We start from the raw sequence: 230686 nt of genomic DNA on the forward strand, positions 1-230686 counted from the left end.
GCAATACGGCAATATCGCGAACTGCATCCGGCTGAAACGCCAAATAAGGGACGCGACTCTCTGGGCTTGCACCCAATAAACGCGTGATATCCACTAAGTCTGCAATCACAGCAGAAGCGGTTGGCTCTGAGCCTGCACCCTTACCGTAGTAAAGCGTAGTACCAACAGCGTCCCCGAATACCTGAACAGCATTCATGGCGCCTTCAACGTTTGCAATGAGACGCTTCGTTGGAATTAAGGTTGGGTGCACGCGCAACTCAACGCCAGTAGTTGTCTTTTTCGCAATCCCAAGTAACTTAATGCGATAGCCTAACTGCTCAGCATATTGAATATCGATGGCATCTAACTTGGTAATACCCTCAACGTGCGCTTTCTCAAATTGCATGGGAATACCAAACGCAATTGCACTCATGATGGTGGCCTTATGGGCAGCATCTACACCTTCAATATCAAACGTCGGATCTGCCTCTGCGTAGCCCAAACGCTGCGCTTCTTTCAAGACAGTCGCAAAGTCTAAGCCTTTGTCACGCATCTCAGAAAGAATGAAATTGGTTGTGCCGTTGATGATGCCAGCAATCCACTCAATGCGGTTCGCAGTCAAACCTTCACGAAGCGCTTTGATAATTGGAATACCGCCAGCAACGGCAGCTTCAAACGCAACCATCACGCCCTTTTCGTGGGCAGCTTTAAAAATCTCATTGCCATGCACCGCGATCAAAGCCTTATTGGCTGTAACCACATGCTTGCCAGCTGCGATTGCCTCAAGCACTAAGTCCTTAGCAATACCATAACCACCAATCAACTCAACAACGATATCAATTTCAGGATTGTTAATAACGGCACGAGCATCACTCACAACTTGAGCGCGATCTTTGACTAACTCCTTAGCACGCTCTACATTAAGGTCGGCAACAGTGTTAATACGAATGCCACGACCAGCACGACGGGTAATCTCATCTTGGTTACGTTCGAGAACAGTAAATACACCACCACCTACAGTGCCAATACCTAATAGACCTACTTGAATCGGTTTCATGATGCCTTTGTTGCTGTTGAATTAGTCGAATTAGTTACCTTGCGACTATGTTTTTGACGATAACGCTCCAAGAAGCGTGCCAGACGGCCAATGGCCTCCTTCAGCACATCCTCATGAGGTAAGAACACTACACGGAAGTGATCTGACTTGACCCAATTAAAACCAGTGCCTTGCACCAGCAATACTTTTTCTTCTTTCAGAAGATCAGCTACAAATTGCTGATCATCTTCAATTGGATACATTTCAGAATCGAGTTTTGGGAATAAATACAAAGCAGACTTTGGCTTGACACAAGTCACACCCGGAATTTCGGTAATGAGTTTCCAGGCGAGATCGCGCTGCTTGGCTAAACGCCCGCCTTCGTTGACCAAATCATTGATGCTTTGATAGCCACCCAAAGCTGTCTGAATAGCATACTGACCTGGTACGTTGGCGCACAGGCGCATAGAGGACAACATATTGAGGCCTTCGATGTAATCACGAATCATCTCTTTATCTCCAGACACCACCATCCAGCCAGCACGGTAGCCGCAAGAGCGATAGTTTTTGGATAAACCATTAAAAGTAATTGTCACTACATCAGTAGATAAGGACGCCAATGAGACATGCTTCTCTTTGTCGTACAACATCTTGTCGTAAATCTCGTCGGCAAACAGAATCAAGCCATGTTCACGGGCGATAGAGGTTAACTCTGTCAGTACTTCTTTGGCATAAATGGCGCCTGTTGGATTGTTGGGATTAATCACCACAATCGCTTTAGTGCGGGGCGTAATTTTTTTACGTAAATCCGCTAGATCCGGGGCCCACTCTTTCGACTCATCACATAAATAATGTACTGGGGTGCCACCAGACAAGCTGACAGCAGCTGTCCATAATGGGTAGTCAGGTGCCGGCACCAGGACTTCATCACCGTTATTGAGCAATGCATTCATTGCAAGAACGATTAATTCAGAAACCCCATTACCGGTATAGATGTCATCCAAAGTAACGCCCTGAATGCCTTTTTCCTGGCAATATTGCATGATGGCCTTACGAGCCGCAAAAATTCCCTTGGAATCAGAGTACGCTGAGGCATTACCCAAATTACGGATCATGTCCAACTGAATCTCTTCTGGAGGATCAAACCCAAAAACACCCACGTTGCCGATGTTGAGTTTGATGATTTTGTGACCCTCTTCTTCCATGCGCTGAGCGAGCTCCAGCACGGGTCCACGAATGTCATAACAGACGTGATTGAGTTTTTCGGACTTTAGGATCGGTTTCACAATGAATTAAAGGATAAGTTCTTGAAATCTAGGAAAAAACAGCTAGCTATAATCACCACAATTATGACAGAGAGTCCATGTGAAGCTTCAATCTGACCCCCATTCCGGAGCCAATACGATCACCGGTTACGGCGATGGCTACATCGAGATCAATAAGATCCCCTATAGTCACGCGGTTTTGCTGAGTTCTGATGGTGAAATCCTGGAATGGGCAATCAAGTCCTTTGAAGAGCTGAGTTCAGCAGATTTCACTCAAATGGCCTCCCTTAAGCCTGAATTAATCATTATTGGCACTGGTAAACGGCAGCGCTTCCCAAGGCCTGAACTTTTAAAAACCTTGATTGAAGCCAAGCTTGGTTTTGAGGTGATGGATTCTCAGGCCGCTTGTCGCACTTACAACATCCTTGTTGGCGAAGGTCGCCAAGTCCTTCTTGCTCTGATTGTGGAGGCCGCCTAATGCAGTTTGACCCAATTCGGCAGTCAAGCACCCTCAAACCGGTAAGTATTCTGATTTTGGTTTTGATCTATGCCTTGCTGTGGTTTGGCACCTTAAATTATCGTCACCTCATTCCGTCAGATGAAGGACGTTATGCCGAGATTGCTCGTGAGATGCTCGTCACTGGAGATTGGGTCACACCTCGCTACAACGGGTATAAGTATTTTGAAAAACCCCCTTTACAAATTTGGGCCACCGCTACCGCCTTCAATATATTTGGCATTGGTGATTGGCAAGCGCGCTTATGGACTGCGCTCACTGGATTTCTAACGATTGTGTTTATCGGATTTACTGGCGCACGTATCTACAGTCCACGAGCAGGCTGGTTAGCTGCAATCGCTTTAGCTTCGAGCCCAATGTGGGTGATTGGTGGACATATCAACTCACTCGATATGGGATTGTCAGCATTTTTAGTCGCTGCACTCTGCAGTCTTTTATTGGCACAAAGCTCCCAAAACTCGAGCGATACCAGGAGGTGGATGTGGGCCTGCTGGGCCTTTATGGCCTTAGCAACGCTATCCAAGGGTGTGATTGGAGTCGCCATCCCCGGAATGGTATTTGCTGTTTATTCGATTACTGCGTGGGACTGGAAGATCTGGAAGCGACTACACATCATTAGTGGCTCGATTTTATTTTTAGTCATTACTGCACCTTGGTTTGTTCTGGTGGCGCAACGCAATCCAGAATTTTTGGAGTTCTTCTTTATTCACGAACACTTACAACGTTTTACACAAACAGCCCACAGCCGCACTGGTCCAGTTTATTACTTCATACCACTGTTAATAATTGGCTTTTTGCCATGGATTGCACAAATTCCCGGAGCTCTTACTCAGGCTTGGCAAGAGCGTAATCGTGAGTTTTCTAGCGGATGGTTACTCACCTGCTGGTTTGCCGTGATCATGGGATTTTTTAGTATCTCTCAATCAAAATTGCCTGGCTACATCATCCCAGTCTTTCCGGCGCTGGCAATGCTTGTTGGCCATTCCGTAGATCGCAATCTGAGCCTTGGTAATGAACTGGGCCTACCCTGGAAATTACAAGCCCTCTTCTTTGCCATCTTAGGTGGCCTTGGATTTTTCTTCTTAGGCGAAGTGAGTAAGCAAGCAAGACCGGATGAAATTGAATCTTATGCTCAATATACTTATTGGATAGTTGCAGCGCTGATTGCATTAATTACATTTAGCCTCCTGTCATTTATACAAAGTAAACGTAATGGCCTAAGTAGCATCACTAGTTTTGCAGTAGGATTTTTTCTCTGCGCAATCATTGCGGGTACGGGCCACGAAACTTTAGGTCGCGCAGTATCCGGCATCGACTTAGTGGAAAAAGTGAAAGCCGGCATTCCTGAAAAAGTGAATTTTTACTCCATCAGAATCCTAGACCACACAGTACCCTTCTATCTCGGCAGAACGATGATCATGGTGGAGTCTCCGGATGAATTGGAATTTGGCGTTAAGCAAGAGCCTGAGTTGTGGATCCCCACCTTTGCTGCTTTTATCGAACGCTGGAAAAAAGATCAGACGGCTTATGCATTGATGGTTCCAGAGCAATATATCGAGCTGCAGAAACTCAATGTACCAGTGCAAGAAGTGGGTAGAGATTCTCGGCGCGTCATTGTTAAACATCCGGATTTACAAAGCAGCTCCGCACAATAAGTTTTTAAGGTTCGTCATGTCCACTACTGAAAATACCCTTCCCTTCATCCCATTTACGCGCCCACACTTTAATCAAGAAACGATTGATGCAGTTGCCGAGGTTTTACGTTCTGGTTGGGTTACCTCAGGTCCGAAGCTAGCGGAGTTTGAAGCGACCTTAAGCGACTATTTCGGCGGTCGACCTGTGCGTTGCTTTGCCAATGGCACCGCCACTATGAAAATCGCTTTGCAGGTAGCCGGTATTGGAGCTGGGGATGAAGTCATCACTACCCCTATTTCTTGGGTAGCCACTTCGAATGTGATTCTGAGCGTGGGTGCAACACCCGTATTTGTCGATATCGATCCCGTTACACGCAATATTGACTTAAATAAAGTGGCTGCAGCAATTACACCAAAGACGCGGGCCATCATGCCCGTTTATTTGGCTGGGTTGCCTATCAATATGGATCAACTCTATGGCCTGGCTAAGCAATATCAATTACGCGTGATTGAAGATGCAGCGCAAGCTTTTGGGTCGCAGTGGAAGGGTCAAAAAATTGGCAGCATGGGTGATCTCGTGAGCTTTAGCTTTCAGGCCAATAAAAATTTATCAACTGTTGAGGGCGGCTGTCTTGTTCTTAACAATGCTGACGAAGCAAGGCTTGCAGAGAAGTTTCGTCTTCAAGGTCTCACACGCCAAGGTATGGATGGTATGGATGTTGATGTACTAGGTGGCAAAGATAATTTGACTGACGTGAATGCAGTTATCGGCCTGTATCAACTTAAACAATTACCAGCATTTCAAGCGCGTAGAAGTGCTTTGGCTAAACAGTATTTCGATGCCATTCGCCATGAAATGAAATCAGCGGACCTAGGTAATCTCAATTTAGAGTTACCAGTAGAAAACTTCACTGATAGCAACTGGCATATGTTCCAAGTTGTACTGCCGCTTGAGCAATTGAACGTAGATCGTGCGCAGGTGATGCTTGAACTTAAAGAGTTGGGTATTGGTACCGGCGTCCATTACCCGTTGATTACAGGGTTCACGCTTTACCAAAAGCTGGGGTACCAAGCTGAAGTCACTCCCATAGCAAAGCGTATTGGTCGCTCCATTTTGACCCTCCCCCTTTTTCCAGGGATGGCAGATGAAGATATTGGCCGTATAGCCAAGGGTTTGACTGGAATTCTGAAGAAACATCGTAAAAACTAATACCGAGAGCGGAATCAGGCAAAATTGCAGCATGACTGCAAATTTAGCTACCCAAGCCTGCAATCCGACACTCAGCATTGTCATTCCCGTTTACAACGAGGAAGATGGCCTACAAGCCCTCTTTGATCGCTTATATCCTGCGCTAGATGTCATGGCTAATAAGCGCAACATTGCTTATGAAGTGGTGTTTGTGAATGATGGCAGTAAAGATCGCTCCGCCGGTATCCTGGCTAAGCAAGTTGAGCTGCGCCCAGATGTCACACGTGCGGTGTTATTTCATAGCAACTTTGGTCAGCACATGGCGATCATGGCTGGCTTTGAATACTCCCGCGGCGAATACATCATCACCCTCGATGCTGACTTGCAGAATCCCCCGGAAGAAATCGATGCATTGGTAAATGAATTACTAAAAGGTCATGACTACGTTGGCACTATTCGCGCCAATCGTCGCGATAGCTTCTTCAGAAAATTTGCTTCACGTGCAATGAATCATTTGCGCCAAAAAATTACTCGTATTACGATGACTGATCAAGGATGCATGCTGCGTGGCTATAGCCGACGTATTGTTGATCTCGTACGTCAGTGCGATGAAAGCAACACCTTTATTCCGGCACTGGCTTATACATTCGCATCCAACCCAACTGAAATTACCGTCAAACATGAAGAGCGTTTTGCTGGTGAGTCAAAATACAGCCTCTATCAACTCATTCGTTTGAACTTTGACTTAGTGACCGGCTTTTCCGTCATGCCTTTGCAGATTTTCTCGATCCTGGGCATGTTGCTGGCAATGGCTGCGGGCAGTCTGTTTATCTACCTTCTGGTTCGCCGGTTTGTGCTGGGCGCGGAGGTTGAAGGGGTGTTCACCCTCTTCGCTCTCACCTTCTTCCTGATTGGCGTGATGCTATTTGGTCTTGGTCTACTCGGTGAGTACATCGGCCGCATCTACCAACAAGTTCGCGAGCGTCCACGCTATGTTGTGCAAACTGTCTTAGAGAAAAAATAATTGCACGCAGTCGTCTTTGCTTATCATGATGTTGGCGTTAACTGCCTTAAGGCATTGCTAGGTGCAGGCATTCAGGTTGATCTAGTGATTACCCATCAAGATGATCCTCATGAGAATGTCTGGTTTGGAAGCGTTGCGAAACTGTGTGATGATCAAAAGATTCCTTACATCACTCCAAATGCGAATCAGCTGATGGAGCTCATACCGCAACTTCAAAAACTAACACCTGATTACCTTTTTTCCTTTTACTACCGCCACATGATTCCGGCAGAACTCTTGGCCTGCGCCAAGATTGGTGCCTTGAATATGCACGGCTCATTGCTGCCAAAGTTCCGTGGGCGGGCACCTGTTAATTGGGCTATCTTGCAGGGTGCAACAGAAACAGGCGCAACATTGCACATGATGGAAGTTAAGCCGGATGCGGGTGACATTGTGGGACAGTCAGCCGTTTCGATTGGGCCCAACGAAACTGCCACCGATGTCTTTGGCAAAGTCAGCCGGGCAGCCATCACGGTAATCAACCAGGCTCTACCCGAGCTTATTCAAGGCCGCATCCCTAGAAAACCCAATAATCTGGCTCAGGGAAGCTATTTTGGGGGCCGCAAGCCTGCCGATGGGCAAATTCTGTGGCATCAGACTGCTCAGCAGGTTCATAACCTCGTCAGAGCCGTTGCACCCCCTTATCCAGGCGCTTTTACAGACTGGCAAGGTCAGCGCAGAATTGTGGCTCGGACCAGCCTAGAGGGCCCATTTCCGAGCCAGCTAGATCTTCAGGCTCCCGGCATCCAAGTGGTTGATAATCAGGTATTCGGCGTTTGTGGGGACCAAAAAGCGGTAGCGATACTGGACTGGTTCCCAGCAAATAGCTAACTAATTACCAGTAGCACTCTTTAGATTAAAAAACGAGGCAGTAAAGATGAAAAAAGTACTCATTCTTGGCGTAAACGGCTTTATTGGCCATCACCTTTCAAAGCGCATCCTGGAGACAACCGATTGGCATGTCTATGGCATGGATATGCAGAACGATCGCCTTGGTGATTTAGTAAACCATCCTCGCATGCACTTTTTTGAGGGTGACATCACCATCAATAAAGAATGGGTTGAATATCACATCCGTAAATGCGATGTCATCTTGCCCTTAGTAGCCATTGCAACACCAGCAACTTATGTTCAGCAACCATTAAAAGTATTTGAGCTCGACTTCGAAGCCAATTTACCAATCGTGCGCTCGGCAGTTAAATACAAAAAGCATTTGGTTTTTCCATCTACATCTGAAGTCTATGGCATGTGTGAAGATGGTGAGTTTGATCCCGCGAAGTCAAACATGGTTTATGGCCCAATCAACAAACCACGCTGGATCTATGCTTGCTCTAAACAATTAATGGATCGCGTGATCTGGGGTTACGGCATGGAAGGTTTGCGCTTCACCCTCTTTCGCCCATTTAACTGGATTGGCCCAGGACTAGATAGCATCTACACACCAAAAGAAGGCTCTTCCCGTGTTGTTACTCAGTTCTTGGGTCATATCGTTCGCGGCGAGCCCATCAATGTAGTTGATGGTGGTGCGCAAAAACGTGCCTTTACTTATGTTGATGATGGTATCGACGCCTTAATGCGCATCATCGACAACAAAGATGGTATTGCGAACGGCAAGATCTACAACATCGGTAATCCAAAGAACAACCACTCTATTCGTGAACTCGCCAATCAGATGCTCGATATCGCTCGTAGTATTCCTGAATACGCAAAGACAGCAAATGAGGTGAAGATAGTAGAAACCACTTCCGGCGCTTACTACGGTGAAGGCTATCAGGATGTCCAGAACCGTGTCCCTGCAATTGACAACACGATGACTGAATTGGGCTGGAAGCCAATTATCAATATGAGCGATGCGCTGAAGAATATTTTTGAAGCCTATCGACATGACGTTGAAAACGCACGTCATTTAGTTGATAAAGAATAAGCGAAAGTACGTTTAAGGCTTCATGGCTAAGATTGCACTCAAAGTAGATGTTGATACTCTGCGCGGGACCAAAGAAGGTGTCCCCAACCTAGGGCGGACGCTTGAACGCTTTGACCTGAAAGCCACCTTCCTATTTAGCCTCGGCCCCGACCACACTGGCTGGGCGCTCAAGCGAGTCTTCAAGCCAGGCTTTCTAAAAAAAGTGAGTCGCACTTCCGTCGTTGAACACTACGGCATTAAGACTTTGCTATACGGAGTCCTGCTTCCTGGTCCCGATATTGGCAAACAAGCCGCTACTGAAATGCGCGCCATAGATACAGCTGGTCATGAGACTGGCATCCATACTTGGGATCACGTTGCTTGGCAAGATGCTGTGCGCAATCGCGACGCTCAGTGGACCAAAGCGCAGATGCAAAAAAGTTGGGATCGTTTTGTAGAAATACTTGGCCACCCACCAGTCACTTATGGTGCGGCTGGCTGGCAAATGAATGAGGCTGCTTTTGAGCAACTCGACCAATGGGGCATTCAATACTCTTCCGATGGCAGGGCTGAGCCTAACTTAATGCCATATCGTTTTGACCTACCTTCTGGCAAAGCAAAACATATTCAATATCCAACTACCTTACCGACTTTTGATGAGTTGATTGGAATAGATGATGCTGATGAATTTGGTGCTGTAAAGAAGCTCCTAAAAATCACCCAAAGCAATCCGAATGATCAAGTGTTCACTCTGCATGCAGAGCTTGAAGGTCAGAAGCTTCTACCCGCCTTTGAGCAACTACTAGCAGGCTGGTTAAATCAAGGGCATGATCTCGTTACCATGGGCGAACTTCATCAATCTTGGGCAGCTACTAAGCAACTAGATAAAATAGCGGTACAGCCAGTGACTTGGGGGGAAATACCCAATAGAAGTGGCGAGCTCATTTTGCAAACGGTATAAGTAAGCTCAGAATACGTAATACATCAAGTTAAATAAGAGAGTCCTATCATGACAGTAGAAATTGGTAAACCAATGCCCCAATGTGCAATCCCAGCAACATCAGGATTGACCTTTACCCCAGACTCAGCCAAAGGCAAAAAACTGGTTGTCTACTTTTACCCAAAAGATATGACTCCAGGTTGCACTGCGGAATCTGGTGAATTTCGGGATAACATTGATGCCTTCACCAAAGCCAATACCTTGATCGTTGGCGTATCTCGGGATAGCATCAAGTCTCACGACAACTTCCGAAGCAAACTGGAATTACCATTCGAACTCGTTGCCGATACCGAAGAAACCTTATGCCAGTTATTTGGCGTCATGAAAATGAAGAATATGTATGGCAAACAAGTTCGCGGCGTAGAACGCAGCACCTTCCTCTTTGACTCTTCAGGCAAGCTAGTAAAAGAGTGGCGTGGCCTTAAGGTTCCCGGACATGTGACAGAGGTATTACAAGCAGCCCAAGCAACTAAATAATTTTTCAATTAATTTAATCTGGGGCACTTGCAAAGCCCAAAATTTGGGGTAAAGTAGTTCTTATGCACCGTAAACGACGGGAAAGTCTCACAATCCGTTTGACTCAACAGCCTGAACACTTAAGAGCAGGCTCGGTAAACAACCCCCGCCGTTTTACAGATCGTTTTACACTCAGTTTCGTTATAAACCGTCAATGCAATCCGCTTGACGGTTTTTTCTTTTAGGAGAGTCTGCATGCCATTGCCCCCAATCCCAACTCAAATTGCTGACCAAGTAAAAATTAGTGGCAAGGACACCCCGAATTTAAAGAAACGTCCTGCACCAGCAAAAACTGTTGTGATGGATCGCCATACTCCAGATTGGGCAACAGATGTAGAGGAAGATCTATCTGCTGCTGAAATAGCGCTTGAGAAAATTAAAAGTGATCACAACCCAGTAGTTGTGCGCAGTGTGCGCAGTGATAACAAAATAGCGAATGTTCCAGAAAAACCAAAGCGGATTATTCGTACTGGTCCTCCGAGTCTATTTGTCTTGGATACCAATGTATTGATGCATGATCCAAGCTCTCTGTTTCGCTTCTCTGAACATGATCTCTTCTTACCAATGACTACTCTTGAGGAATTGGACAATCATAAGAAAGGTATGACGGAGGTTGCTCGTAACGCCCGCACAGTCAGTCGCTCCTTAGATCAATTAGTAGCAGGTACTAGCGGCACATTAGATGAAGGTATCCCCCTGAACAAGCTTGGCAATCAAGATGTGTCTGGTCGACTCTTTTTCCAGACAAAACTGACTACCCAAGCGCTACCAGAGGGCTTACCTGAAGGTAAGGGCGACAACCTCATCTTGGCAGTGGTCAGTGAGCTACAAAAGACACGTAAAGGTCAAGAAGTTGTTCTGGTATCGAAAGATATCAATATGCGCATTAAGGCTCGTGCCTTAGGCCTGCCTGCTGAAGACTATTTTAATGACCAGGTCTTAGAAGATCGTGACTTAATGTATTCCGGAGTCATGGCATTACCTGCAGACTTTTGGCCAAAGCACGGCAAAGATATGGAGAGCTGGGCGGACGGCAAATCAGGAACGATGTTTTATCGTGTCACCGGCCCCTCAGTCCCCAGCATGTTAGTAAATGAATTTGTCTATCAAGAAAATCCAGATGGATCAACACCGTTCTATGCTCAAGTTAAAGAGATCAATGGCAAGACTGCCCTACTTCAAACCCTGAGGGACTTCTCTCATCAGAAAAATAATGTATGGAGTGTGACAGCACGTAATCGCGAGCAGAACTTTGCCATGAATCTACTCATGAACCCGGATGTGGATTTCATCACATTACTGGGGCAAGCGGGCACTGGTAAAACTCTGCTGGCCTTAGCTGCCGGCTTGGAGCAAGTGTTGGATAGTAAGCGCTACAACGAGATCATTATTACCCGAGCTACTGTTCCTGTAGGTGAGGATATTGGCTTTTTACCAGGCACCGAAGAAGAGAAGATGCAGCCTTGGATGGGTGCATTTGATGACAACCTTGAGGTGCTTCAACGCAACGAAGACGGTAGCGCTGGTGAATGGGGTCGCGCTGCAACCCAGGAATTGATTCGTTCACGCATTAAAGTGAAGAGCATGAACTTCATGCGCGGCAGAACTTTTGTCAGTAAATTTGTGATTATTGATGAAGCGCAAAATTTAACTCCAAAGCAAATGAAAACCTTGGTTACTCGTGCAGGCCCAGGAACCAAGATTATTTGTTTAGGTAATATTGCTCAAATTGATACACCTTACTTAACCGAAGGTTCTTCAGGTCTAACTTATGTGGTTGATCGCTTCAAAGGCTGGCGTCATGGTGGGCATGTGACTCTGGCTCGCGGTGAGCGCTCACGTCTTGCGGATCATGCTGCTGACGCACTCTAAGCAAACTGTCTCATGCCGCACTCTGATGGGGTGCGGCATTTTTATTTGCGCCCTTCTCTTGCTTACGGGGTGTAGCAGTTTTGGCTCAAAAAATAGTGCAGCTAAGCTTACCCAATTCAAACAAGATACTAGCGTAGGTACCGAAGATATCTCGATTGCTGCAGTGGGTTTGGTCGGCGTACCCTATCGCTATGGCGGCAATAATCCTAATGGGGGGTTTGATTGCAGTGGATTAATTGCTTATGTCTACAACAAGTCTGCGAACATCAAGTTACCAAGGACTATTCAAGAGATGAGTAATCGTGGCCAAAGCGTAGACAGTGGTCCGCCTGCACCTGGTGATCTTGTCTTCTTTAATACGACTGGCGCAAAGTATTCACACGCAGGCATCTATGTAGGTCAGGGTAGATTTGTGCATGCCCCAAGCGCAGGCGGGACTGTGCGTCTAGAGTATATTTCTTCACCTTACTGGGCGGCCAGATTTACTGAGGCTAGAAGATTGACGCCTTAACTATTAAAGCTTTTACTTCTTTCTTTGAATTAGAACGGCTCGTATCCACCAGAGGAGTAACCTACTGATCCCATCGCCAAGTTGTCGAACTTGGTATATGGACCTTGCCAGCTCAAGCGCACAGTACCAATTGGTCCATTACGTTGCTTGCCAATGATGATCTCCGCCATGCCCTTATCTTGGGTTGTATCTGGGTGATACACCTCATCACGATAGATGAACATAATTAAGTCAGCATCTTGCTCGATCGCGCCCGACTCCCGCAAATCAGACATGATGGGGCGCTTATTAGGGCGCTGCTCTAGGCCACGGTTTAACTGCGACAAAGCAACTACTGGACACTGTAATTCTTTTGCGAGTGACTTGAGTGAGCGCGAGATCTCAGAGATCTCTGTTGCACGGTTCTCAGAACCAGAGCCACTCATCAACTGCAGGTAATCAATCACAACGAGGCCAAGTGTTCCGCCAAAGTTACGAGCAATACGACGTGCACGTGCACGCAACTCCAAACTGGAAAGAGCGCCAGTCTCATCAATCAAAATTTGGGTATTACTTAGACGAGCAATCGCATCCGTGACACGTGGCCACTCGTCATCCTGTAGCTTGCCGGTACGCATACGACCTTGATCAACGCGCCCTACTGAACCTAATAAACGGGCCGCCAATTGCTCACCCGACATCTCCATTGAGAAAACAACGACCGGCAAACCTTCAGCCAATGCGACGTTCTCGGCGATATTAAGCGCAAATGCAGTGTTGTGGGTTACTACGTAATCATTAGTTATATAGGTTCTATCTGGGTGACTAACGGAGATACATTGCGCCTCAGTCACTCTGGATGGCTCGATACTCTTAAATGACAGTCTGCGTTGGCGATCCCAGCTCGCTCTGAGTCTTTCTTTCTTTTCAGGCAAAGTAAATGCTTGAAAGCCTGGGCCAAAACTCATATTTAAGACGTAGGCCAAACGACCCTGCTTCTGCTCGCCTTTGTAAGTGTAGCTTGACTGTTTTTGTGCGATTGAGCAAAAGCCGCCTAATGATCTAGCCAAAGTGGCAACATCTTCTGATAACTGTTTACTTGCAGTACAAAAACGAATAGAGCCCCACTTCTCAATCCAGCCATCAGTGTCCATCAAACCCTGAAACAGTGCGAGACGAGAATTTTTATTGGCCTCAAGGTAGGTAGCGGGGATATATTTATCAAAACTTCTGCAGCCTAGAACACCCAAATCCTGCAAGGCAGAGCGGAAATAATTGGTTGGCACAGATTGACGTTGGCCATTAGCCGCAATTCTGGTTTTGGAGACCAATCTCCAGTCATATGCGTTGGCATGAACTAACTCCATCTCATATCCAGCTAGAGCATTCATGCGCTCAATTAGCTCAGGAGATTTGGTGGAGAATGAAACACTTTTATGAGAGAGAGCTAAAGTTCCGTCACCAAGTAATGCACCTAGCACCCAAGGATTTATTAGTAATGTATTTGAATGACCAAAATCACCTGAAACAGGATCTATCCACAGACGATTCTGGTAGCGAACACAAGAAAGCATTTCAATTAAACGCGCAGTACTAATAACTTTAGGATCATCCCAGTCGCGGTACATCACCCGCCAGAGATGTTCATCGCAACACTCAGCCTCACGACCATCAGAGAAGGTGACTTTATAAATCTGCTTAATGCCTTGCGGATAGATGCCGGTCACCATGGAATGCTGGCCATCTACAGAGGCAAGGCGATCGCCAAACCGCAAGTCACCCATCAACTTCCAGCCATCAACTGTTTTTACTTTGGCATCCAGCGGTTGCGCTTTACCCATTGAAGGTCTACCAGCAACAATCACCAAGTCACCTTTTTGCAGACCGCTAGTTTGTTTATCTAGATCAATGAATCCAGTTGCAATACCAGTGATATCACTGCCACCTTGACGGTTATATAACTCGTCAATTCGGGCAACAACGGTTTTAAGTAATGGTTCGATCTCGAGATAGTCAGCTTTGCGACTACCCTCTTCACCAATTTGTAGAATACGTGACTCCGCTTCATCCAAGAGCGTTCTGACTGAACGGCCCTCTGGAACAAATGCAGAGTTCACAATGTTGTCAGATACTTCGATGAGGCGACGCAGAATGCTACGATCACGAACAATATCGGCATAGCCTTTGATGTTGGCTGCACTTGGAGTGCTTTGCGCTAATGAATTGAGGTAATCAATACCAACTAAGTCACCACCCTGCTCGGACTTAACAGCCTCATGAACAGTAATGACGTCAGCGGGATGATTGTCGCCAACTAAACGCTGAATGACCTTATAGATCAGAGCATGTTCAGGACGATAGAAATCTTTATCAGTTAATACACCACCTAGGCGATCCCAGGCTGTATTGTCGATCAATAGACCGCCGAGCAAAGATTGCTCGGCTTCTACAGAATGCGGCGGTACTTTTAAAGCCTGCAAGGCTGCATCCCCAGAACCCATCATGCCAGGACTTGGCATAAGAGAGCGTGAGCGGGATTCAGCCATGAGGCTAGATTACAGATTTAAAACTTACGCTTGCTCGCCAACTACACGGATAGTGATGTCAGCCACTACATCGGTATGAACTGCTACCGCTACAGGGTGATCACCAACCATCTTCAACGGGCCAGTAGGCATGCGTACAGAAGCTTTTTCGATTGCAAAGCCTTTGGCTTTCAAAGCATCAGCGATGTCATGGTTTGTTACAGAACCAAACAAACGACCATCAACACCAGCTTTTTGACCGATTTCGAGAACCAAGTCTTTGAGCTTTGTGCCAACCGCCTCAGCAGCAGCCAATTTCTCAGCAGCCAACTTTTCCAACTCAGCGCGACGTACTGCAAAGTCAGCGATGGCTGTTTCAGTTGCACGACGAGCTTTGCGTTGTGGGATTAGGAAATTACGAGCGTAACCGTCTTTAACACGAACGATGTCACCGAGGTTGCCCAGGTTAATTACTTTTTCTAAAAGAATGATTTGCATTGAGGGCTCCCAATTATTTCTTGTGTTGATCGGAGAATGGCAACAAAGCCAAGTAACGAGCACGCTTGATAGCAGTGTCTAACTGACGCTGATATTTAGCTTTTGTGCCTGTCAAACGTGCAGGAGTGATCTTAGCGTTTTCGCCAATAAAATCCTTCAACGTATCTACGTCTTTGTAATCAATCTGCTCTACGCCAGCAACAGTGAAACGGCAATAACGCTTACGCTTGAACAATGGGTTCTGAGCTGGTTTCTTTTTGAAATCGGGTTTCTTTCCAAACGCCATGATGATTTCCTCTTTAATTTTTCAATTGAATATGGGTAATGTGGAAAACAAGTCTTTGATTACGTAGAGTCTTAGGTGCTAAGAATCCTTCAAACACTGCCTCGGCCCCTAAATCCATTTGCTCTAAGCCCTTTTGTATCGGGCCAATTGCTATGGCTTCAACACTCATCTGAATTTTCCTGGCTACTCCTACCTCGTTTACTTCGCCGCTATGTTCTAGCTGGCAATGCATCACCGGTATTCCTGCTGGTGTAAATCGAATCGCGTCTTTAGATACCAAGAATGCAGTTAGGGTGAAATGATTCAACGCCACTCCGTCACTCTGATACGTTTTCTAGTCTGTGTATTCCTCTTCAAATTTCTAACTTAAGCCGCTACTACAGGAGCGTCGGATTGAGCTGATTTGCGCGCTTCTTCACGTTGCACTTCTTTCATCATGATGGAAGGCTCTGTTTCAGCTTTCTTCGTCTTGATGATGAGGTGACGCAAAACAGCATCGTTAAATTTGAATGCGTGCTCGAGCTCGTCCAGAGTTTTCTGGTCGCACTCAATGTTCATGCAAACGTAATGGGCTTTAGCAAGTTTGTCGATCATGTAAGCCATCTGACGACGACCCCAATCTTCCATGCGGTGAATTTTGCCGCCAGCAGCAGCTAATGTCGCTTTGTAGCGATCGATCATCGCAGGCACTTGCTCGCTTTGGTCCGGGTGGACGATAAAGACGATTTCATAATGACGCATCTAACACTCCTTAAGGATAAAATCACCTGGGCGTCTTGCTAACTTCCGATGGTTTTAAAGTTAGCGCCAGTGTGACAAGGTAGTAACAAATTGTAGGTAAAACTAACTACACATATTTACAGCTTTTAAGTCCTCACCGAATTTCAGGTAAGTCCGCTATTCTAGCAAAAAAATCCTGCCAAGTCAGGGGCTTACCGGCTTTATTTGCCTGTTTTGCCGCATTTAGAGCTAATTGAAGTGCAATTCTGGCCCTAGGGGCGGTTAAGGTGCCTGAAGCTCGGCATCCAAGGGGGTCTAACTCAGGAATATTTGGCAAAGTAGCGCCAGCGCCAGTTCTAGTAGTTCTCACCAAAGCAATACCCTGAACCATCGCCTGATCTAAAGGTTTGGCCCAGTCATCATGAAAACCACCATGCCCCGAACCTGCAAGAACAAAGCCCTGGACGGCGCTACTAAGCCAATGTGTAATGGTTTCAGGGCGAGCACCCGCATGACTAGTCAGAATCTCGACCCAAGGCCACTCACCCTCCCCGGGAATAGGTAAATCTTCACTCCAAGCTGCCTGCACGGCCTTCACACCAGATAACCACGAGGGGTTAATTAAGCCTACCGAACTGGATGGGGCGTTTTGTAATGGCGCATTCAAAGCCGTAGCGTGGCGCTTAGCTAGATCCATTGCCATACACCCGCGCCCGTCCATCACCGCATAAATGCCACCAGGACAGTTATCAATGGGCGTGGAAGCCCAGCGCATGGCATCCAATAGATTAGAGGGTCCATCAGCTCCAGGTGCATTACTCGGCAGCATGGCCCCAGTCAAAATAACCCTCTTAGACTGAGTCTGCGCTAACTTTCCACAGCTTGCCTGCAAAAATAAGCCCGTTTCCTCAATCGTATCGGTGCCGTGGGTAATCACAACCCCCTTTACAGCAGCGTCTAGCAAGGCCTCTCTTACAGCAAGCCCAAGGCTAGTAAGGTGCGCATCAGTCAGATTGCGACTATTGACATTCGCCATCTGACGAGAAACCAGCTTAACCCCCTCAGGCACTACTGACTGGACCTGCGCGACTAAAGCGTCAACCCCGACTTGGCCAGCTTCGTATTGAAGGGGGCTTTCTTTTGGATTGGGGGCGAGACCTGCAATGGTGCCACCCATACCTAAAACTAGAAGATGGGGTGTATTTTCAGAAATACTGGATTTTGAGCTCATCCCTTCATTATCCGCCTCCAAATTACTTGAATATTCAAAAAGTGCTGTATACAATCCCAGTATGGACATAAATACAGTCGATTTTCCAGAGGAGCTGACTGCCCTCCCTAAACTCACCTCACGTCAAAGTGAGATTTTGGAATTGATTACCAAGGCCATCGATGAAAGCGGCTCTCCCCCTACTCGCGCTGAAATTGCAACGCAACTGGGCTTTGCTTCTGCCAACGCTGCTGAAGAGCACTTACGCGCATTAGCAAAAAAAGGGTATATCGAACTGACACCGGGAACGTCCCGCGGCATTCGTATTCCACAACGATTTAATCAGACACACAATCCCAATAAATATCGTCAGATGTCATTACCTTCTGGCGCGCTTCAGCAACTCACACTGCCACTCATTGGTCGTGTTGCTGCAGGCTCACCGATCATGGCTGTTGAACACATTGAAAAACAAGTGCCAATTGATCCAAGTTTGTTCAGCAAAGGCGCCGATTACTTACTGAAGGTGGTTGGCATGAGTATGCGCGATGCTGGCATTCTGGATGGTGACTATCTTGCAGTACGAAAAACTTCCGAAGTTCGTAACGGCGATATCGTGGTTGCGCGCTTAGATGATGAAGTCACAGTAAAACGTTGGAACCAAAAGAAAACTGCGGATGGTATGGTGATTGAATTACAAGCTGAGAATCCAGACTTCAAAAATATCTTGGTAGACAGACGTCAACCAAACTTTGCTGTTGAAGGTCAAGCCGTTGGCTTGATCAGAGCTGGCGGACTCTAGCCCAAGACTGCTGAAACAAAAGGCCTCTATACGAGGCCTTTTTCAATTGCAGAGTGGGGCTAAAGTACTCTTGCCACTCTATCTTTTTCTATGATTTATTTTTTACTAGGCGCAACTATATTTGCATTCTTCGGGGATGCGGTAATAGTAATGATTGTCTTTGGACCAGTGAATGGACCCTCATTTAATTCTACGGTTGAGGTACGATCACCTTTAGTGAAAACCAAAATACTGGTTTTTGATTTCACGGCACTCACAGTGGTCCAACCAGCCCTTGGATATTCAGCTTGGAAGAATGCATAAATATCCGTTGGCGTTTGCACACCAGATAAAACAACGCGCCCTACCCAGTTATCGCCGCGACCAATAATCAGTGAATCAGAGCCAATAATTTTTGATGCCGCAGGCAATGGCATATCACCTAAAAGTTGCGATTGAATTTCTTGGACTTCACTTGGCGTACCTGTTGGAGAGTCGCCAGAAGATGCACATGCTGCTAGCAAGATAGATAGCGCTAAGGCTATTGAAAATTGATGGAATCGTTTAAGTTGGATCATGTTCTTGCCCTGGTAATCAATCTACATTACTGGAGGCGCGTGAGGGAATCGAACCCCCGTACGAAGCTTTGCAGGCTCCTGCCTAACCACTCGGCCAACGCGCCATATGCTTGAATCAAAAATGGGAAGCTTTTTTAGGGCTTCCCATCGAACTTGGAGCGGGAAAGGAGGTTCGAACTCCCGACCTATACCTTGGCAAGGTATCGCTCTACCAGCTGAGCTATTCCCGCATAACAGGGCAACAGTTTAGCAAACAATTTGAGAGCGCGCATTATTCGTGAAGAAGACTACCCATCAGCCGATCTGATGTTTATACCAAGCCCTTATCAGCCATGGGTTTGTGGACATTAGTCGGCTTTTTCAACTAGCTGAGGCAAAGCCTTTTTCATGTAATAAAACATTGACCAAAGTGTCAAAAAAGATGCAATCCAGATTAACCAAGTACCAACTTGTGCGCAATTGAGCCAACCAAAAATGGTGTCGTTCAACAATAAAAATGGGATTGCTACAAGTTGGGCCGTGGTCTTCAGCTTGCCGACCATATGCACAGCAACACTTTTCCCAGCGCCTAAGAGTGCCATCCACTCCCTCAAGGCGGAGATGGTAATTTCACGTCCAATAATGATGAGGGCAACCCAAACCTGCACACGGTCCATATTAAGGAGAACCAATAATGCAGCAGCAACAATTAACTTGTCTGCTACAGGATCTAAGAATTGACCAAATGCAGACTCTTGCTTCATTTTGCGAGCCAAGAACCCATCCAACCAATCAGTCACTGCAGCAAAAATAAAAATGACTGTAGCTGTGAGATTCTTATCAAAGGGAGTAAGCCAGCTATCAGGCAAATAGAACACTGCGACGACAAGCGGAATTGCAGCAACGCGCAACCAGGTCAAGGCAATGGGTAAATTAAAAGGCATAGCTCAAGCATAAACTAATGCGAGTGAACTGGGCAATCAATGGAGTTGCCTATAGATTTGCTCTGCCAATGCAGTTGATATCCCTTCCACGCTGGAGAGTTCTTCGATAGTGGCATTAGAAACGCCACGCAAACCCCCAAAACGGGCGAGTAATTTTTGACGACGTTTCGCTCCGATACCCTCAATCTCTTCTAACTGAGAAACTGTTCTGGCTTTTGCCCGCTTTGCACGCATGCCAGTGATGGCAAAGCGATGTGCCTCATCCCGGATTTGCGCCACCAATAACAAAGCTGCGCTGTCAATGCCTAGTTCGAGGGATTTCCGTCCGTCCGCAAAAATAAGCGTCTCAAGACCTACCTTACGCCCCTCCCCTTTAGCAACACCAACAATCAAACTGATATCCATGCCAAATTCAGAAAGAACTTGTCTTGCCATCTCAACCTGACCTTTGCCACCGTCAATCAAAATCACTTGCGGCATCCTCTCAACAGGAAGCTCTTGGAAGTTTGTATAACGACGCTCTAAGACCTGACGCATGGCAGCATAGTCATCGCCTGGTGTAATGTCATTAATATTAAATCGTCGATATTCACTAGGCTGCATCGCATTTTTTGAATACACCACACAAGAAGCTTGCGTGGCCTCACCAGAAGTATGGCTAATGTCAAAACACTCAATACGCAACTGCTCAAGACTTTCCAACTCCAAAGCCAAAACATCAGCCAGCGCTCGCGCTCTTGCTAGCTGTCCACCAGTCTCGACCAAACGCTTTGCAATTGCAATCTTGGCGTTGCCCTCTGCCATCGCCAACCAATGCCGTCTCTGACCTTGTGGCTGATGCAGGAAAGTAACGCGCTTACCAGCTTGCGCATTGAGCAAATCATGCAAACCCTCAGGGGCTGATTGCTCAGGACTATCTTCAGCAGCTTCTTCTGGCGCCGCAATATCATCAACCAGCCTTCTTAAAGGGTGATTCAGAATCAATACGGGTGGAATTAAATTGGTAGTCGCCTCACCATCACCTGACTTCTCCTCTAGGTAATGTTGCGCAATAAAGGCTTCTAAAATTTCTGCGGGGGGTGGCAACTCTCCAGAGCTTGAACGCAAACCCTTAGGGAAATATGCTCGATCACCTAAATGGCGTCCACCCCGAATCATTGCCAAATTGACGCAAACCACACCCTCCATTTGAGCGACAGCGATGACGTCGACATCACCTTCACCATCAGCAACGGTATCCATGGACTGCTGCTGCAAGACACTAGAGAGGTCTGCAATTCGATCTCTTAGTACCGCAGCCATTTCAAATTCCATAGCATCGCTATAGGCATGCATCTTTTTTTCAAGCTCAGAGAGCACGCGACTATGATCGCCCTCTAAAAAACGTGTTGCCTGTGCTACGTCCTGCCCATATTGATCTGCGTTCAGACGACCAACACAAGGTGCGCTACAGCGATGAATTTGATGCAATAAACAAGGACGACTACGATTTTTGAATACCGAGTCTTCGCAAGTTCTCAGGCGAAAGACTTTCTGCAAAATCTGCACGCTATTACGTACTGCCCATGAATTAGGAAACGGTCCAAAGTAGTGATTACGCTTATCTGTTTTTCCTCGATAGGAGGCCAGACGTGGAAACTGGTGCCCCGTCAACATTACATAGGGATAGGACTTATCATCTCGGAAGAGAATATTGAATGGAGGAGCTAACTCCTTAATCAAATTGTTCTCTAGAATTAAGGCTTCGGTTTCCGAGCGTGTTACTGTAGTTTCGTAGCGGGCGATTTTTCCCACCATCAGCTCTATCCGTGGTGAAAGCTGAGTTCGCTGGAAGTAACTAGATACCCGCTTTTTGAGGTTGCGCGCTTTTCCGACATACAAAATATATCCCGCCTCATCAAAGAAGCGATACACCCCCGGCAATCCGGGTAGCCGTTTAACATCCTGCTGAAGGGTTTCAAAAAGCGAATTACTCATGCGTTGGGATATTTTCTGTCAAATCGTAGACAACTATGGTGATGCCGGTGTTTGCTGGCGCCTAGCAAGAAGCTTAACAAGTCTTCATGGCCAAGACGTGCGCATTTTCTGTGACGATCTCCCAACCCTTAATTTACTCGCTTCTGGGGTTGACCCAGAAATCAAGCGTCGTATCGATATCCAGCCCTGGGAAGCAAGTCATAACAATAGCCGTCATCCAGTTGAGGCACCGGATGTGGTGATTGAGGCATTTGGGTGTGATCTACCAGAGCGTTACCTTGCGGGCCTACTGATTGCACCCAAAAAACCTATCATCATTAATCTGGAGTATTTAACTGCCGAGCCCTGGATTGTGGACTTTCATCAGAAAGCATCCCCGCAGGCACACGGTATTCCGAAATATTTTTTCTTTCCTGGATTCCAGACTAATGCAGGTGGAATTTTGATGGATCCAATTCCTCAAGAGTCATCACTGACAGAACAATGGGTTCCCGAGAGCCTCAGTGCAAGCTGGAGACTCTTGCGAGCTAATGCAAAACGTATCAGCGTCTTTTGCTACCCAGGCGTACCACTCCTGAAATGGCTGGAGGATCTAGCAACATTAGATGAGAACTTTGACATCGTCCTGACGCATGGTCAGCTTGAGCAATTGCAGTTCAGTTCTGGTCATCCAACTAAGGCACTTGTCCTGCCCAACTCGATTCAACTCATCTCAATTCCTTTTGTCTCTCAAGATGAATATGATTGGGCTCTCTCTCAATGCGACTTCAATATTGTTCGGGGCGAGGATTCTTTTGTCCGAGCGCAGTTGGCTGGGAAACCCTTCATCTGGCATATTTACCCACAAGAAGATCACGCGCACGAAACCAAGTTGGCTGCATTTTTAGATCTCTATCTTGAAGATGCATCTCAAGAACTTAAACATGCCGTCATTGCCGCAATGACTTGGGCAATGCCTAGCAAGTGGCACCAATCCATGGATGACTGGAATACCCATTCCAAGGCTTGGCGAGCAAATTTATTAGAAAAACAAGCCGATGGTGGCCTAGCTGTCCGTCTAATGAGCTTTATAGCCTGATCTTGGGCTAAATATACCTGCGGGCGGTTACAATCTTGTTTTTGATAAAAACCGCAGAAAAACAGCTCTGCACCCAGGAATAGCAAGATGAAAACAGCACAAGAACTCCGCGTTGGTAACGTAGTCATGATCGGCACTGATGCCATGGTCGTTTTAAAAGCAGAATACAGCCGCTCTGGCCGTAACTCCTCTGTTGTGAAAATGAAATTCAAGAACTTGTTAACTGGCGCGCCTAATGAAGGCGTATTTAAAGCAGATGACAAGTTTGATGTGGTGATCTTGGATAAAAAAGATTGCACCTATTCTTACTTCGCAGATCCAATGTATGTATTTATGGATACCGAGTACAACCAATATGAAGTGGAAGCTGAATTCATGGGCGATGCATTGCATTACCTAGAAGAAAGTATGCCTTGCGAAGTCGTGTTCTACGAAGGTAAAGCACTCTCTGTAGCAATGCCAAACTCGTTGGTTCGTGAAATCATTTACACAGAGCCAGCAGTTAAAGGCGATACCAGCTCAGGCAAAGTCTTGAAGACTGCAAAATTAGCTACCGGCTATGAATTGCAAGTGCCATTGTTTTGCAACACCGGCGACAAAATCGAGATCGATACTCGCACAGGTGAATATCGTAGCCGCGCTAACTAATTAGATCACTCGATATGCAATAGCCCGGTACGCCGGGCTTTTTTATTGCCTAGGCAATAAGCTTCAATTGCTTGAGCAAGCCTTTCGCATGCTGGTATTGCGCTTCGCCTTGTAATTCATCCCAAGTAGGAGCTTCAGCGGTTGGCATCAAGCGATTTAATCGAGTTGCAGATTCAGCCTGTTTTGTTTTGGAAACTTTTAGCTGACTCAGCAATTGATCTGCGAGATCAGGGCGATTGCAAATTAATACTGCATCGCATCCTGCCTCAAGCGCCATATCAGCGCCTTTAACTACAGAACCAGCCACACTGGCGCCTTCCATTGAAAGGTCATCGCTAAAGATCACACCTTCAAATCCCAACTCTTGACGCAAGATGGAATGCAGCCAAATCTTAGAAAATCCCGCTGGATTTTTATCTACTTGTGGATAAATCACGTGAGCTGGCATTACTGCAGTCAAACTCAAATCTAACCACTCGTAAGGCTTAGCATCGTCATCTAAAATCTTTTGTAGTGAACGCTCATCAACTGGAATGGCCACATGCGAATCTGCCTCTGCCCAGCCATGACCCGGAAAATGCTTGCCGCAATTCGCCATACCCGCCAGTCGTAAGCCTTCGTTCAAACTCTTAGCCAATGCAAAGGTGATTTGTGGATCACGACTAAATGCACGATCACCAATTACACCGCTACGACCAAAGTCTAAATCTAGGACAGGAGTAAAGCTAAAATCCACGCCACAAGCTCTTAATTCGGCAGCTAAGATATATCCACAGGCAGTTGCAGCTGCCATAGCGATGGCAGCAGATTGAGCGCTATGGATCGATTTATTTTTAGCACCCCATAGCTCGCCAAGCTTGCGCATAGTAGGCAAATGGGTGAAGCCATCCGTTCTACAGCGCTGCACTCGTCCACCCTCATGATCAATCGAGATCAACACATCGGAACGGATTTTTTTAATTTCCGAAGTCAGCTTTGTGATTTGCTTGCGATTTACAAAATTTCTACCAAATAAAATCACACCACCAGTAAGTGGGTGCAAGATCCGACGACGATCCTCCGCGTTTAACTCGAGACCAGCAACATCTAAAGTAACAGGGCCTGGTTTCATAGTCGACTTGCTCATGTATTCCTCGAAATTTTTTAGTTTGATATGCTCTTGAGAGTTGTTTTATTTTTGAACTACGATGACGTGGGCTATTGCCATGTCTTGCTCATCACTAACAGTGACCTGAGCTTCCCAGTTTTTATCCTGCATAAATTGCGCAAGTGCACCCAAATACGATGTCACTGGTTTCCCGCTAGGCTCATTTAGCGTTTGGAGCGATCTCCAAGTCATTGGCATTCTCATGCCTAAGCCGATTGCTTTGGAGAATGCCTCTTTTGCAGCAAAGCGCGTTGCCAAGAAAGCAATGCCCCGTTTGTGATTTCTGGCTAAGCGATGTTTAAATACCAACATCTCATCTGGCCCCAGGATCTTTTCAGCCAGACGACCATTGGTGCGATCGTAAGTAGCTTGAAGCCGCTCGATTTGCAAGATGTCTGTCCCGATGCCAATGATCATTTGATATTGAATCTTTTAAGCTTTAGTCCTACCCTGAGCCATCAGAGCTTTCATGTCCGTAATTGCTTTTTGCCAACCCTTAAAGAGTGCTTCAGCAACAATGGCGTGTCCAATATTGAGCTCAGAGAGCTCGGCAATAGCAGCAACTGGAATTACATTGCCCTCGTGCAAACCATGACCTGCATTGACTCGCATACCAATGCTTTTTCCAAACTGGGCTGCATTTCTGATGCGCTCGAGCTCTTGCTTCTGTTGATCACCAGCCAGATCTGCGTAACGACCAGTATGCAATTCGACTACTGTAGCACCTACATCTTTAGCCGCCTGGATTTGCCGCTCTTCAGGATCAATGAAAAGTGAAACCCGTATGCCGGCAGCTTTTAATTGTGTAGTTGCCGCCTTCACCACCTCAAAGTGACCTATGACATCTAAGCCGCCTTCAGTAGTGACCTCCTCACGCTTTTCAGGAACAAGACAAACATCCTGTGGCTGAACCTGACAGGCGATATTAATCATCTCGGGAGTAACGGCGCACTCTAGGTTCATACGCGTCTGAATCAAAGGACGAAGTGCCATTAAATCTGTATCTTTAATATGGCGACGATCTTCGCGTAAATGCAAGGTAATTAAATCAGCGCCAGCCTCTTCGGCCAAGCGAGCAGCCTTTAATGGGTCAGGGTAGACCGTGCCACGTGCATTACGTAGAGTAGCGACGTGATCGATATTAATGCCTAACTCAAGGGTATTGGGATTACTCATACTGGTAGGTTACTAGATTTTCTTTAGATCAATCAAAATCTGACGAGTGGTCAGCACTTGATCTTGGAGATGTAAGCCCAATAAAAAGCGCATTAACTGCTTACTCTCAGAAAGCGTTTCTGAATCAGAAAAGTCTCCCGCTGCGATAGCTAGCAGGGATTTACCGCTCAAGACAGGCCAGTGACCTGGGTCGTCTCCTTGAGCAGGCCTGACACCACGTTCTGGCTGATAGACGTACTGCTCATTTGAGATGGGGGCACTATTGGTTTCAACACAGCGATCGAGTGCTGCCGCATAACCCGTTTCTTGCAAGAGTGTTAATTCAAAAGGACGCAGAATCTCCTCTAAGCCCTTAGATTCTAATTCGAGATTAGATAGGGCTGAGATTGTATCGGTGTAATGGTCGTAGAGTTTTTCATAGTCGTCTTCACGCGCCAAAAACTTGACTAACAACTCATTGAGATAGAAGCCGCAGAGCAATGCATCGCCCACTAAAGAGGGTGTTCCACCAACCCACTCTGATTTCGTTAAAGTACGGAGCTCAGACTTGCCGCTCCAAGAAACCAATAGCGGTTGAAAACGTTGTAAGACTGGACGTAATACCGAATGTGGACGCTTAGCGCCTTTAGCAATCAGCGCCATGCGGCCATATTGCCGTGTAAACACATCCAGAATTAAGCTGGTTTCCTTATAAGGAATGCTGTGCAATACAAAAGCGGGTTCGTCAGCAACACGAATGGAGGCCATGAATAATTACTCTAGTCCCTGCGCTCGTAATTCAGCACGATCATCTGCCCAGCCGCGCTTGACCTTAACCCAAGTCTCCAAAAAGACTTTGCCATCAAAAAGTTTTTCCATGTCAATGCGTGCATCAGTTGAGATTTTCTTCAGTCGTTCACCCTTAGCGCCAATAATCATCGCTTTATGGCTATCGCGATCAACCAAAATCGTTGCTGCAATTCGGCGCATCTTGCCATCCATCTTGAATTGATCAATGACGACTGTGCTGGTGTAAGGCAACTCCTCACCAGTAAAGCGGAAAACCTTCTCGCGCAAAATCTCAGCGGCCAAGAAGCGCTCACTGCGATCAGTAATGGTATCGCCATCGTAGACTGCCGGCGCTTCAGGTAAATAACCCTTAAGCACGTCTAATAATCTTTCAATATCGCCAGGGCTCTTGGCGCTCATCGGTACGATTTCAGCGAACTCGCACTTCTGATCTTCATGGCCACCCAATTCACACCAAGGCTGGCTCATTTCTTTCATGAAATTGAGTAAGGCCTGATCTCGCTCAGACGGAGTCTGAAAGCGACTATTAAAGAGATCTAATTTATTTAAAACCAAGACAACGGGTAAGTCATCTGGCAGCAATTTCAAAACCTTCTTGTCATCCTCACCAAAATAACCGGCCTCTACTACAAAGCAAGCCACATTCACATCTTGTAAGGCGGTAGTGACCGTACGATTCAATGCCTTATTGAGGGTATTCATCAAACGCGTCTGAAATCCTGGTGTATCAATAAAAATGAATTGCGCTTCTTCACGATTCTGAATACCTAAAATACGATGACGCGTGGTTTGCGCCTTACGCGAGGTAATACTGATCTTCTGCCCAACTAAGGCATTTAAGAGGGTCGATTTGCCCATATTGGGGCGGCCAACAATGGCAATGGTGCCGCATCTAAACACGATTAGCCCTTCAGCTTAAGATTTAACTGCTCTTCAGTTGCCACTTTTTTTGCTGCTTTCTTTTTGGCCGACCGAGTCTTTTTGGGCTTACCCAGCGCCTGCGGCAAGGCCTTCAGCGCTGAGATGAGCGCTAGTTTTGCTGCCGCTTGCTCTGCCGCGCGTCGAGAGGCACCCTCACCCTTCACGGCAACCTTGAGGTTTGGTATTAAACATTCCACTTCAAACTGCTGATTGTGGGCTGCGCCACTAGTACCAGTGACGTTATAGGTAGGCAGTGGTAACTGATAGCTTTGCAAACACTCCTGCAATAAAGTTTTATCGTCTTTACCGAGAGTTTTAGGATCAACGTTGACTAGGATGATTGAGTAGAGTTTACGCAAACAGGCCTTAGCAGCATCAAACCCACCATCTAAAAATATTGCACCTGTGACTGCCTCAAGCGTATCAGCCAGAATAGATGGGCGACGAAAACCACCGCTCTTTAATTCCCCTTCACCCAAGCGCAGGTAGTCTGATAGCGATAATGTTTGAGCAATCTCATAGAGCGCTTGTTGCTTCACCAAGTTAGCACGTACACGAGAAAGATCGCCTTCATCTAGATCAGAATAACGCTCATAGAGCATTTCAGCGACAACGCAATTGAGGATCGAGTCACCCAAGAACTCAAGGCGCTCATTATTTTTCTTGCTGTGACTACGGTGCGTTAGAGCTTGATTAAGCAGCTCTAATTTTTTAAAGGTGTAGCCTAGTTGCGCTTGCAGCGGAGCAGTTTCGATGACGGCGCGGGCATTCATGATCTTATTCGAAGCCGCCAATACGGCCCAGATTTCCGAGGTTCAACCAAACAAAGAATGCTCTACCAACAATATTCTGATCTGGTACAAATCCCCAATAACGAGAATCAGCACTGTTATCGCGGTTATCACCCATAGCAAAATAATGCCCCGTAGGCACCTTACAAGTCAGGCCGGCATTAATGTACTGGCAGTTTTCAAACCCAGGAAAACGCTCTGCAGGGAACATGCCGGCAGGGCGATCAGGGTCATTCAAAATCTCATGCCGATTACCGCCTAAGTCTGCAGGAAAAGATTCTGCAAATCGCTTGGCGTAACGCATATTTTCTGGATCTAGATAAGCCTCGCCGCCACTATATTGCAATGGCTGACCATTTACTGTTAAACGTTTGTCTTGATAAGTAATGGTGTCGCCTGGCAAAGCCACAACACGCTTGATGTAATCAATTGATTCATCGCGGGGGTAGCGAAATACCACGACATCGCCTCGTTTTGGAGAACCTAGATCAACGACCTTCTGGTTAATCACCGGCAGACGAATGCCGTAAGTAAATTTATTCACGAGGATAAAGTCACCAATCTGGAGGGTTGGAATCATCGAGCCCGAAGGAATTTTGAAGGGTTCCACAATAAATGAGCGCAATACAAAGACCGCACAAATTACTGGGAAGAAGCCAGCCGTGTATTCCAACCACAATGGCATGCGATCGATGCCTGCTTTACGTCTTTGCGGGGCAAAGTAATAGCGGTCAGCAATCCAAGCAATGCCAGAGACTACTACTAAGATAAAAAGGATGAGGGCAAAGTTCATTAATCGTCTACCTGCAAAATGGCTAAGAAGGCTTCCTGTGGAATCTCCACATTACCCACCTGCTTCATGCGCTTCTTACCTTCTTTTTGTTTCTCTAATAATTTACGCTTACGAGAGATATCACCGCCGTAACACTTAGCCAATACGTTCTTGCGTAGCGCCTTGACGTTTTCACGGGCAACGATGTTGCTACCAATTGCCGCCTGAATAGCCACGTCAAACATTTGACGCGGAATAATGCCGCGCATCTTGGCAACCACCTCACGACCACGATGTTGACTGTTGCTACGGTGAACAATCACCGATAGGGCATCCACTCGCTCACTATTAATGAGGATGTCAACCTTAACCACATCAGCCGGACGATATTCTTTAAACTCGTAATCCATAGATGCATAGCCACGTGAGATCGATTTCATTTTGTCGAAGAAATCCAAAACAATCTCGGCCATGGGTAGCTCATATGTGAGCTTTACTTGGCGACCAAGGTAATTCATATCCATCTGTATACCGCGCTTACCAACGCACAGCGTAATAATCGCGCCCACGTACTCTTGCGGCATATACAGATTGACTGTGACGATCGGCTCAAGAATCGTATTGATCTTGCTAGCCTCAGGCATCTTTGATGGGTTATCGACAGATAAGATGCTTCCATCAGATTGTTCTACCTGATACACCACCGTTGGTGCGGTTGTGATGAGATTCATGCCGTACTGGCGCTCTAAGCGCTCTTGCACGATCTCCATGTGGAGTAAACCCAAGAAGCCGCAACGGAAGCCAAAACCAAGCGCTTGTGACACCTCGGGCTCATACAAGAGTGAGGCGTCATTTAACTGCAACTTCTCTAAGGACTCACGCAGTTGATCGTATTCACTCGACTCTACTGGGTATAGTCCAGCAAAGACCTGAGGCTTAACTTCTTTAAAACCTGGAAGTGGTGCTGTTGCAGGAGTGCGGCCTTGCTGTCCTGGGGTATGCGTGACTGTATCACCCACCTTAGCAGCTTTTAACTCTTTGATGCCAGCAATTACAAAGCCCACCTGACCAGCAGACAGCTCTGGACGATCTACAGACTTCGGACTAAATACACCAACATGCTCAACTAAATGACTTGAACCATTGGACATTAAGGTAATTTTTTCTTTTGGCTTGAGAGTGCCATTCACAACACGCACTAACATCACCACACCAACATAGTTATCAAACCAAGAATCAATGATCAAAGCTTGTAAGGGATCTGCGGCATTGCCTTTTGGTGGAGGCACACGAGCGATCATTTCTTCAATGACATCCTGCACACCTAATCCAGTTTTAGCTGAACAAGTCACCGCTTCCGATGCATCAATGCCAATCACATCTTCAATCTCTTGTTTAGCGCGCTCAGGATCAGCCTGTGGCAAATCAATCTTATTGAGGACGGGCACAACTTCTACGCCCAACTCCAGCGCCATATAGCAGTTAGCAACTGTTTGAGCTTCAACGCCTTGACTGGCATCAACCACTAGTAATGCACCTTCGCATGCTGACAAGGAGCGACTAACCTCATAGGAGAAGTCGACGTGCCCTGGGGTATCAATCAAATTGATGTTGTAGGTTTTGCCGTCTTTGGACTTATAAGTCAGTGCGGCTGTCTGCGCTTTAATAGTAATCCCACGCTCACGCTCGATATCCATCGAATCCAGAACCTGGGCTTCCATTTCACGATCAGAGAGACCACCACATAGCTGAATGATGCGATCAGCAAGCGTCGATTTGCCATGATCGATATGGGCGATGATAGAAAAATTGCGGATTAAATCCATAGCGTCTTTGTAGTCTTCAAAAAACGCCTTGTCAGAACGCACCACGATGATGCGCTGCAAAAAGTCGTCTTAAAGTGATTGTAATGGGTGGCGCCAAATTAGCGCCAAACCCCCTTATTTCATCCAAAAACAAGGTTTTGGCTTATTTTGGCCTTACTGGAATAATCAAGGTGCTATCAGCCCGACGAACAAAAACGGGAACCGACTTATTGGGATCCAAACCCTTCACAAGACCCTCAAACTGCTTTACCCCAGTGATATCGGTATCGGCAATTCGAATGAGGACATCCCCGGGACGCACTCCTGAGCGCGCTAAGGGCCCATCCCCTAAACCAGTAACCTCGACACCTCCGCGGATATTGAGTTCCTTTTTCTTGCTATCGGAGGGCTCAGAAACTGCCACCCCAAGAGAATTGGCATTACTGCTAGATGAACCTGAGTTTTCAGACTTTTTCACGGCAGCTTGACCTGCTTCGGTATCCACTACAGAAACCATCAAATCCTTAGTGGAGCCTTTACGCCAAACCTGTACGTTGGCGCTAGTTCCTGGCTTTGTTTCCCCAACGGCTCTTGGCAAATCAGTAGACTTACCAATATCACGACCATTAAAGCTCAAAATCACATCACCAGACTCAATGCCACCCGCTGCTGCTGGGCCACCTGGCTCCACATTGCGAACATAGGCTCCACGCGGTTTACCCAGTCCCAAACTCTCTGCAATCTCCTTGGTCATCTCCCCCAGAGCAACACCGATGCGACCACGAGTCATCTTTCCATTGGTGCGCAGTTGCTCTGCAACGCGCATCGCCTCATCTATTGGAATGGCAAAAGAGATGCCCATATATCCGCCAGAGCGACTAAAGATTTGCGAATTAATACCAATCACTTGGCCAGCGGTATTCAATAAAGGGCCGCCGGAGTTACCAGGATTAACAGCTACGTCAGTTTGAATGAAAGGCAAGTAATCCCCAGTGTCACGACTCTTGGCAGATACGATGCCAGCAGTCACGGTGTTTTCTAAGCCAAATGGGGAGCCAATTGCCAATACCCACTCGCCCACCCTCACTCGAGAAGAGTCACCGAGCGGCAACTTAGGCAAATCACGCGCATCAATTTTGACAACCGCCATGTCGGTTCGCTTATCCATACCCAATAACTTAGCTTTGTACTCACGCTTGTCTGTCAAGGTGACATAAATGGTATTCGCGCCCTCGACTACGTGAGCATTAGTCAAAATTAAGCCATTCGATTCAATAATGAAGCCAGAGCCTACGCCGCGATCAGCCTCTTGAGGTTTGCCAGAATTTGGTTGTGCTTGCTTAGGTCCGCCAGGCAATCCTGGAATAGGCACACCAAAGAAACGACGGAAGAATTCGGCCTGATCCTCGGGCATCCCAGGAATACCGCCCTGAGCTTGCTGCTGCATTACCTTTTCAGTAGTTCGAATATTCACCACCGCAGGACTAGCTCGCTCAACTAAGTCGGCAAAGTCAGGAATAGAGACACGTGGGCTCTGGGCGCAGGCCTGGGGGATAAGCGCGACTTGCCCCAAGCTAAAGATAGCCAAGAGCGCAATAAGATACTTTTTCATAATGCTATAGACCTGCTTGGTAAAAACCAATAAATGAAGAAAAAAAGAAAGGAAACAGCCTAATAAGGATATTAGGTCAATTTGCCAAAAATCAAGGTACCGTTAGTACCCCCAAAGCCAAAGTTGTTTTTCACGGCATGGTCAATCTTCACATCCCGAGCAGTATTGGCGCAGTAGTCCAAATCGCACTCTGGATCCTGATTGAAGATATTGATTGTTGGTGGAGATTTCTGGTTGTGTAGCGCCAAAATAGTAAAGACGGATTCCAATCCACCGGCACCGCCTAAGAGGTGGCCAGTCATGGATTTGGTGGAGTTAATCAAGGTCTTCTTAGCCTGATCGCCAAGGGCAGCCTTGATGGCGCCGGTTTCGTTCTTGTCACCTAAGGGTGTAGAGGTACCGTGTGCATTGATGTATTGAATTTGATCTGGATTTAAACCGGCATCGCGCATGGCGTTGACCATACAGCGACGTGGTCCATCCATATTTGGGGCGGTCATGTGATACGCATCACCACTCATACCAAAACCCAAGAGCTCACAGTAGATTTTTGCACCACGTGCTTTAGCGTGCTCGTACTCTTCTAACACCACAACACCTGCGCCCTCACCTAGAACGAAACCATCGCGGTCCTTGTCCCATGGGCGTGAAGCTGTTGCAGGATCATCGTTGCGAGTGGATAGCGCACGAGCTGAAGCAAAGCCACCAACACCCAATGCAGAAATCGTAGATTCAGCACCACCAGCAAGCATCACATCGGCATCGCCATACTGAATCAAACGTGCGGCTAATCCAATGCTGTGTAAACCGGTAGTGCAGGCAGTCACCGCAGCGACGTTTGGACCCTTCAGACCAAACAAGATACTGAGATGACCAGAAATCATATTGATGATGGAGCCTGGTACAAAGAATGGGGAGATGCGACGAGGGCCCCGAGCTAACAACTCAGCGCCAGTCTCTTCGATCATTGGCAAACCACCAATGCCTGAACCAACCATGACGCCAATGCGCTCGGCGTTCTCTTCAGTTACCTGTAAACCGCTATCGCGAATTGCTTGCGTACCAGCAGCGATACCGAAATGGATAAAGGTATCCATATGGCGCGCCTCTTTGGCAGAAACATATTCTTCGACATTAAAGTCTTTCACCTCGCCAGCAAAATGCACGCTCAGCGGAGTGTGGTCAAACTTCGTAATGGTAGCGATGCCTGATTTGCCCGCGAGCAGATTAGACCAAGCTACATCAACCGAGTTACCAACTGGTGAAATCAGGCCCAAGCCGGTAACAACAACCCGGCGGCGGCCATTTGATACTGACACAGTGATAGCTTTTAACTAAGCTAGGGAATTAACCCTGAGCTTTTGACTGAGCAAAATCGATAGCGAGCTGAACAGTAGTAATTTTTTCAGCTTCTTCATCCGGAATTTCAATCCCGAACTCATCTTCCAAGGCCATTACCAATTCAACAGTGTCAAGAGAGTCTGCGCCTAAGTCATTCACAAAAGAAGATTCATTCTTGATCTCTGCTTCTGCGACGCCCAATTGCTCAGCGACGATCTTCTTAACGCGTTGTTCGATGTTATCCATTAATTCCCCCAAGGGTTGTAAAAAAACGATGAAAAGGATTTTATCAGCTTGGCAGGCTAAATTAGTAAATCCGCCAAAAAATGATCAATTCCTGCTTTCTGATTAGGCTAAATAGAGCCCGCCATTGACATGCAAGGTATTTCCAGTGATGTATCCGGCTGCTGGAGAGGCTAAAAACGCCACCGCCTGGGCTACATCTTCTGGACTGCCTAGACGCGCCAAAGGAATGTTCGCTTTTAGGGCATTTTGCTGCTCTTCACTCAAAGCACGAGTCATATCTGTGTCGATAAAGCCGGGGGCAACGCAATTCACAGTGATATTGCGGCTACCGATTTCTCTAGCCAAAGCGCGGGTCATCCCCGAAACACCGGATTTAGCAGCAGCGTAATTAGCCTGCCCAGGGTTGCCCATATGGCCAACAATCGAAGTGATATTAATAATGCGGCCAGTACGCGCTTTCATCATGGGGCGCATTACCGCCTGCGATAAACGGAACACCGCACTTAGATTGGTGTCGATGACATCAGTCCACTCATCGGTTTTCATGCGCATTGCTAGGTTGTCGCGAGTGATACCTGCGTTGTTCACCAAAATACTGATGCCTCCAAAATCTTTGACAATCAAATCAATGATGTCTTCGCAAGCCTGTGGATCGGTCACGTTCAATACTTCGCCACGGCCACCACTCGCATGTAAACGGGTATTGATTGCTTTAGCGCCATCTTCAGAAGTTGCAGTGCCAATTACCTTAGCACCACATTTCACTAACTCATCCGCAATTGCCTGGCCAATACCGCGCGATGCGCCGGTCACTAATGCAATTTGTCCGCTTAAATCGAGATTCATATTATCTTCCGTCGTTTATTTCGTGTTTCTTCTATTGCTGATTCGTATTGTTACTTTACGGCAGCCAAAGCTTCATTGAGGCTGAGCTCATCGAAGATGGGCAGCCCTACAACATTTTCATTGATTCGCTTAGTCAGCCCAGCCAATACCTTGCCGGGACCGCATTCCACTACTTGAGTAATGCCCTGCTTTGCCATCGCATTAATAGTTTCTTGCCAACGCACAGGCTTGGCGGCTTGACGGACTAGAGCGTCTTTTATGGCTGCTGGATCATTCAATACATTGACATCAACGTTATTGACTACAGAGATGGTCGGAACCTTAAATTCAATATTCGCCAAGTAAGCTTGGAGTTTTTCAGAAGCAGGCTGCAACAATGACGAATGAAATGGCGCAGATACTGGCAATGGCAGAGCGCGTTTTGCGCCAGCTGCTTTTAGCAATTCACAGGCCTTGCTCACTGCGTCACTGCCGCCAGCAATAACCACTTGGCCTGGAGCATTGAAGTTCACGGCCTCTACTACACCACCAGAGGCTGTAGCAGCTTGAGCACAAACCGTCTTCACAATCGCATCATCCAAACCCAAGATTGCGGCCATACCGCCAGTACCTACTGGCACAGCAGTTTGCATGGCTTGTGCACGAAAGCGCACTAAAGGTACTGCATCTTTAAAAGAGATTACGCCTGCAGCAACCAAAGCAGAGTACTCACCCAAACTATGGCCAGCCATCATCTGCGGAACGGCGCCACCAGAGGCCAACCAAGCACGATAGAACGCGATCGCCGCAGTCAACATCACAGGTTGCGTATTCGTTGTTAAGGACAATGCTTCAGCAGGGCCTTCAGCAATCAGTTTTGCAACATCTTCACCTAAAGCTTCTGAAGCTTCCTGCAAAGTTGCGCGGACTTCAGGGCGATCAGTAATAGAGTTGAGCATCCCAACAGATTGGGAACCTTGGCCAGGGAATACAAATGCAAATGTCATAGGAATAATCGCTGAAAAATGGTTATTAATGTATTTTTGCTTTAGTACTTAATGACTGCTGCGCCCCAAGCAAAGCCACCGCCCACACCCTCTAGCAAGAGATGCTGGCCACGTTGAATTTGACCTGAGCGAACGCCGACATCGAGCGCAAGGGGGATAGATGCAGCAGAAGTATTGCCGTGCTCATGTACGGTCACAATCACTTTCTCCATTGACATGCCCATCTTGCGAGCCGTGCTCTCCATAATACGAATATTGGCTTGGTGTGGCACCAACCAATCGATTTGTTCTGGTTTGAGTTTGGCTTTCTCTAAAGCCTCATGGGCAACTTGCTCGAGCACTTTGACAGCCAACTTAAATACTGCAGGGCCATCCATTGTTAAGTAAGCAGTTCCCTCGACACCACCCTGCTTAGCGCGCCCTGGTACACACAGAATATCGCGTTGACTACCATCTGCATGCAAGGCCGTAGCCAAAATACCTGGCTCGGTAGATGCTTCCAGCACAACTGCTCCAGCGCCATCACCAAACAAAACGGAAGTAGTGCGATCTTGGAAATCCAAAATGCGGGAGAAAGTTTCTGCCCCGAGTACCAATACTTTTTTATAGGTGCCCGTACGAATAAATGCATCTGCAATAGCGAGAGCATAAGTAAAGCCAGCACAGACCGCCTGGACATCAAAAGCTGCGCAATTGGTATGAGCGCCCAGCTTGTCTTGCACTACGCAAGCTGTGCTTGGAAAGCCGCCCAGATGATCTGGTGTGGATGTTGCCAAAATAATTAAATCAAGATCCTCTGAGGTACAGCCAGCCGCTTCTAATGCTACTTGAGCAGCTTTGACTGCCAAGTCACTCGTGAGTTGATTTTCTGCAGCAAAGTGACGAGCAGAAATTCCGCTACGAGTCACAATCCATTCATCGCTAGTTTCTAGACCAATCTTGGCTAAACGCTCGACCAGGTCCTGGTTGCTTAAGCGCTGCTCTGGAAGGTAACTTCCGGTTCCGGCTATCCGCGAATAGATGCTCATGATTATTTTGTCTCCGCCGCAAAAGCTTGAGCGATACGCTCCACCATGCGATTTTTTGCTGCTTCATATGCGCGCTCGAGCGCAAAACCAAACGCAAAGCGATCCGCTGAACCGTGACTCTTAATCACGCAACCGCGTAAGCCCAATAATACTGCCCCGTTATAGCGACGATGATCTACCCGCTTGCGAACACGTAATAAAGGTACCATGGCGCAGATCGCCATCAGTTTAGTCAGCCATGAATGATTAAATTCTTGTTTAATTAAGCCGCTCATCATCTTTGCCAAGCCTTCGCTTGCCTTAAGGACAACGTTGCCAACAAAACCGTCGCACACCACGATATCCGTAGTGCCCTTAAAAATATCATTGCCTTCTACGTTGCCATAAAAGTTCAGGCTTGTTTGACGCAGCAGCTCGCTGGTCTGCTTCACTACCTCATTACCTTTAATCACTTCTTCACCAATGTTTAGGAGGCCGATGGAAGGATTTTGTGTGCCATCGACCACTTGAACCATCACGTTAGCCATTTGTGCAAATTGCACCAAATGCATGGGCTCGCAATCTGCGTTAGCACCAAGATCCAACATAGTGGTGCCACGCCCTTTTTCATTGGGAATCGCAGTGGCAATTGCGGGACGGTCAACACCATCCAGCGTTTTGAGAATATAGCGGGAGATCGCCATCAAGGCGCCCGTATTGCCAGAAGAAATAATCGCGTCAGCCAAACCTTCCTTAACCTGCTCAATGGCAACGCGCATAGAAGAATCTTTTTTACGACGCAATGCCACCTCAATGGGGTCATCCATCAAGACGACTTCGCTAGCGGAAATAATTTGAATACGCTCCATTGGCGCTTTTGGAATTTGACTCAAGGCTTGCTTGAGCACTTCCAGATTACCAACCAAGGTAATCTTCACATCAGCATGTTTTTCGAGAAAATCGCAACATGCGGGGACGGTAACAACTACCCCATGATCTCCGCCCATGGCATCGATAGCAAGTGTGACGCTCATAAAATCAAGTATTGCTGCAAGTGATTTTTTTCAAAGAAAAAAGCGGCTTTTATTGGAGCCGCTTCGATCTTTTAGACTAAGAGATTAGTCGTTTTTTGTTTTGACAACTTTACGACCACGGTAGTAGCCGTTTGGTGAAATGTGGTGGCGCAAATGAGCCTCACCAGTTGTGGCTTCAACAGCCGTAGCAGGTGCGGTCAAAAAGTCGTGCGCACGGTGCATGCCACGTTTGGATGGGGATTTTTTATTCTGTTGGACGGCCATATTGAACTCCTAAGCAAGGCGACATTCTAACATGTAAATTGAGATAAATGCCCGATCAATTGATAAAACGGGTTTGAAATGGCGCTCCAAATCCTTGTGGTCAAATCAATTTTTCTTCATATTTTTCAATATGTTAAAGGGATTTTGAGGTTTTTCAGAGGCATCGGAAGCTTCACCTACTCCGCCAAATGAAGAAATATGCGGCTGGCAAGCGCCCTCTGGATGCTTTGGAATTAAGGGCATAGAAAGGAGGATTTCATCCTCAATGAGCCCTAGAAGGTCAAAGTGCTGACTTGCTACCAAGGGCTCTTGTTGGTCATCCTCCATAGGAAAAGTGTCAGCCTCCTCCTCAGTGGCCACGATGACAAATCGACTCTGTTGAGCTAAATCCAGGCCGCAATCCTGCAAACAACTCTGGCAAACCAGGTGAATACGGCCTTTTACGGCTAATTCCAGAATTTGCTGGGGTTCAGAACCTGGAGAATTCGCAAAATGGGTCTTGACCTCCCAGTGAAATCCATCCCCCGGCTCGACGCTAGAAGCATCCTCAGCCACCCTTGGCAAGGATGAAATCTCCAAAAATCCCGCCCCTTGATAGGATTGAGGGGCGCAAAAATCGATCCGACTCAGGACCTTTGGATCACTAGATAGCTCAACTTGAGGTAAAACTTGATTACGATTCATGACATCAGTCTAAATGAAGGCTTCAGCGAAAGTACAAGTAGTGATGAGTAATTCTGCAAAAAAACTAATCCTGGCGTCCACCTCGGTCTACCGCCGGGAACTCTTAGATCGCTTACGCATCCCTTTTGAAGTCATCTCCCCTCAGGTGGATGAAACCCCCCTTCCTGGTGAAAGCACTCTAGCTTTAGCTTTGCGCTTAGCCAAAGCGAAAGCTGCCGCAGTTGCGAAAGATCACCCCGAGGCATGGGTTATTGGCTCGGATCAAGTGGCTGATCTGTGTGGTGCCGCTATTGGTAAGCCAGGAAACTTTGAGCGCGCTATGGCGCAACTACAACTCATGCGCGGTGCTACCGTGACTTTTCAAACGGCGCTCTGTCTGATGCATGGCGATGTCGAAACAACAATCAATATTCCTACGGAAGTGACCTTTCGAAAACTATCGGATGATGCTCTAGAAGCATACCTCCATGCCGAAGAGCCCTACGACTGTGCTGGTAGCGCCAAGTCTGAAGGCCTCGGAATCTCACTCTTGGAATCCATCAAGAGCGATGACCCCACCGCATTAATTGGCTTGCCATTAATTGCGCTGAGCGGTCTTTTGCGTGAAGCTGGCTTTGTTATGCCAGGTAAAAAATAATGGGCTCAACACTAGGCACCCTCTTTTTAATTCCCAATACTTTGGGTAATGATGCTCGTGTAGAGCAATTGCCTTGGGTTTTACCAAGCGAAACCATTGCCCAAACTGCCAAGCTCATCCACTGGATTGTGGAGGATGCAAAAACAGCTCGTGCTTTTTTAAAAGCGGTCGATAGCGTTTCGCCCTTAGCCTGCACTATTCAAGAAATGCAGATGAGTGAGTGGCGTGGCGTTGCTCGCAATGCCAAGTTTGGTGATGCCGTTAAACCAATGGATTTACTCAAGCCGCTCATCGCTGGTAAAGACATGGGGCTCATGTCAGAGGCAGGTGTTCCCGGTGTTGCAGATCCTGGCGCAGAGCTTGTACTGGCGGCGCATAAGCTGGGCGCTAAAGTAAAACCTTTAGTAGGCCCAAGCTCCATTTTGCTAGGCCTCATGGCTAGCGGGTTGAATGGTCAGCGCTTTGCCTTTCAGGGCTACATTCCCCATGATGCTCAAGACCGCATCGCACGACTGAAACAGTTGGAAATCGAATCTAGAAAACTACAGCAAACGCAAATTTGGATTGAAACACCGTATCGCAATATTGCAATGCTGATGGCTTGTCTAAATGCATTGTCTCCGCAGTCTATGCTTTGTATGGGGATGGACCTCAGCCTGCCAAGCGAAACCATCACCACGCTCTCGATTGATGACTGGCGTAAGCGTTTCCCAAATGAAGCTGCTTGTGCTTCATTGCAAAATAGGCCAGCAGTATTTCTATTGCTGGCCTAAGTGTTTTTTGTGACTTTGTTGATCTATCGTTTTTACTTTAGATCGGGTGTTTTAATTAAAGCCTTGCCTGCTGCAGCGCCAACTTCTGCGCCGAAACGCTTAGCAACACGCTCAGCAAAATTCTCTTTCATGGTGTAGTCCAGAATATCCGGCGCCTTAAAGACATCGCGCGCTACGGTCTCTACCGTTCCATAGCCATCTACCAAACCAATTTTGATTGCCTGCTCGCCATTCCAAACGCGGCCCGAGAACATCTCTGGAGTTTCTTTTAGACGATCACCGCGACCTGCTTTCACTACCGCAATAAATTGCTGATGAATCTCATCGATCATGGTTTTAATCATTGCTACTTGTTGTGGATTTTCTTTGGAGAACGGATCCATCATGCCCTTATTTGAGCCCGCGGTAACCATGCGACGAGTTACGCCTAACTTATCCATCAGACCAGTAAAACCAAAGCCCTCCATGATCACGCCAATAGACCCTACCAAGCTGGCCTTATCAACCAAAATTTGATCGCCCGCAACTGCAACGTAGTAACCACCTGAGGCACAGATATCCTCCACTACGACATAAAACGGTTTGTTTGGATAGAGTTTGCGTAAGCGATGAATCTCATCATTCATCATGCCAGCCTGAACTGGAGAACCGCCAGGACTATTGATACGCAAGACTACCCCTGCACTGTTTTCATTTTCAAAAGCAGCCGTAAGGGAAGAATTGATATCCAAAGCATTGGCCATCGAACTTGAAGAAATCTCTCCCTCTAGCGTCACTAAAGCAGTGTGTTTCTCCATCCCCATGCCACGCCCAGGTATATGGAAATCAAATACCGCCAGTATTACGCCGACAAAGACAAGAAGAGTGAGAATGCGAAAGACTGCTTTCCAACGACGGGCCTTGCGGGTCTCCTTGAGATTTTCTAACAACAAATGCTCGAGCGCTTGACGCTCCCAATTTTGATTTGCGTTCTCAGATTGATTGTGATCCATCTTTTAATCCTTAGTTACTAACTAGTTTTTAACAGTGAGATTTTGATTTAGCCAAGTGGCTAACTGTGACACATCATCCACATGAATCAGCGATGGCGCTTCTTTTAAAGTGTTCGGAGGATGCGCGCCATACGTTACCGCTACTGCATCCACACCTGCATTGGCAGCCATATCTAAATCATGAGTAGTGTCCCCAATCATCAGCATGCGACGCATCGGCACTTGCATCACATCTGAGAGCTCTAAGAGCATGCCAGGATGGGGTTTAGAAAAAGATTCATCCGCAGTACGAGTTTCATGGAACATCTGCTCCAACTGATGGTGCTTTAAAGATCGATCCAATCCAACGCGAGATTTACCTGTCGCCACACCTAGCAAATAGCCGTCCTCACGCAAGCTATGTAGTAATTCACGAATACCTGGAAATAAATCGAGCTCATGATCTTTAGCCAGATAGTGGAATCGAAAGCGCTCCGTTAACTTAGGAAAATGCGCTGGTTCAATCCACGGCACCGCTCTTCTCAGTGAATCCTGAATACCCAAACCAATGACCGAACTAGCCAAAGTGTCGTCAGGCTCCTTGAAACCCAAATCCCGGCAAGCTTGCTGAATACAGTCAACGATTGTCGGCGTGGAATCCATGATGGTTCCATCCCAGTCCCATACGATCAAGTCGTAGCGTCTATCGGGTTTTTGTTCTTCAGGCATTGTTGGACGCTTCAAAAGTTTTTATCATCGCGGTAAATTCAACAGGTAGCGGGGACTCGATACGCATTTTCTCGCCAGTACGCGGATGAGTAAAGCCTGCTAAGTGGGCATGTAAATATAGGCGTTTGGATTTCACAAGCTTGTCCTGATCTTCAAAGCCATATTTATCATCACCTAGAATCGAATGGCCCAGTTTTTGTAAGTGGACTCGAATTTGGTGAGTTCGTCCCGTTTTAAGTTGAGCCTCGGCTAGAGTAATTGCCACTTCTCCACGTTTCATTACTTTAGAGACACGCAAAGCGGTATGGCTTGGCAGACCATCAGGGTCAACACGAACACGTCGCTCGCCATTGGCTAATAGGTATTTATGTAATGCAAACTTGAGTTGCATCGTGCCTACGCCCTGAGCAATTTCCCCGTGGGCCAGCAAGTAATAGCGCTTGTCTGTTTGCCCTTCGCGAATTTGACGATGCAGTTCCACCAAAGCACTGCGCTTTTTAGCTAATAGCAACACGCCTGATGTGTCGCGATCCAAACGGTGAACCAATTCCAAGAATTTGAGCTCGGGACGGGTAATGCGGAGAGTTTCAATCACGCCAAGCGCAATTCCAGAACCCCCATGAACTGCTAAACCTGCCGGCTTATTCACTATTAATAGCGCTTCATCCTCAAACAAAATGGGCATTTTGTCGGAATACCCCTGCGCGCGCGACTTGGTTTGGGCGGTATTGACTGCTGCCATTTGGGCTGGCTCAGCAATACGCACCGGCGGGACTCTAACCACATCCCCCTCAACGAGACGCGTAGTCGGCTCAGCTCTTTTCTTATTTACCCGAACCTCGCCAGAGCGAATAATCCGATAAACGTGACTTTTAGGGACCCCTTTTGCCCAACGCAGTAGATAGTTATCGAGTCTTTGGCCAGCCTCTTCTGGACCAATAGTCTGGAGGTAAACTGCGGCTGGAGGACTGGTTTTGACCTGCGAAGGCTTGAAAATGGGTTCGGATTTCATGATTTATCTCTCTTGCCACCCCGACGGGGGTCGACAAGGGACTTAACAATACCCCATTGTCCTTCAACTTGTGCCGTATAATCAACGCTCTAGCCAATTTATTGGCCCGAGACTGACCTGATTCAGGTTTGGATCGTGGAGCTTGGAGTCGCCCTTAATAGACTCCCGGGGTTGCCCCTCCCCCGTTGTAATGAGGCGCAGGGTTGGTGTGCCGTATGCCGCGACCCGCGATTAGAAGACAGTTTTCAGGCGCGCGCCTGCATTGATGACCTAAAGGAGGTCTCTGCGGCGATCGTCAAGTGTGGCACCGGTTTAAAAAGCTTGAACTTGGTGTACTAGGCAGTAAATGCCTAGATTTGCTTGATCCACACTCCAAAGCCGCCAATGGGCTATGCCCCAAGCGGTATCTAACTTGTCCCTAACGCAGCGCGCAACGACACATTCCCAATAGGAGAGTGTTATGAAACGCATGTTATTTAATGCAACTCAACAAGAAGAGTTGCGAGTTGCCATCGTCGATGGTCAAAAACTCATTGATATTGATATCGAGGCTGCCGGTCGTGAACAACGCAAAGGCAATATTTACAAAGGTGTTATTACCCGCATTGAGCCTTCGCTCGAAGCGTGCTTTGTAAATTACGGCGAAGAACGCCATGGCTTCCTGCCATTTAAAGAAGTTGCGCGCACCTACTTTAAAGAGGGTATTGACGTACGTAATGCCTCTATTAAAGATGCCCTACGCGAAGGCCAAGAAATCATTGTTCAGGTAGAAAAAGAAGAGCGTGGCCAAAAAGGCGCTGCCCTTACCTCTTTCGTCTCCTTAGCAGGTCGCTATTTAGTATTAATGCCAAACAACCCTCGTGGAGGCGGTGTTTCTCGTCGTATTGAAGGTGAGGACCGTCAAGAACTCCGTGAGGCGATGTCTCAATTAGAAGTGCCAGATGGCATGAGCATCATTGCTCGTACCGCCGGTATCGGCCGCGACGCTACTGAATTGCAATGGGATTTAAGTTATCTCATGCAGTTGTGGACAGCAATTGATGAAGCCGCTAAAGGCAATTCAGCACCACTATTAATCTATCTCGAATCTAGCTTAGTGATTCGGGCGATTCGTGATTACTTCCAGCCAGATATTGGCGAGATTCTCATCGATACCGATGACATCTATGAACAAGCTGCAGCATTTATGTCGGTAGTGATGCCGGATAACTTGCCAAGAGTGAAGCGTTACCAGGATGATGTTCCATTGTTCTCCCGTTTCCAAATTGAGCATCAGATTGAAACTGCATACTCACGTACCGTGCCACTACCTTCAGGCGGCGCGATTGTGATTGACCATACCGAAGCTTTGGTTTCAGTCGACGTCAACTCCGCACGTGCAACCCGTGGCTCTGATATTGAAGAGACCGCCACTCGCACCAACTTAGAAGCTGCCGATGAAATCGCCCGTCAAGCGCGTTTACGTGACTTGGGCGGTTTGATCGTGATCGACTTCATTGATATGGAATCAAGTAAGGCGCAGAAGGATGTGGAGAATCGCTTACGCGATGCTCTGCGTCATGACCGTGCTCGCGTTCAGATGGGCAAGATCTCCAAGTTTGGCTTGATGGAAATGTCCCGTCAGCGTTTACGTCCCGCTCTCTCTGAAGGTAGTCACGTCACCTGTCCACGTTGTAATGGTACTGGTCATATTCGCGATACCGAATCTTCTGCTTTGCAAGTCTTGCGCATCATCCAAGAAGAGGCAATGAAAGAAAATACTGCCGCTATTCATACGCAAGTTCCAGTTGAAGTGGCCGCATTCTTACTCAATGAGAAACGCGCTGAAGTAATCAAGATCGAGTCACGCTTCAAAGTAAATGTCTTGATGGTTCCGAATAAGCATTTAGAAACACCACATTACAAGCTTGAGCGCTTACGTCATGATGATCCACGTCTTGACGATCAAAAAGCCAGCTACGTGATGGCCGAAGAAGCTGCGCGTGAACTCGAAACAGATACTGCTGTTAGCCGTAAAGATGCTGACGTTAAAGTTCGCCCTGAAGCTGCTGTCAAAGGTATTACACCCAATGCACCAGCGCCAGTAAGTCAGCCACGTCCTGCACGCACTGAAAAGGCAACTACAGAAACTGCTAGCACTGGTGGATTCTTCGGATTCATTAAGAACCTATTTTCTTCCGCACCTAAACCAGAAGCACAGCCTGCTCCTAGCGCACCACGTGGTCGCAATCCAAACAATCGCAACGGCAATAACCGCAATCGCGGTCGTCGTGGCGAGCGCAACGATCGTGCTGAGCGTCCAACTGAAGGTGCGGCAAGTGCCGAAGGTACAAATGCACCACGCGAGGCAGGTTCAGGTAGGGGCCGTCAAGATGGTCGTAACCGTAATGGCAATAGCAATAACCGCAACCAAAACAATCTAAAACCAGAAAATCAAGCTGCGGTAACTCCAGCTACGGAAGCTGCTCCTGGAACTGACATCACTCCTAGCGCAGATGGCGAGGAGCGTCGTGGTCGTGGCCGCAACCGTCGTGGTCGTGGTCGTGGTCAACGTGGCGAGCGCACTGAGTCCAATGGCGATGCAGCAATTGCTTCAGTTGTTGCAGTAACAACTTCATTCTCAGGTCCTCCAGTAGGTATGGCGGGAGCGTCTGCTTCAATGCCGATTCAGAACCTTGCCCAAAGCTTTGGACATACGACTGCGCCTGTAGCTTCTAACGAAGTGAAAGAGCGGGCACCACGTGCACCTAGAGAACCAAGGGAGCAACGTGCATTACGTCAAAGTAATCGTACTGATCAGGCTGCTCCTGTAGCTACTCCAGTAACTGCACCAGCACCAGCAATGGAAGTGATTGCTAAACCGATGCCTGAGCTACCTAAGGTAGCCTTCCAGGCACTTGAAGAGACTCCATTGCACAGCGTAGTTCAGTCTGCCGGTATGGTCTGGGTTGCAACGGACTCCAGTAAGCATCAAGAAGCACAATCACAAATCAAAGCAGAGCCAGAAATTTTGCCAACAGGCAGAACTCCTAAAGCACCTGTTAGTTTGCAAAATGGTCCAATGGTTTTAGTTGAAACCGGCGGTCAAGAAAAAACGGTTTAATCCAATTTCTCCAGACTGCTATTTATCCCATAAGGATATTTGGCAGTTTGGCAGAAACACGGTTTCACAGCCATAATTACGCATGGTTGAAAAAGTCATCCCCATACGTTTAGATGAAGGTAAAGGCCTTACGCCGTCTATACCGGGACAGCTCTTGGCTGCGAGTACCTCAACCAAAGATACCCGCGGACGCCCACTACGAGATTTACGCATCTCCGTTACTGATCGCTGTAATTTCCGCTGTACCTATTGCATGCCCAAGGAAATCTTCGACAAAGACTATCCCTATCTCTCGCATCATGAATTACTCAGCTTTGAAGAGATCACCCGTTTAACAACTATTTTCGCTTCACTGGGAGTAGAAAAAATTCGTCTTACTGGTGGTGAACCTTTGCTTCGCAAAAATCTCGAGGTGCTAATTGAGATGCTAGCTAAGATTCGCACCACGGCAGATCAAGCCCTTGATCTCACCCTGACTACTAATGGCAGTATTTTGCGTAAGAAGGCAGCTGCATTAAAAGCGGCAGGCTTGCATCGCCTAACCATTAGCCTTGATGGCCTGAATGATGACATCTTCAAAAAAATGAATGATGTCGACTTTCCAGTCACGGATGTACTTGATGGTATTGCAGCAGCTCAAGAGGCTGGCTTTACTAATCTCAAAGTAAATATGGTTGTTAAGAAAGGCACAAACGACCAAGAGATTATTGGCATGGCTAAGCACTTCAAAGGCACTGGCGTGACACTGCGCTTTATTGAATTTATGGATGTCGGCAGCTCTAACGGCTGGGATATGTCTCAGGTACTTCCCTCTCAGGAAGTTGCCAATCGCATTCATGCCGTCTTTCCTATAGAAGCTATTGAGGCTAACTATCCTGGTGAAGTGGCTCAGCGTTGGCGTTATGTTGATGGCTCGGGTGAAATTGGCTTTATTTCTAGCGTCACACAAACTTTTTGTCATGAATGCACGCGTGCGCGTATCTCCACAGACGGTCAGCTGTATCTTTGCCTTTTTGCAAACGAAGGTTTTGATTTCAAAACGCTATTGCGTTCTGGTAGAAGTGATTTAGAAATTGCCAACGCCATTATGTCGACATGGTCAGGACGTAATGATCACTACTCAGAGATTCGAGGATCTAACACTGTTGAATCGAATTCTGCTCGCAAAGTAGAAATGTCTTACATCGGCGGCTAATGATTACCTCAGAACACATTACTGGACTCATTTTGGCAGGGGGACGCGCCCAAAGAATGGGCGGTATTGATAAGGGCTTCATTGCTTTTCATGGCAAGCCTCTCATTGAATCTGCCATCAGCCGACTCAAGCCCCAAGTCAGCACTATCCTAATTAATGCTAACCGTAGCATTACGAAGTATTCACACTATGGCTATCCAGTTCTCATGGATGAAACTCCTGACTTCTCCGGACCATTGGCTGGCTTCGCAGTTGGACTGAAGCATTGCAAAACGCCCTACTTGCTGACATCGCCTTGCGACTCTCCTTTGTTCCCAACTGACCTTGCTGAAAAAATGGCAGTCGAACTGGAGGGTAATCATTTAGAGCTCGTCTTTGCTTCTTCAAAAGAAGATGACGGCAAGATTTGGTCGCAACCCGTCTTCTGTTTAATGAAAAGTAATTTGCAAGATTCTTTGCATGCCTTTTTAAGCAAAGGGGACTTGAAGATTGATCGCTGGTTTAAAGAATTACGATCTGGCACCGTGGTGTTTGAACACTCCCAAGCATTTGCCAATGTAAATACTCCGGAAGAGCTAGCTGCCTTAGAAAAAGTATCGTCATGACAGACTCAATCAAGCACTCCCCAAATAACCCCATTCTCTTGACTGCCTCACTCCATGTGGATGAAGCACGCAAGGCGATCTCAGACCTAGTCAATGAATTACTTCAAGAGTCACGCAAACTGAATAATGCAAGCGATATTGAGTTAGTCTCTCTAGATCAAGCAATCAACCGCATTCTGGCAGAAGATTTACTTTCCCCGATTGATGTCCCTGCTGCCGATAACTCCGCCATGGATGGCTTCGCCTTTAATGGCGATTGCCTGGGAAATAGCGAAGCCATAGCCACCTTGAAGATTATTGGCACCGCTTATGCTGGCAAGCCTTATGAAGGGCTTGTTGGCCCAGGTGAATGCCTCAAGATCATGACTGGCGCCCTCATGCCCAATGGCTGCGATACCGTCATTCCTCAGGAATTTACAGAATCCGCAAGTGAGTCAACCGTAGGTTTTAAACAAAACCAAGTAAAGCGTGGAGAGAATCGCCGCTTACGTGGCGAAGATTTACAAAGCGGTAAAGCGGCTATTGCTGCTGGTCGCTTGTTGCGACCGTCAGACCTTGGTCTAGCCGCATCACTAGGCATTGACAGACTCAAGGTGCATCGCAAACTCAAGGTTGCCATCCTCTCTTCTGGAGATGAATTGCGCCCTATTGGGCAAGCTCTTGATGCGGGCAGTATTTATGATAGTAATCGCTATAGCCTGACAGGTCTACTCAATCGACTGAATATAGAGATCGTGGATTGCGGGATTGTCCGTGATGATCCTGCCTCACTGAAAGCCGCCTTCCTAGATGCAGCCTCTAAAGCAGATGTTCTGATCTCTTCTGGCGGAGTCTCAGTAGGTGAGGCAGACTTTACCAAGCAAATCATGCAAGAACTAGGCGATGTAGGCTTTTGGAAGATTGCCATGCGCCCAGGTCGCCCTATGGCCTTTGGAATGCTCAAGCCAGTTAATGGGTCAAGCCGCAAAACCCTTTTCTTTGGCCTGCCCGGCAACCCTGTAGCCGTTATGGTGACTTTCTACCAATTTGTTCGCTCCGCTTTGTTACAACTGAATGGTGCAAGCCAGACTGAGCAGTTAATGACCCAAGCGATTGCCGAAGCACCGATTCGGAAAAAACCAGGTCGGACAGAATTTCAGCGTGCCGTTATGGGGCGTGGTCCCGATGGGAAGCCTATGGTCAAGCTGACCGGCAGCCAAGGCGCTGGAATTTTGCGATCGATGAGTGAGGCAAACTGCTTTGTAATCCTCGCACATGACCAAGGAAATGTGGCGGCTGGTGACTGGGTAGATGTGGCGCTTTTCGACGGACTGCTTTAAGATTGCACCTCATGAAACTCACCAAAAAAGAAATTGCCTTCGTAGACCCAATGCATACTGCCAAAACCCTGGTTTTGGTTTATCTCTGCTTCTCCGTTCCAATCGTTTTGCTAGCCTTATTTGTAGCTTTTATTCGTGACGGCGCCATTCCTGGATTTACCGTACTCTCTGCATTAATTCTGAATGCACTACTTGGCTTTGCTTTACTGTGGATTGCTTGTAAGGTCTACAACTGGGTCGCAGGTAAATTCGGTGGAATCGAACTTGCGCTTCGCGAGCTCCCAGAAGAAATTGAAGCAGATTAAGTTTTCAGCTAGGCTTTAAATACTTCTGCATTAATCAGGCTTGGTGGTTTCTTCCCATCCAGCGCGGCTCGCAAATTTTCCACCGCAAGATCCACCATTGCTCTACGTGTTTTTTCTGTAGCACTGGCAATGTGCGGAGCCAACACAATATTGCTGCACTTGAGTAACTCTGGATGTACCTGTGGCTCGCCTTCAAAAACATCCAGTCCTGCCGCAAAGATCTTGCCACTTTGCAAGGCTTTTGCTAAGGCCGCATCATCCACAATACCGCCACGAGCAATATTGATCAGGGTTGCAGTCGGTTTCATCATGGCGATTTCGGCGGCGCCAATCGTGTGGTGATTTTGCACGGTGTAAGGCAGCACCAACACCACATGGTCGGCAGTTTGCAGTAATTCCTCTTTGGAAACGTAAGTAGCACCGCAAGATTTTTCATCGGCATCCGAGAGGTGGCTACGGTTGTGATAAATCACTTTCATACCAAAACCTAAAGCACGTTTTGCAATACCCTGACCAATGCGACCCATGCCAATAATGCCTACAGTACTGTGGTGTAGATCTATACCCAATGGGTTATTCACAATCGACCATTGATCCCACTTGCCCGCTCGCACCCAATGCTCGGATTCTGTAACACGCCTAGCAGTTGCCATTAATAAGGCAAAGCCAAAATCCGCCGTTGTATCCGTAAGAACATCAGGGGTATTTGTTGCCATGACGCCAGCAGCAGTCATCGCTGGAATGTCAAAGTTGTTGTAGCCAACAGAGATATTGGCCACTACCTTTAAATCTTTGGCTTGAGCTAAGGCGGAAGCGTCAATTCGCTCGCTTCCTACCACTAGGGCACCCTGCACTTCTGAAAGCGCTTTTTGCAACTCTTCCGAGCTTAATATTTTGTCAGACTGGTTGGAACGAACCTCATAGGATTCCTCTAATTTGGCTAGCGCCTCAGGAAAAATGGCCCTTGCGACCAAAATTTTGGGTTTTGAGATACTTTTGGAGGTATTTGCTGGAGTGTTCATAACATGACTTTACCTCAAGTAAATTGAGGCTTTTGCCTGAAAAATAAGCTGATTCGGCTAAAATGGGCTTTTATAACTTGGCAGTCCATTCACCCGGACCCTTACCTAAAAAACCATCATGACTTACGTTGTTACCGAAGCTTGTATCCGCTGTAAATACACTGATTGCGTTGATGTCTGCCCAGTCGACTGTTTTCGCGAAGGTCCTAACTTTTTAGTAATCGATCCAGATGAATGTATCGATTGCGCAGTTTGCGTACCAGAGTGCCCAGTCAATGCCATTTATGCGGAAGATGATGTGCCGGGAGATCAACAGTCTTTCATCAAATTAAATGCGGATCTTTCTCCAGGATGGACATCTATCACCAAATCCAAAGCCGCCCTTCCAGATGCGGATGAGTGGAAAGACGTTAAAAATAAAATTGATCAACTGGTAAAGTAAATTGCACCCCCCCATTGAAACCGATGCAGTCATTATTGGCGCCGGTCCGGTGGGGCTCTTCCAAGTCTTTGAGCTTGGTCTTTTAGAAATTAAAGCGCATGTCATTGACTCCCTACCTGAAGTGGGAGGTCAATGTATCGAGCTCTACCCAGATAAACCCATCTATGACATCCCAGCAATTCCGGTTTGCACTGGTCGTGAGCTAGTCAGCAATCTACTAAAACAAATTGAGCCATTCAAACCACAGTTTCACTTAAATCAAGAGGTCTCCACTCTTGAGAAGCAAGCAGATGGTCGTTTTCTGATTCGCACATCCCAAGATCAGCATTTTTTGAGCAAGGTAATTTTTGTTGCTGCTGGCGTTGGTGCATTTCAACCGCGCACGCTTAACCTAGATGGCATTGAAGCTTTTGTCGATAAACAAGTTTTCTATCGCGTCAGAAATCCTGAGCAATTTATAGGCAAGCGCATGGTGATTTGTGGTGGCGGAGATTCCGCACTGGATTGGGCATTGCATTTTGCCGATCAAGCTATCAATGTAACACTCATACATCGCCGAGATGAATTCAAAGCAGCCCCTCAGTCAGTTGCTAAGATCCGAGCTCTTTGCGCTGCCGGCAAGATGCAACTTCTCATTGGACAAATTACGGGCATTGAATCCACTGATGACAAACTGACTGAAATTGCCGTCACCAATATTGATGGCGAAGTTCAGATAATTGCATTAGATGCACTCTTACTCTTTTATGGTCTTTCCCCTAAATTAGGCCCTATCACCGACTGGGGCTTAGATATCGACCGTAAGCAAATTGCTGTGGATACTGCCTGCTTTCAGACTAGTACTCCCGGCATATACGCCGTGGGGGATATCAATATCTACCCGGGCAAGAAAAAACTGATTTTGTCAGGCTTTCATGAAGCAGCCTTGGCGGCCTTTGCAGCAGCCGCCTATCTAGCCCCAGAAAAGCAGATTCAACTCCAATACACCACCACATCCCCAAAGCTTCATAAGGCGCTTGGGGTAAGCCCATCGACATTCGAGTAAGCTCTTAACATCACTGAATTATTTGACTGAATAAACCTATGCGTCAATATCACAATCTCATGAAGGAAGTCCTTGAAAAGGGCGTCCAAAAATCCGATAGAACCGGAACTGGAACTATCTCCATCTTTGGCCATCAGATGCGCTTTAATCTGGCCGAAGGCTTTCCGATGGTGACAACGAAGAAGTTGCATCTGAAGTCCATTATTTTGGAATTGCTCTGGTTTCTGAAAGGCAGTACTGACAACAACTGGCTTAAAGAGCGAGGTGTTTCCATTTGGAATGAATGGGCAGCCCCAGACGGTGACCTTGGCCCGATTTACGGCTATCAGTGGCGCTCATGGCCGGCACCGAATGGTGAGCATATTGACCAGATCGCTGAAGTTGTAGAAACCCTAAAAAAGAATCCAGACTCTCGTCGCATGATTGTTTCTGCTTGGAACGTAGCCGATATTCCTCGTATGGCTTTGGCACCTTGCCACGCTTTCTTTCAGTTTTACGTTGCTGATGGCAAGCTATCATGCCAACTCTATCAACGTAGTGCGGATATCTTCTTGGGCGTGCCCTTCAATATTGCTAGCTATGCCCTACTGACCCACATGCTGGCGCAGCAGTGCAATTTAGAAGTTGGTGACTTTGTGTGGACTGGTGGTGACTGTCATCTTTATAGTAATCATTTAGAACAAGTCGATCTTCAGCTCTCAAGAGACTTCTTCCCGCTACCTAAGCTCAATATTTTGCGCAAGCCAGACTCGATCTTTGATTATGAGTTCGAAGATTTTGAAATCACCGGCTATGAATCCCACCCCGCTATTAAAGCTCCTGTAGCTGTTTAAGAAATTAGATCCTCATGACCGTAGCTAAAAACCCTGCCATCTCCATGATTGTTGCCCGCTCACGCAATCACGTGATTGGTAAAGACAACCAAATGCCTTGGAAGATTTCTGCTGATCTGCAATTCTTCAAAAAGGTAACGATGGGACACCCTGTCATCATGGGCCGCAAGACTTGGGAGTCTATTGGCCGCCCTCTTCCGGGACGTTGCAATATTGTGGTGAGTCGCAATACTGAACTCAAGTTAACTGGTGCGGAAGTAGTTCACTCTCTTGATGCAGCTCTCTCTACACTGAAGGAATTCCCTCGGGTATTTGTGATTGGTGGAGAGCAGCTTTTTACTCAGGCCTTTCCCAAAGCAGATCGCCTTTTCATCACCGAAATTGATATTGACGTAGATGGTGGTGATACCTTCTTTGAAGTTCCCAATCAATCCGCATGGAAAGAAGTAGAACGCACTCCAGCCTCTGAGGGTGAAATTACATTTAATTTTATTACGCTTGAGCGCACATAAAGATACCGCTCCACCCACTCTTTGTCTTTAACCGGTTTTTAAAAAGGAAGTACCCATGAAATTTTCATCAAAATTACTTTCTGCTCTACTGATGGCCCAATGTGCTTTTGTTTTTGCGAAAGGCGATGCAGATGCTATTTTTTATGGTGGCGACATAGTCACCATGAATAAATCCCAACCTACTGCTGAGGCTGTAGCAATTCAGAATGGGAAAATTATTCAGGTTGGCCCTCTGTCTAAGCTCAAGACTTTACAAGGGCAAGGTACGAAGCTAATTAACTTGAATGGTCAGACTTTAATGCCTGGTTTAGTTGAGCCACATGTACATATTATGGGAACGGCATTTTCAGAGGAGATCTTTCTCAATCTCTCCAACTTCACGATGCCCCATGACACATTAGATAGTTTGGTGGCGAAGCTAACTGCATACAGTAAAAACTTTAAAGATGGTGAATGGATTAATGCCTTTGGTGTTGACCCATCTAGAACAGAACCATTTATGTCTGAATTAACTGCAGACATATTAGACAAGGTATCCACCACCAAGCCCATCTTTGTTATGAATCAAAGTATGCATATTGCATACGTGAATCATAAGGCACTAGAAATGGCAGGGTTAACTGATTCCAGCCCAGATCCCAAAGGTGGTAAGTTACTTAAAGATAGCAAGGGGCGCTTAACTGGTGTAGTTTATGAAGCGCCAGCTTTTTATCTGTTCCTGGATAAGATGCCGCCGCCCACTCAAGAGGTGGTAGAACAAGCTGTTGCTAAAGTTGGCCAACGACTAGTCAGCAAGGGCGTTACTACTTCAGCAGAAATCACTGTTGGCGGGTACCTTGGTGTTGATAAAGAATATGCCCTGTTTAATGCAATGACCCATAGTGGCAAGCTGCCAGTTCGGGTGAGGGGTTATATGTATTCAAATGCATACCCAACTACGAATAAGAGCTATAAACCAGGGCAAGGTGATGACACCTTTAAATTAATTGGCGTCAAAATTGTGGCTGATGGCTCCAATCAAGGCTTGACTGGTGCGATGAGTAAGCCATACGACTACCCAGCCGGCACAAGTAATACCGGCACCCTCAACTTCACTGAGCAAGAACTTTATGATCTTGCAAAACCCAGATTTGATGAGGGCTGGCAACTTTCTGTTCACTCAAATGGTGATAAGTCGATTGAGCAGACTTTGAATGTTTTTGCGAAGTTGGTCACAAAACCAGCTGATACTAAATCCAGATTAAGAATTGAGCACTTCACTGTTCCAACTGAAGCACAGATTGATAGAGCAGCAAAGCTTGGGGTTGTTCCCGGTTTTACCATTGGGCACACCGACTATTGGGGTGAGGCATTTCATAACCATCTCCTAGGAGCCGAAAGGGCAGATCGAATTGATCCCAGTGCCAGCTTGATTAAAAGAGGTATGCGTTTTGCATACCATAGCGACTCCCCCGTCTCACCGATTCATCCACTCAAGTACGCCTCCGAAGGTGCTGCTCGCTTATGGCAAGTCTCACCCCAAAAGGTGCTCAATCCAAGCCAGAAGATTTCCATCAATCATGCTCTAAAAGCCGTCACGATTGATGCCGCTTATCAGTTGAAGATGGATGACAAGATTGGATCGATTCAAGAGGGAAAATATGCGGACTTCGCCATCGTTAATCAGAATCCGATGAAAACAGATGCCTACAAAATTCGAGATATTGAAGTGAATGAAACCTGGGTTAATGGAAAACAGGTATTTAAGAGACAGTAAATATTTTTATATCACCTCAAATAAAGAAAGCCACCCAAGGGTGGCTTTCTTTATCTGCAGAGGGAATGCTATTCCCAGAGTCTCGGTTTTAAAGCTTCTTAGCAAAACTATATTGTGAGAACGCTTGCTCGGCAACATTGAACCATTGAGCTTCCATGTTTCTGAACACCCGATAGTCTTCAAAGATTTTCTTGAATTGGGGGTTCTTGGCAGACTCTTCGGCATATGTTTCTTGGCTTGCCTTAAAGCAGGCATCCATTACAGAGTTATTAAACTTACGCAATACCGCACCACCTTGGACTAAGCGTTGTAGCGCTGGTGGATTTAAGGCATCGTACTTGGCACACATATCAACATGCGCTTCAAAGCATGCCGCTTCCCATGCAGCTTGGTATGAAGGTGGCAGTGCATCCCACTGCTTCTTATTCACCAAGAATGAGAGTCCAGCCGCACCCTCCCAAAAAGCAGGGTAGTAATAATTTTTTGCTACCTTGGCTAAACCCAACTTCTCATCATCATAGGGCCCAACAAATTCAGCGGCATCAATCGTACCTTTTTCTAGTGCTGAGTAAATTTCACCAGCAGCTAACTGTTGGGGCACTACACCTAACTTTGCAAGCACTTGCCCTGCAAAACCAGCGATACGGAATTTGAGTCCCTTGAGATCTTCTGGAGATTTAATTTCTTTACGAAACCAACCACCCATTTGAGTACCAGTTTGTCCGCCTAAGAAATTAACAATGTTGTAGCTGGCATAGAGCTCACGCATCAGCTTCATCCCATTGCCGTGCAACATCCAGGCAGTTTGCTGGCGAGCCGTCATGCCAAAAGGTGCTGCCGTATCAAAAATAAATGCACTGTTCTTACCTAGGTAGTAATAGCTTGCGGTATGGCCGCACTCTACTGTGCCGTTTTGTACCGCATCTAATACCTGTAACGCTGGAACTACTTCACCAGCGGCAAATACTTTGACATTGAACTTACCATCAGTGGCTTTGCGTAAGGCGCTAGCAAAAACTTCTGGAGTACCAAATAAAGTATCTAAAGATTTAGGAAAGCTAGAGACCAAACGCCAATTCAGCGTGGGTAGACTCTGAGCAATCGATGGAGCGGCTAATGCTGCTGCACCTGCACCGATAGTGGCTTTCTTTAAAAAGGAACGTCTTTGCATCGTCTTCTCCTCCAAAATAGTTTTTCTTATTTATGTTCTCTGTATTTTTATGATGTTGTTGTTTTATTTTCCACCAACAGTCATTGACCCAATCAGAATGGAACCTGTTTCCTTGGTACCCCGAATCAGTGTGTCGCTACCAATCATCTGAATATCCATCAACATATCTCGTAGGTTACTGGCAATCGTAATACCCTCAACCGGATATTGAATCTCTCCGTTCTCTACCCAGTAACCAAAGGCACCGCGAGAGTAATCCCCAGTGACGTAGTTCACACCCTGCCCCATGAGTTCTGTAACCAGTAAACCCGTGCCCATCTCTTGAAGGAGTGCAGGTAATCCACCCTTCGGCGTCTTACGACTTTGTAATGTCAGATGATGAGAGCCGCCCGCATTACCAGTCGTCTTCATTCCGAGTTTTCTGGCGGAATAAGTAGATAAGAAGTAACCTTGCAAAATTCCTTTTTCAACCACAGTTCTCGCCGATGTCTTCACACCTTCTTCGTCAAAAGGTACACTTCCCGTCATTGCCTTGAGGTGAGGGTTTTCAAAAAGGCTGACATGCTTTGGTAATACTTGTTTACCTAAACTATCCAATAGAAAACTAGAGCGGCGGTATAGAGCACCGCCAGACACCGCTTGTACTAATCCGCCCAATAGGCCAGCAGCTAAGGGGGCTTCGAAAATGACTGGGCAACGGCGAGTTGTGAGCGATCTTGCCTTAAGGCGTGAAAGTGCACGCTCTGCAGCGTATTTACCAATGGCAGCTGGATTAGCCAACTCTCCAGGAATCCGTGAACTGGAATACCAATCATCTCTTTGCATAAGCGACTTTTTGCCACCCTCATTTGCAATGGGTGCGCAAGAAATATAGTGGCGTGAGAATGGGTAGCCACCCATAAATCCGTGACTAGTTCCCATCATAAAATGCGCATGATGTGCCGATACCGAAGCGCCATCACTATTTTGAATTTGCTTGCTGACAGCAAAGGCAGCGCCTTCAGCAGCGCGCGCAATCTCGATTGCTGTTGCCGAGTCCAAATCCCACGGATGAAATAACTCGAGATCTAGCGGATGTTTTTCGAGCAGTTCTTTTTCAGCAGGGCCAGCACATAAGTCTTCCGCCGTATGCTGAGCAATATGGTACGCAGCCTCAACGGTTGCCTTTAAAGAATCCTTGGAAAAATCGCTAGTACTGGCATTACCTCGACGATGACCTAAATATACCGTTACGCCCACCTGCTTATCCAAGCTTTGCTCAATTGTCTCGACCTCGCCCTTGCGAACAGTAACCGAGAGACCTTGGCCTTCAGAAACTTCAGCCACGGCATCTGAGGCGCCCCGTCTTTTGGCTTCTGTGAGCATGAAATCGATGATTTCTTGAAACTGGTTTGATGAGTGTGTAAACATGCCTTAATAATAGCTAGAATAGAAACATGAAGCATACCGAAGCTCGAAAAAGATCCTCTCCCAACGAAATCAAAATTGGCTTAATATCGATCTCCGATAGAGCTAGTAAGGGCGTTTATACCGATGAGGGTATTCCTGCCCTGCAATTGTGGCTACAGACCGCCGTTAGCACACCCTGCGTCTTTCATGAGCGCCTGATCGCGGATGAGCGGGAGGTTATTACCGAAACGATCGTAGAGCTGACCGATGATCTCGGTTGCGATTTAGTCCTCACCACGGGTGGGACAGGCCCCTCCCGAAGAGATGTCACCCCTGAGGCCACAATTGATGCTGGAACCCGGGAAATGCCCGGATTTGGCGAGCAAATGCGCCAAATTAGCCTGCGCTTTGTACCAACGGCAATTTTGTCACGCCAGACCGCAGTTTTACGAGAAATCGAGGGGCATACCGCCCTCATCATCAATTTGCCAGGTCAACCCAAATCCATCAGAGAAACCCTTGAAGGATTGAAAGATGCCGAGGGTAAATCTATCATTCCAGGCATCTTTGCTGCCGTACCCTATTGCATCGACCTGATTGGCGGCCCTTACATCGAGACCAATGAAGCCATCGTGAAAGCCTTTAGGCCTAAGAGCGCAATCAAGAAATAAGCTGCCAATCATTTTAAGGAAAGCAAAAGGGTCTGTTACTAGACCCTTTTTTCATCACTTATTAATTGATTGCAGAATTACTCTGGCAAAGGCACGATGAACTTTTCTCGGTAGTACTTGAGCTCTTCAATAGACTCCTCAATATCAGCCAAGGCGGTGTGTGCTTGCTTTTTGGTGAAACCCTTAACTAACTCAGGATGCCAACGCTTACACAGCTCCTTGAGTGTTGAAACATCAATATTTCGATAATGAAAGAACGCCTCTAGTTTTGGCATGTACTTCGCCATAAAGCGTCGATCCTGACCTATCGTATTGCCACACATTGGCGCAATACCGGGCTTAATATATTTTTTCAAAAAGGCAATGCATTCTGCTTCGGCGGTGGCTTCATCCGTGGTTGAGGCCTTGACCTTGTCAATGAGGCCAGAGCGGCCATGAGTACCCTTATTCCAGGCATCCATCGCATCCAATAAAGCGTCCTCTTGGCGGATCACCCAAACAGGAGCCGTAGCGATGGTATTGAGGTGCGCATCAGTCACGATCACGGCGATTTCCAAAATACGCTCTTTTTCAGGATCTAGGCCTGACATCTCCATATCTACCCAAATCAGGTGCTCATTGGCTGGCGGCGCCTTTGGTGCTGGAGTACTTGTTTTTTCACTCATATCTATAATCATCTCATGACATTCACAATTGTTTTTCTAATCGCCTTCATCGCCAGCTTTGGTCTACGCCACTGGTTATCCCAACGCCAAATTCGGCACGTCGCTATCAACCGCGATGTGGTACCTGCTGAGTTTTCATCTCAGATTTCTTTGGCAGAACATCAAAAGGCTGCAGACTACACGATCGCCAAGTTGCGCCTAGGTATCTTAGAAAATGGCGTCAGTGCAATTATCCTCATCGGCTTCACGCTCTTGGGTGGTTTACAGATTTTAAATCTATCGCTTCTGCAGCTCTTGGGCGAGGGCATTGCTCAGCAGATGGCCCTACTGATATCCATTGTCTTGATCTCCGGAATTCTTGATTTGCCTTTCTCTTGGTACAAACAGTTTTACCTAGAAGAGCGCTTCGGTTTTAATCGCATGAATGCCAAACTCTTTTTTAGCGATATGTTTAAGGGCTTAGGTGTTGGTGGCGCAATTGGCGTTCCCCTCCTCTGGGTCATCCTTAGCCTGATGGCTCAAGCAGGTGACTTTTGGTGGCTGTGGGCTTGGGGCGTACTCACGGCATTTAGCCTATTAATGCAGTGGATATTTCCGACCTTTATTGCACCGATCTTTAATAAGTTTCAAGCGCTGGAAGAAGGGCCACTGAAGACCCAAATCGAAGCCTTGTTAAGCCGCTGTGATTTTGCCAGCCAAGGTTTATTTGTTATGGATGGTAGCAAGCGCAGTGCGCACGGTAATGCATTTTTTGCAGGCATGGGCAAAGCCAAGCGTATTGTCTTTTTTGATACCTTGATTGAGAAGCTCAATCCTGGCGAAGTAGAGGCGGTCCTAGCCCATGAACTGGGTCACTACAAATGCAACCATATCCGTAAGCGTTTACTAGTCTCCTTTGCCATGAGCTTTCTAACATTTGCTCTCTTGGGGTGGATTAGCACTCAGCCATGGTTCTACAGCGATCTGGGTGTAATGCCCAATCTAAATGGCTATAACGGTGGTTTGGCTTTGGCACTCTTCATGCTCGTTGCACCAGTATTTAGCTTCTTCCTGACGCCGCTATCTAGCCTAGCATCACGCAAACACGAATATGAGGCAGACGGTTTTGCTGCAGACAAATCTTCTGCAAGCGATTTGATTTCTGCCTTAGTCAAGCTCTATCAAGACAATGCATCAACCCTAACGCCAGATCCGATCTATACCGCTTTTTATAGCTCGCATCCACCTGCTCCATTGCGTATTGCCAATCTCAAGCGATTTAACTAAGCAATCTGGAATTGTTTAATTAATGGAACAATTTCATGCGCTACTGACTGCCTCCTATGGAAGGCATTATTTAGCGCAGCGCTTAGTTAAAGACGGGCATGGAAATGAATCCCCTGTCGGTGAATTGCTTCAAGTCAGTACCCCAGCAAAGCAGCACGTTGGCGCCGTAGGTGATCGCATGTTGTTGGAGATGACCTCAGTTGATCAAGCACGCATTATCCGCATTGAGCCTCGAGAAAATTTACTCTATCGATCCGACGCTTTTAAAAGTAAGCTCATTGCCTCCAATGTCGATCAAATTTTAGTCGTGCTAGCTACGCAACCAGCTTTCTCTCCCGATCTTTTGGGAAGAGCAGTTGTTGCCGCAGAGGCCAATCAAATTGGTTTGCATATCTTGCTAAATAAGTGCGACCTAAAAGATAAGTTAGAACACGCACGCAAAATCGTTGCGCCTTATGCTCGTATGGGCTACCCCGTTACTGAGGTTTCCGCCAAATTTGATGAGGCCTCCATAGAGGCATTGCGCCCTGCCATTAGCGGCAAAGTTTCCGTATTCGTGGGTCAATCTGGTATGGGCAAATCCAGCCTCCTGAATGCCTGGGTTCCTAATGCAGCTGCTATTACTCAAGAGTATTCAGTTCGCCTTGATACCGGCAAACACACCACAACTGCTTGCCGATACTTTGAGCTCCCGGAAGCTTGGGGGCGTGATGCTAGCGGCAAATTAGGCGCTTTAATTGATTCGCCTGGCTTTCAGGAGTTTGGCTTGGCACACATGTCGGTTAGCGAGCTTGAGCATGCCTTTAGGGAGTTCCATGACCTGCTAGGCAAGTGTCGCTTTCATAACTGTGCGCATCAATCAGAGCCAGATTGCGCAATACGAGAAGCTGTCGACAAAAATGAAATAGCACCAGAAAGACTGGCGCTATTTAGGCAATTGCGTTCCGACTCAAAAACTGCTGATACGCAGATTCAGGGCATTAGCCAAGCCAAAGAGCGATGGTCAGCATTAGCAATAAAGCCATCCAAGCGATAACTAAACGCCATACCAAGCCAACAGCGGAACGCATAGTGCGCTCATTTGGCTCTAGACCTACTTCGTAAAAAACAGGCTCACCAGCTTCGGCCATACGCAAAGCTTCGTCGCTATCAGGTTCGCTCATGGGTTCGCCCAAGCGAACACCCAAGGCACCGCTTCCAGATGCCAAGATCACTGCTGACAGAGAGTCAGACCATTTGCCAGTCAGGTGACGCCATGCATAGACAGCACCTTCGAAGTTCCCCACAATCGCAAAGCCCATTGCAGTGATGCGTGCAGGTACCCAATCTAATACATAAAAGAAATGGCGCGCTGCCTCACTCAAATTAAAGTCGCCTTTTTCTGACCAGCGCTGAGCGGCAGTATCAGCTAAACGATACAACACTACGCCTGCAGGACCCATGGGCATCAAGAACCAGAACAAGACACCGAATACATGATGGTGCGAACCAATGATGGCGCGCTCTAGTGCAAGTGAAATCACTTCAGTCTCAGTGAGCTCAGAAGCATCTAATTCAGGGCCATACCACTGCGCCAGCGCTAAGCGAGCTGCTGGCAAATCATGATTTGCAATAGCCTCATGCACTAGCGTGAAGGAATGACTAAATTGGCGAAAGCCAAAGAATAAATAAGCAATTAATACGTTCCATAGGAATCCCAGAATAGGGAAAGTCACCATGAAGACAACATACAGCAAGAAGACCAGGAATGTTGGCAGAATAAACGCCACCAAGCAGGCCATGCGGGCACCTACAGGACTTGCACCTTCTTCAGTCTTGCTACCGAATTCACCGGCAACCCAATCAAGCCAGCGAGCACTGATGCGTGCGATCCAATGATTCGAGGTTACTGGGCGATATTGCTCAGCAATGAGTGCAAAGAGAATAGAAAAGAAAGTCATACTTTTAATAAATGATAAAGGTTACGCAACATTCCAGCAGTAGCACCCCAGATAAAACGATTCTCATAGGGCATTGAATAAAACCGACGACTACCCTGATCACTCTCCCAGACCCGCACTTGATGATTTGCAGGATCCATCAAAAAATGTAAAGGCACTTCAAAAACATCCGCCACTTCAAATGCATCTAAAGCATATTCTGCCTGAGGTTTTACCAAGCCCACAACCGGCGTCACACTATAGCCCGAAACCGTTAAATATTGAGGTAAATGCCCAATGACCTCAACCCCCTGCGGATTCAAACCGATTTCCTCTTCACTTTCCCGTAAAGCGGTGTGATTAGGATCGAAATCACTCGGATCCATCCGCCCGCCTGGGAAGCTAATTTGACCGGCATGGTCATGTAAATGATCTGTTCTTTGGGTAAGCAGCACAGAGAGACCATCCTTCTTCATAAGCAAGGGAATTAACACCGCTGCCCGGGTCACTTTTCCAGCGGCCTGACGCTTAGAGATAATATCTGCAGCGATAACATGTCGATTCTCATCGGTAATCTCCGGCTGCCAAACGGGGGGATTCTGAAAGCGATGCTTTAGGATGGATGGATCCAAATGATGTGCAAGTACTTTGGGCTGATCCGTACAAACCTCATGAATTGGAATCGCCTGCGCATCAAAATTCAATGGCGTAGTGATACTCAATTCTGACTCTTGGGATTTGAAATTCTTTGGCATCTGTTTTTATTTTAGGGCAATAAAAAAGGCAGCCTAGGCCGCCTTCTTTTTGGATTAAAGCAAACCTTATTCCGCTGCTGTCTCAGCAACTGCCTTGACTTTGCGAGCAGGAAGCTTTTCTTTAATACGTGCAGACTTACCTGAACGATCGCGCAAATAGTAGAGCTTCGCACGACGTACATCACCGCGACGCTTCACTTCAATACTAGCGATCAATGGTGAGTAAGTTTGGAATGTACGCTCTACGCCTTCGCCAGATGAAATCTTGCGAACGATAAAGCTGGAATTCAGTCCGCGATTGCGCTTGGCAATCACAACACCTTCAAAGGCCTGAGTACGCTTACGTGTACCTTCAACTACGTTTACACCAACAACGACTGTGTCGCCAGGAGCAAAAGGGGGAAGCACTTTGTTAGCACTTAAGCGAGCAATTTCTTCTTGCTCAATTTTTTCGATCAAATTCATTATTAATCCTTAAACATCTTGTCAGCGTTTATCCCGAGACTTTCATCAACGGACCAGACAGAGGATGCAGTTAAAACCATTTCACTAAAATCAAAACACAAACACTTCGTTCAAAACCATAATTACTTACAGCGTTCGAAGAAATTGCTCATCTTCCTTACTTAGCAACCCATTAGCTCTTGCTGATTTAATTAAATCAGGCCGAAGCCTTAACGTCAGCTCTAAAGACTTCTGCCGACGCCAATCCCGTATTTTAGCGTGATGTCCGCCTAAAAGCACGTCCGGAACAGATAAATTTTCATATATTTCAGGGCGGGTGTAGTGCGGATAGTCCAAAAGGCCATTAATAAAGCTGTCTTGGACAGCAGATTCACCATCCCCTAATGCCCCTGGAATAAGGCGAATGACCGCATCCATCATGGTCATAGCAGGCAATTCCCCGCCAGAAACCACAAAATCCCCAATTGAAAGCTGTAAATCGACGTTTCGATCAATGAAACGCTGGTCAACGGCCTCATAGCGACCGCAAATCAAGGTTGCATTGCCATAGTTCAGAATATCTGTCGCCATCTTCTGAGAAAAGACCTCTCCTTGTGGAGCAAGGAGGCAGATTGGGCCAGAAACGACGTTTTGGGACTGGTGGGCCGCTTTAACAACCGATATCGTATCTTCCAAGGGTTTGACCATCATGACCATGCCAGGGCCGCCACCATACGCCCGATCATCCACCGTCTTGCGAGGGTCAGCGCAGTAATTCCGAGGATTCCAGAGATTGACACTGGCAAGATCTTGTTCACAAGCGCGCCCAGTAATACCCCACTGCGTTAAAGCAGAGAACATTTCAGGGAATAAGGTGACTACATCAAAACGCATATGGGAGATCAATGACTTTTCTCATTACCAGTCGGGTTGCCAGTCTAAGGTAATCAGCCTATTGGGCAAGTCAACATTTTGCACCGCTTCTTTTACGAAAGGCACTAACTGTTTTACTGTTTTGGTTTGCGCATCGCCAAGCGCAATGATTCCATGAGCGCCGTTATCGTTGACCTCAAGCACTTCACCCAGACTTTCGCCCTGAAGATTGATAGCCTTACAACCGATTAGGTCAACCCAGTAGTAACTATCGCTATCCGTCTTGGGAAATACCTCACGCGCCACTAAGATTCGAGCACCTTTTAAGGCTTCGGCCTGATCGCGGTCGGAAATACCATCCAAGGAAATGACTACAGTACCGCTATGCATCTTGGCTTGCTTCACCTGATACAAAGTTAATGAAGCTTGCTCATGCGATGCAGCAACACCGGCACTCCGACGAGGAATGAGGGACAACCAAAGTTCTTTGCTAGATAAGAGCGCTACGGGATCGGAGGAATGAGGGCGAACCTTAATCTGACCCTGTAAGCCTTGAGCGTCTTGGACTGCACCGAGCTCAATCAAATCATTTAGGGAAGGTGTATTCATATCGAAGTCACCTCAATTCCCCAAATAACACTACTAGTAAATTCTGCTACCAAAGACTTCATCGACAAGAGAAAGTCTTTGGATTTTGAAGGTTTAAACCGCAGGATTATTTTTGATCAAGCGAACTACAGTTGGAGAGATCTGCGCGCCAACACCAGTCCAATAGGTCAAACGATCTTGAGCAATACGCATTGCTTGCTCTGTCGCTGCCGCCTGTGGATTGAAGTAACCAATACGCTCGATAAAGTTCGAGTCGCGACGATTGCGCTTGTCTGTAGCCACGATGCTATAAAAAGGGCGCTTCTTTGAACCGCCGCGTGCCAGTCGAATGACGACCATACTTATTCCTTAAAATCTAAAATGAAAACAGGTTGATTACAACCCAATGAAATTACTACAAAAATCTTGGGCTCCAACTAACTGAGCAAATTAACAAAACAAATGCACGGTATAGCGGAAAACCTCATATTCTAGACGAAAACCCCTACTTGATCCACCTATTTAAGCGAACGCCTCCTTAGCTTCGACAGTAGAATAGAACCCAGCAATTTATAAAATAATCATTAAAAACAATAACTTACAGAAATATTACTATGAGAATAGCCACTTTTAGACCCTCTAAAAGCCCTATAAAGCGCTTTTTTCTCATTCTTTCATTCCTCGGTTTAGGTTTTTTGACGGCTTGCGCCAATGTCATCCCGCCCTGCACTGCTAAAACCAGCCCTCCGAGTAGCGAGTTTCGCAACACGAAATGGGAACTCGTTCGCTGGAATCTCGCACCTAACAGCAAAGGTGAAGTGCGCGCCCGGCAAATTCCCCAAGGTGACAATAGCAACCCCATCCAAATCACTTTTGATGCCAATGGTGAGCGCGTGAGCGGATCGACTGGCTGTAATCGCTTTACTGCACGCATTACCGAAGATGCCAGAGGCTTTACGCTAGATCAAATCGCTAGTACAAAGATGGCCTGTACCCCACAGCGCATGGAATTAGAAAATGATTTCCTTTATGAATTAAATGATTACCGCTCGATTGTGCGCAACGGCGACCAACTACTGATGATTGGGGCGGATCGCGAGGTTTTAAGTTTTATCCAAAAAAGTAATTCATCGAAATAAAAAATAGTTCACCATTGCAATAGCTCATTACTGAAAGTCTGAATGAAAAAATACAAACTCCTATTCTGCTCACTTGGATTATTTTTTCCTGGAACCGGCTTGAACTGTTTTTATTTACAAGGATTGAAATCCTTCTGGGGCTGGGCACAACTATTCTCTTTTATCGGCGGTATCGCTGGTTGGTTAATTCTCAAAGATACACACTTCCACTCTGCACCAGGTTGGGTACTCATCACCTTCGGCTTCATCACCCTTGAAGCCAGTTGGTTGACTACCATCACTTACGGCTTACGTGCTGATGAAAAGTGGGATGCCCAATTTAATCTAGGTTTAGAGCCTAGCAGGGCAACTCAGTCTGGTTGGCCAGTCGTGCTAACTGTCATCTTTTCTTTAGTCTTTGGTGCCGGTGTGATGATGACCTTCTTGGCCATTGCGTTTGAACAATTTTTCATCTCCCAACTTCAAGAAGCAAGAAAGCTATCCCAGTAATACGGATAGCTTTTTGATGGGCAACAATAGTTATTGAAAGCTTAAAACTGCTCCGCTGTCAGCGCATTAGTAGATTGTCCACTCTCTAAGATCGAGGTGGCAAGAGCTTGAGATTGTGGCAATAGATTTTCTGCAAAGAATCGTGCGGTAGCAATCTTGGCATCATAGAAATTCGGGTCTCCTGCACGCAACTCTTGTGCAGCTAGTAAAGCGCGTGCCATTTGCCATGCCCCTAATACTAAGCCACATAATCGCAAGTACGCAAAACTCCCTGCATATACTGCCTTGATGTCTGTTTTAGCATTCGCCACAATGTAATCTACCGAAGTATCAAACGCTTCTCGCGCCAGAGTTAACTGCTTCAATACCGCCTTTGCATCTGCGCTGCCGCTACTTGCTAAATCTTTTTCAGTTTGCTCGATTCTGCCTGAGAACAGCTTCGCAGTTGCGCCACTATCCCGCACCGTCTTTCTACCAATCAAATCATTTGCTTGAATAGCTGTAGTGCCTTCATAGATGGTCAGGATACGAGCATCACGATAATGTTGTGCTGCACCAGTCTCCTCAATAAAGCCCATACCACCGTGTACTTGAACGCCCAAACTCGCAACATCAATCGACATCTCAGTCGAAAAGCCTTTCACAATCGGCACCAAGAATTCATATACCGCTTGATTCTGCTTGCGAGCTATTTCATCAGGGGATGCATGTTGCGCATCATAAGCAGCTGCCGCGTAATACGCTAAGGCTCTAGATGCCTCAATATAGCCGCGCATAGTCATCAACATCCGCTTCACGTCAGGCTGATGAATAATTGCTACAGGGCCTGGGGAGCCAGCTAGATCACGACTCTGAACTCGGTCTTTAGCGTATTGCACTGCTTTTTGATATGCTCGCTCTGCAACTGCAATACCCTGCATACCGACCGCAAAGCGGGCAGCATTCATCATCACGAACATGTATTCCAGACCACGATTTTCTTCGCCCACTAAGTAGCCGGTTGCACCACCGTGATCGCCAAACTGTAAGACTGCAGTTGGGCTGGCCTTAATGCCCAGCTTGTGCTCAATCGAGACGCAGTGCACATCATTACGCTCACCAAGCGTACCATCTGCGTTTACCAAATACTTCGGAACTACAAACAAGGAAATACCCTTCACGCCCTCTGGTGCATCTGGTGTTCTAGCTAGTACGAGATGGACAATATTTTTTGCCATATCGTGCTCACCATAGGTGATGTAGATCTTGGTGCCAAAAATTTTATATATGCCATCGGCTTCAGGTACAGCGCGAGAACGCACCATCGATAGGTCGGAGCCTGCCTGAGGCTCTGTAAGGCACATGGAACCAGTCCATTCCCCAGAAATCATCTTGGGCACATAGCGCTCTTGCAACTCGGGGCTTGCTGCAGTCAATAAAGCCTCAATCGCACCATCAGTCAGCATGGGGCATAAAGCAAAAGACAAGCTAGCCGAGTGAACCATCTCAAAGCATGCCGTGGCAATCAGTTTTGGCAAACCTTGACCACCAAACTCTACGGGGTGCACAACACCCTGCCAACCTGCTGCAGCAAATTGCTCAAAAGCCTCTTTAAAGCCAAGGGTAGTAGTGACTATGCCATTCTTGAGTGAGCTAGGATGTTGATCGCTAGGCCAGTTGAGAGGCGCTACAACATCTTGATTAAATTTGGCAGACTCTTCTAGAATCGCCGGGGCTAAATCTACATCAGCGCCCGCTTCAGCATAGGAGGGGTAGGCAACAATCTCAGCTAGCCCCGCTAATTCGTTCATCACAAATAGCATGTCTTTTACTGGGGCTACATACGGCATACGTACTCCTATAGATCGGGTGTGAAGGCAGTTAAAGCGAGCTCTTAAATGCCTTAAGTAAGTAAGTAAGTTAATTCAGGGACGGCGGTATTAAGGTCTGCAACTAAACCATAATCAGCAACACTAAAGATTGGCGCCTCAGGATCTTTATTAATCGCTACGATCACCTTAGAGTCCTTCATGCCAGCTAAATGCTGAATCGCACCAGAGATGCCAACGGCAATATACAACTGCGGTGCAACGATCTTACCGGTCTGACCCACTTGATAATCGTTTGGAACATAACCTGCATCAACTGCAGCACGTGAGGCGCCCAGAGCGGCGCCAAGCTTGTCAGCCAAGGGCGCAATAATTTCTTGATACTTCTCACCAGAACCTAAACCACGACCACCAGACACAATGATTTTGGCGGCAGTAAGTTCAGGACGATCTGACTTAGTGAGTTCACGACCAACGAAAGATGATTTACCAGAAACCTCAGTAGCCGCTTGCTTTTCTACTGCAGCGGATCCACCACTTGCGGCAACAGGATCAAAACCGGTTGTACGAACCGTAATTACTTTAATTGAGTCAGAAGATTGCACGGTAGCAATCGCATTGCCTGCATAAATTGGACGTTCGAAAGTATCTGCAGAGATCACTTTAGTAATGTCAGATAACTGAGCCATGTCTAACTTAGCGGCAACACGTGGCAAGACATTCTTACCATTGGCGGTTGCTGGCGCCAGAATATGGCTATAGCTATTAGCAATAGATAAAATTTGAGCGGCTAAGGGTTCGGCGAGCTGATCAGCTAACGATGCTGCATCTACCTGAATGACCTTACGTACTCCAGCAATTTGTGCCGCAGCAGTAGCAGCGGCATCGGCACCACTACCGGCTACCAACACATCCACCTCAGGGGAGCACTGCAAAGCAGCAGCTACCGCATTGAGCGTTGCTGCTTTTAAAGATTGATTGTCGTGTTCAGCAATAACGAGTGCGGCCATTTAAATCACCTTCGCTTCATTTTTAAGTTTATCTACTAAAGCTGCTACATCAGCCACCATCACACCAGCAGAGCGCTTTGGTGGCTCCTCTACTTTGAGAGTTTTGAGACGCGGGGTAATGTCAACACCAAGCTCTTCAGGCTTCAGGATTTCCAAAGTTTTCTTTTTAGCTTTCATGATGTTTGGCAAAGTCACATAACGTGGCTCATTCAAACGCAAGTCAGTTGTGATGACTGCGGGCAAAGTAATCGCAATGGTTTCTAAGCCGCCATCCACCTCGCGAGTCACAAGCGCTTTACCATCGGCAACTACTACTTTGGAAGCAAAAGTTGCTTGGGGAATATCCATCAAGCTAGCTAGCATCTGTCCCGTCTGATTACTATCGTCATCAATCGCCTGCTTACCCAAGATGACGATCTGCGCTTGCTCTTTCTCAGAAAGCGCTTTGAGAATTTTTGCAACAGCTAAGGGCTGTAATTCAGTATCGGTTTCTACTAAGATGGCACGATCCGCACCAATCGCTAAGGCAGTACGCAGCGTTTCTTGACATTGAGTGGGGCCAGCAGAAACCACTACTATCTCAGTAGCAACACCAGCTTCTTTTAACCGAACCGCCTCTTCTACTGCAATCTCATCAAATGGATTCATACTCATTTTGACGTTTGCCAGATCGACACCGGAGTGATCTGATTTCACCCGAATTTTGACGTTGTAATCAACAACCCGTTTTACTGCCACTAAGATTTTCATGCTGGATCTCTATTTTTGAGTAACTTTTCTATTTTATCCGCCTAGCCCCAATTAGAGCTAGACATCGATTGCTGAAGCCGAGCCCGCCTGCTTGCGAAGTTCGAACTTCTGAATCTTGCCAGTAGAGGTCTTGGGTAACTCACAAAATACAATGGCTTTGGGCACCTTAAAGCCAGCTAGATGCTGCTTGCAATGGGCAATGATGTCAGCGGGTGTAACCTCCATTCCAGGCTTAATTTCCAAGAAAGCGCAAGGCGTTTCTCCCCACTTAGGGTCTGGCTTCGCAACCACTGCAGCAGCCATAACAGCTGGGTGGCGATAAAGAACATCTTCAACCTCCACGGAAGAAATATTTTCGCCGCCAGAGATGATGATGTCTTTGCTACGATCCTTCATCTTCACATAGCCGTCGGGGTTCATGACTGCCAAATCACCTGAATGAAACCAACCACCCTCAAAAGCCTCTTTACTTGCCTTCTCATTTTTAAGGTAGCCCTTCATGGCAATATTGCCCTTAAACATAATCTCACCCATCGTTTCGCCATCAGCAGGAACAGGCTCGAGAGTTTCAGAATTAAGAACGGCAATCGCCTGCTGCAGGTGATACCGAACACCTTGTCGCGCATTGAGGCGAGCCCTCTCACCAATATCAAGGTCATTCCATTCATCTTGCTTGACACATACCGCTGCTGGTCCGTAGGTCTCCGTTAATCCATAGACATGCGTTAGGTCAAAGCCCAGTTGTTCCATTCCCTCAATGATGGATGCAGGAGGTGCAGCGCCTGCAATTAAGCCTTTGACGCCTGCCGGAACTCCTGCTTTTAATTCGTCAGGAGCATTAACCAATAGGTTATGCACAATTGGAGCGGCGCAGTAATGGGTGACACCGTGATCTTTAATAGCGGCAAATATATGTTGCGCATCCACGCGACGTAGGCAAACATTAATGCCGGCGCGTGCCGCTACCGTCCACGGAAAGCACCACCCATTGCAATGGAACATCGGTAGTGTCCAGAGATAGGTGGGGTGCTTACTAATATCCCAGTCCAAAATATTCGAGATAGCATTGATCGCTGCGCCACGATGGTGATACACCACCCCCTTTGGATTACCAGTAGTACCCGAGGTGTAGTTCAAGCAAATAGCTTGCCATTCATCTGCAGGGACTTGCCAAGCGAATTGAGGGTCGCCTTCAGACAAGAACTTTTCATACGAGAGTTTGCCGAGCTTTTCACCAGGAACATCAAACTCTTTTTCCTCGATATCAATCACTAGAAACTCGCGACCACTTGCTTTCTTGGCTATCTCAAGCGCTTTTTTCATCACCCCCGAAAACTCGGGATCTACGATCACGACTTTTGCTTCACCATGATTGAGCATAAAAGCTATGGACTCGGGATCAAGGCGAGTATTTAAGGCATTTAATACTGCCCCAGACATCGGAATCCCAAAATGCGCCTCAACCATTGGTGGCGTATTGGGCAACATGACAGCTACAGTATCACCCAAGCCAATGCCCTGCTTTTGCAAGGCGCTTGCTAAGCGACGACAACGCTCATACGTCTGACTCCAGGTCTGACGTAATTTGCCATGAATGATTGCCAAGCGATCTGGATATACTTCGGCAGTTCGCTCAAGAAACAATAGCGGTGTGATCGGGGTGAAGTTTGCTGGGTTACGCTCCAAACCCTGCTCAAAAATATTAGCCATGTATTCCTTGAATATTGATCTTTTTTGATTCTAGATTGCAGACTTCGCTTAAATATCAGCAAGCGCTTTGACGTGCGCCACCACGCTACGACCTAGGGCGGAAAGGTTATAGCCACCCTCGAGACAGCTAACGATACGGCCTTGAGCGTATTGATTTGCAATCCCTTTAAGCTGCTTAGTAATCCACGCATAGTCGTCTTCCACTAAACCCATTTGCCCTAAATCATCCTCACGGTGAGCATCAAAGCCTGCAGAGATAATGATGAGTTCTGGCTCAAAATCCCTTAGACGTGGCAACCATTGCTCTTCGACGATCGAGCGGACCACATCTCCTCGAGTAGACGCTGGCAAGGGAACATTCACCATATTGTTTGCCCCGTCTAATCCGCTATAGGGATAAAACGGATGTTGAAAGAAACTGCACATGAGCACATTGGGGTCATTAAAAAATGCTGCTTCAGTCCCATTGCCGTGATGCACATCAAAATCAATAATGGCTACCCGTGCAATACCGTACTCTTCCATAGCGTAACGCGCAGCAACAGCAACATTATCAAAGACACAAAATCCCATTGAGCGGGTTGGCTCTGCATGGTGCCCCGGAGGGCGAACCGCACAAAATACATTTTCAACTTCACCCTTCATTACCGCATCAACACCCGCAATGGCAGCACCGGCTGCACGTAATGCAGCACTCCAAGTATGGGGGTTCATAATGGTGTCACCATCGAGCATAAAGTAACCGCTCGCTGGTGAACGCTCTTTTACAAAAGCAATGTGATCTGGGCTATGCACTAACTCTAGTTGTTCTTCAGTTGCCAAGGGAGCATCTAGGTGATGCAGAAAGCGATCGATACCACTACGAATTAACTGATCATTGATTGCCTGAATCCGCTCCGGGCACTCAGGATGATGGCTGCCCATCTCATGTTTTAGAAAATCTGGATGAGTTATGTATCCTGTTGTCATTACTAGAAATCCTCAATAGCAATACTGTAGTTTTTATAATCTAATTAAATTTGCCAACTCTTCAAAAACCCATCCTCATATCCATGAATTTTCGCTTCTCCTATCTTGCTTCAACACTATTAATAGCACTATTACTTAGCGCCTGCTCCAGCACACGTGTTCAGCAAGTTAGCCCTACAGAGACTATCGTAAACCAGTCTGAGGATGATGCGACAGAAGCCCGTTTTAGCCAAAACCTCAACCAATTAATCGCTCAAATTGCTCAAACCCAAGGAATCCCTCAGGCAAGCCTTGAATCAGGCTTCTCAGATGCTAAAACGATTCCGTCCATTCGAAAATTGGTGTTACCCCCATCGGGCAGCTTTAAAAAGAATTGGGTAGCCTATCGCAAGCGCTTTATTGAGCCTTTTCGCCTGAAGGCTGGCAAGGCTTTTTGGGAACAAAACCAAGTATTCCTTAGTAAGGTTGAGCAAGAATCTGGCGTTCCGGCTGAAGTCATTGTGTCCATTATTGGAATTGAAACCATCTATGGCCGTCAAACCGGAAATTTTCGAGTAAAGGATGTGCTTTCTACGCTAGCCTTCAGCTATCCCGATACCCCCAATAAAGCGAGCAGAGAGCAACTCTTTAAAGATCAGCTTCAAGAACTCATCCTCATGTGCTGGACTGAGAGCGGTGCTAGCCTCCCCGCGAGGAACAGTAGTCAAGGGATGAACTCGGCACGCTTTAATGCCTGCCTTAATCAAAACAGCTCCTATGCAGGTGCCATTGGTTTACCGCAATTTATGCCTGGCAGCATCCGTAACTTTGCAGTGGATGGCGATGGAGATGGTCGGATTGACCTTAAGCAAAGTCCCAAAGACGCCATTGCTAGCGTTGCCAATTTTATGAAAAAACATGGTTGGCAAGCTGGTATGCCGATTTACTTCCCTGTACAAGAGAGGGCAATTAGCGAAGCAAGAGCTCTGGCTGATGGTGAGCCACAACTCAAATACTCTGTTCAAGAACTCATCACTAAAGGTATCCTCACTGAAGAGCAAGGCGACCTTCAAGCAGGTGGCGTTGAGCCCCAAAGCAAAGCGCTCATTGTTGATCTCCCCTATCCAGACAAAGATGATAACGATCAGGTTCGCTACGTAGTGGGCTTAAATAATTTCTTGACGATTGTGCAATACAACCGCAGTTACTTTTATGCACAAAGTGTTGCAGAGTTTGCTGAAGCCTTGGGTTACAAGAATCAAAGCGTGGTGGCGGTCAGCACACCTAAAGCAAAGTCTGAAACAAAGGCAAGCGAACCAGCTAAATCTAAATCCAAGAAAACTGCTAATAAGAAAAAACCGAAGCAGACTTAATTCTGTGGTTTAAATATCTTAAGCTGGAAAAACCCCAGTAGATAGATAGCGATCACCGCGGTCACAGACGATAAAGACAATCGTGGCATTTTCAACCTGGCGGGCGATTCGCAAGGCAACCACTAAAGCACCGCCCGCAGAAATGCCACAAAAGATACCCTCTTCAGCCGCAAGGCGACGAGCCATCTCTTCAGCATCTGCTTGGCTGACATACTCAATACGATCAACCTTATCACCTTGGTAAATCTTAGGCAGATACTCTGGAGCCCATTTACGAATACCTGGAATTTGCGAACCCTCTTCAGGTTGAGCGCCAATAATCTGAATATTGGGGTTCATCGTTTTTAAGTAAGTAGAGACTCCGGTAATGGTTCCAGTGGTACCCATCGATGAGACAAAGTGCGTCACCTGGCCGTCGGTATCACGCCAGATTTCTGGGCCAGTCGTCTCAATGTGAGCACGTGGGTTATCAGGATTCGCAAATTGATCTAACAATCTACCGCGACCCTCCTTCTGTAATTGCAATGCATAGTCACGCGCAAACTCCATGCCACCAGAGGCTGCCGTCAGAATGAGTTCCGCTCCATAGGCAGCCATACTTTGTCGACGCTCAATACTCTGGTTCTCAGGCATCACTAAAACCATCTTGTAGCCCAACATCGCAGCAGTCATTGCTAAAGCAATACCAGTGTTGCCGCTAGTAGCCTCAATCAGCGTATCACCAGGTTTAATTTCGCCGCGCTCTTGTGCGCGTAGGATCATCGACAGCGCAGGTCGGTCTTTAACCGACCCCGCTGGATTGTTACCCTCCAACTTTCCTAAGATCAGATTATTTTTGGAATCGTTTTCAGCACCAGGAATACGTTGCAAACGAACTAGGGGTGTATTACCCACGGTCTGAGAAATAGTTAAGTAAGAAGTTGTGTTCATGAAACCATTTTAGCCATAAGCTAGGCTAGACGTAAAAGGGCTTAATTTCGGCGACTTGGTTCCGTACGATCCGTATGATGGCGAGAACCACTTTGACCGCGTGAGCCACGTCTGCTAGTCTTGGAGCCCTCTTTATTGGTGCGACCATGTGGCTCACGAAAAGAACTTGGCGCCTCGATAGTTAAGCCGTTATCCACCATCTTTTCCACAGATTTCATACCAATTCCACGAACACGCTTTTGCAGGTCATTGGCATCCTGAAAGTGTCCACCGTCTAAGCGCTCAGCAATAATTGTCTTGGCTTTAGAGGGTCCAATCCCCTTAATACTCTCAAGCTCAGACTGAGTAGCGGTATTGACATTAATTGGCGAGGCGGCAGCTAAACTTGAGACAGCTACAAATACTGAAAATACTAAAGACTTTAATAATTGACTCATTTAATCTCCATTAGTTAATAAAAAATCCACCTACACAAAGTGCAAGTGGATTAGTTACAACGAATCAAGATTTAGTCGGTTGACTGCTTTTAGCTTGCTAGAGTGGACTTGCCAAGAAATCCGCATTAGCTGATAACCAGGCAATATAACGACCGACACCCTGCTCCACATTAAGGAAGGGTTCTGAGTATCCAGCCGCACGCAGCTTAGTTAAATCTGCTTGTGTAAAGCACTGGTACTTTCCTTTGAGCGCATCCGGGAATGGAATGTACTCAATCGCCTTTTCTTTGACCAACTCTTCTAGGCTGGCAGGGTTAGCTTTATCGATTTTTCGCATAGCATTGGCAACTGCATGCGCAACATCATTAAATGGTTGTGCGCGGCCACTGCCGAGATTAAAGATACCGCTGATTTCTGGATGATCCAAGAAATATAGGTTCACCTTCACTACGTCTTCAACTGATACAAAATCACGACTTTGCTCACCAGCACCATAGCCACCATACTCACCAAACAGCTTAACTTTGCCATTCAATTTGTACTGGTGATACTGGTGGAATGCCACTGAAGCCATACGACCCTTGTGTGATTCACGTGGACCATAAACATTGAAGTAGCGGAAACCAACGACCTGGGCAGTATTGGCTTTTTCAGAAAAGCGCTTGCGCATCACTTGATCAAATAAGAACTTGGAGTAGCCATAAATGTTCAGTGGCTTTTCATGCTCACGACTCTCTATAAATACATCAGAACCACCATAGGTCGCCGCTGAAGAGGCGTAGAGTAGTTGCACTTTTTGTTCTGTGCAGATATCGAGTAAATCCATGGTGTATCGGAAATTATTCGCCATCATGAAGATGCCATCAGTCTCCATCGTGTCGGAACAAGCCCCTTCATGAAAGACTGCCCTTACTTTACCAAAGCGACCACCTCTAAATGCCTCTAGGAACTCGTCTTTATCTAGGTAATCAATAATGTCTAAATCCGCAAGATTGCGATACTTATCGGCTGGGCGCAAATCATCGACTGCAATAATATTTTTCTCGCCACGGGCATTGAGCGCTTGAACAATATTAGCGCCAATAAACCCAGCTGCGCCGGTCACGATAATCGTCATTGCAATTCCTCAGAAGTAACGGTGGCTGTACCTAACTTACCAACCACAATACCACCAGCCCGATTAGCTAAAGCCATCGCTCTTTCCAGTGGCCAGCCAGCTGCCAATGCCACTGCTAACGTTCCAATAACGGTATCACCCGCACCTGATACATCAAACACTTCGCGCGCCTGTGCCTTCACATGACTCACGCCCGCATCGGTAAATAAGCTCATGCCCTCCTCGGAACGGGTGAGGAGAAGCGCCTCGAGGTTTAATGACTTTCTGAGATCTTGTGCTTTCTTAGTTAGATCATCTTCATTGGCCCACTTACCAACTACTTGACGCAGCTCGCTTCGGTTAGGCGTCAGTACAGTGGCACCGCGATACTTAGCATAATCATCACCCTTAGGATCGACTAGGATCATTTTCTTTTGAGCACGTGCCTGCTCAATCATCAAAGCTACTTGACCTAAGGCGCCTTTACCATAGTCAGACAAAATGACCACGTCAGCATCACCAAGCAACTTCTCGTAACGCTCCAACTTGTGAGCTAAAGCTGCCTCACTAGGGGCCTCCTCGAAATCCAAGCGAATGAGTTGCTGCTGTCTTGCAATGACCCGCAACTTCACAGTAGTCGGCACTTTGCTATCAATCTCTAATTGACTGTTAACACCACTGGATTTCAGGAGATCAGTAACGCGTCGTCCTGGCTCATCATCACCAATCACACCCAAAATTGTTGTCTTCGCACCAAGAGCCGCAACGTTACGAGCCACGTTGGCAGCACCACCTAAACGCTCATCAATCTTGCCTACTTGAACAACTGGCACTGGTGCCTCAGGAGAAATCCGATTCGTATCACCAAACCAATAGCGATCAAGCATGACATCACCCACCACCAATAGGCGGGCTTTAGAAAACTGTTCTCGGTTAGCTTTTTCCACGATGTAACTAATCCCCCTAATCTTTCTAATCTTTCGAATCTTTCTAATGGATTCTTTTTTACTGGTAATTAATTATGACGACCAATGCCTTGGTACTCAATACCTAATTCTTGCATAGCTTGGGGCTCATACAGATTACGGCCATCAAAGATAATGGGATTTTTCAGTTTAGCTTTAAGCAGATCAAAATCTGGGCTTCGGAAGGCCTTCCACTCGGTCACGATGACAAGAGCATCAGCATCTTGGATAGCCGCCATTGGATCATCTACCAAAGTCACTTGCTTGAGACCTTCTGGGTTAGCTTTGAAGTCTATCTCGAGGCAATGCTTAGTTTCTGGCATCGCTACTGGGTCATGAGCGACAACTTGAGCGCCACGTTTAACCAGCTCCTGGATGATGACTCGGCTTGGTGCTTCGCGCATATCGTCGGTATTCGGTTTAAATGCTAAGCCCCACATAGCGAACTTCTTACCCTTCAGGTCAGAACCAAAGCGTTTTTCAATTTTTTCTACCAAGATATATTTTTGAGCTTCGTTTACCGCTTCGACAGCATCTAGAATCTTCAGATCGCGACCATACTCAATCGCAGTCTTTGATAGGGCTGAGACGTCTTTCGGAAAGCAAGAACCGCCATAACCTGTACCGGAGTACAAAAATCCATAACCAATACGCGAGTCTGAGCCAATACCTTGACGCACTGCTTCAATATCAGCGCCGACTAAATCAGCAAGATTGGCTAGCTCATTCATGAAGGAGATACGAGTCGCCAACATCGCATTGGCTGCGTATTTAGTCAGTTCAGCACTCTTCACATCCATGTAATAGGTGCGCTCATGGTGGCGATTAAATGGAGCATAGAGTTTGCGCATTTGCTCTTTAGCACGCAGGCCTGCTGGGGTATTTTGTGTACCGATCACAATGCGATCTGGACGCATAAAGTCTTCTACCGCTGCGCCCTCTTTAAGGAATTCTGGATTAGAGACTACGGAACACAGTTCTGGTGAGAGGCTTCTTTTGGTCAACTCCTCGCTGATGGCAGCAGATACTTTGTCAGCGGTGCCCACTGGAACAGTGGATTTATCAACGATCACCTTAGCACTGGTCATATGGCGACCAATATTGCGAGCAGCCGCTACAACGTATTGCAAATCAGCAGAGCCATCCTCATCAGGAGGTGTTCCAACAGCAATAAATTGAATATCACCATGCGCTACGGAAGCGGCAATATCAGTAGAAAACTGCAGGCGACCAGCAGCGCGATTGCGCTCAATCATCTCTTTTAAACCTGGCTCATAAATAGGCACGCCGCCAGAATTAAGGATCTCAATCTTTTTAGGATCTACATCCACACAAAAGACATTATTGCCCTGCTCTGCTAAGCATGCGCCAGTAACAAGACCAACGTAACCGCTGCCGATGATGGTGACTTTCAAAATATCTCCAAGTAATTCAGTATTAGTTCATTCATTACAAATCAGACTACATTGAAGGGCCGCTAGGAACGGATCCCTCACTACGTCTTGGGGAGTAAGCCTCCCAGTGATTACAGCCCGGGCACTGCCAGTAAAAACGACGCGCACGGAAACCACAGTTACCACAAGTGTAGCGAGCCAAACTGGTGGTACGTTGCTTTAATAAATTAAGTGTTGCCTGTAAATCAGATACGCGCTCTGGCGTACCATTGCTCTCAGCCAATGTTAAACGTGTTTCCGCTAATTTCGAGAGAGCGCTTAAGCTTGGTGAGTGCTGCATCACCTCAACCAGCATCACTTCAGCTGCTTGAGCTCCACGAATGTGGGTCATATGCTTTTGCACAATGTCGAGCAACTCACCAGATGCCTGGGTTTTTAATAACTCGCAAAGCGCACTTAAACCTTCCTCCGCTTTATTTAGCACAGTATGTGCTGCCATCCACCGATCTGCGAGAAGATGCATATAGGCAGGATGCGTTTTAGCGATCACCGCCCATACCTCGATTGCCTGGGCTGGTCGATCCATAGCTATCAAATAATCACCCTGCAGAATGAGTGCGCGTGCATGATGCGGAACCGCTTGTAATGCCAATTGAATGGATTGCTCAACTGCTGGTAAATCTTTCCGACGCAATGCTTCTTGACCAAGCTCACAATGAAACTGCGCGATCTCGGTGTGATGTGATTTTCCTTGTAAAGCCTCGAGTTCGCTAGCCGCAATGATGGCTTTTTTCCAGTCCCGCTCAATTTGATACATCTCGAGCAAACTCTCTTTTGCTGGGGCAGCAAACTTACCTTCACCTACGCGATTTAATGATGCTTCAGCGCGATCTAATAGACCGGCACGTAGAAAATCGCGCCCTAATTCATAGGCAGCATGATCTCGATCACGCGGCTTTAAGTCATCGCGATTAGCCAGATGCTGGTGAACTCGAATTGCACGCTCAGTTTCGCCACGGCGACGGAATAAATTACCTAAAGCAAAGTGAAGATCGATTGTTTCGGGATCAAGCTGAGCGATCTTGACCAAGGTTTCAATTGCCTGATCAGGCTGCTCATTTAATAAGAGACTTAATCCTTTAAAGGTTGAACGCTGCTGACGCATCCGCTCTCGCTCATCCATGCGATTTTCAAGGCGTAAATCCCAACGACTAGCTAACCAACCAATGCCAAACATAACTGGTATTAACAGCAGCCAGGAGGTAGCAATCTGAATCATTTCGTGCAGAACTTAAATAAAAAAATGGTCCGAATGGACCACTGGATATGCGCTATGTGACTAGGCACCAGAACCCTCTTTAGGGCTCACCTGCTTCAGAGGCTTGTAATCAACACGCTCACGTAATTCTTTACCTGGCTTGAAATGGGGCACACGCTTTTCTGGGATCAATACTTTCTCACCAGATTTTGGGTTTCGACCAGTACGCGCAGGACGATGATGCAAAACAAAACTACCAACACCACGCAACTCAATCCGCTTGCCTTCGGCTAATGCGTGAGTCATCGTGTCTAGCAAAGTTTTTACAGCTAACTCCACATCTCTTGGTAGTAGCTGGGGAAACTGCTCCGCCAAACTCTCCACGAGCTCGGAACGAGTAATTGCTTGTTGCTCTTGATCTGACATATCTATCAATAAAAAACCGCCGCCCTCCTGGTGGAGGACGGCGATATTGATTTAGCCTTGATTGTCCATCTTTGCTTTTAACAAGGCGCCCAAGTTGGTTGTGCCAGACTGCGCATCACCTTGGAGCTTGCTCATAGCATCTTGTTGGTCAGAGCTGTCTTTAGCTTTGATTGAAAGATTGATGGCACGTGACTTGCGATCAATGTTGATGATCATTGCAGTTACGCTATCGCCTTCTTTCAAAACATTACGTGCATCTTCAACGCGATCTGTTGAAATCTCAGAAGCACGTAAGTAAGCTTCAACTTCATCAGCCAAGTGAATGGTTGCACCCTTAGCATCAACAGCCTTCACAGTACCAGTTACAAGGCTACCCTTGTCGCTTACGGATGTGTAGTTATTGAATGGGTCACCAGACAACTGTTTGATACCAAGAGAGATACGCTCTTTCTCAACATCAATAGCCAATACAGTAGCTTCCACTTCGTCGCCTTTTTTGTATTTCTTAACAGCTTCTTCGCCAGGCTCATTCCAAGAAATGTCTGAGAGGTGAACCAAACCATCGATACCGCCGGGCAAACCAATGAACACACCAAAGTCAGTAATAGACTTGATTGCACCAGTCAACTTGTCGCCTTTTTGTTGGCCACGTGAAAACTCTTCCCATGGGTTTGCTTTGCACTGCTTGATGCCCAAGCTGATACGACGCTTGTCTTCATCAATATCCAGAACCATCACTTCAACTTCGGTTCCTAGTGCAGTAGCTTTACTTGGAGCAACGTTCTTATTAGTCCAGTCCATCTCAGAAACATGTACCAAACCTTCGATACCAGATTCGATTTCTACGAATGCGCCGTAGTCAGTCAGGTTAGTTACCTTACCGAATAAACGGGTATTTGGTGGGTAACGACGAGCGATACCAACCCATGGATCATCACCAAGCTGTTTCACGCCGAGTGAAACACGGTTCTTCTCTTGATCGAACTTCAAAATCTTCGCGGTAACTTCTTGACCAACAGTCAACATCTCGCTTGGGTGACGTACACGACGCCATGCCAAATCGGTAATGTGCAAGAGGCCGTCAATACCACCGAGGTCCACGAACGCACCGTAGTCAGTAATATTTTTAACGATACCTTGAACAACGCTACCTTCCTTGAGGTTAGACATCAACTTCGCGCGCTCTTCACCTTGGCTAGCTTCAACAACTGCACGACGTGACAACACTACGTTGTTACGCTTGCGGTCAAGCTTGATAACCTTAAACTCCATCGTCTTACCTTCGTAAGGGCTGGTGTCTTTGATTGGGCGTGTGTCAACGAGTGATCCAGGCAAGAATGCGCGGATACCGTTAACCATGACTGTTAAGCCGCCTTTAACCTTACCGGTAACAGTACCAGTAACGATCTCAGCTTGCTCAAGCGCTTTTTCCAAGTTCATCCATGATGCCAAGCGTTTCGCTTTGTCACGGGAAAGGATTGTGTCGCCATAGCCGTTCTCTAGAGCGTCAATAGCAACAGAAACGAAATCGCCAGGAGCCACTTCAATCTCGCCAGCGTCGTTATGGAATTCTTCAACAGGAATAAACGCTTCGGATTTCAATCCAGCGTTAACAACGACGAAGTTATGGTCGATGCGAAGTACTTCAGCCGAAATAACTTGGCCGGTCTTCATATTCGATCGGGTTAATGATTCTTCAAATAGTTCTGCAAATGATTCAGACATTTATATATTCACTTTGTGCCGCCAGAAGGCCTGACGGGTTAGGTTAAAAAAGCCCCAAGAAACACGCTCAATTAGATAATCGCGTTGTAGAGTTTCTTAAGACGCCAAAACAACTTCTACTACTGTTTACTACCTACCCAAAACTAAGCTGTTGTTGATTGATACCAATCTAAAACCGTCTTAACTGCTTGATCTATCGATAATTCCGATGTTTCTAGCACTTTGGCGCCGTCTGCGACTAACAAAGGAGCGGCACCTCGACTACTATCTCTGGCATCGCGCTCTTGCAAATCATGCAACAAGTTCTCTAGTTTAGCAGAAATTCCCTTAGCTATCAATTGCTTATACCGTCGTTCAGCCCTAGCTTGGGCTGTCGCTGTTAGGAAAATCTTCAAAACAGCATCGGGAAATATCACACTTGCCATATCGCGACCATCAGCAACCAAGCCCGGAGCCCGCCTAAAACCATGCTGAACACCTACTAAAGCCTGCCTGACTTCTGGGTGCACCGCTATTGCAGAAGCACGCAAACCAATGCTTTCTGTCCGAATGGCATCGGTCACATCTTCGGAATTGAGCAAAATTTGACCATTTTTGAATGAAATCACCAGTTTTTTGGCCAAAATACCCAGTTCCGGGCCATTTTGAAGATCAACACATGCTTTTTGACTCCCCAAAGCGACGAGTCGGTAGAGTGCACCACTGTCCAAATAATGAAAGCCCAGCCTCTCGGCCACAAGGGAGGCAACCGTACCTTTACCAGAAGCGGTAGGTCCATCAATGGCGATGACTGGCGGTAAATTCATTAAAAGCGACTTCTAGGAGACGATCTTTGCAAACTCTGCAAAGTAAGTTGGGAAGGTTTTAGCAACGCAATTGGGATCGTTGATCTTGAGAGCATTGGGACCAAAAGCAGCTAGCGAGAAGCACATGGCCATACGATGGTCATCATAAGTATCAATACCTTCATCCGGAGACTTCCAATCAGAAATAGACGGCGGCGCTTGAACTACGATGTAATCAGCACCCTCTTGAACAATAGCGCCCACCTTTTTTAATTCTTTAGCCATTGCCGCAATACGATCAGTTTCCTTCACACGCCAGCTCGCAATATTATTCAAGCGCGTAGGTCCTTCAGCAAACAGTGCGGCAACAGCCAAGGTCATCGCCGCATCCGGAATCTCTGTGCAATCGATCGTAATACCATTGAGCTTGCCGTTGGCATTTTGAACGCCAGCAACTTCAATCCAATCCTCGCCCGACGAAATCTTCGCGCCCATTAAGGCTAAGGCATCAGCAAAAGCAACATCACCCTGAATACTTTGACTACCAACGCCTAAGACGCGCACTGGTCCACCACCAATCGCACCAAGTGCTAAGAAGTAAGAAGCAGACGATGCGTCACCTTCAACAGACAGCACTCCGGGACTTTGATATACCGCCTCAGAAGTTTTGGCAGGAATCACAAACGACTGGGCATCGGGGCAAGCTACTTTAACGCCAAAGCGCGCCATCAGCTTGAGCGTGATGTCAATATAAGGACGAGAAATCAATTCACCGATCACTTCAATCTTGACGGGCTCTTTTGCAACTAAAGGCAAGGCCATCAACAAGGCAGTCAGGAATTGGCTTGAGACATCGCCCCGCACCTTCACCACGTCTTTCATTTCAATATCAGCGGCAATGATCTTAATGGGTGGATAGCCTTCTTGTAATTCATAGTCAATCTTTGCCCCCACTTGGCGCAGGCCATCCACTAAATCTCGAATGGGTCTTTCATGCATACGAGGCACACCAGATAAACGGTAGTGACCGCCTTGCATAGCAAGAGCCGCTGTTAATGGACGAATTGCTGTACCTGCATTACCCATAAAGAGATCAGCATTTTGCACCGGGAACTTCCCGCTGCAACCTTCAACCACACAAACTTTGTCACCTTGATCACTTACCGATAAACCCAGCTGGCGAAGTGCATTACGCATCACCTGGGTATCGTCAGCATCTAGTAGATTTTTAAGTGTTGTAGTGCCTGACGATAGGGCGGCCAACAACAGGGCACGATTGGAAATGCTTTTTGATCCAGGTAAGACAATCGAACCCTGCGCTCGCTTGAATGGTCCAATTTTGATATCCGGCAATCCACTCATCAAAGCCCATCCAAATCTTGGCGTGCTTTGCTGGCCTTGTTGAATAACTTCTCCAAGCCTGCACCATCATTCTCAGCAATTAATTTACGCATGTGACTCACGATGAGCAAATATTGATCAAGCTCTTTAAGAACTGCAGTGCGATTACCCAGGCAAATATCACGCCACATCTCTGGGCTCGAAGCTGCAATACGCGTGAAATCTTTAAAGCCTGCGCCCACATGACTGAGTTTTTGATCGGCATCTTCTGAGTTCACAACACTAGCCATTAATGCATAAGACAATAGATGCGGTAAATGAGAGACTGCTGCATAAATCGCATCATGCTGAACACAAGAAATCCTTTTAACAACCGAGCCAACTGACTGCCAAAAGCCTTCGATTAGATCTGTATCTTGTGGAGAGTTTTCCTGTAAGGGACAAAGAATGGTTTGCTTACCTGCAAATAAATCTGCTTTCGCAGCGCTAGCACCATGTTGTGCACCACCAGCAATCGGGTGCGCCGGTACAAACTGACAAGCTTTTTTACCCAATACTTCTTTAGCAGCCAAAATCACATCGCCCTTAGTGCTGCCCGCATCTGTCATCATTGTTCTAGGCTCGAGATGAGGTTCAATGGTTTCAAAGGCTGCGCGCATTTGCGCTACTGGCATACACAACACAATCACGTCAGATTGCTTAGCCGCCTCAGCCAGTTCAACTACAGCATCTATAGCGCCCATTTTGAGGGCTTGATCTAAATTAGGGGCGCTACGGCCGACACCTAAGACCTGATTGACCACGCCCGCTTTTTTTAATGCAAGACCTAAGGAAGCACCAATGAGACCAACGCCAACAATCGCGACGGTACCGTAATTACTGGATGGGTTAATGATGGCCATTGGCTTATGAAATTTGTCTAATTGGCGTTGAATTAACGTTGCGCCAAAATATCTTTAAGAGCATCAATAAAAGCTGCATTCTCTTCAGGCAAGCCAATGGAAATACGTAACCATTGTGGCAAACCGTAATTGCCAACTGGACGAACAATAATGCCACGCTTAAGCAACTCTAAATTAATGCGAGCACCAGCACCATCATCCTCGCCAACCTTCACCAATACAAAGTTACCTGCTGATGGAAGATAAGTTAAGCCAAGCGCATCAAATGCTTGAGTAAGTTGAGCTAAACCAGTGCGATTCAATTCAAAGCCTTGCTGCAAGAAAGCAGAATCTTGGAACGCTGCGATCGCTGCGGCTTGTGCAAGACTATTAACGTTAAATGGCTGACGGATGCGATTGAGTAAATCCGTTAAGGCAGGCTGAGCCACACCATATCCGATTCGTAAACCTGCCAAACCATATGCCTTAGAAAAGCTTCGCGACAAAATCATATTGGGAAAACGCTTCACCCAAGCAATTGCGTCATAGCGCTTTTCTGGGGCAAGGTACTCGTTATAAGCTTCATCCAATACGACCACCACATGAGCAGGAACAGCCATTAAGAAATCCTCGATCTCTTTAGCGCTTAAGTAGCTACCAGTCGGATTATTTGGATTGGCCACAAACACCAACTTAGCTTTATCACCTGAGGCTTTAACTGCTTGCAACATAGCACGCAGATCATGACCATACATTGCAGTTGCAGCCACTTCAATCGCCTTAGCACCAACTGCTTGTGTTGCCAATGGATATACCGCAAAGGCATGTTTGGAGAAAACTACCTCATCGCCAGCTTGAGCTACTGCGCGTGCAGCTAACTCCAAAATATCATTACTGCCATTGCCTAAGGTAATCCAATCCGCTGGAACGCCTAAACGTAATGACAAAACATTCTTTAATTCAAAACCATTAGAGTCTGGATAGCGACCTAAGTCACTCGCAGCCTTGAGCATCGCGTCTTGCGCCGACTTTGGCATGCCTAATGGATTTTCATTGGAAGCTAATTTGACAATCTTGTTTTCATCAAGGCCGTACTCACGCGCGACCTCACTGATAGGTCGCCCGCCAACATAGGGCGCTATCGCATGGATATGCTTTAAACCGATATTAGATTTTGATGTCATGCTGAATGAGGATATGAGCCGAGGTTTTTATAAAAAGCAGCTGTCGTTTTTAAGTCTTCCAAGGCTTTAGCTACTTTTGCATCTTCAGCGTGCCCTGCTACATCAATATAGAAGTGGTACTCCCAAGTTCCCTTGCGAGCAGGACGAGACTCAAAGCGGTTCATGGAAACGCCATGCTTAGCTAAAGGCTCTAATAAACGATGTACTGCACCTGGTTGGTTATCCACTGATAGCACCAGAGATGTTTGATCTTTGCCGGTAGGCTGACACTCATAAGTTCCAACCACTACAAAACGGGTACGGTTGTGTGGATCATCCTGAATCTGCGCAGCCACAGCCTGCAATCCATAAGCTTCTTGCGCAGGGTCTCCAGCAATTGCTGCCAAGCTGGGGTCCAGAGAAGCCATACGCGCTGCCTCAGCGTTGCTACTGACTGCCTGGCGCTTCAATTGAGGCGCATGCACACTCAACCATTGCTGACATTGCGCTAAAGCTTGGGCGTGAGCGCAAACCGTGGTCACGCCATCTAAGTTACCGCTCTTAGTTAGCAGATGGTGACGAATAGGTAGCACCACTTCACCGCTAATCCGCATCGGTGAATCTAGAAGCAAGTCCAAGGTTCTTGAAATCGCACCCTCACTAGAATTTTCTACAGGCACAACCCCAAACTGCGCTGCACCCTTCTCCACCGCTTTAAATACTTCATCCAAACTATTGCAAGGAAGACCCGCAATCGAGTGGCCAAAATAGGTTTGAGCCGCTTGCTCTGAAAATGTTCCTACTGGTCCGAGATAGGCAATCGTCTGACGAGCCTCTAAGGCACGGCAAGCCGACATAACCTCACGCCAAATTGCCGCAATACCATCAGGTAACAAGGGGCCCTTGCTGAGCTCTTGTAGGCGCGCAACAACTTGACGCTCACGCTCAGGCCTAAATACTGGTGACGAAAACCCACCTTTTATGTGGCCAACCTCTTGAGCAGCTTTTGCGCGCTGTGATAACAAATCTAAAATCTGCGCATCCAGTGCATCGATTTTGTCGCGAATTGGCGCTAGTCGCTGTTCTTCTGTACTTGGGTCTTTGGAGCTCATTAGGCACGCCTTTCAAAGTCACGCATAAATTCCACCAAGGCCTTGACGCCCTCTAGTGGCATTGCGTTGTAAATACTGGCGCGCATACCGCCTGCCGCCTTGTGGCCGCGCAATGCAACTAAGCCTGCCACATTAGATTGCTCGAGAAACTGGGCGTTTAAATTTTCATCCTTTAGGAAGAAGGTGACATTCATACGAGAGCGATATTCTTTAGGAATGCGATTTTCGTAAAGACCGCTTTGATCCAAGAAGTTGTATAGCAAATCCGCTTTTTCTTGATTACGGCTCTCAATCGCTTTTACACCACCCTGCTTCAGTAACCACTTAAAGCCTAGTCCAGCCATATAAATCGAGAAAGTAGGCGGCGTGTTTAACATGGAGTCAGTTGCCGCTTGTTTAGACCAATCCCAAATCGATGGCGTAATTTTCATACCGTGACCCATCAAGTCTTTGCGTACGATCACAATCGTTACACCCGATGGGCCAATATTTTTTTGTGCGCCACCAAACCAGACGCCACATTTTGTGACATCGATTTCTCTAGATAGGATATTGCTAGAAATATCAGCGACCAAGAGCTTGCCGTTGACATCAGGTACATATGGAAACTCTACGCCACCAATAGTTTCATTCGCACAGTAATGAACGTAAGCAGCATCATCTGATAGTTGCCAAGTAGATCTTGCAGGAATCGTATTGAATTTTTCAGCTGCTGAAGAAGCTGCTAAATGAGCAACACCATACTTATCTGCTTCTTTATAAGACTTTTCTGACCAAATGCCAGTTACTAAAAAATCTGCCTTTGGACCATTCTTGGCTAAGGGCATCAGGTTCATGGGGATGGCAGCATTCTGACCCAATCCACCACCTTGAAGCATCAATATTTCATAGGAATCCGGAATGCCCATGAGGGTGCGTAAGTCTTGCAATACCTCCTCATACAGGGCCATGAACTCTTTGCCCCGATGGCTCACTTCCATGACGCTTGCACCCAAGCCCTGCCAATTCAACATCTCTGCAGCAGCCTGCTTCAATACCTCTTCAGGCAAGGTAGCAGGTCCCGCAGCGAAATTGAAAATGCGGCGGTCAAACGTCATGATGGGTTAATTAACCTTGAATGGATGCCAATTAGGCATCGCCAGCTTGATCAGAGTTGGAACCAAGCGCTGGATCGGCGGAAATATCTCCACTTTCACCGTCTTCAACATCATCCAAATCATTCTCATCATCAGAATCGCTTTCAGCAATACGCTGCAAGCCAGACAAACGTGTACCTTCATCAACGTTGATCAAAGTGACGCCTTGTGTTGCGCGCCCCATTTCACGAATCTCTGAAACACGAGTGCGCACCAAAATGCCGCCAGTAGTAATCAGCATAATTTGATCTTCAGGAGATACCAAAGCAGCGGCAACGACTTTTCCGTTTCGCTCAGTTGTCTGAATCGCAATCATGCCTTTGGTACCGCGACCATGACGGGTGTATTCACCAATCGGAGTGCGCTTACCAAAACCATTTTCTGTTGCAGTGAGTACGCTACTCGGAATTGCGAGACCATTCGCATCAACAACAGCCACTTCGGCACCTTCAGCAGCTTCAGCTGGAGCAACCAACATAGCAATTACTTGATGGCCTTCACCCAAGTTCATACCGCGCACACCGCGCGCCGTACGCCCCATTGGACGCACATCATTCTCATCAAAGCGCACTGCTTTACCAGCATCGGAGAACAACATCACATCATGCTGACCGTCAGTGATCGCTGCACCAACTAAGAAGTCGTTTTCATTTAAATCGACAGCAATAATTCCGGCCTTACGTGGATTAGAGAAGTCAGACAAACGCGTCTTTTTCACTGTACCCAAGCTTGTTGCCATGAATACGTAATGATCATCTTGATACCCCTTAATCGGGAGAATCACCGTAATCTTTTCGCCTTCAATCAAGGGGAACATATTCACGATTGGCTTGCCGCGTGAATTACGACTTCCTTGTGGAACTTCCCATACTTTGAGCCAATACATACGGCCACGATCGGAGAAGCACAAAATGATGTCATGTGTATTCGCAACGAAAAGTGTCTCAATCCAATCTTCGTTCTTGGTAGCTGCAGCTTGTTTGCCACGACCACCTCGTTTTTGCGCACGGTATTCACTCAGAGGCTGACTCTTCATGTAACCAGTGTTAGAAAGTGTGACCACCATATCTTGCGGAGTGATCAGGTCCTCTGTGAACAACTCGGTTGCATTCATTTCAATAAATGAACGACGACCAGAGTCACCACCAGCAATACCAAATTCCGCTTGAACTTCTTTCAACTCGGATTCAATGACTTGAGTGACACGTTCTGGCCTGGCGAGTAAGTCGAGCAAATCCGAAATCTCCGCCATCACATCTTTGTACTCATTCACAATCTTGTCTTGCTCAAGGCCAGTCAAACGTTGCAAACGCATCTGTAAAATTTCTTGTGCTTGGCTATCAGACAAACGATACAGGCCAGTAGTTTGCATACCGTACTCCGGTAACAAACCTTCAGGGCGGTAGGCATTGCGGCCGCCCGGGGTATCCGTCTCCGCACGTGCCAACATCTCGCGCACCATGGAGGAGTCCCAAGCCTTACTCATCAACTCTTGCTTAGCAACCACTGGGTTTGCAGCAGCTTTAATGATGGCAATAAATTCATCAATATTTGCCAATGCAACTGCCAAACCTTCTAAGACGTGGCCACGCTCACGCGCCTTGCGCAATTCAAAAATCGTACGACGCGTCACTACTTCGCGACGGTGTTGCAAGAAGTACTCCAGCATTTGCTTCAGATTCAATAGGCGCGGCTGGTTATCCACCAGGGCCACCATATTCATACCGAAGTTATCTTGCAGTTGAGTGCTCTTATATAAATTATTGAGAACCACTTCAGGCACTTCACCGCGCTTGAGCTCAATGACTACGCGCATACCTGACTTGTCAGACTCATCTCGGAGATCGGAGATGCCCTCTACTTTTTTCTCATTCACCAACTCAGCAATACGCTCGAGCAAGTTCTTTTTATTGACTTGGTATGGCAACTCATCCACGATGATGGCCTGACGAGCGCCCTTGTCGAGATCTTCAAAGTGGGTCTTTGCGCGCATCACCACACGGCCACGGCCAGTGCGATAGCCCTCACGAACCCCTTGAACACCATAAATAATTCCGGCAGTTGGGAAATCCGGGGCAGGAATGATCTCAATCAACTCATCAATCGAGCATTCTGGGTTGTGCAATACGTGTAAACAGGCTGTAACTACCTCATCCAGGTTATGAGGAGGGATATTGGTCGCCATACCCACGGCAATGCCAGAACTGCCGTTAATCAGCAAATTAGGCACTTTTGCAGGAAGGATCAGGGGCTCTTTCTCGCTACCGTCGTAATTTGGCCCGAAATCCACGGTTTCCTTGTCCAAATCGGCCAATAACTCATGGGCAATCTTACGAAGACGGATCTCGGTATAACGCATTGCAGCAGCGTTATCACCGTCTACGGAGCCAAAGTTGCCCTGTCCGTCAACCAGCATATAGCGCAGAGAGAAGTCCTGGGCCATGCGAACAATGGTGTCATAGACCGCAGAATCGCCATGTGGATGGTATTTACCGATCACATCGCCAACTATACGGGCAGATTTTTTGTAAGCGCGGTTCCAATCGTTGTTTAATTCATACATCGCGAATAAGACCCGGCGATGAACCGGTTTGAGGCCGTCACGTACGTCTGGCAGGGCTCTGCCGACAATGACGCTCATTGCGTAGTCCAAATAGGACCGCCGCATTTCGTCTTCTAGGGATATTGGTAGTGTTTCTTTAGCGGCTTGTTCCATTTAGAAATAATATCATTTTGATGACTGATAGCCCCTATGCTAAGATTCTGTCAGTTTGTACGAAATTGAGATGTGTCGCTTTGCGGTTTTTTGCTTCAAAGTAGGGCGAATTACATTTAAGTTTGACTTTAATTAAAAAAGAGATTTTTGAGGACTAAAAATGAACAAAACCCTAAAACTGGTACTTGCTGGCGTAATCACTGTTGCTGCTACTGCTACTTCCGCTCAAAACGTTGACAACTGGGTCAACTCAACCGGTATTACTTGGAAAAACGGCGACGGCACATTGTGCTGGCGTGACAACAGCTGGACTCCTGCAACTGCAGCTAAAGGTTGCGATGGTTTCTTGGCTCCTAGGGCTGCTGCTACATCTGGCGTAAGCCAAAGCAAGATCACTTTGCAAGCTGACACACTCTATGACTTCGACAAAGCAACATTGAAGGCAGAAGGTCAAGCAACTTTAGACAAAATCGCTAAAGATTTAAGCAAAATCAAATTAGAAGTAATTATTGCTGTTGGTAACACTGATAGCGTTGGTACTGATGCTTACAACATGGCTCTCGGCCAGCGTCGTGCTCAGTCAGTTAAAGCTTACTTAGTAAGCAAAGGTGTTGACGGTAGCCGTATTTACACAGAATCAAAAGGCAAGAGCAATCCAGTTGCAAGCAATGCAACTGCTGAAGGCCGCGCTAAGAACCGCCGCACCGACATCGAAGTTGTTGGTACAGCTGCAGTTAAGTAATTCTTTTTACTTGTAAAAAAGCCCGGTTCTGCCGGGCTTTTTTATTTCCGCTATATTCGTAATTCACTTACCTCAACGCGCTTCCTGCGCTTTTATTCCTATGAACGTCGATCAATCTGAAATCGCCAAATTTAGTGCCCTAGCCCATCGCTGGTGGGATCCCCACAGCGAATTCAAGCCTCTGCATGCCATTAACCCCCTGCGCCTGAATTGGATCAAGTCTTTTGTTGACCTTCAAGGCAAGAAGGTTCTGGATGTCGGTTGTGGTGGCGGAATTCTGGCGGAGTCAATTGCGCAGTCAGGGGCTGATACCTGTGGCATCGACCTATCCGAAAAAGCCCTCAAAGTCGCTGAGTTACATGCACTAGAGGTGGGCGCCACCCTCAAATACCGCTCCATTTCAGCTGAAGCACTAGCCGAGGAAGAGCCAGAACAGTACGACGTTGTGACCTGCATGGAGATGCTCGAGCATGTTCCAGACCCAGCCTCTGTGGTTCGAGCTTGTGCAAATCTCTGCAAGCCAGGCGGCACCCTCTTTTTTAGTACCCTGAACCGCAACCCTAAGTCTTACTTATTTGCCATTATTGGCGCTGAATACATCCTGCGACTACTCCCCAAGGGCACTCACGAATACGCCAAATTCATCAAACCCTCTGAATTAGTTGCATTTACTCGTCACGCCGGATTAGACATGCTCGGCATGAAGGGAATGACATACAACCCCATCACTCAGGTCTATAGCCTTGGTGATGATGTTGATGTGAACTATATGATTGCCGTGCGTAAATGAGTAGCAGGTTAGTAAGTCCTTACAAGGGCATCTTTTTTGATCTAGATGGCACCCTTGCTGACACAGCTCCAGACCTTGTTGCAGCCGCAAACCAGCTCCTCATCGCACGCAATCTTCCACCCATGCAATATGAGGTATTGCGTCCCCGTGCTTCTGCAGGGGCTCGTGGACTGATTAGAGGAGCATTTGGGATTGAGACCGATCACCCGGATTTCATTCCACTTCGAGATGAGTTTTTCTCAAACTATGAAAAAGCGCTCATGGTCAATAGTGTCATTTTTGATGGTATCGATCACTTGCTTAATCAATTGGATGGCGCAAAACTACCTTGGGGCATTGTTACCAATAAAAGCGAGCGCTTTACCAATCCCTTAACTGAGTTAATGGGCTTGAGACAAAGAGCAGTATCAACAGTTTCTGGCGATACCACTCCTCACTCAAAACCCCATCCTGAGCCCATCTTGCACGCAGCTAGACTCGCCAATGTAGACCCGACCAAATCGGTATATGTCGGCGATGACATCAGAGACATCGTGGCAGGCAAGGCAGCGGGTATGAAGACGATTGCAGCAGCCTATGGATATTGTGGCTGTGAGGAGCCTCCAGAGGCCTGGGGTGCGGATTATCTCGTGCACCACCCAAAAGAACTCCTGGAAATCATCTTCCCGCAGTAGGGAGATAAAAAGATAACAAGCAATTTAGGGGTAAGCACCTTAAAATAGAGTTTCCTATGCAAGAACTCCGGGGTCGACATGGTTTCGACGTGGATTACAAAGCATCAAGGGCATACCGAGGACCCGTTATCTCGTAAATCAATGGGAATGTAATAACTGCAAACGACGAACGTTTCGCACTAGCCGCTTAATTGCGGTTGCCCCTGAACTGATTCTCTCTTGGGTCAGCTAGCGAAAGCTAGATCAGGGTCATTTACAAGAGATAAGATCATTTCATGTCACGGGGAATGATTCGAAAACTTAGTGAATCGCCAGCGTGGAACATGTCAGTCTGTGACTAGCTAGCTAAATTAAATGATATGACTAAGTATGTAGAACTTGTTGTAGAGGATTTGCGGACGCGGGTTCGATTCCCGCCGACTCCACCATTTTGAAGTATGTAACAGACTAACGCCACCTACTAGGGTGGCGTTAGTCTTTGTTTCTATTTTTTCTTCGTGTTGATTGATTTAACGCTTTGGTGTTTTACCCACCATCTTCACTGCTCTCAAGAAATCAAAGTCAACGCCCTTGTCTGCTTGCGTAACAGTATCTAAGAATAGTTTGAGATAGCCACGCTCTGCAGTGGGCTCTATTACTGGATTCTCTTTTGCACGCTTGGCTAACTCTTCCTCAGAGACCAACAAACTAATCTCTCGATTCTTCACACTCAAGCGAATACGATCACCATTGTTTACAAATGCCAGCGGCCCACCTACTGCGGCCTCTGGAGTCACGTGTAACACAATGGTTCCGAACGCTGTACCACTCATGCGTCCATCAGAAATTCGCACAATATCTTTTACGCCAGCACGAGCAAGCTTCATTGGAATCGGAATATACCCAGCCTCAGGCATACCAGGTGCGCCTTTCGGGCCAATATTCTTCAGTACCAAAATATCATCTGCCGTCACATCTAAGTCTGGACTATCAATACGATTGGCAAGGTCTTCACTGTTTTCAAAAACAACAGCGCGACCCTCATGCTCCATGAGTTTTTCATTAGCTGCTGATTGTTTAATGATGGCACCGCCGGGCGCTAAGTTGCCATGCAAGACCGCAATACTGCCACGTGGATAAATCGGATTATCGAACTTGCGCACTACCTCTTGCTTAAAGCTTGGCGGGGCTGCATCAATCTCTTCACCTAAAGTGCGACCCGTTACCGTCATGGCATCTAATTTTAATAAAGGCTTAAGCTCACGTAGCAGCGTGGTCATACCACCAGCATCATGGAAGTTCTCCATGTAGTGATCACCAGAGGGCTTCAAATCCACCAGTACTGGCGTCTCATCACCCATCTTATCGAGCGCATCCAAGTCAATCTCTAGGCCCATGCGACCAGCGATAGCAGCTAAATGTACGATGCCATTAGTCGAGCCGCCAATCGCTAATAAAACACGCATCGCGTTTTCAAAAGCATCTGCTGTTAATACCTTATCAATCGTTAAGCCATCTTTTGCCATTTGAACAGCACGAGTACCAGTCTCTTCTGCAATCCGTATGCGATCCGCAGTGACTGCAGGTGGTGTTGCTCCACCAGGAACAGTCATGCCGAGGGCTTCAGAGATGCAGGCCATCGTACTAGCAGTGCCCATCACTGAGCAGGTCCCTACACTAGCTACCAATTGGTCATTCACTTCATCTTTTTCAGCTTCATCAATTTCGCCAGCGCGGAATTTTCCCCAATAACGACGACAGTCAGTGCATGCACCCACACGCTCACTTCGATGAGAGCCTGTCAACATCGAACCCGTGATCAACTGAATTGCCGGGAGACCCGCAGAAGCAGCGCCCATCATTTGCGCCGGTACAGTTTTATCGCAACCACCAATCATCACCACCGCATCCATTGGCTGAGCCCGCAACATCTCTTCCGTATCCATTGACATCAGGTTACGCAAATACATACTAGTAGGAGCGGCAAAGCTTTCATGAATCGAGATGGTGGGGAAATCCATCGGTAGGCCACCAGCCAACATCACGCCACGTTTTACAGCCTCAATCAGTTGCGGCATGTTCCCGTGACAGGGGTTATAAGCACTGCCAGTATTAATAATGCCAATGACGGGGCGATCTAAGGCGCTATTGGTGTAGCCAGCGCCCTTAATAAATGCCTTACGCAAAAACAAGGAGAAGCCTTTATCGCCATAACTGGTTAAGCCCTTACGCAAGCCACTTTCTGTAGGCTGCTTTTTTTCTTGATTAGCATTACTTGTCATAAATCATTCTTTAACTTAAAAATAAATGGTGCTTACTCAGCTTTGATATCAGCTTCTCTAATAACTTTTTCCCAACGCTTGACTTCAGCAGCTAGCAACTCGGCTGATTTCTTAGGCTTGGATGGTGCTGCAGCATAAACGCCCTGCTTTAGGAACGCTTCCTTCACCTCAGGATTGAGTAATAGTTTAGCGATAGCGCTATTCAACTGATCAACGATAGACATGGGTGTACCGACTGGCGCCAAAACACCAAAGGTAGAACTCACTTCCAGTGCAGGCATACCAGATTCAGCAGTCGTAGGAACATCAGGCAGCATCGAAATGCGTTTTGCCGTTGTCACCGCTAAGGGACGCAATTGCCCAGCATTGATAAACGGTAATGCAGCTGGAACAGTTTCTACCATCATGTTGACTTGTCCTGCAACTAAATCGGTCATAGCTGGACCACTACCCTTGTAGGGCACATGCGTGATTTTGAGACCCGCTTCTTTTTGAAAAATTTCTGCACCCATTCGCTGCGGTGCGCCTGCACCAGAGGAGGCGTAATTTAATTTATCTGGATTGGCTTTTGCGTAATCTACCAAGCCCTTTAAGGTTCTTACAGGAACATTGGGGTTAACTACCACCACCAAAGGTACTGAACCCACAATCATGACTGGAGTGAAATCCTTCAGAAGATCGTAACGAAGCTTGCCCTTTTCAAGCGTAGCCATAGTGGAATGTGAGGTGACTGCGCCCATTAGCAAGGTATAACCATCTGGATTAGCCTTAGCTACCGCTTCTGCACCGATATTGCCACCAGCTCCACCGCGATTCTCAACCAATACTTGCTGACCCAAAGATTCGCCTAAATTCTTAGCTAGAATTCGTCCAATCACATCAGTAGCTCCACCAGGAGGATAGGGCACGATGAGTTTGATTGGCCTGTCCGGATAAGCGGCATGCACCAAACCAGAAAAACTCAGGATGAGCGTTGCCTGGGCAATAGAACGGCAAAGCTTACCTAATTGAAAAGTGATCATTTTTGTCTCCGTGTCACAGTTTTATATTTATGCTCTCAATATACTAAACTTTGTCACCACATCCATTTAAGCTTACTGAGTTCAATTCCACATCTTGCCAAGGACCGCTATGTCAAATATTCAACCTTTTCACCTGGCTTTTCCCGTAGATAACCTGGAAGCAGCTCGCACTTTTTACGGTAGCACCTTAGGTTGCGCGGAAGGTCGCAGCTCTGATGAATGGATTGATTTTGACTTCTTTGGACACCAATTAGTTGCCCACCTAGCACCTGAAGAATGCAATCATGCAGCCTCAAATGAGGTTGACGGACATCAAGTTCCCGTAAAACACTTTGGGGTGGTGCTGACAATGCCAGATTGGCATGCATTGGCGGATAGATTAAGCAGCAGTGGCATGAAATTCATCATCGAGCCACAGATTCGCTTTAAAGGAAAAGTGGGTGAGCAGGCTACCATGTTCTTTCTCGATCCTGCCGGTAATGCCTTGGAGTTCAAGGCATTTGAGGATCCCAGCCAGCTATTTGCTAAATAATTGGCTGAGATAGAAAAACTGAGTACAAGTTATCTACTACATCAGAAGAACTGGTAACTCATTCCCGCCTGAAAATTGATGGGTGCGCCAGCAAAAATCCCGTCAGGACTTCTGCTGGAAATATAACGCCTGTTCAACAAGTTGTTCACCACACCAAATACTTTCAAACTTTTATTGATCGCATAATTTGCACTCCAATTCATAGTGGTGATGGCAGGGATTTCTCCTAGAGTACCAATGGAGTTTGGCAAAGCAGTATTTGCTGAATCAGCAAATTGAGGTGATAAGTAATTTAGACTGACTAAGGTGTTGAGGCCATTTTTCTGATAACTGACACCCAAATTCGATACCAATTCTGACGTGTATGGGATACGGTTTCCGTCTCTCCCCATAGATGAGTTGCCAACGAATTTAGCAACTGGAATATAAGTCAGATTTCCACTCAGACCCCATCCAGATTCAAATCCATACCCTAAAGATAATTCCATACCCTGATGCAAGCTCTTACCGCCGTTAGCTTTGCTAATACCCGCAGCAAGACTTTGATTAACAATTTGATTGCTAAAGTTCATGCTAAATATCGCCGCATCATAGCTAAAGCCATGATTGACACCCCGTAGACCAAACTCAAAATTGGTTGATCTCTCAGGGTCCAATTGCTGATCCACACCCTTTTCACTAATGGCTGTTGCTAATTGAGCGGGCGCAAATCCTTTATATACGCTCGAATAAAGCTGTAATTCTGGAATCAGTTGCCAGCTTGCTCCAATTTGTGGAACGGTTTCTAAATTCTTGGCACTCCCTGATTTTTCAGTTAGTACATTATTTCGAGACTGGTTATAGCTTTCAACACGCACCCCAGGAGTAACTGCAAAGTCTTTTGATAGCAAAAATCTATTTTGCGCAAAGAGAGCTACTGAATTGGCTTTATTTTCTTCATGCCCGGACACTCTTCCAGACTTCGCTAAGCTTCGCGATGCCACCAACTGATTTGATTGCGTCTCAGTATGTAAGCGTAGTCCGAATTCAAACTCATTACTCATGCCCATTGCCTCATAGGCATGAGTCATTCGAGAATCTACTCCAAGCATTTGAAATTCACGATTTCGCCCAAACATACAATCATTATCACCATTGCACGGAGTAAAACTCGTTTTATCCGAAGTACGACCACTGACGACTTGACGCCAGTAATCTCGATCTAAGCGACTCCAGTACAGCAATGTGTTCAGTTTTGTCCCAGTGCCGAGCTCCCAAGAGTGATTCAGGTCAACGGCATTTCTCTGTGTAACAAAATAATCATTGGGAGCAGGATTTCCTGAAATTCGGGCGTCATATTGATTTGGTCTCAAGCCGACATAGGAGGTATTAATATTGTTGTCATAGTGGGTATATTTAAGGCTAAGCCATTGATTTTGATCAATCGCTACCCCGCCCTTAAAAAGAATGTCGTACATCTTAAAACCATTGCCTTGGTATCCATCACTCTCAGACTTAATGATGTTGATACCTGCGATAGCTCCATTGCTTTCCGACTTTCCGCCGGCCTCAATTTGAGCAAATTGATAACCATAATTACCTGCTTTACCGGAAAGCTTAAAGCCCTCCTCTGGAGTCTTAGTTAGATAATTAATAACCCCACCAATATTAGACGGGCCATATTGCAAGCCTGATGCCCCCTTTAATACTTCAATGCCGCTCATACGATCCACAGGTGGACTGTAATAAGAGGCGCTAGAAATAAATAGGCTTGGATGAATAGGTGCCCCATCCTCTAGTAATAGCACTTTCTGACTACGACTGGGATTGAGTCCTCGAATACCAATATTCGGAATGGAGCCTAAACCACCTTCATCACCTCGGATGTTAATACCCGGAATAGTCTTAAGAGCATCTTGAATAGACAGGGGCTGAAGTAAATCCAACTGCTTTTGATTAATCACATCGACCGTACCTGGAATTTTCGAACGCGCATTTTCCTCGCTGCCGACAATATCTATTCTTGGTAAATCTATTTCCTTAGCCTGAATACCTGAGCTTAAGGAACACCCGCAAACTAAGGCCAAGCGTAAAGCCCAAGCCAATTTTTTCTGCTTCATATGCAATCTCCAGAGATAAAAACATCCAATCGCTGGCTAATCGCATATCAAAATACTTTTGCTGGCTAATAAATTAGGCTAATTAGCCCATCACTATTTAGTCAAAATGAGCTTCTTTAATTTAGTAATTCTTAAAATATATCTTTCGCCATCATGGATGATGACAACAGTTTTCTCTTTACCAAATAAATTCGTACTGGCAATCACCTTATTTAAACTCATTTGAGAATTCACGAAATCATCTCTTGAGTTATTGAACTCTGATTTCAATTTAAGTCTCTAACCTGAAGTGGACCGGAAGATGGTAGCAGTGCGATAAGGCCTGATCCTGAGATTCTAGAGCAGAAAATTTCCACTCTCTGACGCCCTCCATGGCAGATCTATCTAGATTTTCATAGCCAGAACTTTTGACCAACTGAACATTTTCCACGCGCCCTCGATCATCAATACATAACTTGAGTTGAACAGCGCCTTGCTCACGCATACGCCTACTTAATAGGGGGTAAATAGGTTTTGGATTGAAAAATATGTCTCTATCACGAAAGGTTTTTACTGACGGAGATAGCATGGCTGATTCATGATGACTTGAGTCCCTCGCAATCGTTGATGCAAGGGAGCTATGAGCTATCTTGATGTCCTGAGTTTGTTTTGATACTTTGGCTATGGCGCGATGCTCAAGTGAGTCCCTCAAGCTGAGAGTTAGCCTCTCTGGTGCAAAAGTTTGTGGAGTCCTATCTTGAAATACTCCCATTCCAACAATGATGGAAATATGCATCCCAATCACCCAAAAAGGAATAAGTCTAGATGCACTAATCTGTAATTTTTTCCCAATCAAGAAACAAGGCCCTTACTTACATCAACTCAAAAATGAAAGATGATAATCATTCTCATTAATTTTATTGGATGTTTTGCGCACCAACAACCCTTTAGATGAAAGGCCTGCATGCTCCAAGGGTATTGAGATAGCTAACTAGATGAGATTAATACTTCTGATGAATTTGTAAGCGCCAAAGTGAAGTGATTTCGGCTGCTCTTGCAAAATAAAGAGAGTCTGAGTCATCGAATGTCTTCGGATGTTTTGGTTTGGTATCAATGCGGTCAAGAACAACTAATCCGGCATCTTCAATCCAAGAGAGCAGCTCTTGTCGGGATCTGAGCTCAAGGTGTTCGGCTAAATCAGACAGAATCAACCAGCCCTCACCTTGGGGTAACAAATGATCTTTCAATCCCGCTAAAAATCCTTTGAGCATCTGACTCTCTGGATCGTAAACCGCATGTTCCAAAGTAGAGCTAGGTCTTGCAGGCACCCATGGTGGATTGCAGACAATTAATGAAGCCTTTCCTGTTGGAAATAAATTGGCTTTCATAATTTCTACTTGAGAAGCCAAGCCTAAGAGTGCAATATTTTCTTTGGCACACTGAAGCGCTCGATCATCTTGATCAGTAGCAACAATTTTTTGGACATCCCGCATTGCCAAAATAATCGACAGAACTCCAGTACCAACCCCAATATCAAAAGCTGTGGATGCCCCATTGAGGGATTTGGGCAAAGGGGCGCTACAAACTAACTCAATGTACTCGCCGCGAACGGGTGAGAAAACGCCGTAATGCGGATGAACGTAAATTGGCTCGCCATTTTCATCGGCCAGAATAGGCAAACCATTTTTGCGCCACTCATGAGCGCTCACTACGCCCAAGAGTTCGCGCAAAGAAACTACATAAGATTGTGTGACTGTACCGTATGCCTCAATACACGCCTGGGAAATGTCGGGTGCTCGGCGTAATGAAATTGTATGATCCGCATTACATTGAATTAACAACATCCCCAATATACGAGCTCGCTGAGATTGAATCAGGCGATGTTGATTAAAAATATCTTTTGCTGACTTCTGGATAACAGGCTCACCTGACTTATCCAACCTCTTGCCTGCACGCTTCGATTTTTTTGATGGTTTATCGATACGTCGAACCAAAGCCTGCAAGAGCTGTCGGGCATTTTGAAAATCCCCCCTCCAGAGGATAGCGGTACCTTCGCATGCCAAGCGATAGGCATCGTCCGCCGTTAATGTATCGTCAGCAATCACCACTTTTTTATGTGCCGCTATGCCATTTTCAGAATGCCAAACAGCTGAACAGGTCTGGTGACCCTCTTCCCAGTGAATCGAGCTACCCTGGCTCATGAATTACTCAGGAGGATGTTCCTCAGGATTAACATCCAAGGCGATCAAAAACCGAGAGACCATATTGTAAGCTGCCACTACAGTGACAAGCTCAACGGTATCAGTATTTCCCAGAGCCGCCTGCAAGCGCTTCATCAGAGCGCCATCAACCTGGATATTGCGCGTCATCTGAAACGTAAGCTCTACGGCATCATTTTCAATAGTAGAGAATAAGGCGCTAGGAAAACTTGGCTGACCAATTAAACGCAGTGCTTGCACTTGCTCTTCAGTGCCGCCTGCTTTGATGAATGGTGGGGCGTGGTGAAAAAACTCATATTCGGCGCCATTCAGAACAGCTACCCCACACATCGCAAGCTCGCGCAGCTTTGGATCTAAGGAGAGGTTATTACGGATCTCGCCGACAAAATGATTCCAGCCCTCAGCAATAGGGGTGCTATGTAAAAGCATGCGATCCAAATTAATGAACTGACCACCGCGTCTTTTACGAATAGCTGCCACCAACTCAGCAGGCTCAGCCAAGTCCATCGGCTGATAGGGAATTAAACGCTCACTCATATCAATTCCTTATTGTGTTTCTTTAATATTATTTTCAATCACAAACTTACCCCACACCGCAATTTGCTTGCCGATGAAGTCGCGGAGAGTTTCTGGGTTACCAGCGACAATTTCAATACCTTGTGACTTTAATTTAGATGCGACTGCAGGCGTCTTGAGCGCTTTCGTGACAGCCTGGTTCATGGCATTGACGATGGCAGGTGGAGTTTTGCCTGGAGCCAAAACTGCCCACCATGCTGGCGCATTAAATCCAGGGAAACCACTTTCAGCAATCGTTGGCACATTCGGTAACTCAGGAGATCTTTTAGCGGTAGTAATTACTAAGGGAATGACGCCGCCACTATCGACATGCGGCTTGACTAAGAATTCTGAGCCAACAGCCAGTGGAACTTGACCACCAAGTACATCCTGCATCAAGGGGCCTCCACCACGATAAGGGACGTGATTCCAATCAAAGCCCGCTTGCTTAGCCAAACGCGCCATGGCCAAATGACCCAAGCTACCAATACCAATAGATCCATAGCTAAATTGTTTGCCAGTCTTGGACTGGTCTACCAACTGCTTAAAACTGGTGATCCCAGAATTCTTACTGGCGACCAATACCATCGGTGATGTACCAATTAAGGTCACAGGCGCTATATCTTTAATCGTGTCGTAGGGCAGCTTATCTTTGAGGATCGGATTTACACCGTGCGTGTCAAATACGACCGCAAAGGTATAACCATCAGGATCTGACCTTGTCATGGCAGCAGTTCCAATGACACCGGATGCCCCGCCAATATTTTCAACAATGACGTTTTGCTTTAATTCTGCTTGTAAAGCTGGGGCCAAGGTACGCGCCACTTGATCCACAGAACCACCTGGCGGGAAAACGGCAATCAGGCGAATCGGCTTTTGGGTTGGCCAAGCGCCCACACCGGCAGTTTGAGCGCTAGCAAAAGAACCAGCAAACATCATCAATAAGCCCAATAAAAGGGCTTTTTTAGTTATTTTCAAGAAAATCGGCATACATCATCTCCCTCGATTAAGACTGCAAGATTACCACCCATCCTGGCCGCTTGTTTGATAATGGATACCGGAGCAAGATGAGATTAACGATGAAACCAATTTTGAACATAGCTGCCTACTTATTTGTCAGTCTAGACAATTTAACTGAGCTAAGCGCCAAGATCTTAGATGAGTGCAATTCTAGCGAGTTAAAGGGCACCATTCTCTTAACTGGCGAAGGCATCAATATGTTTTTAGCTGGTAGTGAACCTAAATTGCGTGGCTTTCTAAATGACTTGCGCCAGGATCCACGCTTCGCATCCCTACAAACTAAAGATAGTTGGTCCGAAACGCAGCCCTTTAAGAAGATGCTGGTCAAAATTAAGAATGAAATTATTCGGATGAATCATCCGGCGATTCGTCCGGAAGAGGGGCGCGCAAACTTCATCACACCAAAAAAATTACAAGAGTGGCTTGATCGCGGGACAGATGACTTAGGTCGTCCTGTCGTCATGGTGGATACACGCAATGCTTTTGAGGTCGAGTATGGAACTTTTGAAAATGCACTGCATTTCAATATCGAGAAGTTTACAGAATTTCCTGATGCCATTTCGGCTCATAAAGACGAGCTAGCTGATAAAACTTTGGTGAGCTTTTGTACCGGCGGCATTCGTTGTGAAAAGTCTGGGCTCTACATGCGCGAAATTGGCATGCAACACAGCTATCAGCTAGAGGGTGGCATCCTCAAGTACTTTGAAGAGGTTGGCTCTGCACACTATACCGGCAGCTGCTTCGTATTTGATGAGCGGGAAGCGCTAGAACCTAATCTAGACACCATCCCACTTGAGCGCTCAATCCGAAAAAAACAAATCGCTTAAAGACCAAAGTGATTAGTTTGATTTACCCACCAAAGTCATGTGCTCAACAAAAGGTGGTTTTACGAAGAATGGTCCAACAATAGCTCGCCAATCAGCAAAGGCATCAGAACCCCTAAAGTCGACCGTATGGTTATCCAGGGTATCCCAGTAAATCAACAATAAATAACGAGCAGGACTTTCAATGCTGTGATTAACCTTGAATCCACGAAATCCCTTAGCCTTGGCGATGACGGTATTGACACCTCGCAAAATGGCCTCCTCAAACTCAGCACCCTTAGTTGGGTCAATTTCTATATCGCAGTGCTCTAAAATCATGATGCTCCCTTTTTAAAAAGTATTTTTATATCAATAGTAAAATTCATTTATAAAAGAAGCTTAATTCAAAAAAATATCTAGGCTCGAGACATGTCTAATACCCTCCGTCGGCAAATGCCGATTTTTTTATCTGCCCTGATTTTTTCTAGCATCAGCTCAGTGGCTAGTTTTAATGCTGCAGCGCAATCAATACAAAACTATCCCGTTAAGCCAATTAAGTTGATTGCCCCAGTAGCAGCTGGAGGTGGTCTAGACAATATTGCCCGCTCGCTTGCTGAAAAAATGTCCAAGTCGATTGGTCAAACCATTGTTGTGGAAAATATTGGCGGAGGTGGAGGCACCATTGCCTCGCAATCAGTCGCAAAAGCAACTCCAGATGGCTACACCTTAATGGTTGCCTATGTTGGCTCGCACGGAACCAATCCAGCGGTTCGCAAGCTACCCTACGACGCCATAAAAGATTTCACGGCGATTGGCATGATAGGAGCAACACCAAATGCTCTGGTGATCAATCCCGAGTTACCGATCAAAAATTTTAAAGAATTTATTGATTACGCTAAGAAGAATCCAGACAAAATAAGTTACGGCTCAGCTGGCCCTGGGACCTTGACCCATTTAGGGATGGAGCAATTAAAACTGGCCGCAGGAATTTCTATGGTTCATGTCCCTTATCGTGGTGTAGGGCCAGCCTATACGGATTTGTTAGCAGGTCAAACTCAAGCAATGCTTCCAACCCTCTTTGCCGCCATGCCCTATTTAAATACCAATCGAGTTCGTGGCTTAGCTATCACTGGCGCTAAGCGTAATCCTGCTGCGCCCAACATTCCCACCTTTAAGGAGCTTGGCTACAACGGCTTTGATGGGCAGCAGTGGTATGGAATTGTTGGCCCTGCCAACCTTCCGCCCGCCATTGTTAAGAAACTCAACTCAGAACTCAATAAAGCATTGGCACTGCCGGATTTCTCGGAAAAAATGACCAGTGAGGCAATGACATTAATGCCAATGTCTCCACAACAATTTGAAAACTACATTAAAGAAGATATTGCTCGCTGGGTTAAGGTTGCTAAAGAGCGCAGCATTGAGTTGGAATAAATTTCCTTACTCATTCTTATCAAATTCAATACTTACAAAAAACAGGAAATAACATGTCCCACGCCATCCAAGCAGCAGCCGATCTGAATGCACCACCAGTCACTAAAATATTAGCTGAGTTTGTTACTTCACACACTAGTCAAGGCTGGAGTGCTGAGGTAGACCATGAGGCACATCGCACCTTTTTAAATTGGCTTGGATGCGCAATTGGCGCAGCTAATCATGAGAGCGTTGAATCCTCATTAGCTGCTATCCGTGAATTTCAACCAGCATCTCAGGCGAGTATTCTTGGCCGAAAGGATCGTGTTGACATGGGTGGCGCAGCTCTCATCAATGGCATTAGCTCACATACTTTTGACTTTGATGACACACACCTGAAAACAGTGATTCACCCGGCAGGGCCTGTTGCTTCTGCCATTCTGGCTTTGGGTGAACATACTAATGTCACAGGCCGTCAAATAATTGATTCACTCGTTTTAGGAATTGATGTTGCTTGCCGCATTGGTAATGCCATGTACCCAGATCACTACCATCGTGGCTGGCATATCACTGGTTCCACTGGCATGCTGGGTTCTGCTGCAGCTTGCTCACGCCTCATGGGACTAGACACCCAAAAAACAACTATGGCATTAGGCATCGCAGCATCACAGCCGGTGGGTATGCGCGAGCAGTTTGGCACCATGACAAAACCCTTTCATCCGGGGGGTGCGGCACGTGCAGGACAACTTTCTGCCTTATTGGCCAAGCATGGCTTTACTGCTAGCCCTAAAGCTCTAGAAGCGGGCCGCGGTTATATGCAAACCGTTTCAACTAAATGCGACTGGTCAGAGATTGATCGAGAGCTTGGAAAATCATTTGAGATTTCATTAAATACTTACAAACCATTCGCCTGTGGAATTGTGATCCATCCGGCCATTGACGCATGCGCGCAACTCAAAGCACAAGGCGTTAAAGCAGAAGAAGTTGAACGCATTGAATTACGCGTCCACCCTCTCGTTCTTGAATTAACTGGTAAGAAAACACCTCAAGATGGTCTTGAAGGTAAATTCAGCGTCTACCATGGCTGTGCCGTAGGCTTAATTTTCGGTCAAGCAGGTGAAGGTGAGTACGCCGATGATATTGTCAATCGCCCTGATGTAGTCGCCTTGCGCGCCAAAGTAAACGCCACAACTGATACCTCTATCAGCGAGGCATCGGTGGACGTCAAAGCGATTCTGAAGGACGGTAGGGAAGTTCACATCTTCATTAAAAATGCAATTGGATCTGTTGAGAACCCAATGAGCGACCTTAATTTAGAACAAAAGTTCTCTAGCTTGACTGAGCCAGTAATTGGCAAGGAAAAAACTGGTCAACTCATTGCAGCATTATGGAATCTAGGAAGTGCGCCTGATCTCAAGAAAATATTGAGTCTTTGCACTCCCGACTAACCCACCTGAAAGAAAAAACCAGTCACATGGCCAAGCAACCGAATATCGTCATCTTAGGAGATTACGAGCGCGCCCTGCGTCGCTTCTCTCAATGGGATCGCATAGAGCAAAATTCAAACCTCATAATCCATCACGAGCCGTTGCGAGATGAGGCCTTATATGAGGCAGTCAAAGACGCTGATGTGATTGCTATCGTGCGCGACCGATCCCCCTTTAACGAAGCCATGATTGCAAGGTTGCCAAAGCTCAAATTATTGATGTTCACAGGCAAGAGAAATGGCACGCTAGATAGCGCCGCCCTTCTTTCTCGTAATATTCCGATTGCCTGCACGCCAGGAGGTCCTTCGAAAGAGACTACTGCCGAGTTAACCTGGGCATTAATTTTGGGCGCTTCAAAACAATTGGTTCGCCAAAATAATCTAGTGAGCACTGGTGGCTGGCGCGATGAACTCTCCGTTCTGCCCATGCTCTCCGGCGAGCGTTTGGGCGTTATTGGTCTTGGTGCTATCGGCAGTGCTGTTGCTCGCGTTGGTAAGGCATTCGGTATGGAGATTGTTACTTGGAGTCCGAACATGACCCCAGAACGCGCTGCAATTGAAAATGCAACTTCAGTTAGTCTGGATGAATTACTACGCACATCAAAAGTAGTTACGATGCACTTAGTAGCGGGTCCAGGCACCAAAGGAATCATCAGCGCTGATCAACTTGCTTTAATGCGCCCGGACTCCCTTCTAGTCAATACCTCGCGCTCTGCATTAATTAATATGCCCGACTTATGCGCTGCTCTCAAAAAAGGTTGCCCCGGCCAGGCTGCTATCGACGTATTTGATATTGAACCACTACCATCTCACGATCCCTTACGCAGCACCCCAAATTTATTAGCAACGCCCCACCTGGGCTTTATTGCGGAGCCTGTATTTAAAATGTTCTCGCAAGGGATTACTGAAACTCTGGAAGCATGGTTGGATCAAAAACCAGTACCCCATCCATATCAGCCTTAACGCCTTTGAAAACACTCACTCCAACAGAATTATTTATTACCTTTAGCAAGATCGGTATGTCTGGTTTTGGTGGGGTCCTACCTTGGGCTCGCCGCACTCTGGTAGAGCAAGACAAGGTGCTTAGCTCAGAAGAGTTCAGCGCCATTCTTGGAATATGCCAAATTGTTCCAGGGCCCAATATTCTGAATCTTGCCGTCTGCATTGGCTCACGTCTTTGTGGGGCTAAGGGCGCCTTTGCCGCAGCGCTTGGCCTGACTCTTGGGCCTATCTGCATTGTGATGTTGCTAGCAGTCTTGTATCAGCATTACAGCAATTTAGAAAGTGTTCAAGGCCTACTTAGAGGCATCTCTGCAGTGGGTGTGGGATTAATTGCCTCTACGGGCATCAAAATGTTGCGTGATGAGTTTAAATACCCCACCATGCTTTTGGTCGTAGCCCTGACAGTGACTGCCGCAAGTTACTTCCATCTAGGCCTTGGCTGGGTTGTTCTCCTTATATCTCCGCTTGCTTTGCTATTAGCCTTCAAGAAGGCTCGTAAGTGATGAGCATACTTCTCAGTCTATTTTTAAAGCTTTCTGCTTTTTCTCTGATTGCCTTCGGCGGAATCAATGCGCTACTTCCCAGCCTCTTGGAGCTATCGGTTTATCAAGAGCGGTGGATTGACCTACAAACTTTTGCTGATTACTTTGCAATTGCGCAAGCTGCTCCTGGCCCGAATTTCATGACGGTCACCCTGATCGGTTGGCATGTTGGAGGAGTCCTGGGAGCACTACTAGCCACCTTGGCTATTGCGTGGCCATCATCTATTTTGGTGTACTTTGTACAGCGGCTGATTCTGGGTATGAATGATGAGCAAAGAAAGAAGGCAATTCAGTATGCTGCTGCCGCACTGGCAATTGGCTTAGTGCTTTCTTCTGCGTGGCAGATTGCACTGCAAATCAATCATAGCTATGCTGCATATGGATTGACTCTACTCACTATTGGATTGACGGTATTTACCCGCTGGCATCCTTTATATTTGATCGCACTGGGCGCAGCCCTCGGAATCATGGGATTGATATGAAACTCTCTTCACTTCTTCGTACCTTACTTCATACTTCAATCTCTGGCTTAGCGCTGTCGTTAGCGCTGACTGCGCAGGCTCAAAACACATACCCTAACAAATCTATTAATTTAGTAGTGCCTTATGGTGCAGGCGGCAGCGCAGATTCTCGGAGCAGACAACTGGCCCAGAAAATGAGTGTCATTCTGAAGCAAGCCATTGTGATTGATAACAAGCCAGGTGCTGGTGGCAATATCGGCACTGAGTTTGTTGCAAGATCCGCCCCAGATGGCTACACCATTGGTATGGGAAACTTTGCCCCAATGGCGGTAAACAAAACGCTTTTCGGAAATTTACGCTACGACCCAGAAACCGCTCTTACCCCCATCATCCTGATAGAAAAGGGTCCTCTAATCCTGGTAGTAAACCCAAATTCGCCATACAAAACCATTCAAGATATTGTTACAGCAGCTAAGGCAAAACCAGGAACCCTGACATTTTCTTCAGGAGGAATCGGCGGCAGCCATCAACTCTCCGCTGAGCTATTTATGCAAAATGCCGGCATTCAAATGATTCATGTACCTTACAAGAGTGGTTCTGCTGCGTTGACTGATTTGATGGCAGGCAACGTCGACATGATGTTTGATCAAATGTACTCTGCAGTCCCCAACATCAGGGCAGATAAACTGCGTCCTATCGCCATCACCAGCAAAAAGAGATCGCCACTCTTTCCGAGCGTGCCTAGTTTTGCAGAGCTTGCTTACCCTAAGGTGGAAGTACTCAATTGGCAAGGATTTATTGCACCTGCTGGCACACCTAAATCGATTATCGACACATTAAATAAAGCTGCTAATGAGGCGCTGAAAGATCCACAGCTTAGAGAGTTAATGCTCTCTCAAGGAAATGAAATTGGTGGTGGTAGCCCTGCTGATTTTGCAGCCCTCATTAAATCAGAGGCTGCAAAATGGAGTGCCGTAGTCAAGGCTGGAAATATTAAACCCGAGTAAGCTAGATGCGCAAACTTACTTCAGCGCTTGGTAAGTCAGGATACCTAAAAAAGTAAGGCCAAGTGAACCAACTAAATGTAAAAACGCAGTGCCTAGCGCCCAACTGACTTCACCACGTTGCATAAAACCGACTACTTCAGCAGAGAAGCTGGAGAAGGTGGTGAGACCTCCCAGAAAACCTGTAATCACGAACAACTTCCATTCGGGGGAGAGGCTTTGATTATTGCCAAAAAAGGCTACGGCAATTCCGACGAAATATCCGCCAACCATATTAGAAATAAACGTTCCCAATGGCAGAGTTGAGGCAAGGCTGACTGTTACGAGATTAAAGCCCGCTCTTAGTAAAGCACCGAGACCAGCACCACAAAAAATTGCAAAAATAGATAGCCACATATTCGGTATTTATTGGATTGAGAAAGTGAGCATGCTAATGGAGCCCATTTCTACTCCATCAATTAATATCTTAGGGACCTCACCTTGCTCTTGAAGAGCAAGTGCATACAACGCTGGCCAATAGTGTTCAGGCGTTGGGATAGATAAATGCGCGGCATCACCGCACTGCTCCCAATGAATTAAATTGTCGTGATGGTTTGCATGCATCTCCGAAACAAAAAAATCATTGAACTCTCTAGCCCATGGATAAGGTGTTGCGCCCTCCTCCCAATGAATAGTGCGCAAGTTATGTACAACATTACCGCTTGCCAGAATCAAGATATTCTCGTCACGCAAAGGGCGTAATTTTTTAGCAAGCTCGTAATGCTTACTCGCAGACATGGAACCATCTAGACTCAATTGCACCACCGGTACATCTGCGTTTGGATAGAGATATGTCAGAACAGACCAGGCGCCATGATCAATACCCCACTCGTTCTCTTCAAGTACAACGGGGATATCCAACAATTCTTTTACGCGATCTGCCAGTGCAGGACTACCGGGTGCTGGATATTGAATATCAAAGAGGGCTTGCGGAAATCCCCCAAAGTCATGAATAGTTTTAGGTTTAGCCATTGCAGTAACCCACACTCCGCGTGTTACCCAATGTGCCGAGATGACTAAGATGGCATCTGGCCGTTTAAGTGATTTACCAAGATTAGCCCAAGCGGCTGTATAGCGATTGGGCTCAATGGCGTACATCGGACTGCCATGACCAACAAATACTGCGGGTTGGCGATGGCTAGTCATTACTGCAGATTAGCCGAATACGTAGCCAGTGTGAGCCGCAACCAATGCAAACAAAATGGCTAAGCTAGTAGCAGCTGCCAACATGACGATCAAGGTGATGATTTTCTTATTAACTTCTTCTTTTGACTCTTTATGCCATTCGTTCATGCTAAATCCCTATTAAACACATTATTTGATAGTGCAATTATCCACTATCGGCCGCGGCCAGCCTTGCGCATCATGGCTTTTCCGCCCCCAAAGCCAGCCTGAGGCCTGCCGCCAGGGCCGGATGGGCCTTTTGGGGCTGGTGGACGGGCTACTGGCTTAGCTGCTACGGGCTTAGCGGGGGTTTTTGATTCAGGTTTTTTATCGTCAGTCACTTTTTGCTCCTATAGATATCATATTGCCATGATTACTGACTATTCTATCCAAGCTGTAGCCATTAATGCGATTCCTTTGATTTTCGCTATCACCATTCATGAGGCTGCCCATGGCTATGCGGCCCGTCAATTTGGCGACAATACCGCTTATATGCTCGGGAGAGTGAGCCTTAACCCCATTAAACACATAGATCCGGTGGGCACTATCCTTATTCCCCTACTTTTGATTCTGAGTGGCTCTCCTTTTTTGGTGGGCTATGCCAAGCCAGTACCAGTCAATTTTGGGCGCCTACGTAATCCCCGCATTGACTCTATCTGGGTAGCCTTAGCTGGACCTGGATCCAATTTCATCCAAGCCCTCATTTGGGCCATCTTTTTGATTGCTCTCTATGGTTTTGGCGTGAATGAGCGCTTTCTCTTGGCCGTGGCTCAAGCGGGGATCACCTGGAACTTAGTTTTACTAGTATTTAACCTCTTCCCCCTGCCTCCACTAGATGGTGGTCGCATTCTGGCGAGCTTATTACCAGCAAGACAATCCATCGCCTTCGGAAAACTAGAGCCCTACGGATTCTTTATTGTTTTGGCCCTCGTCTTTACAGGCCTCATTGGCAGCTTTTGGATGGAGCCCTTGACGGCCTTTTTTAAGAGTGTTGTTTACTTTGTCACACTTCCCCTGCAAATGCTTTTCTGAAGTATTCTCAAAATTTGAACGCATTAGTAATAACTCACTGACCTCACTGGAGCTTAACTATGAAACTGAAACATTTGATTTTTGCCGCCATTGCCCCTGCACTAGTCGCCGGAACAGGCATTGCTTATGCGCAATTTAAAAAACCAGAGGACGCCATTAAGTATCGTCAAAGTGCTTTTACTGTGATGGCCAATTCTTTTGGAAAAATTGGTGCAGTTGTTAAAGGCGAAGCACCATTCAATAAAGATGAAGTGGCGAAGAACGCAGCAGTCGTTGCCATGATATCGACCTTGCCATGGCAAGCGTTTGGTCCAGGTACAGAGGGTGGCAATGCACTCCCAGTGGTATGGTCAGATAACGCTAAATTTAAAGCTGCTGGAGAAAAAATGCAGTTAGCTGTTGCTAGCCTCAATACCGCTGCGCAGTCAGGTGATCAAGAAGCAATTAAAAAAGCTTTTGGTGCAGCAGGCGCTACCTGCAAAGGTTGCCATGATGACTTTAAGAAAAAGTAATTACCTAGAGATGAAGTAACCCAGAGTTAGCGCAATAAGGCTGAGCAGCAATAGCGCAAAGCCTCTTTGCAAACTTCCATCCTTGGAAGCATGACCCAAGTCTGCAGAGAGATTCATTTCTGTTTCGCTTGGGTCAATTTCTTTATCGCCCACTAACATGGGCTTAATCAAATTCTCACCTTTGAATTTCTGGTAATAGAAGATTGCACATAAATGCAACGCAATCAAAATCATTAAGACTGTTTCATTCTGACGATGGATTGAAGTGAGGAGCTCAACTGTTCCACTAGAAATATATTTTGCAAAAGGTCCCTCAAAGGCAATATCATCATTTGCAAAAAGACCAGTTATCGCTTGAAGACCAACTGAAAAAAGTAAGGCCAAAACAGACAAAGCGCCTAAGGGATTGTGACCAAGCCCCGCTTTAGCTTTACCTCTTAGAAAATGTATTAAACCCTTTGGACTCGGCACAAAATGAATAAATCGAGCATGGTAAGAGCCGACAAAGCCCCATATGATTCTGAAGATAATCAAGCTAAGCACGCAGTAACCAGAAAGCGCATGCCAACTCATAGCATTGCCACCGATCTTGACAGTGACAAAACTCAAAACAATGCCAGCAAGCAAGAGCCAGTGAAAGAGGCGAATTGGCAAATCCCAAACACGGATGATTTTTTTCATATCTAAAGAATAAATCACTACCCCCTTTAGAATAAGAAAAATTCATGAAAACTAGCCAAGCCTTTAAAACTTTGCTGCTCTATCGTATAGGCGCAACCCTAAGCTATCAAATCATGATGGTCGCAGTAGGTTGGCATATCTATGAAATCACTAATAGTGTCATTTCCCTTGGACTGATTGGTCTTGCGGAGCTGATTCCCTACTTTGTATTAGCTCTCTATGCTGGCCATGCAGTAGATCGCCATTCTCGAAAATGGATCGCTGCGATTGCCTGCATCTTTCATATTGCCGTTGCCTTGTTTCTAGTTGCAATAGCCCTTGACTGGTTGGCGCCGCCCGTTCCCTTGATTTATTCAGCAGTAGCTTTTTTAGGCTTAGCTCGCGCACTATTGCGCCCTTCTTATCAGGCCATCTTTGGACAAATTATTCCCCGAGATCAAATGCCGCGCTATACCGCTTATGCATCCTCTGCATTTCAGATTTGCGTTGTAGCTGGACCGGGTTTGGGCGGCCTCATGATTGGACTTGCTGGGCTCGAGTGGACCTATGCCCTCGCTGCATTGAGTGGCGCTATCGGTCTATATGGAGTGAGCTTCATTCGCATCAAACATGAAAAGTCAGAAGGCATGAGCCATGATTTCTTAAACAGCTTTTTGGAAGGCTTTCATTACGTACGAAAACACGAGCTGATTGTTAGCATCATGCTGCTAGATATGTTTGCCGTGCTATTCGGTGGCGCAGTATCCATACTCCCCGCATTTGTTAAAGAGGTTCTCAACGCTGGTCCCGAAACCTTAGGAATTCTCAGGGCAGCGCCAGCAGCTGGAGCTGTCATTACAGGCCTTTACTTGGCACGTCGACCCTTGCTAGAAGATTCTGGAAGACATTTATTGTTATCAGTCGGCGGCTTTGGGATTGCCATTATTGCCTTTGGACTGTCTAACAATCTTTGGCTTTGCGCACTTTTCTTATTTATTTCCGGTTGCTTTGACTCTATCTCAGTAGTCATCCGTGGCAGCATTATGCAATTGACAACCCCTGATCAAATGCGAGGCAGGATCAGTGCAATCAATGGGATATTTATTGGCTCCTCCAATGAATTGGGGGCGCTTGAGTCTGGAATTGCAGCCAGTCTTATGGGGCTTGTTCCATCCATCATATTTGGTGGAGGTGCAACTTTGCTAGTTGTCTTACTGACCTACAAACTTGCACCCCAACTCAGAAAACTCAATCTTAAAGATCTAACCTAAAACTGACTTAGTTGATCTTAGTGAATCTTCGGCAAATCTTTTTGAATAATCTTGAGACCTTCGCGTAAGGCCTCCTGGTAGCGCTCTCGCTCCGCCTTCATCGTCTCTGCAGTCCAAGAATAAAAACCTTCACCGGTTTTCATGCCCAGTTTGCCACTAGCGATGCGATCACTTAAGCATTTGGCAATATCTGGGGAGTTATTAAGAGTCGGATAAATCGTTGCACCACCAGCGCCATGCACATCCAATCCCGCATGATCTCTCTGCATTGCAGGCCCTGCAGCGATATAACGAAAGCCAAAGCCAAAACGTACGGCCTTATCGATATCTTCTAAGCTAGCAATACCAGCGTCGACCATGGCAAAGGCTTCGCGCGATAAGGCATGCTGTAGGCGATTTGCCAAGAAGCCTGGCAAATCTTTTTTTACGGTAACGGGAACCATGCCGCAAGCCGTCATCAAACGAGAAAGACTTTCGCCCACCATTGGCGAAGTCTTTGCACCATAGACTACTTCTACGCAAGGCACTAGGTGTGCAGGCATGAAGAAATGCAAGCCAATCATCCGTGCAGCTGTTTTTAATCCTGCTGAAATATCACTGATTGGAAAGCTGGTGCTATTACTCGCCAAGACCGCTTCTGGCTTTGCATATTGCTCTAGCTTGGCAAATAACTCTTGCTTGATATCCAAGCGTTCAGGCACGCACTCGATCACCAAGTCGATTTCTGACCAATCTATTTCTTCCAAGGAGCCGGCTGTCGAGAGTAAATGTAAGCGGTGCTCATACCCAAGCTCAATCATCGTATTGGCAAAGTAATCCGGTAAAAGTGCACGGCGCTCGGTAGTAGGCTCTAGCACCTGAACTGCACAACCCCCGCGCGCGCAAACAGCGGCTACATCAGCACCCATAGTGCCGCCACCAACGATGACGACTTTAGTTTCAGATGGGGTAAATAACATCTCAATTTCTCCTTCAGGGGCAAGATAAGGATCACAAATCCTCTTACAATGCCTTCATTATTCCAATAAAAAAGTAAGTGAGACATGATCCCAGTCAATTCAGTGCTGCAGGTCGGACAATTTCCTGAGGTAATGCAAGCGGCAATTGACCGTCGCATTACCCCGGTGCGCTTTCCCGACCTGAATGCCAATCTACCGTCAGGCTCTTTTGAGAGTATTTTGATTCGCTCAAACACTCAGCTACCCGCCCAGTTACTTGAGAAGCTCCCTGCGGTAAAGATGGTGGCTACTTGTGGCGTAGGCTATGACAATTTACCCTTAGACTATCTCAAGGCCAATGGAATCAAGGCCAGCAATACCCCGGGCGTTTTGAATGACGCTGTTTGCGAGCTGGCCATTGGTATGCTCTTCGGCCTATTACGTCGCATTCCTCAGGCGCATGAGTTTGTTAAAAGCTCTGCCTGGTCCAAGGGTTTATTTACCGTCACCACTACTCTTGCCGGTAAACAGGTCGGGATTGCGGGGATGGGTCGCATTGGACAAGATCTGGCAAAGCGCTTGGAGCCCTTTAAGGTTCATTTAGCCTATACCGGCCCGACACGCAAAGAGCTGCCTTACGAGTATTTTCCCGATCTCCAATCTTTGGCAAGGGCATCTGACATCCTTTTTCTTGCTTGCCCTGCCACCCCCGAAACAGAAAAAATGATCAATGCCGAAGTTCTAAAAGCTTTGGGTCCCCAGGGTTACCTCATTAATATTGCACGCGGTAGCGTAGTGGATGAGGCTGCACTTTTAGTTGCACTGCAGCAAAAATGGATTGCTGGGGCGGCGCTCGACGTATTTGAAAATGAGCCGAACCCAAACCCAGAGTTCTTAAATATTGATAATGTTCTATTAACTCCGCATATTGGAAGTGCCACTTCCGAAACGCGACAATTAATGACAAATTTAGCAATAGATAATTTAGAAGCTTTCTATAATAAAAAACCACTTCTGACTGAAGTAAAAAATTAAAACGGAGCAAGTATGACAATTACCCTACACCCCTCAACACTTCCTGCAGTGCTCTCGCCTGTATTGACTCCGTTTAAAGATAACGGTAGCCCTGATGCACAAAAATTGCTCAAGCAATGCCAATGGCTCGAAGCCAATGGTGTTGGCCAAGCAATCTTTGGCACAAATTCTGAAGCCAATTCTATTTCTGCTCCTCAAAAAATGGATACGCTAACAGCCCTCATCAAAGGCGGCTTGAACCCTGCCCATATGATGCCTGGTACTGGTGCTACCTCAATTGATGCAACTGTCACGATGACCCGTCATGCAGTTCAACACAAATGTGCTGGCGTGTTGATGTTGCCCCCGTTCTATTACAAAGACGTCACCGATGATGGCCTGTTCGCTTTTTACTCAGAAGTCATCCAAAAAGTAGGTGACGCTGGTTTACAAATTTATATTTACAACATTCCACCAGTTACCAAGATTAATTTAAGCCTCTCTTTATTAGAGCGCCTCGCAAAAGCCTATCCAAAAACGATTGTTGGCATGAAAGATAGCTCTGGTGATTGGGCCTATACAGAATCCGTTATTAAACTCTTGGCTCCCTCCGGTTTCCGCGTTTATGCCGGCAGCGAAGTCTTTCTCATGCGCACCTTGCGCGCTGGTGGTGTTGGCTGCATCTCCGCCACGGCTAACGTAAACCCTAGGGCAATCGCTCAATTAGCAGCCCATTGGCAAGAATCTGATGCAGATCAACACCAAACTGCTCTAGATCAAGTACGCTCCATTTTTGCTCAATATCAAATGATTGCTGGCATGAAAACTGCAGTTGCGCATTACAGTAAGGATTCGGAGTGGTTGCGCGTACGCCCCCCACTCATGCAACTGAGCGCAGACCAGCAAGCAAAGCTATTGGGCGAGCTACAAAAGATTAATTTCAGCATGCCAGGCCTTTAATTTCATAGATGCAAAACAGGAGACAAAAATGAAGCTTATAAAAACAATTGCCATATCTATCACGATGTTTTTCGGTGCTGCACAAGCGCAAAACATTTCTATCGCAACCGGTGGTACTGGTGGCGTTTACTACCCAATGGGTGGTGGTTTAGCCTCAGTCTTATCCAAGCATGTACCAGGAATGTCAGCAACTGCTGAGGTTACAGGTGGCTCGGTCGATAACTTAAAACTCGTTGGCACTGGTAAACCTTACGTTGGTTTCTCAATGGCTGATGCCGCTAAAGATGCTAAAGATGGTGAGGATAAATTCAAGGATAAGCCAGTTGATTTACGCAACTTACTCATACTGTATCCAAACCTCATGCACGTTGCTACCGTCGAATCGACTGGTATTAAAACCATGAAAGATCTCAAAGGTAAGCGCATCAGCACAGGCTCACCAGGAAGTGCTACTGAAGTAATGGCTTTTCGCTTGTTAGAGGCTGCAGGTTTGGATAAAGACAAAGATGTCAAGCGTGAGCGCTTGAGCGTTGCAGAATCTGTCAATGCTGTAAAAGACCGCAAGATTGACGCCTTTTTTTGGGTAGGTGGATTACCAACTGCTGCTGTTACCGATTTAGCAAACAGTCCTGGTATGAAAATTGTCATGATCGACACTACAGCTGAAGTTCCCGCCATGAATAAAAAATATGGCAATCTTTATTTCCCATCCGTAATTACCAAGCAAACTTATAGCGGCATGGAGAAAGACAATAAAGTTGCAGCGGTTGCCAATCTTTTGGTTGTAAACGCTTCCATGTCTGATGCAGAGGCATACAAAATTGTTAAAGCTATTTTTGATAATCAACTTGAACTTGTCCGCTCACATGCTGAGTACAGAAATATCAAGCTAGAGAACCAAAAAGCGAATGCCTCACCAATTGCTTATCATCCAGGCGCTTTAAAGTACTTTAAAGAAAAAGGTGTCAAAGTAAACTAAGCCATATCGGGGTGAGTTAATCTCACCCCTTCTGCTTTAAAGCCATACCTAAATATAAAAATAGATTGATTAAGACATGAATCAAAATGTAATTGATAACGAAACCCAAGAAAAATTAGATGCCTTCATTAAGCAAGAAGAGGGTGACTCTAATGACTACAAAGGTCTACTGGCCATATTCATCACGCTAGTAGCAATAGGTATGTCTTTATTTCATTTATATGCAGCCTACTCGATTGTTCCAACGCATCAACTCAGAGTTATTCACGTTGCCCTAGTCTTGTTTTTAGTGTTCCTGAGCTTTCCTATTGCCGCTCGTTTTAAAAATCAGTTGAAGTTTTGGGATGTTTTATTTGCCATAGGCTCAGTTGCCATAGGCTATTACATTCTGGCCGGCGGCGACGGACTCATGGACAGAAATACTGCCCCAAATTCTATTGACGTCATGGTTGGTATTGCGCTCATCCTACTCATTCTAGAGAGTGTGAGAAGAACCAATGGCATGGTGCTCGTCACCGTTACAGTGCTTTTCTTGCTCTATGCCTTCTTTGGTAACTACCTTCCGGCTCCATGGACTCACAAAGGCTATGACTTAGATCGGCTCGTGGGTTATATGTACATGAGTCTTGAGGGCATCTATGGCACTGCAGTCGACGTCTCTGCAACCCTGATTATTCTTTTCACTATCTTTGGCGCCTTTTTACAATTTACTGGTGCGGGAAAATTCTTCATCGACTTCTCTTTTGCCGCAATGGGCGGAAAATCATCTGGGGTGGGAAGAACGATTGTCTTGTCCTCCTTCCTCATGGGTGGCCCATCAGGATCAGGTGTGGCAACTACCGTTACAGTTGGCTCTGTAGCTGCACCCATGCTTGATAAAGTGGGTTACGAAAAAAATGCCGCAGGTGGTCTTTTGGCTGCGGGCGGACTTGGTGCGATCATCTCACCACCGGTATTAGGAGCGGCCGCCTTTCTGATTGCTGACTTCCTCAAAATCTCCTACTTGGATGTGTTGCTCATGGCAACGATCCCCACGATTCTGTTCTACCTTGGCTTGTTTGTCATGGTTGAAATCGACGTACGTAAGTACGGCATGAAAAATATTCACTTTCCATCTGCAGAAAGCGCCTGGCAGTTAACTAAAAAATACTGGTTTCATTTTTTCTCTTTGATTTCTATTGTTGTGTTTATGATGTTTGGCTTCTCGCCAGTGATGTCAGTCTTTTGGGCTACTGTTGTTTCTGCGCTATCTAGTATGTTGCGCGAAGATACCGCAATCATTCCATGGGCTTGGTTTAAAGGTAAAGAACCGATACTCTCTGGTCTTTACAATTCCAGTTTATCGAAGGCACTCTCGTCTGGCTCTACAGGCGTATTAGCGATTGCAGCAACGTGTGCGGGTGCAGGTCTGATCGTTGGTACCGTTACCCTCACTGGCTTAGGCCTCAAATTTAGCTCCATCGTGATTCAATATGCGGGAGGCTCATTGCTGCTAACAGCCATTTTTACAGCATTGATTGTGTGGATCGTTGGCCTCGCGGTACCGGTAACTGCCTCTTATATTATTTGCGCCGTGATCGCTGCGCCGGCACTCATTAACTTGGGTGTGCCTGCATTTGCTGCGCACATGTTCATCTTCTATTACGCCGTACTTTCTGAGGTCTCGCCCCCAACAGCTTTATCTCCATTTGCTGCAGCTGCAATTTGTAAGGGCAATCCTTATAGGACCACTTTACAAACCTGGAAATACGTTGCTCCTGCAATTTTGGTGCCGTTTATGTTTGTCCTCGATAAATCAGGTGTGAGCTTGCTCCTGATGGGATCTACCAGCGCTCTAGAGCAAGCCGACTGGACACAGATTGCATGGATTTCATTTACTGCGGTAGTTGGCATCATTTGTTTAGCCGGCGGCTTACAAGGTTGGTTTATTGAAAAAACCAAAGTATTTGAGCGCGTGATCATGGTGATCTCCGGGGTGGCTTTAGCCTATCCCTCCACGGAAGCTGATCTCATTGGTTTTGTTGGATTTGCTTTGGTACTCATCACCCAACTCATGACCCACTACAAACTCAATCCTAAATCTACTTGAACATATTGAAGTAGTTCAAGATCATAAAAAATCCCGCCTCTTGAGCGGGATTTTTTATTACCGAGTATTTCAATGCATTAAATAATCTTCGTCCAAGCAGCCTTACCAGCATACTTTTTAACAGCAGTTTCATCAAACTCAAATCCTAAGCCTGGTGTCTTATGTAAGATCAAATCGCCATTCTTGAAGGTGAGCTGCTGATTGATCAATCTGCGGAAATTCAAGACCTGATCATCCAAGAAGAATTCCACAAAACGCGCATTTGGCGTTGCTGCCACTAAAGGAGCGTGCAGATCATGCATCCAATGTGGGCAAACAATCACTCCCTTTAAATCCGCATAAGCAGAAATACGACGCCACTCCGTAATACCGCCACAGACTGCCGCATCAGACTGCAGAATAGCGACACCACCAGCTTCAATTAGCTCCCTAAAACGCCAGCGTCCTGCCTCCATCTCACCGGTAGCAACATTGATCTTAGTCTGACGGGCCAGAGCTGCATGCAGATCAATCGCATCCGGGGAAAATGGCTCTTCGATCCAATGGGGGTTGTAAGCCTCAAAGCGACGAACGTATTCAAGTGCAGTCGGTAGATCACGCCAGGCATTGTTGGCATCTAAAGTCAACAAAACGTCCTCACCTACAGCCTTACGAGCAGCTTTAACCCGCGCCTCCTCTTCTCTTGGAGATAAGCGCCCTACTTTCATTTTGACAGCCTTAAAACCTTTTTTTACATAAGACTCCATTTCTTTCCCCAACATGGCGGGCGTTTTACCATCAAGGTAGTAGCCACCGCTAGCATAGGCTGGGACGCGATCATCGACGACTGATCCTAGGTATTGATGAAGGGGTAATTTCGCAGCACGCGCATTTAAGTCCCAAAGGGCGGTATCGAGGATGGAGATGCCACGCATCACTGCGCCGGCACGCCCTTGCAAAATAGACTCGTTATACATATCCATCCACAGACCTTCGCTGCGATGACTATTTTGACCAATCAGTTTTGGGGCTAGTAATTGCTCAACGGCAATCTTGGCAATATCTCCACCCGCACTGCCGACATAGCAAAATCCAATACCCTCATTACCATCCTTGCCCCGTACTTTAACCAAGCAATAATGCCGCTCTGAAACCGTTCGAGTGGAAAAGGAGGTGACCTTATCTAGGGGCACGGCTACTGCAGCAACTGATACAGATTCAATAATGGGCATGAAGATTCCTTTAACGAAAAATTGATTGTATCTACAACTTTTGCCACTTTCCTTGACCAACTTCAACAGAAAATTGCTGCACTACAACATAAAAAACGGGGAGCTTGGCAACAATATTGGATAATTGAGCGGTGAAAAAAATAGCTGGCCAATTACCTTACTTATTGAGAAACGTCATCAGTGTTGTTGGACTCTCTCTGATAGTACTTAGTTCAAGCGCGCAAGCACAACCAGCCAGTCAAACAAGTCCGGCTAGCAAAACCCCTCAGATAAAACAAAAAGCTGTCAGCACTAGTGCTAAGCAGGCCGGTATTCAGCTCAAAGACAATTCGCTCAATCGCCCTAGCAAAAGTATGAACTTAAATCCTGAATTATTTAAACGGATTGAGAGCACATACAACAATGAAAGCGGCGCGAATCTGGACTATCGCGTACAGCGCGGTTGCCTACGTCGTAGCTTTAACGAGGAGAATCTTCCAGCTAGTCTGGGCGTGGACAATCGAGAATTCAATGAGTTCTTCAAATCTCAAACTAAAGGTTTTTTTAATCGAATGCGGGGCAATTGCATTCCTTATGCATTGGCTTTGGGTAACCGTAACCGCTTCGAATCCTTAAGCGTAATGAATGGCCCGATACAGGATGTGAAGACTGAGATTTGGACTTTTACGCCATCAGCAGCGGGCAACTTTTTAGTTCAGCAAGACTACCTCAGAGATGAGTCCAAGCGCTTTACGGAAATCCAATTGCCCTTGAGCGCTGTTTTATATGACCCCAAAAAAGTGGGCGATAAATTACCCGTTGAATTGGTTTGGGAGCTGAACTCCATCATCAAGCAAATTTACCCCGAAGAAAATAATGCGCTTGAAAATACCAATAGCATTGTTCGTCTGATTGTGGACTTTGGTGATAAGGAACGCTGGGCTCAAATTTGGGCAGTGGAAATTATTGAACCGTCCTCTAGTGAAGTATTTGCCAGCGCTTTTTGGGTCGAAAGAAGTGACATCCCAGGAGGCTTTTATACCTCCAGTGGTGAATCGATTGAGCGTACTTTCTGGACCAATCCCCTGAGCTATCGACGTATCTCCCGCGGGGTTGGCAGTGTTAGAGCATCCAGTAAAAAAGTTGTGCCTCCCAAGAACGGCAGTGCTACTGCTGCTGCTCCTAAACAAAGATATCGCACCCATATGGGCATTGATTATTCGGCGCCAATTGGGACGCCAATCTTTAGCGTAGCTACAGGCAAGGTAGTGCATTTGGGCTATAGCGGCGCGTTTGGTAACCTCATCATTCTTGAGCATCCCGGTAACTACCGTACCTACTATGCCCACTTGAGCGGCTACAACGCTGAGCTAGAGGTGGGCAATGAAGTACGGCGTGGTCTTGAGATTGGCTATGTCGGATCGACTGGACGTTCCACAGGTCCCCATCTCCATTTTGAATTGAGAAAGGATGGGGTCTATGTTGATCCCTATGCAGTCAAAACCCAGCTGGATTTGTGGAATATGCGCGATAGCGATAGTGGATTACTCACTCGAGAAATTCTATTGCTGGGTTCGCCACCCATGAATTAGGAGATGCAAATCAATAATTGAAAGGGGCCCATAAGGCCCCTTTATTTTTTAATGCTGAGGTATTAACCAAGCACCAATACTGGTATCTTGGAATGCACAATCACCTCGTGCGTTTCGCTTCCCAATAAGACGCTCTTAATACCAGTACGCTTGTGTGAAGCCATCACAATCACATCAGCTTTGGATTTCTTAGCGGCATCCAAAATACCCTCTGATAAATTGCTATTAGGGATATGAAGAGTACCCGCTTTTACACTGGCGCCCAATAAAAGAGAGGCCTTTTTAAAGACATCTTTGGCATAAGCCTCGCAAACCTTCTTATGGTCTTTTTGAGAAATTCCGTAACCCATCGAGCTATCGGAATACACCATCGGCGGCATTGGATCAGAAACATAAACCAATGTCACGGCAGCTTTATCGGCCTTTGCAAGCTCAGCTACCTTTTTTAAGGACTTTTTACTCACATCTGAACCATCCACTGGTACTAATAAATGCTTGAACATATTGACTCCTGTTAAATTAACCCTAATACCTTTCATTCCATCATAATCTTTATTGCTCAACTGTAAAAGCATAAAAAGGAAACTAAATTGCTCAAGTACTTTGCAGTGTATTTTTCGTTTCTAGTGACACTGATCATCATCGATTTAATTTGGCTTCTTGGCATCGCCAGGAACCTCTATCGTGACGAGATGGGATCCCTCATGGCCAATGAGCCAAAATTGTGGGCAGGACTGGCTTTTTATCTCTTATACGCACTTGGGGCATCGATTTTCGTGATCTTTCCAGCGATTTCAAAACAGTCCTGGGTATACGCAGCGCAGTATGGGGTCTTATTTGGCTTCTTTTGTTATATGACTTACGATCTCACTAATCTTGCAGTGATTCGTGACTTTCCCATGCGCTTAGCATTTGTAGACATTGCCTGGGGATCTGCTGTTACCGCACTATCGGCGACTATCGCCTACTGGGTAGGCAATCGGATAGCTTAAGAGCCTATCGCATATGCGTTTTTTTCACCCCAAACTACTCGACTCCCTGAAGGGCTATAACGGCGCCCTGTTAAGTAAAGATATATTGGCAGGCATCACGGTTGGGGTAGTTGCACTACCTTTAGCAATGGCATTTGCGATTGCCAGCGGACTCAAACCAGAAGCAGGTATCTTTACTGCAATCATTGCTGGCGGATTCATTTCCATCTTAGGCGGCAGTCGTGTGCAAATTGGCGGGCCAGCTGGCGCATTCATTGTCATTGTTTACGGCATTGTTGAGCACTACGGCCTTGCCAACTTACTCCTAGCAACCGTCATGTCTGGGATATTTTTATTTCTCATGGGGCTCTTTAGGCTAGGGACATTAATTCGCTTTATTCCAGTAGCGGTCATTATTGGTTTTACCAACGGCATTGCTGTGCTAATTGGACTATCTCAAGTAAAAGAATTTTTTGGTCTTCAAATCACTAAAATGCCTGCTGAGTTTTTTCAAGCAGTCCAAACTCTGTATGCTGCTGCAGACACTATTAATCCTATCGCTTTGATGTTGTCGATCGGAACCCTCACCTTTCTGATTGTTTGGCGAGTGTTTCAGAAACAGTTGGGCTATCTTAAGCACCTCCCAGGAACTGTCATTGCTATGGCTACGGCTACCATAGTAACAAGCGTACTCAATCTTCCAGTAGACACCATTGGCAGTCGTTTTGGCGGCATTCCCTCTGGTCTACCTAGTTTTGAATGGATCCCCATTAGCTGGGGTACCGCTCAATTTGTCATTGCACCTGCCATTACTCTTGCCCTACTTGGGGCGATCGAATCACTGTTATGCGCCCGGATTGCTGATGGGCTTATTCATGATCGTCACGACTCCAATCAAGAGCTAATGGCTCAAGGCGTTGCCAATGTAGTCACTCCATTCTTTGGTGGCATGCCAGCCACAGGAACTATTGCTAGAACGGTGACCAATATACAAAGCGGAGGAAGCACCCCAATTGCCGGGGTTGTTCACTCGGCAACCTTGCTGGTGATTATTTTATTTGGAGCACCACTAGCAAAAAATATTCCTCTAGCAAGCCTCGCTGCCATCCTCATGTTTGTTGCCTGGAATATGGGCGAGTGGAGAAAGTTTGCAGACCTCAAGCAATTTCGCCTGCCTTATCGCTTAACGATGTTGAGTGTATTTGTTCTGACCATCGTGCTAGATCTCACTATCGCAATACAAGTAGGCTTGCTGCTTGCTTTCGTCACTTTCATTTATCGCATCTCCAGTTTGTCACGCTATGAACCGGTCAATCTCGCCGATTTTCCAGAGCTAAAGCAGCATCAGGGAAGGATTGCTGTATTCAGAATTTATGGCGCCATCTTTTTCGGCGCAGTCAAAATTCTGGAGAACATTGAAAACGAATTGCCCTCACAAGTATTGATTCTTGAACTTAAGAACGTGATCTACATCGATGTTTCTGGTATGGACGCTGTACTTGAACTTGAAACAGTTTGTAAAAATCGGAATATCAAACTCATCATTTGTGGTCTAGCACATCAACCCTACGAGATGGCCACTCGAGCAGGCCTCTTAGAGCGTCTGCCTGTGGATTGCATCTATCCAGACCTACAGCAGGGCACTGCTAGAGCAATCAGTCAATCCCATTAACTGATACAGAAACCGCCTTTCAGTAAAGCGTCCGGCAAATACCAGGCACGATAAAGTCCAAATAGAGCGGCTGACAACAAAAGACCTGCAGCGATGTATCTCACCACAGCATATTGACTAAGTTGTGTCAGGGCTGCTGAAAATTTTGAAATCAACAATAGATTTGGCAAGGTGCCTAAACCAAATGCCAGCATTAGCGCTGCACCCGTTAAGACATCTCCCGATAAAAAAGCGAGCGGCAAAACACTATAGACCAAACCACAGGGAACCAGACCCCATATCATCCCACTAAACCAGCGAGATGAACGACCCGTGAAGCCCCCTAAATATTGAGCCCAATAAGCGGCCATTCGTGCGCCAAGCCACTTGCCAAACAATGGAGAGCCATTTGGTCTTGGACGCAGTAGACGTAAACCCATTAGCAATAAAATAAGTGATGTAATGGCAAACAAAGGGCGCTGAATGGGTACAAAATTTTGCTGCCAAAGAACTGCGCCAGACCAAGCAGCCAAGGCGCCGAGTAAAACATAGGTCATTAAACGACCCGCATGCATGATGATCTGAAGATAAAACAGCTCGGACTTGCTTTGCAATGGAATGTAGTTTTCTCCATTGGAGCTACCTTGACGCTCAACGGCGGCAGCAATACCGCCACACATCAAAGCGCAGTGCCACCCACTAACTAGAGCGCCCAAGAAGACCGCCAACAGAAGACTGGCAGTCAGCATTCGAGAGAAATATTAAAATTGCACATTATCCGAGTAGAATAAACCGATCTGGTAAATGATCTAATATGAATTACACCAACTCAGATGTCCCCAGCGGCAAATGCTCGGTCTGTGTACTGGGTCAGTTTTGCTTGCCCGTGGGAATTAGCCAATCTGATATTGCCAAGATTGATACCCTCGTCAAAGAGCGGGTTCACCTACAAAAAGGTGAAAGCCTTTACCGTCACGGTGATCCACTATCTGCGGTCTACAGCATTCGTTTTGGCACCCTCAAGACCGAGTATGGTTTAGAGGATGGTCGTCAACAAGTGATTGGCTTTCATCTACCCGGTGAGATCTTAGGGCTTGATGGTATCGGTGAAGGTAGCTATCAATCTGAAGCGATTGCCCTAGAAGAGAGCGAGGTTTGTATTATTCGCTATGAGGCATTTGAGGATTTGGCACTGCAAATTCCGGCACTGCAAAAGCAATTTCACCGTATTTTGAGCCGAGAACTCACACAAGATCAACGTCACCTACTCTCACTCGGTAGTTTGCGTGCTGAGGAGCGTTTAGCAAGCTTTCTGCTCAATCTTTCTCAACGTCTGGCTGCACGAGGCTATCTCAATAATGAATTTGATTTGCGCATGAGTCGCGTAGAAATTGGCAGCTATCTTGGGATTCAGATTGAAACAGTCAGCCGAATGCTCTCACGCTTTGCAGAATCAGGACTTATTCAAATTAAACAACGTCATATCAAACTCATTGACATGGACGGACTGCATGAACTGGCAGGCACCCCAAACCCTGAACGCACAGTTCAGATCAAACCTTGTATCTAGTTAAAGCCTATATCAAACTTTTATCCGAGCCCTTAGCATCAGTATGAATTCCCGGAAGAATATAGGCTGTCAGGGCACTCGAAAATGAGCAAAAGATCCAAATAATAAAAAAGCCAATAGTGTAAATACCCTCATCCGAGATATTGGGGTGATGACCAAAAAACAATATCTCAGCAGGATGCACAATGCTAAAGAGTAGGCCTTCGGCCAAGATAGAAACCAAGAATGAAGGCCACATAATCCAGATGAATAGGCGGTACTTCATTTGCGGTCCTGCTCCACTTTAAGCTGCTCCACTTTGAGTCCACGCTTCACCACACCATCTCGTACCGGCTTATCTGAGTAGAGATTGACCGCCAAATAAATAGTAATCACACATCCAATGGCAGCAACTGCTGGACCACTGATCAGCAGCCAAGGCCAAAGCTGTTTAAACCAAGGCTTATTCGCTTCATGTTCTGACATATTTCTCCTCTCTCTACCTTTCGCTATATAGCTTAGCGGGGAATAATAAAACTAGATTTTTCATCACGCGTCCTGATAATCAACTCGCTACCAGATAGCTCTTGACCAATGACATCAAAGTAAATTGGGTAATTACCAGACTCATGTGCACCTACAGTAGTACTTACTTTAATCGGAATCAAAAGATTACTGGCTGGCCCTACCGCAACCTCCGTAAGCAACTCTCCCTGAGAATTAAGTATTCTTAAATCCGATAGGCCACTTGCCTTCAGCTGTACATTCATCTTATTTTCTGATGCATTCATGATCTGAATACGGTAAATATTTTCAATACGGACACCATCCACTTCGCGAGCCAATGCTCCGCGATCACGCATGACATCAACCCTTAAGGGATTTCGGGTCAACAATGAGATCAAGAAGGCACTGGTAAGCACAGTAATAAAAGCGATGTAGATCAAAACACGTGGTCGTAAAATATGACGTAGTGCATTTTGGTTGGTTTCTTTTTCTTCAATGGCTCGCTCGGTTGTATACCGAATCAAGCCTTTTGGATAATCCACTTTTTCCATTACTTGATCACAAGCATCAATACAGGCGCCGCAACCAATACACATGTATTGCAGGCCATCTCGGATGTCAATGCCGGTTGGGCAGACTTGTACACAAATACTGCAATCTACGCAATCACCTAGACCCAGAGTTGTATGATCTGCTGACTTGTTACGGCTACCCCGTGGTTCACCCCGAACCTTATCGTAGGTGACCAAGAAAGTATCTTTGTCTACCATCACACTTTGGAAGCGTGCATATGGACACATATATTTACACACTTGCTCGCGCATGAAGCCCGCATTACCCCAGGTTGCAAAGCTATAAAAACACAACCAAAAGGTTTGCCATGGTCCCAAAGAAAGATGCAAGATGGAGGCGCTGAGGGTTTCAATTGGAGTGAAATAGCCAATGAAAGTAAAACCAGTCCAAAAAGCAATCAAGAACCACAGGAAATGCTTAGTAATTTTGAGGCGCCACTTACGAATACCCCAAGGCCATTCTTCACCGTCTAAGCGAATCCGCGCAAAACGATCGCCTTCAACCTTACGCTCGATCCACATAAAAATTTCGGTATAGACCGTTTGGGGACAAGCGTAGCCACAAAATAATCGACCCGCAATCGCCGTGAATAAAAAGAGAGCTAAGGCAGAGAGAATTAACAGGAGTGTGAGATAAATGACGTCCTGTGGCCACAGCACGAGGCCGAAGATATAAAACTTACGCTGAATTAAATCAAAGAGTACTGCTTGACGATCATTCCAGCTAATCCAAGGCAGACCATAAAACAATAATTGCGTTGCAAATACCAAGATGAGACGCCAGCGAGCAAATAAGCCACTAACAGATCGTGGGTAAATCTTTCGTCGGATCTCGTAAAGAGATTGCTCAATCACATCTATCGGAATAGGCTTGCCTACCGGCGAATGATCTGACACTGATTACTTAGCTGCAGCCGTCTTGTTGTTGGACAAACCCCAAACATAAGCCGTCAAAAGATGAATTTTTTCGGAGCTCAACACCTTATCTTGAGACGGCATCATAGCCATGCGGCCTTTAGTGAGAGTCTCCACTATGGTTGCCTCTGATCCACCATATAGCCATGTCTTATCAGTTAGGTTAGGCGCTCCCATGGCAATATTGCCTTTACCCTCCACACCATGACAAGCCACGCAATTCGATTTAAATAATTCTGCGCCACGAGCGACTTTTGTATCGTCAGCAGGTAGGCCAGATAAGCTACGAACATAGTTGGCTAAATCTACAATCTGCGCAGCCTCGAGATGTCCATATGCAGGCATCACTCCATTACGTCCGTTAATGAGGGTCGTCTTAATATTTTCTGGGGAACCGCCATAGAGCCAATCTCCATCGGTCAAATTCGGGAAGCCCTTGGCACCGCCTGCATCTGAACCATGGCACTGAGCACAGGAGTTTAAAAATAAACGCTGACCCATTTGACGTGCCTTGGGATCTGCAGCAACTTCCTCAATATCCATCTTCACGTATTTAGCGTATACAGGCTTTAACTCATCATTTGCTTCTGTCATTGAACTCATTAAAGCACCGTCAGTGGTGTAGCCAACTACTCCTGGGAATGAACCCAAACCCGGGAATAAAACGAGGTAGATCAAAGCAAAGATGCAAGAAAGTAAGAACATCCACGCCCACCAGCGTGGCAATGGATTGTTGAGTTCGCGCAAATCGCCATCCCAAACATGACCCGTATCGGCTACTGCACCATCTGCTGTATGGATTACCTTGGCTTTACGTTGTGAAGCTAAAAGCCAAATACACCAAACAATACCGACTAATGAAACTAGCGCAATGTAATTACTCCAACCGCTATTAAAAAAGTCACTCATGATTTGTCCTTACTAAATTCATCTGGGAGATCAAATGGCAGTTCGGCTGATTCTTCATTGGCAGACTTTCTACCTGGAGACCAAGCCCACCAAACAATCCCTACAAAAAACGCGAGTCCAATGAGGGTAGAAAAAGCGGAGAGGTAAGCGGTAATCTGTTCCATTTGATTTATTTCGCAACAACTTCATCAACCATGATGTAGCGACGATTGATACCTAAACCTTGAAGGTAGGCAATCAAAGCATCCTCTTCAGTCTTGCCTTCTAATTCCTTAGGGGCTTCTGCAATCATGTCATCAGTGTAAGGAACACCCAAACGGCGCATTGCCACCATATGAGCCTGAATCGAGGAAGCGTCGGCAGCACTCTTCTGTAACCAAGGATACCCAGGCATATTGGACTCGGGAACTACATCACGCGGGTTACGTAAGTGGATGCGATGCCAATCATCGGAGTAACGAGCACCAACCCGAGCCAAGTCAGGACCTGTACGTTTACTACCCCATAAGAAAGGATGGTCAAATACTGACTCGCCAGCCAAAGAGTAAGGGCCATAACGCTCAACCTCTGAGCGTAATGTACGGATCTGCTGCGAGTGACAGCCAACACAACCTTCACGCTGGTAGATATCGCGGCCAGCCAAACGTAATGCTGTGTATGGCGCTATGCCAGGGCTTGGTTCAGTTGTTGTGTGCTGAAAAAATAGCGGAACAATTTGCACTAAACCAGCAATCGACACCACAACGATGGTGGCAATAATTAACCAACCAACATTTTTTTCAAGCGTTCCATGGGAAAAGAATTTATTTTCACTAGACATTTTTCTTCCCCTTAGTGAGCAGTTACAGAAGTTTGTGGAATGGGGGCATTGACGAATGCTTTACCAACCACTGTCCTATAAACGTTATATGCCATTAAGAACATACCGCTTAAGTAACAGAGGCCGCCCAACAAACGAATCACATAGAAAGGATAGGTTGCTTTTACAGACTCAACAAAGCTGTAAGTTAATGTGCCATCTGGTTCAAATGCTCTCCACATCAAACCTTGCATTACTCCAGCAATCCACATCGCAGCGATATAAAGAACCACACCGATCGTAGCGATCCAGAAGTGCACCTCAATTAAGCGGGTGCTATACATGTCTTTCTGTCCAACTAAACGGGGGATCAGGTAGTACAGGGAACCAATCGTAATCATGGCAACCCACCCGAGGGCACCTGAATGAACGTGGCCAATAGTCCAGTCGGTGTAATGCGACAAGCTATTGACAGTCTTGATAGACATCATTGAACCCTCAAACGTAGACATACCGTAGAAAGACAATGCCACTACCAAGAATTTCAAAATCGGATCGGTGCGCAATTTAAACCAAGCACCAGACAAAGTCATGATGCCGTTGATCATGCCGCCCCATGATGGAGCCAGCAGAATAATTGAGAACACTGTTCCAAGGGACTGCGTCCAGTCAGGCAAGGACGTGTGTTGTAAATGATGGGGACCTGCCCACATATAGGTAAAGTTCAAAGCCCAGAAGTGGACGATGGATAAGCGATATGAATAGATTGGACGCTCTGCTTGCTTCGGAATGAAGTAATACATCATACCCAAGAAACTAGTGGTTAAGAAAAAGCCAACTGCATTGTGGCCATACCACCACTGCACCATAGCATCCTGCACACCAGCATATGCGGAATAGGATTTCCACATACTTGCTGGCATTTCTAAATTGTTAAAAATATGCAAAATGGCAATCGTCAGGATATACGCGCCAAAGAACCAATTAGAAACATAAATATGTTTGGTTTTGCGCTTCATGATGGTGCCAAAAAACACCACAGCATAGGCAACCCAAACCAAGGTGATCAGGATATCAATTGGCCACTCTAGCTCTGCATACTCTTTAGAAGTTGAAATACCCAACGGCAAGGTTACTGCTGCCAACACAATCACAGCCTGCCAACCCCAAAAGGTAAAAGCCGCTAGTTTGTCGCAAAAGAGTCTAGCCTGGCATGTGCGCTGTACGATGTAATAAGACGTCGCAAATAAAGCCGACCCACCGAATGCAAAAATGACCGCATTGGTATGTAATGGTCGTAAGCGGCCATAGCTTAACCAGGGAATATTAAAAGTGATATCAGGCCAAATTAGCTGAGCAGCAAGGACAACTCCCACGAGCATACCCACAATTCCCCAAAGCACCGTAACGATGGCAAATTGGCTGACAACCTTGTAATTGAAGGTATCTTGATTGCTCCCCACGGTAAGTCCCATGGTTTCTCCTTTTTTGTGACCCAGCAGCGACATAATTCAAATAGACTGAAGTCATTATCAAAGTAAGCCTCATGGGGCGTTTTGATCTATGTCAAAAAGGATGCCTGCATTTAGGCATCCTGCAACTCGAATGAGGTGCTTGTACCACCTAAGTACTTAAAAAATAGAGTTATTTTTTATAGTGATCACTTATATTCTTGGATTTAGGCGTATCGTCATCCATCAAAATTGCTTCCCCTGGGCCCTCAAGATCATCAAATTGACCTGCCTTCACAGACCAAAAGAAAATCCAAGCCAAGAGGCCGATCAACAGCAAGGAAATAGGAATTAATAGAAAAAGGCTTTCCATACCTCTAGTCTAGGCCTTTCTGAGGCGCCAGGCATTTAATGTGACCGCCAAGGAGGATAGAGACATACCAATACCAGCAACCCAGGGATTGACCCACCCCATCATCGCCACTGGAATGGCCAGCAAGTTATAGGCCAGCGCCCAAATCAAGTTTTCTTTAATCACCCGCTGCGTTTTATCAGCCAGTAGTAGCGATTGGGCCAACGGAGCTAAGGAGTTTGCAGTCAAGATCGCATCCGCACCCGCTGTAGCGAGAGGTGCGCCCGCTCCGACCGCAATAGAAACATCTGCTCGCGCCAATAAAGGGGCATCGTTAATACCATCACCAATTGCCCAAACAACCCGATCCTTTTTTTGCAGGCTCTCAATATAGCGATATTTGTCTTCTGGAGAGCACGCACCTTTGAACCGATCGATACCAACATGGTGCGCCCACCATGCCACCGTCACTTCATCATCCCCTGAAACCAAATGGACCGCAATCTTGCGAGACCTCGCTGCAGTTAACAACTTTTCCAATCCCGCTCTTGGAGTATCTAAGAATAGAAAGCTCGCAATCAACCCCTGGTCATCTGCTAGATGTACTTGCCCATATTGACCATCTTGCGCAATCTGCTGAGCACCCACCCACGCAGCACTTCCCAGTCGATAAATACCCGAGCTCAGGCCTTTGCCTAATTGATTGATCACTACCTCAGGCAAGGTGCTGAGCGAAAGATTTTCAGCTTCTGCAGCACGCAATAGTGATAGCGCAAGAGGATGTTTTTGACCTGCCTCCATGGACGCAGCAATTTTCAATGCATCTACTAGAGAAAAATCTGAGCGGGCAACTAGGACTTCTTGTAATTCTGGTTGACCCATAGTGAGAGTGCCGGTTTTGTCCAGCACTAAATCCGTCACTTTGACCAAACCTTCGAGTACATGACCGCGCACAATCAACATACCGAGTTTTGTTACGGCGCCCTGGGCTGCAGCCATCGCCGTTGGTAAGGCGAGAGATAGGGCGCAAGGGCAACTAGCAACTAGCACAGAGACCAAAACAGTCCAAGCCCTACTCGGGTCGACGTAGCACCAAATTGCTGAAGATAAAAAAGCAACTATCAACAGAAGACCTACAAAATACCCAGCCCACTTTTCTGCGAGACTGACCATGACAGGCTTCGCTTGCAGTGCCTGATCAAGCAATGAAGCGATACCTGCAATACGAGTAGATTGGCCCACAGCATCGATTCTGATCAATATGGGATTAAGAATATTGTGCGTACCTGCATATACTCGATCACCAATCTTCTTATCAATCGGCTTGGACTCACCAGTAAGCAGCGACTCATCTAAAGAGCTCTCAGACTCAATCAAAACTCCGTCAGCTGGAACCACATCACCTGGAGGAACACGAATCACTTCACCAGGGTTACAGCGAACCACTGGCACAATTTCAACCTGCAAAGATGTTGGATAGCTCGACACCCGCTCACATGTAGCGGGCAATTGTTTTGCCAAAGCCTCTGCCCCACCTTGAGCATCCTGTCGTGCCAATAACTCTACATAGCGTGCCGCCAAAATAAAGGCAACAAACATGGTGATGGAATCAAAATAGCCTTGACCTGAGCCTGTTACGAGATTTACGGTGCCCGCACTAAATGCTAGGGCTAGAGCCAAAGCAATTGGCACATCCATACCCAACATATGCGTTTGCCGAAACGAAGCAACACTCCTCCAGGCTGCCCGGAAAATCGGGCCAGCTGAATAAGTCATCACTGGAACCGTGAGAATCCAGCTAGTCCAGCCCAAAAGCAGGTCATATTCCACCGTAATATCACTATCACCAACATAACTTGGCCAGGCATACATCATGACTTGCATCATGCCTAGTAATGCAACCCCCAGTCTAGTAAGTAATTGCCGACGTTCTTTTTTAGATTTCTCAATGGAGAGTGAGGGCTCAAAAGGCCACGCCTCATAACCAATGCGTTCTATCTCAAAGAGTAAGCGAGCAAGACTGGTTTTCTCAGGTGAAAATTCCACCTTGACCTTTTGACTTACGTAGTTAATCTGCACTTCTTTGACACCAGGCATACGTCGTAGGTGCTGCTCGCATAACCACACACAAGCAGCACAGCGAATCTTCTCTAATCGTAGAGTAGTCTCTAAATCAGACCCATCACCACTAGGCCGAGTATATCTACCGAGCAAAGAAGGATCATCGTATGGAGTCAGACTGTTAGGAATTTCACTGGAAGCAAGATAGGCTGCTGGCTTATCGCTTGACTGTGCGCGGCGTACATAGAATACTTCTAGCCCTTCACCATGAATCGTTTGCGCAATTGCCATACATCCAGCGCAACAGAATTTTCTATGGACACCAGCAAGCTTAAGCTCATAAGAATCATTTGGAAGAATAAAGCTGCCACAGTGATAACAGCTATTACTTGGCAAGCTAGGGCTCATGAATAAATCATGACTTACGGGCGATAGACCCACTCGCCCAGCCATTACGACGCTCATAGAGCACAAACAGAACACCCCAAACTACCACTGCAGCATAGGCCCAGACCCAAGATATTTGTGAGGCACGCGAGCCTGTTAAGTCAAGGACAAAACCAAAGATAGCGGGGCCCAACAACCCGCCTCCAAAGCCCATTAAAGAATGGAGCCCCATTGCGGCACCTTTAATATTTTCTTTAGCACTAATAACTAAGCCCGCAGTTAAGGTGGCGGAATCAGCCATGATAAAAATCGTGTGCCCCACTGCTAGGGCAATAATCAACCACCAAGACTGTCCTGTTGATAAAGCGAGTGCCACTCCAAATGCTGCACTAGATAGCATGACAAAGAAAATCCATTTTTGACGTCCTATTCTTAAGGCAATTTCATTCCCGATGATAGATGCAGGAACCCCAAAGAAATTAATCACACCTGCAAGAGTCGTTGCAGTTAATAAAAAGGAATCACCTGTCAGAATGGCACAGAAACCAAAAAAGGCTACGATCCAACTGCGGGAGGCAAATAACTCGATTGAGTGGGCGGTATAGCCAAAGATAAATCCTGAGGCTGTTTTATCTTGCAGTACTAAGCGCCACTTATCAAGCGGAAAAATATCACGCAAGTGAATGCGTATTGGACCGTGCCACTTTTCATGGGTGAGTGCGGGAATAAATAAGAGCACAATCAACAATGCAGTAAATGGGCCTAAGGCAATGATTCCAAAAACATAGCGCCAGCCCAAGCTATTTAAGATCCAACCAGAGCATAGATAAGAGAAGCCAGTACCAATCCCAAAGAATGCGGTGTAGAAGGCAATATGGCGGGTCAGTTCGCCGGTTTTAATGCGATCTGACAGAATTTTTAAGCCGGGCATATAAGTGCCCGCTAGACCAATTCCATTGAGCGCCATAAATATCAAGGCAGTCCAAAAGTTATAGGCAAAGAGACCCATGCCGAGTAATCCACAGCTTGCTGAAAGACCGCCTACGAGATAGACTTTTTTGGCATCAACGCGATCGGTGAGAGCCGTTGCCAATGGGACCATCAGCATGTAACCAAAAAAGAAGGCGCTAGCAATAAGACCAGACTGTAAATTGCTGAGATGCCATTCATCTTGTAATGTTGTTAATACCACTGCGTAACAAGCAAAACCCAATAGCGCACAAGTTTGCGCCATCAGCATCAGGGGTGTGTAACCAGTGGGTTTCAAACGCATAAGAACTTACTGCTGACTACTGTTAGGGGAATCCTGAAAACCATTCGAACGGAAAGTGAGGACCAAAGTATCTCTATAGCCGTGCTGTCCCAAGGGCTGAATCGGGGTAGATTCATGAATCATTCTTTCATCATTCATCAGCAATAAAGACCAAGGCTCGGTGAGAGTAAATCGCAAACCAGTAGAACCGGTTGCACTAAAAATTCGGGTCTCGCCACCCTTGACATCAACTCGATTGAGTAAAAAGACGGCTACAAAATCAACGCCGTCACGATGGGCACCCTCAGGTGTTGGCCGCCCAATCCCATCAGTCGTATCAATTCGAAATTGGTGAGCCTCAATAAACCAAGTATTGACCTTCTTCAGGCCATTCAGAATCTGTGCCAAACCCAGCAAAAGAGAATGCCATGCAGGATTACTAGTGAGCTCAGCTTGCGAAGGCTCAAACCAACGCTCGATACCGCCATGCAAAGCGTTGTAATCAACAGACTGCCAGTGGGCTCGATGTGGCACGCTCGCCAGAGATTCGCCCCTGATCTCAAAGCTTGAGTGGCGGCGAAAACGATACCGTCCACCATCCTTCAGGTACGGGTCCCGAGGCAAGTCCTCCCAAAATTGATTGAGATTGAGTAGCTGAGCAAGATCAACATGTGCAATTTGCGCCACATCCTGAGCAGAGACGACTGCAAAACCATCTTCTCGTAAAGATTGAACCAGCTCCCTGGCGGGTGTTAGTGGAGGTAAAAGGCTGGAAAGAGTCATGGGTTTATTTTAGGCGCATACCAACCGACTTAGGAATACAGATTCAAGCGGTTGCGCACCTCCCCCACGTGGCCTTTTAGGTCATACAACTCTTTTGCATCCAACATAGATACTTTGATATTGCCCACCCTTCGCTCAATATTCTCCAAATCCTTGAGATTCTTTTCTTTTAAATCTGGATTAGATGCATTTCTTTCTACCACTTTAAGCTCCTCATACACCTGAGATAACTTGAGGCGCAGGAGTAAATTTTTAGCTGCAGGAATATAGGTAAATAAGGGAATCAAAATTACCAGAAGTGGGATCACAATTTTTGCAAAGCGTCCAATCCATACCGCTGTCCAAAAAGGCAAGTGACGATGCAAGAAAGACGGACCATCCTTTAAGTAGATTTCAGCATCAACATGTAAAGGAAAATCAAGGCCAGTACCCGATGGAAACTCTCCCGGCTTTTGTAAATATGCATAAGTTTTTAAAATATCGTAGGTAGCGCCAAGCAACAGTGTTACCAAAGCAGGACTAACATCATTCTTACCTACTAAGGTAGCTGTTGCGGCCAATACCTGAATGTCTTGACGCGGAAGATCATAGGCAATGCTAACGACACCTCGGGGCACTGTTACCTTTGAGAGAAAAGGGAATAAGTGAACATAAGCTTCAGCCTGCTCAAAGCTCATTAAGCGAATGCCAGGAGTTTCATAAAAATTTTTGACTAAAGGAGCCTCCGCAGCACTTACTAAAAATACAGCATCTAACTCCCCTTTTTTGAACTTCTCCAACGCATCAAGTGGCTTTAATTTTTCAGCACGAATATCACTAAGGCTCAATCCACTTGCAGAAAGTAATTGAGAGGCCAGGGATAGCGTGCCACTACCTTCATTGCCAATGGATACTCGCTTACCTTTTAGCTGACTCAATAAACCCAATCGTCCTGATTCATTTTGAAAGCTGGACTCCCTGTACCACACCCATACCGGCTCATAAAACACACCGGCGATAGAAATAAAATCAGGGTACTTAGATAAGTCGGCAACGCCACCCTGAACCATTGCAAAGTCAACGCCAGAGTGTGGATCCTTTAATAGCGCTAAATTATCGTTTGTTCCACCCGTGGTTTTTAGCTTGAGAGAAATACCCTCCTGGGCAAGCTCACTTTGGAGCTTTGTACCAAATTGCTGATAAAGGCCGGTTGGGAAACCCGTTGCCAACTCAATCGACCTAGGTGGAGGCGGCACCAACACCCAGAGTGTGGCAAATAGTATGACAACCAGAATCAAAAAGGCGATGGCAACTGCCACAGGGTTATAGATATTTTTGCGTATGAAGTTCATAAAAATTCTGCTTGTTTTTGTCATTATGCCCCGAGCCCAAGGATCTAGAGCGGAATGAATTGATTCGAATTATTTCAGGATAAGATGGGGGTTTTCAAGAGCCATTAGGACAATAATGAATTCAGCTGCCAACAAAGTAGCCCTGGTCACAGGGGCCGGAACGGGTATCGGAAAAGCTTCAGCAAAAGCACTGTTGCAAGGTGGATTTAGAGTCGTTCTAACCGGTAGAAATCTGGAGAAGCTCAATTTAGCCATTCACGATATTGGTGGGAATAGCCAAAACTGCCTCGCAGTGAGCTGTGATGTTGGCAAACCAGAACAAGTAAAGAAGTTATTTTCAGCAATCCAAAAACAGTTTGGCCGCATAGACGTGCTCTTTAATAATGCCGGCATGGGAGCGCCTGCAATCCCGATGGAAGATCTGAGTTACGAACAGTGGATGAATGTCGTCAATACTAATCTCTGCGGAGCTTTCCTTTGCTCGCAAGAGGCCATCCGCATGATGAAGACTCAGTCTCCGCAAGGTGGCCGAATTATTAATAATGGCTCGATCTCTGCACATGCGCCCCGCCCGATGTCTGCTCCATATACCGCCACTAAACATGCTATGACTGGATTAACTAAATCGATTGCATTGGATGGTCGTCCATTTAATATTACCTGCGGTCAGATCGATATAGGTAATGCCGGCACTGAAATGACAATCCCTATGGCTGCTGGCATTTTGCAGCCAGATGGCTCAAAAAAGGTTGAGCCACTCATGGATGTAGATCATGTTGGGCAAGCCGTTCTGCAGATGGCTCAACTGCCTTTAGAAAGCAATATTCTCTCGATGACCATCATGGCAAGCAATATGCCATTTGTTGGTCGGGGCTAATTAAGGCCTAATCTGTCCGATGATAAGACGAGCATTAGTCGTGCCCACCTTGATCGTTTGCGGTGTAGATATCAAATCACCGGCTTCTGGCATTGCCATTCCTGTTTTTGAAATGCGCACCTCAACTGATACTTCAGGTATTTGAGAAATCAATGCATTGGGACTCATTGCCAAAGCATCATTCAAAATAAAGCTGATTGGGAATGCAGTAACCGGAGTTTTGAGAACGGCGACTGGCATACGCTCACCAGGCTTACGGGCGATCACCATCAATACATCACCTGCTTTAATTTTAGACTTCAGTTCTGGTGCAATATCTACCTGCCCGCTTACGCCTTGATTACTGATTGCTGGCGCGCTAGCTGACGCAAGGCCACCCTTGCTACGTGCCTCCGCAATAGAAGCAGCGATCGCGCGCGCCTCATCAGACTCACCGGGCAATTGCTTTGCTAACTTCTCCCAGGACTGCACTGCAGCTTTATAGTTCTGCACATTAAAAGCGGCAGTTCCAGAAAGCCAAAGAGCTAACAAATTATTCGGGTCCTGGGCTAGCGCCTTATTAATGAGTTGCTGTGGCTTACCAGCAAAATTACCATTTGCATTAGCCGCCAATACATCAGCATAGTCAGCCAATAATTGCGGGTCCGAATCAATAAAAGAGCCTGCACGAGCATAGGCATTTGCAGCCTCAGTATTACGACCCAAAATCCGATAGGAGCGAGCTAGCATAGCCCAACCCTTGAGATTGTCAGGCTCTTTATCCATCTTAGCGGCAAACTCGTCAACCATCTTTTCAACCGACTCTTGAGTCATCGGCCTCTCAGTGCTCTTCTGGGCAATCTGAGCAGCATCACCAAGGTAGAAATAGAAACCCGCTGAAAGTATTACTACAAAAAGACAAATTCCTATGATGGTTTTCTTAGGAGAGCCTAGTACCGCGAAATCATCCGCTTCATCCGTATCCTGAAAAAGCCGCTGACGCATTTCTGCATGAGTCTGCTCATAGCTATAGCTATCCACAGTACCAGCCAAACGATCAGCCTCGAGCTTATCAAGCTCTTCCCGATAGATGGCTGCATTCATCTGACGACGTGAGGTTGCGGATTCTTTTGCGGGAAAAAATAATGGGCGCAAGAGCAGTACCAGGACCAGGATCAACAAAAGAAGAGCGGATATTACAAAACTAGTCATGTGTATTTTCTATTGAACGGGACTTAGCATCCTGAAGTAGTGCATCAATACGACGATTATCCGCATCAGATAGCGTGGTACTAGGCACAACCTGATTTCTACGACGCAGATACACCATTAAACCAATAATTCCGGCGAGCAAGATGACAAAAGGGCCTATCCATAGGAGCCAGGTGATCGGCTTTACAGGCGGGCGATATAAAACGAAGTCGCCATAACGCTCCACCATAAAATTCCGAATTTGCTCATCCGTCTTACCCTCATTGATCAGAATACGAATTTCTCGGCGTAAGTCATTTGCTAAATCAGAGCGTGAGCCGGCAAGGGATTCATTCTGACAAACTAAGCAGCGCATTTCTTCTGAAATCACAATCAGACGCTGCTCGGTGACCGGGTCATCAGCTAACGGGACTGCATCCTTAGCGGTTGCACCGATAGAACACAACACGGTAAAAGTGAGCAAGAGGGATTGAAGCGTCTTTCTCAACATTATTTGAGCTCATCTAATAAAGGAATGATCTTCTTACGAAGTAATTCCATCGTGATCGGTCCAATATGTTTAAACCGAATAACGCCAGCTTTGTCAATTACGTAGGTCTCTGGAACGCCATAGACACCATAATCAATGCCTACTCGGCCATTGGCATCAAAAGCTGATAATAGATACGGATTACCTTGACGAGCAAGCATGGCCATTGCGTCGTCACGTTTATCTTTGTAATCCAATCCAATAATTGGTGCCACTTGCAATTTACCCAGCTCAACCAGAACGGGGTGCTCCTCACGGCAAGCAACACACCAAGAAGCCCAGACATTCAAAATCCAAGGCTTGCCTTTCATACTCTCTGGTGAAAAGGTTTTTTGAGGATCTGCTAGCTGAGGCAATTCAAAGGCAGGCGCCTGCTTACCAATCAGTGGCGAGGGTATTTCCTGTGGGTCACGATTTAAGCCTACCGCTAAAAATCCAACCAAAATGACAAATAAAATCAGTGGAATTAAAAACTTGGCTTTCATGCCGCCGCCTTCTTCAACTTCATGCGATAGCGCTTATCGGACATAGCCAGCAAACCACCTAGAGCCATCAATACACAACCACCCCAAATCCAATCAACAAAAGGCTTGTAATAAACTCGGACCGCCCATGCTTTGTCCTCTAACTCTTCACCCAATGAAACATAGATATCCCGAGTGAGTCCTGCATCAATTGCTGCTTCGGTCATGGGCATCGTTGATGAAAAATAACTGCGCTTTTCTGGGTACATCGTTGCCTCTAGCTTCCCATTGCGAGTTAATAAGAAAGTACCTTGCATCGCTTTATAGTTCGGGCCAGGAACAGGGCTAACACCCTGCAACTGAATATCATAGCCACCGACACCTACGCTTTCACCGGCGAGCATACGCACATCTTTTTCCTCTTGATAGGCGCCCACCATAGTGACGCCAATCGTAAAGACTGCTATCCCTAAATGCGCTACCTGCATACCAATAAATGAACGCGTTGGTTTACCTGCTTTCGCTTGGCGAATAATTTGTAGTACGCCAGATGAAATCACCCAGAAAGCCAATAAGAAACCAAGACTGCTGAGCCAAGTAAATTGACCCATGGCAAATGGAATTAAAGCCGCCGCAATCACTGCAACCAGGGCTGCAATCCATAAGCGCTTGATGACATCCAAGAGATTCGAGTTCTTCCAGCTTGTCCAGGGTCCAATTCCCATCAGCACTAACAAGGGGATCATGATGGGCACGAAAACGCTATTGAAATATGGAGGCCCTACTGAGATCTTCCCTAAATGAAGAGCATCAATCAGTAAAGGGTAAAGAGTGCCCAAGAGTACTGATGCAGCAGACACCACCAAGAAAACGTTGCCAAGCAAGATGAAGGTCTCACGTGATGTTAAGCTGAACTTACCACCAAGGGTACTCTTGGGAGCACGCCAAGCGTAAAGTGCCAAGGAGGAACCCACCACCAGCACCAAGAAAATCAAGATAAAGACGCCGCGTGTAGGGTCAGTAGCAAATGCATGCACTGAAGTCAGCACTCCAGACCGAACTAAGAAGGTTCCCAAAAGCGATAGTGAGAAAGCGGTAATCGCTAACAACACTGTCCAACTCTTAAAACCGCCGCGCTTCTCAGTGACTGCAAGCGAGTGGAGCAAAGCAGTGCCAACTAGCCAAGGGATGAATGATGCATTCTCCACAGGATCCCAGAACCACCAGCCACCCCAACCTAATTCGTAATAAGCCCACCAAGAACCCAGTGCAATACCGAGCGTAAGAAATACCCAAGCAGCTGTTGTCCATGGACGCGACCAACGCGCCCAAGCAGCATCCAAACGCCCTGATAACAAAGATGCAATCGCAAATGCAAATGCTACTGAGAAGCCAACATATCCCATGTACAACATTGGAGGATGAAACACCAAGCCTGGATCTTGCAGAAGTGGATTAAGAGATCGTCCATCCTGAGCAGCTGGTAGCAGTCTCTCAAAAGGATTGGAGGTAGCGATCACGAACAATAGTAGGCCAGTAGTCACCAAACCTAATACACCAATCACACGCGCCACCATAAATTCATCTAGCGCCTTCGAAAGCTGAGCTACTAAAAAAGTCCAGGTTGATAGTAAGAAAACCCAGAGTAAAAGAGAGCCTTCATGACCACCCCATACCGCACCCAAGCGGTAAATGACGGGCATTTGTGAATTTGAATGCTCTGCTACATAAAGAACAGAAAAATCATTTGAGTAAAAGCTCCAGGCCAAAATCACAAATGCAATACCGAGCAATAGAAAAACAGTTTGCGCCGCTGGTCTTGCTAACAAAATCCATTCACGGCGACTTTGATGTGCACCGACCAATGGAAGTGTCCCTTGAATGATGGCGATACATAAGGCTAGTATTAGTGCGTAATGCCCAAATTCAGGAATCATTATTTATTTCCATTTTTTTGAGCCTGCTCTAGAGCATGCTTTGCCTCTGGAGGCATATAGTTTTCATCATGCTTAGCTAATACTTCACTCGCAACAAATTGTCCGCTTGGATCAAGGCGGCCTTGAATCACGGCGCCCTTACCCTCTTTAAATAAATCCGGAAGAATGCCAGTGTATGCCACCGGAATATCTTTCACCATATCGGTAATCACAAAGTTCACTGTTAAACCATCTCGCTTAACTGATCCATCCTTGACCATGCCGCCAATACGAAAGACTTGACCAGCCGGTGACTTACCAGCAGCTACTTCACTCGGGGTGACATAGAGGGCAATATTACTATTGAGGGCATTCAAAATTAATACTGCCGCGATGCAAATGGCAATCAGTGCGCCAACAATAATGGCAGCTCGCTTATGTCTTGGTTTCACTTGCCACCCTGTTGATCAAACTGTTCAGCCAAAACTTCACGTTGCAATCTACGTATGATTGCCTGATGGCGTGCACGAACAGTGAGGGGCTCTAATAAGAACACCACGGCACAGGCGCCAAAGCTACACCATACATATAGGGCATAGCCACCCATGGCAAAGAATTCAGCCGAACTATTCCACATTAATGCTTCACCTCATTTAATTGTCTAACCCAATCAGTATGAGCCTCACGCTCCAAAATGATGGTGCGCACACGCATTAACCCTACTGCAATTGAGTACATCCATAAGCATAAAGCCATCAACAACATACCCCAAAGCATAGTCTGAGCCATGGCTGGTGCTTTGGTTAGCGAAACGGAGGCGCCTTGATGCAAGGTATTCCACCATTTCACTGAAAAATAAATAATAGGTACATTCACCACACCAACTAAGGCCAAGATCGCGCCGGCTTTATCGGCACGGCGGACATTATCAATAGAGGCCTGCAAAGCGATAAAACCAAGATACAAAAAGAGTAGGATTAATTCTGAGGTTAGGCGGGCGTCCCATACCCACCAAGCACCCCACATAGGTTTGCCCCAAAATGCACCAGTCCACAGAGATAAGAAAGCCATCCAGGCACCGATCGGGGCCAAGGCCTGAGCCATCATGGCCGATAGGCGAGTATTCAATATCAGGCCTAATCCGGCCCATGTAGCCATCACCACATAGATAAACATTGACATCCAAGAGACCGGTACATGAACAAAAATAATGCGGTAACCCTGACCTTGCACTGCATCTACCGGTGCCACAAAGAAACTTACCCACAAGCCGGCAGATCCAAAAATAACGGTGAGGGCCCAGAACCAAGGAATCATTTTTCCGGCTAGTGGATAAAAGGCACTCGGACTCGAAAATTTGAACCAGCTCATTACGTGACTAGAAGATAAATTATTTACATTACTCATTCGATAGCAATCTTTACAGCGCTTGCACTGACCCAAGGTACAAATGCTAATGCCAAAATCAATAAAGCGCCCAACAGTGAAAAATGCCCCGTGATATCCAGCCCGACACTGCTGGCGTATACGGCGCCCGCCCCAAAGATTAGTACAGGAATATAGAGCGGCAAGATCAGGAGGCTCATCAATACGCTGCCACCCCTTACCCCAAGCGTGAGGGCCGCCCCAACCGAGCCTAGCAATGATAAAACAGGTGTTCCGAGTAATAAGGCTGCCATCAGCACCTTTAAAGACTGGGTATCTAAGTCAAACTGAATGCCGATCACCGGTGCTAACAAAACCAAGGGTAGCCCACACACCAGCCAATGGGCAACGATCTTGCCAAATACTAAGGCGGTAAATGAATTCGGGGACAAGACCAGTTGCTCTAGGGTGCCGTCTGCGTAATCAGCTGCAAACATCCGCTGCAAACCAAGTAAGGTCGAGAGTAAGGCCGCAACCCAAATCACACCAGGAGCAATCTTTCTCAATAAGGCAGTATCAGCACCAATTCCCAGCGGGAATAAACTTGTCACAATGACAAAGAAAAACAATGCAGTGAGAACCTCGCTCTTGCGACGCATTACCAACAATAGATCGCGATGGACGATAGCGGTAAAAGCGTTCATAGATCCAGTACTCGCAGACCAGAAATAGTCAAAGGCTGATGACTAGTCAGCACCACTAAACCATTGCCCTGAAGATGCTCGACGATCAAATCTTGCAACTCCCCGACGGCATGGGTGTCTAAGGCATTAAAGGGCTCATCCAAAATCCATACTTGCGCTCGTCGCGTTAGCATGCGCGCCATCAAAACTCGTTTTTTCTGCCCCGCCGATAAACAATGAATAGGCAGGTCTTCGCGCCCCTTCAGGCCAAATCGTCGTAAGCTAGCAAAAGCATCTTGCTCGGAAAGCGCAATACCATCGATAGCTGCATACATGCGCAAATTCTCAATAGCACTGAGGTCTTCTTTTAGTGCATCGCGATGACCTAAAAACAAAAGTTTGCTGCGATATTCCGAGGCTTGTTTTTGAATAGCATGGCCACACCAATACACCTCGCCAGACTCAGGAGAAGCCAAGCCAGTGAGTAAGCGCAAGAGGCTTGTTTTACCAACGCCATTCTCGCCACGAATATGGAGGCACTGCCCAGCAAATAACTGTAAATCCAGACCTGAAAACAGCGCTCTATCACCGCGCACGCAAGTGATTTTCCGAGCCTCGAGGGCTGCGGTTGCAGATGCTGGGAAGGAAGAATTGGTCGTTGTCATCGGAGGTAATGGCTTGAATCAAACCACCTCAGGCATTGTCCAAGACCCACTGGGGGCTGTCAAACTACCTAAAACAGTATTTAAAGAATAAATTTGTTTTAATTCAAGCGCTTAGACAATTATATGCGGAGTGAGGGGGGAGGCACCTCTCACTTGAATCATGATGCTATTCAGGCTTAATCCCGGCACTTTTAATGATCTTGCCCCAGCGGACTGATTCTTTCTTCTGAAATGACCCAAAAGCCTCGGGTGACATGGCGTAATACTTCGCCCCCTCTGACTCTAACTTTTTCTGAACTGCAGGCTGTTCCATAATTTTTCCCACTTCCACATTGAGCTTCTTCACAATGGCAGGCGGAGTGCCGGCAGGAGCAAATAAGCCAATCCAATTTTTGACATCGAATCCAGGCAGCGTCTCACTAATACTCGGCAGATCCGGCATAGAAGGATCTCTAGTGGCACCTGTTACCGCCAAGCCACGCAATTTATCGCTCTTTACATAAGGCAGAATTGTAGGCATCGTGGCAAACATTAATTGAGTTTGGCCACCAATTAAATCAGTAATTGCTAATGCATTTCCCTTGTAAGGGATATGTGTCATATCAACCTTTGCGGTGAGAACAAAAAGTTCTCCTGCCAAATGACTAGCGGTACCAATACCACCCGACCCATAGGATACTTTTCCTGGATTAGCCTTGATGTAGCTAATGAGCTCACTGACATTTTTTACTGGGACGCTAGGATTAACAGCTAACAAACCTTCAGCATCAAGCACAAAAGCTACCGGTACAAAATCCTTAAATGGATCATAGGGCATGCTCTTCACCAAGTAGGGGTTTACTGCATGCGTACCAATACTGCCCATAATTAAGGTGTAGCCATCTGCCGGAGATTTGGCCACGAAATCAGCCCCAATATTACCTCCGCCACCCGTTTTGTTTTCCACTACCACTGGCTGACCATAAGCCTCGCTTAATCCCTGAGCAATGATTCGTGAAAAACCATCAGCGATACCACCGGTAGCAAATGGGGAGATGATTTTAATTTGATGATTTGGGTAAGTGGCCACTTGAGCCATCGCAGCATGATGAGTAAAGAAGCTTGAGCCCAAAATGAGAGTCAGGAGTAACTTTTGCATATTATTTTTCTGAGGATATTTAAGGGAGCGCTGCAACTGAAAGGCCTTGCACCTGATATTGACTAATGAGATCAGCAACCAAGCCAGATCTAATAAATTCTTCTACACAAGCATTCAAAAATTCAATCGACTCTAGGTGTGTTTTTTGTGTGGCAATCGCCTGCTGTATTCCAGTAAATTGCCCATCTAGAATTCTGGCGCCAGGAATATTTTGAGAAGCAGCCACTAGGCCAGTTTTTAAGCCTGCCAAAACATCTAATTTCTCGCTGACGAATAGCTCATTACTCGCTTGCACACTATCAGCATGGACTAGGCTGGCATGTTTGAGATTACGCTGTAGCCATAAGTCATAAGCACTTTTGTAAAAAGATGCAATCCTCACCCCTGGCTGATCCACCTGAGACAACTCATTTATGGGGGAGTTGGCGGGAACCAGGTAACTAGCCTCAAGCTCAACATAGGCAGGAGTAAAAGTAAGCTTCTGAGCACGAGCAGGATCGGAGCCCAATAAGGAGATGCCACATCTTCCACTGACGACGGCATCGACAACCTCATCTTGCGTATTAAAACCTATCAAACTTAACTCCACACCTAAACGCTTTGCAATAGCGCGGCAGATATCTGGTGAGATACCAGTGGGCTCTCCAGAAGATGATCGACCCGTAACCAATAAGAAGTTGCCTAAATACACCGCAGCAGATAGAACGCCATTAGGCGCGAGTTGCATTCTGACTTCAGGCGAAATAGAGTCCATAAAATTCCTATTGAACAGTGTGTTCCATTAATTAGAACTGAACTGTCTGCCCCTCAGTCATGGGAATAATCTTAATTGTGCTGCCCTTCATGGCCCCTTGGAATTCAGCCAAGGTTCCCTTCGCCAATGGATTGGAGTTGTAGTGCATTGGTATCACCATTTTTGGCTTTACCCAGGTTCGCAAAGCGAAGGCAGCATCGTCCGGCGCCATAGTGAAATTACCACCAATAGGGATCATTACCAAATCTGGCTTGTAGTGCTCGCCAATAAATTTCATATCGCCAAAAAGTCCTGTATCGCCCATGTGCCAAATTTTGAAGCCATTCTCAAGTTCAATGATGTAGCCCATCGCTTCACCTGCCGCATGAGACTCCATCTTTTCAGTTGCCGGATTCTTCCATACTAGTAAAGAGGAGTGCTCAGCCTGCACAGCCGTAACCTTGATACCAGGCAATGGTGTAACACGACCAGTTTTATTGAAGCGATGACCAAGATCGGCAGGCAATATTCCCAGAGTAATTAATGGGGTCACCATATCTGCAGGTCCATATAACTTAGTGTTATTCATTTTTGCAAGCGCAGGTGCATCGCCAATGTGGTCGACGTGAGCATGTGTTACCAATAACAAATCTATCGGGCCAATAGCAGACAGATCATTCTTATAAATAGCGGGAGCTTTCGGACCGCCAGTAATCCATGGATCGATCAAGATCGCCTTGCCGCTAGGACTTTTGATGCGAAATCCAGCCTGACCTAACCACAGAACCTCTGTTGCAGGCTGCGCACTAGATTTGCTAGGCGCTTGAGCTTGGGCAAGTAATGAGGAACCCATTAAGAATGCAGCAGCCATTCCCATTAAAAAAGTGTCCAACACAATATATCTACGCATCACTGCCTCCGAGTTTTTATCTTCTCAAACTATAGCGGAGAAAGCGGAACTTGGCTTTTATATCGCGCTGCATCAATTTATAGAGATTGTATTTCTCCAAAAAAACTAACCATTGCTACGGAATGTCAATAAAAAAACCCCGCCGAAGCGGGGCTCTCATAATTCAATATTTGTTTACGGCGTAATTACGATCGCACCTGAAACTTTTCTACCTTCTGCAGCTTTATGAGCATCAGCAGCTTGCTCGAGCTTGAACTTCGCGCCGATCTGTACCTTCACGCGACCTTGTGCAATCGCATCAAATACTGCACGAGCATTTTCTTGAAGTAATTCCGGTGTTGCGTTGTGCGGGAATACAGAAGGTCTGGTTAGGAAAAGGCAACCCTTCTTATTTAGAATCTCAGGTTGAATCTCTGGAGCAGGTCCAGAGGCGGCACCAAATAAAGCCACCGTGCCAAATGGTGCAGCACAATCGAGTGATCCCAAGAAAGTAGTCTTAGCAACCGAGTCATAAACTACATTTGCTTTACGACCGCCTGTTGCCTTCATAAACTCTTCAACCCAATTTGGTTTTGAATAGTCCACCACGGCATCGCAGCCTGCTTCTTTAGCTGCGGCAAACTTAGCTTCAGATCCTACTGTGCCCACTACAAAAGCACCTAAGGACTTTGCCCATCCTGATAGGATTTGGCCAACACCACCAGCGGCAGCGTGGACCAAAACGACATCCCCAGATTTCACCTTGTAGGTTTTTTGAACTAAGTATTGGGCAGTCATTGCCTTGAAAAACACAGCAGCAGCAATTTCATCGGATACATTGTCTGGCACTGCAACCAACTTATCCACTGCAACATTGCGCGCACTGGCATAAGCACCGATACCAGCATTCATGTACGTCACACGATCGCCTAGCTTGAATCGCGTAACACCTTCACCAAGCGCCTCAACTACACCGACCGCCTCATGGCCTAAACCTGTTGGTAGTTCCAAGGGGTAAACGCCAGAGCGCTGGTACACATCAATAAAGTTAAAACCAATCGCGGTTTGACGAAGTTGCACTTCCCCTTTGCCTGGAGTTGGAAGCTCTTTATCGATTAATTGAATCACATCGGCGCTACCGAGTTCTGAAAGACTAACAATTCGAGCAGTTGTCACAAGTCACCTTATTATTTTTATAAAAAAATTATCTTACTGCAAGCGAGGATGAGACAGCCTCATCCTCCTCAACGATAGCCCAAGTGCTATCCCCAAGCTTTTTGACTGCCATCGAATAAGTCCAGGCATCCGGAATGCCACAACTCCACTGATCAGGTCCATTTTGAATCAATACATTGCTGCCAATGCGGCTATCGAAGTAGAGATGGTAGGTTTTTCCATGGAGGGGATTAAAACTAAATTTGGCACTATGGACCATTTCTGTAGCATCTAAACGAGCCTGAAGAGAACGTGCTTGCTTCATTAATACTTCAGCTTGCTCCATGATGCGATCGTATTCAAGCTTTGCATTCTGGCGCGCGACATTGACTGCCTTGTCTTTTTCCTCTAAGACCTTAATCGGTGCAAATACGGGCGCACCCACTTCCATGGGATATTCAATGCCAGCATGCCGTGCTGGATCGGTATCTTCGATTCTCATGACTTTTTTAACCTACTGATTTATATAGTGAAAGTGTGACACAAATTCACAAAATGCGTTTTTTCCAGCTATAAATATGGTGAGCCCCTTACAAGGAGCTTAAATCCCCTAGAAGGCTTTTGGCATGGAGTGCGATTGCCTGCTGATCTGTATCGCTGATGCGGGATAAGTTCGCAGTCATCAGGCGGGTACGTGGGCTAGCCTCAAATTGGACGCGATGCTTAATGAGAAAGTTCCAATAGAGGTTGGTCATTGGGCAAGCACCCTCCCCAAACCGAATATCGGGCTTGTATTGGCAGGAGCCACAATAGTTGCTCATTCTCTTGATATAGGCGCCACTGGCAATATAAGGCTTGCTAGTAAAACGGCCACCACTCGCAAATAAGGCCATGCCCGCTGTATTGGGCAACTCTACCCACTCAATCGCATCAACATAGACTGCCAAATACCAGTCACAAACGTCTTTAGGTAAGATTTCTGCAAGCAATGCAAAGTTGCCGGTCACCATCAGGCGTTGAATATGGTGGGCATAACCATACTCTAGGGTTTGGCCTATCGCCTCTTGCATACACTTCATTTTTGTTTTGCCAGTCCAGTACCAAGCAGGCAATGGATTTTGGTGATCATAAAAATTATCTAAAGCCATTTGCGGCATATCAAGGTAGTACATGCCTCGCACAAATTCTCGCCAACCTAGGATTTGACGAATAAACCCCTCTACAGTCGCCAATTCCAAATCGTGTTTTTTCCAGGCAACCAAAACAGCATCAATGACTTCCCTGGGGTTGAGCAACTTTAAGTTCAGCGAACTCGACAGCAGCGAGTGCCAACCAAACGGTGTATCAGTCCACATCGCATCTTCATAAATACCAAATGTTGCTAAGCGGTGCTCAACAAATCCTGCTAGAGCTTGAAGCGCATGTTGACGGGTTACTGGCCACTGAAAATGCGCCAGCGATCCAGGATGATCTGGGTAGCGCTCCTCTACTTCAGCAAAAACTCTTTTGGTAATAGCGTCAGGTGCAAATAATTCTGGAGGTGGAATTAAGCCGGGACCCTTCTTTGGAAAGGGTTTGCGATTATCTCGATCGAAGTTCCACTGCCCGCCCTCAGGATTACCCTCTTGATCAATTAAGATCCCATGGGTTTTACGCATGAGTCTATAAAAGTATTCCAGTCGCAACTCTTTTTTATTGGCAACCCATTCCTTGAATTCTGTATGAGTGCAATAAAAATGAGTGTCTTGCCGCATCTCTAAAACAATGTTGAGCCCCAAGGCCAAAGCCTCAATCGATTGCTTTAGACGCCATTCCCCAGGCTCCACACAAACTAGATGCGTAAATTTCCCGCTACCAATCTTTTTACTGAGCTCTTCAACAATGGTCTTGGGCGAATGTTGGATATAGGTGAGAGTAAAACCCAAATCTTTTAGATGCTCAGCAAAATGACGCATTGCTGATAAAAATAAAGCAATCCGCGCTTTGTGAGACCAAACATGTTGCGCTTCATTGGCAGACTCCACCATCAGCACTTCATCCGACTTAGGGTTGATATCCTTTAAGGCAGCACTATTGATATCTAATTGATCGCCTAGGATTAGTATGAGCTTTTTCAAGCCGGCATTCCTTGCCGTAGCATAGATAAGAAAATTTGATAAGACATCAATTAGCGCTTATAAAAACTCAAAGTCACTTCACCCAAGTCAATTCCAAATTTGCTCATCTTGGCTTTATTGAGCATGACCTTAGGCGTTACCAAGTACATCCAATCATTAAATTGCACGTGATAAATTGTGCCGTCTACGGGCAAGGCTAAGGTGTAAGCCCAATTGAGCGCATTACCAGCCGATTCGCCCAGCGCATCCCCCACCACATCATCTGCCCTACCAATATATTTACCAGGAGCAGTTTCAGTCAAAGTCCAGATACGCTTTTGCTTCGTACCATCGGAATATTCAAAGCTTTCATCGAGAGTACCCACTTTCTTACCATCAACCACTTTCCACTGCGCTACCAACAGAACGGTAAATCGTTTTTTGACCTCACCACTACGATCAGTGAATATTCCATAAGCATCTATCGTGCCGTTGAAGTACTCACTTAAATCAAGATTGGGCTTCTCATTGGCGTACTGCGTTACCGAAGGTGATGAGCAGGCAAATAAACCTATGATTACTAAACCCAAGAATGTCCATTTTGCAGCGATAAAAGTTTTATGCATTTAGCATGCTCCTGAAATGAGTTGTGGTGGACAACCTTGCCCTAATAAGTCCACCCTGAGTTTGGGTGCACTCGTCTTTGAATCAAGCCAAATACCAAAAAAAGCTTTTGCAAAATCAGTACCCTGAATTTGGGATATTTTTTTGCCTTCATAAAAGAAACTGGTTCCCTGCTTCGGGGTATAAACGGCAGAAATAGTCTGACCAGGCTCCACATTAGGAAGAATGCTTGCTAGCTCCTTTCCCCAAGCTGATGCCTGAGAATCAGCTACACCTAAATTTTTCATCTCTTGTGCCGTACGGTTGGCAATTGCCTCGCCGGAGAAGGCTCTCTGGTATTGCAGCTCAAGAGCAAACTCTTGAGAATCCTTGGTTGCACCTCGATATAAATTGGCATCGTAAACATGAAATCCCCAAAAGTTCAGTCTACCCAAACCTTGTAATTGGACTTGACCCATCATGCTTTTAATATGTGGCGGTTCCTTAGCAAGGCTCATTGAAGTTAGCGTGCTAAGAGCTAAAGTAATCACTAATTTATCAACCAGTTTCATATCCTTACCCTTTTTTATTAACGAGACGCAGAGCAAAAGGACCTAAGAGCGCTGAAATCGTATGGCGATGCTTTGCAAAGAATCGATAAGCTGCATTCCAAAATGGCTTGAGTAAAGGTCTAGAAAAAAGCCATGCAAGCTTTGGCAGATTAGCTCGACGATAGGCTTCTGAAAATACATCCACACCCTCAAGTAGTTCACCATCATCATATTGCGCGCACATGTAGGCTAAGGCTTGCGTGCAAGAGACCCCTACGCGTTCTGGAGAATACAAATCAGAATTGATATCAACAAAGCTCAGCAGTCCTGCTTCATTTCGCCCTGAAAGAAATTGAATTTCTGCCTGACATAAAGGGCAAAGACCGTCATAGAACATAGTGAGCTTTTTCATGACGTTTATTTTTGTTTGTACTGAGTTGAGCAGTAGGCGCGGTTTACCAATTTACTTCGCAGAGCGATATGCTTAGTTGATCTACCGGTGACTCGCTTACGCCATAATTCAAAAGAACTGCGTTTGAGATTTTTTCTCATCAAAGCAATCACTTGAGGCTCAGAATATCCAAAAGTAGCTTCAATGGCTTCAAAAGGAGTGCGATCCTCCCAGGCCATCTCAATCAACCTGGAAAGGTCTGCTTCTGAAAGCGCTTGGGGTAGGCGAGTTGTCATCAAGCAAGTTTAAGACTTATTCAATAAACTGGCTGAGACCCTACTCATTGCAAGTTTTTATGCCACTTATCCCCACACCCTTCCGCGCACTCGTGATTGGTTCCTCCGGAACCATCGGTGCCGCCTTTGAGGAGTTACTGGAGAATCATCCAGCATGTACTGAGGTGGTCGGCATACATCGCTCATCTCCTAGTCCAATTGATTATCAAGATCTCAGTACGATTGAAGAGGCAGCTAAGTCTTTCGCTGGAAAAGCGCCCTTTCAGCTGATGATTAATACCATTGGGATATTGCATTCTGCGGATTGGATGCCAGAGAAAAAACTAGATGACCTGAATGCTGAACAACTAGAAGCAATGCTACAGATCAATGCAATTGGTCCAGGCCTAACCATGAGGCACTTTTCCAAGCTACTAGATCCATCAGGATCTGTCATGGCAACCCTCTCAGCCAAAGTAGGTAGTATTGAAGACAATCGTCTCGGAGGTTGGTACAGCTATCGAGCCTCTAAGGCAGCACTCAATATGCTGATTAAGACGACTGCCATTGAACTTGCACGAACCAAACCGAATGCCGCACTCATAGCATTACATCCCGGAACAGTAAACTCTCGCCTATCAAAACCCTTTAAAGGTCAGCAAATTGGTCGGCCTCCCCTCGATGCCGCGCAAGATATGCTGAATGTCTTGCTCTCACTAGATAGGGAAGATTCAGGGACTTTTATTAGTTACTCTGGAGAACGCTTACCTTGGTAGGCTATCTATTTTTATGAAACTACGTTTATTCTTTTTCTTTATCACCTGTACCTTAGTTTTTACTCAGAGTAAATTGGCTACAGCGCAGAGTGAGTTAGCTAACAAGCTAAATGACGGTACGCATATTCTCTTAATGAGACATGCTGATGCGCCTGGCTATGGGGACCCAAAGAACTATCAAATCGGGCAATGCTCCACTCAGCGCAACCTTGGAGATCAAGGGCGAAAACAGGCTAAGAATACTGGTGACTGGCTATCGAGCCAAGGAATTGGACAGGCGAAGGTTTACAGCAGCCCCTGGTGTCGTTGTATTGATACGGCCACCCTGTTGAACAAGGGGGATGTAAAAAAAGAGGTAGCCTTAGGTTCATTTTTTGATGACATGAGTCAGGCAAAAAAGCAGACCGACGAACTCACAAAATTCATTGCAGCTGAGCGAAAACAGTTTCTAGGCACACCAATCATCATGGTGACACACCACGTCAATATTCAATCTTATGTTGGCGTGGTTATTAACTCAGGCGATATGGTCTTAGTGAAAGTTGATCCTACTGGAAAGCCTCTATCTTTCAAGCTATATCCAAGCCCCTAAAACCAGTCTATTTTTTCTCAAAGTAAAGAGTCTTTATGCAAGATACCGTCACCTTAAATGTATTGGGCCAACCTTTGGTACCCTGCTCCTTTGATCCTTTGACAGGATTTTTTAGAGATGGTTGCTGTAAAACTAATGAGCAAGATTTAGGTAGTCATTTGGTATGCGCTATTGTGACAAATGACTTTTTACAATTTAGCCTTAAAAGAGGGAATGATCTCATCACCCCACGCCCTGAATATCAGTTCCCAGGCCTCATAGCAGGCGATCAGTGGTGCCTTTGTCTTAACCGCTGGATCGAAGCCCTAGAGGCGAACTGTGCTCCCACAATTCAATTAGAAAGCACTCACGCTAGGGTATTGGATAAGGTATCAATGGAGGTCTTACTCCAGTACTCTCAGAGCCAGAGTCTTTGATATTCCCCTCGGGGATCGTGATCTTGTTCTTGCTTGGCGATATTGAAACGCCTGCCACCCCGCGGATCAGTTCCTAGCCCAGCCAAATACAACCAGTTACCTTGATTGCTATAGACGTCATAGTCAATCAGCTGAGACTCAAACCAAGCGGCGCCTAAACGCCAATCTCCCTGTAAATCGTAGATCCAGTAACTGGCAACTATCTGACGCATTCGATTAGATAAGTAACCGGTTTTAAGTAGCTCTAGCATTCCGGCATCTATCAGTGATTTACCAGTGCTACCAGTGCGCCAAGACTCGAAGTGCTGGTAGCCGCCTTTCGAGATCGGAGTCTCGCTCAAACCTGCTTCTCGATATAGTTGTATACCGTATTTAAAGTGTAGAAAACGGAAATAATCTCGCCATAGCAGCTCAAACCAAAGCCAGTAGGTGCCATCGTTTGCACCGTGAGTTTGTTCATATACATCTAATTTAGCAACAATTGTCCTTGCAGAAACGCAACCCAAGGCTAAGTAAGGAGAAAACTTGCTTGAATAGTCTTGTCCAATAAGTTGATTACGAGTTTCTTTATAGGTATCCGGCAAGCGTCTTGCAAGGTATTGTTTCAAGTGCTCTAGGGCGTTGCGCTCGCCACCCAAAAACTGATGCATCGAGTTATCTAATTCCTGAGAACTCTGCATTAGGGGTATCTGTGCAAGCTCTGGCAAGGCAGGAATTTTAGAAGGCGCTATCACTGGTGGTGAAAACTTCAAGCCGGCGTACTCTACTTTTTTACGAAACTGGGTAAACATATCCGGCATATCTTGAGCAGTAAAGGGTAAGCTCTCTGGCGACAACATGCTCGACTGCCAGAACTCCTGAAGTGTAATTCCCCGCCCTAGAATCTCTTGGCTCCGTCGGATTTCTTCTGGGGCTTCGATACGCTCACAATACACCGCATTGGCATGCGTATCTTGAGCTAACTGCGCAAGGATATCCGCCGGTTCGCCAGCATATTCCAGCAGATCGGATCCTAAAGCACGTAGCTGTACCCTTAAATCTTTCAAGGACTCCCTTAAAAAAGCCTTGCGATGAAATCCCTCTCTCGGAAAACCAAAAACATGAGCAGCTTGCGGGAGATGAATATAGATGGGTAGCAAACGGTCAGCACGATTACATGCCTCTAGCAAGGCAGGATTATCTATCAGCCTTAAATCATTTTTGAACCAATAAATCAGCGTACTCATTTACTTCATCCCAAGAGTGGCTGATGAAGATTTATTGGCTCGGCAAGTATCAGAGCAGTACTTAATAGACTCCCAATTTTTAGCCCAAGATTTACGCCAAGTCATTTCTTTGCCACAAGTGACGCATAACTTGCTCGGTAAATAGGATTTGTTTCCCTTAAATCCTGATTTTTCTATCTTGCTCATACCCACCTATTTAAAAACGAATAGACTTATCAACAAAATCACAAAAGAGAATGTATTGAAAGCTTTTTACGCAGATCATTATGTTTTACCACTTCCAGCCGGACACCGCTTTCCGATGGAAAAGTATGCACAATTGCGTGATCTAGTATCACAACTGGAAGACATCAAGCTTGAGAATGCCCCCGCAATTACCGACACTCAAATACTCTACGCTCATGATCCAGGTTATCTGATCAAAGTCTTGCAAGGCAAGCTCAGCACCCAAGAACAACAAGAAATTGGTTTTCCTTGGAGTACACAGATGGTGGAGCGCTCTCGAAGATCTGCAGGGGCAACTTTAGCAGCTGCGCAATCTGCACTTACAGAAGGAATAGCTGCCAATTTGGCTGGGGGAACACACCACGCTTACCGTAATAAGGGGAGTGGATTCTGCGTCTTTAATGACTCTGCCATTGCGGCTCGAGCACTCCAGAGAGAAATCAGCGCCAACTTGCAAGTAGCCATCATTGATCTAGATGTTCATCAGGGTAACGGTACCGCCTCTATTTTAGAAAATGACACTTCTATATTTACACTGTCGATTCACGGGGAAAATAACTTTCCTTTTACAAAAGAGCATAGCGATCTTGATGTTGGCTTACCAGACAAAACGGGGGATGATGCCTATTTAGCGACGCTGCATCAAAGCCTAGAAATATTAGATGTGCGCTTTAAGCCCAATTGCATTATTTACTTAGCTGGAGCTGATCCCCACGAAGGGGACCGCTTAGGAAAGCTTAGCTTGACTAAAGAAGGCATGCGACAGCGAGATGAGGTTATTTTTCAGTATGGCTTAGATCGCCAAATTCCAATTGCCTTTAGTATGGCGGGCGGATATGGCAGAGAAATTCAGTCAACTGTAGATATTCATTTTCAGACCATCCAAACTGCACTTCAGTTTCAACAGCAATACAGTTGAATTACCCTACAATACGCTTGCCATGATTTGCATTCGAGCCGCCATACTGTTATTGATCTTAACCAGACCAGTTCTATCATGGGCAATAGATTTGCAACCTAACGATATTGTTGCGCCACTACCCAATAAAAATTATGTCACGGTGAGTTACCTAAATACCGAGAACAATACGCTCTACCGGAATGGAAGCGCTGCATTAAGCAGCCCTATCATTGATACCCAGAGTGCAATTTTTCGTGGTACCAGAACGTATGATCTTGGCAACCTGCCAGCAGTCAGCTTTATTCAACTACCCTACGGATCTATTCAACCAGGGGGCTCACTAGCAAGTCAAGCAGGTAATACTGGGGTTGGTGATCTCACTATTGCAACAGCAATATGGCCGTATCACAACAGAGTCACCAGAACCTACCTTGGCCTAGCGGGATACCTTATTAGCCCAACGGGCAGCTATTCCAGTCAGCGAGCCTTTAATGTTGGTGAGAATCGCTTTCGCACGGACTTGCAGATGGGCTTTCAAACGCCGATCACCTCTAATGTAGATGGCATGATTGCGGTTGACACCATGTGGTTTGGTGGCAATAGTGAATGTGCTGCTGCATGTGGCTTAACTACCAACGGATCTTTGACTCAAAAGCCACTGACTACTACTCAGCTGGGCCCCATCTACCGTATCAATCAAATCTTTACCGTAGCAGCCTCTTACTTTTACGTTGCTGGAGGTGCAACCTCAATTAATAATAACTATCAAAATAATGTTGCCAATACGCAAAGATTCTTATTAAGTGGGCAAGCCCACACACCGATTGGAAGAATCTCTTTGCAATACGGACGTGATACAGAAATCAAAAACGGCTTTGTTCAAACGCGCTTGCTTGCCATCAGAATCATGAAAGAGTTTTAACCACAAATTCACGCTGATTGGCATTAGTCAATACCGATTAGCTTTGTAAGTAGTCCAGTATTTCTGCATCTCAATAAATAGAAATGAAGCAGACCAAGTAATTAAGATGAAGCCGGTCAGCGCTTCCACTCCAGTCAAATAGCGAAGGTAGCCTTGCGCCACAATCTCGCCGTAACCTAAAGTTGTGAAGGTAACAAAAGACAGGTAGGCGCAATCCAACAAAATGCCATGACCTGAAAGCTCACCAACGAGACCGCCCATGACAGGGAACTGCAAGGTAAAGAAGTAACCTAAGGCAAACAGCCAGATCTCCACTACATGCGCCATGAAGATGGCACCAACGCCAACGAATACCCGAAAACGCGGTGCAATGTGAGCTATTTTGGGCAGCAGCTTATCAAGCTGAAAAAGAGCCTCATAATGCAATAGGATCGCAATAAGTGCCAAAGATCCATTGATGATGAAGGCAGTGATGAGCAACATCATTAAATTATCCCCCATTTTCAGGGGGATAAATAATCAACCAGTAATAACGGTATCGCCTTTTAAGGCATCTACTTTGGCAAAGTACTTTTTAGCATATGCCAATAGCTGGCCATCACTCGGATGATCAACAGTCTCAATACCAACTATTTTTTCAGCAATGCCATGATCATGTTTAGTAGCATGCTTCATCAAATCCAATTTTGTAGAGCCTGGCCCCACTATCAAAATCTCTTTAGATTCCATCACCGCTTGAATAACTTCATGCAAGTAATGTTGATCTGGTTCAGCACGCGCGCCACTAACAGAGCCACTTTTATGATGGACGTTTTTATGGGTAGATCTGGTCTTAATGACCTCGCTCTCACTAGCGGTGGGATTGAAATAAATAACATGCGCTTCTTGATGGTCAATCCAAATGACTGAGTGATTAAATGACATATATTTTCTTTCTAATTAATGCAACGGGATACAAAATTAATAAAAACAATTAATCTAAAATGAGATCATGGCTAAATAGGTGCACAGCTCCATCTACAGTATGACCATTCAGAATCTTTTGCTCAGCTATCGAGAGTAGCTTTAATTGATGCGTTTTAAATAATTGCAAAGTATTTTTTTCAACACCCTCGGGGTCTAAGTCCTGAAGAGCTTCATAACTAAAACTGCATTTAAAAGCTTTGCCATCCAAGATGGCTGGATAAGAGATATCACCAGTTTTTAAAAGGGATGCAGGACCAACAAATTCAAGCTTCATATAGACTCACCTTATCAAGAGTAATCAAACAACCCTAATAGTCTGAACCTAATTAGGGAAGTGTACTTGATATAAATCAAATAACCTCAGCACTATTTTTCCTGCTTGCCAAGTATTGAACGCCATTGCTACCATAGCGCTCAGTATGAACTTGATTTGCTAATAGGCGAAACACTTCGCCAGAAATATAAGCCGTCCTGACGCCATCAACCACTAGGTCAATTTGCCCAGAAAGCACCAAGGCCTGGACCTCGAATGGATGTGTATGAGCATCCAAAAATCCGCCCGCCTCTCGCTGCACCAAGGTTGGCTCCGGAAATCCATCCAAGACCAACATGCTCATAAATTGCTCTTTAGTCATCTGAGAAAGCTAAACCAGTTCACTGATTTCAATCAGATTTTGGTCAGGGTCACGCACATACACTGAATTAATCTTTGAGGTAGCGCCAGTCCGAATGATGGGTCCCTCAATAATGAGCCAACTCTCTTTATTCAGTTTTTCAATCACTTGCACCAAAGGTCTATCAGCAATAAAACATAAATCCAAGGAACCCGGTGTCGGAATATCCGCTTTAGGCTCAAACTCCTTGCCCTTAATATGCAGATTAATTTTTTGATTGCCAAACTTAAATGCTTTGCGTTCAACTGGTGGCGTTCCACCAATAAAACTCTCTAATTTCATTCCTAAAACTCGGGTATAAAAATCTACGCACTCACCCTCATTGGCGGTAGTTAATACCAAGTGGTCAACATGATCAATCATCTCATTTAACCCTCTCAATCAGCTTCAATCCTGGCGGTCTTCACCACTGAGGTCCATCTGATATTTTCAGTCTTAATAAACTCATCCAACTGCTTAGGATTCATGTAGACAGCCTCAGCACCCATCTCTACTGCCTTTTGTTTAAATGCCGGTTCGGCCATTACTTTAGCGATTTCAGTTGTCAGTTGATTCACAATAGATGCAGGTGTATTGATTGGGGCAAAAACCGCAAACCATGATGTCGCATCCAGTTTTGGTAAGCCTGCCTCGGCAGCCGTAGGAACATCAGGCAAGCTCTGCAAACGCTTCTTGCCTGTTGTTGCTAATGCTCGTAGTTTGCCAGTTTGGATGTGGGGAATAAATGGTGGAGGCGTTCCAAATGTTAAATCAACCTGGCCACCTAATAAATCAGCTAATGCCGGACCGGTACCTTTGTAAGGAATATGGGTCATTTTGATACCAGCCTGCTGCTCCAACATCGCGCCAGTAACATGTTGTAGGGAGCCATTGCCTGAGGATGCGTAATTCAACTTCCCAGGATTTGCTTTTGCATAGGAGATGAGTTCTTTCATCGTCTTAAATGGCAAGTCTGCACGTACCACCACAATTTGCGGTGCTGAGATCACATTCGCTACAGGCTGAAAATCTTTCAGCTCCCATGGCAAAGGATTTTTACTAACCAAAGGCGTAATCACGTGATAGCCAGAATACTGAACCAGCAAAGTGTAGCCATCAGGATCAGCCTTCTTCACGGCTGTAGCTGCAATCGCACCAGATGCTCCTGCTTTGTTTTCAACCACAATCGTTTGACCCAAAGCGGTCCCAAGAGGAAGAGCCAACACCCTAGCTGTGAAATCTGTTGTACCACCCGGAGCAGAAGAAGCAATAAATGTAATCGGACGATTCGGATACTTCCCCGAATCCTGACCGTAGCTAGAAATTGATACTTGACTCAACAGAATCAAGACCAATATGTTGATCCGAGAAAAATAGGTGCGCATTGGATTAACTTTCAATTTAGGTAGATCAAATTAACGTAAATCTTCAACATAAGCAGGGGTGGGATGTAAATCACAGATACCGCCAGCCTTAGCAACCTGCCCTGGAACAGGATGACCAACAATCAAGGGGAGCTCACGAGCTAAGCTCAGTAATTTAAGGATATTGATGCCCGTGTCGTAACCCATGGCATCGAGCATATGAATAGCGTCTTCACTAGAGATATTGCCACTAGCGCCCGGCGCATAGGGACATCCGCCCAAGCCGCCAAGAGAACCATCAAACCGAGTGATGCCTGACTGAACTGCTGCAAGCACGTTTGCTAAGCCCATTCCTCGTGTATTGTGAAAATGAAAAGTCAACTGCAAGTTACCAAACTGCTTTTGCAAATCATCTGCCATTTTTGCAACCTGAGCAGGATGCGCCATTCCGGTGGTATCGCAAATAGTGACGCCACGTACGCCCAGATCTGCAAATCGTTGAACAAATTCTTCTACTACGCTTTGTGGTACATCACCTTCCATAGGGCAACCAAATGCAGTAGATAGGGATACATTGATTGGGGTTCTACCGTTTACATAACGGATTACCTCAGCCAATCCAGAAAAACTTTTTTCTCGACTCATTCGCAAATTAGCCAAGTTATGGGTTTCAGAAGTCGACATGACGAGATTGAATTCATCTGCGCCTGATTCAAAAGCGCGCTCTGCACCACGTAGATTAGGAACTAGGACGGTGTATTCAACACCAGATATACGCGAAATTCTGCCCATGACTTCTTCTGCATCACGCAGCATAGGAATAGCTTTAGGCGAGGTAAATGAGGTCACCTCAATCTTGGCGAATCCACACTGGCTAAGCTCATCTACCAGCTTAACCTTGTCATCCGTCGGAATGAAATTGGGCTCAATCTGAAATCCGTCCCTAGTCACAACGTCATTGAAATAAATTCTAGTCATAAGATTGAACCATTTGCTTAAATTGCTGGTTATTTAGTGAATGCAATGCCGCGCGCTTTTAAGGATGCTACCTGAGTCTCTGTTAAACCAATACTTTGCAAAATTTCATCAGTATTCTCTCCAATATCCGGAGCCAGGGTTTTAATTGATCCAGGGGTACGCGAGAGCTTTGGTAGCACGTTTGGCACATCTAATCTAGTTCCATCGCGCATCTGAATATGTTCAATATTGCCACGGGCTTTGTAATGCGGGTCGCTGGCAATATCTGCTACGGTATATATTTTCCCCGCAGGAACGGCCACCGTATCTAGCAACCCCAGAGCTTGATCAGTCGTCATTGTTTGTGCCCAAACACCAATTGCCTGATCCAATTCTGCAACACGAGCCACTCTGCCATCATTATTTTCAAGCGCTGGGTCATTCGCTAAATCTGCTCGGCCAATCAAGTTCATCAGACGCTTAAAGATACTATCGCCGTTCCCAGCAACCAGTACATAACCGCCATCGGCACAAAGGTAGGCATTACTTGGGGCAATGCCAGGTAAGGCACTGCCGCCCGCCTGTCTAACTTCACCAAAGGCACTGTATTCGGGTATCAAGCTTTCCATGCAATTAAAGACTGCTTCATATAGAGCAATATCAATTACTTGACCTTTACCACTCTGGTGACGCTCTTGAAGTGCTAACAAAATTCCGATCACACCGTGCAGCGATGCTAATGTATCGCCGATGCTAATGCCGACACGAACAGGCACCCTTCCTGGCTCAGCAGTTAAATGTCGCAAACCACCCATCGCCTCTGCCACTACACCAAATCCTGGCTTATCTCGATAAGGGCCAGTTTGACCATAGCCACTAATTCTCAAAACAATCAGCCTAGGGTTGAGTTCAAGCAATTTCTCTGGATCAAGGCCCCAGCCCTCTAGGGTGCCTGGCCGAAAATTCTCGATCAGGACATCCGCTTCTGTAATTAAGGTACGAGCAATTTCCTGAGCTTCAGCTTGCTTTAAATCCAATGAAAGAGAGCGCTTGTTGCGCGATTGAACTTGCCACCAGACTGAAGTGCCATCTTTTAGCAAACGCCATTTTCTTAGAGCATCGCCTGTATTCGGCGGCTCAATCTTGATGACATCAGCACCAAAATCACCCAGTGTTTTTGCAGCAAATGGACCAGCGATTAGCTGGCCCATCTCAATGACTTTTAACTTAGCTAATGGCTCCATATTTATCCTCAAATAGGCTATGTTTTAATAAATTATGCTCTTTTAGCCTACTTGGAATTGAGTGCCGATCTAATTTGCTGGACATCCATTTACTAACTGTTTTCCAGCAATGCGATCTTTAATCCAAGCAAGATACATCGGAGCTGAGACACCGGGAGTAGAAAAGTGAGTTTGCTCTCCTGGTAACTGAATTCTCTGAACATTTGCACCCATAGTGCACATCTGCTTTTGATATAGCTCATGCTCAATTGGGGGAACTGCAGTATCTTTGGTGCCCCAGTAAATAACGACTGGCGCTACAGGCTTTACTGGCTTCACACTCCCATCAATTAATGCCTTCACCCAAGCCAAGGAGTTGCTGGGCTGCGGCTTTAATAAAGACTTGTACTTGTCTCCATAAGCATAATTAAAAGAATCCGCCATCACATGGACGCATTTATTGCCAGCCAATTTATCTACAAACCTTGCACCTTCATCAGTCAGAATGTCTGTTAACTTGAGATGTGGATATGCAGCTTGAGTACCCCAAAGACCCATTACATAGTGGGCGAATAAAAATATATTCGGGACATTGGCTTGAGTAAATTCATTTATCAACTTATTCGCACCAGCCTCATCAGTCGGCGGGTTACGGAGCATCGCTGCTTGATCATCCGGCGCCAAGCCAACAAATCCAAGGTATTGAAGGTTATCGGCAGCTGTACCTTGAAGCGCTTGGTAGCCAGGCAAACTTGCAGCAGCAATAATTGCCCCTCCACCCTGTGACCAGCCATAAGCAATTGCTTTCTTGCCAGCACCAAGTTCCTTCATTGAGCTTGCCGCTCTTACAGAATTAATCACATCTCTACCATTAGTAGCTGCAACAGCATATTGATGCTTACCGCCACCACCTAGCCCCTGATAATCCGTAGCAATGATCACATACCCTTCCTTGATAAATTGCTCAACATTCGGAATACCGTAGTCAGTCCAAGAGTTACCATCCGCCAAGAAATATTCATTCAAAGGAGCAGTTGGGTCAATAATTTGGGAAGGGCCACAATTTTGAGCCGAGCCTGTAGTGCCATGCGCCCAAGCCAAAATAGGTCTACCTTCTTTTGGGGGAACCCCCAAAGGGGCTATAGCAACACCGGTGGCAATGGTCTTACGCTCACCAACATCAGAGGAAATATAAGCAACTCTCCATGCTTGTGCGCCCTTGACAGATGTTTTAATTTTTTCTTGCTTTAGGATTTGTCCCAATTTCCCTTCGGGACTCATTTTTATTACAGCATCATAAAAAGGAGGAACCGGTGGAACTGCTTGTGCGCACGAGGGAGTTAAGCCAATAAAAAATATTGGCAATAAAAATACTTTGAATAAATTTTTCATAAAAAATCCTGTAAACACAATCAATCTAACAAATGCCCAGTCTTAACAAATATGGTACATCCCTCTTTACTGAAAGGCTGATGCAAACTCAGGTGAGGACTTCTGATCCATGATCCAGCAGGATAGCGTCCATGCTCATCTTCAAACACACCATCGACTACAAAAATTTCTTCACCACCATAGTGCTTATGTGGATTGAAATAGGTTTGGGGAGCCCATCGAACTAAAGTTGAGCCATTACCCTGCCGCATGAGCGGCATCACATGAAGGCCAGGCACCATGCCTTGATACCAAGGAGCTGATTTTGTATCAATGAGCTCTCGCTCCACATGCTCAACTCCAAGATGTCGCAGTTTCACAAAAAGAGTGCAGCCAGTTTTACTATGAGGCGCATGAGAAGATCCAGGAGGATTCATGATGTAGGTGCCAGCAGGATAATCGCCAGTCTCATCACTAAATACCCCATCCAGCACCAATATTTCTTCACCAAATTCATGACTGTGCGTTGGAAAATGAGAATTGGGTAAATACCGAACGATCGAAGTTGCCTTTGCGATTTCATCGCCAATTCGATCAAGCATGCGTCTCTCAATACCCGCCTCAGGGCTAGGAATCCAAGGTAGATCATGATGATTAATCACGACTCTCTTACTGTAGTCGGAGTTGATATTCATTTATTAGATTCAGATATTTAAAAAGATGACTAACGGTAGCAAGCAATTAAGACGAGCGCTTAGTACACTCAATTTAACCTATCGATCGTTTTTCTTGCAACATCCTTTACCCAAGGTTGCTTGTTCCAGTGCTTTTGGGCAAAAGTATCAATTTCTGCCTTGTATTTCAAGGTAAGGCCAATCACATCCAATCCCTCCAAGAACATTCGGCGATGTCTTGCTGACATGGGAAATGTGAACTCATGATGGGTAGTGCGAACCTTTAGGTTTTCAATATCGATATCCACACTTATTGGCGCACCCTTATCATCAGCCTCTTTCATGAGGGCTTGCACTTGATCTTCAGGCAACACAACCAACAATAGGCCGTTCCCCATTGCATTGGAGTAGAAAATCTCTGCAAAGCTGGAAGCAATGACCGCCTTAAATCCAAACTGCTGCATTCCCCAAACGGCATGTTCACGACTAGAGCCACAGCCATAGTTGGGACCGGCAAGCAAAATATCTGTTTTTGCATAAGCTGGCTGGTTTAAAAAGAAGTTTTGTTTTGGCTCCCCACGCTCATCAAAGCGCAGATCATAAAATAAGCCCTGCGCTAAGCCAGCCTTATCAATACCGCGTAAAAATTGCTTTGGCATGACTTGGTCTGTATCAAAATTGGCAATGCGCAATGCGGCGGCATACCCATGAATTTTAGATAGCTTATGCATTGACAGCTCCTTGTAATTTACGCACATCTGTAATCTTGCCTGTAACTGCGGCGGCGGCGGCCATAGCAGGACTCATCAAATGGGTAATGGCGCCTCTACCTTGACGACCTTCAAAGTTGCGATTAGTTGTGGAGGCACAGCGTATGCCAGCAGCCAGAACATCATCGTTCATGGCAAGACACATAGAACAACCAGGCTTACGCCATTCAAAACCAGCAGCAATAAGCTTGTCAGCAATCCCCTCTTTTTCAGCCTGGGCTTTAACGGCGCCAGAGCCTGGCACAACCATTGCTCGAACACCAGCCGCTACTTTGCGATCACCGATTGCAGTAAGCACATTCCGTAGATCTTCAATGCGGCCATTAGTACATGAGCCGATAAATACGTGGTCAATTGGTGTGCCCTCTAAGGTTTGACCATCAGATAACTGGGTATATCTCAATGCTTGTTCAAGACTCAACTTATCAAGCGGATCCTCAAAAGAATCCTTGGTCGGAATAGCGGCGTTAATCGCAATGGCCTGGTCTGGACTGGTTCCCCAAGTTACAAAGGGTGCCATATTACTTGCATCAAATGCATATTCTTTTTCAAAATGCGCATCTTTATCTGAATATAAGCTTGCCCAATACGCTAATGCACGCTCTTTCATCTCACCCGTAATATCAGGACATCTTGCCAACACGTAATCAATGGCTGTTTTATCTGGTGCAATCAAGGCCCCTCGAGCACCTGCCTCCACTGCCATATTGCATAAGGTAAAGCGTGCCTCAGTACTCAAGTCTATTAATGCAGATCCACTGAACTCGACTACGTAGCCAATTGCACCTTTAGCACCAATTTGACTAATGATGTTCAATATCATGTCTTTAGAGGTAGTACCAACTGGTAATGTGCCGTTGATCTTGATGTGCATATTTTTAGCTAAGCGGTATACCAAAGTTTGGGTGGCTAGAACATGCTCAACTTCGGATGTGCCAATACCAAAACCTAAGGCTCCTAAGGCTCCGTAGGTAGTAGTGTGACTATCGCCACAAATGATCACCATACCCGGACGTACCATGCCATGCTCGGGGGATACGACATGCTCAATGCCTTGCAATGGATGATTGGTATCAAACAAAGGAATATTGTGCTTCACACAATTTTTCTTCAGGTTGAGGGCTTGCAAAGAAGAGGCTGGATCAGCAATCTTTCTAGGCATTTCATTATGGGTGGGGATGATGTGACTAACAACAGAGATGTTTTGCCCTGGCATTAGCACTCCACGATCTTTTTCATCCAGACCTGAAAATGCTTGTGGACTGGTGTATTCATTCATCAAATGTAAATCGCAAAAGAGCAGTACATTCTCCTCATCTAAGCTTGCTACTGTATGTGAATCTACTATTTTTTGATACAGAGTTTTAGCGCTCATCATCAACTGTCCCGATTTAAAAATGTCAGTACTTTTTCCAGCAGAATATCGGGCGCCTCCTCTGGAAGGTAGTGCCCACAAGGCAAGGTCTCACCAATCACACTTCGACAAATCGCCTGCCACTCCTGGAGGGGCTTGAAGCATTTATCAACTACTCCGTCTGCACCCCAAAGTACCATTGTTGGCATCTCCAACTTCCTGCCAGCTGCAATATCTTCGCGATCGTGGATTAAATCAATTCCAGCTGCGGCGCGGTAATCCTCACACATGCCATGAGCTGCTCCAGGCAGGGCAATGCAACGCATATATTCAGCTAAAGCCCTAGGGTCAAAGGGTTTTAGTCCAGCATGACGCCTACCCATTAAATCCCGAATATAAGCCGCAGGATCCGCCTCAATGAGTCGCTCCGGTAATGGAGAGGGTTGTATTAAAAAGAACCAATGCCAGTAAGCTTTAGCAAATGCATCATTGGTTTTTTCATACATAGAGAGGGTTGGAGCAATATCGAGCATGATCAAGCTTCTGACTGAGGCTGCATGATCCATCGCTAAACGATGGGCGACCCGTGCACCACGATCGTGCGCCAGCACATCAAAACGATTAAAACCAAGTTGCTGCATGACTTCTACCTGATCCTGCGCCATCACTCTCTTTGAATAATTACTATGGTCACTTGTGCCTTGTGGTTTAGAAGAGTCCCCGTAACCCCGCAGATCCGTCATTACTAATGTATGGCTCTTCATAAGCTCTGGCGCAACCTTGTGCCAAATGGCGTGGGTTTGGGGATGCCCATGTAATAGCAATAGTGGTGAGCCAGCCCCGCCCACATGGCCAGTAATTTGAACCCCATTTACCTCAAAAACACGCCCCTGAAATCCTGGAAATAATGCATCTAATGACATAAGTACCATTCGTCTATTGATTTAACCTACAGCAATACTAAGCTGATTTATCTTTACCTTTAAGCTGGATGAAATATAAAAAAGTACCAGTCTTAGATTTTTGTTATTTTTGCTGAGCCACTAGGAATTGAACTAAAGATTAAAAGATTGCGGTTTGCATATCTTTCACTACTACAGCATTTTCCTTGCGCGGCTAAATTAAGCCTGCATATAGCCATATCTTAAGTTTGTTCTTCCATCGCCATGCTGGTCATAATTCATCTTTGCTAAAGCAACCTTATCAGTCATTAAAGCTGCTCGTTGTGCAGCGGTAAAGTTATAGAGCCGTGCAGAATTCTCACCGAAGATCGCCCGCTTGACTGGCCCATCTGCAGCCCCCAGTGGATTAAAACCATATCTTTTCTGCATATCCTCAGGAATTTCTAATCTGCGCAAGGCCTCAATTTGCCACTGAGGAGAGCCAGTCCAAATGGCGTCAGTACCCCAAACAACATGATCTGCTCCCAAGCCTTGAATTAGCTGACCCAACATCGCAGCACATAGTCTTGGCTCCGCAATAGTGCTTTGAGCAAAAATTTGACCTAAGTCGCCATAGATATTTGTGACGCCAGTTTTTTGTGGGATTTGAGCTAAATCTGTCACCCAATCAATTCGACCAGATTGTCTAAATTGCTCCCAACCTATATCCCAAGTGCCGCCCGTATAACGAAATGCTGAATGATAAATAATAAAATTTAATTGAGGCCAATCTTTGGCAGCTTTCGCAACATCATCTACTTTTGCATAAGCTAATAGGTGAGGATATTGCTGCGTGATAGATGGCGGATAAAGGCCCTTATGAACACAGACATTCGCTAAGCTTGGCTTGTCTTTACTCCATTTTGCTAACTTTTCATAAAAAGGATAGAGTAATTTTTCATCATCAAGACGCCAAGGATGTTTTGAAAGCTGCTTATTTGTGTTGTCACCGATGGTGTAACCCTTAAAAGAATCTGGCTTTAAATTTTCATGATCCGCTTCGGCCTTTTCTAGCCAACCTGACATTCCCGGCATAAAAATTGCGTGTGAGAACATTCTTTTGGTACCGGATTCTTGATTGACCGATTGACGAGCCTGCGCCTTCATGGCGTTAGTTAAAAACCAATCTCGAGGATCCTCGGATCCAGAACCAGAAATCAATGCCACTTTAGTATCGCTATCTAAGTAAACCTCTTTAAAGTAATTCGCGAACTTCAAGTCATCCAATGTTTGTGGCTTGCCTACTAAAGCAGGATTCCATGAGGCTTTGCCAACGGCCTCACGAGATCTTACAAAGCCCTCTAACCTAGTATCGTCACGTAGGAAATGGGTATGCATATCCATGATGAACTGATCTTTTAATACGAGAGCCCTTTCATTGGCCAGCTCTGGTGTTGCCGCCTCTGCATGGCTAACGCTATATAGCGGACCAAAAGTGTCATTCATTGCAAGAAAAGCTGCTGCCATTCCTGCGGCACTTTGAAAAAATCGGCGGCGCGGTATTCCCTGATTCTTCGCAAGCGTTGTACCAATATCCTTAATACGACTTTCAAATTCTTTTTGCTTAGGCGTCTGCGCACCAGGCAAAAACTCGTCACTTGAAATTGCCTGGGTAGGTATTGGTGAGCGAAAGTGCGCTCTTTCTGCTGGAATTAATCTTGCAATTTCATCAGGGCTCATCATAGCTTAAGCTTCCTTTAGTTAAATTAAAGCAATACACATTGATGCTTTTAATTCAGTCAACCCATTATTCACAGTTATTTCATATTTTTCTTATTTGGTTTTCAAAATCAAAAATTTGGAGGCAATGTACTAAGCACCTCGTTACTCCAAAGTACTTTTAAATAATGTTATTGGGGTGTTACCTTAATTAATGCTTGTTCAATTAATCACATCTCAGGATCAACAAACAACATTTTTAATTACTTCTATTTATGTTTATATAAAAATTTGATCCACAAAACCCCGAAGATCCATCTCAAAATCAAGACCAGCGACAGGTGGTCTAGCAAAGTGCCAATTGAGACCACTATGCAAATATCCTTGCTTAGCAAACACCTCTTCCACTAAACCACCTATGTTGTGAACTGAGTATGCTTGAGCACTAGTCACATCACTCCAATCAAATCCAAGACTTTTTAGGCGCTTAGTCATTTCATTGGAAACAAATTCCATTTTCAATTTCAAGCCTGAGTTAGAGGTATCGCCGTAAGCAATAATCCTGTCTCGGTAAGGTTCAGAACCTGATCTAGCATCTCCGCCGCCAGATAAAATAAAACCGCCAGGAGATTTACTACTTGTCGGTACAGTATAGGCAAATGAATACATTGCGACCTCAGTTGGCCCAAAATATTCAGGGCAAACATTGGTTCTAGCCACCGGGCTTATAAAAGAATGTTCCTTTGACTCCGCTTGATAAATTCCCCATTGTTCAAGAGTATTTACATACTTTCTATTGAAATCAATAAATCCTTGATCATCAAACTGCTTCGGGGACCTGAGTTCACAATGTGCAAATGCAGATAATGGACGACCTATTTTTTTCAGATGATTCGCTATGCAAATGAATGCCTCGTTCATGGGAAGCAATGATTTAAATCTAGCTTGAATTAACTGAAAACCTGGTTCGGCAGCAATGCCGGCAGAATACTGAAAGACACTTGGAAGGTAGCGATATCCACCCTCTTTAAACACAGCCATGGAATACATAATTACCCCGTCAGTCAGACTGCATTTTTGTAGATTTCACAATTCGCTCGTATTTTAGGATTTCAGATTGAATATGCTCTTGGAACTTAGCGGGGCTACCGCCAATAACTTCAATCCCTCTGTCGCTAAAGTTCTTTTTTACAGCAGGATCCTGCAAAGCCTTATTAATGGCTAGATTCATTCTATCCACAGCATCCTTTGTCATACTACTTGGCGCAACAATGCCATACCAGGAGTCTGTTTCAAATGTGGGAAATCCTTGTTCAGCAATAGTGGGGATTTCAGGAGCAAGAGGTGCTCGAGTTAAATAGGTAGTCCCGATTGCCTTAATTTTTCCAGATTTAATATACGGCAGAAAATCCGGTAAGTTTCCAAACATCAAATCCACATTACCGGCAATCAAATCAGTTAATGCTGGACCTTGCCCGCGATAAGGAATATGCACTACATAAATTCCGGCCATGGATTTCAGCATCTCGCCTGCGAAATGAGCTGTTGTGCCATTGCCAAATGAAGCGTAAGAAAGTTTTCCTGGGTTTTTCTTTGCGTAATCAATCAGCTCTTTTAAATTATTCACAGGCAAACTAGATTTCACGGCCAAGACATTCGCCGTACGTGCCATCAAAACGACTGGTTGCAAATCTTTTGTAGTGTTATAGGGCAGAGTTTTAAGCAAAGATTGGTTTACTGTAAAACTATTAGCAACGCCTCCAACAGTCAGATTGTCTGTCGCCTTAGCGGTTGCATCCACGCCAATTACTGTTCCTGCACCTGGCTTGTTATCCACAATTACAGGTGAGCCTAAAGACTTAGAGATTTCCGGGGTAACTGTTCGAACCACAGAATCTAATGTACTGGCTCCACCCGGGAAAGGAACAATGACTCTAACGGTGTGCCCATTTGGCCAGTTCGTCTGCGCCGATGACCCAAAAGAAATTGCCCAAAATAAAACTGCAATACTACGAATCAGAAGTGCTCGTTCAATCGTTAGCATGAGTAATCCTATTGAATATCGGTGAGAAGATAAAAATCAGGAAAAAATATTAGTCATAAAACTTACATCGATCATTAAACATGGCCATACTTTTTTAATGCATCTGCAAGACTTAAACCATTAGCAATATCGATCCGAATATTCTTTTCAATTGCGGTTAATCGTTCTGATTCAACCAAAACAGATTCGACATGCTCCATTGGGATCACAATCGCACCATCGTCGTCACACAAAATAAAGTCGCCCGGCCTAACAATGACATTGCCGCCATCATGCCCACGCATATAAACAGGCACCTGACTGGCAGTTACCTTCCAGCGTCCAATAGATTGAACCGGGGTTCGATAGCAAGCAAAAACTGGGAACTGATGCTCACCAATCCATCGAACATCTCGTATACCTCCGTCAAGCAATGCCCCAACCGAACCACGCTCTTTCATGCCAAGGGCAATTAATTCTCCAAAATAACAAATTCCGTTGCCATCTCCACTCCACACACTAATTTCACCTGAAGAGATCCCTTGGCAAGCAGTCATTTTGTCAGCATCACCCCCCTGTGGATAGGGTGTCATTTGTCCGCGAATCGTATAAGCCCACCCTGCCATTCTTTTTGTTGTGTCTGGAAAAGGTGAAAATTGCGAGGATAGGCCTTGTTGTAGAAGGTTCATATTATCCAAGACGTCAGCAACATTAGAGGTATCAACCTCTAGATAACGAAGGCGTATCTCTTCTTTTTTGGCCGCTGTAAAAGTCATTAATCTTCCTTTATTTTATTTTTAGGTTCCAACTTGGAATGTTGACAACATCTTACGCAGCATGGCAACTACACTTTGCGCAACGATACGTCCAGTTTTAGGATTTTCTGAGGGGATATTCTCCATTTTCATGGAAAATTTTGCAGAATCTGACTCAACTGTAATCGTATGCGTATTTCTTACTACAGTAGGGTCTGCCCAAATTTCTAAATGAGTTTTCTCAGGGCCAACACCCGCCAAAGCCAAAGCCACCACTACATTCAGGTTCGCAGGAAAACCTTTAGCAGCTTCCCTTGCATTCCCTGAAAATACTTTTAATGGCTCAGTAAGCCCATCTACTGAAATATTATTCTCAATTAAATGAGGGGCACCCTTCAATCCTAAAGGAGGCTTATTAGTTACCATTTTGACTGAAAATATTTCTCCTTCAGCCGCAGCGATCATTGCATCCAAACCAATTAGAGCGCCTGTTGGCACCATGATAGTTCCACCTGTAGTTTTTGCCAGTTCAATTAATTCAGGTTTAAATAGAATGGCGCCAACAGATAAAACTATGGCTTTTTTCTTGGCGCGCAAAAAGGGACTAATGATATCCCCCAATAATTCTGCTGGCGCACATTCAACCACTACATCAGCCTCTGGCTCTAAGTCTGAAATCGAAAGCACCTTAACCGGATAAGCAAGCGTATTTACAAAATCTTTTGCCTTGTCATGATTTTTTGCTGATACTGCTGTTAACACCACCCCCGGAATACTCCCGCTAGTTAAACTGCTGGCCAAGGATTTTCCAATTGCCCCCAATCCAGCAATCGCCACTCTAAGTGGTTTAGTTGTAGTCTCCATAGGTACTCTCTGATTTAGTTTTTATATTTGAATTAGGATACCTAATAATTAAAAAAAAATATAGTGAAATGGCTATCTACAAAAAACAAAACCCCCACCATTTCTGATGAGGGTTTGCTTTTCTGGTGGGCCCACCAGAACTTGAACCTGGGACCAAAGGATTATGAGAGCAGAAGCCCATGATAGATCCATATAAACAGGGGGGTCTGCGGGTGGTCTGTGTCGGTGTGTAAGTAAATGTGTAAGCAAATTCACGCATTTACTAGAAGAGCTAGATCGCTCTTTGGTTTTCAAAACCACAGGAATTTTGGAGCAACCATCTAGCACATCGTTGCTCCAAAGGACTTTTTTTAAATAAAGATTTTTATTATCTATTCAAAAAATTTTCAACCGATGTTCGATGCTCTACAGAACTAAAACACATTCCTAGAGCCATATTACTTTGAGAAAAAATATCCTCAAGCGAAGACTCTATACTTTTATTAATAATACGTTTACTCAGCATGAAGGCAGGCTTGGCTGTGTCTTTAAATGTATTAGCCCATTGTTTAGCATTCTCGAGTAAGCCCCCTGGATCTGAGTAGCGATCTACGATGCCGATTGTCATTGCCTCTTCAAATTTGACCCTTCTTCCTGAGAAGATTAAATCTTTAGCCAAGCTCATTCCAACTCGTCGAGGTAAAAAATACATCCCACCTCCATCTGGAATCACCGCTCTGTCAATGTATGACCAGCAAAACAACGCATTTTCACTGGCAATAATGAAATCACATGCTAGCGCTAAATCAGCACCCAATCCAAAAGCTGAGCCATTTACAGCAGCAATAATGGGTTTTGGCATATTGTGAATCAGCGTAATCATTCGCTGAATTTCTTGATGTCTCTTCCATCCCTTGATAGCTATTTCGCCAGCTGGAATCTCAAGCCTTTTAGCCATCGCCTCAATATCACCGCCCGCACAAAAACTAGCACCATTTCCACTTAAAATAACAGCGTATATGCTCTCATCATTTGATACCGACTCAAGAGCATTGAGAAGCTCATGTCTTATCTGATCGTTCAAGGCGTTGTGCTTACTTGGTCTATTAAGAAAAAGAAATGCCACGCCATCATCAACTCTTAAATCAATACATTCATAATTCATTGAAAGACCCCTTTAAGGATTATTGTTTTTATAAAGTGCTTAAGATTTTCTGCTGATAAAAATTCTTCCACTATCCTTTTCAATATTATGTTTTGCTTCAAGTAAATGCGGAATAATAAATTGATGAATCTCTTGCTGCGAAAGCTTTGAACCACTGAGAGTGCAATTTAGCGCAATAGTTGGATCATCACTACTTCCAACCCTAAGCGGGACTGATACAGCGCATACATTTGGCTCCCAGTCACCAAGACTCAGGCAGTATGAATTTTTTTCAAAAAAAACTTTATCTCGATTAAAGTGATGTAGGTCCCTACGATACTGGGTCGGATAAGTAATCTTTATTCTATTTAAAATAGCGTTCTGATCTTTTTCCGAGGAGGCGAGTAAAAGAGCACGCCCTATCGAAGTAGTTAAAAGTGGCCTACTACTTCCAATATCTGGCTTTAAAAAATTCCGTCGATCAAGTCGCATTGCGTCTATATATACAACTTCAAGACGTCCAAGCATCCCTAAATTAACCGTCCATTTTGTTTTGGTAGCCAACTGCTCCATATGAGGGCGAGCTAAATGTCGAATTTCTAGGCCAGCCAACATGGGATAACCCAACATTAAAACTCCAGGTCCAAGGCGATATTTTTGTAATCTATCCACCTTCAATAAGTAACCCAATTTTTCAAGTGTGTAAGTTAGACGCGAAACTGTTGCCTTAGGGAGCGAAGTTCTTTCACATAACTCTTTGTTGCCCAATAATTGGTCAGCAGGATTAAACGCCCTCAGCACTTCTAGGCCCCTACTTAGATTTATTGCAAACTGACGATCGATCATGCCTTTTAGCCCCTTTCAAGGTCTACACATCCTTATTCTTTTCCCGGTGGATAGCAATCTATTCTAACAAGTGTTTCGCTAGGCGAAACACACTGATGGTCCTAATTTTCTCTGATTCAATAGAAATTCCTACTAAAAATCGACCAAAAAAAAATATGAGCACAACTCAAACACCAAGCAGTAATAAAGGTCCTTTATCTGGTGTACGTATCCTGGATATGGCCACTGTAATTGCTGGTCCATTTGCAGCGACGCTTTGCGCTGACTTAGGCGCTGAAGTCACCAAACTCGAACTACCTGCCAGCAATGATCCTTTGAGAACTTTTGCTCCCATGAAGGATCATCATTCTTTATATTGGAAAGTTACCAATAGAGGCAAAAAAGGCATTACCTTAGATGTACGAAAGCCTGAGGGAAAAGAAATTTTTTTAAGAATGCTGCCCTCTTTTGATGTATTGGTGGAAAATTTTAGGACTGGCACCCTTGATCAATGGGGTCTTGATATCAAAACCTTGCATCAAGCTAATCCTCAGCTTATCGTTCTTCGTCTTACTGGGTTTGGTCAGACTGGCCCCTATGCCAGAAGGCCAGGCTTTGCTCGCATCTTTGAGGCAATGAGTGGCTTTACAAACTTAACGGGAATGGCTGATGGCCCCCCTCAGCATATGAATTACCCTTTAGGAGATGTAGTTTCCGGATTATTTGGCGCGTTCTCCATAGCAGCAGCTTTAGTTGAGAGATATCGATCAAAAGATATGTTCGGCAGGGAAATCGACCTATCCGCAACCGAGGCCATGATGCGTCTACTTGATCCACTAGCAGTAGAGCTGGATCAATTAAATTACATTCGCGGGCGTGCCGGATCAAGGGCAACATATACAGCCCCTTCTAATATTTACAAAACATCTGATGGGGTTTGGGTCAGCATAGTTGGCTCATCCGATCCAATATTTAAGCGGTTTTGTTCTGCAATGGGAATGGAAGAATTGGCAAGCAATCCTAAATTTTCTAACAATCAGTTGCGCCTAAAGAATTTAGATGAAATAGACCAAATTATCTCTAACTGGTGCTCTTCGCTAAATTTTGAAATGTTAGCAATAGTCCTTAACCAGCATGATGTTCCTTTTACCAAGGTTTATGACATTAATGATGTCTTGAATGATCCCCACTTTATAGAGCGCAATGCAATCATCAGGCTACCTGATGAAGATTTAGGCAGTATTCCGGCCCCTTGTATCGTTCCGCGTTTTTCTGGCATACCCGAATATATTCCCCATAGTGGATCGAAAACTGGTGCCCATAATATTTCTTTTTATTCTGAACTTGGCTTGAGTGATGAAGAAATTTCCAAACTAAAAGCTAGCAACGTTATATAAAAGGAGTACTGCATGCACAAAATTACACTTGGCTCTCTTAACGAACTAAAAAACTGGGTTGGCAAAGAGCTTCCCCCTTCCGATTGGCAGGAAATCACTCAACAGCGTATTGATTTATTTGCAGAGGCTGGTGGAGATAATCAGTGGATACACGTAGACCCAGTAAGAGCTGCTAAAGAATCCCCTTATGGCGTCACAATAGCTCATGGCTTTTTAATCCTCTCACTCTTAAGTAGATTTTTCACAGATACTGTTCACATTGATGGCGTTACATTGTCGATCAATTATGGAGCCAATAAAGTCAGATTTACTGATCCAGTTTTAGTAAATTCTAGAGTGCGCGCTCATTTCACCTTAACCTCCCTTGAGGCATTTAAAGGCGGAGTACAAATTATTTGGAATGTATCTATAGAGCAAGAAGGTAAGGAGCGGCCTTGCATGATCGCAGAATGGATAAGCCGACGTTATGGGGCTTTTGATAGCGAAGCTTCGCAATGAAATTTCATACTTTGATTAAAGGAGCTCTATGATTCGCAACCCAAACGAATTCTCTTCTTTTTTAGATTCACTAAAAAAGTATTGCCAGAATAAACTTATTCCTCGTGAAGCGGAAGTTGAATTACTAGATGAGGTACCCCCAGATTTAGTGACCGATATGGCTGGGTTCGGACTATTTGGATTCTCAATTCCAGAGACATATGGCGGTTTCGGCATGACGACTGAAGAACTGGTATTGGCCGCTATGGAAATATCGCAATGCTCCGTTGCCTTTCGTGCGCGAGTAGGAACCAACACTGGAATTGGGTCTGAGGCTTTGGTTGCCGATGGATCAGAAGCACAAAAAGAAAAATATTTACCTAGACTAGCCAGCGGTGAAATTACTGGATGCTTTGCAATTACCGAGCCTGATGCAGGCTCTGACGCTGCCTCTTTAAAAACTTCGGCAAGAAAAGAGGGAAATGATTTCATTTTAAATGGCACCAAATGCTTTATTACCAATGCACCCATATCTGATCTATTTACCGTTATGGCAAGAACAGATCAGAGCAAGCCTAAGTCCGATGGTGTTTCCGCATTTTTAATAGAAAGAAATACGCCGGGACTCACTGTTGGTAGTCCATATAAAAAAATGGGGCAAGCAGGATCCCCAGTTTCAGAAGTGCATTTCGAAAACTGCCGTATTCCTGCTAGCAATCTGATTGGGATAGAGGGTGCGGGCTTTAAAACTGCAATGAAAGTATTAAATAAGCAGCGCATACATTTAGCAGCACTTTGTATTGGTCCAGCCATTCGCATGTTAGATGAAATTGTGAATTACGCATCTGTCAGAGAGCAATTTGGCAAGCCTATTGGCACTTTTCAATTAGTGCAGGCGATGATTGCAGACTGTCAAACTGAAATTTACGCTGCTAAAGCACTTGTTTTGGAAACTGCTCGAAAACGTGACTCTGGAGAAGATGTCAGCATGGAAGCTTCCATCTGCAAATATTTCTCCTCAGAAATGTGTGGAAGGGTTGCAGATCGTTGTGTACAGATACTAGGTGGATATGGTTATATTTCCGATAACCCGATTGAGAGATTTTATCGAGATGTGCGTCTTTTCCGCCTCTATGAAGGAACGAGTCAAATTCATCAACTAAACATCGCTAGAAATACGTTCAAAAAAGCAGGACATACCTTTAACTAACAATTTAATTTTTTGGAGAAATAATGAAAAATAAACTTCATATAACGATTTTTTCTTTGCTCTGCGTAACATCTGCTTTTAACGCTTTTGGGCAGGATGCAAGCTATCCTAATCGCCCCATCAAAATTATTGTCCCTTACGCCGCAGGTGGTGGTGCGGATAATGTTGCGAGAACGATTGGTCAGAAATTAGGGCCAATACTTGGCCAAACAATAATTGTTGAAAATAAACCAGGTGCCTCAACACAAACAGGAACACTCGCAGTTGCAAAAGCCCCTGCCGATGGCTATACCTTGTTAATGGGTACGGCAAACCTTGCAACAAATCCCGCATTATTTGAGAAATTGCCTTATGATACTCAAAAGGATTTAGCTCCGATAACGCTTATTACCAAAGTTCCCGTTTATATTTTTGTTACAAATAATTCAAATATTAAAAGTGTTACTGAGTTACTTGCTAAAGCAAAATCAACACCCGACGGCCTATCTTATTCAACACCGGGAAATGGCAGCATTGGACATTTGGCTGGAGAGCTATTTAAAAGTGACTCCAAAAGCAATCTACATCACATCCCTTACAAGGGAAGCTCAGAAGCAACAACCGCCCTTATTGGCGGACAGGTTCAGTTAAGTTTTGATAATTATGGTCCAGTAATGGCGCAAGTTAACGCGGGCAATGCAGTCCCATTAGCAATTGCCATGCCGAGTAGGGCAAGCATTACGCCTAATGTTCCAACATTAAAAGAGCTAGGATACCCAATGGAAGCATATTCCTGGTGGGGAATTTTGGCGCCAGCAGGCACACCAACTCCTATTATCAATCGCCTAAATAGCGCCATTCAGACAGTCATAAAGATGCCTGATGTTCGCGAGGGCATGCAAAAACAAGGGGTGGAATTTGTTGGAAGTACTCCTACCGAGTTTGCTGAACATATCAGACTTGAAACAATCAAGTGGTCACAAGTTACCAAACAAGCCAACATCAAAGCCCAATAACATGAATACACCTTTTAAAGCTTTTCGCCTTTACTCCTTAGATGGAGCAGTCACCAGAAAAATTGAATCCATTCAATTGGACTCTTTAAGCCCCGGCAATGTGATCATCAAGGTAGCATATTCTAGTATTAACTATAAGGATGCATTGGCTTCGAAAGGTCTTAATAATATAGTTCGTGAATGGCCAAGAATTAGCGGTATTGATTTGACTGGCATAGTGGTTGAATCGCTTGATTCACGCTTTAGCCCAGGTGATGAGGTATTAGTAAATGGTTGCGGGCTGGGAGTAGATCATGATGGTGGGCATGCCCAATATGCACGCGTGAATGCAGATTGGGTAATGAAAATACCTCAAGGCATTACGCTTCTTGATGCCGCTACTATCGGTGTAGCAGGTTATACGGCAGGACTATCTCTTGACTTAATGGAGCTAAACGGCCTCAATCCACTAAGCGGTCCAATCCTAGTAACCGGAGCAACTGGCGGTGTAGCCACTATTGCAATTGATATGTTATCGAAAAGAGGTTATCAAGTTACCGCTATGAGTGGCAAACCAAATGAGGCGGAATATCTTAAAAACCTCGGTGCCACTGAAGTCATTACACGAATTTCATCAGAGAGTAAATTTAAGCCACTTGAAAAAGCGCAATGGGCAGGAGCAATTGACTCAGTTGGCGGCTCTACTTTATCTTGGATCACTCGCGTGATGCAACCAGGCGGAGTAATTGCGGCCTTTGGAAATGCTGGTGGAGCAGAACTTGAGACTACTGTAATTCCATTTATTCTCAGAGGAATCCGTTTGATTGGTATCAATGCAAATTCACCTATGAATATAAGAGAAAAAGTTTGGAAAAAGATTGCGAATGAATATCACCCAACTCATCTAAAAGAAATCGCCAGTATCATAAGTATTGAGGAATTAGCACATCATCTAGATCTCACGCTAGCAGGAAAATCGAAGGGCAGAATTGTGATTGACATGAATCAATAAGATCTGAAATAAGAAAATAAGGAGATAATATGAAGCGCCGAGAGTTTCTCATTACCATTCCCAGTATTGGCCTATATCCGTTTGTGTCATACAGTCAGACAGGATTTCCGAGCAACTCAATTAAGATAGTTTGCCCCTACGCGGCTGGGGGTGGCCCAGATATACAGCTAAGACAAGCGGCTCCTTTTCTGGGCGAAACATTTAAGCAATCCGTGATTATTGAAAATAAAGTCGGTGCCGGCGGTGTACTAGCGACTCAATTTACTGCTCAGTCAGCCCCTGATGGCTACACCCTTATGCTCGGATCAAACATACAATTAATTCAAAAAATTATTAAGCCAGAAATTTCAATTAGCCCCTTAACGGATTTTGCGCCCATCAGCAATATGTACTCCTTCCCAACCGTGATGATGGTTTCAGCAGACTCTCCATATAAAAGAGTTGAAGATGTTATTGCTGCTGCCAAAGCCAGTCCTGGATCTATGAATTATGGATCTGGCGGGATTGGCACTTCAGCACATATTGCCGGGGCAACATTTGTAACATTGAACAATTTAAAGGTAATTCATATCCCGTTAAAAGGATCGGTGGAAATTGCTACGTCTTTAATCCGAGGCGATACACAATTTGCCTTTCCAATAGCAGGTACAGCCGTACCATTGATCAAAGGAGGAAAAGTACGTGCACTTGCCGTAACAAGTAAAAATCGTTTAACACAATTACCAGATGTGCCAACACTAAATGAAATAATGAAAAATGAGTTAACAATTCAGGAATCATGGTTTGGCATGTGGGCTCCGATCAAAACACCTCGAGATAAGATTGATGCTCTTTTTCAAGGTATTACTAGCGCCTTGAATAACAAAGCTCTGAAGACAACTTTTGAGGAGGCGGGCAATATGGTTACGCCCAGTCAGAGCCCTCAAAACTTTGGAATATATATGGCGAGTGAAAATAAAAAATGGGCTGAGATTATCCGCCTTACAGGCATAACTGCTGAATAAGATATTAACTAATTATTCATAATCTGCAAATCCGCTTTTCCAACTATTACTTTAAGTAACACTCAAAAAAATACCAACCCGAAGGTTGGTATTTTCATTTCTGGTGGGCCCACCAGGACTTGAACCTGTAATAAAGGAGTCCAGTTTGCGTAGCTTTCACAACTCCCTAGACTATGAATTCGTCATCTCCATTACTTGACCTGAATGGGTGCCGTCCAGTCTTTACCCACAATTACTTTGAGCAGCCTTAATCATTTTTTTAACCTCTAGGCTCTCATTTATAGAGTGAATTGTAATTTGTGGATTTTGTTTAACAAAAACACGAAATACTTCATCTGCAAATGCCTGACCAATTGACTCAACACCCTTAAAGTCTAGTAGCACTGTCTTAAAACGATCAACGCGATTTAAAATACGCTTCGCCTGTGAACGCGAAATAAGCTGGCCACCTTCGTATAGAGCTAGCTTAACGGGCACAACAGTTTTATTAAACGCGTAATCTTCGTCTTCCGTGCCGCTAAAACTATCAAATACTGTACGCAATATTCTTTCTGAATTAAGCGCTATCTTCATGACAACCCTAGTTCCTTGATGACTTTTTTCGTTATGAAGTAAAAAGTCTATTCCCGAGTCGTCCGCATGCGTAAAGACTAAATCACCAGAGAAAATAAAAAATTCATCAAAAGCACGTGATGAGAAAAAGATTCCTTGCCCAGTATGATTACTTGGATCTGTAGTGAGCTTTCCTTTGCTCAACTCCAAAATAGACTCACGTGGATCATGCAGCTTTAATAATCTAGCGATATGGTTAAAAATTCCCTCGCCATTATCAATAATTGATATTGAAATAAGATCGGGCGTTCTTTCTACATGAATATAGACCTCTGTGCCTTCCGAATGATCAATGGCGTTATTTAGCATTTCAGTAAAACCGTAATGACAAATATTGGCAATTTCTTTAGGCAAGCCATTAAATATTTCACCAAAATCACGCGAATAGACTTCAGACTCCTCTAGCCCCTTTAATTTAAATAGACCATCATGAAATCGCTTTACACCTAACTGATATACCCGCGCCTTTGTACTGCCGCTGGAAGCTAAAAATCCATCCTTAACTAAGGCTGCAAAATGAGCATGGATAGCCTGCCTAGTAAGGCCAAACCTTTCCATTGCGGCATGAGCTAAATCGAGTTGATTAGCTTTAACGCCATCCACTAAGAACTGACGTACTTCTTGGGAGCGCTTTGTATTGGCAAATTTCATGTCTATTTTTGTAAAGTTTTATGAAATTATTGTAAAGTTTTATGAAATTATTGTAAAGTTTTTGATCAAGGATTGACAAGAAACCCTGAATAAATAGTACTTATATGCGCTCTGAGGCCCTTTTAACCCTATTCACCGCTAAATCAAGTTGAGTCTCTTTAGTAGTTGCTCGTATCCACTTGTTATCCACCTTATAGCGACATTGCCACACGGCACTATGCTCGCGTTGATAGAGGGTTAGGTTACGGTGTATGAGTTGATGTGTACTTTCTTTTTTAGTTGCCATACATATACTTTAGCTTCAGAGCCTAAGCTAGAGCAACCAAGTTGGCTGAATTATCAGGGTCAATTTAGCCAAAAGAAAGTGTGGCTAGTTGTGGCAGTTAATGGAGGTTTTTTGGAAGTCTAAGCGTTACTTTAAGTAACGCTTGATTAATATCCAGCCTTTCTAGCAGCCTTTTCAATCCATGAACCCATATTTTCATATCCATCATCCTTATTCCAGTAATAAAGTGGATATTCATTCGAAACCATTCGTCCGCAACGATCTGTAGTCTGCCCTTGTAAATCTTTTATTTTACTTACATCAATTGCTAGTAATCCATTGCCTATAGCTATGCTCTTTTGAATCTCATATTTCACCCAACGGCTGTTGCAAGTTTTATCGCCAATCAATACAACTGTTACTGAAGTGCCCCTTAATTGGTTATCAATCCAATTTTTAATGGAGGTATCGCCTTGTCTTTTAATTTTTTCGAAATCTGCTGCATCAATAAACCCAGCCGCATCCCTACCCTGAGTAACCCAACTATTTCTGACGATCATAGCTCTAGAAACATCTTTATATTTGAAGCTAAAAAATACTCTTCTGGCCATAAAGACTCTCCTATTGTTAGCTACGTACTAGATATAAGTACACAGCAACACTAACCAACAATACAATACACCCGTGAAAAATAAGCAATGTTCTTGAGTACAGGGCTGCCAGTAATGAAGGTGTCTGATTGACTACACCACCAGTACTCATGACAAATAAAGAGCTAGGAATTTCACCGCTAGCTACCCCTTCATATAATTTTCTATACAGCCTTTCTTGATATAAAAAATATCCATCTAAAACCCAAAACATAAACACTGGAAAATAAGCAAGTAATAGAAATTTCTTTTCTGCATCTTTAGTGGCTAAAGCAAAGCATGCAGCAACTAAAGTTATGCTCCACCCTTTTAGCAAGAATGAATTTGATCCCAATCGATTAATAACACCCTGAATAAAACCTAGATGAGCAATCTGTTTACTTGAATCCATAAAGTAGCCTTTAATGACTTTTGCAATTTTTTAATGGAAACTCTATCATCTTGACTTACAAAAGACAAAACCCCAGCTATCTCTAACTGGGGTTTGCTTTTCTGGTGGGCCCACCAGGACTTGAACCTGGGACCAAAGGATTCCGGTTTGTGTAGCTTTCACTACTCCCTGGACTATGCCTTCAAACTATCTTTTTAGTGTTTGATGGACAAACTTTTCCAGACTCTCAAATAACTCATCCGAAGCCCTTTCAGCGGCTTTAGAGTCGCCATTAGAGATTGCCAAAGCGAGGTTTGCGTGCAGTTTTCCAGATTCCGCATCATCCTGGCTTTGATGATAAACAAACCAAAATCTCCGCGATAAAGAATCTAAAGAATCTAATGCCCTAGATGCAAATTCATTTCTCACGCAAGTGGAAAAATGATCATGAAAGGCTTTATCAGCCTGCAAAAGTGCATGACCGTCTCTTGTTTTGACTGCACCCAAAAGCTGATCAGCAATTGCTTGCATTTGCTTACGCTCTTCATCACCTGAACGTCTTGCAGCAGATCCGGCAGCAAATCGAGATACTACACACCTAAATTCCAAAAGCTTTAACTGATCAGCAATATTGATTTCGGTGACAACAATTCCCCGACGCGGAAGGATGTTAACTAATCCCTCCCTAGCTAATCGTTGGAGAGCCTCTCCAATCGGCGTTCTGCTGACTTGAAGCATCTCGCCCAACTCTGACTCAGAAAGCATCTGTCCCGGCTTAAATTGAAGAGTGACGATCATTTCCTCAAGCTCAGCGTACACCTTATCAGCCAAGCTGATGATGTCAGTCTTTTGCAAGACTAGTCGCTTCTTTTTTCCGGTATTTTTTAATTCAGTATTTTTTAATTTCACAGCAGGATTTAGGTATTGAAAATAGTGAGGATATTAAACCCCACCATTTTCGCCTGAAACTAGGTTTTTATAATTTTATATCCACATTTTTAGTTTCCGGTAAAAATATCAAGCCAAAAATTACAGTCACTGCCGCAATAATTACCGGGTACCAGAGTCCATAGTAAATATCGCCCTCTAAGGCCACTAGAGCAAAGGCTGTTGTAGGCATTAGGCCCCCAAACCAACCAGTGCCAATATGATAGGGCAGCGAGAGGGAAGAATAGCGAATTTTGGTTGGAAAGAGCTCAACCAAGGCTGCCGCTGTTGGTCCATAAGCCATCGTTACATAGATTACAAGCAAAAATACCAGCAAGAAAACCATTGGTTTATTGATCTCATCTACATTTGCTTTTTGAGGATAACCAGCCTCTGAAATGGTAGCGCTCAGCTCTTTTGCAAAATTATTCATTTTTAGTGCAGCCTCTTCTTTTGAGAGTCCCACTGAGTCAAATGAATTAACAATCTTATCGCCAACTTTAACGCTCGCAATTGTTCCGGGCACCGCATTCTCAACATGATAGTTAACTGATGCAGCTACTAACTTTGCCTTAGCAATATCACAAGAAGAGGTAAATTTCTTAGTTCCAGTGGGGTTAAATTGAAATTGACAATCCCCAGGATCTGCTACCACAACTACAGGGGAATTTTTTAATGCCATCTCTAGAGCAGGATTCGCATAATGTGTCAGACCTTTAAATATTGGGAAATAGGTCAGCACAGCCAATGCCATTCCAGTCAGAATAATTTTTTTTCTTCCAATACGATCTGATAGCGTGCCAAATATCAAAAAGAATGGGGTGGCGAGTAAAAGCGCCCCAGCCACAATTAAATTCGCAGTAACGCTATCAACCTTAAGTGTTTGCGTCAAGAAAAGTAGTACATAAAATTGACCCGTATACCAAACACACCCTAATCCGGCGGTGATACCAAACAATGCTATCAATACAATTTTCAAATTTTTCCAACGCAGGAATGACTCTGTTAATGGGGCTTTTGACTCAGCCCCCTCCTCTTTCATTTTGGCAAACACAGGCGACTCGCTCATAGACATGCGAATCCATACAGAGATTCCTAGCAAAATGATGGATACCAAGAACGGGATGCGCCAACCCCAATCTCCAAAGGCCGCCTCACCCAAGAATAGTCTCGTTGATAGGATTACTAACAGTGATAGAAATAGCCCCAAGGTTGCGGTAGTCTGTATCCAAGCAGTAAATTGCCCCCGTTGATTATTCGGCGCATGCTCCGCTACATAAACTACAGCACCGCCATACTCTCCGCCAAGCGCAAGACCTTGCAACAACCTAAGCGAAATCAGAATAATCGGCGCTGCAATACCTATACTTTCATATGCAGGCAGCAAACCAACACCAAAGGTCGATAAGCCCATAATGAGGATGGTCATTAAAAAGGTATATTTGCGACCGATCATGTCCCCAAGTCGACCAAATACGAGGGCGCCAAATGGGCGAACGATAAAGCCTGCCGCAAAGGCTAATAAAGCAAAAATAAGTCCCGTTGTTGGATCGGCCTTGGCAAAAAATTGCTTCGCTATTACAGCTGCCAAAGATCCATATAAAAAGAAGTCATACCATTCAAATACAGTACCTAAAGATGAAGCAATGAGTATTTTTCGCTCCGCCTCAGTAATGACCCTTTTGCTGTTTACAGAATTATTTGTGCTTTGAGTTGACATTTACAGCCCCCTTTAAAAGTTTATTTGCTTAGCCAAGAAGATTTGGAATTTCGGCTATCGAAGTTAATGCAACATCAGGAAGAAGGCCCACCTCGTCAGGGATTGCACCATTCCGATTAATCCAAATCACCTGAAACCCGAATGCTTTGGCACCAGCTACATCAAAGTAATTTGATGTAACAAATCCAATTTCATGTCTTTGGAGATCGAACTTATCAGTTGCCAACTGATAAGTTCTTGGATGTGGCTTATAAACTTTGACCTCATCCACACTTAATAAGGCGTCAAATTGATCCGTAATTCCTGCGTTGCCAACTAAATTTGTTAGTAATGATGGGGTTCCAACAGATAGGATTGCCCTCTTAAGTCCACTCAATTTAGGAAGAGTCTGCCTAGCATCCTCAAAGGGAGATAACCTTTCGTAGGCATCCATTAAGGCACCTCTCTCACTTGTTCCTCCAGGAAGCCCTAAATATTTCAATGAATACTTAAGGCCTGCTTCTGTATTTTGGTTATGGGGTATATATCTACCCATAATGGTTCTCAAAAACATATATTCAATTTGCTTTGATCTCCAAAGTTGACTTAACTCCTTGCCTTTCCCTGGGTACATCTTTTCAGCCAAAGCAACAACTGAGTGAACATCAAACACCGTTCCATAAGCGTCAAACGCAAGAGCTTTAATTCCGTGCAATTTTTTCATACATTCCTTACTGAAGTTCAATTGGGATTTCAGTAGGATACTAGTAAAAAATGGGAAAAACATAGCCAATCAAGCTAGTGAAAACCCTTGTTTGCAAAAATTTTTACTTCGAATTGCTCAGCGTTACTCAAAGTAACGCTCAAAAGACAAAACCCCAGCTATCTCTAACTGGGGTTTGCTTTTCTGGTGGGCCCACCAGGACTTGAACCTGGGACCAAAGGATTCCGGTTTGTGTAGCTTTCACTACTCCCTGGACTATGCCTTCATCATATAAAGATTTACATCCTTACTTAGATGGGTGCCGTCTAGTCTCTACACCTTCAACAGCACTTTCATACTGAAGCTTGGCTCGGCGTTAGCTTGTGCAGCTTTTGGCTGCATTTAGCTTTCTCCGAATTTGACACCATCCCTTATGCAGTTTCCACGCATAAGGCACAACTTTCGCTATGAGTCCTCTGCTCTAACCAACTGAGCTATGGGCCCTAAAACTTTCATTTACTACACACCTTACTGCTGGTGCTTACCACTTCAAAACCACACTAAAACCGCATTTACTACACACCTCGGTTTTTGCTCCGGTGTGTAAGCGGTGTGTAAGCAATTTTGACTACCTAATTCACCACTAACCTCTTGAATCTATTGAGGTCTTTGTTACAAGACCCCTTGGGCTTCTTTCTTATGAGAGCAGACACCCAAGGTAGACCCATATAAACAGGGGGTCTGCGGGTGGTCAGTGTCGATGTGTAAGCAAATGTGTAAGTAAATTCATGGATTTAAAGGAAGTACTAGTTCGTTCTTTGGTTTTTAAAACCAAAGGATTTTTAGAGCAACCATCTAACACTTCGTTGCTCCAAAGTAGTTTATGAACGATTTTTAAGCGCTACTTAAAGTAACACGAAGGTCTAAAAACTTCGATAGTGATAAATCGCTTCCGACCTCGGATTTATTGCACGGCTATCCGGAAGGTTTTAATAAGGGAACGCCGGCAAAAGGCCGATAATCTTCATCGAATAGCTTATCGCACTACCCTATAGAAAAAACATCGAACAAAAACTAAAGGGATTGAGTCCGGTGCAATACCCAGCTCAATCCCTTCTGATAGGCTAATAAAACTATCCAACTTTTGTAGGTCAGCTCACTTGGATCTTTTTTATATTAAGTGGGTTGAGAGCTTAAATTAAAGCGCACAGGTAGATTCTTAGCTAATTCTTCCTTAGAGACCTTTTTCTTCACTTCAAATTTACCACCCTCAATACGGCTGATATAGTGGTCTGTAATGCCGCTATGGTCTTCCTTACGCAAAATTTTATCGCCCTCTGGGTGTGCTAATGAGTTTTTCATCTGCAAGCCTTCTAGCGCTTGGATTGCTCCAGGCATATCTTTGCGTGATTTGTAACCAGAAGCCTCAATAGCAGCCTTGAGTGCATAGATGTTTTCCCACGCTTGCCAGCAATGGGATTTAGCCATTACGCGATTTGAATTCTTTTCACGTGCATAAGTATCGTCAATTTCTAAAATTCGATTGAATTCTTTATGGGGCGCATCATCTTTATACTTTGTGTTACGTGGAAAGTTTTCTAAAATGTAGACGCCCTCTGCAGCACCACTTAAGGCATCTGGATCAATAGCCTCAATCGTTCCAGAAATCGAATAGAGCTTAGCTTTCTTATCTACACCCATTGATTTAGCCTGAGTAAAGTAGGCCACTGCCAAAGGTCCAAAGAAGATAGAAAAGACTACATCTGTATCTGGTGGAATTTGAGTCAAATATGGAACTAAATCTTTGGCATCCAGAGGAACAGGAATACCCTTTGTAATGCTTCCGCCCATTCTCTCAACAACCGCTTTTGCTTCAGCAAAATGACTTTGTCCCCATGCATAGTCAGCATAAACAACACACCATTTTTTTCCTAAATTTTCCATTGCCCATGGAACACCGGCTGCTGCAAGGGAATAGGTATCGCTACCTGTTCTAAAGCTATATCGAGTGCCTTTAGAGCCAGTAGCCTCAGTAGCCTCACCAGTTGAGAAGTAAGGTACTTTTAGTTCAGTGGCAATTGGAATGGAGGCCAACATTACACCAGAGTGAACAGAGCCAGTTACGAATTCAGCATTCATTCGCTGAATTAGATTTCTTAACTTTCTAGCTCCAGTTGCTGGATTGGATTCAGTATCTTCCGTTACTAATTCCACCTTGCGATTAGCGATACCGCCTTGTGCATTAATTAATTCAACGGCCTTACGTGCACATTTGTCATGCCAGTACCCCCATGATGAAAAACCGCCAGTAAGCTCAGCATGATGGCCAATAATGATGGGGCCGGCTGATTGTGCAAATAGGTTACTCACAATAGTCATATTTGCCAAACCTGCAGCGACTCCACCCTTCAAGGCGTAGTCCATTAATGTCCGACGGCCTGGATTAATAACATCAATATTACTTTTAATTTTTTTCATTTGAATCTCCCTTTAGTTATTAATAAACCACTAAACATGCATTCCCAAATGTTCATGAAGAATTTCAGGATTACTTCGTACGTCATCCGTTTTTGTTTCAAAAATAATGCTTCCTTTATCCATAACCAAAATACGACTACATAACCGAATTGCTGTTTGGACGTTTTGCTCTACCAGCAATATTCCGATTCCCGCTCCGTTTATCCTTTTTATTTCCTCTCTAATTTCAGACACTAAAATGGGCATAATTCCTTCAGTAGGCTCATCCAGCAAAATGATCTTTGGATGAATCAGCAATATTCTTGCTATAGACAACATTTGCTGCTCACCGCCAGACAAAGTGCCTGCCTGCTGATTGAGCCTCTCTTTGAGCCTCGGAAAACGCTCAAAAATGTAATCAGAAAGATCCGGTGAACACTCCTTTTTGTATCCTAAATACAGATTTTCTTTAACGGTCAAGTTCGGGAAAAGTCCCCTACCTTGCGGTACATAACCAACACCCATTCGAGGAATTTGATAAGGCGAAATCGTATTGATTAACTTTCCTTCAAACTGAATTGTTCCAGACTGGCATTTCAATAAACCCATAATCGTCTTTAATGTAGAGGTTTTCCCAACACCATTCCTACCTAGAATTGCTAATGACTCGCCTTGGTAAAGTCTAAAAGAAAGATCACGCAAAACGTTCACCTTCCCATATGATGATTTCACATCTTTTAGCTCAAGCAAAATCTCATTTGATGTCATGACAATTCCAATTCATCGCTACCAAAATAAATCTCCTTAACGCCATCGTTTCTTGAAATTTCTTCTGGAGTTCCTGCAGCGAATACTTTTCCAAATGCCATTACAGTTATGTGATCCGCCATTTTGAACACTACTTCCATATCATGTTCAATAATTACCACATGCACTTCCTTTGACAAATCAATGATCTTCTCAACAACCTTTTCAGTTTCAGCTGGGCTCATACCGCAAACTGGCTCATCGAAGAGTATTAGCTTTGGCTCTGCAATCATTGCCATTCCAATTTCTAAAACCGCTACATCACCATAAGATAGCGATCCAGCCTGCAGATGGGCAATCCGCTCCAAGTTAAGCTTTTCAATTATGGCTGAGACGCGATTATCGATACCAGTAAATTTAGAAGCATTAGCAAATGGATGTAAGTTTTTGGTATGGGCATTGGCCGTAACCCACAAATTCTCGTAGGTAGTCATTGACGGAAAAATACTCTTAATTTGTAACGTTCGTTTAATGCCAATGCGTGAAATTTCAAATGGCTTTAGGTTGGTAATTTCTTGACCTTCAAATTTGATTGACCCTGAGTCTGACTGAATAAACCCGGTAATTAAATTAAATAAAGTTGTCTTACCTGCCCCGTTCGGACCAATAATTGCATTTATTCCGCCCAGCTTAAAACTTAAGCTAACGTCATTTACTGCCAAAAGTCCACCAAATGCTTTGGTAAGGTTATTTATTTGAAGATAAGGCTTAGCACTCATTTTTTATCGCCCCCACTCTTCTTTAATAAAATTTGATTCCACATCCCTACAATCCCCTTGGGCGCGTAAATTACGACTAATATGGCGATCGCACCCACAATCAACGCGTAGTGTTGCCAATAACTAGAGATAACCTCTCTAATAAGAATGAAGAGAGCTGTGCCTACAAATGGCCCAGCTAAAGTGCCGGCTCCCCCAAGGATTGCCCACACGACACCTTCGCCCGATACGTGATAGAACATGTATGAAACTGACGCATATCGTCCAAACAGAGCAAATAGCGCGCCTGAGATTCCCGCAAAAATACCTGAAATCACAAATGCTGTCAGTTTTAATCGGTAAACATTTAGGCCAATTAGAGCGGCACGCGTTTCGTTATCCCTAACTGCCATTAGCGATTTTCCCAACGGACTTGAAACGAGCCGCTTGAATATAAAAAACAACAATGTAACTACAGCAAGAATAAAAAAGTATTGAGTTGTAGGGTTTGAAATCGTAAGTATTAAATCTCCAAACTTAAAAAGTTCAGGTGCAGTAAAATTTACCCCGTCATCTCCGCCAGTAATTGGCTTAATGGTTAATGCGATGAAGTAGAAAATGAGGGAAAAAACGACTGTAATTATTGCAAAATAATGCCAAGTCAGTCGAACTGCTAGAGCCCCTGTAATTAAAGCCATTAATCCAGCCGACGACACGCCCAAAAGAAAAGAACCCCAAAAGCCTAAACCCAGCATTGTTAAGCCCAGTGCCACTCCGTACATACCACATCCGAAGTAGAGAGCCTGTCCGAAAGAAAGTAGGCCAACATATCCGAATAAAAAATTGATACTTGCAGCAAAACAAGACCAAATTAGAATCTCTGTAAGAATGCTCATCCAGAAGGCATCCCCAATTACTGGGATGATCCAAGGTGCTGCTAAAAGAATGGCGAGCAGAAGATATGTGAGGATTTTGTTAACAATGGGTATCCTCATTTTGCCAACCCCTTAAAAAGACCTTGTGGTCGGAACAATAAAACAGCACTCATTAATACCAGTGAGAATATTCGCGCAATGGTTGGATCAGTAAATCCAGAAATAACACCCTCTAGGAACGAAAGCAGTACTGCTGCTGCCGCTGTTCCCGGCAAGTTTCCAAGACCGCCAATAATCACCGCCATAAAACAAAATGGAAGTATGTCTACCCCAGCCCGAAAGTCAACGGTTGTTATTGGGGCAGCCACTATGCCACCTAAGGTTGCCATTGCAAACCCGAGACCAAACGTAATCCAGAAAATAGATTGCGTAGGAATGCCTAGGGCTGTAGCACTATCTCGGTCATGCCTTACGGCGCGCATCCATGTTCCCAGCTTGGTCTTATTTAAGAATAGGAAGAAACAAGTAATCGCCGCGGCTGATATCAAGGCGGCGACTATTCTATAAATATCATACTCAACACCCAATAGATCAAAAGTACCTTGAATTGGCGAAACCAAGCGCTTTGGTGCAGCGCCAAAAGTCATACGCACAACTTCTTGGATAATCATAGACAAGCCAAATGTGGCAACGATCGACAGCTCGGCCGCATTTCTAAGCCTTTCCATCACTAGCTTTTGAATAAGCGCTCCAAGTAAAAAACCTATAAGTGGGACTAATATGAAAGCCGGCCAAAACAGGCCGGATACAGTGAAGATAACGTAAGTGAGCACTGTGCCCACCATGAAGAAATCGCCGTGGGCAAGATTAATCACATCCAGCAATCCAAAGATAATGGATAACCCTAATGCTATAAGCGCGATGATTAAGCCAAACACAAGGCCATTAATGGCTAAGACCGCGATGGTACTGCTCATGATGATGGGAGATTAGTTGTCATAGCCTCAATTTATTACACAACAATGAAATGATATATGTGAAATTTTGCAACATGCTTTGCACGTTTAAGCATACTCTTAAGGATTGCTGCTTGAAAATTAAATGAGCTCAAATCAGTAGCAATCAATCCAAATCTTTTTAAATTAAACGCGCCTTATTAGTGCATGATGATTCATTTTTGTGCAGACATTTAGTCATAACAAACATACCTATTCCTTAGTAGAAACCCCCTGTACGCAAAATTGCAAACAATCGTGTAAATATGCTCATTCAATAAAAAAATTATCAACATAGAATGAATTCACTATCAAGAGGGCCTACCAATGGAAACCAATCAAATCACTAAAGTAGCAGTAGCGCATGTTGCACCTGTTTTTATGAATAGAGCTAAAACAGTTGCAAAAGCAGTTTCATTTATTGAAGAAGCGGCTAAGAGTGGCGCCCAATTAGTAACTTTTCCAGAATCATTTATCCCTGGATTCCCTATCTGGCTAGCTCTTTGGGCGCCGATTGATAATCACGACCTATTTAAAAAAATAGTTGAAGAGAGCATCTACATAGATGGTCCAGAAATTAAAACGTTATCCACAGCTGCAAAGAAAAATAACATCTTTGTTTCAGTTGGGATTAGTGAAAAAAGCCACTCAAGCGTTGGCTGCATATGGAATTCAAATTTACTTTTTGATGATCAAGGTCAAATTCTGAACCATCATCGCAAATTAATGCCAACCTTTTACGAAAAGCTCGTTTGGGCTCCTGGTGATGGAGCTGGACTAAAGGTTTCGAAGACGCGCCTAGGCAATATTGGAAATTTAATATGCGGAGAAAATACAAATCCATTGGCTCGCTACACACTAATGACTCAAAGCGAACAAATTCATATTTCTAGCTGGCCACCGATTTGGCCAACAAAAAGGCCAGCAAGTGGTGATAACTATGACAACCTTGCTGCAAATAAAATCAGGGCGTCTGCACATTCTTTTGAAGCAAAGGCATTTGGAATAGTTTCGGCTAGCGTCTTAGATACTTACACTCGTGATTTTTTAATAAATCGGGATCCATCGGTTGCAGAGATTCTTGACAAAACACCAAAAGCAGCATCTTTCTTTGTAGATCCTACCGGAGCAGTAACGGGTGAATTTGCACAGGATGATGAAAAAATTATTTATGCTGAATTTGATCTAAGTAAATGCGTTGAGCCTAAACAATTTCATGATGTTGTGGGATATTACAATCGCTTTGATGTTTTTGATCTCCGCGTTTCTAATAAACGAATTGAACCGATTAGCTGGGTTAGAGAATCCAGTCAATCACATGAACAAGATAAGGCAAATATTGATCGTGCTGCCCTCAGCAATGCTGGATGATAATAAATCGATATGCTAAATACGGTTTCGGTGGATTCTGAGCAATCAATAAAGCTTTATGATTTTGAGCTTTCTGGTCACTGCCATAAGGTAAGGCTATTCTTGTCATTACTAGATATTTCCTTTGAAACTATTAATATCAATCTCCCCGAAGGTGAGCACAAAACTGATTTTTTCTTAGATTTAAATAGCTTTGGTCAAGTCCCTGTGATGCGAGATGGCGATTTAATTATTGCAGACAGTAACGCAATACTTATATACCTTGCCCTCAAATATGATCCCTTATCAGTGTGGCTTCCTGTCAATCCCATAAAGCAAGCCCAAATTCAAAGATGGCTAAGTGCAGCAGCTGGTCCGCTTGCATTTGGAGTTGCAAACTTAAGGGCCGCAAGAGTCTTTAAACGCACAGCGGATTCTCGTGCGCAAGAACTAAGTGACAAATTGCTATCGTCCATGGATTTAGAGTTATCTAAATCGAAATTTTTGTGTACAGATAAAAATCCGACTATTGCTGATATTGCTATGTATTCGTACACGGCACACTCCCCTGAGGGTGGAATAAATTTAGCCCAATATGAAAATATTGTGAGCTGGATTAAAAGCATTGAGTCACTACCTCGCTACCTAGGCATGAAAAGATCCTAGTGGTGATAGCATGGATTCAAGATAGGGTAGATCCACAGTCACATAACTTTAGTCAACCATGGCCATTCAAAAAGCCTTGATCTGCCGAAATAATGTCTTTTAGATAGTTAAATACTGCATTAATACGAGTTGAATACCTCAAGTCAGCATGAACACTAAGCCAAAGTTCACGAGTGACACAAACTTGATTTGTCAGGATTGGAATTAATCTGGGCTCATTTGCTACAGCAAATCGAGGCAAAAGCACTAGACCTAAGCCAGAAGAAGCGGCTGCCATTTGTGCCAACATACTATTAGAAGAGAATACGATTCTCGGAGTAGATACAACTTCATCTAACCACCTTACCGTGTCAACTTGAATCAGATCATCTATATAGCTCAAGAATTTATGATTTACAAGCTCCTCTGTAGATGTTGGTTTGCCGTGCAACTCAAAGTATTCCTGCGAGCCATACAAAGATAGTGCGAATAAGCCAATATTTTCACTCTCCATGCCTCTTCCCTCAGGCTTGAAAAAGCTGAGAAAGATATCCGCTTCTCGTCGATTTACATTAACTAATTGAGGGGAGGTGACCAATTCAAGACGTAATAAAGGGTAGATAGAAGAAAGATCTAGAAGCCGACGAGCTATATACAAAGAGCCTATACCCTCCATCATTGCTACGCGAATTATTCCGGCAGGCTCACTCCCTCTGCAACCCGTTAAATTTTCGCGCAAAGCAACTGCCCCACCCTCCATTGCCTCAACTTGGGGCAAGATTTGCTCTGCTAAAAGGGTTTTTTGAAGTCCATCCTTGCGCCGTTCAAATAGGGCGCCGCCTAAACACAGCTCTAGCTTAGAAATTCGACGGCTTATGGTGGAGTGGTCTACATGAACAATCTTTGCCGCTTGACTCAAATTACCTGAGCGCATTACAGCCAAGAATATCCTTAAATCATCCCAATCTAACTCTTCAATAGGAATTCTCTTAACACCCATTACAACTATCTCCAAAGAACTCGATTAGCCTATCAACGCATCAAAAAATATGTTTATTATTTTGACGCAAATCATTATGACACTAATATATTCTTTGAATTGCTCTTTTGCGCATACTGGTATAAATTAATCAAAGGGGTAGGCTGGTAGAGCGCTTAGACAAACTGGTTACAAATAATGAAAGAGGAAAAGTGGGCATTCAAATTAATATTGGTTTTTTACTATTCCCAAACCTGACACAACTTGATTTAACGGGTCCCGCTCAGGTACTTAGTCGCGTTCCAAATGCCAAAATTCATTTGGTGTGGAAGAATACAAATCCAGTAATAACTGATGTTGGCTTTTACATTAATCCAACAACATCATTTTTAGAATGCCCCCAACTTGACGTCCTTTGTGTACCAGGCGGATTTGGTATTGGCGACCAAATGGTTGATGAAGATACTCTTAATTTTCTGCGAAATCAGGGCAATAAAGCGAAATACATTACTTCCGTATGTAACGGCTCCTTAATTCTTGGTGCGGCTGGTTTGCTCCGAGGTAGAAAAAGTGCTTGTCACTGGATCTGGAAAAAATACCTGGCTAAATTTGGGGCAGAAGCAGTTGATGCTCGTGTAGTTCGGGATGGTAACCATATTTCAGGTGGAGGCGTTACCGCTGGCATTGATTTTGCTTATGTACTCGCTGCAGAACTTGCGGGAGAGGAAACTGCAAAAATGCTGCAACTTGGCCTAGAATATGATCCACAGCCGCCCTATGACTGCGGCACCCCCGATAAAGCAGGCATAGCTCTTGTTGATAAAGTACTAGCTCTACAGATAGAGCGAATAAAGAAAATTGAACTCAACATCGAAAAAGCATCATCAAGCTTATCGACACTAAGTTAGGCTGGGGTGGGCGTGTAGGGTTGACCTACGCCTTTTCTCATTAAGTCATTTATTTAGATCAACTGTTATTGGCCGATAGCAGTCTTTCATCACCTGCACACCACAATCTACAAGTAGTTGATTGCTCCAAGCTAGAGCCATATATCTATTGGGGTCTAGCAGCGATATTTGCTACACACCAACTACACAGAAAGAAAAACGACTTAGGAATTTCTCCCTAAGTCGTTGATTTCATTGGTGGGCCCACCAGGACTTGAACCTGGGACCAAAGGATTATGAGTCCTCTGCTCTAACCAACTGAGCTATAGGCCCGTTAGTCTTTGGATCAATCCTCTTCGAGGAAGGTCTTGAGTTTGTCGCTACGGCTTGGATGACGCATCTTTCTGAGTGCCTTAGCTTCGATCTGACGAATACGCTCACGAGTCACATCAAACTGCTTGCCCACTTCTTCGAGCGTGTGGTCTGTGCTCATCTCAACACCAAAGCGCATACGCAGTACTTTTGCTTCGCGGGGTGTTAATGAGTCTAGAACGTCTTTCACTACATCGCGCATCGAATCATGCAAGGCTGCTTCAGCTGGAGCTAAGGTATTGCTATCTTCAATGAAGTCGCCCAAGTTTGAGTCCGCATCGTCACCAATTGGTGTCTCCATGGAGATTGGCTCTTTAGCAATCTTCATAATCTTGCGAATCTTGTCCTCAGGAATTTCCATCTTGAGAGCCAAAGTTGCCGCATCCGGCTCATGACCAGTCTCTTGCAAGATTTGACGACTAATACGGTTCATCTTATTGATTGTCTCAATCATATGAACTGGAATACGGATCGTACGTGCTTGGTCAGCAATCGAACGGGTAATCGCCTGACGAATCCACCAGGTTGCATAAGTAGAGAACTTATAACCACGACGGTATTCGAACTTATCAACCGCTTTCATCAAACCGATATTACCTTCCTGAATCAAATCCAAGAACTGCAAACCACGGTTGGTGTATTTCTTAGCAATCGAGATTACCAAACGTAAGTTGGCAACAGTCATCTCACGTTTCGCTTCACGCGCACGCTTCTCACCAGCGATCATCTGCTTGTTCACTTCTTTTAATTCTGGAAGTGGTAATACAACCCGCGTCTGAATATCGATTAACTTTTGCTGTAACTCCTGAATCGCTGGAACGTTACGCTGCAGCAATGCTGAGTATGGCTTGTTTTCTTTGAGCAGCTTGTTTACCCACTCTAGATTCATCGACATTTTTGGGAAGTCTTTTAATACTTCGCCGCGATTAACGCCAACTTTATCTACTAACAAACTCACAATTCCGCGCTCGAGCTTCCAAACTTGATCCACTTGTGAACGCATGGTGTCACATAATTTCTCAACACTCTTTGCAGTCAAGCGGAAACCAAGTAACTCGCCACGAATAGCTTCTTGCGCCTTGATATACGCTGGACAGTTATAGCCCTCTTTATCAAAAGCACGACGCATCTTGTCTGACTGGGTACGTACAATTGCAAACTTCTCTAGAGAGATCTGCTTTAGCTCCTCTAATTGCTTAGCGTTAGCCGTAGCTGCGCCACCGCCACCGCCTCCACCTTCGTCTTCACCGCCTTCTTCATCACCCTCTTCAGCATCTGGGTCGATTTCTGGCTCTTCAGGTCCAAGCTTAATATCTTCGGCATTTGGATCAACTAATCCATCAACAAATTGATCAATCTCCATCTCGCCGCTAGCAATCTTGTCTACATTAGCCAAGATCTCGCCAATGGTGACAGGGCAAGCAGCCAAAGCCATCACCATATCTTTGAGGCCTGCTTCAATCTTCTTCGCAATCACGATCTCGCCTTCGCGAGTCAGCAAATCGACAGTACCCATCTCACGCATATACATACGCACTGGATCGGTTGTGCGACCGAACTCTGAATCGACAGTAGCTAAAGCGGCTTCGGCCTCTTCTTCAGCCTCTTCTTCGGAAGTGGTTGCTGAAGCATTCTCATTCAGGAGGAGCGTCTCAGCATCTGGAGCCTGCTCATACACAGTAATGTTGATGTCATTTAAGAGGCTGATCAATGTTTCTAATGCATCGGCATCTGACAACTCATCAGACATTACGTCATTCATTTCGCCATGAGTTAAGTAACCCTTGGACTTACCCATCTTGATCAATGTCTTCAGACGAGTACGGCGTAATTCTTGTTGCTCTTCGGAGCCTAACTGTTGTGCTGCGAATTCTTTTAGAAGCGCCTTTTCTTTTGCCTTACGCTCACGCGCTTTTTGACGATCTGTAAGAACCGGCTCAGCACCTTCCGCAGGCGCATCCGCTTTTGGTTTGCGACCTTTTTTTACTTCTTCGGCCACTGCAACTTCAGCCCCTACCTCAGCTGCTTTTACTTTTTTGCCCTTAGTTTCTTTAGCTTCTACAACTTCCTTAGCCGCTTTAGCAGTCTTAGCTGTCTTTGCTACCTCAGCCTTAGGAGCGGCAACCTTACCTTTTTTAGGTAACGCCACTTTTGCCGCTGGCTTTGCTGCAGTCTTTGTTGGAGCTTTTACTGCTTTAGCAGGGGCCTTCACTGGCTTGGCTGGTGCCTTGGCTTTGGCTACCGTCTTAACTGGTTTAGCTGGTGCCTTGGCTTTTGCCACTGGCTTGGCTGCTTTTGCCGGCGCTTTAGCTTTAGCCGCCGGTTTTGCAGGCGCCTTGGCTTTAGCCACTGGCTTGGCTGGTGCTTTGGCTTTCACTACTGGCTTTGCTGCTTTTGCTAGAGTTTTTGCTTTAGCTACTGGCTTAGCAGGCGCCTTGGCTTTAGCCGCTGGCTTGGCTGGTGCTTTGGCTTTTGCTACTGGCTTGGCTGGTTTAGCTGCTGGTTTTTTCTTGGTATTAGGCATTTATTAGCACTTACTCACGTTACTGATGATTGTTCTCGACTGCTTAGGCGCAGCCACTTGGTCCACTTGCCCCAAATTTCTTCAAAATAAAGCGCAAGTGGCTGAATTAAATCGGTTTTTTTCTGGGAACAGAGGATTATAGTCGATTCTGACTTTTTTACCCCCTTCATCAGTCAAAATAAGTGGGCAATTTCTGGTTTTTCTGGGATTAAATCAGAAAAATCTTAGGAGAATTTCAATCTTTCGCCTAGTTCGCGATATCGAGCTCGATCTTGCTCTGTCGCAGTGCTGCCAGCAATCTTTTGGGCGATTTCTGTCATTTCTGTTTTCAGGTGGGTCAGCTCCAGCTTTTTGAAAGCCCCATCTAAATCAGCAATCGCACCCTCAATCTCTAAATCGGAGCCCATGACCCGCTTTCTTAACACCTCATAGAGCGGGGCCAGCTCACTGCGAGATAGCTGCTCTTGGAACAAAGCGAATGCACCGGCACCCACTGTAGGTGGCTTGCCGTTCTCGCCGGGAATGAATTCAACTTGATCACATTGAATCAATAAATCCTTCATGAGCTCCAATGCTTTTTCTGAGCGTAGCTCGGAAGCCTGCAACGCAAGCGCCCTCTTATTAGCATCCAAAGCTTTTCCTAAATGTGGAAACTGAATCAAGACTCGCAACATCTGCTCCGCCAAATCAGTAGGGGCTTGCGGAGGTGGAATATTAAGTACCGGGGCTCTTTTCGCTGAACCCTTAGAGGCCTGCCAAGGCGCACCCTGAGTCCGGTTACCGTTATTAGCTTGCACAAAATGAGGTGCGCGTTGATTCGTTGCCGCATAAGAACCCTGCTGCACTGGTGCAGGCACTATCGTCAATCCGCAGAAAGACTCTAACTCTGCAGGCGTTGAATTAGTGCGAATGGCGAGCTCACGCAATATTTGCGTACGCAGAGCAATTGGTGGCATTGATAGCAGCATCGGTTTTGCTGCATGATGCGTTTGCGCTCTTCCTTCAGGCGTTGTCAACTCGTGGTCTTGACTTGCAATCTTAAAAAAGAAGCTTGAGAGCGACATGGCTTCTTTGATGATTTTTTCAAAAGCAGATGCACCATAAGCTCGGACATAACTATCGGGGTCATGCTCCGTCGGTAAAAATAAGAAACGAATTTCTTTGTCATCAGACATTAATGGGAGGCACGCTTCCAGCGCACGTTGCGCCGCACGCTGTCCAGCAGAGTCACCATCAAAGGAAAACACAATACGATCAGTTTGGCGCAACAACATACGTACGTGGTTTGCGGTACAGGCTGTACCTAGTGTGGCTACAGCATTAGGAAAGCCCAATTGCGCGAGTGCCACGACATCCATGTAACCCTCACATACAAGAACATATTCTTGAGAGCGGATGGCCTGCCTTGCCTCAAACAGACCGTACAAGGTATTACCTTTAGAGAACAATGGTGTCTCTGGTGAATTTAAATACTTGGGCTCACCTTGATCCAAGATGCGTCCACCAAAGCCAATGGTCTGTCCCTTAGGGTTACGAATCGGAAACATGATGCGATCACGAAAGCGATCGTAGCGTCTTGCAGTTTGATTATTGTCAGTCTGCTCGCTCTGAATCAGTAAGCCACCCTCAAGCAAAGTCTTAGCCACTTCATCATTGGTATAAGTGCCAAAGACTGCTTCAAGACCTTGCCAGCCATCGGGTGCATAACCTAAGGCATAACGTTTAGCAATCTCACCGGTAAGGCCGCGCCCCTTCAGGTATTCCACCGCACGCGGCGCTGCTTTCAATTGCTGGCGATACCAATCGGCAGCTGCACTCATCACCTCACTTAATGCCATAGTCTGCTGTTGGCGGGCAACATCATTCGCAGTGCGCTCTTCACGCGGCACATCCAATCCTGCAGAACGCGCTAAGTCCTCAATGGCATCGACATAACCAAGACCGGAATACTCCATGAGAAAACTAATAGCAGAGCCGTGCGCTCCGCAACCAAAGCAGTGATAGAACTGCTTGGTGGGTGATACTGAAAATGAAGGAGATTTCTCTGAATGAAAGGGGCACAAACCTTGAAAGTTCGCACCTGCTTTTTTTAGCTTCACGTGCTGCCCAACCACATCTACGATGTCTACCCGATTTAATAAATCGGCAATGAAAGATTGAGGTATGAGAGCCATCAGTAAGGTATGAGGCTGAGCTTGTTAACTTACTTAGCCAGCGCCGCTTTTACTAAACCAGAAACTTTGCCCATATCGGCTTTACCAGCCAACTGGCCTTTCAGAATGCCAATCACTTTACCCATATCTTGTGGACCGGCAGCACCAGTCGACGCAACTGCCGCAGCTACAGCTGCCTCTACTTCAGCATCAGACAACTGTGCTGGCAAGTAATCTTGGAGAATCAGCATTTCAGCTGCTTCGATTGCCACCAGATCATCACGATTGGCTTTTTCAAATTGGGAGATGGAGTCCTTGCGCTGCTTAATCATCTTCTCAATAGTGGTGATGACACTGGCATCATCCATCACAATGCGATCATCCACTTCACGCTGCTTGATTGCTGCTAATAAAAGACGAATTGTTCCAAGGCGTGCCACTTCTTTTGCACGCATTGCATTTTTCATATCTTCAGTAATTTGATCTTTCAGACTCATGGCATTTTCCTGGTATTCAATATCTCATAAATTGCTGGTGATTCAAAAGCAAAAACCCGCTGCGTTTCACCGTCAGCGGGTTTCAAAGCCTCTCGGTGAGGAGAGCTTTTAAATTCGATTAGTAAAGCTTTTTAGGCAACATCTGGCTACGAATACGCTTGTAATGGCGTTTAGCAGCAGCAGCCTTCTTACGCTTACGTTCAGCTGTTGGCTTCTCGTAGAACTCGCGGGCACGCAAGTCTGTCAAAAGGCCATTCTTTTCAATGGTGCGCTTGAAACGGCGTAATGCCACTTCAAAAGGTTCGTTCTCACGTAGGCGGACTGTAGTCATACTTGTTTAACTCGTATATGCTCGAAAAATATCGATAAATTAACTGAAATGCGATTCTAGCACGACCAAGTAAAAAATGATTGTTTTGGGCATAGAAACTTCTTGTGACGAGACCGGGGTAGCCATATACGACACCACCCCTTGGGAAAAACACGCCCCAGCCCATCAGGGCATCCTAGGACAGGCACTGCACTCCCAAATTGCCATGCATCGGGACTACGGAGGTGTTGTCCCGGAATTGGCCTCTAGAGACCACATAAAACGGGTTTTACCTCTTCTGGACGACACTTTGCATGAGGCTGGACTCAAATTAAAGGATCTTGATGCAGTCGCCTATACCCAGGGGCCTGGATTGGCTGGCGCCCTGCTCGTAGGTAGTGCTTTTGCCAAATCCCTTGCCCAGGGCCTCAATCTTCCCTCAATTGGGGTGCATCACCTTGAAGGGCACCTGCTTTCACCGCTTTTAGGGGTTTCTACACCAGAATTCCCCTTTATCGCCCTTTTAGTCTCCGGAGGGCATACCCAGCTCATGCTGATAAGCGGGGTTGGTAAGTACCAACTTCTAGGCGAAACCTTGGACGATGCCGCTGGCGAAGCTTTTGATAAAACCGCCAAATTACTGGGCTTGGACTATCCGGGCGGAGCTGCTATCTCCAAATTGGCAGAAAAAGGGCAGTCTGGACGATTCGACTTGCCCAAACCAATGCTGCACTCGGGAGATTTAGACTTTTCTTTCTCTGGACTCAAAACAGCAGTTCTGAACCAGGTGAAAAAATTTAACGCACTGGGTGTTACGGATTCGGATGACATAGCAGGCTTTCATGCGGATCTCGCGCGTAGCTTTGTCGATGCCTTAGTTGCAGTACTCGTGAGTAAATCTGAAAAAGCACTTAAACAAACTGGCTGCAAACATCTAGTGCTGGCAGGTGGTGTGGGCGCCAATTTGCAATTACGCGTAGCACTCAACGCCAGCGCCAAGAAAAATCGATTTGAAGTGCACTACCCACCAGTCGATCTATGTACCGATAACGGTGTGATGATTGCATTTGCTGGGGCACTGCGCATGTTGGCAGAAAATAATGGCTCAACTACTTCAGGTGCTTTTGATATCAAACCCCGCTGGGATTTGGCGAGCAATAATCTGACTTAGATTATTGCTGAGTTTATTACTTAGTCAGACTAATTTTGGCGTAGGCACTGTGATTGTGAATAGACTCAAAGTTCTCAGCCTCAACTACTAAAGACAAAATACGCTGATCACCTTTAAGCTGGCCTGCTACATCACGTACCAAGTCTTCCACAAACTTCGGATTGTCATAGGCACGCTCGGTAACCCACTTCTCATCAGGGCGCTTCAGTAAACCCCACAACTCGCTGGAGGCTTGGCTCTCAGCGGCTGCAACTAAATCTTCTACCGTCATCTTAGTCTGTGAATCAAGCTCTACTGACATGGTCACGTGCGATCGTTGATTATGCGCGCCATACTCCGAAATCTCTTTAGAGCAGGGGCACAAACTCATCACCGGAACTAGAGCGCGTAGGTTTAACTCAACATCAATCGCACCGGACGCATTTTGCTTTGCCTTTGCAGTCCAAGTTACCTCGTAATCCATCAAACTTTCAACACCGGATACAGGCGCAGCTTTTTTTACAAAGTGGGTGTAGGTGAATTGAATACGGCCTTCACTTGCATTCAGTAATGGCAACATCTCACGCACCATGGCAACCACGGATGAACTATCAATAGGTTCATTGTGTTTTTGCAGAAGCGCAATGAAGCGAGACATGTGAGTGCCCTTCACATGCGCAGGCAAAGCCACATCCATTTCAAAATTACCAACCGCTGGCATCACACCTGTCTGAGTACGAATATTCAATGGATGACGCAATCCCCGAATTCCCACCTGCTCAATTGGTAAAGCGCGCTCATCATGCAAGGACTGAATGTCCGGCATGGATTGCGGTTTAAGAAAGGCGGTGTTGATGTCGTTCATAACTCTATTTTCAGGCAAAAATGACTTATTTGCCCACAGCCACAGGATTTGCTACAGTTTTAGCCGGAAAACGCAGGGAAATCGCCTTTGCAATCCCCGCAACGTCCAGGCCACACTGACTCATCAAGAGTTTGTAATCGCCATGCTCCACGAATACATCAGGTAGACCTAATTGCAAAAGGGGTTTGTTTATCCCCATAGCAGAAAGTGCTTCTAAACACGCACTGCCTGCGCCCCCCTGAATCGCACCATCTTCAATCGTCACAAAATAATCATGGTCTTGGACCAAAGATTTGAGAAGCTCAAGATCCAATGGCTTAACAAAACGCATATTCGCAACCGAGGCATCCATTTGCTCAGCCACCTCGAGCGCTGGATAGAGCAAAGTTCCGAAAGCCAAGATCGCTATCCGCTGACCGGCAGGCGCGCTTGACTTACGACGTATTTCACCCTTACCCAATGGCACGGTACGTAATTCTTTGGAAGGTGTGGCTCCAACACCAGCACCACGTGGATAGCGCACTGCACTGGGGTGTGGTTGATGAAATGCAGTCGTCAATAAATCACGACACTCCGCTTCGTCTGCAGGTGTCAAGACCAACATATTCGGAATGCAACGTAAGAACGGAATGTCATAAGCGCCAGCATGGGTTGCGCCATCTGCACCAACTAAACCTGCACGATCCAAAGCAAACAGCACCGGCAGATCCTGAATCGCAACATCATGAATGAGTTGATCGTAGGCGCGCTGCAGGAAGGTTGAGTAAATAGCTACTACCGGCTTCATACCTTCACATGCCATACCTGCAGCAAAAGTCACTGCATGCTGCTCAGCAATACCAACATCGTAGTAACGTTTGGGAAAATTCTTTTCAAACTCCACCAGACCAGAGCCTTCACGCATTGCTGGCGTAATACCAATCAATAATGGATCGGCGTGCGCCATATCACACAGCCATTCACCAAAAACTTGAGTGAATGTTTTTGGAGAAGGAGTGGCGGACTTCCTAACCCCCTCCTCTGGATTAAATTTACTTGGGCCGTGATACAGCACTGGGTCTGCTTCAGCTAACTCATAGCCTTGACCTTTGCGAGTGACTACATGCAAGAACTGGGGACCGCGCCCCTCAAGCGCTAAGCGCCGAACATTTTGCAACATCGGAATAAGCGCGTCTAAATCATGGCCATCGATTGGGCCGAAGTAGTTAAAACCAAACTCTTCAAAAATAGTGGATGGGGAAACCATGCCCTTAGCATGATCTTCTAAGCGTTTAGCAAACTCGCGCAAAGGCGGTGCAATGGATAAAACACTATCGATGCCCTTCTTGGTTGCAGAGTAAATATTGCCACTCAATAGTCTAGCGAGATGTCGATTCAGTGCGCCCACTGCTGGCGAGATCGACATATCGTTGTCATTCAGAATGACCACCAATGGTAGGTCCTCATACACGCCTGCATTATTCATAGCTTCAAATGCCATGCCGCCAGTCATCGCGCTATCGCCAATTACCGCAACAGCGACTTGCCTCTCGCCTTTGGTTTGGAAAGCGCGGGCCATACCCATGGCCGCAGAAATACTTGTTGAAGAGTGGCCAGTACCAAAGGCATCGTACTCACTTTCAGCACGACGTGGAAAGCCTGACAAACCATCCAACTGGCGCAAGCTACTCATTCGCTCACGACGACCAGTCAAAATTTTGTGTGGATAACTTTGATGACCCACATCCCACACAATCCGATCATGCGGTGTGTCAAATACATAGTGTAAGGCGATGGATAACTCGACCGTACCTAAGTTAGAGGAAAGATGTCCGCCCGTTTTAGATACCGACTCCAACACAAACTGACGTAATTCATCTGCAAGCGCAGGAAGCTGCTCGCGAGAGAGTTTTTTTAGTTCGGCAGGTGAGTGGATGGAATTTAAAGTCATCAAATCTTTAGTAATCTTATTTGCCTCTATTAACTACCAATAGAGCCAAATCTTTCAGGGCCTCGGCTTTAGCACCAAAATCCTCTAAGCTAGCAATCGCCGTTTCTTGTAAATCTGCCGCTGCTTGCTTGGCATAGTCTAAACCCATCAAGGTCACATAGGTCGGCTTGTCATTGGCTGCGTCTTTTCCTGCGGTTTTACCCAAAGTTTGACTGTCTGCAGTGGCATCTAAAACATCATCCACAATTTGAAAAGCTAAGCCTAAGGCTTCAGAGTAGTTTTTGAGATGCTGCATTTGAGTTGGATTCAACTTGGCCGCAATACCACCCATCTGAACCGAGCAAGAAAGCAGAGCGCCTGTTTTCATGGCATGCATTTGCTTTAAGCCAGCTAGGTCTAATTTTTTGCCCACGCTCTCCAGATCAATCGCCTGACCACCGGCCATGCCGCGTGAACCCGATGCGCTAGCCAATGCACTGATCATTGCCAAGCGCGTTTCAGCATCGCACTGCGTATTTGCCAAAACCTCAAATGCGCGAGTCTGCAATGCATCGCCAACCAATAATGCAGTCGCCTCGTCATAAGCCTTATGCACAGTAGGACGTCCACGGCGTAAATCATCGTCATCCATACAAGGCAAATCATCATGCACCAAGGAATAAGCATGAATACATTCAATTGCAAACGCAGCAGAATCTAAAGCATGTTTTTTCTCTTCACTGAAATCATCGCCCAACTCACCCGCGGCGTAAACCAACAAGGGGCGAATACGCTTGCCACCACCTTGAGCGGCATAACGCATAGCCTCATGTAAACGTGCGGGATTGGCATTCGCTTTATCGAGCAAACTATCCAAAGCCAATTCAGTTCGCTGCCCATGAGCACGAACCCAATCTTCAAATGAAAGTACGTTGTTCATAAAGTAAAGTCTTAGGGCAGCTTAAGCCTCGAATACCCGAACTTGCTGCTCAACTTGAGCAAGCATGGCCTGGCAATGTTTTAGGAGTGCTGCACCACGTTGATAAGCCAAAAGCGTCTCTTCTAAAGAGAATTTGCCTGATTCCATATCAGAAATCAGCTTTTCCAACTCCTTAACAGCCTGCTCATAACGCAAATTAGGGTCGATTTGTAGCTCAAGACCGGACTTCTGATCTTCAGATTTCTTCGCTGGCATTGGCTTATTTCCTTCAAATTTCTAAGAGATGTAGTCCCATATATTAAAGCGAGATGGGGGTCAGATGGGTATAATCGCTTCCTTCCTTTCCAATATCGATCCGTCGATAGTTGGATTGGTTATTCCGCTTAGCTTCGGCTGACGTTTTCGGGGGTGGGGAGAATGACTAATCTGGCTACCGCGCAGCAGCTTGCGCCGTCCAACTTACAACTGCCGGTTTCGGCCTATTTTGACGTTGATCTCTATCAGCGTGAGATTGAACTGCTTTTTAAGCAGGGCCCAGGCTATGTTGGTCACGAACTCATGGTTCCCGAGATTGGTTCTTACCAAACTTTGATATCCGAGAATGAAGGCCGCTTATTAGTCCGAAACCAAGCGGGCGTTGAACTCCTTTCTAATGTCTGCCGTCATCGCCAAGCGCTCATGCTCAATGGCAAAGGTAGAGCAGACAACATTGTTTGCCCCTTACACCGCTGGACCTATGATTTAAACGGTCAACTCATGGGCGCACCCCATTTTGAAGATAAGCCTTGCCTTAATCTCGGTAAATCACCTTTGCAGAATTGGCAAGGACTTCTATTTGAGGGTCCACGTGATGTACGCACCGATCTTGCTAAGCTTGGCGTAGCTGATGATCTCAACTTTGAAGGCTACGTTCTAGACCATGTTGAGGTCCATGAGTGCAATTACAACTGGAAGACTTTTATTGAGGTCTACCTTGAGGACTATCACGTTGTACCGTTTCATCCAGGCTTGGGTAAGTTTGTTTCCTGCGAGGACTTACGCTGGGAATTCGGTGACTGGCACAGCGTGCAGACGGTTGGTATTCACAAGAACTTAGAGAAACCTGGCTCACCCATCTATCAAAAGTGGCATGAGGCAGTGTTGCGCCATCATCAAGGCAAGACACCACGACATGGCGCTATCTGGCTTACCTACTATCCCAATGTGATGGTCGAGTGGTACCCAGGTGTTTTATGTGTTTCTACATTACATCCATTGGGCCCTAATAAAACACGTAATGTGGTGGAATTTTATTACCCAGAAGAAATCGCACTCTTTGAACGAGAATTCGTAGAAGCAGAACGCGCAGCCTATATGGAAACCTGCATTGAGGATGATGAAATTGCAGAGCGCATGGATGCTGGTCGCGCCGCCTTACTAGCCCGTGGTCAAAATGAAGTGGGGCCATACCAAAGCCCCATGGAAGACGGCATGCAACATTTTCATGAATGGTACCGTCGAGCCATGAACTATCAAGGCGCATAATTCAGTAACACCCATCACGCTATCTATAGGAAGCCATCATGACGCCTCTCATTACTGCAAATCAATTAGAAGAAATTATTAACAGTGGTGAGAATGTATTGCTCTGTGATTGCCGCTTTGATTTAGTCGATCCACTAGCGGGTCGCAAGTCTTATTTAGAAGGTCATATTCCAGGGGCGCTCTATATCGATCTAGACCACGATTTATCAGGTGAAAAGACAGGTAAAAATGGTCGCCATCCGCTACCCAGTCCGCAGGCTTGGGCGCAAACCAAATCTCGCTTAGGCATTGACTCCAACACTTTAGTCATTGCCTACGACAATCAGGGCTCTGTCTATGCCAGTCGCCTATGGTGGATGCTCAAAGCCACTGGCCACGCCAATGTACAAGTCTTAGATGGCGGCCTAGATGCTTGGAATGGTCCCATCGGCACCTTGCCACGCGAAGCAACACCAACAACAACACCAGTACCCACCATGCCTTATGTTGGCTTAGTGACAGTTGAAGAGGTTGTTCACAATCTCCAGACTAAAATGAATGTCATTGTTGATGCTCGTGCAAATGATCGCTTCCATGGTCAAAATGAAACCTTAGATCCGGTTGGCGGACATATCCCCAACGCAATCAATTACTGCTTCAGAGAAAATCTTTCCAGAAAGAGTTTTAAGGCCCCAGAACAACTCTTCAAAGACTTTGTAGATCTTTTAGGCTCAACCAAACCTTCTGAAGTCATTCATCAGTGCGGTTCTGGAGTTACGGCTTGTCATAACCTGCTAGCTATGGAAGTTGCTGGCCTTAAGGGCTCACGTGTATACGCAGGTAGCTGGAGCGAATGGTGTGCTGACCCAAGCCGACCAGTAGCCCTTTAATGCAAAAGTGAAAGCAGAATTACCAAGCCAACGCCGCAGGCAATCAAAATCGTTTGACGCAAAGATTCAGCCCAATGTGGGCGCCGGTGCATCTGTGGAATCAGATCACTTACCGCAATATAAATAAAACTACTTGAGGCAATGACCAATAAATAAGGCATTACCGCATGAGCCCGCTCCAAAAAGAAGTAAGCCAATACACCACCTAGTACTGCAGCTAAGCCGCAAATGAAGTTGTATATCAAAGCACGAGTGCGGGTAAATCCAGCGTTCAGCAATACGATGAAATCACCAATCTCTTGCGGAATCTCGTGAGCAATGATGGCAATCGCAGTAAAGATACCCACCTGGTAATCAGCCATGAACGCGGCGGCAATCAAGACACCATCAACAAAATTGTGTATGCCATCGCCGACCAAAATCATCCAGCCACTACGACCCGCGACTTCCGCATCATGACCATGGTGATGATCATGACCATCTCCTTCGTGATGATGGCTATGACGTAATAAAGAAATTTTCTCGAGCAAGAAAAAGCCTAAAAGTCCTGCAAGCAAGGTGGCAAATAGCAGCTGCGGGTTCACGCCCGGCATCGTGAAGGCTTCGGGCAATGAATGAAGCAAGGCAGTGGCTAGCAAAATACCCACTGACACACTTACCATGCTATGAACCATCTTTGATAGCAAAGACAAAGAAAAACTTGCAGCAACGAGAACGCTAGTAGTCCCCGCTAGCGCTGTTACCAACAAGATGCTTTGCAATACTGACATGGAAATTAGGCAACCCCGTTTTGTTTAAACCAGGCAATGCATTTTTCCCAACCATCTTTTGCAGGACCTTCGCGATAGGTAGCGCGGTAGTCTGCATGGAAAGCATGTGGTGCATCAGGATAGATTTCAAAACGAGAGGCTTTGGCTGCTGGATTTTTGGGGGCTGCTTTTGCAAGTGCTTCACGCATTTGCTCAACACTCTCTAAGGATATTCCGGTATCAGCACCACCATATAAGCCCAGCACTGGGGCTTTGAGGTCAGCGGCAATGTCCACAGGGTGGCGCGGATTACCTTCTGTTTTTTCACCAATGACGCGGCCATACCAAGCTACACCAGCTTTCACCTGAGGGAGCGTGGCCGATAGCCAAGTAATGCGACCACCCCAGCAAAATCCAGTAACGCCAACTTTTTTCAAGTTGCCACCGTTCTTGCCGGCCCATACTAAGGCTGCTTGTAAGTCATTAAGAACTTGAGTATCACCAGTTGGGGCAACGATATTTTTTTGAATCTCGGCAATAGTGCCGTAAGTGTTCGGATCGCCAGCACGTGTAAAGAATTCCGGAGCAATTGCCATGTAACCCAATTTAGCAAAACGTCGCGTGACATCGGCAATGTATTCGTGTACGCCAAAGATTTCGCTGGCAACAATCACAATCGGCAAAGCACCTTTGGCTTTTTCTGGGCGTGAAACATAAGCAGGCATCTGAAAACTTCCTACTGGAATCATTTGCTCGCCTGCTTTAATGCCGGTGAAATCCGTTTCGATCGCTGCGGCCATGACTGGCTCAGAAGCGGCTACAAATCCAATTCCCATGGTTGTTGCTGTAATAGCAGAGGCTTTCATAAAACCCCTTCTATCGCTAGACACCATTTTTGAACTCTGATCTTTTTTAGTTGTCATCTCTTAGTCTCCTGATTTAGTGCGCTTCTTCCCAATTATCGCCAATCCCAATACCCACTACCAGCGGAACCTTCAGCTCAGCCACCTTACACATTAAATCGGGTAGTTTTGCTTGTAAAAGCGCCAGCTCATCTAGTGGTACGTCAAATACCAGCTCATCGTGGACCTGGAGCAACATGCGAGTCTTGAGCTGCTCTTTTTCCAACCAGTTTTCGACCGCAATCATGGCCAATTTGATCAGATCAGCTGCAGTTCCCTGCATTGGCGCATTAATTGCGGCCCGCTCTGCTCCTTGGCGGCGAGGACCGCTCCCCTTAATTTCTGGGAGCCATAGCCGTCTACCAAAGACTGTTTCAACATAACCATTCTCTCTAGCCTCCAAACGAGTTCGCTCCATATACTGAGCAACTCCTGGATAGCGATCAAAGTACTTGGCAATATAGTTCTGGGCTGCTGAACGCTCGATACCAAGATTACCGGCTAGGCCAAAGGCACTCATGCCATAAATTAAGCCAAAGTTAATGACCTTGGCATAGCGACGCTGCTCGGATGTCACACTTTCCAGGGGCACCCCAAAGATCTCGGCAGCTGTAGCTTGGTGTACGTCTTTACCTGCAGCGAATGCAGCTAATAAGTTTTCATCCTCAGCAATGTGCGCCATGATGCGTAATTCAATTTGTGAATAGTCGGCGGAAAGCAACTTACAACCCTCGGCCGGAATGAACGCCTCTCGAATTCGACGACCCTCTTCCGTGCGTACAGGAATATTTTGCAAGTTCGGATCACTTGAAGCCAAACGCCCCGTCACCGCAGTCGCCTGAGAAAAACTCGTATGTACTCGTCCTGTTTTAGAGTCTGCCATACGCGGGAGCTTCTCGATGTAGGTCGACATCAACTTAGCGAGACTACGATAATCCAAGATACGCGCAGGCAAGGGATAGTCTTCTGCCAACTTCTGCAACACCTCCTCATCAGTCGATGGCGCACCGGATGGCGTCTTTTTAATTACGGGAAGCTCTAACTGTCCAAATAAAATCTCTGCGATCTGCTTGGGGGACTGAATATTAAAAGGCTGCCCAGCTAACTTATGAATCTCGCCCTCTAAAGCAAGCAAACGTTTGCCGACCTCTTGACCTTGCTGAGCTAGCAAGGCAGAGTCAATCCGAATTCCATTGCGCTCCATAACGCCCAAGACCCGCATTGCTGGCATCTCTATATTTTCATAAACATACAGGAGACCAGGGCTTGCCTGAATTTGTGGCCACAATACTTGATGCAATCGTAAGGTAATGTCAGCATCTTCTGCCGCGTAGTCGGTAGCGATCTTCAGGTCGACTTGATCAAAGCCAATCTGATGCACACCCTTTCCACATACCTCTTCATACTTAATGGTCTTCATGCCGAGATGTCGCTCAGCTAAGTTATCCATATTGTGTGGCATATGCGATTCGAGTACATAAGATTCCAACATAGTGTCAAAAGTAATGCCTTGCAAAGCAATGCCGTAGTTCGCAAAGATGTGACTGTCGTACTTGAGGTTTTGCCCTACCTTTAGATTGGTAGCGCTTTCTAGCCAAGGCTTCATGCGCGCCAACACCAGTTCGCGGCTAAGCTGAGCTTCTCCATTGCGATGCGCTACTGGTATGTAACATGCCTCTCCAGGAGTGATGCAAAGCGAGATGCCAACAAGCTCAGCAGATAGAGCATCTATGCTAGTGGTTTCGGTATCCACCGCCGTAAGAGCAGCTCCTTGAATTTTTTTAATCCAATGATCTAGCGTCACTTCATCAACTACACACTCATAGTGTTTTGCAATCGCACCTTGCAAATCCGTCGTTTCTTGAGATAAGGCAGTGGTCGCTTCTGTAGCAGTGGGGCCAAATTTCTTGGTTGTGCCTTTTACATTCCCTTCAGCAGCATTTTTAATGGGACTACCGGCTAAATCAAAGTCGCTATTGGCCTCAAGAACCGCTCCACCCAATTGCTTCTCAACGTCACGTAACCAAGTCTTAAAAGCGTAGCGCTCAAACAACTCACGCAAAAGCGGCGCATCTTCTGGTTTTGCATGCAGGTCATCTAAACCCGGAAGATGTGGAGATAAATCGCAATCGGTTTTGACCGTAATGAGCTGACGTGCTTGCGGCAGCCACTCCAAACTATTTCGCAAGTTCTCGCCAACAACACCCTTCACTTGGTCAGCATTTGCCATCAGGTTATCTAAGTCACCAAACTCAGCCAACCATTTGTTTGCAGTTTTGGGGCCGGCTTTAGGAACGCCTGGTACGTTGTCAACCGCATCACCAATGATGGAAAGGTAATCTACGATGCGCTCTGGAGGCACTCCGAATTTTTCAATGACGCCATTGATATCCAACTTCTCATTGGTCATCGTATTAATTAAGGTGACAGAAGCGTTCACTAGCTGAGCCAAATCTTTATCGCCAGTAGAAATAATCGTTTCCCAGCCAGCTTGGGTTGCTTGGCTAGCTAAGGTGGCAATCACATCATCGGCCTCAACCCCAGAAACCATTAATACCGGCCAACCCAAAGCCTTCACCATGGCATGGATCGGCTCAATCTGCTTGACTAAATCTTCAGGCATGGGCGAGCGATGTGCTTTGTACTCAGGATACATTTCGTCCCGGAAAGTCTTACCTTTAGCGTCGAAAACACAAGCAATGTGGTCAGCCTTGAGTTCCGAGCGAGCTCGGCGCATCATATTCACCATTCCATAGATGGCCCCAGTTGGGTCGCCTACCCCATTTCTAAGGTCTGGCATGGCATGGAAGGCGCGATAGAGGTAGCTAGAGCCGTCTACCAACAAGAGTCTATGTTTAGTCATACCGCAATCGTACAATCTAGTTGCTAACTGCCTACAGATCAGGTTCAAATCCACCTGAAAAGAGGCCTAAAAAGGTGAAAAATGATGCACGCTCTAACTAACTTACTCCACTCTTCTTTGAGCCAAACCCTTGTTCTGACAAGCTTTTTTGTGGCTTCTGCCTCTTTTGGCCAGAATTTTGCACACGCCCAAAACAATTCTCAAGCTCTGAGCCCCTCCGAGTTGCAGCGTATCAATAGTCAGCCTTTAGCACCCGCAGTGAGCGCCTCTCAAGCAACCAGCGCACCTGAAGGTCGTAAACCGAGCTTTCAACACAAAGAAGCTACTGGCACTGAAATTACCGAATACAAAGATACCAATGCACCCACCCAGGTGGACGTTAAGACACGCTATACCAGCTACGAAATGGCGCCCCCGGCAACAGTGATGCCTGGCATACCAAAAGAAACTGACCTGATCAGCGTACCGAGCATCAGCATTCCTTTTTAATCTTTATTCATGGCCGTCTTCACCCCTATTGAACTAAGCGATATCTCCGCTTGGATCTCAAGCGACTTTGATATCGGGCAGGCCATCGATATTCGTGGAATTCATGGAGGTATTGAGAATTCCAATTTCTTTCTCGACACCGAGAAAGATGGCAAGAAACAAGAATATGTTCTGACTATTTTTGAAAGACTCTCTGCAGAGCAGCTTCCTTACTACCTAGAGCTGATGCGCCACTTGGCCAATAAAAATATTCCAGTACCTAAGCCGCTTGAAAATAAGCGGGGGCAAATTTTATTTAATCTCAAAGGTAAGCCTGCAGCAATTGTGAGCAAGCTTCCCGGCCTTTCTAGGCTTGCGCCCGAAGCTAAGCATTGCGCCTTGGTTGGAGAGTCTTTAGCCAAAATGCATTTAGCCAGCAGCGACTTTAAGCAAACTCAAGAGAATCTTCGCAGTCTTTCTTGGTGGCAAAAAACAGTTCCACAAGTGTTGTCACACTTGAGTGACACACAAAAAGAGTTACTGACTAGCGAGCTCTTAACCCAAGAGCAATTCTTTAGCTCTGAAGCCTATAAATCACTGCCACAAGGAGCAAGTCATTGCGATCTCTTTAGAGATAACGTGCTATTTGATCCTCAAGGCACAGGTGATAGCTCTCAAGATCAGCTTGGCGGTTTCTTCGACTTTTATTTCGCTGGAACAGATAAGTGGTTATTTGATTTAGCAGTTACTGCAAATGACTGGTGTCTTGCTGACAATAAGCAAGATTTAGATCCTGCTCGTCTTAAGGCGCTAATGGATGCCTATCAATCAATTCGACCACTCACCACTGAAGAACAAACAAGTTGGCCACTCATGTTGCGCGCTGCAGCTCTGCGTTTTTGGATCTCCCGCCTGTGGGATTTTTATTTACCACGTGATGCGCAAATGCTCACCCCACATAACCCTCGTCATTTCGAAAATATTCTCTTAAGTCGCAAGGTAATATGAAACTCAATTCCGTCGCCCCAAAAGAGGGTTACACCTGGATACGTCAAGGTATTTGGCTTTTCAAACAAAATCCTTTGGGTTTTTTGATGCTGGTATTCATGTACATATTTTTGGCGCAACTTGCGGTACTTGTACCCGTGATAGGGATTTTTGCCGTCTTATTGCTCACGCCCACTTTGTCAGTTGGCTTTATGACTGCCTGTCGCCTAGCAATTCAAAAAGAGCGTATTCGGCCCTCGGTATACGTGATTGCACTGCAATCCACCCCCATGGTTCGTAAACGCATTCTCCAATTAGGTTTGGTCTATGCCGCGCTTATTCTGGCCCTCAGCTTTATCTTAAGTATGTTGGTAGATTTTGAGTTGCTCATTCCACTAATGACTAACGACAAGCCCATTACTCCAGAAGTTATCAATCAGATTTATCTGATTCTCTTTTTTGGTGGACTTCTTTATGTGCCAGTGGCAATGTTGATGTGGTTTTCTCCCGTACTCGTTGCTTGGTCTGATATGCCCATAGCACAAGCGCTTTTTTCCAGCGCTGTTGCTTGCTGGACCAATCGAGGCGCATTCTGTTTATATCTCGCAATTTGGGGTGCGATCTTAATCGCCATTCCTTTGACAATTGGCTCTATCTTTGATGCTCTCGACTTAGGTCAAGCCGCATCATTCATCATCGCCCCTATTTCCATGGCAGGGCTGACTGTGATGCACTGCTCTTTCTTCGCCACATGGAAAGCATGCTTTGCTGAAAAAGAATCAGCTAGTTTAATCGCCTAATCTATCGCTGCAAGCTTAGCAATACTAAGCTGCAGCCATTTCACACCATGGCGCTTGAAATTTACCTGAGCGCGCGCATCAGCATCATTACCCTCTAAGCCCGTAATGCGCCCTTCACCAAACTTGGTGTGAAACACATTTTGCCCGATCGTAAATGGGTAATTTCCTCGTGGTGGTGAGGCCATTCTGGTAACGGCGGTTGAGGCAGAGCCTACTCGACCAATTTGCCTTGCAGGTCGCTCACGCTCGTTACCAGTGTCAAAGAAATCATTCGATCCAAACTCGCGCTGACGTGTATAGCCATTACTAGCCCCACCCCAACGCGCATCCTTCACTTTTGGAGTGAGCCACTTCAGCGAATCAGATGGCAACTCTTCCAAGAAGCGCGATGGCATGTTGTAGCGAACTTGACCATGCAACATTCGTGACTGCGTATGAGAGAGATAGAGACGTTCTTTTGCGCGAGTAATTGCCACATACATTAAACGTCGCTCTTCTTCCAAACCATGCTGCTCATTAATGCTGTTCTCATGAGGGAATAATCCCTCTTCCAAGCCAGTAATAAATACTGAGGTGAACTCCAAGCCTTTAGCAGAGTGCACCGTCATCAACTGCACAGCATCTTGACCTGCCTGAGCTTGATTATCACCAGCCTCCAATGAGGCGTGCGAGAGAAATGCAGCCAATGGTGATACATCCACTACGCCAGGCGTATTCTCACCCGGCAGTGTGGCGGCCGCTGCATCTTGGCCATAACCTTCTTCCGCAATAAATGCGGTTGCAGCATTAATTAATTCTTGCAAGTTTTCTACACGGTCTTGACCTTCGCGTTCTGAGAGATAGTGCTGAATCAGACCGCTATTTTGAATCACGAATTCCACTGTCTCAGGCAATGTGTTGTGACGAGTGGCCTCACGCATATGGTCTACCAAGCGCACGAAGCCACTCAAGGAGGCACCAGCTTTGCCGTCTAATGTCGATGCTGCCAAATACAAAGAACTATTTTGTGCACGAGCTGCATCTTGGACAGCCTCAATCGATCTCGCCCCAATACCGCGTGTCGGGAAGTTGACGACACGAGAGAAGGAGGTGTCGTCATTTGGATTTTCTAGTAAACGTAAATAGGCTAAGGCATGTTTAATCTCCGCGCGCTCGAAGAAGCGTAATCCACCATACACACGATACGGAATCGCCGCAGAAAATAAAGCGTGCTCAATAATGCGTGATTGAGCATTACTTCTATAAAGCAAGGCAATTTCAGTACGCTTAATACCGCTATTAACCAGGGCTTTAATTTCATCTACTAGCCATGCAGCTTCAGCATGATCACTCGGCGCATCATAGATGCGAACGGGCTCACCATGACCTGCATCGGTACGCAAGTTCTTACCTAGACGATCCGTATTATTAGAAATGAGGTAATTGGCTGTATCTAAGATATGGCCATGTGAGCGATAGTTTTGTTCAAGCTTGACCATCATCGGGTGATATTGCTTTTCATACAGACGCATGTTCTCTACATCCGCGCCGCGGAAAGCATAAATACTTTGATCATCATCACCTACTGCAAAAACCGCACTACTTCCCATGCCGCTGACATTGATACGACTAGCATCGTGACCAGAGAGTAATTTGAGCCAAGCGTATTGCAAGGCATTGGTGTCTTGAAACTCATCAATCAAAATATGACGGAAGCGCTCTTGATAATGTGTCCGAATAGCCTCGTTATGTTTGAGCAATTCATAACTGCGTAACAAGAGTTCAGCAAAGTCGACTACGCCTTCACGCTGACACTGCTCGTCGTAAGCCTCATACAACTGCGCCATCTTGGCCTGAAAGTCATCCCCTGCGGATAACTCTTTTGCACGCTGACCACGCTCTTTGGCGTGGGCAATAAAGTATTGCAACTGCTTTGGGGGATATTTCTCATCATCGACCTTTAAGCCCTTCAAAAGCCGCTTAATGGCAGAAAGCTGATCTTGGGTATCCAAAATCTGAAAAGTGGATGGCAAGCCTGCTTCTTTGTGATGTGCACGCAATAAACGGTTGCAAAGGCCATGAAAAGTGCCGATCCACATGCCTCGGGTGTTAATGGGCAACATCGCGCTTAAACGCAACATCATCTCTTTAGCTGCCTTATTGGTAAAAGTCACCGCTAGGACGCCAATGGGTGAAACCTGGCCTGTTTGGATCAACCAAGCTATACGGGTCGTCAGAACGCGGGTTTTTCCACTGCCAGCACCAGCCAAGATCAGGGCTGACTGGGCCTGGCCATTTTCATTTACCGGCGGGAGGGTCACTGCCTCGCGTTGTTCTGGATTAAGGTTTGCGAGTAGGTCTGAGTACATCGCCCCAATTATAATTTGCCTCTTATGCCAAATGCTTCGAATACCCCTAATTCACCCGACTCCCCATTAACTAGTTCTTTAGACGAACTAGCTAAATCCTATGAACCCGCCCCAATTGAAGCTTATTGGGGTCCGGAATGGGAACGCCGAGGCATTGCCGACGCCACTCTAGATGAGGGCAAGGGAGATTTCTCAATTCAGTTGCCGCCACCAAATGTGACAGGCACCTTACACATGGGTCACGCGTTTAATCAAACCATCATGGATGGTTTAGTGCGCCATGCGCGCATGTCTGGCAAAAATACCTTGTGGGTTCCAGGTACAGATCATGCTGGTATCGCTACGCAAATTGTCGTTGAGCGTCAACTCGATGCACAGAAGATTTCTCGCCATGATTTAGGTCGTGAGAAATTCTTGGAAAAGGTGTGGGAGTGGAAAGAAACTTCTGGCAACACGATTACCCGTCAAATTCGTCGCTTGGGTGCCTCAATTGATTGGGGTAAAGAATATTTCACGATGGACAGCAAGATGTCCAAAGCAGTTGTTGAGGTATTCGTTCGCCTACATGAACAAGGATTAATTTATCGCGGTAAACGTTTAGTGAACTGGGATCCAGTACTCGGTACTGCTGTTTCAGATCTAGAGGTAGTGAGCGAGGAAGAAGATGGCTCGATGTGGCACATCCGCTATCCATTAGCAGATGGCTCCGGACACCTGACCGTTGCCACCACACGTCCGGAGACCTTGCTGGGCGACGTTGCCGTCATGGTCAACCCAGAGGACGAGCGCTACAAACACCTCATCGGTAAATCAGTACAGCTACCGCTATGTCAGCGTGAGATTCCGATTATTGCGGACGACTATGTTGATTTAGCTTTTGGCACTGGTGTGGTTAAAGTAACGCCTGCGCATGACTTCAACGACTATGCCGTTGGACAACGTCATCAATTGCCACTCATCAATATCTTGACTCTCGATGCCAAGATTAATGAGAATGCACCTGCGGTTTATCAAGGTCTTGAGCGCTTTGCTGCCCGCAAACAAATCGTTGCCGATTTAGATGCAGCTGGTTTATTAGAAAAAGTACAGCCACATAAATTAATGGTGCCACGTGGTGATCGCACCCAAACTATTATTGAGCCGATGCTCACTGACCAGTGGTTTGTCGCAGTTTCCAAACCAAGTCCAGATAACCAATATCAACCAGGCTCTTCTATTGCTGGCGCTGCGCTAGATGCAGTAAAAAATGGTGACATCAAGCTAGTTCCAGAAAACTGGATCAGCACCTACTCTCAGTGGTTGGAAAATATTCAAGACTGGTGCATCTCTCGACAACTCTGGTGGGGGCATCAAATCCCTGCTTGGTATGGCGATGATGGACAGATCTTTGTAGCGCGCTCCGAAGAAGAGGCTAAAGCTAAAGCTGCTACTGCGGGTTACGCCGGTCAACTCAATCGCGACCCTGATGTCTTAGATACCTGGTTTAGCTCAGCGCTGGTGCCATTTAGCTCGCTAGGCTGGCCAGAAGAAACGCCAGCCCTAAATCACTTCTTACCTTCTTCAGTGTTGGTAACCGGCTTTGACATCATCTTCTTCTGGGTAGCCAGAATGGTCATGATGACTTGCCACTTTACTGGCAAGGTGCCTTTCCATACCGTGTACGTGCATGGCTTAGTCCGTGATGCTGAAGGTCAGAAAATGAGTAAGTCCAAAGGAAATACTTTGGATCCAATCGATTTGATTGACGGCATCAAGATTGAAGATCTAGTTGCTAAGCGCACTACCGGCTTAATGAATCCTAAGCAAGCTGAAAGCATTGGTAAGAAAACCAAGAAAGAGTTTCCGGAGGGCATTCCTGCATTTGGTACAGATGCCCTTCGCTTTACCTTCGCCTCACTCGCATCACTTGGTCGAAATATTAATTTTGATCAGAAACGCTGCGAAGGTTATCGCAACTTCTGCAACAAGCTCTGGAACGCCACTCGCTTTGTGCTCATGAACTGCCCCGGCAACGATGAGGATAATGGCTTTGCACCGTGTGACAGCCAATGTGGCCCAGAAGGACAGCTTGACTTCTCTCCGGCGGATCGTTGGATTGTTTCTATATTACAAAGAACCGAAGCTGATGTTGCTAAAGGCTTCCAAAACTATCGCTTTGACAACATTGCTACAAGCATTTACCAATTTGTCTGGGATGAATACTGCGATTGGTATTTAGAATTAGCCAAGGTGCAGCTCCAGACTGGAACGCCTGCACAACAACGCGCCACTCGTCGCACGCTGCTGCGCGTTTTAGAAACCATCTTGCGTATGGCTCATCCACTGATCCCATTCATCACCGAAACCCTCTGGCAAACCGTTGGGCCGAAGGTTGGTAAAGAGCTAGCTAAGCACGATAAGCAAACCATTGCGCTGCAACCCTATCCCGTTGCTCAACTCGATAAGATTGATGAGCAAAGCGAAGCTTGGGTAGCTCAAATTAAATCGATTGTGGATGCTTGCCGCAATCTACGTGGCGAGATGCAAGTTTCTCCTGCACTCAAGGTACCCCTCTGGATTAGTGGGCCGCAAGATTTCTTGAAAAAGGCAAGTCCGTACCTGACTGCTTTAGCCAAGCTATCTGAAGTCAAGATCTATGATGACGAGTCCGCTTTAGAGAAAGATGCTCCAGGTGCGCCGATGGCCCTAGTGGGTAATCTCAAGCTACTACTCAAAATTGAGGTAGACGTAGCGGCCGAAAGAATTCGTTTGGGTAAAGAAATTGAGCGCCTAGCTAATGAGATCACCAAAGCACGCAGCAAACTTGGCAATGAAAGCTTTGTAGCTCGTGCCCCAGAAGAGGTGGTAGCGCAAGAAAAGCAACGCCTTGCTGGGTTTGAGCAAAACCACGAAAAGCTTGTTGCACAATTAGAGCGACTGAAATAAAGCAGCGATAAAACGATCGGAAACATCATGCCATTAAGCACTAAAGCCGTTACCAAAGCCGTCTTCCCTGTTGCAGGTTTAGGCACACGCTTCTTGCCAGCTACCAAGGCTAGCCCGAAAGAGATGCTCAATGTGGTGGATAAACCGCTCATTCAGTATGCGGTTGAGGAAGCCATTGCTGCTGGCATTACCGAAATGATTTTTGTAACTGGTCGTAGTAAGCGTGCGATTGAGGACCACTTTGATAAAGCCTATGAATTAGAAGCTGAGCTCGAAGCCAAGAATAAAACTGCTTTACTGGAGATTGTTCGTAGCGTTAAACCTAGCCATGTGGATTGCGTCTATGTCCGCCAACCAGAGGCATTGGGCTTAGGTCACGCAGTTTTATGTGCAGAAAAGCTCGTACGTGATGAGCCTTTTGCCATCATCCTGGCGGATGACTTACTCGATGGCCAGCCACCAGTGCTCAAGCAAATGCTCAAAGTATTTGATGAGCAAAATGGCTCCGTCTTAGCGGTGGAGAAGATTGATCCCTCTAAAAGTAGCTCTTACGGCATTATTTCCGGAGCAGAAGCATCCAAAGGTATTTATCGCTTGAATGGCATTGTGGAAAAGCCACAGCCCAAGGATGCACCGTCCAACTTAGCGGTAGTGGGTCGCTATGTTCTCTCTTCAGATATCTTTAATCACATTCGTAATCTCAAGCCCGGTGCTGGCGGTGAAATTCAACTCACAGATGCGATTGCCTCACTACTCAAGGAAGAGCCCGTATTTGCTTATGAATACGATGGCGTACGTTATGACTGCGGTAGCAAGCTTGGCTACCTCAAGGCTTCAGTAGAATTTGCTTTACGTCACCCAGAAGTCAGCACTGAGTTTGCAGCTTATTTAAAGAGCCGCTCTTTAACCTAGACCTTATCATTGATCTCGAATAGGAGAAAAGCAAAAAAGGCAGAAACACTCCCTGCCTTTTTCTTTGGTGCTGAGAGCTTGAGTACGCTCTATCTTCTCTTGAGAAAGAAAACCAAAACATCACCCTCTGCAGTGCTAGAGAGCAGCTCATTACCGGTCTGCTTAGCAAACGCAGGAAAGTCATGCGCAGCACCAGCATCCGTGGCCTTTACTTTCAGTACTTCGCCTGATTGCATAGTCGCTAAAGCTTTCTTGGTGCGCAAGATTGGGAGAGGGCAGTTCATGCCAATCGCATCAACCTCAAGATTAAATTCGATGACATCGCTCATTTAGATGCCACCCAATCTTTTACGCCAGCTAAAGCCGCGACCAACTTGCTTGGATCGGTGCCGCCGGCCATCGCCATTTCCGGCTTACCGCCGCCCTTACCACCAACTTGCTGAGCAACGAAGTTCACTAAGTCACCTGCTTTTACTCTAGCAATCGAATCTGCAGTCACACCAGCAATCAGACTCACCTTATCACCCTGCACTGAAGCCAACACAATTGCTGCAGTCTTTAACTTTGCTTTCAGGGCATCCATAGTCTCGCGCAAGACTTGCGCATCTGCCCCATCTAAGCGCGCCGCCAATACTTTGAGGCCATTGACATCAACTGCTTGCGTTGCCAATTCATCACCTTGGCTAGCAGCAAGCTTGGAATTGACCTTATCCAATTCACGCTCAGCCTGACGCAAACTATCTTGAAGTTGGGTAACGCGACTCACTAAATCACCCGGATGGGTTTTAAGAATCATCGCTACTTCATTGATCTTATCTTCTAGACCTTGTAAGAAGTTCAATGCATTTTTTCCGGTCACCGCCTCAACACGACGGATGCCAGCTGCTACACCACCTTCAGAAATAATCTTCAAACTACCGATATCGCCAGTACGTCCAACGTGAGTTCCGCCACACAACTCTTTAGAACTACCGATTTCTAGTACGCGCACTTCGTCAGCATACTTTTCGCCGAAGAGCATCGTAGCACCGGTTTTCTGAGCATCGTCCAAGGACATCACTTTTCCGGAGGTCGCAGTATTAGCCAAAATCTCGGCATTCACAATATCTTCGACCCGACGTATTTCTTGTGCGGTAATAGGTGCGCTGTGAGTAAAGTCAAAGCGGGTTTTACTGGCATCAACCAAAGAACCTTTTTGCTGTACATGGTCGCCCAATACTTCGCGCAATGCTTTATGCAAAATATGCGTAGCGCTATGGTTACGCATTGTTTCTGTTCTTTGCTCTATATCCACCAAGGCATTGATTGTGTCGCCAACCTTGAGTTCTCCCTCTTGTACTTCGCCCTGATGTCCAAAAACATCCGCCTGAATCTTGAAAGTATCTTCAACTGCAAAACGCACCGCTTCATTACGCAACTCACCTTTATCGCCAACCTGTCCACCAGACTCAGCATAGAAAGGCGTGTTGTCTAACACGATCACTGCTGCATCACCCGCCTTGATAGACTGCACTGCAGAACCATCAACATAGAGCGCAGTGACTTTGGCGCCATCATGCTTCAAAGTGTCGTAGCCATGAAACAGGGTTGGCTTGCCAGAGTACTCAAGGCCTTGAGCCACCTTGAACTTACCAGCTGCTCTTGCTTGATCGCGTTGCTTTTGCATTGCCAAGTCGAACCCTTCTGCATCGACAGTAACATCGCGCTCACGGCATACGTCTGCAGTGAGATCTAATGGGAAGCCAAAGGTATCGTGTAAGCGGAAGGCAGTTTCACCATCAAGCGTCTTGGTACCACCAGCAAGCGCACTCTCCAAAATCTCCATACCGTTTGCGATTGTCTGGAAGAAACGCTCTTCCTCCTGCTTAATCACTTCACTCACTTTATCTTTCGCTGCCTGCAACTCTGGATAAGCCTGACCCATCTCTTTTACGAGGGCAGGAACGAGTTGATAAAAGAAAGGTTTACGTGCACCCAATTTATAGCCATGACGAATCGCACGGCGCGTAATACGACGCAAAACATAACCACGACCAGCATTACCCGGAATCACGCCATCCACCACAATAAAACTACAAGCGCGAATATGATCAGCAATGACTTTGAGAGACGGACTGCTTGGGTCGCAATTCTCACCACCAGCTACATCAACAGCCTCTTTGGCCGCTTTGAGCAAATTAACAAAGAGGTCAATCTCGTAGTTCGAGTGCACATGCTGCAACACTGCCGCAATACGCTCAAGACCCATACCCGTATCGACGCTCGGCTTGGGCAATGGATTCATATTGCCCGCTTCATCGCGATTGAACTGCATGAATACGTTATTCCAGATCTCAATATAGCGATCGCCATCTTCATCAGGACTACCAGGGGGGCCACCTGCAATATGTGGGCCGTGGTCATAGAAGATTTCAGTACAGGGGCCACATGGACCTGTATCGCCCATCATCCAGAAGTTATCTGAAGCGTAACGAGCGCCCTTGTTATCGGCGATGCGAATAATGCGCTCCGCTGGAACACCGATTTGTTTGTTCCAAATCTCATAAGCCTCATCGTCTTCCGCATAAACAGTGACGAGCAGCTTTTCTTCTGGCAATTTAAAGACCTCAGTCAGCAAACCCCAAGCAAACTGAATCGCATCCTTCTTGAAGTAATCGCCAAAAGAGAAATTACCCAGCATTTCAAAGAAGGTGTGATGACGGGCTGTGTAGCCAACGTTATCCAAGTCATTGTGCTTGCCACCGGCACGAATACATTTCTGGGCGCTTGTAGCTCGGTTATAGGGGCGCTTATCAAAACCTAAAAATACGTCCTTAAACTGGTTCATCCCCGCATTGGTGAACAACAGGGTTGGGTCGTCTCCGGGCACCACTGGGCTGGATGGGACAATTTGATGGCCTTTTTGGGCGAAGTAATCCAGGTACGCCTGGCGAATTTGAGAGACTTTCATGCGAATAATTATCGCATTGGCACTAGTCGGGGGCAAACCCTTGGTAAAGCACCTCAATCCTGCCTTACAATCCCGTAACGTTAATAAATAGATCGGCCTTTAAGTCGATATAAGGAGCTCAACTTGAAAATTCGCAATCAACGGGATTTTGGTGCCGGAATCATGTATATGGTTATCGGCCTGTTCTTCACCATAGTGGCTAGTAAATATCCCATGGGTACAGCAGCCAAGATGGGGCCCGGTTATTTCCCTTTCTTCCTGGGCATACTAATGACGCTACTGGGCTTGCTGGTGCTCGTAAAGTCCTTGGGGGCGAAGGCTACCATTGAAAGCATCCCTAAATTCAATTGGCGCATTATTGGCCTGATTACCGGCTCTGTAGTGCTTTACGGCATTCTCTTGCCGACTATGGGCTTTGTCGTCGCCGTATTTGTGCTGGTATTTATGTCAGCTAGCGCAAGCCATGAGTTCCACTGGAAGGGCACATTAATTAATGCTACCTTCTTAGTTGTCTTTACTTACTCTGTATTCGTAATGGGGCTGAAGCTTCAGTTCCCATTGCTACCTTTCTTTCTTCAATAACAGACCGGGACTCTAAAAAATGGATTTATTTGCTAATTTAGCGCTCGGTTTCGATACAGCGTTTACCTTACAAAACCTACTCTATTGCCTGATTGGCTGTATTTTGGGTACATTAATTGGTGTTTTGCCAGGCCTGGGTCCAATCGCGACAATTGCGATGCTCCTGCCAGCCACCTATGCATTGCCTCCAATTGCTGCCTTGATTATGTTGGCCGGTATTTACTACGGATCACAGTACGGTGGCTCAACTACTGCGATTTTGCTCAACATCCCAGGGGAAACGTCCTCGGTGGTGACGGCGATTGACGGCTATCAAATGGCCAGAAATGGTCGGGCAGGTGTAGCTCTCTTTACCGCTGGCATGGGTTCATTTTTTGCTGGTTGCGTAGCAACATTGGTTTTGGCTGCATTTGCCGCCCCACTCTCCCAGTTAGCATTTAAGTTCGGCCCTGCTGAATACTTCTCGCTAATGGTTTTAGGATTGATTGGTGCGGTCGTACTTGCCTCTGGCTCTTTGATCAAGGCAATCGGCATGATCATTCTTGGTCTTTTGATGGGCTTGATTGGTACCGACGTGAACTCTGGTGTGTCACGATATGCTTTTGACATCCCTGAATTGAGTGATGGTATTGGTTTCGTGGCCGTTGCAATGGGTGTTTTTGGTTTTGCAGAAATCATGAGCAACCTTGAGAAAAAGGGTGAGGATGAAGGCTTCTTGAACAAGATGACCACCATGATCCCAACCAAACAAGATGTGAAGCGCATGATTCCATCCATCTTGCGCGGTACAACCATCGGATCAATCTTAGGAATTCTGCCAGGCGGCGGTGCTGCCCTAGCAGCATTTGGTGCCTACTCCGTTGAAAAGAAATCGTCCAAGTACAGTCATGAGTTTGGTAAAGGTGCGATTGAGGGTGTAGCCGGTCCTGAAGCAGCAAACAATGCTGCTGCCCAAACCTCCTTCATCCCATTACTCACCCTAGGTATTCCACCAAATGCCGTAATGGCCTTGATGGTTGGCGCAATGACGATTCATAACATTCAGCCAGGCCCACAAGTGATGACCAGCAACCCAGCCTTATTCTGGGGTCTGATTGCCTCGATGTGGATTGGTAACGTGATGTTGATTCTCTTGAACTTGCCACTCATTGGTATTTGGGTAAAGCTCTTGAAGATTCCATATCGCTTCATGTACCCAGCTATTTTGGTGTTCTGCTGTATCGGCGTATATACCGTCAACAACACCGTATTTGACGTTTATGTAACCGCAGCCTTTGGTTTGATTGGCTATCTCTTCTTTAAGTTGGGTTGCGAGCCACCCCCATTGCTCTTAGGCTTCGTGCTTGGACCGATGATGGAAGAAAACTTCCGTCGCGCCCTCTTGTTGTCACGTGGTGACTTCACAACCTTCTTAACCCGCCCACTCTCATTAGGTCTGCTTATCGCAGCAGCCCTCTTAGTTGTGATCGTGGCTTTGCCGGCGGTTAAGAAAACCCGTGAAGAGGCTTTCGTAGAAGAGTAATTCTCGAACGCTACCCAGAAACGAGCCCGCTGAAGTTTGCGGGCTTTTTTCTTTATAGGCAGAGGTTTTCTCTACAATGGGCAGATGTCCCAAGATAGCAAACCATCCAAATCACCTGCCGGCACTCTTGCTGAGCCCTCTAACTTTTTGCGCCAGATCATCGATCATGACCTCGCGAGTGGCGCCTACCAGAACCGTAGCAATCGAGATGGTCAAGCCATCCCCTCCATCATTACGCGCTTTCCACCGGAACCCAATGGCTATCTTCATATTGGCCATGCTAAAAGTATTTGCCTGAACTTTGGCTTAGCAGCTGATTACAACAATCAAGCGGGTGGTGCGCGTTGTAATATGCGCTTAGACGACACCAATCCAGTCAAAGAAGATATTGAGTACGCTGACAGCATTTTGGATGCAGTCAAATGGCTTGGATTTGATTGGGGCACACATTTGTATCACGCGAGTGATTACTTTGATCAACTCTATGAGTTTGCCGAAATTCTGATTCAAAATGGCAAGGCCTATGTTGATAGTCAGAGTGCAGATGACATCCACACTAATCGCGGAAACTTTGGCCAAGCTGGAAAG

Annotated in this window: 236 protein-coding genes, 3 tRNA genes, 1 other RNA gene and 1 pseudogene (2 of these 241 only partly in view); 80 read left to right on the forward strand and 161 right to left on the reverse strand. The window is 45.8% G+C overall.

The genetic code is table 11. The features are described from left to right. Both ICV89_RS07900 and ICV89_RS07905 read right to left on the reverse strand, forming a co-directional pair. A protein-coding gene (locus tag ICV89_RS07900) for a homoserine dehydrogenase (protein ID WP_215307996.1) crosses the window boundary here: on the reverse strand, window positions 1-1036 show its 5' portion. 275 nt of this gene lie to the left of the window's left edge; the window shows 1036 of its 1311 coding nt (coding positions 1-1036); its start codon is at window positions 1034-1036; its stop codon lies beyond the left edge, outside the window. Next, window positions 1033-2301 carry a pyridoxal phosphate-dependent aminotransferase gene (locus ICV89_RS07905; RefSeq protein ID WP_215307998.1) on the reverse strand — a complete coding sequence of 423 codons (1269 nt, stop codon included), beginning with the start codon at window positions 2299-2301 and terminating at the stop codon, window positions 1033-1035. The genes ICV89_RS07900 and ICV89_RS07905 overlap by 4 nt, the downstream gene beginning before the upstream one ends. Before the next feature lie 79 nt (window positions 2302-2380). On the opposite strand from ICV89_RS07905, the gene ICV89_RS07910 reads away from it, so the two are divergent. From ICV89_RS07910 to ICV89_RS07955, 10 genes are all read left to right on the forward strand, one after another. Continuing rightward, window positions 2381-2758: an Mth938-like domain-containing protein gene (locus ICV89_RS07910; protein WP_215307999.1), complete on the forward strand. Its 378-nt coding sequence runs from the start codon at window positions 2381-2383 to the stop codon at window positions 2756-2758. Beyond that, window positions 2758-4452 (forward strand): glycosyltransferase family 39 protein, encoded by a 1695-nt coding sequence (locus tag ICV89_RS07915; RefSeq protein WP_215308002.1) that lies wholly within the window; start codon window positions 2758-2760, stop codon window positions 4450-4452. The genes ICV89_RS07910 and ICV89_RS07915 overlap by 1 nt, the downstream gene beginning before the upstream one ends. Before the next feature lie 16 nt (window positions 4453-4468). Then, window positions 4469-5641, forward strand: a complete 1173-nt coding sequence (locus ICV89_RS07920; protein WP_215308004.1) for a DegT/DnrJ/EryC1/StrS aminotransferase family protein — start codon at window positions 4469-4471, stop codon at window positions 5639-5641. Window positions 5642-5672: 31 nt separating this feature from the next. Continuing rightward, a complete protein-coding gene (locus ICV89_RS07925; protein WP_215308006.1) occupies window positions 5673-6644 on the forward strand; it encodes a glycosyltransferase in 972 nt (323 codons plus the stop codon). Then, a complete protein-coding gene (locus ICV89_RS07930; RefSeq protein WP_215308008.1) occupies window positions 6645-7514 on the forward strand; it encodes a formyltransferase in 870 nt (289 codons plus the stop codon). Window positions 7515-7560: 46 nt separating this feature from the next. Next, complete coding sequence (locus ICV89_RS07935; RefSeq protein ID WP_215308009.1) at window positions 7561-8607, forward strand: bifunctional UDP-4-keto-pentose/UDP-xylose synthase; 1047 nt, start codon at window positions 7561-7563, stop codon at window positions 8605-8607. A gap of 22 nt (window positions 8608-8629) precedes the next feature. Next, window positions 8630-9547, forward strand: coding sequence for a polysaccharide deacetylase family protein (locus ICV89_RS07940; protein WP_215308011.1), 918 nt, complete (start codon window positions 8630-8632; stop codon window positions 9545-9547). Between the two features lie 48 nt (window positions 9548-9595). Beyond that, a complete protein-coding gene (locus tag ICV89_RS07945; protein ID WP_215308013.1) occupies window positions 9596-10063 on the forward strand; it encodes a peroxiredoxin in 468 nt (155 codons plus the stop codon). A 234-nt stretch (window positions 10064-10297) separates the two neighbouring features. Next, window positions 10298-11974 (forward strand): PhoH family protein, encoded by a 1677-nt coding sequence (locus ICV89_RS07950; protein WP_215308015.1) that lies wholly within the window; start codon window positions 10298-10300, stop codon window positions 11972-11974. Then, entirely contained in the window at window positions 11955-12485 is a 531-nt protein-coding gene (locus ICV89_RS07955; protein WP_215308017.1) for a C40 family peptidase, read from the forward strand. Before ICV89_RS07950 ends, ICV89_RS07955 begins: the two co-directional genes overlap by 20 nt. 29 nt (window positions 12486-12514) lie before the next feature. Here the strand turns inward: ICV89_RS07955 and dnaB are convergent, their stop codons facing one another. The 6 genes from dnaB to ICV89_RS07985 all read right to left on the reverse strand — a co-directional run bounded on the left by dnaB (window position 12515) and on the right by ICV89_RS07985 (window position 17724). Beyond that, entirely contained in the window at window positions 12515-15010 is a 2496-nt protein-coding gene (gene dnaB, locus ICV89_RS07960) for a replicative DNA helicase (RefSeq protein WP_371817836.1), read from the reverse strand. 24 nt (window positions 15011-15034) lie between these two features. Continuing rightward, window positions 15035-15487: a 50S ribosomal protein L9 gene (gene rplI, locus ICV89_RS07965; RefSeq protein WP_215308019.1), complete on the reverse strand. Its 453-nt coding sequence runs from the start codon at window positions 15485-15487 to the stop codon at window positions 15035-15037. A 13-nt stretch (window positions 15488-15500) separates the two neighbouring features. Beyond that, window positions 15501-15773, reverse strand: a complete 273-nt coding sequence (gene rpsR / locus ICV89_RS07970) for a 30S ribosomal protein S18 (protein WP_011902267.1) — start codon at window positions 15771-15773, stop codon at window positions 15501-15503. A 13-nt stretch (window positions 15774-15786) separates the two neighbouring features. Continuing rightward, window positions 15787-16080 (reverse strand): primosomal replication protein N, encoded by a 294-nt coding sequence (gene priB / locus ICV89_RS07975; protein ID WP_215308021.1) that lies wholly within the window; start codon window positions 16078-16080, stop codon window positions 15787-15789. A gap of 59 nt (window positions 16081-16139) precedes the next feature. Beyond that, the gene (gene rpsF / locus ICV89_RS07980; RefSeq protein ID WP_215304752.1) at window positions 16140-16514 is read right to left on the reverse strand and encodes a 30S ribosomal protein S6; all 375 of its coding nucleotides are present in this window, start codon (window positions 16512-16514) and stop codon (window positions 16140-16142) included. A 133-nt stretch (window positions 16515-16647) separates the two neighbouring features. Next, on the reverse strand, window positions 16648-17724 hold the full coding sequence (locus ICV89_RS07985) for an asparaginase (RefSeq protein WP_215308023.1): 1077 nt from the start codon (window positions 17722-17724) through the stop codon (window positions 16648-16650). A 61-nt stretch (window positions 17725-17785) separates the two neighbouring features. On the opposite strand from ICV89_RS07985, the gene lexA reads away from it, so the two are divergent. Continuing rightward, window positions 17786-18505 (forward strand): transcriptional repressor LexA, encoded by a 720-nt coding sequence (lexA, locus tag ICV89_RS07990; RefSeq protein ID WP_215308025.1) that lies wholly within the window; start codon window positions 17786-17788, stop codon window positions 18503-18505. 95 nt (window positions 18506-18600) lie between these two features. On the opposite strand, the gene ICV89_RS07995 is transcribed toward lexA, so the two are convergent. From ICV89_RS07995 to uvrC, 5 genes are all read right to left on the reverse strand, one after another. Next, a complete protein-coding gene (locus tag ICV89_RS07995) occupies window positions 18601-19062 on the reverse strand; it encodes a hypothetical protein (protein WP_215308027.1) in 462 nt (153 codons plus the stop codon). A 30-nt stretch (window positions 19063-19092) separates the two neighbouring features. Further along, window positions 19093-19166, reverse strand: a tRNA-Cys gene (locus tag ICV89_RS08000). Between the two features lie 50 nt (window positions 19167-19216). Further along, window positions 19217-19292: transfer RNA gene (locus ICV89_RS08005), tRNA-Gly, on the reverse strand. Window positions 19293-19409: 117 nt separating this feature from the next. Continuing rightward, on the reverse strand, window positions 19410-19985 hold the full coding sequence (gene pgsA / locus ICV89_RS08010; RefSeq protein WP_215308029.1) for a CDP-diacylglycerol--glycerol-3-phosphate 3-phosphatidyltransferase: 576 nt from the start codon (window positions 19983-19985) through the stop codon (window positions 19410-19412). 36 nt (window positions 19986-20021) lie between these two features. Beyond that, entirely contained in the window at window positions 20022-21962 is a 1941-nt protein-coding gene (gene uvrC, locus ICV89_RS08015; protein WP_215308031.1) for an excinuclease ABC subunit UvrC, read from the reverse strand. Between uvrC and earP the strand changes: the two genes are divergently transcribed. Both earP and efp read left to right on the forward strand, forming a co-directional pair. Then, window positions 21961-23040: an elongation factor P maturation arginine rhamnosyltransferase EarP gene (gene earP, locus ICV89_RS08020; protein WP_215308033.1), complete on the forward strand. Its 1080-nt coding sequence runs from the start codon at window positions 21961-21963 to the stop codon at window positions 23038-23040. The two genes, uvrC and earP, sit on opposite strands and share 2 nt — an antisense overlap. 87 nt (window positions 23041-23127) lie before the next feature. Continuing rightward, window positions 23128-23688, forward strand: coding sequence for an elongation factor P (gene efp, locus ICV89_RS08025; RefSeq protein ID WP_046330550.1), 561 nt, complete (start codon window positions 23128-23130; stop codon window positions 23686-23688). 49 nt (window positions 23689-23737) lie between these two features. On the opposite strand, the gene nagZ is transcribed toward efp, so the two are convergent. From nagZ to ICV89_RS08110, 17 genes are all read right to left on the reverse strand, one after another. Continuing rightward, a complete protein-coding gene (gene nagZ / locus ICV89_RS08030) occupies window positions 23738-24814 on the reverse strand; it encodes a beta-N-acetylhexosaminidase (protein WP_215308034.1) in 1077 nt (358 codons plus the stop codon). 45 nt (window positions 24815-24859) lie between these two features. Next, complete coding sequence (acpS, locus tag ICV89_RS08035) at window positions 24860-25252, reverse strand: holo-ACP synthase (protein WP_215308036.1); 393 nt, start codon at window positions 25250-25252, stop codon at window positions 24860-24862. 15 nt (window positions 25253-25267) lie between these two features. Next, window positions 25268-26011 carry a pyridoxine 5'-phosphate synthase gene (gene pdxJ / locus ICV89_RS08040; protein ID WP_215308038.1) on the reverse strand — a complete coding sequence of 248 codons (744 nt, stop codon included), beginning with the start codon at window positions 26009-26011 and terminating at the stop codon, window positions 25268-25270. A 12-nt stretch (window positions 26012-26023) separates the two neighbouring features. Continuing rightward, a complete protein-coding gene (gene recO / locus ICV89_RS08045) occupies window positions 26024-26758 on the reverse strand; it encodes a DNA repair protein RecO (protein WP_215308040.1) in 735 nt (244 codons plus the stop codon). Between the two features lie 6 nt (window positions 26759-26764). Continuing rightward, entirely contained in the window at window positions 26765-27658 is an 894-nt protein-coding gene (era, locus tag ICV89_RS08050; RefSeq protein WP_251370952.1) for a GTPase Era, read from the reverse strand. Window positions 27659-27702: 44 nt separating this feature from the next. Further along, window positions 27703-28494 carry a ribonuclease III gene (rnc, locus tag ICV89_RS08055; RefSeq protein WP_215308043.1) on the reverse strand — a complete coding sequence of 264 codons (792 nt, stop codon included), beginning with the start codon at window positions 28492-28494 and terminating at the stop codon, window positions 27703-27705. 4 nt (window positions 28495-28498) lie between these two features. Continuing rightward, window positions 28499-29305, reverse strand: a complete 807-nt coding sequence (lepB, locus tag ICV89_RS08060; RefSeq protein WP_215308045.1) for a signal peptidase I — start codon at window positions 29303-29305, stop codon at window positions 28499-28501. Further along, on the reverse strand, window positions 29305-31110 hold the full coding sequence (gene lepA, locus ICV89_RS08065; protein ID WP_215310378.1) for a translation elongation factor 4: 1806 nt from the start codon (window positions 31108-31110) through the stop codon (window positions 29305-29307). The genes lepB and lepA overlap by 1 nt, the downstream gene beginning before the upstream one ends. A 142-nt stretch (window positions 31111-31252) precedes the next feature. Further along, a complete protein-coding gene (locus tag ICV89_RS08070) occupies window positions 31253-32701 on the reverse strand; it encodes a DegQ family serine endoprotease (protein WP_215308047.1) in 1449 nt (482 codons plus the stop codon). 71 nt (window positions 32702-32772) lie between these two features. Further along, entirely contained in the window at window positions 32773-34020 is a 1248-nt protein-coding gene (fabF, locus tag ICV89_RS08075; protein ID WP_215308049.1) for a beta-ketoacyl-ACP synthase II, read from the reverse strand. 28 nt (window positions 34021-34048) lie between these two features. Continuing rightward, a complete protein-coding gene (acpP, locus tag ICV89_RS08080; protein WP_046330561.1) occupies window positions 34049-34288 on the reverse strand; it encodes an acyl carrier protein in 240 nt (79 codons plus the stop codon). Between the two features lie 102 nt (window positions 34289-34390). After that, window positions 34391-35134, reverse strand: a complete 744-nt coding sequence (gene fabG, locus ICV89_RS08085; RefSeq protein WP_215308051.1) for a 3-oxoacyl-ACP reductase FabG — start codon at window positions 35132-35134, stop codon at window positions 34391-34393. Window positions 35135-35184: 50 nt separating this feature from the next. Next, window positions 35185-36120 (reverse strand): ACP S-malonyltransferase, encoded by a 936-nt coding sequence (gene fabD, locus ICV89_RS08090; RefSeq protein WP_215308052.1) that lies wholly within the window; start codon window positions 36118-36120, stop codon window positions 35185-35187. Window positions 36121-36161: 41 nt separating this feature from the next. Beyond that, the gene (locus ICV89_RS08095; RefSeq protein WP_215308053.1) at window positions 36162-37148 is read right to left on the reverse strand and encodes a beta-ketoacyl-ACP synthase III; all 987 of its coding nucleotides are present in this window, start codon (window positions 37146-37148) and stop codon (window positions 36162-36164) included. A gap of 2 nt (window positions 37149-37150) precedes the next feature. Further along, a complete protein-coding gene (gene plsX, locus ICV89_RS08100; protein WP_215308054.1) occupies window positions 37151-38161 on the reverse strand; it encodes a phosphate acyltransferase PlsX in 1011 nt (336 codons plus the stop codon). A gap of 84 nt (window positions 38162-38245) precedes the next feature. Further along, window positions 38246-38425, reverse strand: a complete 180-nt coding sequence (gene rpmF / locus ICV89_RS08105; protein WP_011902241.1) for a 50S ribosomal protein L32 — start codon at window positions 38423-38425, stop codon at window positions 38246-38248. 105 nt (window positions 38426-38530) lie between these two features. Then, on the reverse strand, window positions 38531-39109 hold the full coding sequence (locus tag ICV89_RS08110; RefSeq protein ID WP_215308055.1) for a YceD family protein: 579 nt from the start codon (window positions 39107-39109) through the stop codon (window positions 38531-38533). 43 nt (window positions 39110-39152) lie between these two features. Here ICV89_RS08110 and ICV89_RS08115 point away from each other — a divergent pair, with 43 nt between their 5' ends. Further along, on the forward strand, window positions 39153-39746 hold the full coding sequence (locus ICV89_RS08115) for a Maf family nucleotide pyrophosphatase (protein WP_215308056.1): 594 nt from the start codon (window positions 39153-39155) through the stop codon (window positions 39744-39746). Next, window positions 39746-40519: an SAM-dependent methyltransferase gene (locus tag ICV89_RS08120; RefSeq protein WP_215308057.1), complete on the forward strand. Its 774-nt coding sequence runs from the start codon at window positions 39746-39748 to the stop codon at window positions 40517-40519. The genes ICV89_RS08115 and ICV89_RS08120 overlap by 1 nt, the downstream gene beginning before the upstream one ends. A gap of 32 nt (window positions 40520-40551) precedes the next feature. Here ICV89_RS08120 and ICV89_RS08125 read toward each other — a convergent pair whose 3' ends face one another. The 3 genes from ICV89_RS08125 to ICV89_RS08135 are packed head-to-tail and all read right to left on the reverse strand — an operon-like array spanning window position 40552 to window position 43231. Continuing rightward, window positions 40552-41511, reverse strand: a complete 960-nt coding sequence (locus ICV89_RS08125) for a S49 family peptidase (protein WP_215308058.1) — start codon at window positions 41509-41511, stop codon at window positions 40552-40554. 21 nt (window positions 41512-41532) lie between these two features. Continuing rightward, the gene (locus tag ICV89_RS08130; protein ID WP_215308059.1) at window positions 41533-42219 is read right to left on the reverse strand and encodes an HAD-IIIA family hydrolase; all 687 of its coding nucleotides are present in this window, start codon (window positions 42217-42219) and stop codon (window positions 41533-41535) included. Beyond that, a complete protein-coding gene (locus tag ICV89_RS08135) occupies window positions 42212-43231 on the reverse strand; it encodes an RluA family pseudouridine synthase (RefSeq protein WP_215308060.1) in 1020 nt (339 codons plus the stop codon). Before ICV89_RS08135 ends, ICV89_RS08130 begins: the two co-directional genes overlap by 8 nt. A 460-nt stretch (window positions 43232-43691) precedes the next feature. Here ICV89_RS08135 and ICV89_RS08140 point away from each other — a divergent pair, with 460 nt between their 5' ends. The 5 genes from ICV89_RS08140 (at window position 43692) to ICV89_RS08160 (ending at window position 49758) form a co-directional block, all read left to right on the forward strand. Next, on the forward strand, window positions 43692-46334 hold the full coding sequence (locus tag ICV89_RS08140) for an Rne/Rng family ribonuclease (RefSeq protein WP_215308062.1): 2643 nt from the start codon (window positions 43692-43694) through the stop codon (window positions 46332-46334). 82 nt (window positions 46335-46416) lie between these two features. Then, entirely contained in the window at window positions 46417-47529 is a 1113-nt protein-coding gene (gene moaA, locus ICV89_RS08145) for a GTP 3',8-cyclase MoaA (RefSeq protein WP_215308064.1), read from the forward strand. Continuing rightward, the gene (mobA, locus tag ICV89_RS08150; RefSeq protein WP_215308066.1) at window positions 47529-48134 is read left to right on the forward strand and encodes a molybdenum cofactor guanylyltransferase MobA; all 606 of its coding nucleotides are present in this window, start codon (window positions 47529-47531) and stop codon (window positions 48132-48134) included. The genes moaA and mobA overlap by 1 nt, the downstream gene beginning before the upstream one ends. Beyond that, a complete protein-coding gene (glp, locus tag ICV89_RS08155; protein WP_215308068.1) occupies window positions 48131-49453 on the forward strand; it encodes a gephyrin-like molybdotransferase Glp in 1323 nt (440 codons plus the stop codon). The genes mobA and glp overlap by 4 nt, the downstream gene beginning before the upstream one ends. Before the next feature lie 11 nt (window positions 49454-49464). After that, window positions 49465-49758 (forward strand): hypothetical protein, encoded by a 294-nt coding sequence (locus ICV89_RS08160; RefSeq protein WP_015421612.1) that lies wholly within the window; start codon window positions 49465-49467, stop codon window positions 49756-49758. Between the two features lie 8 nt (window positions 49759-49766). Here the strand turns inward: ICV89_RS08160 and ICV89_RS08165 are convergent, their stop codons facing one another. Continuing rightward, the gene (locus ICV89_RS08165) at window positions 49767-50780 is read right to left on the reverse strand and encodes a 2-hydroxyacid dehydrogenase (RefSeq protein WP_371817839.1); all 1014 of its coding nucleotides are present in this window, start codon (window positions 50778-50780) and stop codon (window positions 49767-49769) included. Between the two features lie 118 nt (window positions 50781-50898). Here ICV89_RS08165 and fdxA point away from each other — a divergent pair, with 118 nt between their 5' ends. The 5 genes from fdxA to ICV89_RS08190 are packed head-to-tail and all read left to right on the forward strand — an operon-like array spanning window position 50899 to window position 55368. Next, the gene (fdxA, locus tag ICV89_RS08170) at window positions 50899-51222 is read left to right on the forward strand and encodes a ferredoxin FdxA (RefSeq protein WP_215308070.1); all 324 of its coding nucleotides are present in this window, start codon (window positions 50899-50901) and stop codon (window positions 51220-51222) included. Between the two features lies 1 nt (window position 51223). Then, window positions 51224-52267, forward strand: coding sequence for an NAD(P)/FAD-dependent oxidoreductase (locus ICV89_RS08175; RefSeq protein WP_215308072.1), 1044 nt, complete (start codon window positions 51224-51226; stop codon window positions 52265-52267). Between the two features lie 38 nt (window positions 52268-52305). Next, on the forward strand, window positions 52306-53100 hold the full coding sequence (locus ICV89_RS08180; protein ID WP_215308074.1) for a thymidylate synthase: 795 nt from the start codon (window positions 52306-52308) through the stop codon (window positions 53098-53100). A 14-nt stretch (window positions 53101-53114) separates the two neighbouring features. Then, complete coding sequence (locus tag ICV89_RS08185; protein ID WP_215308075.1) at window positions 53115-53612, forward strand: dihydrofolate reductase; 498 nt, start codon at window positions 53115-53117, stop codon at window positions 53610-53612. A gap of 55 nt (window positions 53613-53667) precedes the next feature. Beyond that, window positions 53668-55368 (forward strand): amidohydrolase, encoded by a 1701-nt coding sequence (locus ICV89_RS08190; protein WP_215308078.1) that lies wholly within the window; start codon window positions 53668-53670, stop codon window positions 55366-55368. 88 nt (window positions 55369-55456) lie between these two features. On the opposite strand, the gene ICV89_RS08195 is transcribed toward ICV89_RS08190, so the two are convergent. Both ICV89_RS08195 and pmbA read right to left on the reverse strand, forming a co-directional pair. Next, window positions 55457-56539, reverse strand: coding sequence for a TRAP transporter substrate-binding protein (locus tag ICV89_RS08195; protein WP_215308080.1), 1083 nt, complete (start codon window positions 56537-56539; stop codon window positions 55457-55459). 63 nt (window positions 56540-56602) lie between these two features. After that, window positions 56603-57904: a metalloprotease PmbA gene (gene pmbA / locus ICV89_RS08200; protein WP_371817891.1), complete on the reverse strand. Its 1302-nt coding sequence runs from the start codon at window positions 57902-57904 to the stop codon at window positions 56603-56605. A 71-nt stretch (window positions 57905-57975) separates the two neighbouring features. On the opposite strand from pmbA, the gene mog reads away from it, so the two are divergent. After that, on the forward strand, window positions 57976-58599 hold the full coding sequence (gene mog / locus ICV89_RS08205; protein ID WP_215308084.1) for a molybdopterin adenylyltransferase: 624 nt from the start codon (window positions 57976-57978) through the stop codon (window positions 58597-58599). 77 nt (window positions 58600-58676) lie between these two features. On the opposite strand, the gene orn is transcribed toward mog, so the two are convergent. After that, the gene (orn, locus tag ICV89_RS08210; RefSeq protein WP_215308085.1) at window positions 58677-59264 is read right to left on the reverse strand and encodes an oligoribonuclease; all 588 of its coding nucleotides are present in this window, start codon (window positions 59262-59264) and stop codon (window positions 58677-58679) included. 15 nt (window positions 59265-59279) lie between these two features. On the opposite strand from orn, the gene ICV89_RS08215 reads away from it, so the two are divergent. Next, window positions 59280-60530: a M48 family metallopeptidase gene (locus tag ICV89_RS08215; protein WP_215308087.1), complete on the forward strand. Its 1251-nt coding sequence runs from the start codon at window positions 59280-59282 to the stop codon at window positions 60528-60530. A 22-nt stretch (window positions 60531-60552) separates the two neighbouring features. Continuing rightward, entirely contained in the window at window positions 60553-61566 is a 1014-nt protein-coding gene (rsgA, locus tag ICV89_RS08220; protein ID WP_215308089.1) for a ribosome small subunit-dependent GTPase A, read from the forward strand. Here the strand turns inward: rsgA and ICV89_RS08225 are convergent. The 6 genes from ICV89_RS08225 to rpsP all read right to left on the reverse strand — a co-directional run bounded on the left by ICV89_RS08225 (window position 61511) and on the right by rpsP (window position 65469). After that, complete coding sequence (locus ICV89_RS08225) at window positions 61511-62470, reverse strand: CobD/CbiB family protein (RefSeq protein WP_215308091.1); 960 nt, start codon at window positions 62468-62470, stop codon at window positions 61511-61513. The genes rsgA and ICV89_RS08225 overlap by 56 nt on opposite strands. Next, entirely contained in the window at window positions 62467-63204 is a 738-nt protein-coding gene (locus ICV89_RS08230) for a CoA pyrophosphatase (RefSeq protein WP_215308093.1), read from the reverse strand. Before ICV89_RS08230 ends, ICV89_RS08225 begins: the two co-directional genes overlap by 4 nt. A 66-nt stretch (window positions 63205-63270) precedes the next feature. Next, on the reverse strand, window positions 63271-63669 hold the full coding sequence (gene rplS / locus ICV89_RS08235) for a 50S ribosomal protein L19 (protein ID WP_215308095.1): 399 nt from the start codon (window positions 63667-63669) through the stop codon (window positions 63271-63273). A 126-nt stretch (window positions 63670-63795) separates the two neighbouring features. Beyond that, window positions 63796-64542 (reverse strand): tRNA (guanosine(37)-N1)-methyltransferase TrmD, encoded by a 747-nt coding sequence (gene trmD / locus ICV89_RS08240; protein WP_215308097.1) that lies wholly within the window; start codon window positions 64540-64542, stop codon window positions 63796-63798. A gap of 24 nt (window positions 64543-64566) precedes the next feature. Beyond that, the gene (rimM, locus tag ICV89_RS08245; RefSeq protein WP_215308099.1) at window positions 64567-65130 is read right to left on the reverse strand and encodes a ribosome maturation factor RimM; all 564 of its coding nucleotides are present in this window, start codon (window positions 65128-65130) and stop codon (window positions 64567-64569) included. A 93-nt stretch (window positions 65131-65223) separates the two neighbouring features. Next, complete coding sequence (rpsP, locus tag ICV89_RS08250) at window positions 65224-65469, reverse strand: 30S ribosomal protein S16 (protein ID WP_011902362.1); 246 nt, start codon at window positions 65467-65469, stop codon at window positions 65224-65226. 254 nt (window positions 65470-65723) lie between these two features. Here rpsP and ICV89_RS08255 point away from each other — a divergent pair, with 254 nt between their 5' ends. Together ICV89_RS08255 and ICV89_RS08260 are read left to right on the forward strand one after the other, a co-directional pair. Further along, window positions 65724-66248 carry an META domain-containing protein gene (locus ICV89_RS08255; RefSeq protein ID WP_251370821.1) on the forward strand — a complete coding sequence of 175 codons (525 nt, stop codon included), beginning with the start codon at window positions 65724-65726 and terminating at the stop codon, window positions 66246-66248. A 42-nt stretch (window positions 66249-66290) separates the two neighbouring features. Beyond that, window positions 66291-66737 (forward strand): hypothetical protein, encoded by a 447-nt coding sequence (locus ICV89_RS08260; protein WP_215308100.1) that lies wholly within the window; start codon window positions 66291-66293, stop codon window positions 66735-66737. A 41-nt stretch (window positions 66738-66778) separates the two neighbouring features. On the opposite strand, the gene ICV89_RS08265 is transcribed toward ICV89_RS08260, so the two are convergent. The 5 genes from ICV89_RS08265 to ICV89_RS08285 are packed head-to-tail and all read right to left on the reverse strand — an operon-like array spanning window position 66779 to window position 72984. After that, complete coding sequence (locus ICV89_RS08265; RefSeq protein ID WP_215308102.1) at window positions 66779-68566, reverse strand: acyl-CoA dehydrogenase; 1788 nt, start codon at window positions 68564-68566, stop codon at window positions 66779-66781. A gap of 53 nt (window positions 68567-68619) precedes the next feature. Further along, window positions 68620-69555: an electron transfer flavoprotein subunit alpha/FixB family protein gene (locus ICV89_RS08270; RefSeq protein ID WP_215308104.1), complete on the reverse strand. Its 936-nt coding sequence runs from the start codon at window positions 69553-69555 to the stop codon at window positions 68620-68622. Beyond that, window positions 69556-70305, reverse strand: a complete 750-nt coding sequence (locus tag ICV89_RS08275; RefSeq protein ID WP_215308107.1) for an electron transfer flavoprotein subunit beta/FixA family protein — start codon at window positions 70303-70305, stop codon at window positions 69556-69558. Window positions 70306-70362: 57 nt separating this feature from the next. After that, window positions 70363-72015, reverse strand: a complete 1653-nt coding sequence (locus ICV89_RS08280; protein WP_215308109.1) for an acyl-CoA synthetase — start codon at window positions 72013-72015, stop codon at window positions 70363-70365. 48 nt (window positions 72016-72063) lie between these two features. Then, window positions 72064-72984 carry a histone deacetylase family protein gene (locus ICV89_RS08285; protein WP_215308110.1) on the reverse strand — a complete coding sequence of 307 codons (921 nt, stop codon included), beginning with the start codon at window positions 72982-72984 and terminating at the stop codon, window positions 72064-72066. Between the two features lie 83 nt (window positions 72985-73067). Between ICV89_RS08285 and ICV89_RS08290 the strand changes: the two genes are divergently transcribed. Next, window positions 73068-74336, forward strand: coding sequence for a lytic transglycosylase domain-containing protein (locus tag ICV89_RS08290; RefSeq protein ID WP_215308112.1), 1269 nt, complete (start codon window positions 73068-73070; stop codon window positions 74334-74336). 18 nt (window positions 74337-74354) lie between these two features. Here ICV89_RS08290 and cysM read toward each other — a convergent pair whose 3' ends face one another. The 15 genes and pseudogenes from cysM to gyrA form a co-directional block, all read right to left on the reverse strand. Then, on the reverse strand, window positions 74355-75266 hold the full coding sequence (cysM, locus tag ICV89_RS08295; RefSeq protein WP_215308114.1) for a cysteine synthase CysM: 912 nt from the start codon (window positions 75264-75266) through the stop codon (window positions 74355-74357). Between the two features lie 41 nt (window positions 75267-75307). Next, on the reverse strand, window positions 75308-75703 hold the full coding sequence (locus ICV89_RS08300; protein WP_215308116.1) for a helix-hairpin-helix domain-containing protein: 396 nt from the start codon (window positions 75701-75703) through the stop codon (window positions 75308-75310). Between the two features lie 97 nt (window positions 75704-75800). Continuing rightward, window positions 75801-76820, reverse strand: coding sequence for an ADP-glyceromanno-heptose 6-epimerase (rfaD, locus tag ICV89_RS08305; RefSeq protein WP_215308118.1), 1020 nt, complete (start codon window positions 76818-76820; stop codon window positions 75801-75803). Next, window positions 76817-77746: a D-glycero-beta-D-manno-heptose-7-phosphate kinase gene (rfaE1, locus tag ICV89_RS08310; RefSeq protein ID WP_215308120.1), complete on the reverse strand. Its 930-nt coding sequence runs from the start codon at window positions 77744-77746 to the stop codon at window positions 76817-76819. The genes rfaD and rfaE1 overlap by 4 nt, the downstream gene beginning before the upstream one ends. Window positions 77747-77814: 68 nt before the next feature. Continuing rightward, complete coding sequence (locus tag ICV89_RS08315) at window positions 77815-79179, reverse strand: UDP-glucose/GDP-mannose dehydrogenase family protein (protein WP_215308122.1); 1365 nt, start codon at window positions 79177-79179, stop codon at window positions 77815-77817. A 46-nt stretch (window positions 79180-79225) separates the two neighbouring features. After that, window positions 79226-80437 carry a lipopolysaccharide assembly protein LapB gene (gene lapB, locus ICV89_RS08320; RefSeq protein ID WP_215308123.1) on the reverse strand — a complete coding sequence of 404 codons (1212 nt, stop codon included), beginning with the start codon at window positions 80435-80437 and terminating at the stop codon, window positions 79226-79228. A 108-nt stretch (window positions 80438-80545) separates the two neighbouring features. Next, window positions 80546-80842: pseudogene (locus tag ICV89_RS08325) on the reverse strand (integration host factor subunit beta); the annotation flags it as partial. Between the two features lie 51 nt (window positions 80843-80893). Further along, window positions 80894-82567 carry a 30S ribosomal protein S1 gene (rpsA, locus tag ICV89_RS08330; protein WP_215304875.1) on the reverse strand — a complete coding sequence of 558 codons (1674 nt, stop codon included), beginning with the start codon at window positions 82565-82567 and terminating at the stop codon, window positions 80894-80896. A 143-nt stretch (window positions 82568-82710) separates the two neighbouring features. After that, window positions 82711-83373, reverse strand: coding sequence for a (d)CMP kinase (gene cmk / locus ICV89_RS10945; protein WP_251370822.1), 663 nt, complete (start codon window positions 83371-83373; stop codon window positions 82711-82713). A gap of 12 nt (window positions 83374-83385) precedes the next feature. Continuing rightward, window positions 83386-84705: a 3-phosphoshikimate 1-carboxyvinyltransferase gene (aroA, locus tag ICV89_RS10950; RefSeq protein ID WP_251370954.1), complete on the reverse strand. Its 1320-nt coding sequence runs from the start codon at window positions 84703-84705 to the stop codon at window positions 83386-83388. 8 nt (window positions 84706-84713) lie between these two features. Beyond that, complete coding sequence (locus ICV89_RS08340) at window positions 84714-85595, reverse strand: prephenate dehydrogenase/arogenate dehydrogenase family protein (RefSeq protein WP_215308125.1); 882 nt, start codon at window positions 85593-85595, stop codon at window positions 84714-84716. A gap of 32 nt (window positions 85596-85627) precedes the next feature. Then, complete coding sequence (gene hisC / locus ICV89_RS08345) at window positions 85628-86758, reverse strand: histidinol-phosphate transaminase (RefSeq protein ID WP_215308126.1); 1131 nt, start codon at window positions 86756-86758, stop codon at window positions 85628-85630. Next, window positions 86755-87849 carry a prephenate dehydratase gene (pheA, locus tag ICV89_RS08350; protein WP_215308128.1) on the reverse strand — a complete coding sequence of 365 codons (1095 nt, stop codon included), beginning with the start codon at window positions 87847-87849 and terminating at the stop codon, window positions 86755-86757. Before pheA ends, hisC begins: the two co-directional genes overlap by 4 nt. Then, window positions 87849-88946, reverse strand: a complete 1098-nt coding sequence (serC, locus tag ICV89_RS08355) for a 3-phosphoserine/phosphohydroxythreonine transaminase (RefSeq protein WP_215308129.1) — start codon at window positions 88944-88946, stop codon at window positions 87849-87851. Before serC ends, pheA begins: the two co-directional genes overlap by 1 nt. 31 nt (window positions 88947-88977) lie before the next feature. Beyond that, a complete protein-coding gene (gyrA, locus tag ICV89_RS08360; protein ID WP_215308130.1) occupies window positions 88978-91701 on the reverse strand; it encodes a DNA gyrase subunit A in 2724 nt (907 codons plus the stop codon). A 160-nt stretch (window positions 91702-91861) separates the two neighbouring features. On the opposite strand from gyrA, the gene ompA reads away from it, so the two are divergent. The 4 genes from ompA (at window position 91862) to ssrA (ending at window position 94335) form a co-directional block, all read left to right on the forward strand. Continuing rightward, window positions 91862-92443, forward strand: a complete 582-nt coding sequence (gene ompA, locus ICV89_RS08365; RefSeq protein ID WP_215308132.1) for an outer membrane protein OmpA — start codon at window positions 91862-91864, stop codon at window positions 92441-92443. A 100-nt stretch (window positions 92444-92543) separates the two neighbouring features. Then, window positions 92544-93233, forward strand: coding sequence for a bifunctional 2-polyprenyl-6-hydroxyphenol methylase/3-demethylubiquinol 3-O-methyltransferase UbiG (ubiG, locus tag ICV89_RS08370; RefSeq protein ID WP_215308134.1), 690 nt, complete (start codon window positions 92544-92546; stop codon window positions 93231-93233). Next, on the forward strand, window positions 93230-93907 hold the full coding sequence (locus tag ICV89_RS08375; RefSeq protein WP_215308136.1) for an HAD family hydrolase: 678 nt from the start codon (window positions 93230-93232) through the stop codon (window positions 93905-93907). The genes ubiG and ICV89_RS08375 overlap by 4 nt, the downstream gene beginning before the upstream one ends. A 69-nt stretch (window positions 93908-93976) precedes the next feature. Next, window positions 93977-94335: a transfer-messenger RNA gene (gene ssrA / locus ICV89_RS08380) on the forward strand. Between the two features lie 81 nt (window positions 94336-94416). On the opposite strand, the gene ICV89_RS08385 is transcribed toward ssrA, so the two are convergent. Then, the gene (locus tag ICV89_RS08385) at window positions 94417-96168 is read right to left on the reverse strand and encodes an IlvD/Edd family dehydratase (RefSeq protein ID WP_215308137.1); all 1752 of its coding nucleotides are present in this window, start codon (window positions 96166-96168) and stop codon (window positions 94417-94419) included. Window positions 96169-96200: 32 nt separating this feature from the next. Further along, window positions 96201-97190, reverse strand: a complete 990-nt coding sequence (locus ICV89_RS08390; RefSeq protein WP_215308139.1) for a tripartite tricarboxylate transporter substrate binding protein — start codon at window positions 97188-97190, stop codon at window positions 96201-96203. Window positions 97191-97299: 109 nt separating this feature from the next. Between ICV89_RS08390 and ICV89_RS08395 the strand changes: the two genes are divergently transcribed. After that, complete coding sequence (locus ICV89_RS08395; protein WP_215308141.1) at window positions 97300-97722, forward strand: VOC family protein; 423 nt, start codon at window positions 97300-97302, stop codon at window positions 97720-97722. A gap of 41 nt (window positions 97723-97763) precedes the next feature. Here the strand turns inward: ICV89_RS08395 and ICV89_RS08400 are convergent, their stop codons facing one another. The 6 genes from ICV89_RS08400 to ICV89_RS08425 form a co-directional block, all read right to left on the reverse strand. Then, window positions 97764-99821 (reverse strand): TonB-dependent receptor domain-containing protein, encoded by a 2058-nt coding sequence (locus ICV89_RS08400; protein WP_215308143.1) that lies wholly within the window; start codon window positions 99819-99821, stop codon window positions 97764-97766. 93 nt (window positions 99822-99914) lie between these two features. Next, complete coding sequence (gene hemP / locus ICV89_RS10990) at window positions 99915-100043, reverse strand: hemin uptake protein HemP (RefSeq protein ID WP_305848973.1); 129 nt, start codon at window positions 100041-100043, stop codon at window positions 99915-99917. 49 nt (window positions 100044-100092) lie between these two features. Then, window positions 100093-100596: an energy transducer TonB gene (locus tag ICV89_RS08410; RefSeq protein ID WP_215308146.1), complete on the reverse strand. Its 504-nt coding sequence runs from the start codon at window positions 100594-100596 to the stop codon at window positions 100093-100095. Between the two features lie 205 nt (window positions 100597-100801). Beyond that, window positions 100802-102001 carry a class I SAM-dependent methyltransferase gene (locus tag ICV89_RS08415; protein WP_215308148.1) on the reverse strand — a complete coding sequence of 400 codons (1200 nt, stop codon included), beginning with the start codon at window positions 101999-102001 and terminating at the stop codon, window positions 100802-100804. A gap of 3 nt (window positions 102002-102004) precedes the next feature. After that, a complete protein-coding gene (locus tag ICV89_RS08420) occupies window positions 102005-102556 on the reverse strand; it encodes a carboxymuconolactone decarboxylase family protein (protein ID WP_215308150.1) in 552 nt (183 codons plus the stop codon). A gap of 9 nt (window positions 102557-102565) precedes the next feature. Next, window positions 102566-103564, reverse strand: coding sequence for a tripartite tricarboxylate transporter substrate binding protein (locus ICV89_RS08425; protein WP_215308152.1), 999 nt, complete (start codon window positions 103562-103564; stop codon window positions 102566-102568). An 89-nt stretch (window positions 103565-103653) separates the two neighbouring features. Between ICV89_RS08425 and ICV89_RS08430 the strand changes: the two genes are divergently transcribed. Further along, window positions 103654-104421, forward strand: a complete 768-nt coding sequence (locus ICV89_RS08430; RefSeq protein ID WP_215308154.1) for a sulfurtransferase — start codon at window positions 103654-103656, stop codon at window positions 104419-104421. 12 nt (window positions 104422-104433) lie between these two features. Here ICV89_RS08430 and ICV89_RS08435 read toward each other — a convergent pair whose 3' ends face one another. After that, the gene (locus ICV89_RS08435; protein WP_215308156.1) at window positions 104434-104736 is read right to left on the reverse strand and encodes an antibiotic biosynthesis monooxygenase; all 303 of its coding nucleotides are present in this window, start codon (window positions 104734-104736) and stop codon (window positions 104434-104436) included. Window positions 104737-104826: 90 nt separating this feature from the next. Between ICV89_RS08435 and ICV89_RS08440 the strand changes: the two genes are divergently transcribed. The 6 genes from ICV89_RS08440 to ICV89_RS08465 are packed head-to-tail and all read left to right on the forward strand — an operon-like array spanning window position 104827 to window position 110305. Beyond that, the gene (locus ICV89_RS08440) at window positions 104827-105828 is read left to right on the forward strand and encodes a tripartite tricarboxylate transporter substrate binding protein (RefSeq protein ID WP_215308157.1); all 1002 of its coding nucleotides are present in this window, start codon (window positions 104827-104829) and stop codon (window positions 105826-105828) included. Between the two features lie 53 nt (window positions 105829-105881). Continuing rightward, on the forward strand, window positions 105882-107255 hold the full coding sequence (locus tag ICV89_RS08445; protein WP_215308159.1) for an MmgE/PrpD family protein: 1374 nt from the start codon (window positions 105882-105884) through the stop codon (window positions 107253-107255). A gap of 26 nt (window positions 107256-107281) precedes the next feature. Beyond that, window positions 107282-108256 carry a D-2-hydroxyacid dehydrogenase family protein gene (locus tag ICV89_RS08450; RefSeq protein ID WP_215308161.1) on the forward strand — a complete coding sequence of 325 codons (975 nt, stop codon included), beginning with the start codon at window positions 107282-107284 and terminating at the stop codon, window positions 108254-108256. 5 nt (window positions 108257-108261) lie between these two features. Beyond that, window positions 108262-108798, forward strand: coding sequence for a chromate transporter (locus tag ICV89_RS08455; protein WP_215308163.1), 537 nt, complete (start codon window positions 108262-108264; stop codon window positions 108796-108798). Then, window positions 108798-109319, forward strand: a complete 522-nt coding sequence (locus ICV89_RS08460; RefSeq protein WP_215308165.1) for a chromate transporter — start codon at window positions 108798-108800, stop codon at window positions 109317-109319. Before ICV89_RS08455 ends, ICV89_RS08460 begins: the two co-directional genes overlap by 1 nt. Continuing rightward, window positions 109316-110305 carry a tripartite tricarboxylate transporter substrate binding protein gene (locus ICV89_RS08465; RefSeq protein ID WP_215308167.1) on the forward strand — a complete coding sequence of 330 codons (990 nt, stop codon included), beginning with the start codon at window positions 109316-109318 and terminating at the stop codon, window positions 110303-110305. The genes ICV89_RS08460 and ICV89_RS08465 overlap by 4 nt, the downstream gene beginning before the upstream one ends. A gap of 15 nt (window positions 110306-110320) precedes the next feature. Here the strand turns inward: ICV89_RS08465 and crcB are convergent, their stop codons facing one another. From crcB to ICV89_RS08485, 4 genes are read right to left on the reverse strand one after another with little or no spacing between them, the layout of a single operon-like run. Next, complete coding sequence (crcB, locus tag ICV89_RS08470) at window positions 110321-110698, reverse strand: fluoride efflux transporter CrcB (protein ID WP_215308168.1); 378 nt, start codon at window positions 110696-110698, stop codon at window positions 110321-110323. A gap of 9 nt (window positions 110699-110707) precedes the next feature. Next, window positions 110708-111487 (reverse strand): 4,5-DOPA dioxygenase extradiol, encoded by a 780-nt coding sequence (gene ygiD, locus ICV89_RS08475; RefSeq protein ID WP_215308170.1) that lies wholly within the window; start codon window positions 111485-111487, stop codon window positions 110708-110710. A 9-nt stretch (window positions 111488-111496) separates the two neighbouring features. Beyond that, a complete protein-coding gene (locus tag ICV89_RS08480) occupies window positions 111497-111634 on the reverse strand; it encodes a hypothetical protein (RefSeq protein ID WP_170217005.1) in 138 nt (45 codons plus the stop codon). 44 nt (window positions 111635-111678) lie between these two features. Further along, window positions 111679-111846: a hypothetical protein gene (locus ICV89_RS08485; RefSeq protein WP_015421675.1), complete on the reverse strand. Its 168-nt coding sequence runs from the start codon at window positions 111844-111846 to the stop codon at window positions 111679-111681. 28 nt (window positions 111847-111874) lie between these two features. Here ICV89_RS08485 and ICV89_RS08490 point away from each other — a divergent pair, with 28 nt between their 5' ends. Together ICV89_RS08490 and ICV89_RS08495 are read left to right on the forward strand one after the other, a co-directional pair. Next, the gene (locus ICV89_RS08490; RefSeq protein WP_215308172.1) at window positions 111875-112537 is read left to right on the forward strand and encodes a site-2 protease family protein; all 663 of its coding nucleotides are present in this window, start codon (window positions 111875-111877) and stop codon (window positions 112535-112537) included. Window positions 112538-112596: 59 nt separating this feature from the next. Beyond that, window positions 112597-113049: a cytochrome c gene (locus tag ICV89_RS08495; protein ID WP_215308174.1), complete on the forward strand. Its 453-nt coding sequence runs from the start codon at window positions 112597-112599 to the stop codon at window positions 113047-113049. Here the strand turns inward: ICV89_RS08495 and ICV89_RS08500 are convergent, their stop codons facing one another. Continuing rightward, window positions 113050-113730 carry a cytochrome b/b6 domain-containing protein gene (locus ICV89_RS08500; RefSeq protein ID WP_215308176.1) on the reverse strand — a complete coding sequence of 227 codons (681 nt, stop codon included), beginning with the start codon at window positions 113728-113730 and terminating at the stop codon, window positions 113050-113052. Between the two features lie 44 nt (window positions 113731-113774). Between ICV89_RS08500 and ICV89_RS08505 the strand changes: the two genes are divergently transcribed. Further along, window positions 113775-114980, forward strand: a complete 1206-nt coding sequence (locus ICV89_RS08505; RefSeq protein ID WP_215308178.1) for an MFS transporter — start codon at window positions 113775-113777, stop codon at window positions 114978-114980. 17 nt (window positions 114981-114997) lie between these two features. On the opposite strand, the gene ICV89_RS08510 is transcribed toward ICV89_RS08505, so the two are convergent. Then, on the reverse strand, window positions 114998-115939 hold the full coding sequence (locus ICV89_RS08510; protein ID WP_215308180.1) for a 3-hydroxyacyl-CoA dehydrogenase family protein: 942 nt from the start codon (window positions 115937-115939) through the stop codon (window positions 114998-115000). Window positions 115940-116023: 84 nt separating this feature from the next. Between ICV89_RS08510 and ICV89_RS08515 the strand changes: the two genes are divergently transcribed. From ICV89_RS08515 to ICV89_RS08530, 4 genes are all read left to right on the forward strand, one after another. After that, the gene (locus tag ICV89_RS08515) at window positions 116024-116953 is read left to right on the forward strand and encodes a 2-hydroxyacid dehydrogenase (RefSeq protein WP_215308181.1); all 930 of its coding nucleotides are present in this window, start codon (window positions 116024-116026) and stop codon (window positions 116951-116953) included. Between the two features lie 12 nt (window positions 116954-116965). Then, window positions 116966-117892 carry a dihydrodipicolinate synthase family protein gene (locus ICV89_RS08520; RefSeq protein ID WP_215308183.1) on the forward strand — a complete coding sequence of 309 codons (927 nt, stop codon included), beginning with the start codon at window positions 116966-116968 and terminating at the stop codon, window positions 117890-117892. A 28-nt stretch (window positions 117893-117920) separates the two neighbouring features. After that, window positions 117921-118871: a TAXI family TRAP transporter solute-binding subunit gene (locus ICV89_RS08525; RefSeq protein ID WP_215308185.1), complete on the forward strand. Its 951-nt coding sequence runs from the start codon at window positions 117921-117923 to the stop codon at window positions 118869-118871. Window positions 118872-118947: 76 nt separating this feature from the next. After that, the gene (locus tag ICV89_RS08530) at window positions 118948-120960 is read left to right on the forward strand and encodes a TRAP transporter fused permease subunit (protein ID WP_215308187.1); all 2013 of its coding nucleotides are present in this window, start codon (window positions 118948-118950) and stop codon (window positions 120958-120960) included. A 77-nt stretch (window positions 120961-121037) separates the two neighbouring features. Here ICV89_RS08530 and ICV89_RS08535 read toward each other — a convergent pair whose 3' ends face one another. After that, on the reverse strand, window positions 121038-122171 hold the full coding sequence (locus ICV89_RS08535) for a mandelate racemase/muconate lactonizing enzyme family protein (protein ID WP_215308188.1): 1134 nt from the start codon (window positions 122169-122171) through the stop codon (window positions 121038-121040). Window positions 122172-122302: 131 nt separating this feature from the next. Here ICV89_RS08535 and ICV89_RS08540 point away from each other — a divergent pair, with 131 nt between their 5' ends. Beyond that, the gene (locus tag ICV89_RS08540; protein ID WP_251370823.1) at window positions 122303-123742 is read left to right on the forward strand and encodes a M23 family metallopeptidase; all 1440 of its coding nucleotides are present in this window, start codon (window positions 122303-122305) and stop codon (window positions 123740-123742) included. 62 nt (window positions 123743-123804) lie between these two features. Here ICV89_RS08540 and ICV89_RS08545 read toward each other — a convergent pair whose 3' ends face one another. After that, a complete protein-coding gene (locus ICV89_RS08545) occupies window positions 123805-124245 on the reverse strand; it encodes a universal stress protein (protein WP_215308189.1) in 441 nt (146 codons plus the stop codon). 105 nt (window positions 124246-124350) lie between these two features. Between ICV89_RS08545 and ICV89_RS08550 the strand changes: the two genes are divergently transcribed. Beyond that, window positions 124351-124734: a DUF2177 family protein gene (locus ICV89_RS08550; RefSeq protein ID WP_256441788.1), complete on the forward strand. Its 384-nt coding sequence runs from the start codon at window positions 124351-124353 to the stop codon at window positions 124732-124734. Window positions 124735-124747: 13 nt separating this feature from the next. Next, window positions 124748-126385, forward strand: coding sequence for a SulP family inorganic anion transporter (locus ICV89_RS08555; protein WP_215308191.1), 1638 nt, complete (start codon window positions 124748-124750; stop codon window positions 126383-126385). Here the strand turns inward: ICV89_RS08555 and ICV89_RS08560 are convergent. Beyond that, entirely contained in the window at window positions 126382-127113 is a 732-nt protein-coding gene (locus ICV89_RS08560) for a sulfite exporter TauE/SafE family protein (RefSeq protein WP_215308192.1), read from the reverse strand. The genes ICV89_RS08555 and ICV89_RS08560 overlap by 4 nt on opposite strands. Before the next feature lie 65 nt (window positions 127114-127178). Between ICV89_RS08560 and ICV89_RS08565 the strand changes: the two genes are divergently transcribed. Beyond that, window positions 127179-127934, forward strand: coding sequence for a helix-turn-helix domain-containing protein (locus tag ICV89_RS08565; protein WP_215308193.1), 756 nt, complete (start codon window positions 127179-127181; stop codon window positions 127932-127934). Window positions 127935-127941: 7 nt separating this feature from the next. Here the strand turns inward: ICV89_RS08565 and ICV89_RS08570 are convergent, their stop codons facing one another. The 12 genes from ICV89_RS08570 to ICV89_RS08625 form a co-directional block, all read right to left on the reverse strand. Beyond that, window positions 127942-128199, reverse strand: coding sequence for a hypothetical protein (locus ICV89_RS08570; RefSeq protein WP_215308194.1), 258 nt, complete (start codon window positions 128197-128199; stop codon window positions 127942-127944). After that, window positions 128196-128399, reverse strand: coding sequence for a FixH family protein (locus ICV89_RS08575; protein ID WP_215308195.1), 204 nt, complete (start codon window positions 128397-128399; stop codon window positions 128196-128198). Before ICV89_RS08575 ends, ICV89_RS08570 begins: the two co-directional genes overlap by 4 nt. Window positions 128400-128431: 32 nt before the next feature. Further along, window positions 128432-129889, reverse strand: coding sequence for a cytochrome c oxidase accessory protein CcoG (gene ccoG, locus ICV89_RS08580; RefSeq protein WP_215308196.1), 1458 nt, complete (start codon window positions 129887-129889; stop codon window positions 128432-128434). A gap of 3 nt (window positions 129890-129892) precedes the next feature. Next, window positions 129893-130816 (reverse strand): cytochrome-c oxidase, cbb3-type subunit III, encoded by a 924-nt coding sequence (gene ccoP, locus ICV89_RS08585; RefSeq protein ID WP_215308197.1) that lies wholly within the window; start codon window positions 130814-130816, stop codon window positions 129893-129895. Next, the gene (locus tag ICV89_RS08590; RefSeq protein ID WP_215308198.1) at window positions 130813-130980 is read right to left on the reverse strand and encodes a cbb3-type cytochrome c oxidase subunit 3; all 168 of its coding nucleotides are present in this window, start codon (window positions 130978-130980) and stop codon (window positions 130813-130815) included. Before ICV89_RS08590 ends, ccoP begins: the two co-directional genes overlap by 4 nt. A 5-nt stretch (window positions 130981-130985) precedes the next feature. Beyond that, window positions 130986-131636 carry a cytochrome-c oxidase, cbb3-type subunit II gene (gene ccoO, locus ICV89_RS08595; RefSeq protein WP_215308199.1) on the reverse strand — a complete coding sequence of 217 codons (651 nt, stop codon included), beginning with the start codon at window positions 131634-131636 and terminating at the stop codon, window positions 130986-130988. Between the two features lie 11 nt (window positions 131637-131647). Further along, entirely contained in the window at window positions 131648-133090 is a 1443-nt protein-coding gene (ccoN, locus tag ICV89_RS08600; protein WP_215308200.1) for a cytochrome-c oxidase, cbb3-type subunit I, read from the reverse strand. 169 nt (window positions 133091-133259) lie between these two features. After that, window positions 133260-133439 (reverse strand): cbb3-type cytochrome oxidase assembly protein CcoS, encoded by a 180-nt coding sequence (gene ccoS / locus ICV89_RS08605; protein WP_215304965.1) that lies wholly within the window; start codon window positions 133437-133439, stop codon window positions 133260-133262. A gap of 9 nt (window positions 133440-133448) precedes the next feature. Beyond that, the gene (locus ICV89_RS08610; RefSeq protein ID WP_251370824.1) at window positions 133449-135944 is read right to left on the reverse strand and encodes a heavy metal translocating P-type ATPase; all 2496 of its coding nucleotides are present in this window, start codon (window positions 135942-135944) and stop codon (window positions 133449-133451) included. Further along, window positions 135895-137139 carry an MFS transporter gene (locus ICV89_RS08615; RefSeq protein ID WP_215308201.1) on the reverse strand — a complete coding sequence of 415 codons (1245 nt, stop codon included), beginning with the start codon at window positions 137137-137139 and terminating at the stop codon, window positions 135895-135897. The genes ICV89_RS08610 and ICV89_RS08615 overlap by 50 nt, the downstream gene beginning before the upstream one ends. A gap of 6 nt (window positions 137140-137145) precedes the next feature. Beyond that, entirely contained in the window at window positions 137146-137901 is a 756-nt protein-coding gene (locus ICV89_RS08620; protein WP_215308203.1) for a 2OG-Fe dioxygenase family protein, read from the reverse strand. Between the two features lie 29 nt (window positions 137902-137930). Continuing rightward, a complete protein-coding gene (locus tag ICV89_RS08625; RefSeq protein WP_215308205.1) occupies window positions 137931-139232 on the reverse strand; it encodes a TAXI family TRAP transporter solute-binding subunit in 1302 nt (433 codons plus the stop codon). Window positions 139233-139347: 115 nt separating this feature from the next. Between ICV89_RS08625 and ICV89_RS08630 the strand changes: the two genes are divergently transcribed. Beyond that, window positions 139348-140109, forward strand: coding sequence for an SDR family oxidoreductase (locus ICV89_RS08630; protein WP_215308207.1), 762 nt, complete (start codon window positions 139348-139350; stop codon window positions 140107-140109). On the opposite strand, the gene ccmI is transcribed toward ICV89_RS08630, so the two are convergent. The 19 genes from ccmI to ICV89_RS08725 form a co-directional block, all read right to left on the reverse strand. After that, on the reverse strand, window positions 140110-141300 hold the full coding sequence (ccmI, locus tag ICV89_RS08635; protein WP_215308208.1) for a c-type cytochrome biogenesis protein CcmI: 1191 nt from the start codon (window positions 141298-141300) through the stop codon (window positions 140110-140112). Further along, window positions 141293-141790, reverse strand: a complete 498-nt coding sequence (locus ICV89_RS08640; protein WP_215308210.1) for a cytochrome c-type biogenesis protein — start codon at window positions 141788-141790, stop codon at window positions 141293-141295. The genes ccmI and ICV89_RS08640 overlap by 8 nt, the downstream gene beginning before the upstream one ends. Beyond that, window positions 141790-142314 (reverse strand): DsbE family thiol:disulfide interchange protein, encoded by a 525-nt coding sequence (locus ICV89_RS08645; protein WP_215308212.1) that lies wholly within the window; start codon window positions 142312-142314, stop codon window positions 141790-141792. The genes ICV89_RS08640 and ICV89_RS08645 overlap by 1 nt, the downstream gene beginning before the upstream one ends. Next, window positions 142311-144230 (reverse strand): heme lyase CcmF/NrfE family subunit, encoded by a 1920-nt coding sequence (locus ICV89_RS08650; protein ID WP_215308214.1) that lies wholly within the window; start codon window positions 144228-144230, stop codon window positions 142311-142313. Before ICV89_RS08650 ends, ICV89_RS08645 begins: the two co-directional genes overlap by 4 nt. Beyond that, complete coding sequence (gene ccmE, locus ICV89_RS08655; protein WP_215308216.1) at window positions 144230-144661, reverse strand: cytochrome c maturation protein CcmE; 432 nt, start codon at window positions 144659-144661, stop codon at window positions 144230-144232. The genes ICV89_RS08650 and ccmE overlap by 1 nt, the downstream gene beginning before the upstream one ends. Beyond that, a complete protein-coding gene (ccmD, locus tag ICV89_RS08660) occupies window positions 144658-144846 on the reverse strand; it encodes a heme exporter protein CcmD (RefSeq protein ID WP_215308218.1) in 189 nt (62 codons plus the stop codon). The genes ccmE and ccmD overlap by 4 nt, the downstream gene beginning before the upstream one ends. Beyond that, the gene (ccmC, locus tag ICV89_RS08665; protein WP_215308219.1) at window positions 144846-145616 is read right to left on the reverse strand and encodes a heme ABC transporter permease CcmC; all 771 of its coding nucleotides are present in this window, start codon (window positions 145614-145616) and stop codon (window positions 144846-144848) included. Before ccmC ends, ccmD begins: the two co-directional genes overlap by 1 nt. Further along, a complete protein-coding gene (ccmB, locus tag ICV89_RS08670; RefSeq protein ID WP_215308221.1) occupies window positions 145613-146278 on the reverse strand; it encodes a heme exporter protein CcmB in 666 nt (221 codons plus the stop codon). Before ccmB ends, ccmC begins: the two co-directional genes overlap by 4 nt. Continuing rightward, a complete protein-coding gene (gene ccmA / locus ICV89_RS08675; RefSeq protein WP_215308223.1) occupies window positions 146275-146922 on the reverse strand; it encodes a cytochrome c biogenesis heme-transporting ATPase CcmA in 648 nt (215 codons plus the stop codon). The genes ccmB and ccmA overlap by 4 nt, the downstream gene beginning before the upstream one ends. Window positions 146923-147088: 166 nt before the next feature. Further along, on the reverse strand, window positions 147089-148060 hold the full coding sequence (locus ICV89_RS08680) for a tripartite tricarboxylate transporter substrate binding protein (RefSeq protein ID WP_215308226.1): 972 nt from the start codon (window positions 148058-148060) through the stop codon (window positions 147089-147091). A 19-nt stretch (window positions 148061-148079) separates the two neighbouring features. Continuing rightward, on the reverse strand, window positions 148080-148814 hold the full coding sequence (locus ICV89_RS08685) for a transporter substrate-binding domain-containing protein (protein ID WP_215308229.1): 735 nt from the start codon (window positions 148812-148814) through the stop codon (window positions 148080-148082). Window positions 148815-148845: 31 nt separating this feature from the next. Next, window positions 148846-149703 (reverse strand): metal-dependent hydrolase, encoded by an 858-nt coding sequence (locus tag ICV89_RS08690; RefSeq protein WP_215308231.1) that lies wholly within the window; start codon window positions 149701-149703, stop codon window positions 148846-148848. A gap of 174 nt (window positions 149704-149877) precedes the next feature. Continuing rightward, window positions 149878-150858 carry a quinone oxidoreductase gene (locus ICV89_RS08695; protein WP_215308233.1) on the reverse strand — a complete coding sequence of 327 codons (981 nt, stop codon included), beginning with the start codon at window positions 150856-150858 and terminating at the stop codon, window positions 149878-149880. A 28-nt stretch (window positions 150859-150886) separates the two neighbouring features. Then, window positions 150887-151339: a DUF2452 domain-containing protein gene (locus ICV89_RS08700; RefSeq protein ID WP_215308235.1), complete on the reverse strand. Its 453-nt coding sequence runs from the start codon at window positions 151337-151339 to the stop codon at window positions 150887-150889. A gap of 88 nt (window positions 151340-151427) precedes the next feature. After that, window positions 151428-152954 carry a cryptochrome/photolyase family protein gene (locus ICV89_RS08705; RefSeq protein ID WP_215308237.1) on the reverse strand — a complete coding sequence of 509 codons (1527 nt, stop codon included), beginning with the start codon at window positions 152952-152954 and terminating at the stop codon, window positions 151428-151430. 50 nt (window positions 152955-153004) lie between these two features. After that, window positions 153005-153559, reverse strand: a complete 555-nt coding sequence (locus tag ICV89_RS08710; protein WP_215308238.1) for a DUF3833 domain-containing protein — start codon at window positions 153557-153559, stop codon at window positions 153005-153007. Continuing rightward, a complete protein-coding gene (locus tag ICV89_RS08715; protein WP_215308241.1) occupies window positions 153560-154108 on the reverse strand; it encodes a chalcone isomerase family protein in 549 nt (182 codons plus the stop codon). A 4-nt stretch (window positions 154109-154112) separates the two neighbouring features. Next, a complete protein-coding gene (locus ICV89_RS08720; RefSeq protein ID WP_215308243.1) occupies window positions 154113-154499 on the reverse strand; it encodes a thiol-disulfide oxidoreductase DCC family protein in 387 nt (128 codons plus the stop codon). A gap of 5 nt (window positions 154500-154504) precedes the next feature. Then, window positions 154505-154774 carry a TIGR03643 family protein gene (locus tag ICV89_RS08725; protein ID WP_215308245.1) on the reverse strand — a complete coding sequence of 90 codons (270 nt, stop codon included), beginning with the start codon at window positions 154772-154774 and terminating at the stop codon, window positions 154505-154507. A gap of 59 nt (window positions 154775-154833) precedes the next feature. On the opposite strand from ICV89_RS08725, the gene ICV89_RS08730 reads away from it, so the two are divergent. Genes ICV89_RS08730 through ICV89_RS08740 form a run of 3 tightly spaced genes read left to right on the forward strand, consistent with a single transcriptional unit; the run spans window position 154834 to window position 156537 of the window. Continuing rightward, window positions 154834-155529, forward strand: coding sequence for an SDR family NAD(P)-dependent oxidoreductase (locus tag ICV89_RS08730; RefSeq protein ID WP_215308247.1), 696 nt, complete (start codon window positions 154834-154836; stop codon window positions 155527-155529). A gap of 13 nt (window positions 155530-155542) precedes the next feature. Next, on the forward strand, window positions 155543-156121 hold the full coding sequence (locus ICV89_RS08735) for a histidine phosphatase family protein (protein WP_215308249.1): 579 nt from the start codon (window positions 155543-155545) through the stop codon (window positions 156119-156121). A 35-nt stretch (window positions 156122-156156) separates the two neighbouring features. After that, window positions 156157-156537: a DUF2237 family protein gene (locus ICV89_RS08740; RefSeq protein ID WP_215308251.1), complete on the forward strand. Its 381-nt coding sequence runs from the start codon at window positions 156157-156159 to the stop codon at window positions 156535-156537. Here ICV89_RS08740 and ICV89_RS08745 read toward each other — a convergent pair. Together ICV89_RS08745 and ICV89_RS08750 are read right to left on the reverse strand one after the other, a co-directional pair. Then, window positions 156519-157763, reverse strand: a complete 1245-nt coding sequence (locus ICV89_RS08745) for a DASH family cryptochrome (RefSeq protein ID WP_215308253.1) — start codon at window positions 157761-157763, stop codon at window positions 156519-156521. The genes ICV89_RS08740 and ICV89_RS08745 overlap by 19 nt on opposite strands. Continuing rightward, window positions 157764-157949, reverse strand: coding sequence for a DUF2256 domain-containing protein (locus ICV89_RS08750; protein WP_215308255.1), 186 nt, complete (start codon window positions 157947-157949; stop codon window positions 157764-157766). It abuts the gene before it with no gap. A 55-nt stretch (window positions 157950-158004) separates the two neighbouring features. Here ICV89_RS08750 and ICV89_RS08755 point away from each other — a divergent pair, with 55 nt between their 5' ends. After that, a complete protein-coding gene (locus ICV89_RS08755; protein WP_215308256.1) occupies window positions 158005-158907 on the forward strand; it encodes a histone deacetylase in 903 nt (300 codons plus the stop codon). A gap of 91 nt (window positions 158908-158998) precedes the next feature. Continuing rightward, complete coding sequence (locus ICV89_RS08760; RefSeq protein WP_215308258.1) at window positions 158999-159811, forward strand: transporter; 813 nt, start codon at window positions 158999-159001, stop codon at window positions 159809-159811. Between the two features lie 27 nt (window positions 159812-159838). Here ICV89_RS08760 and ICV89_RS08765 read toward each other — a convergent pair whose 3' ends face one another. From ICV89_RS08765 to ICV89_RS08860, 20 genes are all read right to left on the reverse strand, one after another. Continuing rightward, entirely contained in the window at window positions 159839-160297 is a 459-nt protein-coding gene (locus ICV89_RS08765) for an ion channel (RefSeq protein ID WP_215308260.1), read from the reverse strand. Window positions 160298-160330: 33 nt separating this feature from the next. Beyond that, window positions 160331-160735 (reverse strand): translational machinery protein, encoded by a 405-nt coding sequence (locus ICV89_RS08770; protein ID WP_215308262.1) that lies wholly within the window; start codon window positions 160733-160735, stop codon window positions 160331-160333. Between the two features lie 49 nt (window positions 160736-160784). Beyond that, window positions 160785-161051: a DUF1488 family protein gene (locus tag ICV89_RS08775; RefSeq protein ID WP_215308264.1), complete on the reverse strand. Its 267-nt coding sequence runs from the start codon at window positions 161049-161051 to the stop codon at window positions 160785-160787. A gap of 76 nt (window positions 161052-161127) precedes the next feature. Further along, window positions 161128-161394 carry a cupin domain-containing protein gene (locus ICV89_RS08780; protein ID WP_251370825.1) on the reverse strand — a complete coding sequence of 89 codons (267 nt, stop codon included), beginning with the start codon at window positions 161392-161394 and terminating at the stop codon, window positions 161128-161130. Window positions 161395-161421: 27 nt separating this feature from the next. Next, the gene (locus ICV89_RS08785) at window positions 161422-161814 is read right to left on the reverse strand and encodes a VOC family protein (RefSeq protein ID WP_215308268.1); all 393 of its coding nucleotides are present in this window, start codon (window positions 161812-161814) and stop codon (window positions 161422-161424) included. Window positions 161815-161828: 14 nt separating this feature from the next. After that, entirely contained in the window at window positions 161829-162815 is a 987-nt protein-coding gene (locus tag ICV89_RS08790) for a tripartite tricarboxylate transporter substrate binding protein (RefSeq protein ID WP_215308270.1), read from the reverse strand. A gap of 30 nt (window positions 162816-162845) precedes the next feature. After that, the gene (locus ICV89_RS08795; RefSeq protein WP_215308272.1) at window positions 162846-163772 is read right to left on the reverse strand and encodes a hydroxymethylglutaryl-CoA lyase; all 927 of its coding nucleotides are present in this window, start codon (window positions 163770-163772) and stop codon (window positions 162846-162848) included. Between the two features lie 29 nt (window positions 163773-163801). After that, on the reverse strand, window positions 163802-164995 hold the full coding sequence (locus ICV89_RS08800; protein WP_215308274.1) for a CaiB/BaiF CoA-transferase family protein: 1194 nt from the start codon (window positions 164993-164995) through the stop codon (window positions 163802-163804). Window positions 164996-165064: 69 nt separating this feature from the next. After that, window positions 165065-166366: a lipase family protein gene (locus tag ICV89_RS08805; RefSeq protein WP_215308276.1), complete on the reverse strand. Its 1302-nt coding sequence runs from the start codon at window positions 166364-166366 to the stop codon at window positions 165065-165067. A 20-nt stretch (window positions 166367-166386) separates the two neighbouring features. After that, the gene (locus tag ICV89_RS08810; RefSeq protein ID WP_215308278.1) at window positions 166387-167040 is read right to left on the reverse strand and encodes a cupin domain-containing protein; all 654 of its coding nucleotides are present in this window, start codon (window positions 167038-167040) and stop codon (window positions 166387-166389) included. Between the two features lie 68 nt (window positions 167041-167108). Continuing rightward, the gene (gene leuD, locus ICV89_RS08815) at window positions 167109-167750 is read right to left on the reverse strand and encodes a 3-isopropylmalate dehydratase small subunit (RefSeq protein ID WP_215308279.1); all 642 of its coding nucleotides are present in this window, start codon (window positions 167748-167750) and stop codon (window positions 167109-167111) included. Beyond that, window positions 167743-169164, reverse strand: coding sequence for a 3-isopropylmalate dehydratase large subunit (leuC, locus tag ICV89_RS08820; RefSeq protein ID WP_215310383.1), 1422 nt, complete (start codon window positions 169162-169164; stop codon window positions 167743-167745). The genes leuD and leuC overlap by 8 nt, the downstream gene beginning before the upstream one ends. Window positions 169165-169166: 2 nt before the next feature. Further along, window positions 169167-170066: an alpha/beta fold hydrolase gene (locus ICV89_RS08825; RefSeq protein WP_215308281.1), complete on the reverse strand. Its 900-nt coding sequence runs from the start codon at window positions 170064-170066 to the stop codon at window positions 169167-169169. Window positions 170067-170264: 198 nt separating this feature from the next. Beyond that, window positions 170265-171767, reverse strand: a complete 1503-nt coding sequence (locus ICV89_RS08830) for an amidohydrolase family protein (RefSeq protein WP_215308283.1) — start codon at window positions 171765-171767, stop codon at window positions 170265-170267. A 255-nt stretch (window positions 171768-172022) separates the two neighbouring features. Then, window positions 172023-172784, reverse strand: coding sequence for a hypothetical protein (locus ICV89_RS08835; protein ID WP_251370826.1), 762 nt, complete (start codon window positions 172782-172784; stop codon window positions 172023-172025). A gap of 19 nt (window positions 172785-172803) precedes the next feature. Continuing rightward, window positions 172804-173787, reverse strand: coding sequence for a tripartite tricarboxylate transporter substrate binding protein (locus ICV89_RS08840; protein ID WP_215308287.1), 984 nt, complete (start codon window positions 173785-173787; stop codon window positions 172804-172806). Window positions 173788-173861: 74 nt separating this feature from the next. Further along, entirely contained in the window at window positions 173862-174542 is a 681-nt protein-coding gene (locus ICV89_RS08845) for an RraA family protein (RefSeq protein WP_215308289.1), read from the reverse strand. A 21-nt stretch (window positions 174543-174563) separates the two neighbouring features. Then, window positions 174564-175385 carry an aspartate dehydrogenase gene (locus ICV89_RS08850; RefSeq protein ID WP_215308291.1) on the reverse strand — a complete coding sequence of 274 codons (822 nt, stop codon included), beginning with the start codon at window positions 175383-175385 and terminating at the stop codon, window positions 174564-174566. 367 nt (window positions 175386-175752) lie between these two features. Continuing rightward, window positions 175753-176529: an enoyl-CoA hydratase/isomerase family protein gene (locus ICV89_RS08855; protein ID WP_215308292.1), complete on the reverse strand. Its 777-nt coding sequence runs from the start codon at window positions 176527-176529 to the stop codon at window positions 175753-175755. Between the two features lie 39 nt (window positions 176530-176568). Next, window positions 176569-177354, reverse strand: coding sequence for an IclR family transcriptional regulator (locus tag ICV89_RS08860; protein WP_215308293.1), 786 nt, complete (start codon window positions 177352-177354; stop codon window positions 176569-176571). A 155-nt stretch (window positions 177355-177509) separates the two neighbouring features. Between ICV89_RS08860 and ICV89_RS08865 the strand changes: the two genes are divergently transcribed. Genes ICV89_RS08865 through ICV89_RS08890 form a run of 6 tightly spaced genes read left to right on the forward strand, consistent with a single transcriptional unit; the run spans window position 177510 to window position 183407 of the window. Beyond that, window positions 177510-178730, forward strand: a complete 1221-nt coding sequence (locus ICV89_RS08865; protein ID WP_215308294.1) for a CaiB/BaiF CoA-transferase family protein — start codon at window positions 177510-177512, stop codon at window positions 178728-178730. Window positions 178731-178742: 12 nt separating this feature from the next. Beyond that, a complete protein-coding gene (locus ICV89_RS08870; RefSeq protein ID WP_215308295.1) occupies window positions 178743-179228 on the forward strand; it encodes a MaoC family dehydratase in 486 nt (161 codons plus the stop codon). Between the two features lie 28 nt (window positions 179229-179256). After that, window positions 179257-180417 carry an acyl-CoA dehydrogenase family protein gene (locus ICV89_RS08875; protein WP_215308296.1) on the forward strand — a complete coding sequence of 387 codons (1161 nt, stop codon included), beginning with the start codon at window positions 179257-179259 and terminating at the stop codon, window positions 180415-180417. A gap of 23 nt (window positions 180418-180440) precedes the next feature. Further along, the gene (locus tag ICV89_RS08880; protein ID WP_215308297.1) at window positions 180441-181412 is read left to right on the forward strand and encodes a tripartite tricarboxylate transporter substrate binding protein; all 972 of its coding nucleotides are present in this window, start codon (window positions 180441-180443) and stop codon (window positions 181410-181412) included. A gap of 1 nt (window position 181413) precedes the next feature. Next, complete coding sequence (locus ICV89_RS08885) at window positions 181414-182403, forward strand: oxidoreductase (protein ID WP_215308298.1); 990 nt, start codon at window positions 181414-181416, stop codon at window positions 182401-182403. A 29-nt stretch (window positions 182404-182432) separates the two neighbouring features. Then, entirely contained in the window at window positions 182433-183407 is a 975-nt protein-coding gene (locus ICV89_RS08890) for a tripartite tricarboxylate transporter substrate binding protein (protein WP_215308299.1), read from the forward strand. 222 nt (window positions 183408-183629) lie between these two features. Here ICV89_RS08890 and ICV89_RS08895 read toward each other — a convergent pair whose 3' ends face one another. From ICV89_RS08895 to ICV89_RS08945, 11 genes are all read right to left on the reverse strand, one after another. Beyond that, window positions 183630-184622 (reverse strand): STAS-like domain-containing protein, encoded by a 993-nt coding sequence (locus ICV89_RS08895; RefSeq protein ID WP_215308300.1) that lies wholly within the window; start codon window positions 184620-184622, stop codon window positions 183630-183632. A gap of 480 nt (window positions 184623-185102) precedes the next feature. Then, entirely contained in the window at window positions 185103-185546 is a 444-nt protein-coding gene (locus ICV89_RS08900; RefSeq protein ID WP_215308301.1) for a TIR domain-containing protein, read from the reverse strand. Between the two features lie 16 nt (window positions 185547-185562). Then, window positions 185563-185976: a hypothetical protein gene (locus ICV89_RS08905; protein WP_215308304.1), complete on the reverse strand. Its 414-nt coding sequence runs from the start codon at window positions 185974-185976 to the stop codon at window positions 185563-185565. Between the two features lie 186 nt (window positions 185977-186162). Further along, window positions 186163-186864, reverse strand: coding sequence for a GntR family transcriptional regulator (locus tag ICV89_RS08910; protein ID WP_215308306.1), 702 nt, complete (start codon window positions 186862-186864; stop codon window positions 186163-186165). A gap of 67 nt (window positions 186865-186931) precedes the next feature. Continuing rightward, a complete protein-coding gene (locus tag ICV89_RS08915; protein ID WP_015421842.1) occupies window positions 186932-188602 on the reverse strand; it encodes an MFS transporter in 1671 nt (556 codons plus the stop codon). Between the two features lie 28 nt (window positions 188603-188630). Then, window positions 188631-189305, reverse strand: a complete 675-nt coding sequence (locus ICV89_RS08920) for a haloacid dehalogenase type II (RefSeq protein WP_015421843.1) — start codon at window positions 189303-189305, stop codon at window positions 188631-188633. Between the two features lie 1155 nt (window positions 189306-190460). Continuing rightward, window positions 190461-191762, reverse strand: coding sequence for an ABC transporter substrate-binding protein (locus tag ICV89_RS08925; protein WP_215308308.1), 1302 nt, complete (start codon window positions 191760-191762; stop codon window positions 190461-190463). A 30-nt stretch (window positions 191763-191792) separates the two neighbouring features. Further along, on the reverse strand, window positions 191793-192509 hold the full coding sequence (locus tag ICV89_RS08930) for an ABC transporter ATP-binding protein (RefSeq protein ID WP_215308310.1): 717 nt from the start codon (window positions 192507-192509) through the stop codon (window positions 191793-191795). Further along, complete coding sequence (locus tag ICV89_RS08935) at window positions 192506-193267, reverse strand: ABC transporter ATP-binding protein (protein WP_215308312.1); 762 nt, start codon at window positions 193265-193267, stop codon at window positions 192506-192508. The genes ICV89_RS08930 and ICV89_RS08935 overlap by 4 nt, the downstream gene beginning before the upstream one ends. Then, the gene (locus ICV89_RS08940; protein WP_215308314.1) at window positions 193264-194241 is read right to left on the reverse strand and encodes a branched-chain amino acid ABC transporter permease; all 978 of its coding nucleotides are present in this window, start codon (window positions 194239-194241) and stop codon (window positions 193264-193266) included. Before ICV89_RS08940 ends, ICV89_RS08935 begins: the two co-directional genes overlap by 4 nt. Further along, window positions 194238-195098 carry a branched-chain amino acid ABC transporter permease gene (locus ICV89_RS08945; RefSeq protein ID WP_215308316.1) on the reverse strand — a complete coding sequence of 287 codons (861 nt, stop codon included), beginning with the start codon at window positions 195096-195098 and terminating at the stop codon, window positions 194238-194240. The genes ICV89_RS08940 and ICV89_RS08945 overlap by 4 nt, the downstream gene beginning before the upstream one ends. 345 nt (window positions 195099-195443) lie before the next feature. Between ICV89_RS08945 and ICV89_RS08950 the strand changes: the two genes are divergently transcribed. Together ICV89_RS08950 and ICV89_RS08955 are read left to right on the forward strand one after the other, a co-directional pair. Continuing rightward, window positions 195444-196487 (forward strand): carbon-nitrogen hydrolase family protein, encoded by a 1044-nt coding sequence (locus ICV89_RS08950; RefSeq protein WP_215308318.1) that lies wholly within the window; start codon window positions 195444-195446, stop codon window positions 196485-196487. A gap of 30 nt (window positions 196488-196517) precedes the next feature. Next, on the forward strand, window positions 196518-197132 hold the full coding sequence (locus ICV89_RS08955) for a glutathione S-transferase family protein (protein ID WP_251370827.1): 615 nt from the start codon (window positions 196518-196520) through the stop codon (window positions 197130-197132). A 52-nt stretch (window positions 197133-197184) separates the two neighbouring features. On the opposite strand, the gene ICV89_RS08960 is transcribed toward ICV89_RS08955, so the two are convergent. Further along, on the reverse strand, window positions 197185-198111 hold the full coding sequence (locus tag ICV89_RS08960; RefSeq protein WP_215308322.1) for a LysR family transcriptional regulator: 927 nt from the start codon (window positions 198109-198111) through the stop codon (window positions 197185-197187). A 191-nt stretch (window positions 198112-198302) separates the two neighbouring features. Between ICV89_RS08960 and ICV89_RS08965 the strand changes: the two genes are divergently transcribed. Further along, complete coding sequence (locus tag ICV89_RS08965) at window positions 198303-198998, forward strand: DJ-1/PfpI family protein (RefSeq protein WP_215308323.1); 696 nt, start codon at window positions 198303-198305, stop codon at window positions 198996-198998. Between the two features lie 235 nt (window positions 198999-199233). Here ICV89_RS08965 and ICV89_RS08970 read toward each other — a convergent pair. The 5 genes from ICV89_RS08970 to rpsU form a co-directional block, all read right to left on the reverse strand. Beyond that, window positions 199234-199310: transfer RNA gene (locus ICV89_RS08970), tRNA-Ile, on the reverse strand. A gap of 13 nt (window positions 199311-199323) precedes the next feature. Continuing rightward, a complete protein-coding gene (rpoD, locus tag ICV89_RS08975; RefSeq protein WP_215308324.1) occupies window positions 199324-201873 on the reverse strand; it encodes an RNA polymerase sigma factor RpoD in 2550 nt (849 codons plus the stop codon). Window positions 201874-202097: 224 nt separating this feature from the next. Beyond that, window positions 202098-204047, reverse strand: a complete 1950-nt coding sequence (dnaG, locus tag ICV89_RS08980) for a DNA primase (RefSeq protein WP_215308325.1) — start codon at window positions 204045-204047, stop codon at window positions 202098-202100. Window positions 204048-204076: 29 nt separating this feature from the next. Beyond that, complete coding sequence (locus ICV89_RS08985; protein WP_215308326.1) at window positions 204077-204523, reverse strand: GatB/YqeY domain-containing protein; 447 nt, start codon at window positions 204521-204523, stop codon at window positions 204077-204079. Window positions 204524-204641: 118 nt separating this feature from the next. After that, window positions 204642-204854: a 30S ribosomal protein S21 gene (gene rpsU, locus ICV89_RS08990; protein ID WP_011903537.1), complete on the reverse strand. Its 213-nt coding sequence runs from the start codon at window positions 204852-204854 to the stop codon at window positions 204642-204644. 76 nt (window positions 204855-204930) lie between these two features. On the opposite strand from rpsU, the gene tsaD reads away from it, so the two are divergent. Next, window positions 204931-206004: a tRNA (adenosine(37)-N6)-threonylcarbamoyltransferase complex transferase subunit TsaD gene (gene tsaD, locus ICV89_RS08995; RefSeq protein ID WP_215308327.1), complete on the forward strand. Its 1074-nt coding sequence runs from the start codon at window positions 204931-204933 to the stop codon at window positions 206002-206004. A 16-nt stretch (window positions 206005-206020) separates the two neighbouring features. Here tsaD and folE2 read toward each other — a convergent pair whose 3' ends face one another. Genes folE2 through xseB form a run of 4 tightly spaced genes read right to left on the reverse strand, consistent with a single transcriptional unit; the run spans window position 206021 to window position 209952 of the window. Beyond that, the gene (gene folE2, locus ICV89_RS09000) at window positions 206021-206848 is read right to left on the reverse strand and encodes a GTP cyclohydrolase FolE2 (protein WP_215308328.1); all 828 of its coding nucleotides are present in this window, start codon (window positions 206846-206848) and stop codon (window positions 206021-206023) included. A gap of 25 nt (window positions 206849-206873) precedes the next feature. Then, the gene (dxs, locus tag ICV89_RS09005) at window positions 206874-208778 is read right to left on the reverse strand and encodes a 1-deoxy-D-xylulose-5-phosphate synthase (RefSeq protein ID WP_215308329.1); all 1905 of its coding nucleotides are present in this window, start codon (window positions 208776-208778) and stop codon (window positions 206874-206876) included. Window positions 208779-208794: 16 nt separating this feature from the next. Next, window positions 208795-209697, reverse strand: coding sequence for a polyprenyl synthetase family protein (locus ICV89_RS09010; RefSeq protein ID WP_215308330.1), 903 nt, complete (start codon window positions 209695-209697; stop codon window positions 208795-208797). Between the two features lie 21 nt (window positions 209698-209718). After that, window positions 209719-209952 (reverse strand): exodeoxyribonuclease VII small subunit, encoded by a 234-nt coding sequence (gene xseB, locus ICV89_RS09015; RefSeq protein ID WP_215308331.1) that lies wholly within the window; start codon window positions 209950-209952, stop codon window positions 209719-209721. A gap of 162 nt (window positions 209953-210114) precedes the next feature. Between xseB and ICV89_RS09020 the strand changes: the two genes are divergently transcribed. Then, window positions 210115-211221, forward strand: a complete 1107-nt coding sequence (locus tag ICV89_RS09020; RefSeq protein WP_215308332.1) for an aromatic ring-hydroxylating dioxygenase subunit alpha — start codon at window positions 210115-210117, stop codon at window positions 211219-211221. A gap of 38 nt (window positions 211222-211259) precedes the next feature. Beyond that, window positions 211260-212090 (forward strand): sulfurtransferase, encoded by an 831-nt coding sequence (locus ICV89_RS09025; RefSeq protein ID WP_215308333.1) that lies wholly within the window; start codon window positions 211260-211262, stop codon window positions 212088-212090. Here the strand turns inward: ICV89_RS09025 and ICV89_RS09030 are convergent. From ICV89_RS09030 to polA, 3 genes are read right to left on the reverse strand one after another with little or no spacing between them, the layout of a single operon-like run. Next, a complete protein-coding gene (locus tag ICV89_RS09030; RefSeq protein WP_215308334.1) occupies window positions 212087-212860 on the reverse strand; it encodes a ZIP family metal transporter in 774 nt (257 codons plus the stop codon). The two genes, ICV89_RS09025 and ICV89_RS09030, sit on opposite strands and share 4 nt — an antisense overlap. A 5-nt stretch (window positions 212861-212865) precedes the next feature. Beyond that, the gene (locus ICV89_RS09035; RefSeq protein WP_215308335.1) at window positions 212866-213762 is read right to left on the reverse strand and encodes a dienelactone hydrolase family protein; all 897 of its coding nucleotides are present in this window, start codon (window positions 213760-213762) and stop codon (window positions 212866-212868) included. A 16-nt stretch (window positions 213763-213778) separates the two neighbouring features. Next, on the reverse strand, window positions 213779-216604 hold the full coding sequence (gene polA, locus ICV89_RS09040; RefSeq protein WP_215308336.1) for a DNA polymerase I: 2826 nt from the start codon (window positions 216602-216604) through the stop codon (window positions 213779-213781). A gap of 81 nt (window positions 216605-216685) precedes the next feature. Here polA and ICV89_RS09045 point away from each other — a divergent pair, with 81 nt between their 5' ends. From ICV89_RS09045 to ICV89_RS09055, 3 genes are read left to right on the forward strand one after another with little or no spacing between them, the layout of a single operon-like run. After that, a complete protein-coding gene (locus tag ICV89_RS09045) occupies window positions 216686-217093 on the forward strand; it encodes a hypothetical protein (protein WP_251370828.1) in 408 nt (135 codons plus the stop codon). A gap of 9 nt (window positions 217094-217102) precedes the next feature. Further along, window positions 217103-218080, forward strand: a complete 978-nt coding sequence (locus ICV89_RS09050) for a homoserine kinase (protein ID WP_215308337.1) — start codon at window positions 217103-217105, stop codon at window positions 218078-218080. Continuing rightward, window positions 218077-218859 (forward strand): BPSS1780 family membrane protein, encoded by a 783-nt coding sequence (locus tag ICV89_RS09055; protein WP_215308338.1) that lies wholly within the window; start codon window positions 218077-218079, stop codon window positions 218857-218859. Before ICV89_RS09050 ends, ICV89_RS09055 begins: the two co-directional genes overlap by 4 nt. Here ICV89_RS09055 and ICV89_RS09060 read toward each other — a convergent pair. Further along, window positions 218856-221207 (reverse strand): UvrD-helicase domain-containing protein, encoded by a 2352-nt coding sequence (locus ICV89_RS09060; protein WP_215308339.1) that lies wholly within the window; start codon window positions 221205-221207, stop codon window positions 218856-218858. The genes ICV89_RS09055 and ICV89_RS09060 overlap by 4 nt on opposite strands. 24 nt (window positions 221208-221231) lie before the next feature. Between ICV89_RS09060 and ICV89_RS09065 the strand changes: the two genes are divergently transcribed. Further along, on the forward strand, window positions 221232-224132 hold the full coding sequence (locus ICV89_RS09065; RefSeq protein WP_215308340.1) for a valine--tRNA ligase: 2901 nt from the start codon (window positions 221232-221234) through the stop codon (window positions 224130-224132). A 27-nt stretch (window positions 224133-224159) separates the two neighbouring features. Beyond that, window positions 224160-225044 carry a UTP--glucose-1-phosphate uridylyltransferase GalU gene (gene galU, locus ICV89_RS09070; RefSeq protein ID WP_215308341.1) on the forward strand — a complete coding sequence of 295 codons (885 nt, stop codon included), beginning with the start codon at window positions 224160-224162 and terminating at the stop codon, window positions 225042-225044. 89 nt (window positions 225045-225133) lie between these two features. On the opposite strand, the gene ICV89_RS09075 is transcribed toward galU, so the two are convergent. Together ICV89_RS09075 and alaS are read right to left on the reverse strand one after the other, a co-directional pair. Then, a complete protein-coding gene (locus ICV89_RS09075; RefSeq protein WP_215310385.1) occupies window positions 225134-225361 on the reverse strand; it encodes a sulfurtransferase TusA family protein in 228 nt (75 codons plus the stop codon). A gap of 8 nt (window positions 225362-225369) precedes the next feature. Next, window positions 225370-227994 carry an alanine--tRNA ligase gene (alaS, locus tag ICV89_RS09080; RefSeq protein WP_215308342.1) on the reverse strand — a complete coding sequence of 875 codons (2625 nt, stop codon included), beginning with the start codon at window positions 227992-227994 and terminating at the stop codon, window positions 225370-225372. Window positions 227995-228117: 123 nt separating this feature from the next. Here alaS and ICV89_RS09085 point away from each other — a divergent pair, with 123 nt between their 5' ends. The 3 genes from ICV89_RS09085 to ICV89_RS09095 all read left to right on the forward strand — a co-directional run. Further along, window positions 228118-228576: a tripartite tricarboxylate transporter TctB family protein gene (locus ICV89_RS09085; protein WP_215308343.1), complete on the forward strand. Its 459-nt coding sequence runs from the start codon at window positions 228118-228120 to the stop codon at window positions 228574-228576. Window positions 228577-228595: 19 nt separating this feature from the next. Beyond that, window positions 228596-230098 carry a tripartite tricarboxylate transporter permease gene (locus ICV89_RS09090; RefSeq protein WP_215305119.1) on the forward strand — a complete coding sequence of 501 codons (1503 nt, stop codon included), beginning with the start codon at window positions 228596-228598 and terminating at the stop codon, window positions 230096-230098. Window positions 230099-230182: 84 nt separating this feature from the next. Beyond that, window positions 230183-230686, forward strand: the 5' portion of a protein-coding gene (locus tag ICV89_RS09095) for a glutamine--tRNA ligase/YqeY domain fusion protein (RefSeq protein ID WP_215308344.1). The gene runs 1269 nt beyond the window's last position; the window shows 504 of its 1773 coding nt (coding positions 1-504); the start codon lies at window positions 230183-230185; the stop codon falls past the right edge of the window.

The organism is Polynucleobacter sp. Adler-ghost, from assembly GCF_018688495.1.
Lineage (GTDB): Bacteria > Pseudomonadota > Gammaproteobacteria > Burkholderiales > Burkholderiaceae > Polynucleobacter.

Bases quoted from the DNA above. Each gene is read 5' to 3' on its own strand.
- rnc (WP_215308043.1), bottom strand. From the start codon at position 28,494: ATGAATGCCCGCGCCGTCATCGAAACTGCTCCGCTGCAAGCGCAACTA.
- ICV89_RS09035 (WP_215308335.1), bottom strand. From the start codon at position 213,762: ATGACAACTAAAAAAGATCAGAGTTCAAAAATGGTGTCTAGCGATAGA.
- nagZ (WP_215308034.1), bottom strand. From the start codon at position 24,814: ATGAGCAAGTCGACTATGAAACCAGGCCCTGTTACTTTAGATGTTGCT.
- fdxA (WP_215308070.1), top strand. From the start codon at position 50,899: ATGACTTACGTTGTTACCGAAGCTTGTATCCGCTGTAAATACACTGAT.
- ICV89_RS08935 (WP_215308312.1), bottom strand. From the start codon at position 193,267: ATGAGTGCTAAGCCTTATCTTCAAATAAATAACCTTACCAAAGCATTT.
- ICV89_RS08650 (WP_215308214.1), bottom strand. From the start codon at position 144,230: ATGATTCCTGAATTTGGGCATTACGCACTAATACTAGCCTTATGTATC.
- ICV89_RS08870 (WP_215308295.1), top strand. From the start codon at position 178,743: ATGCACAAAATTACACTTGGCTCTCTTAACGAACTAAAAAACTGGGTT.
- ICV89_RS08280 (WP_215308109.1), bottom strand. From the start codon at position 72,015: ATGGCTAATATTTTTGAGCAGGGTTTGGAGCGTAACCCAGCAAACTTC.
- ICV89_RS08850 (WP_215308291.1), bottom strand. From the start codon at position 175,385: ATGGAGACTACAACTAAACCACTTAGAGTGGCGATTGCTGGATTGGGG.
- uvrC (WP_215308031.1), bottom strand. From the start codon at position 21,962: ATGAGTAATTCGCTTTTTGAAACCCTTCAGCAGGATGTTAAACGGCTA.
- ICV89_RS08715 (WP_215308241.1), bottom strand. From the start codon at position 154,108: ATGAAACTGGTTGATAAATTAGTGATTACTTTAGCTCTTAGCACGCTA.
- ICV89_RS08775 (WP_215308264.1), bottom strand. From the start codon at position 161,051: ATGAAGCTTGAATTTGTTGGTCCTGCATCCCTTTTAAAAACTGGTGAT.
- ICV89_RS08745 (WP_215308253.1), bottom strand. From the start codon at position 157,763: ATGAGTACGCTGATTTATTGGTTCAAAAATGATTTAAGGCTGATAGAT.
- fabD (WP_215308052.1), bottom strand. From the start codon at position 36,120: ATGACATTTGCATTTGTATTCCCTGGCCAAGGTTCCCAATCTGTTGGG.
- lepB (WP_215308045.1), bottom strand. From the start codon at position 29,305: ATGAACTTTGCCCTCATCCTTTTTATCTTAGTAGTAGTCTCTGGCATT.
- earP (WP_215308033.1), top strand. From the start codon at position 21,961: ATGCGTTGGGATATTTTCTGTCAAATCGTAGACAACTATGGTGATGCC.
- ICV89_RS08195 (WP_215308080.1), bottom strand. From the start codon at position 56,539: ATGCAAAGACGTTCCTTTTTAAAGAAAGCCACTATCGGTGCAGGTGCA.
- rpmF (WP_011902241.1), bottom strand. From the start codon at position 38,425: ATGGCCGTCCAACAGAATAAAAAATCCCCATCCAAACGTGGCATGCAC.
- dnaB (WP_371817836.1), bottom strand. From the start codon at position 15,010: ATGGCTGAATCCCGCTCACGCTCTCTTATGCCAAGTCCTGGCATGATG.
- ICV89_RS08875 (WP_215308296.1), top strand. From the start codon at position 179,257: ATGATTCGCAACCCAAACGAATTCTCTTCTTTTTTAGATTCACTAAAA.
- ICV89_RS08765 (WP_215308260.1), bottom strand. From the start codon at position 160,297: ATGATGTTGCTCATCACTGCCTTCATCATCAATGGATCTTTGGCACTT.
- ICV89_RS08645 (WP_215308212.1), bottom strand. From the start codon at position 142,314: ATGAAAGCCAAGTTTTTAATTCCACTGATTTTATTTGTCATTTTGGTT.
- ICV89_RS08070 (WP_215308047.1), bottom strand. From the start codon at position 32,701: ATGAAAAAGTATCTTATTGCGCTCTTGGCTATCTTTAGCTTGGGGCAA.
- ICV89_RS08260 (WP_215308100.1), top strand. From the start codon at position 66,291: ATGAAAAAATACAAACTCCTATTCTGCTCACTTGGATTATTTTTTCCT.
- ICV89_RS08425 (WP_215308152.1), bottom strand. From the start codon at position 103,564: ATGCCGATTTTCTTGAAAATAACTAAAAAAGCCCTTTTATTGGGCTTA.
- ICV89_RS08285 (WP_215308110.1), bottom strand. From the start codon at position 72,984: ATGACAACAGGATACATAACTCATCCAGATTTTCTAAAACATGAGATG.
- ccoN (WP_215308200.1), bottom strand. From the start codon at position 133,090: ATGGGACTTACCGTGGGGAGCAATCAAGATACCTTCAATTACAAGGTT.
- ccmC (WP_215308219.1), bottom strand. From the start codon at position 145,616: ATGAGTAATGTAAATAATTTATCTTCTAGTCACGTAATGAGCTGGTTC.
- ICV89_RS08680 (WP_215308226.1), bottom strand. From the start codon at position 148,060: ATGCAAAAGTTACTCCTGACTCTCATTTTGGGCTCAAGCTTCTTTACT.
- ICV89_RS08385 (WP_215308137.1), bottom strand. From the start codon at position 96,168: ATGACAAGTAATGCTAATCAAGAAAAAAAGCAGCCTACAGAAAGTGGC.
- ICV89_RS08535 (WP_215308188.1), bottom strand. From the start codon at position 122,171: ATGCCCATTATTGAATCTGTATCAGTTGCTGCAGTAGCCGTGCCCCTA.
- cysM (WP_215308114.1), bottom strand. From the start codon at position 75,266: ATGAACACAACTTCTTACTTAACTATTTCTCAGACCGTGGGTAATACA.
- mobA (WP_215308066.1), top strand. From the start codon at position 47,529: ATGATTACCTCAGAACACATTACTGGACTCATTTTGGCAGGGGGACGC.
- ICV89_RS08570 (WP_215308194.1), bottom strand. From the start codon at position 128,199: ATGAAGTACCGCCTATTCATCTGGATTATGTGGCCTTCATTCTTGGTT.
- ICV89_RS08610 (WP_251370824.1), bottom strand. From the start codon at position 135,944: ATGAGCGTCGTAATGGCTGGGCGAGTGGGTCTATCGCCCGTAAGTCAT.
- ccmA (WP_215308223.1), bottom strand. From the start codon at position 146,922: ATGACAACGACCAATTCTTCCTTCCCAGCATCTGCAACCGCAGCCCTC.
- trmD (WP_215308097.1), bottom strand. From the start codon at position 64,542: ATGCGTTTTGATGTAGTCACCTTATTCCCTGAAATGTTCTCTGCTTTA.
- ICV89_RS08905 (WP_215308304.1), bottom strand. From the start codon at position 185,976: ATGGATTCAAGTAAACAGATTGCTCATCTAGGTTTTATTCAGGGTGTT.
- ICV89_RS08440 (WP_215308157.1), top strand. From the start codon at position 104,827: ATGTCTAATACCCTCCGTCGGCAAATGCCGATTTTTTTATCTGCCCTG.
- fabG (WP_215308051.1), bottom strand. From the start codon at position 35,134: ATGAATCTCGATTTAAGCGGACAAATTGCATTAGTGACCGGCGCATCG.
- moaA (WP_215308064.1), top strand. From the start codon at position 46,417: ATGGTTGAAAAAGTCATCCCCATACGTTTAGATGAAGGTAAAGGCCTT.
- ICV89_RS08640 (WP_215308210.1), bottom strand. From the start codon at position 141,790: ATGTTGAGAAAGACGCTTCAATCCCTCTTGCTCACTTTTACCGTGTTG.
- ICV89_RS08720 (WP_215308243.1), bottom strand. From the start codon at position 154,499: ATGAAAAAGCTCACTATGTTCTATGACGGTCTTTGCCCTTTATGTCAG.
- ICV89_RS09055 (WP_215308338.1), top strand. From the start codon at position 218,077: ATGAAACTCAATTCCGTCGCCCCAAAAGAGGGTTACACCTGGATACGT.
- ICV89_RS08730 (WP_215308247.1), top strand. From the start codon at position 154,834: ATGCCACTTATCCCCACACCCTTCCGCGCACTCGTGATTGGTTCCTCC.
- ICV89_RS09045 (WP_251370828.1), top strand. From the start codon at position 216,686: ATGATGCACGCTCTAACTAACTTACTCCACTCTTCTTTGAGCCAAACC.
- ICV89_RS08945 (WP_215308316.1), bottom strand. From the start codon at position 195,098: ATGAGCAGTACCATCGCGGTCTTAGCCATTAATGGCCTTGTGTTTGGC.
- crcB (WP_215308168.1), bottom strand. From the start codon at position 110,698: ATGTGGCTATCTATTTTTGCAATTTTTTGTGGTGCTGGTCTCGGTGCT.
- cmk (WP_251370822.1), bottom strand. From the start codon at position 83,373: ATGAATTTACCGCCAGTCATCGCCATTGATGGACCTACCGCTTCTGGT.
- rpsA (WP_215304875.1), bottom strand. From the start codon at position 82,567: ATGTCTGAATCATTTGCAGAACTATTTGAAGAATCATTAACCCGATCG.
- pdxJ (WP_215308038.1), bottom strand. From the start codon at position 26,011: ATGAGTAATCCCAATACCCTTGAGTTAGGCATTAATATCGATCACGTC.
- acpS (WP_215308036.1), bottom strand. From the start codon at position 25,252: ATGATCATTGGCATCGGGACAGACATCTTGCAAATCGAGCGGCTTCAA.
- ICV89_RS08620 (WP_215308203.1), bottom strand. From the start codon at position 137,901: ATGACTCTTTCCAGCCTTTTACCTCCACTAACACCCGCCAGGGAGCTG.
- ICV89_RS09010 (WP_215308330.1), bottom strand. From the start codon at position 209,697: ATGAACAACGTACTTTCATTTGAAGATTGGGTTCGTGCTCATGGGCAG.
- dnaG (WP_215308325.1), bottom strand. From the start codon at position 204,047: ATGGCTCTCATACCTCAATCTTTCATTGCCGATTTATTAAATCGGGTA.
- ICV89_RS08630 (WP_215308207.1), top strand. From the start codon at position 139,348: ATGAATTCAGCTGCCAACAAAGTAGCCCTGGTCACAGGGGCCGGAACG.
- ygiD (WP_215308170.1), bottom strand. From the start codon at position 111,487: ATGACTAGCCATCGCCAACCCGCAGTATTTGTTGGTCATGGCAGTCCG.
- ICV89_RS08110 (WP_215308055.1), bottom strand. From the start codon at position 39,109: ATGAATCGTAATCAAGTTTTACCTCAAGTTGAGCTATCTAGTGATCCA.
- leuD (WP_215308279.1), bottom strand. From the start codon at position 167,750: ATGCATAAGCTATCTAAAATTCATGGGTATGCCGCCGCATTGCGCATT.
- hisC (WP_215308126.1), bottom strand. From the start codon at position 86,758: ATGACATCAAAATCTAATATCGGTTTAAAGCATATCCATGCGATAGCG.
- rpsF (WP_215304752.1), bottom strand. From the start codon at position 16,514: ATGCGTCATTATGAAATCGTCTTTATCGTCCACCCGGACCAAAGCGAG.
- ICV89_RS08860 (WP_215308293.1), bottom strand. From the start codon at position 177,354: ATGATCGATCGTCAGTTTGCAATAAATCTAAGTAGGGGCCTAGAAGTG.
- ICV89_RS08590 (WP_215308198.1), bottom strand. From the start codon at position 130,980: ATGGAACAGATTACCGCTTACCTCTCCGCTTTTTCTACCCTCATTGGA.
- ICV89_RS08490 (WP_215308172.1), top strand. From the start codon at position 111,875: ATGATTACTGACTATTCTATCCAAGCTGTAGCCATTAATGCGATTCCT.
- ICV89_RS08415 (WP_215308148.1), bottom strand. From the start codon at position 102,001: ATGAGCCAGGGTAGCTCGATTCACTGGGAAGAGGGTCACCAGACCTGT.
- ICV89_RS08985 (WP_215308326.1), bottom strand. From the start codon at position 204,523: ATGAGTCTGAAAGATCAAATTACTGAAGATATGAAAAATGCAATGCGT.
- ICV89_RS08430 (WP_215308154.1), top strand. From the start codon at position 103,654: ATGAAACCAATTTTGAACATAGCTGCCTACTTATTTGTCAGTCTAGAC.
- rimM (WP_215308099.1), bottom strand. From the start codon at position 65,130: ATGAATACACCTTCCCTAAATGATTTGATTGAGCTCGGTGCAGTCCAA.
- ICV89_RS08625 (WP_215308205.1), bottom strand. From the start codon at position 139,232: ATGAACTTCATACGCAAAAATATCTATAACCCTGTGGCAGTTGCCATC.
- ICV89_RS08710 (WP_215308238.1), bottom strand. From the start codon at position 153,559: ATGCATAAAACTTTTATCGCTGCAAAATGGACATTCTTGGGTTTAGTA.
- ICV89_RS08915 (WP_015421842.1), bottom strand. From the start codon at position 188,602: ATGTCAACTCAAAGCACAAATAATTCTGTAAACAGCAAAAGGGTCATT.
- ICV89_RS08560 (WP_215308192.1), bottom strand. From the start codon at position 127,113: ATGCTGACTGCCAGTCTTCTGTTGGCGGTCTTCTTGGGCGCTCTAGTT.
- ICV89_RS08185 (WP_215308075.1), top strand. From the start codon at position 53,115: ATGACCGTAGCTAAAAACCCTGCCATCTCCATGATTGTTGCCCGCTCA.
- ICV89_RS07915 (WP_215308002.1), top strand. From the start codon at position 2,758: ATGCAGTTTGACCCAATTCGGCAGTCAAGCACCCTCAAACCGGTAAGT.
- lepA (WP_215310378.1), bottom strand. From the start codon at position 31,110: ATGGATTTAATCCGCAATTTTTCTATCATCGCCCATATCGATCATGGC.
- ompA (WP_215308132.1), top strand. From the start codon at position 91,862: ATGAACAAAACCCTAAAACTGGTACTTGCTGGCGTAATCACTGTTGCT.
- ICV89_RS09090 (WP_215305119.1), top strand. From the start codon at position 228,596: ATGGATTTATTTGCTAATTTAGCGCTCGGTTTCGATACAGCGTTTACC.
- ICV89_RS08555 (WP_215308191.1), top strand. From the start codon at position 124,748: ATGCGTTTTTTTCACCCCAAACTACTCGACTCCCTGAAGGGCTATAAC.
- ICV89_RS08515 (WP_215308181.1), top strand. From the start codon at position 116,024: ATGATCCCAGTCAATTCAGTGCTGCAGGTCGGACAATTTCCTGAGGTA.
- ICV89_RS08930 (WP_215308310.1), bottom strand. From the start codon at position 192,509: ATGACATCAAATGAGATTTTGCTTGAGCTAAAAGATGTGAAATCATCA.
- ICV89_RS08255 (WP_251370821.1), top strand. From the start codon at position 65,724: ATGAGAATAGCCACTTTTAGACCCTCTAAAAGCCCTATAAAGCGCTTT.
- ICV89_RS08830 (WP_215308283.1), bottom strand. From the start codon at position 171,767: ATGATGAGCCCTGATGAAATTGCAAGATTAATTCCAGCAGAAAGAGCG.
- rfaD (WP_215308118.1), bottom strand. From the start codon at position 76,820: ATGACGATTATCGTGACCGGCGCAGCTGGGTTTATTGGCGCTAATATT.
- ccoP (WP_215308197.1), bottom strand. From the start codon at position 130,816: ATGAGTGACTTTTTTAATAGCGGTTGGAGTAATTACATTGCGCTAGTT.
- ICV89_RS08530 (WP_215308187.1), top strand. From the start codon at position 118,948: ATGAATCAAAATGTAATTGATAACGAAACCCAAGAAAAATTAGATGCC.
- ICV89_RS08165 (WP_371817839.1), bottom strand. From the start codon at position 50,780: ATGAACACTCCAGCAAATACCTCCAAAAGTATCTCAAAACCCAAAATT.
- ICV89_RS08865 (WP_215308294.1), top strand. From the start codon at position 177,510: ATGAGCACAACTCAAACACCAAGCAGTAATAAAGGTCCTTTATCTGGT.
- glp (WP_215308068.1), top strand. From the start codon at position 48,131: ATGACAGACTCAATCAAGCACTCCCCAAATAACCCCATTCTCTTGACT.
- ICV89_RS08790 (WP_215308270.1), bottom strand. From the start codon at position 162,815: ATGCGCACCTATTTTTCTCGGATCAACATATTGGTCTTGATTCTGTTG.
- ICV89_RS08835 (WP_251370826.1), bottom strand. From the start codon at position 172,784: ATGGCTGTGTTTAAAGAGGGTGGATATCGCTACCTTCCAAGTGTCTTT.
- rsgA (WP_215308089.1), top strand. From the start codon at position 60,553: ATGGAACAATTTCATGCGCTACTGACTGCCTCCTATGGAAGGCATTAT.
- ICV89_RS08300 (WP_215308116.1), bottom strand. From the start codon at position 75,703: ATGAGTCAATTATTAAAGTCTTTAGTATTTTCAGTATTTGTAGCTGTC.
- ICV89_RS08565 (WP_215308193.1), top strand. From the start codon at position 127,179: ATGAATTACACCAACTCAGATGTCCCCAGCGGCAAATGCTCGGTCTGT.
- pheA (WP_215308128.1), bottom strand. From the start codon at position 87,849: ATGAGCTCCAAAGACCCAAGTACAGAAGAACAGCGACTAGCGCCAATT.
- ICV89_RS07940 (WP_215308011.1), top strand. From the start codon at position 8,630: ATGGCTAAGATTGCACTCAAAGTAGATGTTGATACTCTGCGCGGGACC.
- ICV89_RS08445 (WP_215308159.1), top strand. From the start codon at position 105,882: ATGTCCCACGCCATCCAAGCAGCAGCCGATCTGAATGCACCACCAGTC.
- ICV89_RS08495 (WP_215308174.1), top strand. From the start codon at position 112,597: ATGAAACTGAAACATTTGATTTTTGCCGCCATTGCCCCTGCACTAGTC.
- rplI (WP_215308019.1), bottom strand. From the start codon at position 15,487: ATGCAAATCATTCTTTTAGAAAAAGTAATTAACCTGGGCAACCTCGGT.
- ICV89_RS08215 (WP_215308087.1), top strand. From the start codon at position 59,280: ATGACATTCACAATTGTTTTTCTAATCGCCTTCATCGCCAGCTTTGGT.
- ICV89_RS08825 (WP_215308281.1), bottom strand. From the start codon at position 170,066: ATGTCATTAGATGCATTATTTCCAGGATTTCAGGGGCGTGTTTTTGAG.
- rpoD (WP_215308324.1), bottom strand. From the start codon at position 201,873: ATGCCTAATACCAAGAAAAAACCAGCAGCTAAACCAGCCAAGCCAGTA.
- ICV89_RS08950 (WP_215308318.1), top strand. From the start codon at position 195,444: ATGGAAACCAATCAAATCACTAAAGTAGCAGTAGCGCATGTTGCACCT.
- ccmD (WP_215308218.1), bottom strand. From the start codon at position 144,846: ATGTGGAATAGTTCGGCTGAATTCTTTGCCATGGGTGGCTATGCCCTA.
- lapB (WP_215308123.1), bottom strand. From the start codon at position 80,437: ATGATTCAGATTGCTACCTCCTGGCTGCTGTTAATACCAGTTATGTTT.
- ICV89_RS08125 (WP_215308058.1), bottom strand. From the start codon at position 41,511: ATGGATCACAATCAATCTGAGAACGCAAATCAAAATTGGGAGCGTCAA.
- ICV89_RS08225 (WP_215308091.1), bottom strand. From the start codon at position 62,470: ATGACTTTCTTTTCTATTCTCTTTGCACTCATTGCTGAGCAATATCGC.
- ICV89_RS08505 (WP_215308178.1), top strand. From the start codon at position 113,775: ATGAAAACTAGCCAAGCCTTTAAAACTTTGCTGCTCTATCGTATAGGC.
- ccmI (WP_215308208.1), bottom strand. From the start codon at position 141,300: ATGACTAGTTTTGTAATATCCGCTCTTCTTTTGTTGATCCTGGTCCTG.
- ICV89_RS08435 (WP_215308156.1), bottom strand. From the start codon at position 104,736: ATGATTTTAGAGCACTGCGATATAGAAATTGACCCAACTAAGGGTGCT.
- gyrA (WP_215308130.1), bottom strand. From the start codon at position 91,701: ATGGAACAAGCCGCTAAAGAAACACTACCAATATCCCTAGAAGACGAA.
- ICV89_RS07935 (WP_215308009.1), top strand. From the start codon at position 7,561: ATGAAAAAAGTACTCATTCTTGGCGTAAACGGCTTTATTGGCCATCAC.
- ICV89_RS08450 (WP_215308161.1), top strand. From the start codon at position 107,282: ATGGCCAAGCAACCGAATATCGTCATCTTAGGAGATTACGAGCGCGCC.
- ICV89_RS09050 (WP_215308337.1), top strand. From the start codon at position 217,103: ATGGCCGTCTTCACCCCTATTGAACTAAGCGATATCTCCGCTTGGATC.
- ICV89_RS08275 (WP_215308107.1), bottom strand. From the start codon at position 70,305: ATGAAAATCTTAGTGGCAGTAAAACGGGTTGTTGATTACAACGTCAAA.
- ICV89_RS08810 (WP_215308278.1), bottom strand. From the start codon at position 167,040: ATGAATATCAACTCCGACTACAGTAAGAGAGTCGTGATTAATCATCAT.
- ICV89_RS08880 (WP_215308297.1), top strand. From the start codon at position 180,441: ATGAAAAATAAACTTCATATAACGATTTTTTCTTTGCTCTGCGTAACA.
- ICV89_RS08520 (WP_215308183.1), top strand. From the start codon at position 116,966: ATGACAATTACCCTACACCCCTCAACACTTCCTGCAGTGCTCTCGCCT.
- ICV89_RS08615 (WP_215308201.1), bottom strand. From the start codon at position 137,139: ATGCGTTTGAAACCCACTGGTTACACACCCCTGATGCTGATGGCGCAA.
- ICV89_RS07945 (WP_215308013.1), top strand. From the start codon at position 9,596: ATGACAGTAGAAATTGGTAAACCAATGCCCCAATGTGCAATCCCAGCA.
- ICV89_RS08180 (WP_215308074.1), top strand. From the start codon at position 52,306: ATGCGTCAATATCACAATCTCATGAAGGAAGTCCTTGAAAAGGGCGTC.
- ICV89_RS08190 (WP_215308078.1), top strand. From the start codon at position 53,668: ATGAAATTTTCATCAAAATTACTTTCTGCTCTACTGATGGCCCAATGT.
- ICV89_RS08265 (WP_215308102.1), bottom strand. From the start codon at position 68,566: ATGCCGTATGTAGCCCCAGTAAAAGACATGCTATTTGTGATGAACGAA.
- ICV89_RS08840 (WP_215308287.1), bottom strand. From the start codon at position 173,787: ATGCTAACGATTGAACGAGCACTTCTGATTCGTAGTATTGCAGTTTTA.
- ICV89_RS08925 (WP_215308308.1), bottom strand. From the start codon at position 191,762: ATGAAAAAAATTAAAAGTAATATTGATGTTATTAATCCAGGCCGTCGG.
- ICV89_RS07920 (WP_215308004.1), top strand. From the start codon at position 4,469: ATGTCCACTACTGAAAATACCCTTCCCTTCATCCCATTTACGCGCCCA.
- ICV89_RS08160 (WP_015421612.1), top strand. From the start codon at position 49,465: ATGAAACTCACCAAAAAAGAAATTGCCTTCGTAGACCCAATGCATACT.
- acpP (WP_046330561.1), bottom strand. From the start codon at position 34,288: ATGGATAACATCGAACAACGCGTTAAGAAGATCGTCGCTGAGCAATTG.
- folE2 (WP_215308328.1), bottom strand. From the start codon at position 206,848: ATGAACGACATCAACACCGCCTTTCTTAAACCGCAATCCATGCCGGAC.
- recO (WP_215308040.1), bottom strand. From the start codon at position 26,758: ATGGCCTCCATTCGTGTTGCTGACGAACCCGCTTTTGTATTGCACAGC.
- ICV89_RS07995 (WP_215308027.1), bottom strand. From the start codon at position 19,062: ATGATCCAACTTAAACGATTCCATCAATTTTCAATAGCCTTAGCGCTA.
- ICV89_RS08525 (WP_215308185.1), top strand. From the start codon at position 117,921: ATGAAGCTTATAAAAACAATTGCCATATCTATCACGATGTTTTTCGGT.
- rpsR (WP_011902267.1), bottom strand. From the start codon at position 15,773: ATGGCGTTTGGAAAGAAACCCGATTTCAAAAAGAAACCAGCTCAGAAC.
- ICV89_RS07985 (WP_215308023.1), bottom strand. From the start codon at position 17,724: ATGAGCTCAAAATCCAGTATTTCTGAAAATACACCCCATCTTCTAGTT.
- ICV89_RS08735 (WP_215308249.1), top strand. From the start codon at position 155,543: ATGAAACTACGTTTATTCTTTTTCTTTATCACCTGTACCTTAGTTTTT.
- galU (WP_215308341.1), top strand. From the start codon at position 224,160: ATGCCATTAAGCACTAAAGCCGTTACCAAAGCCGTCTTCCCTGTTGCA.
- ICV89_RS08270 (WP_215308104.1), bottom strand. From the start codon at position 69,555: ATGGCCGCACTCGTTATTGCTGAACACGACAATCAATCTTTAAAAGCA.
- efp (WP_046330550.1), top strand. From the start codon at position 23,128: ATGAAAACAGCACAAGAACTCCGCGTTGGTAACGTAGTCATGATCGGC.
- ICV89_RS08740 (WP_215308251.1), top strand. From the start codon at position 156,157: ATGCAAGATACCGTCACCTTAAATGTATTGGGCCAACCTTTGGTACCC.
- polA (WP_215308336.1), bottom strand. From the start codon at position 216,604: ATGACTAAACATAGACTCTTGTTGGTAGACGGCTCTAGCTACCTCTAT.
- ICV89_RS09025 (WP_215308333.1), top strand. From the start codon at position 211,260: ATGACGCCTCTCATTACTGCAAATCAATTAGAAGAAATTATTAACAGT.
- plsX (WP_215308054.1), bottom strand. From the start codon at position 38,161: ATGAGCGTCACACTTGCTATCGATGCCATGGGCGGAGATCATGGGGTA.
- ICV89_RS08120 (WP_215308057.1), top strand. From the start codon at position 39,746: ATGGGCTCAACACTAGGCACCCTCTTTTTAATTCCCAATACTTTGGGT.
- ICV89_RS08805 (WP_215308276.1), bottom strand. From the start codon at position 166,366: ATGAAAAATTTATTCAAAGTATTTTTATTGCCAATATTTTTTATTGGC.
- ICV89_RS08795 (WP_215308272.1), bottom strand. From the start codon at position 163,772: ATGACTAGAATTTATTTCAATGACGTTGTGACTAGGGACGGATTTCAG.
- ICV89_RS08375 (WP_215308136.1), top strand. From the start codon at position 93,230: ATGAGTAGCAGGTTAGTAAGTCCTTACAAGGGCATCTTTTTTGATCTA.
- ICV89_RS08395 (WP_215308141.1), top strand. From the start codon at position 97,300: ATGTCAAATATTCAACCTTTTCACCTGGCTTTTCCCGTAGATAACCTG.
- orn (WP_215308085.1), bottom strand. From the start codon at position 59,264: ATGAGTGAAAAAACAAGTACTCCAGCACCAAAGGCGCCGCCAGCCAAT.
- ccoS (WP_215304965.1), bottom strand. From the start codon at position 133,439: ATGGAAAGCCTTTTTCTATTAATTCCTATTTCCTTGCTGTTGATCGGC.
- ICV89_RS08420 (WP_215308150.1), bottom strand. From the start codon at position 102,556: ATGAGTGAGCGTTTAATTCCCTATCAGCCGATGGACTTGGCTGAGCCT.
- ICV89_RS08685 (WP_215308229.1), bottom strand. From the start codon at position 148,814: ATGGACTCTATTTCGCCTGAAGTCAGAATGCAACTCGCGCCTAATGGC.
- dxs (WP_215308329.1), bottom strand. From the start codon at position 208,778: ATGACTTTAAATTCCATCCACTCACCTGCCGAACTAAAAAAACTCTCT.
- ICV89_RS08750 (WP_215308255.1), bottom strand. From the start codon at position 157,949: ATGAGCAAGATAGAAAAATCAGGATTTAAGGGAAACAAATCCTATTTA.
- ubiG (WP_215308134.1), top strand. From the start codon at position 92,544: ATGAACGTCGATCAATCTGAAATCGCCAAATTTAGTGCCCTAGCCCAT.
- ICV89_RS08885 (WP_215308298.1), top strand. From the start codon at position 181,414: ATGAATACACCTTTTAAAGCTTTTCGCCTTTACTCCTTAGATGGAGCA.
- mog (WP_215308084.1), top strand. From the start codon at position 57,976: ATGAAGCATACCGAAGCTCGAAAAAGATCCTCTCCCAACGAAATCAAA.
- ICV89_RS08575 (WP_215308195.1), bottom strand. From the start codon at position 128,399: ATGTCAGAACATGAAGCGAATAAGCCTTGGTTTAAACAGCTTTGGCCT.
- ICV89_RS08500 (WP_215308176.1), bottom strand. From the start codon at position 113,730: ATGAAAAAAATCATCCGTGTTTGGGATTTGCCAATTCGCCTCTTTCAC.
- era (WP_251370952.1), bottom strand. From the start codon at position 27,658: ATGGGCAAATCGACCCTCTTAAATGCCTTAGTTGGGCAGAAGATCAGT.
- ICV89_RS08725 (WP_215308245.1), bottom strand. From the start codon at position 154,774: ATGACAACTCGCCTACCCCAAGCGCTTTCAGAAGCAGACCTTTCCAGG.
- ICV89_RS08135 (WP_215308060.1), bottom strand. From the start codon at position 43,231: ATGAAATCCGAACCCATTTTCAAGCCTTCGCAGGTCAAAACCAGTCCT.
- ICV89_RS08465 (WP_215308167.1), top strand. From the start codon at position 109,316: ATGAAACTCTCTTCACTTCTTCGTACCTTACTTCATACTTCAATCTCT.
- leuC (WP_215310383.1), bottom strand. From the start codon at position 169,164: ATGAGCGCTAAAACTCTGTATCAAAAAATAGTAGATTCACATACAGTA.
- ICV89_RS08690 (WP_215308231.1), bottom strand. From the start codon at position 149,703: ATGCGTAGATATATTGTGTTGGACACTTTTTTAATGGGAATGGCTGCT.
- hemP (WP_305848973.1), bottom strand. From the start codon at position 100,043: ATGAGTTTAAATAAGGTGATTGCCAGTACGAATTTATTTGGTAAAGAG.
- ICV89_RS08960 (WP_215308322.1), bottom strand. From the start codon at position 198,111: ATGGGTGTTAAGAGAATTCCTATTGAAGAGTTAGATTGGGATGATTTA.
- ICV89_RS09020 (WP_215308332.1), top strand. From the start codon at position 210,115: ATGACTAATCTGGCTACCGCGCAGCAGCTTGCGCCGTCCAACTTACAA.
- pgsA (WP_215308029.1), bottom strand. From the start codon at position 19,985: ATGCCTTTTAATTTACCCATTGCCTTGACCTGGTTGCGCGTTGCTGCA.
- rpsU (WP_011903537.1), bottom strand. From the start codon at position 204,854: ATGACTACAGTCCGCCTACGTGAGAACGAACCTTTTGAAGTGGCATTA.
- ICV89_RS08845 (WP_215308289.1), bottom strand. From the start codon at position 174,542: ATGACTTTTACAGCGGCCAAAAAAGAAGAGATACGCCTTCGTTATCTA.
- lexA (WP_215308025.1), top strand. From the start codon at position 17,786: ATGGACATAAATACAGTCGATTTTCCAGAGGAGCTGACTGCCCTCCCT.
- ICV89_RS07955 (WP_215308017.1), top strand. From the start codon at position 11,955: ATGCTGCTGACGCACTCTAAGCAAACTGTCTCATGCCGCACTCTGATG.
- ICV89_RS08290 (WP_215308112.1), top strand. From the start codon at position 73,068: ATGAATTTTCGCTTCTCCTATCTTGCTTCAACACTATTAATAGCACTA.
- ICV89_RS08770 (WP_215308262.1), bottom strand. From the start codon at position 160,735: ATGTCATTTAATCACTCAGTCATTTGGATTGACCATCAAGAAGCGCAT.
- ICV89_RS08510 (WP_215308180.1), bottom strand. From the start codon at position 115,939: ATGTTATTTACCCCATCTGAAACTAAAGTCGTCATCGTTGGTGGCGGC.
- ICV89_RS07950 (WP_215308015.1), top strand. From the start codon at position 10,298: ATGCCATTGCCCCCAATCCCAACTCAAATTGCTGACCAAGTAAAAATT.
- ICV89_RS08115 (WP_215308056.1), top strand. From the start codon at position 39,153: ATGAGTAATTCTGCAAAAAAACTAATCCTGGCGTCCACCTCGGTCTAC.
- ICV89_RS08390 (WP_215308139.1), bottom strand. From the start codon at position 97,190: ATGATCACTTTTCAATTAGGTAAGCTTTGCCGTTCTATTGCCCAGGCA.
- ICV89_RS09060 (WP_215308339.1), bottom strand. From the start codon at position 221,207: ATGTACTCAGACCTACTCGCAAACCTTAATCCAGAACAACGCGAGGCA.
- ICV89_RS08855 (WP_215308292.1), bottom strand. From the start codon at position 176,529: ATGAATTATGAATGTATTGATTTAAGAGTTGATGATGGCGTGGCATTT.
- ICV89_RS08700 (WP_215308235.1), bottom strand. From the start codon at position 151,339: ATGAGAATCGAAGATACCGATCCAGCACGGCATGCTGGCATTGAATAT.
- alaS (WP_215308342.1), bottom strand. From the start codon at position 227,994: ATGAAAGTCTCTCAAATTCGCCAGGCGTACCTGGATTACTTCGCCCAA.
- ICV89_RS07925 (WP_215308006.1), top strand. From the start codon at position 5,673: ATGACTGCAAATTTAGCTACCCAAGCCTGCAATCCGACACTCAGCATT.
- ICV89_RS08095 (WP_215308053.1), bottom strand. From the start codon at position 37,148: ATGAGCATCTATTCGCGGATAGCCGGAACCGGAAGTTACCTTCCAGAG.
- ICV89_RS08410 (WP_215308146.1), bottom strand. From the start codon at position 100,596: ATGCATATTTCCATCATTGTTGGAATGGGAGTATTTCAAGATAGGACT.
- tsaD (WP_215308327.1), top strand. From the start codon at position 204,931: ATGATTGTTTTGGGCATAGAAACTTCTTGTGACGAGACCGGGGTAGCC.
- ICV89_RS08890 (WP_215308299.1), top strand. From the start codon at position 182,433: ATGAAGCGCCGAGAGTTTCTCATTACCATTCCCAGTATTGGCCTATAT.
- ICV89_RS08140 (WP_215308062.1), top strand. From the start codon at position 43,692: ATGAAACGCATGTTATTTAATGCAACTCAACAAGAAGAGTTGCGAGTT.
- pmbA (WP_371817891.1), bottom strand. From the start codon at position 57,904: ATGCTCACAGAAGCCAAAAGACGGGGCGCCTCAGATGCCGTGGCTGAA.
- ccoO (WP_215308199.1), bottom strand. From the start codon at position 131,636: ATGTCTAGTGAAAATAAATTCTTTTCCCATGGAACGCTTGAAAAAAAT.
- rplS (WP_215308095.1), bottom strand. From the start codon at position 63,669: ATGAATTTGATCGAAAAAATTGAGCAAGAAGAAATTGCTCGCTTAAGT.
- ICV89_RS09065 (WP_215308340.1), top strand. From the start codon at position 221,232: ATGCCAAATGCTTCGAATACCCCTAATTCACCCGACTCCCCATTAACT.
- ICV89_RS08400 (WP_215308143.1), bottom strand. From the start codon at position 99,821: ATGAAGCAGAAAAAATTGGCTTGGGCTTTACGCTTGGCCTTAGTTTGC.
- ICV89_RS08460 (WP_215308165.1), top strand. From the start codon at position 108,798: ATGAGCATACTTCTCAGTCTATTTTTAAAGCTTTCTGCTTTTTCTCTG.
- xseB (WP_215308331.1), bottom strand. From the start codon at position 209,952: ATGCCAGCGAAGAAATCTGAAGATCAGAAGTCCGGTCTTGAGCTACAA.
- ICV89_RS08780 (WP_251370825.1), bottom strand. From the start codon at position 161,394: ATGAGCATGTTGGTCTTGGATGGATTTCCGGAGCCAACCTTGGTGCAG.
- ICV89_RS08920 (WP_015421843.1), bottom strand. From the start codon at position 189,305: ATGAAAAAATTGCACGGAATTAAAGCTCTTGCGTTTGACGCTTATGGA.
- ICV89_RS08900 (WP_215308301.1), bottom strand. From the start codon at position 185,546: ATGGCCAGAAGAGTATTTTTTAGCTTCAAATATAAAGATGTTTCTAGA.
- ccmB (WP_215308221.1), bottom strand. From the start codon at position 146,278: ATGAACGCTTTTACCGCTATCGTCCATCGCGATCTATTGTTGGTAATG.
- ICV89_RS08130 (WP_215308059.1), bottom strand. From the start codon at position 42,219: ATGCCTGAAGAACAAAAACCCGATAGACGCTACGACTTGATCGTATGG.
- ICV89_RS08800 (WP_215308274.1), bottom strand. From the start codon at position 164,995: ATGGAGCCATTAGCTAAGTTAAAAGTCATTGAGATGGGCCAGCTAATC.
- ICV89_RS08545 (WP_215308189.1), bottom strand. From the start codon at position 124,245: ATGTTCAAGCATTTATTAGTACCAGTGGATGGTTCAGATGTGAGTAAA.
- ICV89_RS08785 (WP_215308268.1), bottom strand. From the start codon at position 161,814: ATGATTGATCATGTTGACCACTTGGTATTAACTACCGCCAATGAGGGT.
- ICV89_RS09030 (WP_215308334.1), bottom strand. From the start codon at position 212,860: ATGTCAGTATTGCAAAGCATCTTGTTGGTAACAGCGCTAGCGGGGACT.
- ICV89_RS08340 (WP_215308125.1), bottom strand. From the start codon at position 85,595: ATGGCCATCATTAACCCATCCAGTAATTACGGTACCGTCGCGATTGTT.
- ICV89_RS08480 (WP_170217005.1), bottom strand. From the start codon at position 111,634: ATGAACGAATGGCATAAAGAGTCAAAAGAAGAAGTTAATAAGAAAATC.
- ICV89_RS08940 (WP_215308314.1), bottom strand. From the start codon at position 194,241: ATGAGGATACCCATTGTTAACAAAATCCTCACATATCTTCTGCTCGCC.
- rpsP (WP_011902362.1), bottom strand. From the start codon at position 65,469: ATGGTCGTCATTCGACTGGCACGCGGCGGTTCAAAGAAGCGCCCTTTT.
- ICV89_RS08230 (WP_215308093.1), bottom strand. From the start codon at position 63,204: ATGCCAAAGAATTTCAAATCCCAAGAGTCAGAATTGAGTATCACTACG.
- serC (WP_215308129.1), bottom strand. From the start codon at position 88,946: ATGACGTTTGACCGCCGCATTTTCAATTTCGCTGCGGGACCTGCTACC.